This window comes from Algoriphagus aquimarinus (assembly GCF_900112005.1).
GTDB lineage: Bacteria > Bacteroidota > Bacteroidia > Cytophagales > Cyclobacteriaceae > Algoriphagus > Algoriphagus aquimarinus.
On record NZ_FOKK01000003.1, the window covers coordinates 115,344 to 346,029 of the forward strand.

Annotated in this window: 186 protein-coding genes and 1 pseudogene (1 of these 187 running past the window's edge); 86 read left to right on the plus strand and 101 right to left on the minus strand. The window is 40.4% G+C overall.

From position 1 onward, the window contains the following. Together BM291_RS04760 and BM291_RS04765 are read left to right on the plus strand one after the other, a co-directional pair. Nucleotides 1-403: the end of a hypothetical protein gene (locus BM291_RS04760; RefSeq protein ID WP_245786770.1), read on the plus strand. The gene continues 527 nt to the left of window position 1, outside the view; 403 of the gene's 930 nt are visible here — the last part of the coding sequence; its start codon lies off the left edge, out of view; the stop codon is at nucleotides 401-403. Between the two features lies 1 nt (nucleotide 404). Then, complete coding sequence (locus BM291_RS04765; protein ID WP_092895035.1) at nucleotides 405-1,355, plus strand: glycosyltransferase family A protein; 951 nt, start codon at nucleotides 405-407, stop codon at nucleotides 1,353-1,355. Here the strand turns inward: BM291_RS04765 and BM291_RS04770 are convergent, their stop codons facing one another. From BM291_RS04770 to BM291_RS04790, 5 genes are read right to left on the minus strand one after another with little or no spacing between them, the layout of a single operon-like run. Further along, a complete protein-coding gene (locus BM291_RS04770) occupies nucleotides 1,356-2,627 on the minus strand; it encodes a M16 family metallopeptidase (RefSeq protein ID WP_092895036.1) in 1,272 nt (423 codons plus the stop codon). Nucleotides 2,628-2,629: 2 nt separating this feature from the next. Next, nucleotides 2,630-3,832: a type IX secretion system outer membrane channel protein PorV gene (gene porV, locus BM291_RS04775; protein WP_245786780.1), complete on the minus strand. Its 1,203-nt coding sequence runs from the start codon at nucleotides 3,830-3,832 to the stop codon at nucleotides 2,630-2,632. Between the two features lie 5 nt (nucleotides 3,833-3,837). Continuing rightward, a complete protein-coding gene (gene porU / locus BM291_RS04780) occupies nucleotides 3,838-7,092 on the minus strand; it encodes a type IX secretion system sortase PorU (protein WP_092895038.1) in 3,255 nt (1,084 codons plus the stop codon). Then, nucleotides 7,089-7,781 carry a CDP-diacylglycerol--serine O-phosphatidyltransferase gene (pssA, locus tag BM291_RS04785; protein ID WP_092895039.1) on the minus strand — a complete coding sequence of 231 codons (693 nt, stop codon included), beginning with the start codon at nucleotides 7,779-7,781 and terminating at the stop codon, nucleotides 7,089-7,091. Before pssA ends, porU begins: the two co-directional genes overlap by 4 nt. Beyond that, complete coding sequence (locus BM291_RS04790; protein ID WP_092895040.1) at nucleotides 7,778-8,431, minus strand: MBL fold metallo-hydrolase; 654 nt, start codon at nucleotides 8,429-8,431, stop codon at nucleotides 7,778-7,780. The genes pssA and BM291_RS04790 overlap by 4 nt, the downstream gene beginning before the upstream one ends. Nucleotides 8,432-8,487: 56 nt before the next feature. On the opposite strand from BM291_RS04790, the gene BM291_RS04795 reads away from it, so the two are divergent. The 3 genes from BM291_RS04795 to BM291_RS04805 are packed head-to-tail and all read left to right on the plus strand — an operon-like array spanning nucleotide 8,488 to nucleotide 13,742. Next, nucleotides 8,488-9,534, plus strand: a complete 1,047-nt coding sequence (locus tag BM291_RS04795; protein ID WP_092895041.1) for an NAD(P)/FAD-dependent oxidoreductase — start codon at nucleotides 8,488-8,490, stop codon at nucleotides 9,532-9,534. Between the two features lie 21 nt (nucleotides 9,535-9,555). Continuing rightward, nucleotides 9,556-12,846 carry a biopolymer transporter Tol gene (locus BM291_RS04800; protein ID WP_092895042.1) on the plus strand — a complete coding sequence of 1,097 codons (3,291 nt, stop codon included), beginning with the start codon at nucleotides 9,556-9,558 and terminating at the stop codon, nucleotides 12,844-12,846. A gap of 14 nt (nucleotides 12,847-12,860) precedes the next feature. Beyond that, nucleotides 12,861-13,742, plus strand: coding sequence for a YicC/YloC family endoribonuclease (locus BM291_RS04805; protein WP_092895043.1), 882 nt, complete (start codon nucleotides 12,861-12,863; stop codon nucleotides 13,740-13,742). Between the two features lie 40 nt (nucleotides 13,743-13,782). On the opposite strand, the gene BM291_RS04810 is transcribed toward BM291_RS04805, so the two are convergent. From BM291_RS04810 to BM291_RS04885, 16 genes are all read right to left on the minus strand, one after another. After that, complete coding sequence (locus BM291_RS04810) at nucleotides 13,783-14,454, minus strand: energy transducer TonB (protein WP_092895044.1); 672 nt, start codon at nucleotides 14,452-14,454, stop codon at nucleotides 13,783-13,785. 158 nt (nucleotides 14,455-14,612) lie between these two features. After that, complete coding sequence (locus tag BM291_RS04815) at nucleotides 14,613-15,290, minus strand: energy transducer TonB (protein WP_092895045.1); 678 nt, start codon at nucleotides 15,288-15,290, stop codon at nucleotides 14,613-14,615. Between the two features lie 69 nt (nucleotides 15,291-15,359). Continuing rightward, entirely contained in the window at nucleotides 15,360-15,728 is a 369-nt protein-coding gene (locus tag BM291_RS04820; protein WP_139229039.1) for a VanZ family protein, read from the minus strand. Between the two features lie 9 nt (nucleotides 15,729-15,737). After that, nucleotides 15,738-16,115, minus strand: coding sequence for a glycine cleavage system protein GcvH (gene gcvH / locus BM291_RS04825; RefSeq protein ID WP_092895047.1), 378 nt, complete (start codon nucleotides 16,113-16,115; stop codon nucleotides 15,738-15,740). A 56-nt stretch (nucleotides 16,116-16,171) separates the two neighbouring features. Then, nucleotides 16,172-23,107 carry a T9SS outer membrane translocon Sov/SprA gene (gene sov / locus BM291_RS04830; protein WP_245786771.1) on the minus strand — a complete coding sequence of 2,312 codons (6,936 nt, stop codon included), beginning with the start codon at nucleotides 23,105-23,107 and terminating at the stop codon, nucleotides 16,172-16,174. A 207-nt stretch (nucleotides 23,108-23,314) separates the two neighbouring features. Then, entirely contained in the window at nucleotides 23,315-23,911 is a 597-nt protein-coding gene (ruvA, locus tag BM291_RS04835; RefSeq protein ID WP_092895048.1) for a Holliday junction branch migration protein RuvA, read from the minus strand. Then, entirely contained in the window at nucleotides 23,908-26,178 is a 2,271-nt protein-coding gene (locus BM291_RS04840; protein WP_092895049.1) for an NADP-dependent malic enzyme, read from the minus strand. Before BM291_RS04840 ends, ruvA begins: the two co-directional genes overlap by 4 nt. Before the next feature lie 23 nt (nucleotides 26,179-26,201). Continuing rightward, a complete protein-coding gene (locus BM291_RS04845) occupies nucleotides 26,202-27,299 on the minus strand; it encodes a DUF4837 family protein (RefSeq protein WP_092895050.1) in 1,098 nt (365 codons plus the stop codon). Between the two features lie 121 nt (nucleotides 27,300-27,420). After that, nucleotides 27,421-28,809 carry a LysM peptidoglycan-binding domain-containing protein gene (locus BM291_RS04850; RefSeq protein ID WP_092895051.1) on the minus strand — a complete coding sequence of 463 codons (1,389 nt, stop codon included), beginning with the start codon at nucleotides 28,807-28,809 and terminating at the stop codon, nucleotides 27,421-27,423. A 14-nt stretch (nucleotides 28,810-28,823) separates the two neighbouring features. After that, complete coding sequence (gatA, locus tag BM291_RS04855) at nucleotides 28,824-30,251, minus strand: Asp-tRNA(Asn)/Glu-tRNA(Gln) amidotransferase subunit GatA (RefSeq protein ID WP_092895052.1); 1,428 nt, start codon at nucleotides 30,249-30,251, stop codon at nucleotides 28,824-28,826. Between the two features lie 18 nt (nucleotides 30,252-30,269). Continuing rightward, on the minus strand, nucleotides 30,270-30,470 hold the full coding sequence (tatA, locus tag BM291_RS04860) for a twin-arginine translocase TatA/TatE family subunit (protein WP_057938704.1): 201 nt from the start codon (nucleotides 30,468-30,470) through the stop codon (nucleotides 30,270-30,272). Nucleotides 30,471-30,584: 114 nt separating this feature from the next. After that, on the minus strand, nucleotides 30,585-31,832 hold the full coding sequence (locus BM291_RS04865) for a murein hydrolase activator EnvC family protein (RefSeq protein ID WP_092895053.1): 1,248 nt from the start codon (nucleotides 31,830-31,832) through the stop codon (nucleotides 30,585-30,587). A gap of 5 nt (nucleotides 31,833-31,837) precedes the next feature. After that, nucleotides 31,838-32,578, minus strand: coding sequence for a lipoprotein insertase outer membrane protein LolB1 (locus BM291_RS04870; RefSeq protein WP_092895054.1), 741 nt, complete (start codon nucleotides 32,576-32,578; stop codon nucleotides 31,838-31,840). Then, entirely contained in the window at nucleotides 32,571-34,298 is a 1,728-nt protein-coding gene (locus tag BM291_RS04875; protein ID WP_092895296.1) for a tetratricopeptide repeat protein, read from the minus strand. The genes BM291_RS04870 and BM291_RS04875 overlap by 8 nt, the downstream gene beginning before the upstream one ends. A gap of 161 nt (nucleotides 34,299-34,459) precedes the next feature. Next, nucleotides 34,460-35,965, minus strand: coding sequence for a polysaccharide biosynthesis C-terminal domain-containing protein (locus tag BM291_RS04880; RefSeq protein WP_092895055.1), 1,506 nt, complete (start codon nucleotides 35,963-35,965; stop codon nucleotides 34,460-34,462). Nucleotides 35,966-35,980: 15 nt separating this feature from the next. Continuing rightward, nucleotides 35,981-36,766 (minus strand): enoyl-CoA hydratase/isomerase family protein, encoded by a 786-nt coding sequence (locus BM291_RS04885; protein WP_092895056.1) that lies wholly within the window; start codon nucleotides 36,764-36,766, stop codon nucleotides 35,981-35,983. 211 nt (nucleotides 36,767-36,977) lie between these two features. Here BM291_RS04885 and BM291_RS04890 point away from each other — a divergent pair, with 211 nt between their 5' ends. From BM291_RS04890 to BM291_RS04905, 4 genes are all read left to right on the plus strand, one after another. Further along, complete coding sequence (locus BM291_RS04890; RefSeq protein WP_092895057.1) at nucleotides 36,978-38,429, plus strand: NADP-dependent isocitrate dehydrogenase; 1,452 nt, start codon at nucleotides 36,978-36,980, stop codon at nucleotides 38,427-38,429. A gap of 425 nt (nucleotides 38,430-38,854) precedes the next feature. Beyond that, the gene (locus BM291_RS04895; RefSeq protein ID WP_092895058.1) at nucleotides 38,855-40,144 is read left to right on the plus strand and encodes a glycosyltransferase family 4 protein; all 1,290 of its coding nucleotides are present in this window, start codon (nucleotides 38,855-38,857) and stop codon (nucleotides 40,142-40,144) included. After that, nucleotides 40,125-41,210: a DegT/DnrJ/EryC1/StrS family aminotransferase gene (locus BM291_RS04900; protein ID WP_092895059.1), complete on the plus strand. Its 1,086-nt coding sequence runs from the start codon at nucleotides 40,125-40,127 to the stop codon at nucleotides 41,208-41,210. The genes BM291_RS04895 and BM291_RS04900 overlap by 20 nt, the downstream gene beginning before the upstream one ends. Nucleotides 41,211-41,218: 8 nt before the next feature. Next, nucleotides 41,219-42,358 carry a DUF819 family protein gene (locus BM291_RS04905; RefSeq protein WP_092895060.1) on the plus strand — a complete coding sequence of 380 codons (1,140 nt, stop codon included), beginning with the start codon at nucleotides 41,219-41,221 and terminating at the stop codon, nucleotides 42,356-42,358. A gap of 183 nt (nucleotides 42,359-42,541) precedes the next feature. On the opposite strand, the gene BM291_RS04910 is transcribed toward BM291_RS04905, so the two are convergent. The 3 genes from BM291_RS04910 to BM291_RS04920 all read right to left on the minus strand — a co-directional run bounded on the left by BM291_RS04910 (nucleotide 42,542) and on the right by BM291_RS04920 (nucleotide 45,233). Next, entirely contained in the window at nucleotides 42,542-42,838 is a 297-nt protein-coding gene (locus BM291_RS04910; RefSeq protein WP_092895061.1) for a cupin domain-containing protein, read from the minus strand. Nucleotides 42,839-42,949: 111 nt separating this feature from the next. Next, nucleotides 42,950-44,224 (minus strand): chloride channel protein, encoded by a 1,275-nt coding sequence (locus BM291_RS04915; protein WP_092895062.1) that lies wholly within the window; start codon nucleotides 44,222-44,224, stop codon nucleotides 42,950-42,952. Between the two features lie 142 nt (nucleotides 44,225-44,366). Further along, nucleotides 44,367-45,233 carry a cation diffusion facilitator family transporter gene (locus tag BM291_RS04920; RefSeq protein ID WP_092895063.1) on the minus strand — a complete coding sequence of 289 codons (867 nt, stop codon included), beginning with the start codon at nucleotides 45,231-45,233 and terminating at the stop codon, nucleotides 44,367-44,369. 183 nt (nucleotides 45,234-45,416) lie between these two features. On the opposite strand from BM291_RS04920, the gene BM291_RS04925 reads away from it, so the two are divergent. Further along, nucleotides 45,417-46,835, plus strand: coding sequence for a cellulase family glycosylhydrolase (locus tag BM291_RS04925; RefSeq protein ID WP_092895064.1), 1,419 nt, complete (start codon nucleotides 45,417-45,419; stop codon nucleotides 46,833-46,835). Between the two features lie 106 nt (nucleotides 46,836-46,941). Here the strand turns inward: BM291_RS04925 and BM291_RS04930 are convergent, their stop codons facing one another. The 5 genes from BM291_RS04930 to BM291_RS04950 all read right to left on the minus strand — a co-directional run bounded on the left by BM291_RS04930 (nucleotide 46,942) and on the right by BM291_RS04950 (nucleotide 52,761). Next, on the minus strand, nucleotides 46,942-48,177 hold the full coding sequence (locus BM291_RS04930) for a multidrug effflux MFS transporter (protein ID WP_394333444.1): 1,236 nt from the start codon (nucleotides 48,175-48,177) through the stop codon (nucleotides 46,942-46,944). A 214-nt stretch (nucleotides 48,178-48,391) separates the two neighbouring features. Continuing rightward, complete coding sequence (locus tag BM291_RS04935; RefSeq protein ID WP_092895066.1) at nucleotides 48,392-48,976, minus strand: TMEM175 family protein; 585 nt, start codon at nucleotides 48,974-48,976, stop codon at nucleotides 48,392-48,394. Nucleotides 48,977-49,184: 208 nt separating this feature from the next. Next, the gene (locus tag BM291_RS04940) at nucleotides 49,185-50,942 is read right to left on the minus strand and encodes an arylsulfatase (protein WP_092895067.1); all 1,758 of its coding nucleotides are present in this window, start codon (nucleotides 50,940-50,942) and stop codon (nucleotides 49,185-49,187) included. A 218-nt stretch (nucleotides 50,943-51,160) separates the two neighbouring features. Next, nucleotides 51,161-52,294, minus strand: coding sequence for a DEAD/DEAH box helicase (locus tag BM291_RS04945; protein WP_092895068.1), 1,134 nt, complete (start codon nucleotides 52,292-52,294; stop codon nucleotides 51,161-51,163). A 38-nt stretch (nucleotides 52,295-52,332) separates the two neighbouring features. Then, entirely contained in the window at nucleotides 52,333-52,761 is a 429-nt protein-coding gene (locus BM291_RS04950) for a cupin domain-containing protein (RefSeq protein WP_092895069.1), read from the minus strand. A gap of 212 nt (nucleotides 52,762-52,973) precedes the next feature. On the opposite strand from BM291_RS04950, the gene BM291_RS04955 reads away from it, so the two are divergent. The 3 genes from BM291_RS04955 to BM291_RS04965 all read left to right on the plus strand — a co-directional run bounded on the left by BM291_RS04955 (nucleotide 52,974) and on the right by BM291_RS04965 (nucleotide 57,634). Next, nucleotides 52,974-55,526 carry a DUF7133 domain-containing protein gene (locus tag BM291_RS04955; RefSeq protein ID WP_092895070.1) on the plus strand — a complete coding sequence of 851 codons (2,553 nt, stop codon included), beginning with the start codon at nucleotides 52,974-52,976 and terminating at the stop codon, nucleotides 55,524-55,526. A 3-nt stretch (nucleotides 55,527-55,529) separates the two neighbouring features. Then, the gene (locus BM291_RS04960; RefSeq protein ID WP_217647291.1) at nucleotides 55,530-56,630 is read left to right on the plus strand and encodes a sugar phosphate isomerase/epimerase family protein; all 1,101 of its coding nucleotides are present in this window, start codon (nucleotides 55,530-55,532) and stop codon (nucleotides 56,628-56,630) included. A gap of 221 nt (nucleotides 56,631-56,851) precedes the next feature. Continuing rightward, nucleotides 56,852-57,634, plus strand: coding sequence for an SDR family NAD(P)-dependent oxidoreductase (locus BM291_RS04965; protein ID WP_092895071.1), 783 nt, complete (start codon nucleotides 56,852-56,854; stop codon nucleotides 57,632-57,634). A 231-nt stretch (nucleotides 57,635-57,865) separates the two neighbouring features. Here the strand turns inward: BM291_RS04965 and BM291_RS04970 are convergent, their stop codons facing one another. The 4 genes from BM291_RS04970 to BM291_RS04985 form a co-directional block, all read right to left on the minus strand. Continuing rightward, nucleotides 57,866-58,399 (minus strand): dihydrofolate reductase family protein, encoded by a 534-nt coding sequence (locus BM291_RS04970; RefSeq protein WP_092895072.1) that lies wholly within the window; start codon nucleotides 58,397-58,399, stop codon nucleotides 57,866-57,868. A 101-nt stretch (nucleotides 58,400-58,500) separates the two neighbouring features. Next, the gene (locus BM291_RS04975) at nucleotides 58,501-58,992 is read right to left on the minus strand and encodes a hypothetical protein (RefSeq protein ID WP_092895073.1); all 492 of its coding nucleotides are present in this window, start codon (nucleotides 58,990-58,992) and stop codon (nucleotides 58,501-58,503) included. A 217-nt stretch (nucleotides 58,993-59,209) separates the two neighbouring features. Continuing rightward, nucleotides 59,210-60,889 carry a DUF2207 domain-containing protein gene (locus BM291_RS04980; RefSeq protein WP_092895300.1) on the minus strand — a complete coding sequence of 560 codons (1,680 nt, stop codon included), beginning with the start codon at nucleotides 60,887-60,889 and terminating at the stop codon, nucleotides 59,210-59,212. Nucleotides 60,890-60,944: 55 nt separating this feature from the next. Next, nucleotides 60,945-61,505, minus strand: coding sequence for a LemA family protein (locus tag BM291_RS04985; RefSeq protein WP_092895074.1), 561 nt, complete (start codon nucleotides 61,503-61,505; stop codon nucleotides 60,945-60,947). Nucleotides 61,506-61,820: 315 nt separating this feature from the next. Here BM291_RS04985 and katG point away from each other — a divergent pair, with 315 nt between their 5' ends. Then, complete coding sequence (katG, locus tag BM291_RS04990; RefSeq protein ID WP_092895075.1) at nucleotides 61,821-64,070, plus strand: catalase/peroxidase HPI; 2,250 nt, start codon at nucleotides 61,821-61,823, stop codon at nucleotides 64,068-64,070. An 82-nt stretch (nucleotides 64,071-64,152) separates the two neighbouring features. Here katG and BM291_RS04995 read toward each other — a convergent pair whose 3' ends face one another. From BM291_RS04995 to BM291_RS05015, 5 genes and pseudogenes are all read right to left on the minus strand, one after another. Further along, nucleotides 64,153-64,776 carry a 2OG-Fe(II) oxygenase gene (locus BM291_RS04995; protein WP_092895076.1) on the minus strand — a complete coding sequence of 208 codons (624 nt, stop codon included), beginning with the start codon at nucleotides 64,774-64,776 and terminating at the stop codon, nucleotides 64,153-64,155. 190 nt (nucleotides 64,777-64,966) lie between these two features. Beyond that, nucleotides 64,967-65,770 (minus strand): annotated as a pseudogene (locus BM291_RS05000) (polysaccharide deacetylase family protein). A 28-nt stretch (nucleotides 65,771-65,798) separates the two neighbouring features. Then, on the minus strand, nucleotides 65,799-66,038 hold the full coding sequence (locus tag BM291_RS05005) for a hypothetical protein (protein ID WP_092895077.1): 240 nt from the start codon (nucleotides 66,036-66,038) through the stop codon (nucleotides 65,799-65,801). Continuing rightward, nucleotides 66,035-66,439: an ACT domain-containing protein gene (locus BM291_RS05010; protein ID WP_092895078.1), complete on the minus strand. Its 405-nt coding sequence runs from the start codon at nucleotides 66,437-66,439 to the stop codon at nucleotides 66,035-66,037. The genes BM291_RS05005 and BM291_RS05010 overlap by 4 nt, the downstream gene beginning before the upstream one ends. Nucleotides 66,440-66,509: 70 nt before the next feature. Then, a complete protein-coding gene (locus BM291_RS05015) occupies nucleotides 66,510-67,841 on the minus strand; it encodes a GntP family permease (protein WP_092895079.1) in 1,332 nt (443 codons plus the stop codon). 202 nt (nucleotides 67,842-68,043) lie between these two features. Between BM291_RS05015 and BM291_RS05020 the strand changes: the two genes are divergently transcribed. Then, entirely contained in the window at nucleotides 68,044-70,122 is a 2,079-nt protein-coding gene (locus BM291_RS05020) for a beta-N-acetylhexosaminidase (protein WP_092895080.1), read from the plus strand. A 327-nt stretch (nucleotides 70,123-70,449) separates the two neighbouring features. Here the strand turns inward: BM291_RS05020 and BM291_RS05025 are convergent, their stop codons facing one another. From BM291_RS05025 to BM291_RS05045, 4 genes are all read right to left on the minus strand, one after another. Then, nucleotides 70,450-70,926 carry an acyl-CoA thioesterase gene (locus BM291_RS05025; RefSeq protein WP_092895081.1) on the minus strand — a complete coding sequence of 159 codons (477 nt, stop codon included), beginning with the start codon at nucleotides 70,924-70,926 and terminating at the stop codon, nucleotides 70,450-70,452. Nucleotides 70,927-71,059: 133 nt separating this feature from the next. Further along, on the minus strand, nucleotides 71,060-73,339 hold the full coding sequence (locus tag BM291_RS05030; protein WP_092895082.1) for a hypothetical protein: 2,280 nt from the start codon (nucleotides 73,337-73,339) through the stop codon (nucleotides 71,060-71,062). 527 nt (nucleotides 73,340-73,866) lie between these two features. Next, complete coding sequence (locus BM291_RS05040) at nucleotides 73,867-74,277, minus strand: type II toxin-antitoxin system VapC family toxin (RefSeq protein WP_092895084.1); 411 nt, start codon at nucleotides 74,275-74,277, stop codon at nucleotides 73,867-73,869. Beyond that, nucleotides 74,278-74,529: a DUF6364 family protein gene (locus BM291_RS05045; RefSeq protein WP_092895085.1), complete on the minus strand. Its 252-nt coding sequence runs from the start codon at nucleotides 74,527-74,529 to the stop codon at nucleotides 74,278-74,280. Between the two features lie 323 nt (nucleotides 74,530-74,852). On the opposite strand from BM291_RS05045, the gene BM291_RS05050 reads away from it, so the two are divergent. Continuing rightward, complete coding sequence (locus BM291_RS05050) at nucleotides 74,853-75,299, plus strand: transposase (RefSeq protein ID WP_092895086.1); 447 nt, start codon at nucleotides 74,853-74,855, stop codon at nucleotides 75,297-75,299. A 455-nt stretch (nucleotides 75,300-75,754) separates the two neighbouring features. Here BM291_RS05050 and BM291_RS05055 read toward each other — a convergent pair whose 3' ends face one another. The 4 genes from BM291_RS05055 to BM291_RS05070 all read right to left on the minus strand — a co-directional run bounded on the left by BM291_RS05055 (nucleotide 75,755) and on the right by BM291_RS05070 (nucleotide 83,555). Then, nucleotides 75,755-76,588 (minus strand): hypothetical protein, encoded by an 834-nt coding sequence (locus BM291_RS05055; protein ID WP_092895087.1) that lies wholly within the window; start codon nucleotides 76,586-76,588, stop codon nucleotides 75,755-75,757. A 3-nt stretch (nucleotides 76,589-76,591) separates the two neighbouring features. Further along, nucleotides 76,592-77,542 carry a Smr/MutS family protein gene (locus BM291_RS05060; protein ID WP_092895088.1) on the minus strand — a complete coding sequence of 317 codons (951 nt, stop codon included), beginning with the start codon at nucleotides 77,540-77,542 and terminating at the stop codon, nucleotides 76,592-76,594. Beyond that, on the minus strand, nucleotides 77,539-78,837 hold the full coding sequence (locus BM291_RS05065; protein WP_092895089.1) for a cryptochrome/photolyase family protein: 1,299 nt from the start codon (nucleotides 78,835-78,837) through the stop codon (nucleotides 77,539-77,541). Before BM291_RS05065 ends, BM291_RS05060 begins: the two co-directional genes overlap by 4 nt. A 188-nt stretch (nucleotides 78,838-79,025) precedes the next feature. Further along, nucleotides 79,026-83,555: a translocation/assembly module TamB domain-containing protein gene (locus BM291_RS05070; RefSeq protein WP_175499643.1), complete on the minus strand. Its 4,530-nt coding sequence runs from the start codon at nucleotides 83,553-83,555 to the stop codon at nucleotides 79,026-79,028. A 77-nt stretch (nucleotides 83,556-83,632) separates the two neighbouring features. Here BM291_RS05070 and tsaD point away from each other — a divergent pair, with 77 nt between their 5' ends. The 7 genes from tsaD (at nucleotide 83,633) to BM291_RS05105 (ending at nucleotide 88,306) form a co-directional block, all read left to right on the plus strand. Beyond that, a complete protein-coding gene (gene tsaD / locus BM291_RS05075) occupies nucleotides 83,633-84,646 on the plus strand; it encodes a tRNA (adenosine(37)-N6)-threonylcarbamoyltransferase complex transferase subunit TsaD (RefSeq protein WP_092895090.1) in 1,014 nt (337 codons plus the stop codon). A gap of 2 nt (nucleotides 84,647-84,648) precedes the next feature. Continuing rightward, nucleotides 84,649-85,116 carry an SsrA-binding protein SmpB gene (gene smpB, locus BM291_RS05080; RefSeq protein ID WP_092895091.1) on the plus strand — a complete coding sequence of 156 codons (468 nt, stop codon included), beginning with the start codon at nucleotides 84,649-84,651 and terminating at the stop codon, nucleotides 85,114-85,116. After that, entirely contained in the window at nucleotides 85,079-85,876 is a 798-nt protein-coding gene (locus BM291_RS05085) for a hypothetical protein (RefSeq protein WP_139229040.1), read from the plus strand. The genes smpB and BM291_RS05085 overlap by 38 nt, the downstream gene beginning before the upstream one ends. 3 nt (nucleotides 85,877-85,879) lie before the next feature. After that, nucleotides 85,880-86,389 (plus strand): HNH endonuclease, encoded by a 510-nt coding sequence (locus BM291_RS05090; RefSeq protein WP_092895093.1) that lies wholly within the window; start codon nucleotides 85,880-85,882, stop codon nucleotides 86,387-86,389. A gap of 75 nt (nucleotides 86,390-86,464) precedes the next feature. After that, nucleotides 86,465-86,899, plus strand: coding sequence for a lipocalin family protein (locus BM291_RS05095; protein ID WP_092895094.1), 435 nt, complete (start codon nucleotides 86,465-86,467; stop codon nucleotides 86,897-86,899). A 417-nt stretch (nucleotides 86,900-87,316) separates the two neighbouring features. Further along, a complete protein-coding gene (locus tag BM291_RS05100; RefSeq protein WP_092895095.1) occupies nucleotides 87,317-87,481 on the plus strand; it encodes a DUF1328 domain-containing protein in 165 nt (54 codons plus the stop codon). A 105-nt stretch (nucleotides 87,482-87,586) separates the two neighbouring features. Beyond that, nucleotides 87,587-88,306 (plus strand): DUF502 domain-containing protein, encoded by a 720-nt coding sequence (locus tag BM291_RS05105; RefSeq protein WP_092895096.1) that lies wholly within the window; start codon nucleotides 87,587-87,589, stop codon nucleotides 88,304-88,306. A 55-nt stretch (nucleotides 88,307-88,361) separates the two neighbouring features. Here the strand turns inward: BM291_RS05105 and BM291_RS05110 are convergent, their stop codons facing one another. The 4 genes from BM291_RS05110 to BM291_RS05125 form a co-directional block, all read right to left on the minus strand. Continuing rightward, a complete protein-coding gene (locus BM291_RS05110) occupies nucleotides 88,362-88,691 on the minus strand; it encodes a DMT family transporter (protein ID WP_092895097.1) in 330 nt (109 codons plus the stop codon). Nucleotides 88,692-88,922: 231 nt separating this feature from the next. Continuing rightward, entirely contained in the window at nucleotides 88,923-89,660 is a 738-nt protein-coding gene (locus BM291_RS05115) for a DJ-1/PfpI family protein (RefSeq protein ID WP_092895098.1), read from the minus strand. A gap of 154 nt (nucleotides 89,661-89,814) precedes the next feature. After that, nucleotides 89,815-90,417 (minus strand): ribonuclease HII, encoded by a 603-nt coding sequence (locus BM291_RS05120; RefSeq protein ID WP_175499644.1) that lies wholly within the window; start codon nucleotides 90,415-90,417, stop codon nucleotides 89,815-89,817. Beyond that, nucleotides 90,389-93,061, minus strand: coding sequence for an MGH1-like glycoside hydrolase domain-containing protein (locus tag BM291_RS05125; protein WP_092895099.1), 2,673 nt, complete (start codon nucleotides 93,059-93,061; stop codon nucleotides 90,389-90,391). The genes BM291_RS05120 and BM291_RS05125 overlap by 29 nt, the downstream gene beginning before the upstream one ends. A gap of 311 nt (nucleotides 93,062-93,372) precedes the next feature. Between BM291_RS05125 and BM291_RS05130 the strand changes: the two genes are divergently transcribed. Then, the gene (locus BM291_RS05130; RefSeq protein WP_092895306.1) at nucleotides 93,373-93,741 is read left to right on the plus strand and encodes a BlaI/MecI/CopY family transcriptional regulator; all 369 of its coding nucleotides are present in this window, start codon (nucleotides 93,373-93,375) and stop codon (nucleotides 93,739-93,741) included. After that, on the plus strand, nucleotides 93,738-96,176 hold the full coding sequence (locus tag BM291_RS05135) for a M56 family metallopeptidase (RefSeq protein ID WP_092895100.1): 2,439 nt from the start codon (nucleotides 93,738-93,740) through the stop codon (nucleotides 96,174-96,176). Before BM291_RS05130 ends, BM291_RS05135 begins: the two co-directional genes overlap by 4 nt. 167 nt (nucleotides 96,177-96,343) lie before the next feature. Here BM291_RS05135 and BM291_RS05140 read toward each other — a convergent pair whose 3' ends face one another. Beyond that, a complete protein-coding gene (locus tag BM291_RS05140) occupies nucleotides 96,344-97,459 on the minus strand; it encodes a glycosyltransferase family protein (RefSeq protein ID WP_092895101.1) in 1,116 nt (371 codons plus the stop codon). Beyond that, nucleotides 97,456-98,331, minus strand: a complete 876-nt coding sequence (locus BM291_RS05145) for a UDP-2,3-diacylglucosamine diphosphatase (protein ID WP_092895102.1) — start codon at nucleotides 98,329-98,331, stop codon at nucleotides 97,456-97,458. The genes BM291_RS05140 and BM291_RS05145 overlap by 4 nt, the downstream gene beginning before the upstream one ends. A gap of 264 nt (nucleotides 98,332-98,595) precedes the next feature. On the opposite strand from BM291_RS05145, the gene BM291_RS05150 reads away from it, so the two are divergent. Next, nucleotides 98,596-101,073: a S9 family peptidase gene (locus tag BM291_RS05150; protein ID WP_092895103.1), complete on the plus strand. Its 2,478-nt coding sequence runs from the start codon at nucleotides 98,596-98,598 to the stop codon at nucleotides 101,071-101,073. A gap of 226 nt (nucleotides 101,074-101,299) precedes the next feature. Beyond that, nucleotides 101,300-101,950, plus strand: a complete 651-nt coding sequence (locus tag BM291_RS05155; protein WP_092895104.1) for a bifunctional 4-hydroxy-2-oxoglutarate aldolase/2-dehydro-3-deoxy-phosphogluconate aldolase — start codon at nucleotides 101,300-101,302, stop codon at nucleotides 101,948-101,950. 152 nt (nucleotides 101,951-102,102) lie between these two features. Here BM291_RS05155 and BM291_RS05160 read toward each other — a convergent pair whose 3' ends face one another. Next, nucleotides 102,103-102,963, minus strand: coding sequence for an ROK family protein (locus tag BM291_RS05160; RefSeq protein ID WP_092895105.1), 861 nt, complete (start codon nucleotides 102,961-102,963; stop codon nucleotides 102,103-102,105). A gap of 90 nt (nucleotides 102,964-103,053) precedes the next feature. Next, the gene (locus BM291_RS05165; RefSeq protein ID WP_092895106.1) at nucleotides 103,054-105,381 is read right to left on the minus strand and encodes a PIG-L family deacetylase; all 2,328 of its coding nucleotides are present in this window, start codon (nucleotides 105,379-105,381) and stop codon (nucleotides 103,054-103,056) included. 425 nt (nucleotides 105,382-105,806) lie between these two features. Here BM291_RS05165 and BM291_RS05170 point away from each other — a divergent pair, with 425 nt between their 5' ends. The 4 genes from BM291_RS05170 to BM291_RS05185 all read left to right on the plus strand — a co-directional run bounded on the left by BM291_RS05170 (nucleotide 105,807) and on the right by BM291_RS05185 (nucleotide 109,894). Beyond that, nucleotides 105,807-106,304: a gluconokinase gene (locus BM291_RS05170; protein ID WP_092895107.1), complete on the plus strand. Its 498-nt coding sequence runs from the start codon at nucleotides 105,807-105,809 to the stop codon at nucleotides 106,302-106,304. A gap of 128 nt (nucleotides 106,305-106,432) precedes the next feature. Continuing rightward, entirely contained in the window at nucleotides 106,433-107,800 is a 1,368-nt protein-coding gene (locus BM291_RS05175) for an amidohydrolase family protein (protein ID WP_092895108.1), read from the plus strand. A 125-nt stretch (nucleotides 107,801-107,925) separates the two neighbouring features. After that, a complete protein-coding gene (locus BM291_RS05180) occupies nucleotides 107,926-109,062 on the plus strand; it encodes an aldose epimerase family protein (protein ID WP_092895109.1) in 1,137 nt (378 codons plus the stop codon). A gap of 241 nt (nucleotides 109,063-109,303) precedes the next feature. After that, entirely contained in the window at nucleotides 109,304-109,894 is a 591-nt protein-coding gene (locus tag BM291_RS05185) for a DUF4142 domain-containing protein (protein ID WP_092895110.1), read from the plus strand. A 187-nt stretch (nucleotides 109,895-110,081) separates the two neighbouring features. Here BM291_RS05185 and BM291_RS05190 read toward each other — a convergent pair whose 3' ends face one another. From BM291_RS05190 to BM291_RS05210, 5 genes are all read right to left on the minus strand, one after another. After that, nucleotides 110,082-111,596 carry a glycoside hydrolase family 3 protein gene (locus tag BM291_RS05190; RefSeq protein ID WP_092895111.1) on the minus strand — a complete coding sequence of 505 codons (1,515 nt, stop codon included), beginning with the start codon at nucleotides 111,594-111,596 and terminating at the stop codon, nucleotides 110,082-110,084. A 168-nt stretch (nucleotides 111,597-111,764) separates the two neighbouring features. Further along, nucleotides 111,765-113,030, minus strand: a complete 1,266-nt coding sequence (locus BM291_RS05195; RefSeq protein WP_092895112.1) for an MFS transporter — start codon at nucleotides 113,028-113,030, stop codon at nucleotides 111,765-111,767. Then, the gene (locus tag BM291_RS05200; protein WP_092895113.1) at nucleotides 113,027-113,506 is read right to left on the minus strand and encodes a GNAT family N-acetyltransferase; all 480 of its coding nucleotides are present in this window, start codon (nucleotides 113,504-113,506) and stop codon (nucleotides 113,027-113,029) included. Before BM291_RS05200 ends, BM291_RS05195 begins: the two co-directional genes overlap by 4 nt. A 10-nt stretch (nucleotides 113,507-113,516) precedes the next feature. After that, nucleotides 113,517-115,148, minus strand: a complete 1,632-nt coding sequence (locus BM291_RS05205) for a glycoside hydrolase family 10-like protein (protein ID WP_245786772.1) — start codon at nucleotides 115,146-115,148, stop codon at nucleotides 113,517-113,519. Nucleotides 115,149-115,158: 10 nt separating this feature from the next. Beyond that, nucleotides 115,159-115,842 carry an N-acetylmuramoyl-L-alanine amidase gene (locus BM291_RS05210; RefSeq protein WP_092895114.1) on the minus strand — a complete coding sequence of 228 codons (684 nt, stop codon included), beginning with the start codon at nucleotides 115,840-115,842 and terminating at the stop codon, nucleotides 115,159-115,161. Between the two features lie 188 nt (nucleotides 115,843-116,030). Here BM291_RS05210 and BM291_RS05215 point away from each other — a divergent pair, with 188 nt between their 5' ends. Continuing rightward, nucleotides 116,031-116,780, plus strand: coding sequence for a DeoR/GlpR family DNA-binding transcription regulator (locus tag BM291_RS05215; RefSeq protein ID WP_092895115.1), 750 nt, complete (start codon nucleotides 116,031-116,033; stop codon nucleotides 116,778-116,780). Between the two features lie 419 nt (nucleotides 116,781-117,199). Here BM291_RS05215 and BM291_RS05220 read toward each other — a convergent pair whose 3' ends face one another. The 5 genes from BM291_RS05220 to BM291_RS05240 form a co-directional block, all read right to left on the minus strand. After that, nucleotides 117,200-117,559 carry a heavy-metal-associated domain-containing protein gene (locus BM291_RS05220; protein ID WP_092895116.1) on the minus strand — a complete coding sequence of 120 codons (360 nt, stop codon included), beginning with the start codon at nucleotides 117,557-117,559 and terminating at the stop codon, nucleotides 117,200-117,202. Nucleotides 117,560-117,722: 163 nt separating this feature from the next. Beyond that, entirely contained in the window at nucleotides 117,723-119,936 is a 2,214-nt protein-coding gene (locus BM291_RS05225; RefSeq protein WP_092895117.1) for a TonB-dependent receptor, read from the minus strand. Nucleotides 119,937-120,095: 159 nt separating this feature from the next. Further along, nucleotides 120,096-120,479 (minus strand): HYC_CC_PP family protein, encoded by a 384-nt coding sequence (locus tag BM291_RS05230; RefSeq protein ID WP_139229042.1) that lies wholly within the window; start codon nucleotides 120,477-120,479, stop codon nucleotides 120,096-120,098. Nucleotides 120,480-120,577: 98 nt separating this feature from the next. Next, nucleotides 120,578-121,570: a c-type cytochrome gene (locus BM291_RS05235; RefSeq protein ID WP_092895119.1), complete on the minus strand. Its 993-nt coding sequence runs from the start codon at nucleotides 121,568-121,570 to the stop codon at nucleotides 120,578-120,580. A 326-nt stretch (nucleotides 121,571-121,896) separates the two neighbouring features. After that, the gene (locus tag BM291_RS05240) at nucleotides 121,897-124,341 is read right to left on the minus strand and encodes a zinc-dependent metalloprotease (protein WP_092895120.1); all 2,445 of its coding nucleotides are present in this window, start codon (nucleotides 124,339-124,341) and stop codon (nucleotides 121,897-121,899) included. A 475-nt stretch (nucleotides 124,342-124,816) separates the two neighbouring features. Here BM291_RS05240 and BM291_RS05245 point away from each other — a divergent pair, with 475 nt between their 5' ends. The 5 genes from BM291_RS05245 (at nucleotide 124,817) to BM291_RS05265 (ending at nucleotide 129,109) form a co-directional block, all read left to right on the plus strand. Further along, on the plus strand, nucleotides 124,817-125,644 hold the full coding sequence (locus BM291_RS05245; RefSeq protein WP_092895121.1) for a metallophosphoesterase family protein: 828 nt from the start codon (nucleotides 124,817-124,819) through the stop codon (nucleotides 125,642-125,644). A 304-nt stretch (nucleotides 125,645-125,948) separates the two neighbouring features. Further along, on the plus strand, nucleotides 125,949-126,458 hold the full coding sequence (locus BM291_RS05250; RefSeq protein WP_217647292.1) for a hypothetical protein: 510 nt from the start codon (nucleotides 125,949-125,951) through the stop codon (nucleotides 126,456-126,458). Between the two features lie 133 nt (nucleotides 126,459-126,591). Continuing rightward, the gene (locus BM291_RS05255; protein WP_092895123.1) at nucleotides 126,592-127,479 is read left to right on the plus strand and encodes a zinc-dependent peptidase; all 888 of its coding nucleotides are present in this window, start codon (nucleotides 126,592-126,594) and stop codon (nucleotides 127,477-127,479) included. Nucleotides 127,480-127,614: 135 nt separating this feature from the next. Then, nucleotides 127,615-128,640 carry a PDDEXK nuclease domain-containing protein gene (locus BM291_RS05260; protein ID WP_092895124.1) on the plus strand — a complete coding sequence of 342 codons (1,026 nt, stop codon included), beginning with the start codon at nucleotides 127,615-127,617 and terminating at the stop codon, nucleotides 128,638-128,640. A 13-nt stretch (nucleotides 128,641-128,653) separates the two neighbouring features. Next, nucleotides 128,654-129,109 (plus strand): nuclear transport factor 2 family protein, encoded by a 456-nt coding sequence (locus BM291_RS05265; RefSeq protein WP_092895125.1) that lies wholly within the window; start codon nucleotides 128,654-128,656, stop codon nucleotides 129,107-129,109. Nucleotides 129,110-129,145: 36 nt separating this feature from the next. Here BM291_RS05265 and BM291_RS05270 read toward each other — a convergent pair whose 3' ends face one another. Next, the gene (locus tag BM291_RS05270; protein WP_245786773.1) at nucleotides 129,146-129,661 is read right to left on the minus strand and encodes a hypothetical protein; all 516 of its coding nucleotides are present in this window, start codon (nucleotides 129,659-129,661) and stop codon (nucleotides 129,146-129,148) included. A gap of 5 nt (nucleotides 129,662-129,666) precedes the next feature. Beyond that, nucleotides 129,667-130,932 (minus strand): sulfite oxidase, encoded by a 1,266-nt coding sequence (locus tag BM291_RS05275; RefSeq protein ID WP_092895126.1) that lies wholly within the window; start codon nucleotides 130,930-130,932, stop codon nucleotides 129,667-129,669. A gap of 264 nt (nucleotides 130,933-131,196) precedes the next feature. On the opposite strand from BM291_RS05275, the gene BM291_RS05280 reads away from it, so the two are divergent. Next, nucleotides 131,197-131,583: a DoxX family protein gene (locus BM291_RS05280; RefSeq protein WP_092895127.1), complete on the plus strand. Its 387-nt coding sequence runs from the start codon at nucleotides 131,197-131,199 to the stop codon at nucleotides 131,581-131,583. A 239-nt stretch (nucleotides 131,584-131,822) separates the two neighbouring features. Here BM291_RS05280 and BM291_RS22210 read toward each other — a convergent pair whose 3' ends face one another. Genes BM291_RS22210 through BM291_RS05295 form a run of 3 tightly spaced genes read right to left on the minus strand, consistent with a single transcriptional unit; the run spans nucleotide 131,823 to nucleotide 133,019 of the window. Next, nucleotides 131,823-132,032, minus strand: coding sequence for a GDCCVxC domain-containing (seleno)protein (locus BM291_RS22210; protein WP_092895128.1), 210 nt, complete (start codon nucleotides 132,030-132,032; stop codon nucleotides 131,823-131,825). Between the two features lies 1 nt (nucleotide 132,033). Continuing rightward, complete coding sequence (gene merTP / locus BM291_RS05290) at nucleotides 132,034-132,648, minus strand: mercuric transport protein MerTP (RefSeq protein ID WP_092895129.1); 615 nt, start codon at nucleotides 132,646-132,648, stop codon at nucleotides 132,034-132,036. Beyond that, a complete protein-coding gene (locus BM291_RS05295) occupies nucleotides 132,645-133,019 on the minus strand; it encodes an ArsR/SmtB family transcription factor (protein ID WP_092895130.1) in 375 nt (124 codons plus the stop codon). The genes merTP and BM291_RS05295 overlap by 4 nt, the downstream gene beginning before the upstream one ends. 379 nt (nucleotides 133,020-133,398) lie before the next feature. Here BM291_RS05295 and BM291_RS05300 point away from each other — a divergent pair, with 379 nt between their 5' ends. The 14 genes from BM291_RS05300 (at nucleotide 133,399) to BM291_RS05365 (ending at nucleotide 148,647) form a co-directional block, all read left to right on the plus strand. Further along, complete coding sequence (locus BM291_RS05300; RefSeq protein ID WP_092895131.1) at nucleotides 133,399-134,244, plus strand: methylated-DNA--[protein]-cysteine S-methyltransferase; 846 nt, start codon at nucleotides 133,399-133,401, stop codon at nucleotides 134,242-134,244. Between the two features lie 12 nt (nucleotides 134,245-134,256). Then, nucleotides 134,257-134,865 (plus strand): alpha-ketoglutarate-dependent dioxygenase AlkB family protein, encoded by a 609-nt coding sequence (locus BM291_RS05305; protein WP_092895132.1) that lies wholly within the window; start codon nucleotides 134,257-134,259, stop codon nucleotides 134,863-134,865. Between the two features lie 566 nt (nucleotides 134,866-135,431). Next, nucleotides 135,432-137,075: a TldD/PmbA family protein gene (locus BM291_RS05310; protein ID WP_092895133.1), complete on the plus strand. Its 1,644-nt coding sequence runs from the start codon at nucleotides 135,432-135,434 to the stop codon at nucleotides 137,073-137,075. Nucleotides 137,076-137,091: 16 nt separating this feature from the next. Continuing rightward, nucleotides 137,092-138,423: a TldD/PmbA family protein gene (locus BM291_RS05315; protein ID WP_092895134.1), complete on the plus strand. Its 1,332-nt coding sequence runs from the start codon at nucleotides 137,092-137,094 to the stop codon at nucleotides 138,421-138,423. A 115-nt stretch (nucleotides 138,424-138,538) separates the two neighbouring features. After that, entirely contained in the window at nucleotides 138,539-139,156 is a 618-nt protein-coding gene (locus BM291_RS05320; RefSeq protein ID WP_092895135.1) for a DUF4159 domain-containing protein, read from the plus strand. A gap of 2 nt (nucleotides 139,157-139,158) precedes the next feature. Next, nucleotides 139,159-140,157: an AAA family ATPase gene (locus BM291_RS05325; RefSeq protein WP_092895312.1), complete on the plus strand. Its 999-nt coding sequence runs from the start codon at nucleotides 139,159-139,161 to the stop codon at nucleotides 140,155-140,157. Next, nucleotides 140,144-141,013, plus strand: a complete 870-nt coding sequence (locus BM291_RS05330) for a DUF58 domain-containing protein (protein WP_092895136.1) — start codon at nucleotides 140,144-140,146, stop codon at nucleotides 141,011-141,013. The genes BM291_RS05325 and BM291_RS05330 overlap by 14 nt, the downstream gene beginning before the upstream one ends. Continuing rightward, nucleotides 141,013-142,185, plus strand: coding sequence for a BatA domain-containing protein (locus BM291_RS05335; RefSeq protein WP_092895137.1), 1,173 nt, complete (start codon nucleotides 141,013-141,015; stop codon nucleotides 142,183-142,185). Before BM291_RS05330 ends, BM291_RS05335 begins: the two co-directional genes overlap by 1 nt. Next, nucleotides 142,182-144,350 (plus strand): hypothetical protein, encoded by a 2,169-nt coding sequence (locus BM291_RS05340; protein ID WP_092895138.1) that lies wholly within the window; start codon nucleotides 142,182-142,184, stop codon nucleotides 144,348-144,350. Before BM291_RS05335 ends, BM291_RS05340 begins: the two co-directional genes overlap by 4 nt. Continuing rightward, complete coding sequence (locus BM291_RS05345; RefSeq protein ID WP_092895139.1) at nucleotides 144,347-145,969, plus strand: hypothetical protein; 1,623 nt, start codon at nucleotides 144,347-144,349, stop codon at nucleotides 145,967-145,969. The genes BM291_RS05340 and BM291_RS05345 overlap by 4 nt, the downstream gene beginning before the upstream one ends. A gap of 159 nt (nucleotides 145,970-146,128) precedes the next feature. Then, nucleotides 146,129-146,581: a YHS domain-containing (seleno)protein gene (locus BM291_RS05350; RefSeq protein ID WP_092895140.1), complete on the plus strand. Its 453-nt coding sequence runs from the start codon at nucleotides 146,129-146,131 to the stop codon at nucleotides 146,579-146,581. Between the two features lie 84 nt (nucleotides 146,582-146,665). After that, nucleotides 146,666-147,655 (plus strand): ATP-grasp domain-containing protein, encoded by a 990-nt coding sequence (locus BM291_RS05355; protein WP_217647293.1) that lies wholly within the window; start codon nucleotides 146,666-146,668, stop codon nucleotides 147,653-147,655. 82 nt (nucleotides 147,656-147,737) lie between these two features. Then, complete coding sequence (locus BM291_RS05360) at nucleotides 147,738-148,160, plus strand: DoxX family protein (protein WP_092895142.1); 423 nt, start codon at nucleotides 147,738-147,740, stop codon at nucleotides 148,158-148,160. Next, on the plus strand, nucleotides 148,150-148,647 hold the full coding sequence (locus tag BM291_RS05365) for a hypothetical protein (RefSeq protein ID WP_092895143.1): 498 nt from the start codon (nucleotides 148,150-148,152) through the stop codon (nucleotides 148,645-148,647). The genes BM291_RS05360 and BM291_RS05365 overlap by 11 nt, the downstream gene beginning before the upstream one ends. Before the next feature lie 36 nt (nucleotides 148,648-148,683). Here BM291_RS05365 and BM291_RS05370 read toward each other — a convergent pair whose 3' ends face one another. The 7 genes from BM291_RS05370 to BM291_RS05400 all read right to left on the minus strand — a co-directional run bounded on the left by BM291_RS05370 (nucleotide 148,684) and on the right by BM291_RS05400 (nucleotide 156,004). Then, entirely contained in the window at nucleotides 148,684-150,954 is a 2,271-nt protein-coding gene (locus tag BM291_RS05370) for a xanthine dehydrogenase family protein molybdopterin-binding subunit (RefSeq protein ID WP_092895144.1), read from the minus strand. An 11-nt stretch (nucleotides 150,955-150,965) separates the two neighbouring features. Beyond that, complete coding sequence (locus BM291_RS05375) at nucleotides 150,966-151,424, minus strand: (2Fe-2S)-binding protein (protein ID WP_092895145.1); 459 nt, start codon at nucleotides 151,422-151,424, stop codon at nucleotides 150,966-150,968. A gap of 115 nt (nucleotides 151,425-151,539) precedes the next feature. Continuing rightward, entirely contained in the window at nucleotides 151,540-153,780 is a 2,241-nt protein-coding gene (locus BM291_RS05380) for a xanthine dehydrogenase family protein molybdopterin-binding subunit (protein ID WP_092895146.1), read from the minus strand. 163 nt (nucleotides 153,781-153,943) lie between these two features. Next, entirely contained in the window at nucleotides 153,944-154,318 is a 375-nt protein-coding gene (locus BM291_RS05385; protein ID WP_245786774.1) for a helix-turn-helix domain-containing protein, read from the minus strand. A gap of 91 nt (nucleotides 154,319-154,409) precedes the next feature. Then, nucleotides 154,410-155,012 (minus strand): flavodoxin family protein, encoded by a 603-nt coding sequence (locus tag BM291_RS05390; protein ID WP_092895148.1) that lies wholly within the window; start codon nucleotides 155,010-155,012, stop codon nucleotides 154,410-154,412. A gap of 77 nt (nucleotides 155,013-155,089) precedes the next feature. Further along, nucleotides 155,090-155,536, minus strand: coding sequence for a nuclear transport factor 2 family protein (locus BM291_RS05395; protein WP_092895149.1), 447 nt, complete (start codon nucleotides 155,534-155,536; stop codon nucleotides 155,090-155,092). Nucleotides 155,537-155,554: 18 nt separating this feature from the next. Then, nucleotides 155,555-156,004 (minus strand): nuclear transport factor 2 family protein, encoded by a 450-nt coding sequence (locus BM291_RS05400; protein ID WP_092895150.1) that lies wholly within the window; start codon nucleotides 156,002-156,004, stop codon nucleotides 155,555-155,557. Between the two features lie 443 nt (nucleotides 156,005-156,447). Between BM291_RS05400 and BM291_RS05405 the strand changes: the two genes are divergently transcribed. From BM291_RS05405 to BM291_RS05415, 3 genes are all read left to right on the plus strand, one after another. After that, entirely contained in the window at nucleotides 156,448-157,446 is a 999-nt protein-coding gene (locus BM291_RS05405; RefSeq protein ID WP_092895151.1) for a sensor histidine kinase, read from the plus strand. Next, nucleotides 157,443-158,150: a LytR/AlgR family response regulator transcription factor gene (locus BM291_RS05410; protein ID WP_092895152.1), complete on the plus strand. Its 708-nt coding sequence runs from the start codon at nucleotides 157,443-157,445 to the stop codon at nucleotides 158,148-158,150. Before BM291_RS05405 ends, BM291_RS05410 begins: the two co-directional genes overlap by 4 nt. A 321-nt stretch (nucleotides 158,151-158,471) precedes the next feature. After that, nucleotides 158,472-160,628, plus strand: a complete 2,157-nt coding sequence (locus BM291_RS05415) for a TonB-dependent receptor (protein ID WP_092895153.1) — start codon at nucleotides 158,472-158,474, stop codon at nucleotides 160,626-160,628. A 138-nt stretch (nucleotides 160,629-160,766) separates the two neighbouring features. On the opposite strand, the gene BM291_RS05420 is transcribed toward BM291_RS05415, so the two are convergent. From BM291_RS05420 to BM291_RS05435, 3 genes are all read right to left on the minus strand, one after another. After that, nucleotides 160,767-161,288, minus strand: a complete 522-nt coding sequence (locus BM291_RS05420) for a hypothetical protein (protein WP_092895154.1) — start codon at nucleotides 161,286-161,288, stop codon at nucleotides 160,767-160,769. A gap of 251 nt (nucleotides 161,289-161,539) precedes the next feature. Next, on the minus strand, nucleotides 161,540-162,892 hold the full coding sequence (locus BM291_RS05430; RefSeq protein WP_092895156.1) for a sensor histidine kinase: 1,353 nt from the start codon (nucleotides 162,890-162,892) through the stop codon (nucleotides 161,540-161,542). After that, the gene (locus BM291_RS05435) at nucleotides 162,882-164,270 is read right to left on the minus strand and encodes a sigma-54-dependent transcriptional regulator (protein WP_092895157.1); all 1,389 of its coding nucleotides are present in this window, start codon (nucleotides 164,268-164,270) and stop codon (nucleotides 162,882-162,884) included. The genes BM291_RS05430 and BM291_RS05435 overlap by 11 nt, the downstream gene beginning before the upstream one ends. A gap of 329 nt (nucleotides 164,271-164,599) precedes the next feature. Here BM291_RS05435 and BM291_RS05440 point away from each other — a divergent pair, with 329 nt between their 5' ends. From BM291_RS05440 to BM291_RS05455, 4 genes are all read left to right on the plus strand, one after another. Beyond that, a complete protein-coding gene (locus BM291_RS05440) occupies nucleotides 164,600-165,847 on the plus strand; it encodes an efflux RND transporter periplasmic adaptor subunit (protein ID WP_092895158.1) in 1,248 nt (415 codons plus the stop codon). A gap of 150 nt (nucleotides 165,848-165,997) precedes the next feature. Next, on the plus strand, nucleotides 165,998-166,351 hold the full coding sequence (locus BM291_RS05445) for a four helix bundle protein (RefSeq protein WP_092895159.1): 354 nt from the start codon (nucleotides 165,998-166,000) through the stop codon (nucleotides 166,349-166,351). A 278-nt stretch (nucleotides 166,352-166,629) separates the two neighbouring features. Then, on the plus strand, nucleotides 166,630-167,325 hold the full coding sequence (locus BM291_RS05450) for an ABC transporter ATP-binding protein (protein ID WP_092895160.1): 696 nt from the start codon (nucleotides 166,630-166,632) through the stop codon (nucleotides 167,323-167,325). Nucleotides 167,326-167,706: 381 nt separating this feature from the next. Further along, nucleotides 167,707-170,028, plus strand: coding sequence for an ABC transporter permease (locus BM291_RS05455; RefSeq protein WP_245786775.1), 2,322 nt, complete (start codon nucleotides 167,707-167,709; stop codon nucleotides 170,026-170,028). 209 nt (nucleotides 170,029-170,237) lie between these two features. Here the strand turns inward: BM291_RS05455 and BM291_RS05460 are convergent, their stop codons facing one another. The 6 genes from BM291_RS05460 to parS all read right to left on the minus strand — a co-directional run bounded on the left by BM291_RS05460 (nucleotide 170,238) and on the right by parS (nucleotide 176,126). Then, entirely contained in the window at nucleotides 170,238-171,773 is a 1,536-nt protein-coding gene (locus BM291_RS05460) for an FG-GAP repeat domain-containing protein (RefSeq protein ID WP_092895162.1), read from the minus strand. A gap of 168 nt (nucleotides 171,774-171,941) precedes the next feature. Beyond that, on the minus strand, nucleotides 171,942-172,865 hold the full coding sequence (locus tag BM291_RS05465) for a cation diffusion facilitator family transporter (RefSeq protein WP_092895163.1): 924 nt from the start codon (nucleotides 172,863-172,865) through the stop codon (nucleotides 171,942-171,944). Nucleotides 172,866-173,011: 146 nt separating this feature from the next. After that, on the minus strand, nucleotides 173,012-173,815 hold the full coding sequence (locus BM291_RS05470; protein WP_092895164.1) for a DUF1206 domain-containing protein: 804 nt from the start codon (nucleotides 173,813-173,815) through the stop codon (nucleotides 173,012-173,014). A gap of 186 nt (nucleotides 173,816-174,001) precedes the next feature. Then, nucleotides 174,002-175,069, minus strand: coding sequence for a YncE family protein (locus tag BM291_RS05475; protein ID WP_092895165.1), 1,068 nt, complete (start codon nucleotides 175,067-175,069; stop codon nucleotides 174,002-174,004). A 155-nt stretch (nucleotides 175,070-175,224) separates the two neighbouring features. Further along, entirely contained in the window at nucleotides 175,225-175,677 is a 453-nt protein-coding gene (locus tag BM291_RS05480; protein WP_092895166.1) for an RES family NAD+ phosphorylase, read from the minus strand. 2 nt (nucleotides 175,678-175,679) lie between these two features. Then, nucleotides 175,680-176,126: a type II RES/Xre toxin-antitoxin system antitoxin gene (gene parS, locus BM291_RS05485; protein WP_092895167.1), complete on the minus strand. Its 447-nt coding sequence runs from the start codon at nucleotides 176,124-176,126 to the stop codon at nucleotides 175,680-175,682. 326 nt (nucleotides 176,127-176,452) lie between these two features. Here parS and BM291_RS05490 point away from each other — a divergent pair, with 326 nt between their 5' ends. The 4 genes from BM291_RS05490 to BM291_RS05505 all read left to right on the plus strand — a co-directional run bounded on the left by BM291_RS05490 (nucleotide 176,453) and on the right by BM291_RS05505 (nucleotide 179,892). Further along, nucleotides 176,453-177,328 (plus strand): carbon-nitrogen hydrolase, encoded by an 876-nt coding sequence (locus BM291_RS05490; RefSeq protein ID WP_092895168.1) that lies wholly within the window; start codon nucleotides 176,453-176,455, stop codon nucleotides 177,326-177,328. Between the two features lie 5 nt (nucleotides 177,329-177,333). Beyond that, the gene (locus BM291_RS05495) at nucleotides 177,334-178,407 is read left to right on the plus strand and encodes an agmatine deiminase family protein (RefSeq protein WP_092895314.1); all 1,074 of its coding nucleotides are present in this window, start codon (nucleotides 177,334-177,336) and stop codon (nucleotides 178,405-178,407) included. 146 nt (nucleotides 178,408-178,553) lie between these two features. Next, entirely contained in the window at nucleotides 178,554-178,853 is a 300-nt protein-coding gene (locus BM291_RS05500; protein ID WP_092895316.1) for a GIY-YIG nuclease family protein, read from the plus strand. A gap of 193 nt (nucleotides 178,854-179,046) precedes the next feature. After that, nucleotides 179,047-179,892, plus strand: a complete 846-nt coding sequence (locus BM291_RS05505; protein WP_092895169.1) for an alpha/beta hydrolase — start codon at nucleotides 179,047-179,049, stop codon at nucleotides 179,890-179,892. A gap of 11 nt (nucleotides 179,893-179,903) precedes the next feature. Here BM291_RS05505 and BM291_RS05510 read toward each other — a convergent pair whose 3' ends face one another. The 5 genes from BM291_RS05510 to BM291_RS05530 form a co-directional block, all read right to left on the minus strand. Continuing rightward, entirely contained in the window at nucleotides 179,904-180,323 is a 420-nt protein-coding gene (locus BM291_RS05510) for a type II toxin-antitoxin system VapC family toxin (protein WP_092895170.1), read from the minus strand. Next, complete coding sequence (locus BM291_RS05515; RefSeq protein WP_092895171.1) at nucleotides 180,307-180,573, minus strand: DUF6364 family protein; 267 nt, start codon at nucleotides 180,571-180,573, stop codon at nucleotides 180,307-180,309. Before BM291_RS05515 ends, BM291_RS05510 begins: the two co-directional genes overlap by 17 nt. 126 nt (nucleotides 180,574-180,699) lie before the next feature. Next, nucleotides 180,700-183,219 (minus strand): replication restart helicase PriA, encoded by a 2,520-nt coding sequence (gene priA, locus BM291_RS05520; protein WP_175499645.1) that lies wholly within the window; start codon nucleotides 183,217-183,219, stop codon nucleotides 180,700-180,702. A gap of 3 nt (nucleotides 183,220-183,222) precedes the next feature. Next, the gene (locus BM291_RS05525) at nucleotides 183,223-185,259 is read right to left on the minus strand and encodes a thioredoxin domain-containing protein (protein ID WP_092895172.1); all 2,037 of its coding nucleotides are present in this window, start codon (nucleotides 185,257-185,259) and stop codon (nucleotides 183,223-183,225) included. A 177-nt stretch (nucleotides 185,260-185,436) separates the two neighbouring features. After that, on the minus strand, nucleotides 185,437-186,411 hold the full coding sequence (locus BM291_RS05530) for a GSCFA domain-containing protein (RefSeq protein ID WP_092895173.1): 975 nt from the start codon (nucleotides 186,409-186,411) through the stop codon (nucleotides 185,437-185,439). A gap of 259 nt (nucleotides 186,412-186,670) precedes the next feature. On the opposite strand from BM291_RS05530, the gene BM291_RS05535 reads away from it, so the two are divergent. After that, entirely contained in the window at nucleotides 186,671-187,180 is a 510-nt protein-coding gene (locus tag BM291_RS05535; RefSeq protein ID WP_092895174.1) for an RNA polymerase sigma factor, read from the plus strand. Beyond that, nucleotides 187,167-187,760: a hypothetical protein gene (locus BM291_RS05540; protein WP_092895175.1), complete on the plus strand. Its 594-nt coding sequence runs from the start codon at nucleotides 187,167-187,169 to the stop codon at nucleotides 187,758-187,760. Before BM291_RS05535 ends, BM291_RS05540 begins: the two co-directional genes overlap by 14 nt. A 42-nt stretch (nucleotides 187,761-187,802) precedes the next feature. Here BM291_RS05540 and BM291_RS05545 read toward each other — a convergent pair whose 3' ends face one another. The 7 genes from BM291_RS05545 to BM291_RS05575 all read right to left on the minus strand — a co-directional run bounded on the left by BM291_RS05545 (nucleotide 187,803) and on the right by BM291_RS05575 (nucleotide 198,084). Continuing rightward, nucleotides 187,803-188,552 (minus strand): DUF1835 domain-containing protein, encoded by a 750-nt coding sequence (locus BM291_RS05545; protein WP_092895176.1) that lies wholly within the window; start codon nucleotides 188,550-188,552, stop codon nucleotides 187,803-187,805. A 1-nt stretch (nucleotide 188,553) separates the two neighbouring features. Then, nucleotides 188,554-188,970 (minus strand): DUF1801 domain-containing protein, encoded by a 417-nt coding sequence (locus BM291_RS05550; RefSeq protein WP_092895177.1) that lies wholly within the window; start codon nucleotides 188,968-188,970, stop codon nucleotides 188,554-188,556. Nucleotides 188,971-188,982: 12 nt separating this feature from the next. Further along, nucleotides 188,983-189,372, minus strand: a complete 390-nt coding sequence (gene gloA2, locus BM291_RS05555) for an SMU1112c/YaeR family gloxylase I-like metalloprotein (RefSeq protein WP_092895178.1) — start codon at nucleotides 189,370-189,372, stop codon at nucleotides 188,983-188,985. Between the two features lie 18 nt (nucleotides 189,373-189,390). Next, nucleotides 189,391-190,698, minus strand: a complete 1,308-nt coding sequence (locus BM291_RS05560; RefSeq protein WP_092895179.1) for a D-alanyl-D-alanine carboxypeptidase — start codon at nucleotides 190,696-190,698, stop codon at nucleotides 189,391-189,393. Nucleotides 190,699-190,767: 69 nt separating this feature from the next. After that, entirely contained in the window at nucleotides 190,768-192,165 is a 1,398-nt protein-coding gene (locus BM291_RS05565; RefSeq protein ID WP_092895180.1) for a SusD/RagB family nutrient-binding outer membrane lipoprotein, read from the minus strand. 11 nt (nucleotides 192,166-192,176) lie between these two features. Beyond that, on the minus strand, nucleotides 192,177-195,368 hold the full coding sequence (locus tag BM291_RS05570; protein WP_092895181.1) for a SusC/RagA family TonB-linked outer membrane protein: 3,192 nt from the start codon (nucleotides 195,366-195,368) through the stop codon (nucleotides 192,177-192,179). Between the two features lie 475 nt (nucleotides 195,369-195,843). Next, nucleotides 195,844-198,084, minus strand: a complete 2,241-nt coding sequence (locus tag BM291_RS05575; protein WP_092895182.1) for a sodium-translocating pyrophosphatase — start codon at nucleotides 198,082-198,084, stop codon at nucleotides 195,844-195,846. A gap of 396 nt (nucleotides 198,085-198,480) precedes the next feature. On the opposite strand from BM291_RS05575, the gene BM291_RS05580 reads away from it, so the two are divergent. The 3 genes from BM291_RS05580 to BM291_RS05590 all read left to right on the plus strand — a co-directional run bounded on the left by BM291_RS05580 (nucleotide 198,481) and on the right by BM291_RS05590 (nucleotide 201,505). Further along, entirely contained in the window at nucleotides 198,481-199,092 is a 612-nt protein-coding gene (locus BM291_RS05580) for an HD domain-containing protein (RefSeq protein ID WP_139229043.1), read from the plus strand. Between the two features lie 250 nt (nucleotides 199,093-199,342). Further along, nucleotides 199,343-200,041 (plus strand): response regulator transcription factor, encoded by a 699-nt coding sequence (locus BM291_RS05585; RefSeq protein ID WP_092895184.1) that lies wholly within the window; start codon nucleotides 199,343-199,345, stop codon nucleotides 200,039-200,041. Nucleotides 200,042-200,050: 9 nt separating this feature from the next. Then, nucleotides 200,051-201,505 (plus strand): sensor histidine kinase, encoded by a 1,455-nt coding sequence (locus BM291_RS05590; RefSeq protein WP_092895185.1) that lies wholly within the window; start codon nucleotides 200,051-200,053, stop codon nucleotides 201,503-201,505. Between the two features lie 317 nt (nucleotides 201,506-201,822). Here the strand turns inward: BM291_RS05590 and BM291_RS05595 are convergent, their stop codons facing one another. Genes BM291_RS05595 through BM291_RS05610 form a run of 4 tightly spaced genes read right to left on the minus strand, consistent with a single transcriptional unit; the run spans nucleotide 201,823 to nucleotide 204,285 of the window. Continuing rightward, on the minus strand, nucleotides 201,823-202,302 hold the full coding sequence (locus BM291_RS05595; protein ID WP_092895186.1) for a hypothetical protein: 480 nt from the start codon (nucleotides 202,300-202,302) through the stop codon (nucleotides 201,823-201,825). 4 nt (nucleotides 202,303-202,306) lie between these two features. After that, nucleotides 202,307-202,942, minus strand: coding sequence for a Crp/Fnr family transcriptional regulator (locus tag BM291_RS05600; protein ID WP_092895187.1), 636 nt, complete (start codon nucleotides 202,940-202,942; stop codon nucleotides 202,307-202,309). Beyond that, entirely contained in the window at nucleotides 202,939-203,829 is an 891-nt protein-coding gene (locus BM291_RS05605; RefSeq protein WP_092895188.1) for a hypothetical protein, read from the minus strand. Before BM291_RS05605 ends, BM291_RS05600 begins: the two co-directional genes overlap by 4 nt. Nucleotides 203,830-203,835: 6 nt before the next feature. Beyond that, complete coding sequence (locus BM291_RS05610; protein ID WP_092895189.1) at nucleotides 203,836-204,285, minus strand: DM13 domain-containing protein; 450 nt, start codon at nucleotides 204,283-204,285, stop codon at nucleotides 203,836-203,838. 113 nt (nucleotides 204,286-204,398) lie between these two features. On the opposite strand from BM291_RS05610, the gene BM291_RS05615 reads away from it, so the two are divergent. From BM291_RS05615 to BM291_RS05705, 18 genes are all read left to right on the plus strand, one after another. Beyond that, nucleotides 204,399-204,692, plus strand: a complete 294-nt coding sequence (locus tag BM291_RS05615) for a hypothetical protein (RefSeq protein ID WP_092895190.1) — start codon at nucleotides 204,399-204,401, stop codon at nucleotides 204,690-204,692. Between the two features lie 120 nt (nucleotides 204,693-204,812). Continuing rightward, entirely contained in the window at nucleotides 204,813-205,037 is a 225-nt protein-coding gene (locus BM291_RS05620; RefSeq protein ID WP_092895191.1) for a hypothetical protein, read from the plus strand. 377 nt (nucleotides 205,038-205,414) lie between these two features. Continuing rightward, nucleotides 205,415-206,185, plus strand: a complete 771-nt coding sequence (locus tag BM291_RS05625; RefSeq protein ID WP_092895192.1) for a cupin domain-containing protein — start codon at nucleotides 205,415-205,417, stop codon at nucleotides 206,183-206,185. 189 nt (nucleotides 206,186-206,374) lie between these two features. Next, a complete protein-coding gene (locus BM291_RS05630) occupies nucleotides 206,375-209,608 on the plus strand; it encodes a PAS domain-containing sensor histidine kinase (protein ID WP_092895193.1) in 3,234 nt (1,077 codons plus the stop codon). 232 nt (nucleotides 209,609-209,840) lie between these two features. Further along, complete coding sequence (locus BM291_RS05635; protein ID WP_175499646.1) at nucleotides 209,841-210,266, plus strand: response regulator; 426 nt, start codon at nucleotides 209,841-209,843, stop codon at nucleotides 210,264-210,266. Nucleotides 210,267-210,703: 437 nt separating this feature from the next. Next, complete coding sequence (sbnA, locus tag BM291_RS05640) at nucleotides 210,704-211,678, plus strand: 2,3-diaminopropionate biosynthesis protein SbnA (protein ID WP_092895195.1); 975 nt, start codon at nucleotides 210,704-210,706, stop codon at nucleotides 211,676-211,678. Between the two features lie 39 nt (nucleotides 211,679-211,717). Then, nucleotides 211,718-213,535 carry an FAD/NAD(P)-binding protein gene (locus BM291_RS05645; protein ID WP_092895196.1) on the plus strand — a complete coding sequence of 606 codons (1,818 nt, stop codon included), beginning with the start codon at nucleotides 211,718-211,720 and terminating at the stop codon, nucleotides 213,533-213,535. A gap of 9 nt (nucleotides 213,536-213,544) precedes the next feature. Further along, on the plus strand, nucleotides 213,545-214,972 hold the full coding sequence (locus BM291_RS05650) for a type III PLP-dependent enzyme domain-containing protein (protein WP_092895197.1): 1,428 nt from the start codon (nucleotides 213,545-213,547) through the stop codon (nucleotides 214,970-214,972). Between the two features lie 133 nt (nucleotides 214,973-215,105). After that, the gene (locus tag BM291_RS05655; RefSeq protein ID WP_092895198.1) at nucleotides 215,106-215,615 is read left to right on the plus strand and encodes a DUF421 domain-containing protein; all 510 of its coding nucleotides are present in this window, start codon (nucleotides 215,106-215,108) and stop codon (nucleotides 215,613-215,615) included. Between the two features lie 446 nt (nucleotides 215,616-216,061). After that, a complete protein-coding gene (gene ku, locus BM291_RS05660; RefSeq protein ID WP_092895199.1) occupies nucleotides 216,062-216,832 on the plus strand; it encodes a non-homologous end joining protein Ku in 771 nt (256 codons plus the stop codon). Next, the gene (gene ligD / locus BM291_RS05665) at nucleotides 216,832-219,258 is read left to right on the plus strand and encodes a DNA ligase D (protein WP_092895200.1); all 2,427 of its coding nucleotides are present in this window, start codon (nucleotides 216,832-216,834) and stop codon (nucleotides 219,256-219,258) included. Before ku ends, ligD begins: the two co-directional genes overlap by 1 nt. Nucleotides 219,259-219,702: 444 nt before the next feature. Then, the gene (locus BM291_RS05670) at nucleotides 219,703-221,844 is read left to right on the plus strand and encodes a catalase (protein WP_092895201.1); all 2,142 of its coding nucleotides are present in this window, start codon (nucleotides 219,703-219,705) and stop codon (nucleotides 221,842-221,844) included. A 54-nt stretch (nucleotides 221,845-221,898) separates the two neighbouring features. Next, complete coding sequence (locus tag BM291_RS05675) at nucleotides 221,899-222,399, plus strand: hypothetical protein (protein WP_092895202.1); 501 nt, start codon at nucleotides 221,899-221,901, stop codon at nucleotides 222,397-222,399. After that, nucleotides 222,396-223,682 carry a M23 family metallopeptidase gene (locus BM291_RS05680; RefSeq protein WP_092895203.1) on the plus strand — a complete coding sequence of 429 codons (1,287 nt, stop codon included), beginning with the start codon at nucleotides 222,396-222,398 and terminating at the stop codon, nucleotides 223,680-223,682. The genes BM291_RS05675 and BM291_RS05680 overlap by 4 nt, the downstream gene beginning before the upstream one ends. A gap of 163 nt (nucleotides 223,683-223,845) precedes the next feature. After that, complete coding sequence (locus BM291_RS05690) at nucleotides 223,846-224,130, plus strand: hypothetical protein (protein WP_139229044.1); 285 nt, start codon at nucleotides 223,846-223,848, stop codon at nucleotides 224,128-224,130. Nucleotides 224,131-224,238: 108 nt separating this feature from the next. Beyond that, complete coding sequence (locus BM291_RS05695; protein WP_092895206.1) at nucleotides 224,239-225,441, plus strand: glycoside hydrolase family 117 protein; 1,203 nt, start codon at nucleotides 224,239-224,241, stop codon at nucleotides 225,439-225,441. A gap of 579 nt (nucleotides 225,442-226,020) precedes the next feature. Next, nucleotides 226,021-229,539, plus strand: coding sequence for a sulfatase-like hydrolase/transferase (locus BM291_RS05700; RefSeq protein ID WP_092895207.1), 3,519 nt, complete (start codon nucleotides 226,021-226,023; stop codon nucleotides 229,537-229,539). A gap of 237 nt (nucleotides 229,540-229,776) precedes the next feature. Then, nucleotides 229,777-230,622 (plus strand): hypothetical protein, encoded by an 846-nt coding sequence (locus tag BM291_RS05705; protein ID WP_092895208.1) that lies wholly within the window; start codon nucleotides 229,777-229,779, stop codon nucleotides 230,620-230,622. The last annotated feature ends 64 nt before the right edge of the window (nucleotides 230,623-230,686 follow it).

Consider the following 230,686-nt stretch of genomic DNA (forward strand, 5'->3'; position numbering starts at 1 on the left):
CTTTGGGTTTTTGAAGGAAATACGATTTTGGAATCTTGAAAAAGGCTATGAAGTCGCAATTGATGACAATAGAATGGTTCAGCAAGTTTCGGAGTATCCAGATAGGTATTTCTTAATTACACTTAGAAAAAATAGTGAAGCAATTGGATACTCAGTTGGTGTCAAACTCACAGGTGATTCTCTATATTATTTTCTTTCAGCGATTAATCCAAAAATCAGGGTGAAGAATGGAGGAGAGCTTATACTGAGTGCCCTTTTTCAGCTTGCTGTGGAGCAGAAAGTGAACTTTATAGACTTAGGGTCCTCAGATCTTGAAGAAGGTGTAAATCATAGTTTGATGTTCTTTAAATCACGATTCTCTAATGATGTTTGTAATAAGATCATTTGGGTAAAGAAAATCTAACATGAAGTTTACAAATCGAGTTACTATTATTTGTATTGCTTTCAATCATGAAAAATGGGTGGAAAAGGCGCTGATAAGTGTATTGTTGCAAGATTTCGAGGATAGAGAGTTAATCATTGTGGATAATGGAAGTAAGGATCGGACTCCAGATATAATCAAGGAATGGGTAAAAAATAATACAGATAAACTCCCTGTTACTGCGATTTATAAGAGCAAGTCCGAACCCTATTGTCAGTTGTTCAATGAGGTTTTAAGTCGGGTGGAAAGTGAGTTTGTGGTTGATCTGTCTGGAGATGACTTTTTGTATGAAAACCATTTGTCTCTTTCGATTGCCAAATTACAACAGACACCAACTGGCGCTTTTGTTTTTTCTGATGCTATGATTCTTGATGAAAATGGTGAGCAGAGCACTTTCTACAAGCGGGAGGATTATAAGGAGTTGGCAGAGGTAACTCAGGCCAATAGGATGTATGAAATACTAATTCGAAGAAGTTATATTTCAGCTCCAACTGTGGTTTTCAATACAGATCTTCTCAAACAAATAGGAGGGTATGATGCTTCACTTGCCTACGAAGACTTTGATGTTCAGCTAAGATTGTCTAGAGATTTCTCTATAGTTTTTTCCGAGCATATAGGCGTTTTGAAGAGGAAACACGGGGATTCTCTGTCAGCAAGCCAGTACCAGCGCTACCAATCGAAAATGCTTCCGAGTACACTTCGAGTTTGTGAAAAAATCAAGGAGATGAATAAAAGCTCAATTGAAAATGATGCACTTGCAGAACGCATTTTGTTTGAGTTGAAGCATACGCTATGGTCTGCAAATTTTGAGGTTGCTAAAGGGTTTGTAAAGCTTGCGGAGGAGATGAATATACAAGGCATTCAGTTTAATTTATTTAAACTGTGGCTTCGCGTTCGACTTGATATCTCTTGGCTTTATGTCAATCTAACCTGATCAGCCTACAACTACCTCAATGAATGGTGGTTTGTCAAAGTATTTTTGACCCACTGTAATGATGTCATCTGCGGTGAATGTTTTCAGATAAGCCAGTTTTTGGGCGTAATAATCGAAATCCATTCCTGAGTGATGCACTGCCTGAAATCTGTCAATTAAGTCGAATGAAGTGCTGAATTGCTTAAGCATCTGACCGATTAGGTAATTCCGCACTACTTCCAATTCATCCGCATCGATTTTCACTCGCGTCAACAACTCAATTTCGTGGTAGATTTCTTTGATTACATCTGGGTAAAAGGCCTTTTGAACATCAGCTGCAATTACCCAAAAATTAGAATCTCCAATTTCAGCTAATGATGAATAAATTCCATAGGTATGACCTTTGTCTTCGCGGATGTTTTTGATAAGGCGAGAGCCAAAATAGCCACCTAGAATTGTATTGAAAACAGTGAGTGCTATAAAGTCTGGATGTGTTTTTGGAATAGACCAGCTGCCAATTCTAATACTGCTTTGAACAGATTTCTCTTTAGGTTCTGTTACAGCCAAAAGTGTGTTTATTCCTGGTAATAGTATGGAATCAGAGACGGCTCGATTTGGCAATTTCCCGAAAAGAGAACAGAGTTTTTCAAGTTCTTTAGAATCGAAATCCCCGGTAACAAAAATTTCTATGTCTTGCCAAAGCATAGTTTCGTAATAAGAAATCAGCTGATCTCTGGTCACATTATCCACATGGCTTTCCTCGAGGTCTGCTCCATAAGGATGGTTCGCACCAAAAAGACACTTTCTGAAAACTGTACTAGCTCTTGATGCTGTTTTTTCTTTCTCAAGTAGTATACTGAGTTTACGCTGAGATTTTCTCTTTTCTAGCATATTCTCTGGAAAAGTAGCCTCTGTAAATAGAGAATTGAAAATATCTAATACAGTAGATAGGTGTTTTTTGGTAGACAAAAGTCCAAGGCCTTCATGAGAGTATGTGGAAATAGGATGAACCTCCGAAGCATAAAAATCAAAGAATTCTGCAAGTTCACCAGCATCCTTTTCGGCTGTACCTTCCTGTAGCATTTGAAGAGTGAAGGAAGAAACTAATGAATGATCGAGTGGGAGGGAGTTTCGCTGACCTTTACCAATCACATCAATTTTCACGGCGTTTAAACCAGGGGTAGGAACATAAAAGAACTTTGCTCCATTGGAAAGTTTGAATTCCGATGGAGGCAATAGTTCAAAATCCTCAGGAACCTTAAATTCCGGAGCTTTTGACCTGTCTAAAACCATTTTTAATTGGGGATATCGTACATTAAAGTAAACCTTAATGTCTCTGCGAGTGGGTGATTTTGCTTTTGAGGAACTAAGTAGGAGAAGTCAAATCCAAGTTTTTTCAGATCAAAACCTACACCCATGGTGAAGTATTTTCTTCCACCTTTATTTGGGTTTTCGTAAAAGTAGCCTGTACGTAGTGCAAACTTATCGTCGTAATTGTATTCTACTCCAAAAGAAATCATGACTTCCTGTAGTTCTTCTGAGAATCCACCTGGAGCATCAGCAAAAGAACCGAACATTCCTGAAATCAATGGACGATTAGGATCCTTCCCTTGTGAGATAACCAAATTACCATTCTCATCTGTTTCCAAAGTCCCATCTTCATTTGTAGAGTAGATAGGTGGAGTTGGGACAAGTAGTTTGTTAAGGTCTAACGCGAAGGTTAATGTGTTTAGGTCGTCAAGATCGATTGAATACGCTGCTCCCACTTTAAGATTAGTAGGGATGTAGTCAAGGTCGTCAGCAGAGTTGTAAGTAATCTTAGGGCCGATGTTAGTTATGCTAAGTCCCCAAGAGAAATTTGCATCTTTTGCTCCAGCAAACATTGGCTTTGAATAATAAAGGCCAACGTCTGTACCTACGCTGACTCCTGGCTTAGCTTCACTTCCACCGACGGAAGAGATGTTACCAGAAAGGTTTGAGTAGATAAAACGTGCTGAAATCCCCAAACCTAAATAGGAGGATAGCTTTCTAGAGTATGTGCCGCCAATTGCAATATCACGTGGGTTGAATTCTCCGAGTGAATTTCCTCGTCCATCCGTCAATTGAATGTCGCCCATATTGAAATAGCGCAAATCAAATCCAAAAGCGGAAACCTCGTCAACTCTGAAGTATCCGGTTAAATAGCTCAGTGACATGTCGTTCACTAACTTGCCAAGCCATGGAGAGTAAGAAAGTGAAAAACCCATTTCGTCTTCTACGAAAGCAAGTTTTCCTGCATTCCAATGTGCTGAATTTGCATCGGGAGAAGTAGCAACACCTGCATCACCCATACCTGAATGTCTGGAGTCTGGTGCGAAATTCAAAAATGGTACAGCAGTGGTGATTACTCTACGGGTAGGATCCTGACCGGAAATAATAGTGCTATTCTGGGCATACACGGATAAAGTAGCCAGGGTAAAAACTGCAACGAGTAAGTTTTTCCTATTTAGAATGGCCATTTTTTTCATTGAATCACGATTTGTCCGCTCACTGAAGCTACCGAATTATTACCTTCCGACTGTAGCGTTAATTTGTAAATATAAGTTCCTTTTGCTGGATATTTGGTTTGGTTTTGTAAAAAAAACCAAGACAAATCCCTTATATGAGCGTCAGCTTTGACTAAACGTTCACTTTCTGTAAATAGTATCTTGCCGTCTGTTTGATAAACCACCAATGTAAGAATCAAATTCTCTCCTGGTTGATTATGCTCAAGCTCAAAATGACTTTCAATATGAGCCGGATTTGGATAAGTCTTGTGATTTAAAATTCGAAGTCTATCACTTCCTTCCACTATAATTTCCTGCTTGAACACACTCTGGTTACCTAAGATATCCCAAGCTTTGATAGTTACCAAATTCTTGCCTTCTTTTAATCCTGTTAATTTGAAATTCACTTTTCCAGATGTAAACGTGTTGTCAACTGATATAAAAAACTCATTTAATACTACTATATCATTTTGATTTATTTGAACGGTCAAATTTTCCGATGGTAAAAAGCCTGAAATATTAATGCCACTTATATCTGAAAATAGAGCTTCCATCGCTATAGATGTAGATGAAAATGTAAATGGAGCTACATCTCTTTCTCCAAAAATTGCCTTGATCTCGGGGCCTTCCGTGTCTAGTGAGGGCTTACTGGCACTTCCACCTATTACTGAGGTCTTAAATCCAAATGCTTCCCAAGCTTGATCCTCACTTATTCCAAGAATGCGGATTTTGCCTTCTCCAAGCTCTAAATCTATGTTTTTTGGAATTTTCAACCTTCCTTTAATCAGTCCTGCCGCAATTGTCCCTGTTCCTTTAAAAAGTAGGATTTTCTCCTCTGCAAATTCCACTGGACTACTTTCGTTTCCCAGAGTTTTTGATTTCACAGGTTTGTCCCGCACCTCTATCCTATAGGAACCATTGTAATTACTTGCTACTCCACCTGTGCTTGGATTAATTACTTGAGCTTCGAATTCCACTTCCTGCAAAGCGGAAAGTGTATCTACAGAATTTTCATTTTCTGGATCTCTGAAGGAGGTAAAACTAATATTAAATTCAGGTCTGGCTAACTTCATGCTCGGATCGGCCAAGAGACTAAAGTTTCTGTTAAGTGCACCATTTTGACTTCTGTTTTTAGTGTTTCTGAAAATGCTTCCCAAATCTTGTGGGGTCCCTTCTTCCAGTCTGAAGACTTCTTCGATAAATGCTTCATTCAAAGAGAAGTTTACACTGCTGAAAACTGGTCTTCCGGTGCTTAAAAGCCCTATTGCGCCTTTATTGGGAGCTGTTAGTAGTTCTTCTGCTGCGGATCGTACAAATGGACTGTCGTGCCTTCCAAATTCGCAGGTAGCAGTCATCCAGAGCGCCAATTGATCTTGGTCAGCCCAATTAGCAATGTCAGAGACCATAAAAACTTCTTCGGCTGTCAGCGTAGTTTCATTTCCGTGACCTATATAGTTTAAGAGCAACGTGCCGCTTTCAAGTGTTTCTTCCAGTGCAGCTTTTCCTTGAGGTGAAGATTGTCTTTCTCCAATTTTCTCTTGTTCAAACCTATCCAAGTACAATTTCTCCTGCTTGAATTCCTTATGATTGTCACTGAGAAACTTGGCGTGAGTTTCCGAATCTCGTAAATGAATGTTGTTATCTCCATCGTCAGCAAGAAAAGTCACGGTTTGTTTCCAATCCCCAGCTTTCGGGTTGCTTTCGTAATTAATTATTTTGTCCACTACAATTTTGGCTTCCTGAGGATTGATCACTGGCAGTCTCCCCACTCCAATTTGATTTAATTCGTCACCGTCACGACTTTCTTCCCATTCGCCTTGCCCAAACTCAAGCAAAGAGAAGTAATCGTCGGAGCTGAAGGTCGTCAATGGATTTAGACTGTTTCTGCTGGTGTAAATAGGGACAAGGTTTGGTCTGCCTCCTAATATTCCTTTGTAATCAAATGTTCCTTTCCCTAAAATGAGGACATTTTTAAGCTTCCCTCCTTGATGATAATGCCATGCCAGGAAATTGCGAATGGCATTTAAGTCAGAGTTGCCGTAGCCAAAGGCATCGTAGATTTCATCGAGATATGCCACCTCGGAATAGATACCCATTCCTATTTTATGAAGGGCGAGTTTCTCTGAAGAATTACTAAGAAGTCGCGGCGTTATAATAAGTAAGGCCGGCCAGGGGGATTGTATTCTCAGAGAAAGATTAGCTTTTTCAATTTCAGCGATTTCTGGCGTTTTTGCTTCGTCGAACACAATGAATTTCTTTCCAGTTACGTTTGATCCCTTGCTTAAGTCCAGAGCTTGTGGTTGGTAGAAATCACTTATTTCCCAAGCCGATAAACCTGCCAATAGAGCTATAGAAATAGAAGAAGTCTGATCCATTGAAAAAATGCCTTCATGTAATGATTTGCTTGATTGAGGCACACCAATTCCTATGTATTCAAAATAACCACTTGCATTTGGATCTGATGCCTGAAAGGAAATTCTAAGTCTTTCTACTTTATTTCCTAGAGGAGAGAACTCTTCACTAACCCGAATCTCTTGACCTTTTATGCCATAAGTACTGGTGGGAATACCACCTATAAGGCTTTCGGAAATGGTCATATCATCTACGGCCAAATTGATCTTTGATTCTGAATTTGAAGCTCCCATTAGCTTTGCAGAAACTTTCCATTTGTCAGTTGATTCAGTTGAGAGAGGTAAGGGATAACCTCTTGTTACGCCAGGTGCTACAGCTCTTGAATACCAAGCTCTTCCGGAATTCAGCATGTTGTTTACATCTTCCTTTAGCCAATTCCATTGATATAATACAGCTGGGATGGAAGGACCCGAATGAGCGGAGATGGTTGATATTCTTTTTGCATTTTCCGATGTGCCAATTAGAAAACTGATTGAATCTGAAAATTGATTTGGGTGATATTCTATAGCATTCTCTGTGTAGTGATAGCTATTAGGAGATGATAAATAGAAATACAGATTGCCATCTTTTTCTAATGCTGGAATTTCCTGCAAGTTTAAATTCTCACTTACCAGAAGTTGAGGTAGCATGCCTGGGTATCCGTAAACCGCAATTTCACTCAATGAATTTGCACCTAGTTTTTGAGCTTGGCTAGCACTGATTTTATAGATGCCTTCTTTGGTGATTTTAAATTTGAAAAATGAATTTTGGCCAGAAGCAGATCCAATCAACAAAAAGCTGACAAATAGATAAACAAGGAGCTTCTGACAGGGGGATGTCATTCTGTACTCATACCATTTTCTATCACGGACAAACCAAGGTATGCTAAGATGAGTACTGGGATTCCTGCTAATCCAAATAACAAAATCAGTGCAAGACCAATTAGTAGAAGTGCATACCTAAATTTATTGTCCGCAAAAGAGTAGGACTTGAATTTCAAAGCGATTAATGGAAGTTCAACGAGTAATAATATTGCAAACACCCATGCTATCACAACCAAAAAAAATGGAGACGTGACCCAAGTGCCCACCCAAGTCCATTTTATGGCGAAGTACGGCAACGTGCTTATAAACAAGGCGTTTGCAGGAGTGGGTAAGCCAATAAACTTATCACTTTGTCTTGTGTCAAGGTTGAACTTGGCTAAACGAACTGCAGACAATAGAGGTACAATCAAAGTAAGATACGGAAGCCATTCAATCTCAGTAGTAACTTTGGCCATTTGGAAAAGGATCAGCCCAGGAAGTACTCCAAAAGAAACCAAGTCAGCCAATGAGTCTAGCTGTTTACCAAGCTCACCTTGCACATTGAGTAGTCTAGCTGCAAACCCATCAAAGAAGTCAAATACAGCTGCCAAAATGATGAAATATGCACCGGAAACTATGTTTCCATTGATTACCCAAATAATTCCAATTACTCCTGAAAGTAGATTTAGGAGTGTGATTGCATTTGGGATATGTGATTTGATTTTCAAGGTCTTGCGTTTTTACCCACGAATGGGTTATGTGTTTTCTCGAAAGCTATTGTTGTTTCAGGTCCATGCCCTGGGTAAATAACTGTTTCCTCAGGAAGTGTGAAAAGTTGCGATTTGATTTTGCTCAAAAGGAGTTCATGATCTCCACCTGGTAAGTCAGTGCGGCCAATACTCCCTCTGAAAAGCGTGTCGCCAGCGATGCATTGATGGGTAGCTTCGTGGTGAAAAACCACATGACCCGGCGCATGTCCTGGTACAAAGATGATTTTCAAGACTTCATCGCCCACTTTGATTTCGTCACCTTCTTTTAGAAATCCGTCCGCTTCACTTGACTCATAGCCTACAAAGCCGTAGTTGGGAGCATATACTTCCACCGCTTTCAATACAGCTTCTTCTTCTTTATGAATTAAGAGTTCCACTCCAAAAGTTTTTTTAGCCCAGGCATTTCCCAAGACATGGTCAATATGACAGTGTGTGTTGAGTAATTGAGTCACTCGTATATTTTTCTCCGTCACGAAATCTAACAACTCTTTTCGCTCAGCGAGATCAAAGCAGCCCGGATCTATCAATGTTCCATTGCCATTTTCGTCATATAACAAGTAGGTGTTTTCCTGAAAAGGGTTGAATGTAAAAGACTTAATATAAAGCATGGGAAATGTATCGGTGTAAAGGAACAAAATAAGGAATTAAACCTTTATTTTGGGCTATGGAAATTGATTTTTTGCTGATTGGACAAGGACTCGCTGGTACAGCGTTGGCTTATAGACTGAAGCAAGCTGGAAAGAAAATTAGAATAATTGATCAGCCTGAAGCTAATAACTCGAGTAGAATTGCTGCTGGGCTTTTTAATCCAGTGACTGGGAGGAAGATGGTGAAAACTTGGAAGGCTGATTCACTTTTTCCAGAAATCAAGCCGTTTTATCAAGAACTCGAACAGGCAACTGGAAGCAAATTTCTCACTGAAAAAGCAATTTATAGGCCTTTTCTATCAATAGAAGAGCTCAATGAATGGATGGGGCATAGCGCTGATCCAGGTTTTGAAACCTATCTGGATAAGATCTATCAAGAGAGTCAATCTGAGTTTCTCAAGGATCCTTATGGTGGAGTTATGCTTCGCAACTCTGGTTGGTTGAATATCAACAATCTACTTGATGCGATGACTTCGTATTTTAAAGAGGAATTGATTTTGGAAAAATTCGACGAGAGTTTATTTTCACGTGCGGATGATTTTTGGATTTATAGAGGGCTTAAAGCAAAAGCAGTAATTTATTGCAACGGCTTGGGAGCTATGAATTCTAGGTTCTTCAATTTCCTTCCATTTGCTCCTGTTAAGGGTGAGATTTTGGAAGTTCAGCAAGCATTTACTCCGGATTATGTGGTCAACCGAGGAGTTTTCAGAGTTCATTTGGGAAATGGAATCCATCGAGTAGGATCAACCTATACGAAACACGATTTGGACGTAGGGGCGACAGATGCCGCGAAAACTGAGATTTTGGAGAAGTTGACAGATTTGGTGAGACTACCAGTGGAGGGAATTATTAGCCATAAGACAGGGATTAGACCTGCTACTAGAGATAGAAAACCATTTTTGGGAAAACATCCTACCGAGGTAGGCGTTTACATATTCAATGGTTTTGGAGCCAAAGGCGTATCACTAATTCCTTATTTTAGTAAACAAATGGTTGAACATCTACTTAATAGTAAGGCTATTGATTCTGAAGTGGACATAGCTAGGTATTTTAATTATATTTAAAAACATCTTTCAGCAAACCGAATGCGATATCACCTATTCCGAATTTTAGTTTTTGCTGGGTTATGGTTGAATTCATTTTTTGCCCTCGCTCAGTTTGATCAAGAGCGTTTTGGGAAAAACAGACTTCAGCACCAGCAGTTTGAATGGTATTTTTATTCCTCAAATAATTTTGAGGTGTATTACTATGACCGTGGAGGCGCAAATGCCAAAATGGCCATTGATTATCTGGAAAGCGAGTTCGATCGACTCACGCAGATGATTGGGTATGTAGCTTACACTAAGCCAAAAATTTACATTTATAACTCCCCGGAGGAGCTTTTGCAAAGTAATATCAATCTCAACAAAGAAGAATATAACGAGCAGGGGCAAACCAATTTCAACCGGCTTTTAGCTGAGATTTCTTATAAAGGAGAAGTTGATTTGTTTAAGGCCGACTTGATTTACGGTACTACAAAGGTGATTATTGAAGAAATGCTGTACGGTTCTTCTGTATCCGATGCGTTTCAGTCCAATCTGACAAATAGTTTTCCGGAGTGGTATGTGGAGGGTATAGCATTATATCTGGCAAAAGGTTGGAGTAGGGAAATGGATGATTTTGTTCGTCACTATTTCAAGGAAGATGAAAATCCAAAAATTCTTAAGTTAAAAGAAAGAGAAGCCGCTTTAGTCGGACAGTCCGTTTGGAATTACATAGCTGAAAGATATGGAAGAAGGTATGTTTCTAGTATTCTAAACCTGTCTAGAATAAACAGAAATGAGGAAAACAGTATTGCAAATACCGTTGGGTTGAATTACAAGACCTTCACTGAAGATTGGAAAAAGTATTACTTGGATGTAAATAAGCAAGTTTCCTCCAATTTCAAGAATCCTAACGAGAGTGCTATAGTGGCCAAAACGTCTCCGAAATTTATTGGAGCTATAAATGATATAAAGTTTAGTCCTGATGGCTTGAATTTGGCCTACGTAATCAATAATGAAGGAAAATATAAAGTTCAAGTAAGAGAGGTAAGTACTGGCCGCGAACAAACCATATATTCTGGGGGAACATCCTTGCAGGATCAAGAGGCTAACTTCTACTCCCCAATTATTGCTTGGAGAGATTCAGCGAATATTGCTATCGCTTCATTTAAAAGAGGTTTTACTACGCTGAGATTGAGATCACTTGATGGCTCAAATCAGGATAAGATTTTCCTAAGGAACATCACACAAATATTAAGTCTTGATTTCAATAGCACTGGAAAAAACATGGTCCTTTCCGCTATTTCAAATGGGAAGTCAGATATATATACATTGAATGCAAGAGGTGCCGGCAAAAGGTTGACAAATGATTCATTTGACGAATTGACTCCAGTCTTTTTGAATGACTCCACTATTATTTACTCTTCCAATGCTACTAGTTTGCCAGATTCCCTGTTAGGTAAAAATCTTGAATTGGCATCTTTACCTAATTATTACAACCTCTACATGGTGCAGGTGACTGATACAATCATCACCAAACAACTGACCAACTCCAATAGCAAAAACGTTAGTCCGCGAAAAGTAAACAGCAATTCGATTGTTTACATGAGTGATCTTAGTGGTATAAATAACTTGATGAGGATGAGTATAGGAAATCAGGTGTCGAACCAGATTTCTGCTTATAATAAGAGTATAGAGGCATTTGACGTAAACAGCAGGATGAATAAAATGGCCTATTCTATCAGGGATGGTAGGGAGAGCTATCTGGTGCTAGAAGGATTCTCTAATTCAGACCAATTTACTCCAAGCACACCAAGAATTCAGCTGGAGCAAGCCAAAAGCCTGAATGAGAGGTTGGCCGCCAGAAGATTATTAGAAGAAAGGGAGACGAAAGCCAATCTTCCTCAGGTGTCTCAGAACCAGAGGCCGAATTCTCAAGAACCGGTAAAACTTGATACGGTAGCAAAAAACACAACCTCTTCTATTGATTTAAAGCGACTTAGTTTTGAGTCTAAAAATGGGCTCAACACTGATAATTACACATTTGACACTTTGCCAAGTAATCTTAGTTCTTCAGTAGCTTCAGCTTCAGCGTCTAAAACGAATTTGCTGGAGACATTCAGAAAGCAGAGTTTGAAAAAGAGAGTTACAGGGCCTAGACAAATGGAGCCTCAGTTTTTCATAAACAGCATCAATACAAGGTTCGTGGTAGATCCATTGAGAGGCTTTGGAATAGGACTTACAGGGAAAATGACGGATCTACTGGACAATCATGTATTCCAAGGCGGCGTATTGACTACGTTGGATTTCCGATCCGGGGGAGATCTTTTCTTTGAATATGAATATTTGAAAAGTAGAGTTGACTTCAAGGCAAGATATGATCGTAAGACTGTTCGGGTCTCTGAAGGTGATATCACCTTTCAGAAATATGTCTTGACCAAAGTTGAAGCAGGTGTTTCCTACCCGCTAAATGCAAACGCAAGGGTTTCTTTGTCTCCTTTTGTTGCAAAAACCCAGTACTTCAATCTTAATTCTGACTCCTTGATAAATGGCCAAAATCCTGATCAAAATCGTCTGAATATTAATTATGTTGGAGGAAGGGCAGAGTTTGTCTACGACCGGACTCAGCCTGTAGGCTTATATTCTCAGACTGGTTTCAAAGGAAAAATTGGATATACTCAATATCAGTCACTAGGTAATAAGGAGCGTTCTTTCGGTAATTTTTATCTTGACCTGAGAGAATACAGAAAGATCCACAAGAATATAGTTCTTGCCGCAAGATTGTATGCTGGTTCTTTTATGGGCAACAATCCTCAGACTTATATGGTAGGTGGAATGGATAATTGGCTCTTCAATGCATTCTATAGTCCACCATCCAACAGACCTGAATCTTCTCCGATAAGGAATCCATCAGGGGTAGAAAATTCCAACATTCTCTTTGCTGACTTTGTAGATTTGAGAGGATATGATTACGATGAAATCCGAGGTAGAAATGTGGTGACATTCACCACTGAGCTTAGAATTCCTGTGTTCTCTTATTTGACACGTGGAAATATCACTTCAAATTTCATCCGTAATTTCCAATTGGTGGGCTTTTACGACATAGGGTCAGCCTGGAATGATTCTGCTCCATGGGAGCGAGTAAATGATCAAAATACAGAAGTAATCAATACGCAAGGTTCTCCATTTACTATTGTTCTGAATAATTTCAACAATCCTTGGTTACAAAGTTATGGGGCTGGATTACGTACGGTCTTACTTAATTATTATGTCAAATTCGATGTGGCAAGACCAATTCGAAATTATGAAGCAGAAGACTTAAAGTTCTATGTAACTTTGGGCTTCAATTTCTAACTACAAATTTTATTATGATCAAATCAATGACCGGCTTCGGAAACGCCGGATTTGAGGATGAGCGGATGGTGATCCAAGTGGAAGTGAGAACGCTCAATTCTAAATTTTTGGACCTTTCTATTCGTAGCCCTAGACAGTTTAATGATAAAGAGCTAGAAATCAGAAACCTTGTTCAATCCATATTGGATAGAGGTAAAGTGAGTATCTCTATTGATTTTCAGTCAAAAGGCTCTGCGGAGATGCCTGTAAGCATTAACGAAGATCTTTTTAATCTCTTTTACTTAAAGTATAAAGGGCTTGCTGATAGCGTTAAAGACGATTCTCAAGACTTATTCAAACTTGCCTTACAATCTCCGAGTGTAATCACTCAGGTGACCGGAGAGCAAAGAGATGATCAGGCAGATTGGGAGGAAATCAAAAAAGTATTGGTAATAGCCTTGAACAAATGTGATTCATTTAGACAGGATGAAGGCAATTCCTTGGAGGAGAAGTTGCAAGGAAATATTAATAAAATAGCCAGTGGCTTGAAGAGAATTGAAGAGGAAGAGGGAAACCGAAAAGATAGAATTAAGCAAAAGATTCGTAATCATTTCAATGAATGGCTGGACGAGAACTCTTTTGATGCTAATCGATTCGAGCAGGAATTGATTTACTACTTTGAGAAGTTAGATATTACTGAAGAGATAGTAAGACTTGATACTCATTTAAAATACTTTTCAAAAAGTGTGAATGAAGAAAACAGCCAAGGAAAAAAACTTGGTTTTATCAGTCAGGAGATAGGAAGAGAAATCAATACTATTGGTTCTAAAGCTAATGATGCAGAAATGCAAAAGCACGTAATCCTGATGAAGGATGAGCTGGAAAAAGTGAAAGAACAATCGTTAAATGTATTATAGAAAAGGGGCTTAAGCCCCTTTTTTTATGAGTGCTCTATGATTAGTTTAGTCTGAAACGAATTGGCATAGTCATTCTAGACCTTACCGCTCTTCCACTGATTCTGCCTGGTGTCCAGTTTGGAGAGTTTGCGATGACTTCCATCGCTTCTTCATCACATCCCCCACCTATCGTCCTCAATAGCTCGAGGTCTTGTATAGAGCCATCAGTATTGACGACGAAGCGAACGATTACAACGCCTTCAGTCCCCATTCTCCTGGCTTGTGAAGGATAATCCAGGTTCTTTTTAAGATAAGCGTACCACGCGTCCATACCCCCTTTAAACATAGCTTGTACTTCGACAAAGTCATTGATCACATCTGCTGTTTCGATCACAGGTGGAGCAGTCATTTCTACTACAGGGATTACTGAGGTTTCAGTAGTATTGATGTCGATAGTCTTTAAATCAATGTCGTCAATTACGATATCATCGGGCTTTATTACAACCTCGATTGGAGCAGGAGGCGGGGGAGTAGGGGGAGATTGGTCAGTGACAGGGATATCGAGGATGTCCCAATCATCTTCCATTCCTGCGAAATCTTGTATCACAACTTTCTCATTGGCTTTCCATTCGAAAGCTACTAATACTGCACCGAGACTGACTGCCAGTCCCAAGTTAAACAATGTACCTGACCATCTTTTAAGATCAGACTTTGGATTTTTTTTGAGTTCCATGAGTGTAAAATTAGAGGTTAGAAAAAAACTACTCTAATAATTTACACTACCTAACTCATTGATACTAATCGTCTAACACTATTTAACTAAGCTAAAAGTTGTTAAATAGAAGGCAAAAAAAAGACCCGATATATCGGGTCTTTATTATTACTTGGTGATTAGCTCAATTTGAATCTAATCGGAAGTCTCATTCGAGTACGTACTGGACGACCTCGTTGTTTACCTGGTGTCCATTTAGGAGCGGCACTTACTACTTTTACCGCTTCTTCATCACAACCTCCACCGATACCTCTCAAAACTTCAACGTCTTGAATAGAACCATCTGTGTTTACAACGAATACTACAATTACAGTACCTTCAGTACCCATTCTTCTCGCTTGAGTAGGGTATTTAAGATTGTTTGAAAGGTATTTATTCCATCCTGACATTCCCCCTGGAGGTTCAGGCTGAGTTTCTACCACATCAAAGATCGCATCTGCTTTTTCCTCAACTGGAGCTTCAGCAATTACAATTTCTTTAATTACTGTTTTTTCCTTCACATCCACATCGAAGTTAACTTCGATTTTCTCCTCAATTTCAACCTCATCAGGAATCTCCTGGATGATAGGCTGCTCAATTGGCGGTGGTGGTGGTGGTGGTGGCTGCTCCGTGATTGGAATATCTAGCAATTCTTCGAAGTTATCAGTTACTTGACCAAGGTCTTTCAAAGAACCATCGTCAAATGACTTCCATTCGAAGGCAGCAAGAGTGGCACCTACAGCAACGGCCAAACCAAGGTTCAGGAACATTCCTGATTTTCTGGTTAGATCAGCGCTGGGAGTCTTTTTTGCTTCCATGGTAAGTTTGGTTTATAAAGGTTAAATTTTGCTCTTATTCTGAATAACAATTGTAATAATTAATAGGCATTAATCCAAGCCAATCTTGCTGGTCGGAATCTTAAAATATGCTAATAAACCTGCTATTCCGCCTATTTCATTGACAATCATGTCCATATACTCGAAAGATCGGTAAGGAATAAATAGCTGAGCGTATTCTAGAGCTATTCCAGCGGCTATACCGAAAATCAGGAAATTGATAAGAACTCGCCCATTGACGCCATTTACAGATACTCTTTTTACACCAACTCCACACCAAAGAAAACTTAAAGTGCCGAAGCATATAAAGTGAATCAGTTTGTCTTGAAAGTTGAAGGAAGCATCGGGGAAGTTATTCCCAGGAGTCAACATGGCAATGGCAATAAATAAAAGCCAAGCTATTGCAAGTCCTAATCTCAAAATAGATTCTTATTCTCCTACTAGCTCAGCGTACTCAGCTGCAGACAGTAGATCAGAAGGTAAATCACCAGTGATTTTTACCTTGATCATCCAGCCTTGCTCGTATGGAGATTCATTTACTAATTCTGGGGAATCTTCCAACTCAGGATTTACTTCCAAAATTTCTCCTGAAACAGGCATAAACAAATCAGAAACTGTTTTCACTGCTTCTACAGAGCCAAAAACCTCGTTGGTGTTTAAGGTATCACCTGTTGTTTCAACTTCTACATAAACGATATCTCCTAGTTCGCCAGCTGCGAATTCAGTGATTCCAATAGTTGCAACATCACCATCAATTTTAACCCATTCGTGGTCTTTGGTGTACTTTAGTTCTTGTGGGAAATCCATGTTTGTAAATATTTATAAGGGAGTCAAAATTAATAGGAATCAAGTAAGGATAAAATCTATTGGCCTAAATTAAATCGAAGTTGACCACCAAAAGCTGTGGAAGTTCGCTTATAGGCGGTTGTTACCCTAGGATCATTGATCGTTCTGTCAAAATATAGGGTAAGATTTAGATTTTGATTAATTAAGTAAGAGATGGTGGGTCTAATTGAAATATTCAAATTACCACTGGTAACAGTGCTTCCCTCTTCGATCTTTCTCTGAATTTGAGTGGTGCTAACTACCTTGGAGTCTAGTTTGAACTGCAAGTCATTTTTCAAAACGGACTGCCTTCCTTGGAACTTAAAAGGAATTTTCACTCCTGCTTTTGTATAACCTAAAGTCAATCCAAAGTCGTTGCTTTTTTGCTCTGTCACCTGCGAGTTAGAGAAATTTAAGCCCAGATTCCGTTCTTTATTGTATTGCACTGCAATATTGAATCTATCCTTTGTTAACATATCAATGCCAATCAGTGGGCCAAACCGTTCTGTAAGAACTACTTGATTCAATACATAAATAGGTATGTATTGACCTTCACTGTTCACCTGTGTTGGTCTAGGGATATTTTGTAACGTGTTGTACAATTCCAAGCCTTGTTGGTATTGCAGTGAATTGGAGAAGTTGCTCGCATCATAGGTAGAAGTATACATATGTGTGATATTGATACTGCTAAAGATATCGCTCAGCCCTTTCAGCCTAGAAAGTCCCCGATAATCCAATCGCCAGTTTGGCAACGGTGTTTTAGGGAATGGATTCATGTTGAAAGTAGAAGCATCCTTTCCTCTGTATGCCGCCAAAAATGCAGGTATTAATACGTCTTGCCCATTTATCGAATATTCTCCTCCGGCATCTAAACCGTCTAACCTGTTTTTGATGATAGTTCGGTTATTTTCAAACTCAGTAAAGAGCGGGGATTCATTGTCAAAACCATCCTTGCTAAAAGCAGTTCCAAACATTATCGTGGTGATGCTGTATGCCCCAAGTCTGTTTGGGCTTATAGATTCATAGACTCCAGGATTATCCATAGAATTCCTGAATATCTCTTGATAGTCGCCAATTTCCCGTTTAGTAGCATTCAAGGTTATCTTAAAATCTTGGAAAGGCTCAATCAAACTACCAAACCTCATATTCACTACACTACTCTGTCTGAAAGTCTGAGTGAGTTCACTACTTGGAGCCATGATGCCTGCGAGTGCGAAATCATTCCTAATACCGGCGTTTTGGCTGCCTAATAAGAAGGCTAAGCCAGGATTATCAAAAGCTCGATCCATTCCTAGGAGCCCCGTATTAGGCATGTAGCCCGGGAGGAAAGTGCCTTCAATTTTACCATAATTGAAGGTTACTTCTTTCACCATCATGAGCATTCTCAAAACCTTATTGGTGAAAGGTGTGCCAATAGTATCTTCCGCTTGCGTTCCCGTCCTACCTGGGATGGTTGGTCGCTTGGGAGCATTTAAAGCAGCTAATTTTTTGTTTTTATTATAGAGCTTTATAAGGTCTAGTTTACCGTTGAGTGATTGATCTCTAGTGTTTTGAATGGAATTACCTAGCGTATCTTTTTGTCCTATTGCACCAGTCAACCAAGTATAGGTCGTTATATATTTATAATCTGCTTTTATCCAGTCCGTAAGCGGGGATTTGTCAAGAGGTAAGGTATAATTAATAGATATGTTATGGTTATAATTAGTCTTTCGTCCGAATCTCCAAGCATTATATTTCACTGAATCTGATTTTTGTTCGGTGTCTAAATCGCCTTGAGGTTCATCCACTATAGCCATAATACTTCCAGTATAATCCACACGTAGATTTTTTGTTAAATCCCAATTCACAGAATAAAAGCGGTTCATAAAGAAGCTTTTTTGGAAAAGCGGATCTACTCCGGATGTGCCCAATTGATCATTTCTGTATTGGGATCTCAAATGTTTACGATCAACATCCAACCTAGCTAAAACTAGCGTAGGGGATAAGTTTAAATTGAAATCCTTGATCAATTGTAAATGCTTAGAATCTAAGAAACCGGCATTTTTAAAAGGTTCTATGGTAAGCGGTTTGGGCTGAAAACTATAAGTGATATTTCCACGATAGGTCTTGTATGTGTAATCTTGAATTTGCGCATTCGTCTGGCTCATTATTCCCAGAGCATACGAAAATGAGAGATTACTTATATCATAGAAATTACTTTTTGCGTCCGGATTAGTCTTGATTTTCCGGACATTGTTGAAACTGATGTTTTTGCGATTTACTTGATCCAAAGCAATTTCCCGATAAGCATCTTTTTCACCCTGAGTATCAAATTTCTGAAGGGCTACTTCGAAAGGAACATCTGGGTTCAGTGGGTCGTATTCTGGTTTAGTCGTGCTATTTTCTATGGAGAAATACATCGGGATGCTCACGCCCAAAGCTTCTGGCAATAGCTTATGGATATCTACGTTGGTAGAAATGTCATATTGTGTGGTTGCAGATCTTGACCGTTGAGAAAGTCTGGTCTCCAAACCTCCAAAGCCAATGGAATTGTGTCTGATGGAAGCAGATACCACCGCGACATCTGCTATTTTCACATTCATCAGGGCATTTGCAGCCCAACCATTAGACTTGGTGAACCCAGTAACTCTGAGCTCATTTGCCCAAATACAGATGCTTCTACTGCCGCCACCGCTTGTACCAGGGTTCCTTACGCCTATCATAGAGGATTGGGACTGACTTAGCTCTGGGCGACCTACTACGGTTACTTTATAGCGACCAATTTGTTGAGAAAAAGGAATGTTCAGCGGAACATGTTGATTATCACGTTCTACTTTTACTCCTACTATATCTTGGATCGCAATGTCTATTTCATTTTCCTCAGGCCAAATCTGATTAGGATCTCTCGTGCCTTTTGGAGTGATCATTAACGGAACTTCTATTTCATAATAGTTGTCAGTATTGTCTGTTCCTAGTCGCAAGAACGCGGAAATTTCTCCATCCATGGCGTCTTCGCTATCAGCATGTAAGAACATTTTTATTCTTTCAAATTGCACCAAATCCAAGGTGACATTTTTGAATACAGCTCTGGCATCTTTTGCTGCAAGGTCTTCCACACAAACTCGGAGTGATTGCTCATTTAGTCTTCTCTCCACAGTAGAGGTATTGTCCCTATCTCTGAAAATGCCAGGCGGCAAAACATATGGACTTTCGGTAGAACTTCCTTGACTATTCTCTTCTATGCTTACTACGTCTACAGTTACGTTGGAATTATCAGGTTCAGGAATTTCGAAAAGGCCTCTCTCGAATAGAGATTCCTGAAAGACTCTCCATTGGCTACCTACCATTCGGAAGTTAGCCATCCTTAGTACTACCGGTTGCTCAAAATCAGTCAAATAAGTTCTGATCCATCGGATAGATTTAAAGCCTGTAATATCTCCTTCTACACGATCTGGCTGGCGAACAGGAATACGGAATAAGTACCAATCCACATTTTCTCCGGCCTCGTTATGAGTGGTTTTGTCTACTATATAATTTTGGCCTACGACCATATTACCTGGTTTCAAATCCATCTCATAGGAATAGTAATTCTCCAGCTCGTTGATGGTATTGTCTGTGTTCAAATCCTCATTATCAGGCGTATTTGATCCTGATGGAGTATAAGGAAGGTTTTGATTGGCAGTTACAGGCGTATTGCCTTCCATGCCATTATACTTCTTGTAACGCTCTAAAATCTTAGCATCGTTTTGATCGAAATTTTCGTCCAGATAATACTTGAATAAATCGCTTGAAACATCTTGGAGAATCTCGTTCCTGGCAGTGGTGTTTACATTCAGTCGATCCAAGAATCTTGAACGGAAAAAGTTTGCCTCATCCTCATTTTTCAATCCATCAAGACCTACATCCTGATTTTTTCTGGAAGTTTCAGAATTGTCAAAAGCAGGTAAAAGGAATTGCTCTCTCGTAATTCTTCCCCACTCATTTTGGCCTGTTTCTGCAGGATCGCCATCCGCAGGTAATCCATTTTCGAATGAATGTCGACCGTCTTTCATCACATCTTCGGAGATATCTCCAAGATTGATAAAAAGCTTTCCTCCTGTAGTATTGTTTTGATTGAAAATACCATCTAATACACGGCCATTTTCGCCTCCAATAAATGGATCTAATAGCCAAAACTCTATGTATTCTATGTTAGTCCTATCAAAATCAACTTCGGTGGTAATCGCTCTAGTGACTCCACCGTAGTTCTTCTTTGGAGTAGGGAGTAATCCATCTGTAGTCAGATTGGTATTGTAATTATACATCCCTCGTTCGCTAGGGAAATATGCCAGCTCAAAAAGTGGTTCGGGAGTAACGATCACATCTCGATCTTGCTGAGGGAAAATCTCCTGTGGTACCACCCGTCTTACGTAGTGATTTCTACGATCTTCCCGTGAAATATTGGATGGAACACCCGGGCCATTTTCTCTATAGAAGATGTTGTCAATATTGTACCAAGCAACTCTTGCTCTTCGATACGTTGCTCCAAGATTATCTTCCGTTTGACTACTCAGGTCAAATCTGTCGTCAATAGTTTGTGGTGTGGAAGCCAGTTTCCAGTTTTGATTAGCGGCTCCTCCAAGATTATAAGGAGTGATAGCTGCTTCAAAATCGTCAATATATGAAGCTTGTTCGCCATTTACTTGGTTAGATGTGCCAGGAATAAGATGTGCAAATTCCCCACTAATATTAACAAGCGAGGTTTCCTTGGTACTGGTAAATGGGAGAGCATCTGCCATTTTAGTTAACCAGCGTGATTCGTCACTGAAATTTCCGTCTAATCCCCAAAGGCTATTTCTTAAGGTTTCACTACCAGTGGCAATTCTTGTGACATTTGGTCTTTCATTTAAGTAAAGGAAAGTACCTCCTATATTGAATTTGTCGCTGAAAAGATAGTCTAGCCTTGTGCCTAGCAAACTTCTTGTCTGGAAGGATACCAAATCCGCTTTTTCGAAACTTATATTGATTTGCTTACCTGATTGTAGGATTGCATCATTGATTATTACGAGCCTGCCTACATTATAATCTATTGTAAAGTCTATGCCTTCTGTCAGTGGAATGTTACCAGCTTGAACGATTACAGAACCCGGAGAAATATTTAGGCCGGGCAATTGGATCTCACTAGCTGAGCCAGCTGTCAGTCGACCTTTTATGAAGTATTTATTAAGTCTGGTAACGAGCTCCGCATCTGCTTGAGTCGTTCGGTAAAGTGTGTCGTAAACGTATTTTTCTTTCAGCACGACCTCGCCTGGTTGGAAATACTTCTCCAGCGTGGATCCAAAGGGTTCCAATACAGGAAAAACAAGAAGTCCGCGATCGGAGAGGATGGTGAGTCCTTCGACAAAGTCAAAATTTCCGTCAGGCGCAGGGTCATTTTGAGGATTTAAGTTATCTAGCCCTGTGAGCCTTATCAGAGGCTTATCCTTGACTTCCACACCTTCTAGGAGTGAAGGGTTATCTAGTCCAGTTCTATCGTCTCTGTATATAACCTGAAGCTGAAAGCCGTCTCTGGTAATCTGATTAGCATTCAGGCTATAGACGTTTTTCATCATCAAATCCCACGTTGGAGTTCGGGTGTTGATTCGGGCAGGACGAAGAAGCTTCATGAAAATCATCTCATCTTCTTGTCTGTTTTGGTAGTCCTCGGTTAACTCTCCAACTTTATAAACTTGTCCGTTATAGGTGTATTCATAAGATACCGCAAGAACTTCATCATTTTGAAGTCTTCTGAAAAGGGATAAATAGCCCAGTTGAGGATTGAAAAAGTACTCAGTCGGCAGTAATTTTCTCGCACCATTGATTTGCTCAAAATCAACCCCTTTTTTGATCCCCAAGCTTGATTCCATCGCTCGAGATCCTGTGTCAAATGGACGGAAAGAAGGGTTGTTAGTAATGTTTGAAAAAAGGTTGTTTGCTGAATTTCCAGCTGGAGCAGAAGGAGTTCCTTGGCCAATGTTTGGGTTAGTGGGGTTATAGATCACTCTTCCTTCACCCAAATCCATGAACGCGGCGAAATTTCTAAGTGTTTCGGTATTGGCAGCCCTGTTCATGATGTAGACCTCAATTCTAGTCACATTCACGCCTGATAGCACTTGAGGAAGACCTCTCAGCCATTTTTCATAATTGTCCCGGAAGAAATGACCAATAAAGAAATGTCTGTTATCATCATATTTTGAAGCTTGTATGTCAAATGACCTTCCTTGACCGTTGGCATCGATAGTCAGATTATCTCTTCTACCTCGTTGAGTTGACGCAACGGCGGTGACACCTAGCTTCCCAAATTTAAGTTGGGTCTTTACTCCAAAAAGGTTCTGTGCTCCTTGAATCAACCTGTTCTGCACAGGCATGCTCACGTTACCGATTTCTACAGATTGAATAATATCCTCTTCGAATCCATTGAATTCCAGCTTCATTTGATTTTGAAAGTCAAAGGAGTTGTTTGAATCGAAGTTGGCGCCAATTTTCACTTTTTCACCTAGAGACCCATTCACCGCCATTTGAATTTGCTGGTCAAAATTGAAACCGCCGTTTTGCTGCTGTCTGATTGGTAGGGTAGGGTTGTCTACTCGTCGGAAAATAGCCCCGAAGTCCAAGTTGACATAACCAGACGGTACAATATTTATTTCACTACCCCCAAAAAGTCTATCAAATGAAGGACTAACGGTCAAGGGAGGGATCAGTCCTCGGCCTTCCACCGCACTTTCTCCATCACCACCACGTGCTCTACTTCTCCAGTAATTTTGCCTGACTTTATATTCTTGAATCTGCGAAAATTGTTCGAAGTCGTATTCTTGCTCGTTACCCACTCGTACTGTGTCTATCTGATCGACCACATTATAGCGTAGGGTAGAATCTATCTTTACTTCTATATTTTGAGTAATAGGGGAAGTTGGGAAAAAGGGATTCTGAGATCGTAGGAATGGGTTGCGTGTGGGATATAGTGGATTCGTCCTCATATTTTGCCAAAGCAAATATGAGGGAGATAGCCTCCTTAGATTCAAAGAATCAATCCGAGACTGAACACTGTCAGGATTGGTTTGTTGAGCCTCAGAAGTGGAATAGGCCAGTAGTAGACCAAAAAGGATGAATAATTTAGGCCAACTACCGAGGAACCTCCTCCCGCAAAAAGTCAGTACACTCCAAAAGTTCAATACAAAGTAAAATTATGATGTCTTTAAAGATGCTTTAATTAAATCTTCTAACGAAATTTCTCCAGTGGTTTTTTTGAGGACCGTTGCGATATTTTTCTCAGCGGCTGCTTTTGGAAAACCTAGCGTTATAAGTGCTTGTAACGCTTCTTCACGTATTTTATTGCTGGATTTTAGGAATCCAAGTGAAGCGGTAGCAGCATCTGACCCGGCTTTTCCGACCTTATCTTTCAATTCTAAAATTATTCTTTGGGCGGTTTTAGCACCTATCCCTTTGACATGCTGAATAGTAGCGACATCGCCTGATAAAATAGCCTGTTCTATTTCTACTGAACTTAGCGATGAAAGAATCATTAAGCCCGTACTAGGCCCAACTCCGTTGATTGATAGCAATAATAAAAAAAGACGTTTTTCATCTTCTTGTTTGAATCCAAAAAGTGTGTGAGCATCTTCCTTGATATGAAGAAAAGTGAGGAGCTTGATCTGCTCCTCATCTTTGATTTCTGTGTAGGTTTGAAGTGAAATCTTCACGTGATACCCAATTCCACCTACATCTATGATGACATAGGTAGGGTCTTTGAATACAAGTTTTCCACTTAAATAATCGATCATAAGGTATTGGTGGATTGAGCGTCTACTACTGCAACAGCCACCATATTTACAATTTCTCTGATTGAGCTACCTAGTTGTAAAATGTGAACAGGTTTGTTCATTCCTAGTAGAATAGGCCCAATTGCTTCAGAGTTTCCAAGTTCAGCCAGAAGTTTATAGGCAATGTTGCCTGAACTTAAGTCTGGGAAGATTAATGTATTTGCTCTCTTATTAATGAGCCTAGAGAACGGGTACATCTCCCGTTGAATATCTTCGTTGATCGCAACGTTTGCTTGCATTTCTCCTTCGATAACCAAATCTGGATATTTTTTCTGAGCGATAGCAGTTGCTCTAGCCATTTTATCAGGAATATCTCCTTTGGCAGACCCAAAGTTGGAATAAGAAAGGACTGCAATTCTCGGTTCCATATTGAAGAATCTTACGGCATCTGCAGTCAATCCAATGATTTCTACCAGTTCCTCAGCGGAAGGATTTAAGTTTACTGTAGCATCCGCAAAGAAATATGGGCCTTTTGGAGTGTTCATGATGTACATACCTGCCACTCTATTTACACCTGGCTTCACACCTATAGTCTGAAGTGATGGTAAGATAGTTTTAGGGTAATCACGTGTAAGACCGGAAATAAAGGCATCTGCAGCTCCGGATTCTACCATTAAAGCTCCGAAGTAATTTCTTTGTGTCACCAGCCTTGCAGCATCGCCTACTGTCATGCCTTTCCTTTGGCGCTTCTGGAAGAGCATATCTGCGAATTTATTCAGCAACTCTTTCTCCTCCATTGGATCAATAATAGTGACGTTGCTTAAATCAAGAGAATTATCTTCGATCAAAGACAAAATTTTCTCTCGGTTACCCAATAGTATTGGCTCACCGATTTTCTCGTCTCTAATAATCTGAGCTGCTTTAAGGATTTTTCTGTTATCTGCTTCCGCGAATACTACTCGCTTAGGGTCTTTTTTGGCTCTCGCTATCACCACAGACATAAGTCTCTGGTCTATTCCTATGCGTTCTTGCAACTCTAGCTCGTAGGAATCCCAATCTTTTATTGGATACTTAGCCACACCAGAGTCCATTGCAGCTTTAGCTACAGCAGGAGCGATGGTAGTGATCAGTCTAGGATCAAGTGGTTTTGGGATAAGATACAATCTTCCAAAACCGAGTTTATCTTCACCGTAAGCTTTATTTACAATATCTGGTACAGGCTCTTTCGCAAGTTTAGCTATAGCGTGAGTAGCCGCCAGTTTCATCTCTTCGTTGATTGCAGTAGCTCTGACGTCTAGGGCTCCACGGAAAATGTATGGGAATCCAAGAACGTTGTTCACTTGATTAGGATGATCAGATCGTCCTGTAGCCATGATCAGATCCTCGCGTGTAGCGACGGCAAGATCATAGGAGATTTCTGGGTCAGGATTTGCCAAGGCAAAAACTATTGGATTTGGCGCCATTAGTCTGAGCTGATCCTGACTTACTATATTTCCCGCCGAAAGACCTAAAAATACATCCGCATCCTTCATAGCATCTGTGAGCGTGTAAAGATCTCTGTCGGTACAGAATTCTCTTCTAATCTCATCAAGATCAGTTCTGTCTGCTCGCAGAATACCTACTATGTCACATAGGACAATATTTTCTCTCTTTATGCCTAGAGATATATAGAAGCGTGTGCAGGAAATTGCTGCAGCACCAGCTCCATTTACCACCAATTTGATTTTGGAAATATCTTTTTCTACAATCTCCAGAGCATTTAGCAATGCTGCTCCAGAGATGATAGCTGTGCCATGCTGATCATCATGCATGACAGGAATTTTCATTTCCTTCTTCAGTTCAGTTTCAATTTCAAAGCATTCAGGTGCTTTGATATCTTCTAGATTTATTCCACCAAAAGTAGGTTCTAGCGATTTTATAATTTGAATGAGCTTTTTCGGATCTCTTTCATTGATCTCAATATCGAAGACATCAATCCCAGCAAATTTTTTGAAAAGGACTCCCTTTCCTTCCATTACTGGTTTGGAAGCTTCTGGCCCGATATCGCCTAATCCAAGCACTGCTGTTCCGTTAGTAATTACCCCCACCAGATTTCCTTTGGCAGTGTATTTATAAACATTTTCCACGTCTGCTTCGATTTCCTTGCATGGTTCGGCTACTCCAGGAGAGTAGGCAAGAGCAAGATCCATCTGACTGGAAAGTGGTTTTGTTGGGTTTACTTCTATTTTGCCAGGAGAACCTTGCGTATGATAATTAAGTGCGTCTTCCTTTCGGATTTTGATTGCCATAAAAAGCTAGTATAATTTGGGTTTTAAGCCCCCTGGTCTTCACTCCAACTCACATTTGTGTTGAGAAGAATCGTCTCTATTTCACGAAGGGCGTCTCTGTGTATTTCATTAGGATAAAATACGAATCCTTCAATGTAATAAAGTTTTCCTTTTTTCTGATCAACCATAATGTAACTCAAGTAGGATCCACCCATGCTGATGTTGTTGGTTTTCCAGGAACCTCTCATTTCTGTGGTAAAATTATCATTAATCACCATGTTTCTGAAAGCTGGAGGGATTTGTTTTTCAGATATCACATAAGACGTAGGGTCTTCAGGATCTCCAAAAATGTGCTGCCTCGTAATAGAGTCTCTGAGTGCTAGGATGTTTGCAGGGAATGTTTGCTCTTCTGAGGTGTAATCTGTTTCGTAGAAAAATAAGCTAATATCAGCTCTATTTGCACTTGGAGTAATTTGTCTCACCCAAAGAAAATCATCTTCAGACTTTGCCACCTGATAAGAAGCAGGCACATTGATTTCGATTCCAAGATTCTTTTTAGCTTCAAAAGCAGCTGCGGAATTTTTTCTGGCAAGCAGAATTTTTTCCAATCTGCCTCTTTCCCTTACCTCAAAAAGGTTCTGTAAACGGCCTCCGTTTTTCTTAAGGTTTGCGATAAGTTGGTCTTCAGTATTTCCGAATAAGTATAAAACTTCTTGTCCAATCGCATATTCATCTTCAATCCTTAAAGAATACATATTGCTATCATTCATAGCTTTCTCCTTTGATTCCTTAGAGAATTGAGCGTTAATCGTTTGACTAGCAGATCCTTTGTCGTCAAAAGTGGTGACGTAAATCAAGTTAGTTGACATTTTGAGTATGCGCGTCATTGCTCTTGGATCCACAGTATTAACTTTGAATTTAGCTTCTGATCGAAGCATTCCAGGAATGTCGGATTCAAAAATCTCTTTTAGCTCGTCTCCAACTGGGCCTGCCCACTTTACAGAGTCAATTACTAAAATTATTTCACCTATGTTGCCTCTTGCTTTTGGCTTGGCACTATCTGCTGTAGATCCATCTGAATTGCAAGATGTTAGGACTATGCCCAATACTAGGGTTATAAGCAAGGATGAAAAGGTTTTCATTTTGGTTGTTTGGTTTTGGATTATGTCAAATTAATGACATAACAACACATATCCTTATTTCGGATTGAATAATGCCATTAGTTAAAAAAAATTAACAAACTAAGCTGGATTATGGCCTCAATTATCCAATTATTAGTTTTTGACCAGGCTTAATATTATTGGAATTAAGATTATTCAATCTCTTAATTTGCTCCACGGTCAGACCTTCATGTTTTTTAGAGATGATCCATAACGAGTCCCCTGGTTGCACAGTGTATGTAGTCTGGCCTGAAGAGTTTGTTTGAGTGGAAGCTATGGTATTTGACATTCCAGAATTGATATGGAGTGTCTGACCTACACGGATCAAATTAGAAGATAGATTATTCCAAGATTTAATTTGGGTAACTGTCACACCATGACGCTGAGCGATCGATCCTAAAACATCACCTGATCGTACTTTGTAACTAGTCCCGTTTTGTCTAATGTCCTGAGCAAGGGCTTCAACGGATTGTAGGTGTAAGTTAGAAGCTAGCAATATCGTAGGGGCATTGTTAAGAGAATCGTTCAACCAAGCTAGGTTTTCTTTGATATAGGGAACCTTGGATTTTGGGATACGGAGAGCCATACTCCGGTTGCTTTCCGGAAGATTTTTATTCTTAATAGCAGGATTCAGAGTTTTCAAATCCGACACACATAGATTGGTGAGTTCAGCTAGCTTATCTAAACTTAACGCCCTGTCAAAACGGATTTTCTCATATTCCACCACATATGTAGGGTCTTCTGGATGAAAATTATGTTCCTCAAGATGGTTTAAAATGTACAACATAGCTTGTACCTGAGGGACATAGCTTCGAGTTTCTCTAGGTAAATAATTGTAGATACCCCAGAATGTTTTTTTACCACCGGATTTTCTGATTGCTTTTCTCACATTGCCAGGCCCACAATTGTAAGCTGCCATAGCGACTTCCCAATCATCGAACATTCGATAGAGTGATTTCAGGTATTTTGCAGCAGCCTCAGTAGAAAGCTCTGGATCCATTCTATCGTCTATGTCATTGTTGGTATTCATGCCATACATTCTGCCTGTAGCCGGCATAAACTGCCAAAGTCCCATAGCACCCACTCGAGAACGTATTTGAGGATCTAGACCAGATTCGATGATGGAAAGATATTTGATTTCCAAAGGCATATCATGCTTTGTCATCATCTCATCAAACATCGGGAAAAATAGCTCTTTTCGAGCCAAGACCATCTTAGTATAGTCTCTGTTTCTTACTGTAAAGTACTGGATAAATGAAAAAACTTTATCATTCAACTCAAAGGCCATCTCGTGATCCATCGCTTTTACACGACGGTCAATTTGCTCATAAGTGAAATCTGGAATGTACTCGTAGTGATAATTTGGCAAGACCTCCTCGTCAAGAAGAGGAGCTGCAGCTACCATCTCATCATCCTGAGAATAGGCCTTGGACAGTGGGATCAAACATGTGATAAGCGCAAGTGTGATGGTTCTGTACAAAGGTCTTTTCATTGGAGTAATGGGTTTTATGATGTCAATTCGGTTAAATAATTACTAAAAGCATAAAGCTCTGCTTCTTTGAAGGAGTTGCAAATCACTTGCAATCCAATTGGCATTCCCTGCTCATCTCTTCCATTTGGTAGAGAAATAGCTGGTACTCCTGAGACTGATGCTTGCACGGTGAAGAGATCTTCTAAGTACATAGCTACTGGATCACCACTATGTTCACCAAACTTAAACGCTGTAGATGGCGTAGTTGGCATAATAATATAGTCAAAATCATTTAAAAGATTCTCTGTAAAATCTTTTATTAATCTTCTGACCTTCTGGGCTTTGGTGAAATATGCGTCGTAGTAACTCGCGCTAAGCACGAAAGTACCAAGCATGATTCTTCGCTTTACTTCCTCACCGAAACCTTCGCTTCTAGTCAGCTTATACATGCTCTCTAGATTATGTGCGTTTGGAGTTCTGTATCCGTATTTTACTCCATCAAATCGAGACAAGTTTGAACTTGCTTCGGCTGTAGTAAGAATATAGTAAGTAGGCAATATGTAGTCCAGTAGAGGGAATTCTACTTCTTCAACTTCATGACCTTCAGATTTCAATTTCTCTAAAACAGCCAATGTGTTGGCTTTGATTTCTGGCTGAAGGGCAGGGGATTCAATAGTTTCTTTGAGGTAGGCAATTTTAGCCTTTTTCTCAAAATGCAAAAGCTCACTATAAGGAAGAACAGACTTTCTCGATGAGGTACTATCGTATTCATCGTGTCCAGCCATGATTTCCATCACTACAGCATTATCCTTTACCGTGCGGGAAAATACTCCTATACAATCAAAAGAGGAAGCATAGGCGATCAATCCCCAGCGCGATACACGTGAGTAAGTTGGCTTCATGCCAATAACACCAGTGAACGCAGCAGGTTGCCTAACAGATCCTCCTGTATCAGTTCCCAAAGAAACTGTACATAGATTTGCTTGAACAGCTACAGCGGATCCTCCAGAAGATCCTCCAGGGACTCTAGATTCATCTGCAGCATTCAAAACTTTGCCATGAGCAGAATTCTCATTTGAACTTCCCATTCCAAATTCATCACAGTTGAGTCTACCGATGATAATAGCATCTTCATCCAGCAATCGTTGGATAGCTGTAGTAGTGAATTGAGATTCGAAGCCTTTAAGAATTTTGGAAGAAGCATTAGCCTCATGGCCAGTATAACAAAGAACATCTTTGATACCGATGACCATACCGGCAAGTTTCCCTGCATTTCCTTTAGCTAATTTTTGATCTATAAGATCAGCTTGCTCTAAGGCAGAATGCTCGTAAACTTCGACGAAGGCGTTGAGATGCGCCTTCGTCTGAATGTTTGATAAGTAATATTGGACTATCGTACGACAATCCGTTTCCTTCTTTTCGAGCGATTTTTTAATGTCGTCGAATGAGATAAATTTTTCCAATTGTCTTGGATTAAGAGATTACTTTTTCTTGCCGTCTTTCAGTCCCTCTTCTAGGTCGTTCTGAATGTCCTTTGTAGCATCTTTAAATTCTCTGATACCACGTCCAAGGCCACGAGCCAATTCAGGTATTCTTTTAGCACCAAACAATAGAAGGACGACCAATACGATCAATACGATCGAGCCACCGCCCATGTTTTGAATGAAACCTAATGTAGTCATGATGGTGTGTGTTTAAGGGTAAATGAGTTTACAAAGATATAATTGTGATCCGCTTACACAAAGTTGTGGGAGGAAAGCATCCTATCTTTTTTTATGAATATACGCAATTAAGTACTACTTGGATGTAAGCCAGCTAGAAGGATTCATAACTGTCAGTCCTTTCCAAGTCTGAAAATGAACTTCTGCTTCGCCGTTTGCGCCTGTAGCAACCTGACCAATTACGTCTTTTGCGCTTATAGTTTGGCCCGATTTTACAGTAATGGTTTTCAGCTTGCTATACATGGTATAATATTCACCATGTTTGATTATCACCGTTCCACCAAAGCCAGGCATAGTCGTGATTTTGGTTACAGTTCCATCGAATACCGCTCTTACGTTGGAATTAGGCTGTGTACGGATATCTACACCATCGCTTTCCATAGTAATACCTTTTAAGGTTGGATGAGGGTAGGTTCCATATCCCTGCGTCACAAAGCCTGTTTCTACTGGCCAAGGAAGCCTTCCCTTATTTCCTGCAAAGGAATTAGATAGTGCTGCTACTTCTGGTGTCATCGGCATACTACTTCCAGAAGACTTCGTAGCTGTACTATTATCTTTTTTAGCAGCAGCTTCCGCACGTCTAATCTCATCCTCGATCACCTGCTTGATCATTTTATTCAATTGATCTTGCTGCTTTTTAGTAGCGGCGATTTGCTTCTGGATGTCTCTTTCCTTACTGGAAAGTGTATTGACAATACCTTGTTGCTCACGCTTCATCTTATCGAGCTGCGCGCGTTCTTGTTGTTCTTCTACCAAAACTTTTTCTTTATCAGCTTTTTTCTGATCTAAAAGAATTCGCTCTTCGGCTAGTTGATGACTTAATTTTTCGATCTGTGCAGCCTGTTGCTTACGACTGTCCGTGTATTGTTTTAAATACATCAGTCGAGAATAAAGCTGGTTAAAATTCGCTGAACTGAATACAAAAGAAACGATAGAAAGTCCTCTGTTTAGCTTTGATGCGTTATAAATCATCCGGCCATATTCGGCTTTCAGTTCCTTCAGCTGACTTTCCAAGCTTGTTATTTTTGTCTCCGTTTCTTTGATCTCCTGATTGATCAGTTTTACCTCTCTATCCAGTGTATTGACCAGTTTGTTTTGAGTCTGGAATTGTCTGGTGACAGCATTCAATTCACCAATGGTGTTTTTCTTTGTTGCTGTTGTTTGCTTTAAGATTTTGTCAAATTCTAGTAATCGTGCCTGGACGTCAGCTTTCTCTTTCTCAAGCTGCTCACGTGTCTTTTTTGTTTGCGCAGCAAGATCAGGTGCCGAAAAAAATAGTAATCCAATTAACAGACTAAATGGAATTAGGTATTTGCGGAGCATGCAATTCAAAATTTGAAGGGAAAGCTTAGTGGAGCAGAATGAGGATCTACTGAAGTCCATTCCACATGAATAATAGTGTTCTGGCCACCCTCTGGAAGTTGATAAGCTAACTTATAAAGGACTTCAAACGGAAATGGCTTGGTGTCAACCTCCTGAAATGTAGCATAACTTGCAAGCAAGGAGCCTCGGTCATCTAAGGAATTGCTTACCATCTCAGAGACTTTTCTATAATTGACATCAACTTTAGAGAAATACCTCACTTTATCTCGAACCTGTGTCAGTTCAAAGGATTTCCCAACTCTAACCAACCGGTCTTTGTAATCTACCTGATGAGGAGGATTGGCGAAAAGTACATTTTGAAATATTTCAAGAGATAATTTTAGTCCGTAAATAGACTCAAATTCTTCGAAGGTTAGATTTACTTCTTCATTTCCAATTCTGTCTTTGATTTGGATTTTTTCCTTAGTGATTAGACCTCGCACTGCTTCCATTCCCATGCCTGGAGAAATCATGAACCAAAGAACCGAATCCTTTTTTGACCGTAGATTCATACTTCCTCGAGTGATTTTACCAGACTCTTCCTCGATTACCACTTTCGCTTTGGCGCTCATGTATTCGTAATCAGTATAGACGGGAGAAAAATCTTCCATTTTCCCATCTGCCTGATAGACTATCGTCTTTTTGGAGCAGGAGAAAAGTAGGCCTAAGCCTATGACAAACACAATTCCTGCAAAAAGTTTATTCATGGTATTTTCCTTCTTTTATTTTTTGTGAAAGTTTATCCGACGCTTCAGAACTTCCTTCTGCTTTTTTCCAATAACTAAGGGCCTCATTTTTTTTACCAAGATGAAATAAAATGTCTCCGTAATGTTCTAGCATCACTCCACTTGGCGTCTCTTCATACTTCATGGCTAAATCCATGAACTTCTTGGCACCTTCGTAATCTTCCATCTGAAAAAGAACCCATGCATGTGTATCAAGGAAAGTGCCATTGTCTGGAAATCTCTTAACAACTTTATCAGACATTGCTTTTGCCTTTTCTAGATTCTTCTTTTCTAAGGAAAGAAAATAAGAATAATTGTTTAGTACTTGTTCGTCATTAGGATTGATCTCCAGTGCTTTATCGAAATTCCGAAAAGCTTCTTCCTTCTCTCCCAAATTATAAAGTGAACTTCCAAGAGATCCGAAAGCCACCTGATCTAATTGAGAATTTTTGTTAGAATTTAGCTCGATTGCTTTTTTGAGAGAAACAACCGCTTCTTCATCCTTCTTTTGAGCAGACTTTACTACGCCATCATAAAACCAGAATTCTGGATTTTGAGGATATTCATCGACGCCAAGAATGGTGAATTTTTCAAGCTCAACGAAATCTGCATCTTCTCCAAAAGAACCCAGAATCACTTGCTCAAGCATACTAGCGTTTTTCGGATTTATCAAAAGCGATTTTTTAAAGTAATCTATACCTTCTTTCGTTTTTTGATCTTGAATCCTTCGCTGTCCAAGTGCAGCATAGATATCGGCGTTTTCGGGACTTGAAGTAGCCATTAGTACCTCTAAACTATCCAGTAATACATCTCGTTCTTGGGTTTTTATGTCATTCAATTGACTGATAAAAGCCTTCGATTTGACTTCAGGATCAAGGTCAGAGCTTGCAAAAGCCAGATAAAGATGATGATTAGACTCTTTGATCTCACCTTTGTCTTTTAATAGGCTATGGGCAGCCATCTGCAATTCAGGCTGATTTGGGTATTTATCGATTTCATTAAAAACCAATTCCAATGCTTGATCTACGCGGTTATTATTGTATAGAATCTCTACTACATTCATGACGTAAGTTGGATTGCCCGGTCTGGATTCTACCAACTTTTCGCCTTCAGCGATAGCTTGATTGAGGTTGTTATTATTCAAATAAATTCTCTGCTTTTGAATGGTGATAGGCTCCATGACACCATAGTATTCTTCTGCACGATCCAATACTATCAATGCTTTGTCTAGCTCATTGGCATTAAGGTAAATAGAAGCCAAGTCAAGATTATATTGCTGGTTGTTTTCGCCATCAGCAGTCAGATTTTCCAGTATTTCAGCAGCTTTGAGTGGTTGCTTGAGGTTGGTGTAAATCTCTGCAAGCATCAAAGAGTAATACTTATTATCACCATCCAACTCTGTCGCTTTGGTAGCGAAGGGCATTGCTTTTTCGGCTTGATTTGCTTTCACCAATACCTCAGCAATTTTGTAGTGGATAGCGGGCTCTTCTGGTGAGAATTCTAGCGCTTTCTGGAAATAGAAAAAAGCTTTTTCTAAATCATCAAGTACAAGGTTTTTTTCACCTTCGATGAAATATCGGGTGCCTTGTTTTTCGTTTAATTGAGCGGTACGCTCTTTCTTCGAAAGTCTGTCTTGAGCAAAACCTGAGGAGAAGCCTAAAACGACTACTAGAAATATAAGGAGTGTTCTTTTGAAATTCACGGGAAATTTGGACTGCAGCTTGAGTTCACAAACATAATGCCTTTTATGCAATTAGGCTTTGTTTGTACGTATGATTGAAATACTTAGGTAGATTATTTGGGCTATTAGGTTGGTTAACGCTAGTTGACCCAAAAATGATCCCCGGTTTGTAAAAATTAAGGCTAAAGCTTTTTGGATTTGGGTAAGTAAGACTTGATATGCTCTTTTTCCAATAGGAAAATCATTACAAGATAAAGGAAGATGAGACTATTTTTTGCAAAGAAATTCAGAACAGCTTCGCCTAAGTCCAAGTAAAAACCCAAGTAGCTAATAACAAATGAAACCAGAAGGTAAAAGATGCCTTTTGCTGTTTGATAGGGTATAGGGTAATATTTTTGTCCATATAGATAGCAGAGCAGACACATCACGAAATAACATAATATGGTGCTAAGTGCTCCTCCCATATACCCCAAAATTGGCACAAAAATGAAAATTACAGCTATACTAATAATCGCTCCGACTAAAGTGATCCAGAAACTGTACTTGGTTTGATCGGTGATTTTGAACCAAATCGAAAGATTGAAATATATACCGAGAAGCAGGTATCCCATCAATAGGGTAGGGACAATGAAAAGCCCTTCGCCATACCCAGGTTTTCTTAGAAATAATGGCCCCATCCACTCTAGATTCACCGAAATGGCAATCATCAATAGGGTGCAAAATAGGATAAAGACGTGCATTACCTTAGCGTAAAGCAACGGTGAGTTTTTGTCTGCAGATTGTTTGAAAAAGAAGGGTTCCGCAGCATATTTAAATGCCTGAATCACCAAGTTCATCAATATGGCCAGTTTAAAATTGGCTCCGAATACACCTCCTGCTTCGCGGGCAGTTAGTTCAGCGTAGAAATTTGGAGGTAATACATATTCGAATAAGAATCTAGAAAGCAACTCGTTGGTCACTCCTGCCAATCCCATGAATAGTAGTGGAATGGAATATTTCCACATAGGTTTGATGACAGTTCCTTCCAATTGGAATTTGAAAAAACCTGCTTTCCACCAAACGAATGGAATAATCAAACCATTGGCAAGTAGATTAGAAAGTAGAATATATTCGACTCCCCAGTCAGATCTGTAGCCTAGGAATCCTTCTGAAATCGTTCCGTTCGAGATCAGGTAAGGAAATACGACGATCAAAAGGAGATTAAAGAAAATATTCAGGAAGATGTTGAAGATCTTCGTTCCGGCGAAGATCAAAGCTTTGTTTTCTAATCGGAGCTTAGCAAAAGGAATGGCTAGAATCGCGTCAAAGGAAAGTATTAGCGCAGTCCATCTGAATAAATAGGCTTGGCCAGGATATTCTAACCATTGTGCCAGCCAAGGTGCAAGCAAGAAAAGTCCAGAACCGAGCACCACTGTACTCGTAAGCAGCAGTGATTGTGTGTTATTGTAAACTTTTTTTGGATCTAGATTTTTGCCAGTTGTAAATCTGAAGAAAGTAGTCTCCATCCCGTAGGTGAACACAATATTCAGAAACCCGATTAACGCATAGATACTCGTGAACGACCCCATAGCCTCTTTGCTGAGGTATTCGGTGTACACGATAATCATTAAAAAATTAATTGATCGACCGAGGATACTACTCAGTCCGTAAACTGCTGTTTGTCCAGCTAATTTTTTGAGGTTGCTCATTCAAGTTAAAGGAACTTATTCTCCTTTGAAATGCGGCTGTCTTTTTTCTAGAAAAGCAGAAGTTCCTTCTTTGTAATCACCTGATTTTACACATCTGGCAAAGCTGTTTGCTTCTGTTTGAAAACCATTTTCGTCTGGTACATAGGCCGAATTGACGCAGTCTATGATCATACCAATAGCGAGTGGCGCTTTGCTTAGTATTTTAGCGATGATTTCTTCAGCTTTCTCGAGAGCCTCATCTTTTGTAGGAAGTATATGATTTACTAGGCCTAATGACTTTGCTTCTTCAGCTCCGATCATGTCGCCTGTCATCATGAGTTCATTCGCTTTTCCTCTTCCTATTAGAATAGTAAGTCGCTGAGTGCCTCCGTAGCCAGGGATGATGCCAAGATTAACTTCTGGCTGACCAAATTTCGCGTTAGCAGTTGCTATTCTCATATGACAAGCCATCGCTAATTCGCATCCACCACCGAGTGTATAACCATTAGTTACAGCTATTACTGGTTTATGGCAGTTTTCTATCATGCTGAATATTTCCTGACCATTCTCAGAAAACTTCCTGGCATTTACCTCATTCAAGGTAGCGATCTCACTGATATCGGCACCAGCAATAAAAGCCTTCTCACCTGAACCTGTGATGATCACAGCTTTGATTTCCTTTGTGTCCGAAACCTCTTCAAAAATCGCCCTTAATTCATCTAAAGTCTCAAAATTCAATGCATTCATTTTGTCCTCTCTGTTGACGGTCAAATGGAGCACACCATTTTTCACATCAGTTAGGATATTTTTGAAATCAGCCATAGTTCATCGTTGAGTATAAAACAAATATACAAGCAGGGTATTCAATCCCAAACTGCGTACTTATAAAATCATAAACCTAAGGTAAAGGATTATTACCCCTTTTGTAATTTAAGTGGAGATAAAGCGGATTTTGTCCTAGGTCAAAAACCTGCTTCCACATTTTTATTTACTTTTGTTCAAAATCGAATTTTAACTAATCCGCTATATTAATATGTCTTCCAAAAGAAAAATTACGGTTGCCTATGGTGACGGGATCGGTCCCGAAATCATGAAGGCTACTTTGGCGATCCTCGAAGCAGCTGGAGCTCAGCTCGAATACGATGTAATCGAAATCGGAGAGCAAGTTTATCTTAAAGGAATCAGCTCTGGTATGGAGCCGAATGCTTTTGAATCACTTAGAGAAACGAAAATCTTCTTGAAGGCACCTATTACTACTCCTCAAGGCGGTGGTTTTAAATCGCTCAACGTGACCACACGAACTTCTTTTGGTTTGTATGCAAATGTGAGACCTTGTAAATCATTTTCTCCTTTCATCCACACGCATTTTCCTGAGACTGACTTGGTGATTATCCGAGAAAATGAAGAGGATTTATATGCTGGAATTGAGCACAGACAAACTCAGGAAGTTTGCCAGTCTTTGAAATTGATCTCTAAGCCAGGTTCTGAGAAAATTATCCGATATGCATTTGAGTATGCTAAGAAATACGGTCGCAAGAAAGTGACTTGTATGACTAAGGATAACATCATGAAGATTGCTGATGGATTGTTTCACAGAACATTTGATGAGATTTCTAAGGAATACCCAGAGATCAAAGTTGATCACAAAATCATCGATATCGGAACTGCACTGATTGCAGATAGACCGGAGACTTTTGATGTAATCGTAACGCTGAATCTTTACGGAGATATCATTTCTGACGTTGCTGCTCAGGTGACAGGTTCTGTAGGACTTGGAGGTTCTGCCAATGTAGGTGAAGAAGTAGCCATGTTTGAAGCAATTCACGGTTCAGCTCCGGATATCACAGGAATGGGCATCGCCAATCCATCCGGATTGCTGAATGGTGCGATCATGATGTTGGTTCACATCGGTCAGCCTGAGATCGCAGAGAAAATCTCCAATGCTTGGATGAAAACGTTGGAAGATGGTATCCATACTGGTGATATCTACCAAGAAGGTCTTTCTACCAAGAAAGCCGGTACTGAGGAATTTGCAAATGCAGTAATCGAACGATTGGGTCAAGTGCCATCTACGATGGTTCCAGCATCATTTGACAAGGATACTACTCCTATGAATGTGTTTGTTTCGCCTGTGGTTAAAGCTAAAAAAGAGTTAATCGGCGTGGATGTGTTTGTTGATTGGGATGAGCCAGGAAGAAACCCTCAGGTGCTAGGCGAGAAACTTCGTCAGGCAAATGCTGATGGACTTCAGTTGACTTTGATCACTAACCGTGGAATCAAAGTATTCCCTGACGGTATGCGTGAGTCTTTCTGTACAGATCATTGGAGATGTAGGTTCCAGAATGCTGAGCAGTCTACCATCTCACATGCTCAGATTCGTGAATTGCTGAAGCAAGTTGAAGAATTAGGATTTGACTTCATCAAAACTGAAAATCTTTACTCATTCGATGGCGTAAGAGGATATTCTCTTGCACAGGGAGAGTAAGAGAATTTAAAATTTTGAATTTAAAATTTCGAGAGGGAGTGGGGTGACCTGCTCCCTTTTTGCTTTTTGAAGAGTAGTGGGTTTTGGTTCAAGTCTTCAGACCTGTCCGATGCCAGGCGGGCTTGGATCCACAAAAATGAAGTCTTCAGACTTCCATAGTTTTTATTTTTGTCCCTTTTGTGGTTGAACTTTTTGACCATAAAATTGGAAAGAGCTTAAGGTTTTGAAATTAGAATATATCTGTTTTGATGCACTGAGGACATGGCTATATCTTCCTATGTGGCTATGTGGTTTAAATAAATTCAAAATTCAATGATCAAGTTTACGACTCTGACTGAATACTGAGACTGCGACTTAATGTTTTTCCTCAAATTTGATTTTATGGCCAGCTACTTGGTACTTTGTACTTAGGACATGGTACACATATGAAAAAACGAGTTTTAATTATCACCTACTATTGGCCGCCGAGTGGAGGTTCCGGCGTGCAGCGTTGGCTAAAATTCGCCAAATACCTACCTGAAGCTGGGTGGGAGCCAGTTATTTTTACACCAGAGAATCCTGATTTTGACCTGAAAGATGAAAGTCTTGAAAAGGAAATCTCGAATGAGTTAGAGGTAATGAAATTCCCGATTTGGGAACCTTATCAGTTGTTGGATAGAATTCGAGGGAAAAAAGAATCGCATCCAGGAAGAGTGCTAGAACAAAAAGAGCAAAGTTTTATAGAAAAAGCCGCGATCTGGCTTAGAGCAAATCTGATGGTTCCTGATCCACGAGTTTTCTGGGTGAAGCCTTCCGTTAAATTCTTAACTGAATTGATTGAAAAAGGACAGTTTCAGGCAATCATTACTACCGGTCCGCCACATTCCATGCATTTGATCGGAAGGGATCTGAAAAGGAAAACAGGTGTTTTTTGGTTGGCTGATTTTCGCGATCCTTGGTCGCAATGGGAGTTCTTGGATAAGCTACCTATGCAGAATCGAGTACGGGATAAGCATAAGAAACTGGAGCAGGAAGTTCTTAATGAAGCAGACGTAGTAACTACGATTTCTCCGACATTCCAAGATGATTTGGAACAATTAGCACGTCGCAAAATCAATCTGATTACCAACGGGTTTGATGAGACTGATATTCCTCAGGGTTTTTCTGTTGGCGAGAAAAAAGGGGACAGTTTGCACCTTGTTTACACTGGGATTATAGATTCGATCAGGAATCCCATGCCTTTGCTGAAAGCTATGCGAGAGGAGTTTTCTAAGGAAAAAGGAGAGGTTAAATTCACTTTTGTAGGCAGAGTGAGTGATCAGGTTCGTGAAGAGATAGCTGCGGATTCCTGGCTTTTAGCCCACGTGCATTTTGCTGGTTATGTGTCTCATCAGGAAGTTTTTGGGTTTTATGAGAAAGCCGATGCGTTGGCATTGATCCTTACCAACACCAAAAATGCGAAGGGAAATATTCCTGGGAAGCTATTTGAGTACATGGCGACGACTTTGCCTATTCTGGCTTTAGGAGATCCAGAAGGGGATTCTGCCAAGATTTTGAAAGAGGCTGAGGCAGGTCAGGTTTTCTCTCATTCGGATCATGTGGCCATTCAGGTTAGCTTGAGAAAGTTGTTTGAGCGAAGTGGTAAGGCCGAATCTGCGAGAGGAATTGAACAATATTCCCGAAGAAATCTAAGTATTCAACTAGCCAAATTATTGGATGCAGATTCCGTTTCTTGATTTGAAAAGAATGGATGAGGAGCTGAAAGATGCTTTGAAATCCAAGTTTACCGAAATGCTCGACCAAGGGAATTTTTCTGGAGGACCTGAAGTGAATCTTTTTGAGTCTCAAATTTCTAATTTCCTGAAATCTCCATTTTCAATTGCTTGTGCAAATGGAACTGATGCGCTTGAGCTTGCCTTGCGAGCGCTTGAAATTGGAGTGGGTGATGAAGTAATCGTTCCAGCGATGACCTGGGTTTCTACCGCCGAAGTAGTGGTGATGGTAGGGGCGAAGCCAGTTTTTTGGGATACGGATGAAGACGGGCTTTTGGCAGAAAATTGGGAAAAAGCGATCACGTCAAATACCAAAGCGGTGATTCCAGTGCATCTCTTTGGAAAGATGGTGGATATGGTATCATTGATGGAAACGGCTAGAAAGCATAACCTTTTTGTGATTGAAGACGGCGCGCAATCTTTTGGCTCATTTCAAAACGGCCAAGCCGCAGGGACTTTTGGGAATATAGGATGTCTGAGTTTTTACCCTACAAAAAATCTCGGTGCGCTTGGAGAGGCAGGAATGTGCATGACAACTTCCGCGAGGCTTAATGAGCGAATGAGACTACTACTTAATCATGGTCAGCAAGTTCGTGATGAACATGAGTTAGTAGGTAGAAACAGCCGGATTGATTCTGTCCAAGCAGGTTTTCTAAATGTCTTTTTTGAAAAATTCGAGTTGTTCCAAACGCAAAGAAAGAACTTTGCAAGCATGTATTTGGAAGGTCTTTCAGGAATCGATGGTCTACAACTTCCGATATCAATTTTGGAAGAAAATCACAATGCCCATCTTTTTGTGATTCAGACGAGTCGTAGAGATGAGTTAAAACTATTTCTGAGGGAAAAAGGAATCGGAACAGCGCTTCATTATCCGAATATTTTACCGGATATGAAGCCTTTTCAAAGTGCGGGAAATTTTTCTAATGCCAGAAAGTTAAGTAACCAAGGGCTTTCTATTCCACTTAATCCATGGATGAAAGAGCAGGAAATAGAATATGTAGTTAAGGCTATTCAGGACTTTTTCACTTAATTTCCCCAATGACTTGGACTCAAGACCCACTATATGTAAGTGGTATGCTATGTGCATTTGTACTGCTTGCACTTTGGCTGGCAAAATTCAAAGGATGGAAAACTATCGGTACACCTATTTTGGTGATACTGATCACGGCAATAGCGGCTAACTCTGGAATTATCCCTACAGCTACCAATGGCAATCCTGTTTACACTGGCGTATTCGTGTATTTGGCTCCAATGGGGATTTTTATAGCATTGCTGGAAGTAGATCTAAAAAGTCTCAAAAAAGCAGGTGGCCCAATTCTGCTCATGTTTTGCCTGGGAGGATTGGGGACAATTGTCGGGGTGCTAGTCGCTTGGGTTCTAGTAAAGCCAGCGGCGGAAATTGGACCTATGGCTAATGCTGTGGCGGGAATGTATACGGGTACTTATATAGGAGGAAGCATTAATTTCAATGCGGTCGCATTGAGTTATCATGTAAATGAAAATGCAGATTTATTTGCCGCTACGACAGTGGTAGATAACTTGATCGGAACTCCATGGATCATAGCTACATTAATTCTTCCGAAGTATTTGCAGACTTTTTTTCCTAGAAAAAAACTGCTTCCAATAACAAATGAAAATCAAAAAATTAAGCCACAAGAATCAATCAGTATCGCAGGTTTGGCAAGCATTCTGGGTTTAGCATTTTTAGCCATGGCAATTTCCAAATTTATTGCTCAGGCGATTCCTCAGATACCTGAGATTATAACACTCACTACTTTGGCTCTGATTTTGGCACAGATATCCTATGTGAAAAAATTATCAGGCACACATACCATTGGATTTTTCCTTATTCTACTTTTTCTAGCAACGATAGGTACACTTTGCGATCTAAGTACACTTTCTGGATTAGGTGATTTGGCAGGAACTCTGATTCTTTTTGTTTCTATAATAGTTTTATTTCACGGCCTGGTGATTTTTGGACTAGGGGCTCTTCTCAAAATTGATTGGGATGTCATCGCAGTAGCTTCACAGGCAAATGTGGGAGGAAATACTACAGCTTTGGCTTCAGCGGAAAGTTTAAATCGGCCTGACTTGCTTATTCCAGGGGTGCTAGTGGGGAGTTTGGGGAATGCCTTGGGCACTTATGCGGGTTTTTTTATAGCTGGGATGTTAGGGTGATGTGTTAATTATCAGGTTTTAGGCAGTAAAACAACTTCCGTCTTTCTAGTGTAAAGCAGCGGGTAACCCTTTGTAGAACAAGGGCTACAAATTATTTAAATAGCTGTTCAATTTTAGACATGAAACTTTACTGCGTATTCACGATTGATCTATCTGTCATTTGATTAACAGATACTCTTGTTTTTACTTCTCCTGAACAATCGTGAAAATATTCTTTTCTTTTACACCCTTTACCTCATGTTCTATCATCACAGGGATGTCATACGTGTCAAATTCTTTGAGGTGCAAAGTCTCTCCATTGATAAAAAATTCAAGTTCACCTTTGAGAACCGTCAGTAAGGAAGGGACATTTGCGGTGTGCTTTTTTAGGATTTGATTATGGAGCAGTCCAATGGCGAAATAGTTTATTTTATCAGTTCGCTGTATGGGACACACAGATGGACGCTCATTGCCGAATGCTAAATTTTCGAGGATATTCATTGCCAGAATGGGTTTTAATGCAAAATAGAAATTACTTATAAAGTAGGTATTCTTTCGCGGAAAGCCTTCAAACCAAGCGTGACAAGTGTGGAGAAACCTATTGTTGAGCTATTATTCTTTCACTTTTTCCAATTGCGAACTAATGAAAGGAATCCTTGGGGCAAGGAAATAACCAGTCAAACTAGCAAAAAGGATAGGTATAAAATAGGTGAAACCCGTGAGTGTAGCCAGTAAAATTGTTGTGCTCATAGGCGTCCTTGTAACACATGCATTGATCCCAGCCATGCAGCTTACGATGGTTAGCGTGAGGTTAGTTTCTGGGAAAATTGTATGGATTATCAATCCCAGCGTCGCTCCGACAAAAAATAAAGGGATGATAAAACCGCCTCTCCATCCAGATGTAACGGTAATAGAAATTGCGAGAATTTTGAAAATTAAAATGGCTATTAAGGCTTGCAGAGCGAAGTCTCCGGCTAGTAGTTCATTGATTTCCTCATGACCAAAATATCTTGTAATAGGAAAATAGTATGAAATCAAGCCTAAAAGAATTCCTCCTATCAGTGTTTTGACGTAGATAGGAAGTGGTTTTTTGTTGAAGAGATTTTTGAAGAATTTGATACAGAAAATAAACGCCCAACCTATAGCAGTAGCAGCCATAGCAAATAATACAGCATACCCAAAATCAAATACACCGGCGTATTCATAAGATGCGACTTTCCATGTGGCTCCCAGTCCAAGTTGTATAATAATAGCAAAGACCAAATAGCTAAAGCAACTCGCAACTAGAGCTGGAATGATGGCCTTGTAATATTCTACTGCATGCTTATGATGTAAGATTTCCAATGAAAAAAGACTGCCTCCCAGGGGGGCGCCAAACAAAGCAGTGAAACCTGAAGCCATTCCAGCAATGCTCATCGAACGTAAATCTTCGCCTTTAAGACGAAATACTTTTCCTAGCCAAGTCCCTGTAGAGCCGGTTACTTGCACTAATGGAGCTTCCGGGCCGAGACTTCCGCCCGAAGCTACGCACAGAAGAGAAGAAATAATCATGGAAGGATTGTTCTTCGGATCAAGCTTTCCTTTATTGAAGCGAATGTTGTTGACTATCAGATGTATTTCGCCTGGATCTCCTATAAAATGAATCACCAGTCCAGCTAGAAGTCCGCAAACAGCCATAACTGGGATGACTTCCCAGCCTTCAAAAATCGAAATTTTATGAGTTAGGAATTCCAGCACAATCCAATAAACACCTGCTATCGCCCCGCCAATCAAGCCCAGCAAAGCCCAAAGTAGAAACGTCCGGCTAAACAGGAATGGGTTGAATCGGATGGGTTGGTCAAGAATGTCAAGTGCTTTGACCAGATTTCTTCTTCTCTTTAATTTCAACTGCTGACTTGAGTAAGGTGAAAGGAGATGTTTTTCGCGAATACGAAGTAAGCTAGGCTAGTTTTAAATAACAAATTCAACTGCCATGTATGCTATCGAAGTGGAGTTATATCATTCTTCTTGTCATCTGATTGATCTCCATCTAGTAAGGTTCAATATGGATCAGGACATTCCCGAGTTCTGGGATTACGTCACAGAGTTTGTCTTTGAGCTGATGTGAAATGTCGTGACTTTCAGTGACTGTAAGCTGGCCTTCTACCAGCGCATGTAAATCGACATGATATTCCATTCCGGCCTTACGAATAAAGCATTTTTCTGTGCCTTTTACACCGGGAACTGTCAAGGAAACCTGTCGGATTTGCTCGGTCAGTTCTTCGTAATTGTTTTCATCCATCACTTCCCCTAGCGCTGGACGGAATATTTTATAGCAATTGAAAAGTATAAAAACTACTGCGAAAAGAGCAGCATAATCATCCGCTACTTCAAATCCTTCTCCACCAAAAATTGCAATTGTGATACCTATAAAAGCTGCGACAGAAGTAATAGCATCACTTCGATGATGCCATGCTTCGGCTTTCAGGGCACTACTTTTCAACTTTTTGCTTCGTGACATTACTACTTGAAAAGAGATTTCTTTCCAGATGATAATTACTGCCAGTACAATAAGCGTAAACGGCTTGGGTAATTCATGTGGAGTAATGATGTGCTCATAGGCTTGCCATGCAATAGTGCCTGCCGAAATAACCAAAAACACCACGACCAAAAAAGTCACCAAAGGCTCAGCTTTTCCATGGCCATAAGGATGGTTTTCATCCGCCGGTCGTGAAGAATATTTCAATCCAAAGAGAACCAGCACTGAAGCAAAAACATCAACCACAGACTCTATTCCGTCTGCGATTAGCGCATAGGAATTGCCAAATATGCCTGCTAGAAATTTAATTGCTGCCAAAACAACATTTCCCAGCATGCTGAAAATGACTGTTCTGATCGCAAGATTTGAATTGCTCATGGGTTGAACTAAAGAGAGAATGGCAAAAGTAGGGATTATTCTATTTTGGATGGAAATGGCTGATAACAACGAATTCTTTCTCGTTTCCTCATATCAGATAACAAATGAATCCCTTTTACCTAACATATACACCCCTTCTGGTAGGAACGGATTGAATACTTTTAGAACTGCAAAACTAACCCTATGAATATCCCTTTTAGATTTCTAGGCTTATTTCTTTTAGCTGCATTAGCTATTTTCTCTTGTGGGGAAACTGAAGATCCAAAGCCTATCATTTTTGCAGTTTCGACCAATGCTGTTCAGTTTGAAGCTGGAAGCCAAATTATTTCCATTACGAGCAATTCTATTTGGACTATCGAGGCTGCATCATCCTGGCTAGAAGTCACCCCTACGTCAGGCACAGGAAATAGTCAAATTACCTTAAAAGCTTCATCGACTACTTTGTCGGAGGTAAGAGAAGCAAGTGTGAAATTAAGTTCTGAGGCCAAAGTTGAGCTGATTTCTGTAAAGCAGGATGCAAAAGCTCCATCACTTCCTTCGTATTATATTCCTTCCCACGCGACAGGTATGAGAGATATTTCTAATCTGGAATTGGCTAAGGAAATGGGGATTGGGTGGAATCTGGGGAATTCACTGGAGGCAATAGGTGGAGAAACAGCTTGGGGAAATCCAAAAACTACCAAAGAGCTTATCGGGGTCATCAAATCAGCTGGGTTTAACTCCGTACGAATTCCTGTGGCCTGGAGCAAATTCACCCATGCTGAAACATTCGAAATTGATCCTGCATGGATGGCTAGGGTACAAGAGGTCGTGGACTATGTGGTAGACGATGATATGTACGTAGTCATGAATATTCACTGGGACGAGGGTTGGATGCAGCCGACTTTTGCGAAGCAAAACTATGTCAATGATAGACTGGAGAAAATGTGGATTCAGATCGCCCTTAATTTCAGGGATTACGATGATCATTTACTGTTTGCAGGAACAAACGAAGTGATGGTAGATGGAGATTACAGCACTCCCAAGCCAGAATACTATCAGGCTCAGAATTCCTTTAATCAGACTTTTGTAGATGCTGTGAGATCAACTGGTGGCAGGAATACCTATAGAAATCTTGTAGTTCAGACCTTCAATACCAATATTGATCATGGCGTGAATTTCTTTATAATGCCAACGGATGATACGGAAAGACGCTTGATGGTGGAAGTACATTATTATGATCCGTATGAATTTTCCCTTAAAGAGGATGAAGTCATCACCCAGTGGGGTGAGCATGCGACAGATCCTTCCAAGACGGCTTCGTGGGGTGGGGAATCTTATGCAGACGGGCAATTCCAACAGGTTAAAACCAAATTTGTAGATAATGGTATTCCAGTTCTGCTAGGAGAATATGCTGCTACAGATAAAAAGGCTGAAGACAATGATACTTACCGAAAATACTACTTGAAACACCTAAGCAAAAGTGCCAAGGAACATGGCTTAGTGCCATTTTACTGGGATAATGGATTTGGTGGGGATTATGGTTCTGCTCTCTTTAATCGAAGCTCTGGTGTTCAATTATATCCAGATTTGATTGAGGCGATTATCAGTGCGGGGCAATAAAAGCTTTCCTAAATAGGAAACCGAAACCCTATTTGAATTTCTAGTTTTTAAAGGGTTTAAAAAAGCCGGAATTCATCAAGAACTCCGGCTTTTGGCTTAATAGGTATTAAGAGGCAAATGCCTCGGATTTTTGTTTTCTACTAATAGTACCAGGTATATGCTGATCAGTCTTCAATATTATAAAGCCTCCAAATGCACATATTGCCATTCCTGCAGCCATAGGAAAAGCTGAACTCGCATGAAATAAACTTACGATTGCAGTGACTATACTGCCAATTGCCATTCGCATACTTCCTAACATCGCAGAGGCTGATCCGGCATTCTTAGAGAATGGTGCCATGGCGAGGGCTGTGGTATTTGGGCCATTCAAACCATGGGCTGTTAGGAAAATGAACATCGTTCCTATCAGAGAATACAAATTGAATATATTAAAATATACCCCCAATATCAAGCAAAGAGCTGTTATACTTTGATAGTGAAGGGAGAAATTGATGATCTGCTGACTCGTGTATTTACGAAGCAAAATGTGATTCAACTGAGTGGATCCGATCATCGCAAATGCCAGAATTGCGAAAAGCCAACCGAATTGATGCTCTGTCAAACCATAAATGTTCATGAAAACATCTGCAGAACTGGCTATGTATGCGAATGGTGCAGCACCGGCAATTCCACCGGCAAGCATGTAAACCAAAAATTGGCGGTTCTGAAGAACCTTAATGTAGCTTTTCCATACCTTTTTTGGCTTTAGGGAAACCTCCTTATCTGGAAGAGCCCCTGCTGGAAGTACGATGACGGTAGCTATCCAAATAATGGCTGTCAAAGCAGCAAGAATAATAAATACCCAATGCCAATCATAAGCTGCTGTCACAAATCCACCTAAAGTAGGAGCGATCATAGGAGAAACTGCTATCACCAAAACAAGCAAAGACATGGCTTGCGCAATTTTCTCTACAGGGAAAATGTCACGAACTATAGCTTGTGCAGATACCATTCCAGCACAACCGCCAATAGCTTGAAGGAAGCGCATGAAAATCAGATTCTCTACCGACTGGGACATAGCACAGCCTATTGATGCTAAGATATATATAGCTAGTCCTGCATAGAGAGGCTTTTTACGACCATATTTATCTAAAAGCGGCCCGTAAAATAGTTGACCGATGGCAATACCAACGAGATAGGCAGTAAGCGAAAGCTGAATGTTAGAAATTGGAGTATTGAGTGCCACTGCCATCTCCGGAAAACCCGGAAGGTACATGTCAATAGAAAAAGGGCTAATAGTACATAAAGCCCCTAATACTAGGATAATTTTGAAGTATTCCTTTTTACTGTATTTCTTTTCCACTCTAAAAATATTTTGCTCTGACTATCTGGGGTAAACAGGCTTGAATGTTAATGAGTTCGTAAATATCAGCTTAATTTTTTGTGAAATAATTAGCCTTACCTAGAATGTATTGAGGAATCTTTAATTGCCTAGTTTTCTTCGCAAAAAGCAAAATGGGTAGAGTGAAAGGTTTTGATTGCAGATAAGATTACCAAAGAATAGATTTTGTAAAAAGTCAGGTTTTTTCAGATTCCATTACTTTCTCAATTCTTAAATCTGGGATTAACCATATCAGTGCAACTAAAACATAGATTCCTCCTGCTATCATAGGATGAATCCAAGTTGCCACAATTGCAATCAAGTAAAGTAGGGGTGAGATCCACCCTTTTTTATCTTTTCCTACCGCTTTGGCGAGCATAGAATTGGGCTCCTGGCAATTCAAAAGAATTGTTTGCAGGATTTTGTATGCGATGGCTGACAATAGGAGCACCACACCATAAAGAGCCATTGGTGCTGCGCCAAAGTTATTTTCTCCCATCCATCCAGTAGCGAAAGGAATCATCGATAGCCAAAATAAAAGGTGCAGGTTTGCCCAGAGTACCTTGCCGCTTATTTTGGAAGCTGCATGCATCATGTGATGATGATTGTTCCAATAAATCCCGATGTAAATAAAACTCAAGACATAACTAAAAAATACCGGAATCAACGTGTGTAAATCAGCCCATTGATCTCCATGGGGAACTTTGATCTCCAATACCATGATGGTGATCACAATCGCCAAAACGCCATCGCTGAAAGCTTCTAACCTGTTTTTGTTCATGGCATCCTTGAGTTTTATAAATGAGTATAGTGGATTGTTTATATGTATATCTGCTTATTTACCAATAAAGAGACTAAAGCATTATAGGATTTGGTTATCATTATCATATAAGCTACTTCAGTCACCCGTCATCGGTTTTGCCGCTCGATAAGCAAAGTAATTTTAAGGACTGACATCATCCGATAGCTATCTGAAGGGGCTAAGCACATTACTTTTTCTCCAATTCTATCCAAAATGGAAAATAACGCTGCCCTTTCACCTCATAGAATGGAAGTAATTGTCCTTCGGTTGCTTGAAGTGGCACCCCTTTCATTTCCAAAATATCTATCTCATCAGTGGATTTGTCATAAGCGATATTGGCGTAGTTGGAAGTCTCGATAGTCATCTTGCCCTGTGGAGGCACAGGTTTCACGAATTTCACTCGTATGTCGTAAACTCCCGGCTCGACGCTGACATTCCAGTATCCGAAAATATCCTCCTGGGCCCAAATTCCTCTCTCTCCTGCAGCATCATTTCTATTTAGAAATATTGGGTTTTCTGCGGCATTGCCAATCTGAATGATTGGTGGATTTTTTTGGTTTTCCTCATTGATAAGTTCGATATAAATGGCGTCCATTTCGGACTTCAGCTCTTTTGCCTTAGTGCTGTTGGTGGCTACTAAATTGTTTTGCTCATAAGGATCTTCATTCAGATTGAACAAATCGAATTTCGTGATCTCTGAGTTGTAATCTGTGTTTCCTATCAATTTCCAACCTGACTTTTGGATGGAGATATTTTGATAAAGCTCAGGATACTTCCTAGTCCAATACGCGAAATAACTACGATCAGTAGCGGCAGAATTTTTCCCTTCAATCAATGGTACCATGCTGTGGCCGTCTATTTTCCTGTCTTTTGGCACCTCAAAACCACATAGATCGGCTAGGGTAGGAAGTACATCCAGATGTGCAGTCAAAGCGGAGATTTCTCTATTTCCTTTGAACCCTGCAGGATATCGAATGAAAAATGGAGCTCTTATTCCACCCTGATAAGCGCTGCCTTTTCGACCATTTAGTCCTGCTACATAGCGCTGCTGCTGTGGACCATTGTCAGTCATGAAGATAACAATGGTGTTTTCTTCGATTCCAAGGTCTTCTAATTTTTGGAAAAGTTTTTTCAGATTATCATCGATGTTTTCTACCATCGCGTAGACTTTTCTCGCAGCATCTTTGTCAGCTTCAGTCATCGGGTAGAACGGCTTTCCATCTTTCCCAAAACCTGCAGTAGGATCAATATTCTTGTATTTTTGATAATATTCGTCAGGAACCTGAAGTGGCGTATGGGGGGCGTTGAAGGATAAATAGGTGAAAAATGTTTTGTCTTTATTCTTCTCTATGAAGTTGATCGCCTCAGTTGCGAAAATATCGGAGCAGTATCCCTCATAGCTTTCCTGCTCATTGTTATGCCAAAGAACCGGGTCAAAATAGCTGCGGTCTCCTTGATAATAGGTAGTGAAATCACCCACTTGGCCCATTCCACCAGAAAGGTGAATGAGTGATTCATCGAATCCCTGATCACTTGGACGCATAGGATAGTTGTCCCCCAAATGCCATTTGCCAAAAATCCCAGTTACGTAATCTTTCGATTTCAACAGCTCCGCAATCGTGATTTCTGAATCAGCCATCATCGCGCCACCATTGTAGGTATCACGAACTCCTGTTCTCAGGGAATATCTTCCTGTCATCAGGCTAGCTCGTGTAGGAGCACAAACTGGAGACACATAGAAATTGGTAAATCGTATACTTTCCGATGCAAAAGTATCCAATGTTGGGGTGTTGATATGAGGATTTCCTGTGGACCTCAGATCGCCGTAGCCTTGATCATCGGTGATGATAAGGATTACATTGGGAGATTTAGTTTTTTGCTGCGCAAAGCTAAAACTGAAGGAGATGAAAAATACAAAGGTAAAAAGGGAACGTTGAATGTGCATCAGACTAAAGTTAGGTGGTAACAATAGTCTAAAAATATATTCTTTTGAGAGAATAGCTATCCTGTGACTGAATGAGTGTATTTATTTACCGCAGATTAACGCAGAAAAGACACGCAGAGAGACTCGGATTTTTTGATTTTCTACTCAAAGTGAAAACGATATAAGATCTGCGGAAATCTGCGATAGTTTTCCGCGAAAATCTGCGGGAAACATAATCCTTAAAATTCAATCTCATCAATACTTCTCAGCTGCACATGCTTTTTCATCTTCTTTTGGATGATTTTGAAGTGATGCAATTCTTCCTCTGATACTAGAGAAATAGCTTCTCCAGTTGCTCCAGCACGGCCAGTTCTACCGATTCTATGCACATAATCTTTTGGCGAACGAGGCAATTCGTAATTGATTACTAAGGGTAAAAATTTGATATCAATTCCTCTCGCAGCCAAATCAGTTGCTACAAGAATTCTCGTTTTACCAGATTTAAATGTATGCAAAGCTTCCGTTCTAGCACCTTGGCTTTTGTCCCCGTGAAATGCCAGTGCATCAATGCCATTTTTTCCCAACTTGGTGACGATGTTATCTGCTGCACGGATAGATGAAGCAAAAACCAAAATCTGTGACCAATCACCAGAATTAATCAAATAACGAAGAAAGGGCCCTTTTTGCTCCATCGGAACACGGTACGCATACTGTTCGATAAGATCCGGAGAAACAGTATCCGGTTCAGCAGAGATACGAACTGGTTCATGGAGCATCTCGTTGATCAAGCCTTCTACAGATTCTTCACTTGTAGCTGAGAAAAGTATGTTTTGACGTTTTTTTGGCAGTCTTTCTAAGATCAGATCCACTTCCTCTTTAAATCCCATATTCAAAACCTTGTCTGCTTCATCCAAAACGAGGATTTCTACCTGATTTAGATTGAGAGCATTCTTGGAGAGCAAATCCAATAATCGGCCCGGAGTGGCTACCAAAATATCCGTCCCATAGATTTTCATCATCTGTGGATTGATGGAAACCCCACCAAAAACAGCCAATGCTTTTACCGGTCTATTCAGAAAACGTGCGAAATTCTCAGTTACTTCAGCGACTTGACTTGCCAGTTCCCGAGTAGGTACCAGTACCAAAATCGGAATCATTCGCCCTTTATTAGCTTCTTTTTCCTGAAGCCTTTGGAGTATAGGTAAAATATAAGAAGCAGTCTTACCAGATCCAGTAGGTGCGATTCCTAGCACATCTTTCTTCTGCAAAATCGCGGGGATGGCCGCTATCTGAATAGGATAGGGGCTATCGTAATTCGCTTTTTTGATGGCGTCGAGTATTTGCTTGGAAAGTCCTAAATCTGAAAAGTTCATGTGCGCGTATTTTCGGCAAAGTTAAGGCTTGGAAATTACTATTGTACTTTTTCAGTAATCTTCATTCCCTGCGTTCCACCGTAGAAGACAATGATTTCAGCATCTACATCGCCCGTATTCCTACCCAAATGCTTTTTATTCACCACTTCTACGATGGGATCACCAGCTTTAAGCGTGAGCTCATTTCCATCTTCATCGATCACATAAAGCTCTCCTGTGAGCAGTACACCGGCATTGATCACAGGGTGAAAATGCAGTGGGAGTTCAGAATGGGCAGGAATAGTGATTTTTAGAATTGAAATATTGGGCTTTGAAAGAGGATAGTGTGGCAAAGAATCTCCATTCCATGAAAGTTCGGATTCGATAAGTGTGACGGAACTTGGAGCAGCGACTTCAAGCACTTCCTTTTTAACTACATAGAATGAAAAAAGAAGTAGGATAGCGGCGAGCAAACTGTTTTTAAGCATAGGAAAATGTTTTAAAGATTTTTTTAATATAGTAAAAATGATAGCGAGAGGAGGAAGGTTTTCTATAGATCTATCTAGACATTCATAAAATCTAGCTTGTGTATCAGCCGAATATGTTTCAAATTGTACAGTCCCTTTTTTAAGTATTTCAAATCTGAAATGGTCTGCTTACCTAGGGAGCTTTGCTCAAACCCAAAATTCCGTTTTATAGTATGTCGATTACCCGTAGTATTCCTTACTTTTTCATAGTAATGATTCTGGCTTCTTGTGCCAAAACAGTCAAGGAAGACCCCTCAGCCCCTTCACCAGCAAGATCAGCACAGGAAGAATTAGAGACTTTTCAATTAGAATCAGGACTCAAAATCCAATTGGTTGCCGCCGAACCTATGGTGGAGGATCCAGTCTTTATCACTTTCGATGAGGATGCACGACTTTGGGTGATAGAGATGCGCGGATTTATGACGGACACGTTGGGGTCTGAAGAGGATAAACCCATAGGCAGAATCTCCGTGTTGGAGGACTTAGACGGTGATGGCGTGATGGACAAAAGCACCATCTATATGGACAGCTTGATTATGCCTCGTGCCCTTGGATTTTTTGCGGATGGAGTTTTGGTAGCAGAAAACAAAGCACTTTGGGTTACCCAAGATCTGGATGGAGACCTCAAGGCGGATACTAAGGTTCTTCTTGATTCTACTTATGCTTCTTCGGGAAATCCTGAGCATTCGGATAATGGTTTGCTGAGGAATGTGGATAACTGGTACTACAATGCCAAGTCAAAAATCAGATATAAATATCAAGATGGAGAATGGATCAGAGAATTGACCGAATTCCGTGGACAGTGGGGAATCAGTCAGGATGATCAGGGTAGGTTATTTTACAATTACAATTGGTCACAGCTTCACGCAGATCTAGTTCCGCCAAATTACCTTTCAAGAAATCCCAATCATAGCCCATCCACAGGAATAGATTATGGAGTGGCGCAGGATCGCAGAGTTTATCCGATTCGTCCTACGCCGGCAGTCAATAGGGGCTATATACCGGGAGTTCTAGATGAGAATCAGAAACTCATGGAATTCACCGCAGCATGTTCTCCATTGGTATTCAGAAGTACACTTTTTCCTTCGGAGTATTATGGAAATGCCTTCGTGGCAGAACCTGCTGGCAATTTGATAAAGAGAAATGTCCTGTCAGAGAATGGAAATATCGTCATTGGCAACGATCCTAATCCGGGCAAAGAATTTTTGGCATCTACTGATGAGCGTTTTAGGCCATCCGATTTTGCAACCGGACCAGACGGCGCATTATATGTAGCAGATATGTATCGTGGCTTGATTCAGCACGGCGAATATTTGACACCTTATCTCACCGAGCAAACAGCTGGTCGGGGTCTTTTGATGCCAGTCCATTTAGGTAGGATATGGAGGATTGTTCCTGAGGGAGCAGCTACCAGAGTGATGCCTAAACTTTCTCAAGCAAGTAATCAGGAACTAATCGGATTTCTTTCTGATAAAGATGGCTGGTACAGAGATATGGCTCAGCGACTGTTGGTGGAGAGAAATGATAAAAGTGTGAAGGAAGGATTGATGAAAGTCGTTTCTGATTCTAATTCTAGCGAGATGGGCCGATTTCATGCACTTTGGACCTTGGAAGGTCTGGGCATACTTTCCGAAGATTTTCTTTTTTCAGTTTTCGAGCAATCTTCTGGCTTGATACAAAGTACTGCGCTTAGACTGTTAGAGCCATTTGCGCAAGCATCTTCTGCTACAGGATCCAAACTAGCAAGAGCTATGCAGGATGCGGCTACGGAAGCAACACATACAGAAGCTCTTCAACTTGCCTTGAGTAGCTATGTGCTTACTGCGAGTGATGATGAAAAGGTGCTTACTGCCATTTTCAATAAATATGGAGAAGATCCACTGATTCGGGATGCAATGATGAGCAGTTTGGCTGGAAGAGAATATGATTTCTTGCAAAAGTTATGGGGCTCTTCGGATTGGGAAAATCAGGATCAGATCAAAGAGATTTTTCTTGAAACACTTGCTACCTCAGTTTTGAAAAATGGGAAAGCATCTGAAGTCAATGGTCTTTTGACCTTGGCAGATACTAAAGAACTTGGTTGGAAAGAGAATATATTGATTTCCGCAATGTCTATCCAGGCAGCAAACCTAAAAGGTAAAGAACCAATAGCACTTAAATCAGAACCTGCGCTTTTCAAACGAACTGACCTCCCGATAGATGAAAATCGTCTGGATATGCTAATGCGAATATTTTCCTGGCCTGGGTTTGTGCCTTCAGAAAAGGCAATTTCCGAAAGTCAATTGGATGAAAAGGGAATGCAGCAGTTTGCTCAAGGCAGACAGAAATTTTTGGTCACTTGTGCAGGATGTCATGGTTCGGATGGAGCAGGAGCTACTAGAATGGGGCCACCTTTGGCGGATTCTGAATGGGTATTGGGAGACGAGCGAAGACTTGCGATGATTTTACTGCATGGTTTGGAAGGTCCGATTGATGTGGCTGGAAAAACCTACGATGCACCTGATATTCTTCCTGTTATGCCAGCTCATTCTACCATGGATGATGGGAGTATTGCAGCGATTTTGACTTACATTAGAAATGAGTGGGGCAATCAAGCTCCAGCAATTACTGGACGTACAATTAGCAAAACTCGCTTAACAACTCAGGGAAGAGTGTATCCTTGGAAAGCTGCTGAGTTGAATGAGTATATAGAAGCTTTGCCTCCTGATGAAGCCCCAAAACCCTGACCTATGAAAGACCTGAATGCCAAAATCGCAAGCTTTGATGCACACAGAAGAAATTTCATTAAAACAGCTAGCCTGGGCGCAATGGCGATGAGCTTTCCAATGCCTAGTATTCCGGATTTTCTAGAGGATGTTCCGATGGGAATAGTCGTGCATTCCTATGCTGCTAGATGGCATTCTGATACCCCTAGCTCAAGATATCCCGGTTTTGAAAATGCACTCAGTTTGATGCAGCATTGCAAGGCTATAGGAGCAGGAGGGGTTCAGACAGTCGTGAATGGATGGGCTACCGATTTTGCAAAACAAGTGCGCGATGTACGCGAAAAAACTGGTTTGTATCTGGAAGGAAGTATTGCGCTTCCCAAGTCAAAAGATGAGTTGGCGAAATTTGAAATAGAAGTTTTAGCTGCGAAGGAAGCTGGTGCAAGCCTACTTAGAACTGCCTGTTTAAGCGGACGTAGATACGTGAATTTTAAGACAAAAGAGGAATTTCAGGAGTTTAGAAAAAACGCGTTACAATCCATAGAACTGGCCGAGCCTGTCGTAAGAAAACATAAGATTAAGTTGGCGGTAGAAAATCATAAGGATTGGACGGCTAAAGAGCTGGAAGCAATTATTGTTAACCTAGGAAGCGAATGGGTGGGAGTGACCTTGGATTTCGGTAATAATCTATCTTTCATGGAGAACCCAAATGAAGTTATCGAAACTTTGGCTCCTTATGCCTTTTCTACGCATGTGAAAGATATGGGTGTGAAAAGCTATACCGATGGATTTTTGCTTTCTGAGGTGCCCTTGGGCGAGGGAGTCGTTGATCTGAAATCAGCTGTTGCCTTATGTAAAAAGCATAATCCAGACATCAACTTTAGCTTAGAGATGATCACTCGTGATCCGCTGGAAATCCCAACTTTGACCGAAAGCTATTACAGAACCTTCGACCACTTGTCTGGATTGGATGTAGCTAGGATGGATCGCTTGATCCAACAAAATGAATTCAAGGGCGAATTGCCGCATGTAACAGGAATGTCTAAAGAAGAGCAATTAGCTTATGAAGAGCAGAACGTTGTTTCCTGCTTGAGTTACAGCAGAAATTCTTTAGGATTGGATTAAGTGTTTTCTAAAAAAATGTGTAAAATCAATGTGATTATCAGTAATGATGCACCTAGTCTTATTTTCTTTGGTTTGCTGGCCCGAAGACCGAAGACCGGTGACCGAAGTAGCCTCAATCCTAGCTTTAACCACTTCCTTTAATGCTATACTGGCAGAAAAGTGGATATACATATAAATCAATAATTAATATCTAACCATTAACCTATTAACCCATAACTATCATGTCTGAAAAATTACCAGGAATCAAACTTTTTGACCTAAGCGGAAAAGCAGCCATCGTCACCGGTGGTTCAAAAGGACTTGGCTTAGCCATGGCGGAGGGACTTGCTTCAGCTGGAGCAAATGTGATGTTAGTAAGTAGAACACTGAAAGAAGGTGAGGAATCAGCTAAGAGAATCGCTGAATTATATGGAGTGAAAGCAATTGCTTTTGAAGCGGATGTAGTGAATAAGGATCAGACAGAAGCTATGGCAAAAGCGGCTTTTGATGCCTTTGGAAGTATAGATATCCTGATCAACAGTGCAGGAATCAATATTCGCGGTGCGATCGATGAATTGCAACTGGAGGAATTTAGCAAAGTAATGGATATCAATGTGACAGGTACTTGGCTTTGCTGTAAGGCTGTGACTCCATATATGAAAGAAGCTGGCAAAGGAAGTATTATAAATCTTGCGAGCACCTTGGGTTTGGTTGGGCTATCCAATAGAACTCCGTATGCATCTAGCAAAGGTGCGGTCGTTCAGATGACCCGTGCACTTGGGTTGGAATTTGCACCATTCAATATAACAGTGAATGCGATCTGTCCTGGACCATTTTTGACGGAAATGAACTCGCCGATTGCCGATACAGAAGAGGGGAAAAAGTTTATTGTGGGTGCTACTGCACTTGGCAGATGGGGGAGATTGGAAGAAATCCAGGGAGCTGCGATCTACTTGGCTTCGGATGCCGGAACCTACATGGTGGGCTCGATGCTGACTGTGGATGGTGGCTGGACAGCGAGGTAAGTGGGGAAATGATCCCGCAAAGGCGCGACGGCGCAAAGTTTATAGACGTATAAGAAATTTCAAACGACCTCATTAAGCATAAGGATTAGTTAAAAAGTGTCGATCAAAAAGAAGACGAGTTGCAACTAAACAGACTAATAAAGATCAACCAATGAGAAAAAAGCTGTAGTAAGGCAGTAGTTTAATTAGATAAATAGAACCTCAAATATTACTTATTCTTCCGATGTAATTTTACCTAGATCTGACGAAATGGTTTTGTACGACTTTGTCTAAAAACCGGGTTGATCTGATGCATTCAAATACCAATCGTTTCGGTAATTCTGCAAACATTGGAATGCCTGATCCCAATAACACAGGGATTGTAGTAATGATCATTTCGTCAATTAAATCTTCTTTTAGAAAGCTCTGAATGGTTTTGCCTCCATCGATATAAAGATCGTGAAAGCCTTTATCATGAATTTCCGAAAGTACTTCTGCGATACTTCCTTTGACTAGGAAGGCCTTGTCTTTGAGTTTTTCGGGGATCTCTGTCAAGGAATTGCTCCACACAAACACTGGTTTGGTGTAGAACCATTCACCTTCAAAACCCGCGACAACCTCAAAGGTATTTCTTCCCATCAGCAGGGCGTCGATTCGGGAAGTGAACTCGTTGAATCCAGTGTCGATATGATCTATTTCAGGAAAAGTAGATAGCCAGTCTAATTCATCATTTTTTCCAGCGATGAAACCGTCCAAGCTGGTGGCTATAAATACACTGTTTTTCATAGGATTTCAGATTTAATAAATTGCCAAGTGAATCGGTGAAGTTAGCGCAAGGTCTCCTGACTTGTTCTTTTCAATTTATCCAAGCTAAAAAGTATAGATGTTTAATTCTTCGACAAATACTTCTTTGGAATTGGGTTTTCTGGAGATTCCTGCATCCAGTAGATATTAATGATCCACCATCTATTGCCATCATTGAGTAGCTGGATACTGTTTATTCCTCGCATAAATGGCTTGTCCATAGACTCATTGTTATAGGAATTATAGGTACTGAAAACCTGTGTGATATTACCGAAGGTATCAACACTTCGGTGGCTTTCTTTCTCAAAGAATCCGATGTCTACCAACATTTTTCCAGCTCTAGCTATGTAATCTTCTGGGGTTATGAAGGTGGCTCCGATTGCACCAGCTTGATTTTTCCCTGTAGGAATCAACTTAGCATCTGGATGGAAAAGGTATTTAAATAGCTCCCAATTTCTCTCTTCACCTTTTTTGCCAGAAATCACTCCATAAAGTGTTTCGATGGTGCTGTCAAGTGTTTGAACTTTACTCAGGTATTGGTCTCTTGAATCTTGCGCCTTTACAGTCAACGACAAAGAATGAGAGGATAAAAATGATTGATCTTTTCATGTATTACTTTAGTTAAATAAAAATATGTAAACCTGCTTTTCTACCAAGTATTAGACAAAAGCATTAGAGGCTTTGGTTAACACTTAAATTGAGGTCGCTTCGGTCACCTGTCTTCGGTCTTCTGTCCAGGGGAGCATAGAAATTTTGGCTACTGGCACCATTGCAGATGGTCATAAATTTTAATTACCAGCTTCCGCCGCCACCTCCGCCAAAACCTCCTCCGGATGATCCACCACCGGAACCGCCTGAACTTGCAGGTGAGCTTACCATAGTGGATTGAGTGGATTTGATGGAGTTGTTGAAGGATTTGGAAAAATGATTCATAGACATCATCCTTCCTGTGGAAGAATAATACCAAGTGGGTGGTTGCAGATTTAGAGAATCAAATTTCTTTGCCCATTTGTCAAACATTCCAAATGCCAACGCATAGCTCATGGTAGATTCAAAATAGGAAGGGTCTTCCTTGAGCAACATTTTGAGTTTATTTTCTTCAGCCACTTTGATAAACTGCTTAAAGCCTTTCAATTCGGATAGTATCATCGTGCCTTCTTTGTTCTTTTTGATCAAAAACTGGCTCATGACCATTAAGAAAAGTAGAGAAACTCCAACCGAAATTGCAGCTAGTATCCCCCAAAAGAAGAGGAAACTAGGGACTAGGATGAATAGTAATACGACTAGTCCTATAATGGTGTAATTCTTTATTCTGCGTGATTTGTTCACGTAGTAAATCTGGGCTGCATCTTTTAAGCCACTCGTCGCAGTACTCATTGTGGTATAGAACTTCTCTTTGAGACTACTGACAAGCACTTCACTTTTGGACGCAAATAACCCATTGAAAAGTTGGCGCTGATATATCGGCGCTTCATCTTCTAGCTCTTTCAATTTTTTAAGCCTAGTATCATCTTTTGCAAACCATCCTTTTTCATCAATTTCTTCTATAGTCAAATAACCGCGTGCGGCCCAAAATGGAATAAGAGAAATCAAATCTGCCGTATCGCCGGAATCATCGATTAAGTAGCCTACCATGGCTGGATCCATTCCTTTTGGCGGGTAGTAGCTCGTTGTAGTGGTGGCATGATCGTCCTTACCATGCTTCTTCCAGATGGCATGAAATGCGATATAAACTAAGGTCAGGATGATTACCCATCCATAATTTGTCCAAAATGGCCAGATGGGTTTGATTTCTTTGATACTTCCCAGAGGCAATTTTAACAGTACTGTAACTGCTTCTCCGTCAAAAGAAATCACATCTGGTTTGGTGGAACCCGAGAAGACTCCATTAGAATAAGAAGTGTCAAAATCAGATGAGGATAAAGCGGTGCCAATAGCGCCGGAATAGAGAAAATAATCCCCTTCATCTAGTGTGACTCCTTCAGGTAAATGAACCTTGAACTCAATAGTATTGAAAGGGGCGTACCAATCACTTGGCTTGATGTTCCAATAGAACTGGATTGCTTCTTTTTCATGGAGAAAGGCATTCTCGACCCTATACTTGATCTCGTACTGTTGAGGACCTTCGAGATAAATGTCTGCATCACCAATTTTGATTTGAAGGTTGTCGGACATTTTCTGTGCAAATGCAGCAGGAGCATCGAACTTGTAACCAGGAACATCGATGTTACTTAGTTTAATCTTGCGAGTCTCTTGTGTGCCTTCTTCTGTAAGTAAGTCATATGAAGTTCGAATGTCCCGATAAATTCCATGCTTCGGATCCTTAAAAAAGATATCGTACTTCTCGATTACGTCAAAGTAACCGTCTTCGTGGATAGTAATATCCACTGAATAGGAAGTGACGGTGAAATCCTGTGCATAGGTATCAAGCTGTGTAAAAAATAGTAGGAATAGAAATGCGAATTTTTTCATATTAGTGCTCATGTACCTGCAGAGCGCAATTAAAGTTTGAGGTTTTATCCTACAATTAAGAAAAACTCACTTTCACATTTTCACGGCTTTCCGGTTCAGCTTCGAAATAGTCAAAATGCTGATAATTGAACATGCCAGCGACAATTACTGCAGGGAAGCTTTCTCCATAGGTGTTGTTTTCACGAACGGTTCCGTTGTAATAGCGTCTTGAGCGCTCTAGATTTTCTTCGATCTCGTTGAGTTTATCCTGTAGTTGGAGAAAGTTGGTGTTCGCTTTCAAGTCGGGATAAGCTTCACTCAAAGCAAAGATGCTTCGTAGGGTTTTTTGAAGCTGGTTTTCGGCCTGAATTTGTTGATTGATGTCATCAGACGGAACTGCCATCGCTGCATTTCTAGCTTGTATCACTGCCTCAAGCGTTTCTTTTTCATGACTTGCATAGCCTTTTACTGTTTCGACCAAATTAGGAATTAGATCATAGCGTCTTTTAAGTGCTACATCGATATTACTCCAGCCGTCTTTTACGGTGTTTTTGTTTTTTACAAATTGATTGAAAATGCCAATTAGAATAATGCTCAGAAACAAAATGATTCCGGCAATAATGAGAAGTGCTACCATAATGGGTTGAATTTAAAATGGGTTTAAGATAGAGATGTTAAAAAGTATAGTCCTCCATGATTTAACGATTTCAAAATACCAACTTTTATTGAAAACTCAAGAAAATAAGCAAATTGAAGTTTGGTGATCAGAGGCTACAAATTACGAAGTCTCCAAGATTTTAGGTATTTTGAAAGTCTGTCATTTTCCGCAAAAATGACATCCACAATCGTATGTGTAAAAGACTCATAGTTTTTATCAATTGAATTTTTGATTACATGTACAATGCTTATTGTAAATTAGCTTTCATAAAATATAAACACAAACCCTAATCATATGGATAACAAAGAAAACGGTCATGACTATACAGATCCTGTATGGGATGTAAATGACAGTGAAGCAAAATGCCCTTTTACTAGTGGAGCAATTCACCAAACTGCAGGCGGTGGAACTAAGAATCGCGACTGGTGGCCAAATATGTTGAATTTGAATATTCTGCGTCAGAATTCTTCAAAGTCTAATCCTATGGATCCCGATTTTAACTACGCAGAAGAGTTTAAGAAATTGGATTTAGCGGCTGTGAAAAAAGATCTTGCTGATTTAATGACAGATTCTCAGGATTGGTGGCCGGCAGATTTTGGACATTATGGACCATTTTTTATCAGGATGGCGTGGCACAGTGCAGGTACTTACCGTATCGCTGATGGCCGAGGTGGTGGAGGATCAGGTTCTCAGCGATTTGCACCGCTAAATAGCTGGCCTGATAATGCCAATCTAGATAAGGCTCGTTATTTACTTTGGCCTATCAAGCAAAAGTATGGCAATAAGCTTTCCTGGGCGGATTTATTGATTCTTGCTGGAAATGTCTCTTTGGAAACAATGGGATTAGAAACATTCGGCTTTGCTGGTGGTCGAGAAGATGTTTGGGAGCCAGAAGAGGATATCTACTGGGGATCTGAGGGAGAATGGCTTGGTGATCAGGATAGATATGCAGGAAGTGCAGAAAGAGAATTAGAAAATCCTCTTGGAGCTTCTCACATGGGATTGATTTATGTGAATCCAGAAGGACCAAAAGGGCAACCTGATCCGATCGGAGCGGCACACGATATCCGTGAGACTTTCGGCCGTATGGCAATGAATGACGAGGAGACTGTGGCGCTGATCGCAGGTGGTCATACCTTTGGTAAGACTCACGGTGCAGCAGATCCAGGGGAGTTTGTAGGTCATGAGCCAGAAGGGGCAGGTATTGAAGAGATGGGCTTAGGTTGGAAAAATTCCTTCGGAAAAGGTCACTCAGAAGATACGATTACGTCAGGTCTTGAGGTGACTTGGACTCAGACTCCTACAAAATGGGATAATACTTTCTTTGAAAATTTATTCGGCTTTGACTGGGAGTTGACTAAGAGCCCAGCAGGTGCACATCAGTGGACACCGAAAGCTGGGGGGGGAGCTGGAACTGTTCCTGATGCACATGATGCGTCAAAAAGACATGCGCCCGCTATGTTAACTACCGATTTGGCTTTGAAGGAGGATCCAGCATATGAGAAGATTTCCAGACGATTCTTCGAGAATCCTAATGAGTTTGCTGATGCTTTCTCAAGAGCTTGGTTCAAATTGACTCACCGAGATATGGGTCCAATTCAGCGTTATCTGGGTCCAGAAGTTCCTACAGAGGAATTGATCTGGCAAGATCCTATTCCAGCGGTCAATCATGAATTAGTAAATGATTCAGACGTATCTGCTCTAAAAGCAAAAGTTTTAAATTCGGGACTTTCTGTTTCTGAATTAGTTTCTACTGCTTGGGCTTCTGCCTCTACTTTCCGTGGATCCGATATGCGTGGGGGTGCCAATGGCGCTCGTGTACGTCTTTCTCCACAGAAATATTGGGCAGTAAACAATCCTTCTCAACTTGGAAAAGTAATTGGGAAATTGGAAGAGATTCAGAAGGAATTCAATGCTTCTGGAAAGCAAATTTCTTTGGCTGATCTAATTGTATTGGCAGGATGTGCAGGGGTAGAAAAAGCTGCTAAAAATGCTGGAAAAGACATTACTGTGCCTTTCACTCCAGGACGTGCTGATGCCTCTCAAGCTCAAACAGATGTAGCATCTTTTGCAGCTATGGAGCCAGCAGCGGACGGTTTCCGTAATTATTTTAGACCTACCCATAAAGCTTCTGCTGAGGAAATGTTGGTAGATCGCGCTCAATTGCTCAAATTAACTCCTCCAGAAATGACAGTTCTTGTTGGAGGGTTGAGAGTTTTGGAAACGAATTATGACAACTCCAAGCATGGCGTTTTCACCACCACACCTGGAGCTTTGACCAATGACTTCTTTGTCAATGTCCTAGATATGGGTACTACTTGGAAAGCTGCAGATAAAGGACAGCATGCTTTCTTAGGTTCAGATCGCAAGACAGGCCAAGTGAAATGGACAGGAACTCGAGCTGATTTGATCTTTGGATCAAATTCTGAGCTGAGAGCCTTATCTGAATTTTATGCAAGTTCAGATTCCAAGGAGAAATTCTTGAAGGACTTTGTTGCAGCTTGGGATAAGGTAATGATGCTTGATCGCTATGATTTGGCTTAATTAAAATTTCTTAGATAAGCAAAAAGGTGATCTGGAAACAGGTCACCTTTTTTTCTGAAATAGTCAAATTATAATAGGTAAGCTAATCCTTGAGCCATCCAGCTATGCTTCTCCGGTCTCTGGTAAAGGAGGGATGAACTTCATGTTCCATTTCATCACTTTGAAAGAATACCATTCTTCCGCCAATAGGGGAGATATCTTGCTGATCACTTCCTTCAGGATACAGAGAAAGCATGCCGCCATCTTCAGTTTGCCAGTCTTGGTTTAAGAAAAGTACAATGGAATATTTCCTGCCTTTTTCATTTTTGAATTGATCCAAGTGCCTTTTATAAAAGCTCTTTTGCTCGTAATTGGCATAGTGGCTTTCAAAACTCTTGATAGAGGTAAAACATGTTTTATTTAAGTGTGAAATAAAGTTGCCTACTTTTTTATTGTAGATCATTTCAAATTGGTTGATACTTTTCTCATCAATCCATTTGATTTTATCACCTCTTACTAGCGCATTTTGTTTATAATCTTGCTTGTTGCCTGTTCCCGAAACTTGCAGGTTACCAGACTGGTTTTCACGCTGAAGGTTGTCCCGAAGACCTGTAACAGTATTAAAATCTATGAAGTTATTACTACAACCATACTTATTGTCGATTAGGCCTTGAATCATTTCTTCGAATTGATTTTTCTCGTCCTTATCCTCCTGATCCTTATCCATTTTGGTAGTTAGAACCTAGCTGTATTAATTTACAGTTCGGGTTTTACACAAGAAGATCATTCTTTACATCATTTTTTCATTTTCTTTTTTTACGAGCAAGAAAATAAAAAAGGCAAAATGAGATTTACGGTTCGAGGGGATGAATTGTGCAGGAATAATAGCGAGGATTTATAATCCTACTAGTCTGAAATCAGTTACTGTTTTTCTTAACAAAATCTGGAGTGATGGTCCTTTTGGCGGCTTCTACATCGATGTAGCTTTCCAGATCTTTCATGGAAATAACAGTGAAGTGATTCGTGTCAAGATATTGTAAGTATTCTTTAAAAAGTTCGGGAGGTGTATTCACCCAGGGGTGCTCTAGATCAGGAACACCGTGAATAGTTAAGATGACAATCTTTCCATCTTTGGCTTGATCAAAGGCCTTCATGATCTCAGCTTTATTAGTTTCATCCGTCGCCCAACTAGGGATCAGGAAGGGATGATCACTCAAAGGATCATCACTCAAAGGATCATAAGCTCTACTGCCACCTGCCCGTGCGAAGACGTATTCTTTTTCCTGTAAATTTTTTAAAGACTGAGCGTTTAATCCGTAGCCAGGATAAGCAAAGTTGGTAGGTTTCGGGATTCCGAGTGAGTCACATTTAGCCTCAATGTAAGTGAGCTGACTATTGAATTCTCCCTGGGTTAGTTTACTCACATTTGCATGGGTATGCGTATGATTTGCAACTTCAAAACCCATCTTGTCCAATGCCTTGATCTGTCGCCAATTCATTTATAATGTACTGTCAGCATAATTTGGTTGAAACTCACAAACGAAGAAAGTCCCTCCAAACCCAAATTCCTTGAGCATAGGTGCCACAATAGAATAATGACTTGCCGGCGCATCATCGAAGGTCAAGACGACCAGTTTATCGGGGATTGGTTTTTTGAGGATTTGGGCCTGACTGTTGGTAACAGATGAAAATATAAAAAGTAAGACAATGAGATTTTTCATGAGGGGTAAATTATTTAAAGCAAACAGTTTACTCCGTAACCATATTTTTTCTTCTATTTCGATAAGTCAAAACTGAACCTATTATAATCAATATGATGGAAGGATAGAAAGTTAACATGGCAAGAATTCCTGGGCCAACTGCATTTCCAGCATCTATGACTCCTAGTTCATTGAGCCCCAGCAAAATTAATAAAGGGCTGATCCCTATGATTAAAGTAATGAGCCCAATTCTTAGGGTCTTGTGTAACTTACTCCATTTCGTTTTCATAGTATTTGTTTGTTAGCCAATCGAGTTAGTACCTCAAGTGCCTTCGCAGAATCTTTACTATCCACAAATATGTGGTCATGATAATATCCAGCTACGACATTACAGCTAATGTCATTTTTCGCCAATTCAGTTGAAAAAAGTGCAGTTAACCCTACGGCCTCAAGTGAGGAGTGAATCATCAGGGTAATCCAAGAAGAAACGTATTGATAGGATAGATTCAGCGCGTCTGCTTTTCGCCGTTCCATGATAATCGTTGTCCCTTCACTTTCTTTGAATTCGCAAATAGTATCCTTTCGGTCAATTTCATTTATGTTGTCTACTGTGGCAAAGATGTATTCCCCTTCATTCAGTTTTGGGGTCATTCCTTTTACTAGTTGCGCTAATCTTGTTTCTCCAGTCATTTATATCAGTATATATTCTGAATGAATTTATCTTTCGTTGTGGGATTTAATCTCTACTCTTTCCTAATTATTACCCCACCACTAACGTAATCAAATAAATCACACTTATAGCAGTCACTGACATAATCAGAGTACCTAGACTGTGAGTTTGATTTCCTTGCTTAATGGATAAGCCAGAAAGTTGAGTTACCGCCCAGAAGAAGCTGTCATTGGCATGAGAGATGGCCATTGCGCCAGCACCTGTAGCCAAAACGGCAAAAACACGCATGGTTTCCGAGTCAAGCCCCAATGAACCGAGTAACGGAGCGATAATCGATGCCGTAGTAATCATCGCTACAGTCGAAGAACCTTGAGCCGTTTTCAATGCAAAAGCGATTAGGAAAGGAAGAAAAATACCCCAGCTGGCACCACTCATGCTCGTGCTAACCAAATCGCCTATTCCGGAATTCTGAAGCATTTTCCCAAAAACACCACCTGCACCAGTAATCAGAATCACCGGCGCTGCGATCAAAATGGCTTCGCCAATCCATCCAGAGGAAGAAAGGAGTTTAGCATCGAATTTTTTTGGCAAGGTAAAAGCCATAAAAGAACCTAAAAGTAAAGCAATGACTGGACTTCCTGCGAATTGGATAAAGGTGTAAAAAGTACCCTCTCCAAATGGTTTAGTAGGGTAATTTGCAATCGATGCGGCTATGATCAGAATCAATGGAACGATAATCGGGAGGAAAGAAGCAAAAGCAGAAGGCCTTTCTTTTTTGTCGATTTCCTCAGTTTTGACAGCCATTTTGGGCATCAGAGGAATTTTGTATACTACTTTTTTGACAAAAATATAGCTGGGAATCAACGTGATCAAACTCACAATAAGTCCATAGAAAATGATCATGCCAAGGTCAGCTTCATAGATTCCTGCTGTAGCGATTGGTCCTGGAGTAGGAGGGACAAGCGAATGAGAAGCCGTTGCTCCTAGCGCCAATGCAATCGTAGTGGCTGCATAGGGTACTTTTCCTTTCAGCGAAAGGGACTTGCTGATCGGGTTCATCATGATGAATGTACTATCACCAAATACCGGTATAGAGAGTATATAACCTGAAATCATCATGGCAAACGTCACAGATTTCTCCCCGATCCAGGATAAGATCTTCTCTGCGATGACGATGGCTCCTCCTGTTTTTTCCAAAAAAGTACCCATCATCACACCGAGCAAAATAAGTAAGCCAATACTTCCTAATACCCCTCCAAAACCATCTGAAATAGATTTTAAGATCAATTCTCCCGGCATTCCGGCTAGTAATCCATAGAGAATGGCACCACAGAAAAGAGCTAGAAATGGATGTATGTCGAATTTGACGATGGCAATAAGAATCAATGCCAAGGCAAAAAGGATGATCAGAAGTGTAAGCATTTTGGGTTAGGTTGGGTTTTTAAAAAAGAGTTCTAAACAGGTAGCGTTTAGATCCTTCAACCTAAAAATTAGGGAAAAAAAGGGAATATTAAAGCTTGAAGCTATAATAGGTTTTGAATTGTTTGTTGAGTGGCTGCACTAGGGTTGAATATTTGGTATTTTAGCCATTTCAAAATTCTTTATACTAAATAACCTCTTTTGCATGCGATTATTTTCAACGTTCAATTTGCTGATCACCTTACTAATACTTGCTTCCTGCAACTCAGGACCCAAGAAGGAAGGTGACTTCAAGATTTTGCCAAGCCCTACCTCAGTAGAAATATCAGGGATTTCTGGTTTGTTAGCCTCCAATATTGAGGATCTAGTGGATCAGGCAAAAGCGGATTTTATATCGGGTAAAGCCCTTGAAGGTTCTAAGAATAAGTCTTTGACTTTTAGTCTAGATGCAAATTCTGACCTGAAGGCAGAAGCATATACACTTGATATTTCTGCAGATCAGATAGCCATCAAGGCTAGTACAAAGGAAGGTCTTTGGTATGGAGTGATTACGCTTGGGCAGCTCGTGCAGGATGCGCTGGATCAAGATGCTGCATTGCCTTTGATCTCTGTGAGAGATGAGCCAGCACTGAAGTACCGTTCTGTGCAACTCGATGTGAAGCATCATTTGGAAAAGCAGGACTATTACTACGAGCTGATGGATCGCTTGGCGGACATGAAAATCAACGGTATAATCTTGGAAATTGAAGATAAGTTAGCTTTCGAAAAGCAACCAAAAGTGGGTTCTTCGGACGCTTGGTCTATTGCAGAATGGAAAAAACTGAGTGATTATGCCATGGCTAGAAACATCAGAATTTCTCCTTTGGTGCAAGGACTAGGACACGCTTCATTTATTTTGAAACATGAGGAATACAAAGATCTTCGTGATGATCCAGAAAGCGATTGGGCATTTAATCCTCTGGATGAGCGCACCTACGAAGTTCAATTTGATTTGTACTCGGATGCATTAGCCGCTTTTCCTCATGCACAATACCTGCATGTAGGAGGGGATGAAGTTCATACAACTGGAAGAGGAAGCGGAAAATCAGCGTTGGAATTGCAGTTGACCTGGTTGAATAGAGTGAGTGCATATGCAGAAGAGCATGGAGTGACACCTATTTTCTGGGATGATATGCCACTGCAAAATGCAGGAGTATATGGATCAATTTTCAACAGAAAATTGACAGAAGCGCAGGTAGATAGCATCTGGACGGTGAACGAGCCTAACCTGAATAAATATGTGGATTTGTTCCCGAAAAATTGCGTGTACATGCGATGGAACTACAGCATGCCTGAGACGCCTGGGAATAATCGCGCGATGAAATGGTTTACTGATCATGGTTTCCAAGTGATGGGAGCTACAGCTGGTCAAACACGCTGGAATCTTATGCCACTAGAAGAGAGTAATACGGCTAACATTCGGGATTTCGCTTTGATTTCCATTGAAAACAAAGCAGACGGGTTACTACTGACACTCTGGGATGATGATTCTCCGCATTTCGAATTGTATGGAAGAGGCATAGCGATTTTTGCAGAATACACCTGGTCAGGCCAAAAGAGGACGTCTGAAGAACTACATACTGCTTATAGACAGCGAACTTTTGGGTCGGAATTGGCCTCAGCTGACTTTTCATTTATCAATGATTTGGAAGGTCCAGTAGCCTTTTGGAAAAATGCTTTACTGGATAAAAAGGATCGAAATCAACTGAGAAGAATGGACAATCCAATTCAGGAAGCAGTTTTGACTTTGCCAGAGGCAAATTCTCCTGGAGAATGGACGGAAAGAAATAAAGAGAAACTGGCTAAAGCCAAGGAAAATCAGGTGAAGGTTGATTCCGTTTTGTATAAAATTGAAGCTTCTAAAAAGGTAGCTGTTAGAAACAGCTATACGCTTGAAGTCTATGAGCAAGTGGCTAAAGTGACTCAGTTTTCAAATAAATCCCTGTTACTACTTGCAGAGTGGGATCTGTCCAAAACGGCTGAGGAAAGAGAAGCTGCCAAAGAAAAGCTTCTGAATTTAGAAGGCGAGTGGAAGTCTCAGTTGGTGGAATTGGAGAAAGTATATGGTAAAACCCGAGAGCTGAACAAGCCAGATGACTATATTTTGGATCAGGATCATCATGCTCATTTAGCCAATCAGGCACTTAAGTTTTCGGACTGGCAATTCTATGTGGAGGATCTATTTCTTCAAAAAATCAAGGAAGGAAATAGCCTGAATATGAGTGGAGATGTGAAGAATAAATAAGGTAGCATGTGACCTTTGAGGTTTTTAGAACCTCGAAGGTCTTATATAATGCACTTTTTCTAACCACCAAGACCACGAAGTTTGTCAATGAAGGAAGTCCTGTTTCTCCAGAAGCAGGACTTCTTTTTGATAGCTGAACATACCTTTCATTAAGTTCTAAACTAGGAGGAAACTTAATTTACCACATGTTCCGATTGAAGGAAGTAAGCTTAAATCCATTCCTTTCTATAGACGAATTGTCCGTTATGACATAATGAAGCCTGCTATTTACTACTCACAGAACTTTCAGCTAACACCATTTACGATTCACTAATTCTCACTGGAAGACTATTCATTAAAAAAAGGCTTCATCTCGTTGTGAATATCCTCTCTGAGGGATTTTAGTCGGGTAGCATACTCTTCCAGTTTTTTCTCCTGATCCGTTTGTGGAACCCAAGGCTTCACTTTTTTAGGAGATCCATTTTCATCGACCGATACGAAAATGATGATGCAGTGAGTCTTTTTCTCAAATTCCTTATGTGAAAAATCTCTGGAATACACTTCCACCATGATGTGTATACTAGAACTTCCTGTATAAATCACAGAGCAATCTACCTTGATTACCTCACCAATATTGATGGGTTTGTAGAACCGAATACCACCCACATAGACAGTCACGCAGTAGCTTTCCGACCATGTTCTGGCGCAAGTGTAAGCAGCCTGATCTATCCATTTCATCACGACTCCTCCGTGTACTTTGCCACCGAAATTGATGTCCGATGGTTCGCTGATAAACTGAAAGGAGGTTTTGTGTGAGGTATCCATAGGTTTGAGTGGTTTTATAGCTTTGCTAAGCTAAGAGATATTTAGTGTTTTCGGTGGATTCAGGCTGGTCTATTAATCTTGCGGGGAATTTTGTAAGCAAAAGGTTTCTGGCGGTTGTGCAACTCATATTTGTCTACTTCCTACCACTTGCAGTCAAAGCAAATGTCTTATTTGTTAGCCCATCGATTAACTCGTTGAGTACCCAGGTATTCTTCTTTTCGCCTTCATTCAACTTCCAGTTTTTCTTTGGGTCAGCTAACATTTTTTTCACACTTAGAGGAAAGGCATCAGCGGCACGTGCATCCTCCCAAATTCTTATTGTTTTGAAAATGGCATCTTTCTCAGGGCAGTTTTCCACATCTTTTTGGTTCAGGACTAGACTGTATGTGGTTCCAAGTCCAACAGATATAGCTTGTATGTGCTCATACTGCTCTACTGTTGAGTTTGCGTTTATTGGAAAATTGCCTCCCATCCCTATAGGGAAAAAATTGGCGTAGGTAACATCCCGAAGATCTTTCCCCTGGCTTGTAGTGCTGCCCCATTCCCTCGTTTCCACATCATATAGGTTTTTCCCTCCGCCTACATTCCAGATGCTTTGGTAATGCCATGATCCTTCTGATAAGGTGGCACCAGTAAAACGAATAGTAGGAATGCCTAGGACTTCAGCCCTTTCAAACATTTTGCGGAAAAATCGCTTAGCAGAGTAATAGCCGTGTCCATTGTTAAATAGAAATTCTTGTCCATCAAAATCATAGTAGCCTAAGCCGTTTATAAAACAGACATCAGCATAGTATTCAGCAATTTTATCCTGGAGCTGCATATTGGGAATCAACCCATCATAGCCATAATTCAGCGTAACCTGGAGCTTATAAATAGTGTCATTGGATTGATGTTCGGTTGCTGTAGTTTCCCAATATCCACGTTTTACATTCAAAAGTCGGTAGGGCTTTTCTTGAGAGACTCCAAGATAATAGATCAGCTCTTTGCCGATTTTTATCATGTTGAGGTTCTCGGCATGTCCTTCCCAACTGGCGATTTCCTCAAGATGGGTTGGGTCATCCACGATAAGAATGGTGTCAGTTTGACTAATGTTGTTCACCAATAAACGTTTCTGCTGATAACACAAACTGTCATTTGGTAGGGGGCTAGCATCTTTTGTTCCGGGAGCTAGTGCATTGGTTATCGGCGTTCTTCCTATGCTGATTCCATGTTTTGCTGCCATCTCCGAAAACTCCTTATGGGATTTGTTTCCAGACGTTAACTGAATGGGCTTTTTCTCAAATTGTTTTCCGTCTAGGTAGCCTTCATTTCCACGATCGGGCTTTATAAACCCTTGGTCGTACAAACTGATTGCCTTAAAACCCATTCTTGATGTATAAGAAATGATACTATCATTCAAGCTTCCATTTGTCATCGCATCAGGCACAAAAGCGCTCGGATCTTTCACCCATTTGCCATCAATTGTTGGATAAGGCAAGCCCTCTTTCAAAACAATGTCCTGAATCACATCCAGTAAGGCGGAACTGTCTGGGCTACCCCATAAAGCAATAGAAGAACCTATAAAATCCACACCTGCCAAGGGTTGAATTTCCAGATGGTTTGGTGTATTGGCTGGCATATTGGGAATAAGTGAATAATAAACTTCTCTCTCAAATGTCCTGTCTCTGGAGTGGTAATTAATAGAGATCTGGCCTTTTTCGTCGACTAAGGCAGAGTTACCATACATGATTCTGTAGTAGGGCTCTTTATGTGCGTAAAAGGCTACATCACTAATTCCATCTCCGCCAAGGGTGAAAATTTGCCCCTCATGCAAGGAGTCAGGAAGTGGGTAGATTTCCGGGTCAGGCGAATGAATTATGTACTGAAAAGGTGCTGCATCAGCTATAGTTTCAGAAGTGCCTCCAATCGTATTGTCATCCAGTGCAAGCATACCAATAGCATAATTGACTACCGCACTTGTGTCTCGTGCAACTCCTATGATTTCTCCAAATAGGTTTGTGATATTCGTATGGTATGGTCCCCATTGGATACCATCGATTTCATTTCGTGGACTAAGAGACTCTAGGGTGAATTTCAGGTATTTCTCTTGCGTCGATAAGAGGACTTGAGCAACTGAACCGTTGGAATAGCTTAGTGTAATGGAGCGATCTGCTTGATTGAACTTCGCATCAACAGGTTGATAATACATTTTCTTTTTGCCATCGTAGAGCTGAAGTAATGGTGATGGTTTTTCGAGAGGACTGAATTCCCGATATGGATTTTTTGAGATATTGACCATGCTGGTGATATAGCCCTTGGGGTTGATTTCAATTTTAAAATAGTCAGTAGAAAAACTGCCCTTATCGTCGTTTGAGCAATTGAAAAGTAAAATTGTGAAAAGTAGCATTAGTATATTTCTTGCTACTTTTTTCATGAATAAGGGGGTGAAAATCATGGTATTGAGAAGGGTGTTTTGTAATGTTTTATAATACCTCTACAGGTGCTCAATCAGACTTAAAAATTACTTTAAACTATAATAGGCGCTTAGTACAAGGGTTTTTGACTTCGTAAAGTAACCAAAATGAAAATAAAAAAAAGAGTCTACCAATCAGATGTTTTCATTGAAAACGATAGCTGAGTTGATGTCGATCCTGCCGTTGGCACTCTGGGTTAGCTTGTTGATTTTGAATCCCCGAATTTCGCTGCGCTGTATTCGGGGTTAGGACTGGGAATGCCGTTGGCATTCGAGGGTGATATTATGAGAGAAAAATTGGACTTGCTGGGACTTGATGTTCGCTTGCGGAGTGGTAAATATCTTGCCAACGGCAAGACCAATACTTGCCCAGAATGCAATTCTGGGTTGATTAGGGGTTATATTTATTTGAGTGCCAAAGGCACGATCGGTAGTTCGAATTCTAATTTTTCTCTGCTTTGAAACTTTTAAATAAAGTACGATTCAATCTACTTTTTCAGATACATTTCTGGAGTTAATACTGCCAGTTCACTTTTCTTATAATCTTTCATATTTCTTGTCAAGATGATTGGAATATCACCTTGATTTAGCGCAGCGCAGTATTGTAAAGCATCTTCAAAATCTTTGAATTCTGAGTTTAAAGCAGCCATAACAACCTTCTTGTCCATAGCTGTTATCTCTATAATTCTTAAAAGTTGTTTTAGCTTTTCTATGATTACCTCATGCTTGGCGGTTTTGCTCAGAAGGTAATAGACATTGCTGATGATGACAGGTGTGGTGTAACCTAATAGTTGCTTTGACTCACAGCGAAGAAAAACCTCTGTTGCAAATTGAGCGAAGGGTTCTCGGTCAAAGAAAAAATCAAGAATAACATCCGAGTCTATCAGTACCTTGTCCATTTACAAATGCTTTTCTTCGAGGACTTTTTTTAGCTCTTCCTTGTAATCCAAGTCTTCGGGCATTTTAAAAGAGCCCTTCAACGATTTGACGATAGGGGTAAGCTTAGGTTTATTATCTACGCTATTCTCCTGAGTCAGGCTTTTTAGGTAATTTTCAATGATATCAGAAAGGCTACGGTTTTTATCTTTTGCGTAATCCTTAGCTTTTTGAATCACATCCTGTTCTATGGTTAAGGTGAGTTTAGTATTCATAAGCTGTTTTTTACAAATTTAACAAGAAAATATTACACGTGTGTACTATTGTATTCTTACACGTGTTATAATATTCATGGTTTTAGATCTCCAAATTTCGCTTCGCTGTATTAGGGGTTGGGAATGCCGTTGGCATTCAATGGTGATATTATGAGAGAAAAATTGAACTTGCTGGGATTTGATGTTTGCTTGTAGAGTGGTAAATATCTTGCCAACGGCAAGACCAATACTTGCCCAGAATGCAATTCTGGGTTGATTAGGTGTTATATTTATTAAAGTGCCAAAGGCACGATCGGTATTTCAAATTCTAATTTTTCTCTGCTATGCCACAGTCCCTATCCAAAGTGTATTTACACATAGTTTTTTCTACTAAGTATAGAAAACCACTTATTACCCCAGGTGCCCAGCCAATTCTTCATGCTTACATCGTCACATTGGGGGCAAATCTAGGCTCATTTACAGAAGATATTTATGCTAATCCAGATCACTTACATTGGCTTTGTACATTGTCACGGACTGTCACAATTGCTGATTTGATTCAAAAAATTAAAATATCAAGTTCTAATAAAATGTCTGAGATTGGCTTAAAAGGATTTCATTGGCAAAAAGGTTATGGTGCCTTTTCGGTCAGTCAGTCCAAAGTTGGTATTGTTAAAAACTATATCCAAAACCAGGAAGAACATCATCGGAAGCAATCATTCCAAGAAGAATATATCCAGTTTTTGGAGGAGTATAAGTTGGATTATGATCCGAAATATGTTTGGGATTGACCACTGCCAGTTTATTACTGATCGTGCCGTTGGCACTCTGGGTTAGCTTGTTGATTTTGAATCCCCGAATTTCGCTTCGCTGTATTCGGGGTTAGGACTGGGAATGCCGTTGGCATTCGAGGGATTCGATATCTGATATTCTATGGTAGGTTAATAACCATGTTTTGGCCACTTTATTACTGATCGTTCCGTTGGCACTCTGGGTTAGCTTGTTGATTTTGAATCCCCGAATTTCGCTGCGCTGTATTCGGGGTTAGGACTGGGAATGCCGTTGGCATTCGAGGGTGATATTATGAGAGAAAAATTGAACTTGCTGGGAGTTGATGTTCGCTTGTAGAGTGGTAAATATCTTGCCAACGGCAAGACCAATACTTGCCCAGAATGCAATTCTGGGTCTAAAAGAAGCGTGTTTTTTTAGAGTGTCAAAGGCACGATCTGTAAGAATCAATCATCACTCACCCCAAAATCTTATCAAACAACTGATGTGCTTGTTTCTCGGCTTGGGAAGAAAGAATCTTCTTTTCTGCTTTGAGCTCTTTTACCCAGTCTAGGTACTTCTTAGATACTTCCTGTTTGGTGCCTAGGAAATGTGTCAAAGACTGTAGCGACAGGTGATTGGAGTACCAAGGTTTGAGGTTGTTCTTCAGGATTCCGATTTCCTCATGTATTCCAGTGATGAAAATAGAGTTGAAACCCATCTGGATCAAGGTGTTTTCCAACATGATGATGGTTCGCAAACCTTCAAAAGTATCCTTCAAGGCTTTGCTGTCCATAGCGCCTTTATGGTCTTGATTGAAAAACTCCAGTTCTTCCTGAATGATCTGATTCACCGCGGTATGGATAGCCAGAGGTTTAATACCTCGGCTGGCGGTCATGGCTTTTTGATGAAACTCATCCCAGCTTTTCAGTGTGCTGCCTACTATCAGATCAAAGGCATCGGTGTAAAGTTTTTTCTTATACTTATCCAGATGTATTCGATATCCCCCGTATTTGAAACCTAATTCTTCTTCGCGATCATTCAGGCTTTTTTCTGCGAGTTTGAAATGATGTATTTTCCGCAGGCTTCTCTTCATCTCTTTGAAATCCGAGAAGATATTAAAATTCAAGCCTTCGATTTCAAAGTGAACCTTTGCCATCAAATCTGCATAGAGTTCCAGGAACTCCATTTTCCCTAGAAGTTCTATTGCTTTCTTGGACTTGATCTGCTTTCCCAAAGCCAAAAACAGTGCTTTAGCCTCTTGGTGCTGCGATTCAAAAAGCTGAAAGACAGGGGATACTTTTGCCTGCATAGATTAGGAGATTCTGACCAAGGTAGCACCGTAGCCCCATTGATCTTTTTGCGTATCCTGAAAGTACTTAATATTTTGGAGTTGACTGAGGCGCTTGTGAATTTCTTTGCGAAGCACGCCATTTCCTATGCCATGGATAAATGTGATTTCATCCATTCCTGAAGCCATCGCCTGATCCAGATTTCTGTCAAAAGACTCCAGTTGCACACGAAGCATCTCGGAATTGCTCATTCCTTTGGGATCTGTCGCTAGCTTTTCAATATGCAAATCAATAGATCTGGCAGGTTTAGGAGTTTTTGGAGTTTCAGATTTTGGCCTGATTTCATCCAGTTCCTGATTGAGCGCACGTATATCGAGTTCCTTGGTAGTTTGCTCTAGGGGAAAAATGTAAGCAGTTTTATCCAAGCGAGGTGCTTTGCTTAGATGCTTAAAAAACTGAGTTGCTTTCATTTTCAGCTGACGCTCAAAAGCAGGAATTGCTTTCTCCAAAGTGTTGTGAATCGGGATAAAGCGAAGTAAAAATGCTGGCCACTCATCCATTTCCTTCAGCAATCTATCATCAAATTTCTTCGCCTCACCAGGATTCAGTGTTGCTGCAAGCAGTGTGCGCTGATTAGTACCGAACACTTCCGATGCATGTGCCAAATAAGCCTGACGGCTGTCGTTGATCAGATATAGGCTGAGACTTTGATCGTTGATAGGAACGAAAGCAAGGTAAAGTCCCTGATCTTTTGGGCCTGAAATGGGAAGAGGCGTGTCGATTTCTTTCTCTTCCACTGGCTTATCTCCAAAATGTTGCTTTTCAGCTGCATTGATTAAAACCAATTCTGATTTCAAAGCAGGAATGATGAATCCGTCCTCGATTTCTATCTGCATTCTTCCACTAGAGGAAATTTTGCGGATTATTCCTTCTTCGTTTCCGTGAAGTAGTCTTACTCGGTCTCCGATATTCATTGATTCAGGGCTGATTTGTAGGTGTCGATTGCACGTTGCCTTGCAAATTTATGATCTACTATCGGTTTTGGGTACTTATCTGAGTTTATTTCAGGAATCCATTTTTTGATGTACTTCCAATTCTTGTCAAACTTCTCTTGCTGGGAGGTAGGATTGAATACCCGAAAGTAAGGTTGAGCGTCTGTGCCAGTGCCTGCTGCCCATTGCCAGCCACCATTATTTGAGGCTAATTCGTAGTCGAGTAATTTCTCCGCGAAGTAGGTTTCACCCCATCGCCAATCGATCAAGAGATGCTTGGTGAGAAAGGAAGCCACCACCATACGCACGCGATTGTGCATGTAGCCAGTAGTATTGAGCTCTCTCATGCCGGCATCTACGATAGGATATCCAGTTTTTCCTTCACACCAAGCAGCAAACTCTTCTTCATTATTTCTCCAGGGAATTCGATCGTAAGCTGGCTTGAAAGCCTGATCTACCACCTGAGGATTGTATGCCAAGATCATCATGTAGAATTCCCTCCAGATCAATTCATTGAGAAAAGTAGCATTGAGTTTGGAGGCTTTTAGCGCAAGCTTTCTTATAGAAATAGTGCCAAAGCGTAAATGAATTCCTAGTCTTGAAGTTCCATTCTTGGCCGGGAAATCTCTGGTTTGACTGTAGTGTGAGATGATTTCCTCATCTGCAGTTTTAGAAGGAATGGATATTTCACTTTTTTCAAAACCGATTTCCTCCAAGGAGGGAACCTCCAAAGCCGAAGTCTGCATTAGATTTTTCCAATGCATGGGTTTGAACTCTTCCGGTATGGAAGCATTAAACTTACTTAGCCAAACCTTGCTGAAAGGAGTGAAGACCTTGTAGAATTCTCCAGCTCCATTTAAGATCTCTCCTGGCTCGAAGATCATCTGGTCTTTATATCGATGCAATCGAATATCCTGCTGATTTAGCAGTTTAGCGACCTTTTCATCGCGACTGGTCGCATACGGCTCATAATCTCGATTGGTGTAAACTGCGTCAATAGAATACTCTCTAAGTAGCTCATTGAAAATGTCATCCGGATCTCCATATTTGACTAAAATCGAAGCTCCTTTTTTTTCTAATTCCTGATGAATGTGTCTGATTTGATAATGGATAAACTCCACTCTGGCATCGGCTTTATTATCTAGCTCATCGAGTATATTTTTGTCGAAAATGAAAAGGGGTAGGACATTTTCATTTTCTTTCAAAGCTTGGTATAAGCCGTGATTATCTTCTATTCGGAGATCTCTTCGAAACCAAAAAATGCTGACTTTCTTCATTTTGATTTTATAGAAGTAATCGAGAAAGGAGTGGGATTGTTTAAAATATTTTTGAGCGATGTGATGGTTTCTTGCGGATTTGAGGTAATGATTTCCCGTAGATTATTGCCGATTTTATGTACCAATTTCAATAAAAGAATCAGCGCTGATCAGCGATATTTGTCATCGCCTATCTGCGGGATTAATCCTTAAAATTTCCCTTCTTCCAGCATTCTGATCTTTCTTTCCCGATCTAGCGAGTCTAGCCGTTCTTCGATGTTATCCAGTTTGATCGGTTTCCATTCTTCTTTGTTTTCAAACTGATAGCGCAAGAAATCATCCTGATCATTGATCATCAGTTTCTCTTTTTTCTTTCTTGTTATTTTCTTGAAAAGCTCTGAAAATGAATTGAAGGATACATTTTGAGAAACAGAAACTCCGTAAGTTGATACGTTTTTGGAGAGAGAGAGAGAGGTGAACGTATTGAAGTTGTTTCGGTTGAAAACCCGCATTCTATAGACTCCATCTTCGGTAAGCATGTATTCCGCCTGCCAATCTCCAATGATGGAATTAGCATCGGCATTGCCACGATTATCAGTGAATCCACCATCTCTAGATACACGCAAACGACCATCCAAGAATGTATAAGCAACACTTAGCTGGAAGGTTTCCAGGGCATTTTGATCCAACGTGGCAACGTCGAGATCTACCTCTAGATTTTTGTCCACCTGACCCAAGAAGCTATTGAGCTGGGATGATAGTAATTGTCCCAAACTTGAGGAGATATTGGAAACACCTGAGAACTGTCCTTCTGGAGAAAATGAGCGGGTCATGATGACAGAGAAAACCTGTCGGTTCATCTCTTGCTCATCATTTGCGATCTTGTTTTGAAAAGAAGAAATAGTTGTCTGCGTTTCCCCGCTGCTTGGGAATTCGGTGAAATCAAAGCCAAAAGAAATGTCTGGAGACAGCAGTTCCCCATCTAAGTTCAACAATACTTTCACTGGATATCGTCGGCTGGAAGTTGAACTTTCAGTTTGAGAGGTTACCGTGGAGGCAAGTAGAGGTTGTAGTGATACTGTCTCTGTGTATTCTGCTGAGATATCCATGATGCCGGCGTATGGATCTCCATACCAGGTGATACGTCCGCCAGGCTTGATGTTGAATTGCTTTTTCACCACGTTATAGAGTGAGAAGTTGTACTTGCCTTCCGTGATCTCGTAGGTACCATTCAGCGTGAAATTGCCCTGAGTATCTATGTTCATGGTCAATACACCTCGACCACGACCTGAGATTCCTTCTTCAGTTCTTGGGTCAATAATGATCTCTGCATAAGCATCAGGAGTGATATCTAGCACGAAATTCATCCGCACATTCTCCAATTCCAGTCTATTCACTTCCTCTGCGATTTGTTTGATTCTTACCGTATCCTGGATGTTGATCATATGTATGAAATCCTCCTGAGCTTGAGTACTGCTATTATTCAATGGGATGAAAATCTGCGTATTTGGCTGACTAGTAGCGCGGGCATTGATATCTAGGTTTTTGGTTGTTCCGATTACCGAAGCCGTTCCTGTGACGAAGGCAGTGCCATAGAAAGTTTCATTATCATTATCGGTGGTATTCATCACCTGCAGATTATTGAGGTTGGCTCTTATGTCCAATCTAATGTCGTTAAAACCTCGATGAAACACTCCACCGCTAAGTGTAGCATTATGACCATATAGGTCTTTGAGTTCTAATTGTTGGAAACTGACTTGTGTAGGTTTGAAGAGTATATTTCCGTTTAGAAGATAGGTGGTCTTGAGATAGTTTACTGTAAATCTGCCATTGTTTAATTTACCTGTTCCATCAATTTGAGGTTCTGCCATGGTGCCTTTCAAATCCATTTTACCTGATACAGTACCGCCCATGCTAGAGAGGTAATTGGATAAAAATGGTTCTAGTATCACCAAACTTGCATCGTTTAGTGATGCTTTCATGTCCAACTCTTGATTTTCCACCAGCATAAAGCCATTAAGGTCAATCGTCTTTTTCCCTTGGTTTACATTGGACATGGAGATATTTAGCCTTTCCAAATCCAGGTTAGCTTTTGCACTCATATCGCCAATCGGAAACTTGTTGATAGCAAATTGATCAAGTGTGAATTCTCCTTCAATCAGTGCCTTGTCAAATAGGTTTTCGAAGGAAATAGATCCGTTTGCAGTGCCATCAAAATCCTGCGGAGACAGCGTATTGAGCAAGTCAATATTTACATTGTTGATTTTAAGATTTAAGCGATCTTCTTGTTGGCGACTGACTTTTCCTTGAAGAGAAATGTATTGGCTCTCATTGTAGATTTTTAAGCTATCCACTACTATTTCGGCAGGGGTAATGGTGATTAGATTCAGAGAATCAAATTTCCATTCCCGATCAAGAACTTTTAGAGATGAGGGATCAAAAGCGAGTTGAGTGTTTTGCGCTGTAAAACGAGCTGAAGCATTGATTCTAGCCGCACTTTGGGTAGAGTCCTGATCCAGCGTCAGGTTGATATCCATTTCATCCTTATCCCAGATAGCCTCAAATCCGAAATTGGTAAACTGTATGGATTTTCCTATTTCCTGTGTTTTGGAGTACACGTAGAATGAGGCTAGAATATCCGGGCTATTGATAAGCTTGGAAGTGTTAAAGTCAATATTGATGTTCTGGGCTGAGTTATTTTTATATTTAAGTGTGTCAATGCTGGTGAAGAAGTTGAAGATGGTATTTTCTTGGGTTTGATAGAAAGCACCTTCCAAAACCATGTTTTTTGAAAGACTTAGATCTGGTTCAAAAAGTTGAACAATAGGATTGATATTAATTAAACGCAGGTTAAGATCGAGGTTGTAGATTTCAGAGAAATCCCTTTCGAGATCAGCAATCGGTTGCTCTTCATTTAAGATAATGGCTATGTATTGCTGGACCAAAATATCTAGATCCCGGCCCATTTGCTCCAGGTTAAATTGCCCCGAGGCAGCTGCAACTAAGTAGTCAGAATTAAGTGACATGGTTCGTGTGCCTCCAGCAAAAAGAGATTGGAAATTGAAATCACCAATATGTAAGTACCGGTCTAGGTAGCCGACTTCAATATTTCTGAACCTTGCAATGCCTTGAATATCATCAAGCTTAATTCCTTTGGTATCAATGATTAGATTTCCACTGATGAACGTAGCTTTTTCTGTGAAATTCAATCGATCTAGAAAAGCTGTATCGATCTGTAGATTCATCTGCACTGAGTCAGTTGATTCTCGGAGATTTACCAGACCATTTGCGGCAATCTTCAGATTTGGATCTGTGACTTTGATGTTTCCTTTGAAGAGATCCCGTCCATAGGTTGCATCCGTTTTAATGTTGGTGTAGTCGTAGTTATTGAAACCAAATCTTGTGACATCTGCATCCACGTCGAGTAGGAGGTTGTCTATTGAATTACCTTTGGTGTTTACATGGCCTTTAAGACTGACTTTCTGAAAGGACTCTCTGTCTCCCACAATAACTCCCAAATCGAGATTTTTTGTTGTGATATTAGAAACAGTGGTAGGCAAACCTTCTACTAAATCAAAATTCACTCGGCCTACAATGTCTCCAATGGAGGTTTTAAATTCTCCATTGGTATCGAAGCGATGTAAATAGCCCGCGAAATCTGCAGTTAGGCGGACGGTGTTGAATTTGTTGATTTGTGCAGATACATTGCTAGGCAGATAAGGAGCAAGGTCTCTGGAAAAGATGGTTGAGTTTTTAAGCGAAAGATTGATGTAGGTATCATCGATATTCGGCAAGCCATCCAATCTGAAAGCTCCAAAAATCGCTGTCTTTTCACCTATTCTGATCAGTAGTTCTTCTGAGCGGATATCTGATACAGGACCGGATACTTTTCCTGAAAGGTAAATTTCATCATCAATGTCTGGCAAAGAAGAAGCGAATAGTTTCAAGTCTCCCAGGTGCAATTTGGTTTCATCCATATTGGTGATGATGACAACCTCTTCTACGAAATTAGAAAACGCTGCAGGTGTGGCATATTCAAATCGAAGGAAATTTTTGATGTGACTGTTATCAGATTTCAAGCTGAGCTTATCAAATTCCAAGAATTCAGGCCCGTACTTCATGTCCGTTTTGAGCTCTTTGATCTCAAAGCCTGAAGTCAGTTCTGTTCCAGTCAACATTTTAATGTCAGCTCCAATCTCAGGCCCTTCCAGATAAAAGTTTTCTGCATTTAGTGTTATATCTGAAAATCGTAGCTTGTTGTAATCCAGTCCTTTGGTGATTGCATCAGTGATTACATTGACGAGAAATATTTCAGATTTTCTGAGTTCAACAGTGTTAATTTTGAACTGAGTTGGCCCACTTGAAGTAGCGCTAGTACTGAACATATCAGCTAACTCTTCTATCCAGATATTGATATTCATTGCAGAATCCCCTTCATGCGTAAGCATGTGCAGCTTAGCATTTTCCATCCGGACGGCATTGATGGTGGTGATGCCAGGAGGAATCAGCGATAACAGTTCAAAGTCAGCATTAATCTTTTTGGCGCCGATCATCAAGCTATCCCGATGATCTCGGATCACTACATTCTCTAAGACTAGCGCATCCCACCAGGTAATTCGAATTTTTCCTATTTCTGTATGAAAAGTTGAATTTTTATTGAGAATACCTGTTACAGTGTCGATTGCTTTATTCTGAACCCAAGTGATCTGTAGTGTAAGAGCTACTATTATAAGTAGCATGACAAGCGAAAAGACGATCCATAGTAGGATCCGAAACGCTTTGTGCAAAAAATCCGTAACTTTCGCGTTCTTTTCCAATGGTTACCAACGATATCTTTATTCTAGCAATTGAATCCTCGTGTGACGAGACCTCTGCCTCTGTAATAGCTGACGGCAAAGTACTTAATAATATTGTCGCCACACAATCTGTACACGAAAAATATGGGGGTGTAGTTCCGGAGCTCGCATCGCGCGCGCATCAGGAAAACCTTATCCCTGTTGTTCAGGAGGCTATTTTGACCTCGGGGATTTCTAAGTCTCAACTTTCAGCAATCGCTTTCACACGTGGACCAGGTCTAATGGGATCCTTGCTTGTAGGAGTGAGTTTTGCCAAGGCATTTGCCTATTCCTTAAATATTCCACTGATAGAAGTGAATCATATGAATGCGCACATTTTGGCACATTTTATTGAGGATCCAAAGCCAAATTTTCCTTTCATTTGCTTGACAGTGAGCGGTGGACACACGCAGTTAGTTTTGGTCAAAGATCCTTTGACTATGGAGGTGATCGGTGAGACACAAGATGATGCGGTGGGAGAGGCATTTGACAAAACAGCAAAATTGCTAGGCTTACCTTATCCTGGTGGTCCGCTTATTGATAAATATGCCAAGCTTGGTAATCCTAAAGCTTTTCAATTTCCAATCACCAGAATGCCGGAGTTGAATTATTCCTTTAGCGGGATCAAGACGGCAGTACTTTATTTTCTTCGTGATCAGTTGAAGGAAAACCCGAAATTTATTGAAGAGAATTTAGCTGATCTTTGCGCCAGTGTACAATATTCGCTTGTGGAAATGTTGCTGATCAAATTGAAGTTGGCGGTGAAGGAGTATGGGGTGAAAGAGGTCGCCATTGCTGGAGGCGTATCTGCCAACTCAGGATTGAGAGATACGTTGACTAAGCTGGCTAAGGAAAGAGGCTGGAACCTGTACATTCCAAAATTCGAATACTGTACAGACAACGCCGCCATGATTGCCATGGCAGCGCATTTTAAATACCTAAAAGGAGAATTCTCATCTATGGATGTGACTCCTCTCGCAAAAATGAAAATCTAAGCATGGCTAAGGATAATAAGTTTGACAAAGTCATCAACATAAAGAATAGAAAGGCAAGTTTTCAGTTTGAATTCGTGGATACCTATGTGGCAGGTATGGTGCTGAAAGGCACTGAGATCAAGTCTATCCGCGAAGCAAAAGTGTCGTTGACTGAAGCGTTCTGCATTTTTCTGGACGGAGAGCTTTACGTTCGGCAGATGCACATATCACCATACTCCATGGCAGCTAGCTACAATCACGTAGCGATACGTGATAGAAAGCTGCTTCTGAATAAGAAAGAACTTGATAAACTCGAAACTAAGTCACAGGAAAAAGGGCTGACTATCATTCCTGTTCGTATATTTATCAATGACCGAGGGATGGCGAAAATGGAAATTGCGCTTGGACGAGGTAAGAAAACTCAAGATAAAAGACAGGACCTGAAAGAAAAAGATGCAAAAAGAGAAATCCAGCGAATGGCCTTTGATTGACGCTTTTGGGATCTGCAGGCAAACAATTTTACCCCTTTATCGCAGACCCACTTTTGATTCCGCACTGGTTACGCAGTTACTTTTTGGCGAATGCTATCAGACGATAGCAATGACCTCGGATCAGCAATGGTTCAAAATACTTCATGAAGACACGGGAAACCAGGGCTGGATTACTACGCAGTCACTCAAGGAAATCCCGAAGAACGACTATTACAAATTTCTCAATAATGATTTTCAAGTTGTCACCAGTCCGATCGCAGCTATAGAATATCTTGGCTCCAACCTTTATTTGCTTCCGGGCAGTAGGCTCCATTTCTCCGACTTGGAGCTTTTTAATTGGCAGGATCACTTAGGGTTTACAGGCTCGATACGTAGTCATTCGGTAAAAGCCAAAAGAGAGGAGTTGATAGATATTGCACTTAAGTATGTCAATTCACCCTATCAGGCAGGAGGAAGGAGTATTTTTGGACTCGATGAGCATCAGGCATTTGAGTTGATTTTTAATATTGCTGGCTATTCGTGGAAGTCTGGAAAAATTCCTGGTGGAAAAATTGATCCCGAACTCGTTTTGCCAGGTGATTTATTTATTTTCAGGGAGTTAGAGAAAAAGCAAGTCAAATATGCCTTGTATCTTGGAGCGGAAGAAGTATTTTGGATGGACAATCGAATAAAAGTTTCTGACTTGAGTGAATGGGAAGCCTTCTTACGGAATAGTAAGGATAAACTCATTGAGTTAGAAACTCGATCAATAATTAGTTAACACATGGAAAAACGGGTATTGGTATTGAATTTAGATCATTCTCCCGTGGCGGTAGTCTCTCCACAAAAAGCCATCGTGTTGCTAATGTTGGAAAAGGCAAATTGCTTATCCGTCTATGAACTTCTGCAGATCCGTACAGTAAGTCGTAGTTTCGAATATCCTGCTGTGATTTGTTTGAATAATTACAAAAACATCCCTTTCCGAGGAGTACTTCTTAATCGTGTTAATCTATTTCGAAGAGATCGTGGTGAATGCCAGTATTGCGGGAGCAGAAGACAACTCACCATTGATCATGTGATCCCACGATCCAAAGGAGGGAAGTCCAACTGGACGAACTTGACAACAGCCTGTCATAGATGCAATGTGTTGAAGGGCGACAAAAGTCCTGAGCAAGCTGGTCTAACTATACAAACGCAGCCGTTTAAACCTACATTAGCTCATTTTTTATCTGAATATGCAGAAAGACAAGCAGAGGAATGGTTGCCTTTTTTGAATTCTAGATTAGTGCAGTAAGAAGTCAGCGCTAACTTTTGATTTCAAATTTCAAAGGCTTTCCTTTTGTGGCAAAATAATTGCCTTTCTTTGAATATGTATCTTTCGATTATCCCCACTCTTTTATTGGCGTTTGTGCTTCAAACCAGCCAAATCAAATTCGAGCAACTTATTGGTACTTGGCAATTGGTTCACTTTGAGGCTATGGATGACCTTAGAAATTCACCTCAATACAAGAATTCTAATGCAGCTATGCGAGGAGGTATCGAGTATAAAATTAAAAATAGACTTGAAAATACCGTCTATGAATTTATCCCCGGAGATACATTGAAATATACAGACTACGTGAAACAAGAAGTAGTGCAGAAGGAAGCCAAAGTAGAAATCAGCAGCGATAATATGTTGATAATTCATACAGGAGCAGAGACCAGAAAAGCCAAAATTGTAGAATTTGATAACGCCCGAATGGTGTTGGAACCAGTCAGTAATAATCCTGGATCCGGTAAACTGGTTTTCGAAAGAATTAAATAATATTTTTTATCCGCAATTTGCACAGAGTTTTCGCCGAAATCACAAGTGTATTTGTTAGCTCTTCTTTAATTTCATCCTAGTCACAGTTCGTGTATTTAGAATGGCTAGTATATGCTCCAATTTTTAACTTCGAGCGTTAGTTAGTGTCGCAGAAACAGCTAGATAATTTTCTTTTCTAAAATTATTAGATATTATACCTACGTTTTTAACACGTTCATTAAATGAGCTGGAATGGAGAATAGTTATCTCTAATTCCTCCTTTTACTGAGCAATCGATTTGCTGATTTTGGGGCTTGTATTCCCCAAGCTAATTCCTTAAAACCACGATGTTAGAGTCAAAAATAGCCTTGCGAGGCGATTTAGGCTATTGGTATGGTTTTGAACTTAATTTGATCGAACCATTAACCAATAAAAATTATGTTACGCTGGATTTTAATTTTCTTAGTAATCGCATTGATTGCAGCCGTTTTAGGATTTGGAGGAATAGCAGCTGGTGCAGCTTCTATCGCTCAAATCATCTTTTACATCTTCTTGGTTTTGCTTGTCATTTCCTTGATTATGCATTTGGTGAGAAAAACCTAACTACCTGGTTTGACAATCAAAAAACCACTAACCACTAACCAACCAACGGTCGCACGATTCCTGAAAAAATGGATTCGTGCGACTTTAGGAATCTCAACTTGAACCATGAACTCTGAGCCCAACTCCCCTTTAATTATTGAAAAAAAAACTACAAGAGGGTTTATTTTAGATAGCCTGCTACAAGGGTTTTTAATCCTTCTTCCGCTCACTATTATTCTTATCCTTCTATCTATTGTTTTCAATTTTATTTTTGGGATTGTTTCACCATTGAGTGCGGCTTTGGATCCAGGTTCTGACGATCCACACTGGCTTGTCAATGTGTTTTCACTCGCAATTTTCTGCGCTTTTATTTTTATCATTGGTGTCCTAGTTCGAAACAAAGTAGGTAAGGTCTATTTCAAAAGTTTTGAAAAAAAATACCTAACAAAAATCCCCCTATATAATCTTATTCACCAAACTGTGTATCAGTTTGTCGGACTGAAAAAACTGCCTTTCTCAGAAGTAGTACTCTTAGATCCTTTCAGATCAGGTACTATGATGACCGGGTTTGTCACAGATCAGATTCATGATGATCTCTATACCATTTTTGTTCCTACAGCTCCAAATCCTACCAATGGTAATATTTATCATGTACCGAAGGAGCTTATTACTTTTCTAGATACTACAACCCAAGATGCAATGCGTACAATCATGGGCATGGGAACAGGAACAGGCAATATGTTAGCTGGAATGGACTTGAAGGAAATACTAACCAAGGGAAGCAAGCAGCAAATCAAAAAAAGTCAAATCATCGATGATAGCTTGGATGCTGTGCTACCTTCTTAGAGAAACGAAGTACTTATTCTTGATCATTGAATTTTACCAATGATCATTTGCTCCTCTAATGGGAAGAAACGAATTTCAATCCGATGAGGGATCCAATTAGCGTTGCGAGGAAGAAAATTCTCCAGAATTCTGCTGATTCTTTGAATACAAAAATACCCACCAATACCGTTCCGACAGCCCCAATTCCTGTCCATACTGCATAAGCAGTGCCTATTGGTAGCGTTTGGGTTGCTTTGATCAGCAATAACATGCTTATGGTTAGGCATACTACAAATCCACCGTACCAGCCATATACCGCCATTCCCGTGGCTTCTTTTGCTTTTCCTAGGCATGACGCAAATCCTACCTCAAATAGACCGCCGATTATAAGTAGTATCCAGTTCATAGTGTGTTTTATTAATGGGCGAATATCACAAAGCTTTCTTAAAGATCACAGCTTGAGGTTAAAGTTTAGTTATCAGTTGGAACGAATTAATATTTGATCAGCAACTGGCAGGATATCAAGGGAAAGGTGTGACTTTAAAAGTTAGCAATCCTGAAAAGCTAGCTGACGCAATGAACCTAGAATTTTGTAGATAAAAAGAGTAGTCATAGACTACACTGGGCTAGTAATCACTTACTTTTTCCAGTTTTGAAGTCTATCGAGGTAAAGGTAAGACTCTACAAATTTTCTATGCTCCACACTAGTCATCTTCTCTACCAATTCTAAAGCTGATATGTAGCTGGCCAGATTTCCGTTAGAAGAAAGGAATTTACCATCTTCTACGTAGCTAACGGTGTTTTCGTCTTGAACGAGGAGATTGGGATAGTCTTTTTGAAGCTGTTCACCTCCGCCTATCCAAGTCACGATTTTTTTACCGTCTGCAATACCCGAAGCTCCAATCAATTGCGCACCAGCACAATTACTTACCGTGTAAGTAGTTTCCTTATTTCTTTCTCGAATGAAGGTTACTATTTTGTCGTTGTGCACTTGTGAGTACATATCGTAGGCACTTGGTACAAAAAGCACATCTAGCTTGGGTGCGTTATCAAAAGTAAAATCAGGTACTATTTTCAAACCTTCTTCAGAGACAATTGGAGCGCTGGTTTCGGCTATTGTGATTACATTGAAAAGTTGTTTGCCATTCTCAGTTGGCTTCGTAAACACATCTGAGGAGGCAGTCACTTCTGTGATAAGTACTCCATTGTATATCAATAAGCCTATCGTCGGCAAATCATTTTTAAAGGGCTTCAAATGCGTAGTTAGCGTATCAATGTGAGTTTCTGTCGTACCTCCGGTATTGTTGGAATTATTGGCATTGCAACCGAAAAGGAATGCAACTACTACAAGGATAATGAATGAAGTGTTTTTCATAGCTGATAGAGTTTCTCCGACATGATGTGATTATGGAAGAGTAAGGAGGGAGTTTGTTGATCAAGATAAAGGCTGAATTACCCTTAAGATGACTCAACACTAGAAATCAAGTGTTTTTCAAAATGTTCGTAAGGCACATAGCAAAGGTTAGCAGTTAAAGTTCTAACATTATTTGCTCCTTTAGCAATCGAAAGCTTGTTCTATGCCAAATGCAGGCTCCATGAGTTTCTATTCCGCTACGGTGCGCTTTGGTAGGATAGCCAGCATTTCTTTCCCATGCGTAGTGCGGGAACTCTTCGGCCAGGGTTTCCATGAATTTATCTCTATGCACTTTAGCGAGGATGGATGCCGCAGCGATGTTGGCATATTTGCCATCACCTTTAATTATACAGGTAAATGGAATAGTTAAAGCGGATTTAAAACGATTGCCATCGATCAACAAATGCTCGGGAAGAAGGCCAAGACCTTGAACGGCCCGAGTCATAGCTAGAAAAGAAGCGTTGAGTATGTTGATTTTGTCAATTTCAGCTACACTTGCTTCGGCGATTTGCCAGGCCAGTGATTTATCTTTTATCTCTTCGATAAGATCTTCCCGTTGCTTTTTGCCTAGTTTTTTGGAATCATTGATCCAAGGATTAGAATAGTCGGCGGGCAAAATCACCGCCGCCGCTACTACTGGGCCTGCCAGACATCCCCGACCGACCTCATCACATCCTGCCTCTATTCGATTAGCTTCTAAAAAGGGTTTTAGAATCATGATCTTTATCTTCTCTGATTTTGTAATACTTGTGAATCATCTCTGCTACTAATCCCGTCCAGCCTGTCTGATGAGATGCTCCTAATCCTAGGCCGGTGTCTCCATGGAAATATTCATAAAACAGAATGTGATCCTTGAAATGTGGATCAGTCTGGAATTTAGAGTTTTTACCAAATACCGGGCGCTCTCCATTTTTATCCTTCATGAAAATGCGCATGCAGCGCATAGAGAGCTCTTTTGCGATAATGTCCATGGTCATGTATTTGCCAGAACCCGTCGGGTATTCTATGGAGAAATCCCCACCATAATAGAAGTCAAATTTCTTAAGTGACTCTATAAGAAGGAAGTTGATTGGGAACCAAATCGGCCCTCTCCAGTTGGAGTTGCCTCCGAACATGACGGTGTCCGACTCACCTGGAGTATATTTCACAGTAAGAGTTTCTCCCCCGATTTTCATGGAGTATGGATTCTCCTCATGGTATTTGGAAAGGGATCTGATGCCATAGTCACTTAGGAATTCATCAGAATCCAACATTTTCTGTAAGACGCTTTTCATTCTATGCCCTCTCAATAGGGAGAACAACCTGCGCTTATCATAGCCAGGTTGAATCCAACTAGAGACTAATGATGCTAATTTTGGTTTTTCTCTAAGGAAAAAATCCAGACGTTTTTTGAACTCAGGGAGATTTGCAAAAAGATCCTCTCGAATCGGCTCCACGGCGAAAAGTGGAATCAGACCAACGATAGACCGGACTTTCATTTTTCTTGGCTCCTTTCCAGGGATATGGAATACGTCATAGAAGAAATTATCCTCATCATCCCACAGTGAAATGTGCTCGTTGGAGATATTACTCATAGCCCCGGCGATGTAGAGAAAATGTTCTAAGAATTTGGTAGCAGTGAATTGATAAACCTTGTTGAACTCACAGAGATCTAGAGAGATTCTCAGCAGGTTCAGAGAAAACATAGCCATCCAAGAGGTAGCATCTGCTTGCTCTAGTTTTCCATGGTATTTCTGGGCATGACTTCTGTCAAATACTGAAATGTTATCCAGGCCAAGGAAGCCGCCTTCAAAGATGTTTTTGCCATCGCTATCTTTTTGATTGACCCACCAGGTGAAGTTGAGCATCAGTTTGTGCAGGCATCTTTCTAGGAACTCGTGATCACCAACACCATTATTCGCTTTTTTATCTATTTGGTATACTCGCTGAACTGCGTAGGCATGCACTGGTGGATTTACATCTGAGAAATTCCATTCGTACGCAGGGATCTGTCCGTTAGGATGCATATACCACTCATTTAGCATGATGATCAGTTGGTTTTTGGCAAATTCCGGATCTAATCTAGCAATTGGAATGGTGTGAAAAGCGAGGTCCCATGCTGCATACCAAGGGTATTCCCACTTGTCAGGCATGGAGATAATGTCATAATTCTGCAAATGTCTCCAATTGCTATTTCTGCCTTTTTTTCTTTCTACTGGAGGGACAAACCTGCCAGGATCACCTTCCAGCCATCGTTCTACATCGTAATAGTAAAACTGCTTAGACCACATCATTCCGGCATAAGCCTGACGCTGGATGTTTGCTAGATCAGGATCTGTTACTCTTTCTTGGAGGTTATCGTAGAATTCATCCGCTTCTTTTTTACGCTGCTCTAGGCAGGTATCGCATATTTCAAGTGGATTCTCTTCTGTCTGGTGCTGCAGTCTTAGTTTAACCTGCCTGCTTTCACCAGCTGGAATGGTGATCTCATAGATGGCTGCTGCTTTAGTCCCTTTATTAGCTGGGTTGAGGTGTTTTGTATCGCCTTGTACGACGAAGTCATTAATAGCATCCTTGAGAAATTTCTTCTCATTACCGATGTTATAGATTCGTTCGCGATTGGTTTCGTTATCGCAGAATCTTAAGTCAGGATTGCCATCAAAGGTGATGGAATAATTACCAGACTTTGGATTAAAAGCTTTGATGCTGTTGTCTCCAGCTTTGGAAAGCTTGGGCATAAAAGGCTCGTGCCCAGTATACCAAGTTTTACGAAACCAAAGAGTAGGCATTACCCATATTTTTGATTCCTCAGGTCCTCTGTTATGAATTGTCGCTACCGCAATAATGTCCTCGACGTCTTGTTTGGCATATTCGATGAAGATGTCAAAATACTTGTCCTCGTCGAATAGCCCTGTATCTATCAATTCATACTCACCATCAGTTTTCCCTCTTTTGATATTTTCTTCTAAAAGTTCCTGGTAGGGAAATTCGGCTTGAGGATACTTATAAAGCATCTTCATGTAGCTATGAGTAGGCGTAGAGTCTAGGTAATAATAAATTTCTTTTACGTCCTCTCCATGATTTCCCTGATTTCCAGTCAAGCCGTATAAGCGTTCTTTTATGTATGGATCTTTTCCATTCCAAAATGCCCATGCCAGACAGAACTTCTGTTTGTGATCTGAAATTCCACCTATTCCTTCTTCACCCCATCGGTAAGACTTACTTCTGGCATCGTCATGGGTGACATTTTCCCAAGCCGATCCATCCGGGCTATAGTCCTCACGCACAGTTCCCCATTGTCTTTCGGTGAGGTATGGCCCCCATTTCTTCCAATGCTTCGTGAAGTTCCTATCTTCTTGTAATCTTATATTTTCAGCTGACATGTAATTTCTAAAAGGAGGATTGTCCTTAATTATCAATTTCTATTAATTATAGCCTTATAACTGGACTTTCATTTAATAGATTGGTGATTATTTTATGATTTGATAATAAATCAAGCAATTGCTCAATTTATGAACAATAGGGGAGTTTGGGTCTATTCTCAGTCAGGTTTGTTTACTGACCGCGTAAAACTACGAATTGTAAGTAGGATGCGGAAAATGTATTAACACAAATTATTTCATGTATTTTTCATCTACACTTGTAGATTTCAATAATTGCTCTACATTTGTAGATGTAATTTAATTCTAATATGATGAAACTATCTAGAGCTGAGGAAGAACTGATGAATCATTTGTGGAGGCTGAAGCGAGCTTTTATGAAGGATCTGATAGAATCATATCCTGATCCAAAACCAGCTTCTACGACTATCTCTACGCTTTTGAAGCGCATGCAGGATAAAGATTTTGTGGGGTATGAAGCCAGTGGGAAGCTGAGGGAGTATTATCCGATGGTGACCAAAGAAAATTACTTTTCCAAGCATCTGAAGGGCTTGATCAAGAACTTCTTTAATGATTCGCCAGCACAGTTTGCGTCTTTTTTTACTAAAAAGACAGAACTCTCCGAAGAGGAGTTACTACATCTGAAAAGTATAATTGATGACCAGTTAAATCAGAAGAAATGATCACCTATCTACTCAAATCCATAGCCTGCTTGCTAATTCTGCTTCTTGTGCATCGACTGCTCTTGCAGAGAGAAGCTATGCATAGATTCAACCGATTCTTCCTGCTGTTTTCGGTGGTTGCGTCCTTTCTGATTCCACTTTACACGATTGAAGTTCCTGTGGAAATAGCAACCGCTGCAGTCGAAGTAAATTCTGAGCCTGTTTACTTTGAAGCTGACCCATCCGAGGTGATTTCTGAGCCTGTTTACTTTGAAGCGGCAAGTCAGGATTCTAATCTGGAGAAGGTTTTTACGGCGGTTCCTGAATCTCAATTTAATTGGGAATACCTTCTTTTTGGGTTTTATGGCTTGATTTCCCTTGTTTTCTTGTATCGATTTGTGAGGAATATCAAAATCCTGGTGAATCAGATTCAGCGAAATGTTAAAGTTAATTATCGTGGCCAAACGCTGGTTTTACTCCAGGTAGATTCCCTTCCTTTTTCCTTTCTCAAATACATTTTCGTGGCGGAAGCAGATCTGGAAAATGGGAAATTTACCGATGCTGTTTTTGCACATGAGTGCACACATATAGAAGAGAAACATAGTTGGGACAATCTATTTATTGAGGCATTGCTTGTGCCGCTTTGGTTTCATCCGGGATTGCATTGGGCAAAGGCAAGTATCAAGCTCAATCATGAATTTATTGCAGATGCAGTGGCTTTGCGCAGCACTCCTTTGGAAAAATACGAGAGTCAATTACTAGCGATGATGCTTTCTAACCAAAAGTATGGATTGGTCAGTAGTTTGAATTTTTCATTAACCAAAAAACGATTTGAAATGATGAAGAAAAAATCAATGAGTGCAAATGGCTGGATCAAACTTTTGGTCTTGGTGCCAGTAGTAGGAGCGTTGGTGTACTTTTTCAGTGAGAGAGTAGCAGCTAAAGCCGATGATACTTTACAGGATAGTGAAGTGTATGTAAACACTGCAAGTCAAAAATATCTCGAGCCTATGGATTTTGATTTGACTTTCACGCTGAACCCAGACGGAGTAATTCAATATGAAAATGAGATTTATGACTTGGACGCTGTTAAGGAGTTGATTAGCGAGACTAAAAAATCCCTAAATGCAGTAAAGATTAATTTGATCACTGAATCAGAACTTTCTATGGGAGAGTTGAGTGATTTCCAGGCATTATTAAGAGATGTTGATATCCGGAGGATTCATTATGTTTCTTATGATCAAAATGTAAATGATAGTACAAATAAAAAGTTTGGTGAAGTAGATAAGTATACGATTGAAAGCCAAGATCAATTACCTAAGCTTACTGCCGAACAAATTGAAGAGAAAGAAAAGTATTACAGAAATGCATCAATTTTTGTGGAGAATGAAGCGGGAGAATTAATTGCTAAAACTTATAGTGAGCTATCTGAACCAGTAAAAGCTTCTTTGATGCCTCCTTTGAAGACACCAGCTAAAAAGCAACTAAGCAGAAGTGATTTTGAATCTTGGAAGAAATCTGAAGATTTTGCCCTTTGGTTGGACGGTAAGGTTATTCCTAATTCTCAATTACAGAATATGAGCCCTACAGATATCGTTTATTACACTAGCAGTTTTGTTCATCTAAATGCCCGTTCGGAGCGTTTCCCGCAGGAGCATCAAGTTAGTTTATATACCCTAGAAGCATATGAAACAACGTATGGTTCGAAATCTAATTTTGGGAAACCTCTCAATGAGGCTAACAAACTATATATCTATCCAAAAGACAAAAGAATAAATCATGGCAAACCTTGGGTAAAAAAAGAAAAGTATCCAGTGACCGAACAGAAAGAAGATACTTCAGAAAAATGGCCTCCAGCAGTGAAAACAGCCCAGGTACAGAATGATCTTCAAGAATACATAGATGCCTATGCAGCCTACGAAAAACTTCGAAAGCAAGCTCCGCATTTTGTAGAGAGAAGTAAAGCTGAGCAAGAGAAGTTAATTGAAATGTATACTGAACTCAGAAGTATGTACTTCCAGGTTGCATTCCATGACAAGCCAAAGGTCAGGCGCGCAGTGTTACCTTATGTTCCTTACTATAAATTGACATCCAAAGGCGAAGTTTATTACAAAAAGGCAATTGATTTCACTGCTGAAGAGCGTAGTATATTGGGACCACCACCTCCTCCACCAACTCCTGCAGAACTCTTAGAGTCCTACAAAAAGGTCTCTTACCAATATGAATTAATGCGTAATAAAGGCAGAAATGATGCTTCCTTATCCATGGAGGAGCGAAATAATTTGTTTCTTATGTACAATGAGCTTCAAATTATATTCCTGAATATGGGTGCTCCTGAGAGAAGACAAGTCAAAATGGTCAATTTCCCTTATTATCGAGTAGTAGAAAATGGCAAAACAGTGTTCAAAGCCATATCCGAACTCACTCCAGAGCAAAGAGCTTTGAATAACTGCTAGTTTGAAATAACAAATATGTATATCCGCTTTTTTACCAGTAAAGAGGCAAAAGCATTACCAGCTTTGACTAACACTAAAATTTAGGCCGCTTCGGTCATCGGTCTTCTGGCCCGGTGAGCAAAGAAATATTGGTTACTGGCATCATTCCATATAACCATGTTAATAAATTATGAAAATGACTGAGTCAGGATGAAATCTGGTTCAGTCATTTTTGTTTCTGGGAGAATTTGGCTGAATGTTTTTGGCCAAGTGCTTACCCAATCTTGGAAAGTATTCTCCGATATTTCTCGTGATTGAATGACATGCTCAAGTTTGGCAAAATCAAAGTTGTCTGAGGCTATTCCTGCTCCAGCATGAATCGTGTCCAGCGCATTGCACGCCTGCTCGTATTGACCTTTCACAGGGATGACCATCACTGGCTTGCCTAGATACATCGCTTCGCAAATTGATTCAAATCCAGCAGTGCTCACCAGTCCTTTGCAAGCCGCCATATCCCGAAGGAAATTTTTGTCATGGACTCTATGGAAACTCAGGTTTGACAAAGGTTGTTCGGTTTCTGCAGCATCTTTTTTATCCCAGTAAGCGCGTATTTTTAAGTTAGGATTTGCTTTAGCAAAACAGATTACTTCGTGTCCGTAGCCTGCATTGACCATGTAGGTGAGGAAAAAGTCGCCTTTGGTCGGGGTGAGTTTCTTCACATCTTCTCTCAGCAGTGGAGGGACTACAGTGATATTATCCGTAGACTCCAATTCATAAAAGGAAAGTGCGAGTTTTTCAGATGCTCCGATAGCTGTCATTCTAGTGTTGAACTTGAAAAAGAACTTGTTCAAACCTTTTGATGGAGCAAATTTGAAGTTGGGATGATAAATCAAATACTGATGACCTATCACCCAGTACAGAGCTTTTGGTCTAAAAATTCCATTGTATATCCCGCCCAATAAATCGTAAAAATTCAGAATGATATCGGGCTGTTCAGCTTCTACAACTTCATGAATTTGCTTGAGACTTCTCCAGAAAATGGCAGCTTTTACTATATTTTGACGAATTGTTTTTCCAATCAAAATCTGCTTTTCGTCTTTGTCACAAGCGAAATTGGGACTTTCTACCAAATGAATCGGAGCTGAGATTTCTCTCGTGAAAAACTCTGGAATAGCTCTGCGCTTGCTTTTACCTAGGATTACTCCTGTCAATTCATGCCCTTGATTTTGCAGCATGTGTGAGAAAGCGATGGCTTGGGTCATGTGCCCGCGACCTTCACCCTGGACTATAAAAATGAACTTCATAGGATGGAAGTAAATGCTGGTGGTTCTAGATCATCTTTTAGAGCTTCAAATGAAACCTCACGCATCGGTATTACCGGAGCTTCTGCTTTGCCTATGAAGAATTGATTTAGGCTGTCGTCTTTGGCTTCTTTAAAGTTGATTTCATTGTAATAGATCAACTGCCAGTTGCCTTCATGATCCTCTGCCAAAGCGCTCATCGTTTCTACCCAATCGCCTGAATTCATGTATTCTATTCCGTCGATTATTCGGTTTTCAGGCTTGTGAATATGCCCACAGATGATTCCATCGCAGCCTTTTGCCCTAGCCATTTTGGAAAGCTCTTCCTCATACTGATCGATGTAGGAAACGGCTGATTTTACCTTGCCTTTCACATACTGCGAAAGCGAGAAATAGGGTAGCCCGCGTTTGATTCGGTAGTGATTGACCACGCTATTCAGCCAAAGCAAAAAAGTGTAACCAATATCGCCCAAATAGGCGATCCAGCGGAGATTGGTTGTGATGCTGTCAAATACGTCACCGTGCGTGATGAAGTACTTTTTACCATGACTTTCGTAGATCATATCTTTCTGGATGGATAGATTTCCCATTTGAAAAGGGAGAATCTGATCCAGAAAGTCGTCATGATTTCCACGCAAGTAATAGACCTTGGTGTTATGGTTCTCAATCATTTTCAGAATTCTGTTGAAGAAGCGGGTGTGCTTCCTTTTCCAGGAACCTGATTTTTTGAGTTGCCAGCCGTCAATGATATCCCCATTGAGAATGAGGTTTTCGCAGTTGTACTGCTTGAGGAATCGGGCGATTTCCTTGGCTTTCGAACCTTTAGTGCCCAGATGTACGTCTGAAACGACGATAGTTTTGAATTGGGTTTTCACTCTATTGGTTTTGGTTGAAAGGTATAACCTCCAATTGAACTCAGTGTCAGCACATTATTAAAAAATTAGTAACATTGATTGGGCTTTACGTGCTAATGTAATCCCAGTGTTAATTTGATGTGAAAAATCCCGTTCTATCAGTCTAAAGGAGAAAATCAGCCAGCATTTTCAATGAAATTGAAGTAATGGGCTAGTGATTTTATACTAGTGGTTATTCCAGAAGGTGAAGTTTATTCTAGATTCGTTTTCCCAAATAGAACAACTATGAAGCACACGTTACTCGCATTTGCATTTCTTTTGATTTTTCAGAATGGCTACTCGCAGGAGCAGGTTTATTCTGGTAATTATGAGCTTGCAGCACGATTCTCTCCTGAGAAAATGAAAAAACTGGTTTTCTCTACCCGAGTTGACCCACATTGGTTGAAGAAATCAGATCGCTTTTGGTATGAATTCGAAACTAGCAATGGCAAAAACTGGTATTTGGTAGATCCAGTTAGAAAAACCAAAAATCAACTTTTTGACAAGGATAAGCTGGCCATGGAAATCACCAAAATCACTAAAGATCCAGTCGATGGACAGCATTTGAAGCTGGATGATTTGAAGTTTCTCGAAGATGAAAACACGATCAAGTTCAAGGTAAAAGGAACTGAAGATGTGCTGAAAAAGGACTGGGCTGAGATCAAAGAAAAAGATAAGAGCAAGAAGGATTCTATGGAAAAGAAGACTTTTGTTTTTCACTATAACATAGGGAATCAGCAACTGACAGAAATCACGGATGCTGTGAAGGATCCTTCACGTATGTCTTGGGCGAATATTGCTCCTGATTCTTCCAAGGTGCTTTTTGCAAAGAAAAGTAATCTCTATTGGATGGATAAGGCAAACTTCCTGAAGGCAGTAAAGGATGAGAAAGACAGTACCATCGTTGAACATCAGTTGACTGAGGATGGAGAGGAAGATTTCGAATATGGCTTCAGTGGAAGGGGAGAAGACAACGAGGAGACTGAGAAAAATAAGGAGAAGCGCCAGAGAGTTGGTGCTTATTGGAGTATAGATTCCAAGCAGTTTGTGATGACTAGAACGGATCAGCGCAAGGTGAAAGACCTTTGGGTGATTCACAGCACCAAGAGTCCACGTCCAACGCTAGAGAGTTATAAGTATGCCATGCCAGGCGATAAGGAGCAGCCGATTTCCTATTTGTTGCACTATTCTTTTGACTCGGAAGAGCTTTCCAGTCTTCCTGTGGCTACATATAAAGATCAGTCACTGAATGTGTATAATACCAGCGCTACTGAAAGTTCAAGAGACGATGATTTCCGACCTGCGACATGGTTAGGCGACATGGATGAGTTTTACTTCTCAGTAGCATCCAGAGATTTGAAAAAGGTGGATATCTATAGATGGAACCTTACTACTAACGCAAAGGAATTGGTGATCGAGGAACGTAGCAATACCTATGTTGACTTTTTGAAACCTGAGATTTTGGACAATGAAATCGTCTGGTGGTCTGAGCGAGACGGCTGGGGACATTTCTATTTGTATGGAAAAGATGGCACGCTGAAGCGTCAATTGACTTCGGGCGCATTTCACTCAGATCGGGTAGCAAGGATAGACGAAAAAGGCCGAAAGTTGTATTTCGTAGCAAATGGTCGTGAGAAAGGTGAAGATCCTTATTACGAACACCTTTATAGCGTGAGCTTGGATGGTGGTGCGATTGCGCTATTGAACTCAGGTGATTTCAACCACTCCAGCGAGATCAATGATAACGCAAGCTTCTTTGTGAATAATTACTCCAGAGTGAATACTGCACCGGTTGCCGTATTAAAAGACAAAGCTGGCAACAAAGTGATGGATTTGGAGACGGTTGATTTATCACAGCTTTTTGCCACAGGCTATCAATTCCCTGAGCCTTTCACTTTCAAAGCCGATGATGGAATCACGGATCTATATGGTGTAATCTACAAGCCATTTGATTTTGACTCTACGCGCAAGTATCCAATCATCGAGTATGTGTATCCTGGCCCTCAGACGGAAGCTGTAGATAAAGCTTTCTCAGCAAGATTAGACCGAACTGACCGGTTGGCTCAGTTTGGTTTTGTGGTGATCACGCTCGGTAATAGAGGTGGACATCCAGGCCGCTCTAAGTGGTATCATAACTATGGTTATGGAGATTTGAGAGATTATGGTTTGGCGGATAAGAAAGCTGCGGTAGAGCAGTTGGCAGACAGATACGATTTCATTGATAGATCTAAGGTTGGTATTCACGGACATTCAGGTGGAGGATTTATGTCCACTGCAGCGATGTTGGTTTATCCAGACTTCTTCAAAGTGGCTGTTTCCTCTGCAGGAAATCATGACAATAGTGTGTACAATCGCTGGTGGTCTGAGAAGCACCACGGCGTAAAAGAGCAAATCAATGCCAAAGGAGATACCACTTTCATCTATCAAATCGATAAGAATCCTGACTTGGCTAAAAATCTAAAAGGACATTTGATGCTCTCTCATGGAGACGTAGACAATAATGTGCATCCTGCCAACACTATCCGCATGGCAAACACTTTGATGAAAGCTGGAAAGCGTTTTGAGTTAGTACTACTTCCTGGTCAGCGTCACGGTTTTGGAGATATGACTGAGTATTTCTTCTGGAAAATGGGTGATTATTTCGTGCAGCATCTGTTGGGAGACAATACTCCTCCTCCAGTGGATATGGTACAAATGCAGCGAGATAAGCCGCTGACGAAATAGTGAATTTGAAATTTGAATTTCCGAAATAAACAAAAGCCCGATTCAGAGAAAGGATCGGGCTTTTTAGGTTTTGACGCAGCCCTGGACTTTCTATAAAATCGAGAGGATTTGCTCTAATCTGGAGAATTTAGCTTTCCTACCTGCCTTGAATATATTACTTGAACTTCAGCTGGCAGTTTTTATCTTGTAGAATCAACCACCCATTTATCAAGCAACCCAAAACCACATGGAAACTTCAACTTCAATTTTTTGGAAACGCTATAAGGAAGCGCCAATTGTAGGGATTATACGCGGGCAGTCCCTAGAAGCAGTGCTGAAAATAGCTCATGCTTATGAAGATGCTGGACTTACTACTTTGGAGATCACCATGAACACTCCTGGAGCAGCGATAATGATTTCAACTTTACGAAGTGAATTTCCCTCACTGAATATCGGCGCTGGAACGGTGTGCAAGTTGGACGACCTCCGGGAGGCAATTGATGCCGGAGCGCAGTTTATCGTGACGCCTATCATAGATGAGACAGTCATCGAGCATGCCGTAGACGAAAACATCCCGATTTTCCCTGGTGCATTTTCTCCTTCGGAAATTTATAAAGCCTGGTCTTTGGGAGCTTCTGCTGTCAAGCTTTTCCCCGCGACTCAATTAGGCCCACAGTTTATCAAAGATGTGCTTGGACCTTTGGATCAAGTTAAATTGCTTCCTACAGGCGGAGTTTCTAAGGATAATATTAAATCATTCTTTCAAGCGGGAGCTTACGGAGTTGGTATGGGGAGTTCGCTGATTGACAAAAAGCTGGTCAGTGATGAAGATTTTGAGAGCTTGAAAAAGCACTTTGAAAGCATTAAAGCTGAGATTGCTGAATTTATAAAAGTCTGAGTTTTCATGAATTTTAGACCGTGGTAGTTTCAATCCAAACACTATATCCCGCTCCAATATTTCCGAAAAATCGGGCTATGTATATATTGGTTATAAACGAAAAAAAGTGGCTTTATGAAAGCCACCTTTTTTAACCACAAACCAATTTACATCTAACTATTAACTACTACATCTTCCAATTCCACCAGAGCCACAGCTCCGTGAATGGCGGTTTCATCCATTTCAGATGGTAAAATCTGTAGTCTTTCAATGACTGTAGGATAATTGAATGTAGATAATGACTTTAAAAGTGATTTCTTGAATAGGGGATAGGTCTTCCTGATCGATCCACCCAATATGATTGCTTCTGGTGCTAAGGCATATAGGATGTGCTTTATAAGTTCTCCTAGATGGTGACCATACTCTTCAAAGGCTTTGATAGCGACAGGATCTCCAGTCAATGCCAATTTGGCAAGGGCCTTTGGTTTGCTATGGTAGTATTTATCAAAAAACTTACCGCTGCAATAGTGCTCGAAATCATGATCGAGATAAGTCGCACTGCACCATTCTCCGGCGGCTGAATTAACGCCACTATAAAGATGACCGTTGATCACGATACCTCCGCCTATGCCAGTACCAAGTGTAAGTCCAACCAGATGATTGAACTTGCGACCTACGCCGAACTTATGCACGCCTGATGCAAAACAATTCGCATCATTATTTATGAAAACAGGCTTTGAAAAACGCTCTGTTAAAAACTTTTTTAATTCCACATGCTGAAACGCTGGGATATTTGAAAGCCCTAAAACTATGCCTTCGCGAACATCTACCAGACCCGGTATACCAACCCCAATTCCAACCAAGTCATAGGCTGTATAAGTTTCTATAAATTCAGCGATTGTCTCTAGAATGAACTGCTTACTTTCTCTTGCAGGAGTAGCAATGGATCGAATATCTTCAAGATGTCCATTTATTAGTACGCCACCTTTAATGCCGGTGCCTCCTATGTCTAATCCTAAAATGGCTTTTTCCATTCGCTACAAATAATAAGGTTGTTAGGTTTATTACAAAAGCTGTGACTGATCAGCTTATCTATCAGTCACAGCTCGGTTTGATCTTTACTCTTAAAGCATTCCTTCAATAGACTTTTCTAGCTCTCTCGCAGTAGCTAGGAATTCTTCCACATTCATGTCGCGGAAGAAAATCAGTCCATGGCTGGATCTTACTTTTGCACGCTCGTGCTGGTAAAAGTAGTTTTTACCAAGCAATAATTGAATTGCATCTAGTTGATCCACCCAGATTCTCTTGGCAACGGTACTGAATTTACCATTATGTGAATAGCTCGGGAACGAAGCATTTACTTGGCTCATGTAGCAATTGGCGAAAGAATCCTCCATCACAGACATGTCTCCAAGAGAAACAGGAACGATTACATTCGCTTCATGCGGTTCAAATTTAAACCAAACGTTTCTGTAACCAATGATTCTCAATTTACTGATATCCTTTTCTTCTCCCCACTTTTTCACAGCAGCGGCAGTTGCCTGAAGCACTTTGTAGTGAGTATCTGGTCCCGAACCTTCCGGATCGAGCGTTAAACTAATCTTTGTAGGATTTACTTTTCTGAACATTTCCACGATCGGTTCTACATCGCGATCTTTGTCTGGCTGCTCAGTGAAAATATCTCCAGTATAGAAGCCAAGTCTTAGGTGATGGACATTTTTCACTTGTACTCCGAAGTGAGCCCATACTAGTTCCTCTTCAAACTCACGAATCATGCCTTTAAGCTTCTGTACTTTGGATGAGTTTTTCTCTCCATCGTAGCTATTCTTCAGAATGCTGATGACATCATTGATCGTTTCTCTGAGTTGTGTTTTATTCTTGATGTCATACACGATCACCAATGCTCTCACTACTCGGTGACAAAGACCTCTCAATCGCTGATCTGCATTTTCAGATGCTACATTGGTCAGGTAGTGGTAAACGTCTTTATCTGTTTTAAGATTGTAGCCTACTTCAAAAAAGTCCTCAAAGTGAACCATTTGAATCTTACCATCATCCAAAAGTTTCTTGGTTGATTGTAGAGTGTCAATTACAAACGTATTCGTCACGGCAGTGAAACCAGAAGTCAACACTGAGAAGTGTGCTTCGTTTGTAGGCTCGTGAAGTTGATTTGTGATATGTGGCAAAATGCCCAATGATATGTCGTCGTGGTGCGGGCCAGTATGAAGTAGAACTTCGTCTCGCTCTTGCTCTAAACCTTTGGAAAGCTTATTCTCAATACTTGCCATAACCTGATTTACTGTCTCTTCAGACAAATCAGGAATTAATCTGGTGTATTTATCGGCCTTCAGGTCAGATAATTTGATTCTATGACCGTATTTACCTAGTTTTTTACACAGGTCAATCACAGATCTCTCCGTCTTTTCCCAAGTCCATTCGCCTTTTTCGTAATAAGCGTCTATAGAGTCAGTAAGTTTTACTCCAGCACCTTTGGTGACGTAGAATCTACCGTTCTTTAGTTTTTGAAGTACTGTTCCTGGGAAGACATTATTTAGTGGAGTTTCAAGAGAATCTCTTACGATTCCCGCTTTAGCTTCTCCTGCTGCGATGATAATGGCTACTGCATCTGGATTGTATACAATTGTATCTAATCCAATAGTGATTACTAGTCGGTTTGAAGAAATTTCTATTCCGCCAAGATCTCCGGCAGCTACCGCTTGAGTTTCAAAATTAGTTTCTGTTAATCTAGTAACAGAGAACAAATGTGAACCTCTAGTATTAAATGCGATGTGACCATCTGGGCCAATTCCTCCTAAGAAGAAACCTATTCCCCCTGCATCTCTGATTTTTTGCTCGTACTCACCACACCATTGATCTATGAGGTAGATAGATTGCTGCTGTAATTTTTCCAGCTCGTTCTTTGGATCGCGGAATCTTAAGGAAAGATCAACTTTCAAGTCTGGAAAAACCTTACTGAAATGAAGACCATCTGCCAAAGGAATATCATCAGAATTGATTAGGATCGCCTTTTCTTTAGATAGACCAAAACCATTGATGTAGAACTTATTTACATAATCGAAAAAGCTATTGTTCTGTTTGGAAGAAATCGGATAAAATTCATCGATTTGTACGAATGTCAAATCTTTTAAAATTGGCTTTTTGGTATCACCCAAGCCATATTTTTCTCTGACATCTTTTCCTTTTTTATTGTCCCAGTTTTCTAGCAGGAACTGAGTCCATTTGATGAAGAATTCAGGAGTTTTACCTGTTGGCAAACTGATTACACCTTCTGGATTTGCTGCTGCCCATTCCAAAAATCGGCAAGCCGTAAGCAAGCCAAGTTTAGGAAAATTGTCAACTTGAAGGTAAGGAATTAGAGTGCTGATTTTCTCAACACCAGATTCTTTAAGAAAACTTTTTTCGACTTCTGAAAGCGGATACTTACTTAGCATACTGTTCGGATAGGTTTATTTATAGGGACTGTTTAACGAAAAACTATTTTTAATTAGTTGTTAATCAATAAGTTGAGTTTGTTTTAGCTCTTCATGTATTTACTTACTTATTCAGATGAATAGTACAATATGAACATAATTTACTTTGACTCTTCACTTAAGCAAATCTAAAAAATGTTTTTTAATAAAACGAACTTTAACAAAATTTTTATAAAAGTTTTATGAATATTATTTTTCGGCCCTAGGATATGGTCTTGGATTTTGATTTCGACGGGTAGTTCGAAAGAGAAATTTCAATTTTTTAGTACTTTACAAAAAAATATAGCTCGTTTCGGTAGGGGAGTTTGGTTTGCTTCAATTCCTTCTTGTTCGTTTCTGTATGATTATTAAGAACTAAAAACATATTTTACATTTAACTTGCATACATGCTAATTGTAATAACAGGAGTCTCAGGAACAGGAAAAACCACTGTTGGATCCGACATAGCAGATACTTTGGGTTTACCATTTTACGACGCTGACAATTTCCATCCAGCAGAGAATATCGAAAAAATGAGCCTTGGATTTCCCTTAAATGATGAAGATAGATTGCCATGGCTTCAAACTTTGGCAGATCTTTTAACAAAATCTGAGCAAACTGACGGAGCGGTTCTAGCATGTTCAGCATTGAAAGAAAGCTATCGAGAGTTGTTAAAAGTGCAGGAGAATATCTTTTGGATACACCTAAAAGGAGATCGAGAATTGATCTGGAGGCGTATGCTTGCACGTAAGAACCATTACATGAAGGCATCCATGTTGGATTCGCAATTTGCAACTTGGGAAGAGCCCAACTACGGATTGAAACTTAATATCTGTAAAACACCTGAGGAGATGCTTGCTGAAGCCCTTAAATATTTGGGAGTCCCGATGAGGAGTGACAAATAATTAGTAGATAATTTTTATTGAGGTAGACGGATGGCACCTTCTTGTCATTCTCCGTATTTTTTTTCCAAAGGATTGCATTAAGGCTCTTTAAAGTCGAAATTGAATTCTTCTCGTCTTCAATAGCTTACATGAAAAAGATACTCTTCTCTTTTGTCTTTTTATTCTTACTTGTTTTCAGCCCTGGATTTTCACAGAGCTACCTTATTTCCAATGTGAATATTATTACCATGGAAAATGATAAGGTTCTTAAAGATCATTCAATACTGATCGTTGATGGCAAGATTCGAAAAATAGCCCCTATGAACGAGCCAATTGATTTGAAAGTCAATCAAGTATTAGATGGAAATGGATCATACGTATATCCAGGTCTGGCAGAGTTTCATTCCCATATTCCAGTAGCACAAAATAGTGACACACAACTTCAGGAGGAGGCTATGTGGATGTATTTGGCAAATGGAGTTTTGCGAGTGAGAGGAATGATAGGACATGCATCACATTTACCGTTGAAAGCTAAGATAGATGCCGGAGAATTGGATGGGCCACGTTTGTTTCTGTCTGGCCCCTCATTTAGTGGAGGTTCAGTGTCTTCTCCTGAGCAAGCTGCACAAATGGTCAGAGATGAATATGCTGCGGGGTTTGATCATCTAAAGTTACACCCCGGATTGGAGATGGACGAATTTTGGGCGATAGCTAAAACAGCCCAAGAACTCGGAATTCCTTTTGGAGGACATGTCTCTTTGAATGTTGGTTTGGAAGCTAGTTTAAAAGGAGGTTATAAATCCATTGAGCATATGGATGGGTATATTGAAGCTCTGATTCCAGATTATTCCAGAGTTTTGAATTCCAAAATCGCTGGACCGTTTACCATGCTTTTGGTCCACGAGGCAGATCTGAGTAGGCTTCCTGCCTTGGTGGATTTGACCTTGGAAACAAAAGCATGGATTGCACCTACATTGACGCTTTTTGATCGGTATTTTGGATCAAAACCAGCTGAAGAATATCGTAATGTTCCAGAAATGAAATACATGTCTGCTGAGCAAGTACAGAGTTGGATCAACGCAAAGACTCCTTATGAGCAATCTGGAGTATTGACTGAGGCACATGTGAAACCTTACCTGGAATTTCGAAATACGCTTTTTATGACTTTGCACCAAGCCGGAGTTCCTATGTTGATGACCTCAGATTCTCCACAAGTATTTAATGTTCCCGGGTTTTCCATTCATCACGAGATAGAATTGATGTCAAAGGCAGGAATGTCAAACTATGAGATATTGAAATCTGGTTCAGTCAATCCAGCCAGATATTTTGATCAGGAAGGGGAGTGGGGAGTGATAAAAGAAGGAGCTTCTGCGGATTTTGTATTGGTACAGAAAAACCCTTTGGAAGATCTGAATACTTTGAGAATGCCATTTATGGTAGTGATGAAAGGAAATGTTTATGATAGGAGCGAGCTGAAAAAACAATTGGATAGCATAGAGGCAAATCACAAACGATAAATTGTTAACAGAATCTAGGAGACAGAAGGGATGAGTGGACTTTAAATTATCTTGGGCTACCTTATTACTCTCCATCTAGCAGGCATTTTAATTCTTAAAAGATTATAATTTTTAAAACCACCCCCATGAATCTAAAACTGAAAATCGTACTATTAGCTATACTTATTTCAGGCACTGCCTGTCAATCTCAAACCAAATCAACAGTGATTCAAGAAGAAGTTAGCTTAACTATCAAAGGAGAAAAAGTAGACACTTGGGAAGGGCAAGATGTTCTTCATTATACCCTTGACAATGGTGCCATGCAGGTTGAAATGACCAATTATGGTGGAATCATTTCTAGGATAATTACTCCAGACAAAGAAGGAAAGCTTGAAAATGTTGTTTTGGCACTTGAAAATATTTCAGATTACTTCACCAAAAACGGGCCTTATCTAGGAGCTGCAGTGGGAAGGTATGCCAATAGAATTGGGACAGCCTCCTTTACTTTGGATGGAGAAACCTTTGCTATCACCAAAAACAACGGAGAAAACACCTTACATGGAGGTTCCAAAGGCTTTGGAGTGAAAGTATGGACTCCAGAGGTTTATAAGACTGACAATTCCGTGGGAGTGAAAATGACTTACTTCAGTAAGGATGGTGAAGAAGGTTTTCCGGGAAACTTGGAGACTACCCTTTGGATGGAATTGACAAGTAGCAATGAACTGAAACTTCGATTTGAATCCACCACAGATAAGAAAACTGTAGTAAGCCTTACCAATCACTCTTATTTTAACCTGAGCGGAATTACTGGTGATATTCGGGATCATGAGCTACAGATTTTTGCAGATGCTATTACCCCCGGTGGACCAGGGCAAATTCCTACTGGAGAAATTAAATTAATTGCGGGAACTCCTTTTGATTTTCAAACCCCAAAAAACCTAGGCGCTCAGTTGGATGCTTTGGGTGAAGGTTTTGATCATAATTACGTCACCAAAAGAGAGAATTCATCAGAACTTAAGAAAATAGCGATTGTAAAGCATCCTGAAAGTGGACGTGTGATGGAAGTTTATTCCACTGCTCCGGGTGTTCAGCTTTATACGGCTAACCATGTGAGGAATTTTGCTGGCGCCGATGGCAAGACCTATCAGCCGCATTACGCATTTTGCTTAGAGCCAGAAGCGTGGCCAGATAGTCCAAATAAGAAGAACTTTCCATCTGCAAGCTTATCTCCTGGAGAAAAATACGTACATGAGATAGTTTATAGTTTTGGGGTGGAGAAATAGGCTATTTATTTTACCATTTTCCATTAAAAAGTTAAATGGCTGACATGTGCAGATATTAAAGTTCTCATCTCTAATTAGCTTGATGGGATAAAATCTTGATCAGCTAAAAGTGGATTTCATTCAACAGACTGCGTAAGCATTACACAGGGAAATTTGACGGAATAGCTCTAATTGGCGTTAAACCTCATCGGAATGGTACTTGTAAGTATAGTCGGAGAACACTAAACCAACTAAAATTCTTATGAGAACAAGTAATGTAAACCAACCCGCAACAAACACTTACAGCAGAAAAGCAAAAATCACTGGAGCTGTACTACTTTCATCATTTTGTCTGGTAGGCATGACTTCTTGCGAAAATGAAGACGATGAGCCAATCGTAGATACAATAAGTCAGCAGGATAAAAATTTCGCTTTGTCCTCCTCAGCCTTCGTGAATGCTCAGATTAGCTTAGGTGAATTAGCCTTGGCTAATGGAGAAGATGATTCCATTTTGGAATACTCAAGGGCACTTGTAGATGATAATATGCTAAGTAAAGCTGAGCTAGAAGGTATCGTTGAAGGAAAGGATGTAGAACTTTCTGCTGGCATTAATGCAGATATGCAAGCTAAATACGACGAACTCGCAGCCCTATCTGGAGTAGCATTTGACAAAGCTTTTATCAGAATTCAAATCGAGGTCTTGGATGATTCTAAGTCTATGTTTGAAAATGAAATTGATAACGGCGAGAACTTTACAATTAAGGGATATGCTGATAAGACATTAAATCAAGTGAAAGACCATAAAGCTGAAGCCATCAAAGTAAAAGCTGAGGTGGATTTAGAAAATCTATAAGAAGTCAAAATGTAATTGTCGCTGATTAACCCAGCTGTAAATGCATGATGATTTCTTTAGAGCCGGTTTCTCGTAAGAGAGCCGGCTTTTTCTGTTTTTGAAACACCTAGTTCACAGAGTCCAAATAGCTATATGGATACGCAGAGAGCATCGCATTAGAGTTGATCTGCTTCTCCAGAAGCAGGACTTATTTTAGGAATAAATCTGCGGCCGCTTCCTGAGCTTCCTCAAAACTCTGATACCCACAAATCACCGCTTCAAAATCCTCTAGATTGCCTAGATGCTTTAAAGCAAGTGGATTTCCAAAATGAACTAGGATACAGGATTTAGCTTGTGCGAGTAGTTTGATTTCTGCTAAGGTCTCTTCATACATTCCAAATTGATTCAGTGGCTTGTGCGACGGAACGAAAACTGAAATGATCACTTTTTCGGCTTTATCGATTGAGGTGTTGCCTAAATCTAAATCGAATTTCTGATTCAGTTTTTTCGAAAAGATTGTGTCATTATTTCCAAAAAAGAACTGATGTGAAAGCTTCCCTTCATTTGCCAGTCTATTCAACTCCGCAGAATCTGTTTTCCCAGAAACAATCGATACATATTCTTTTGCAAGTCTAGATTGAAGTTCTGAATGACTATTCCAATCAAATTGAGGAACCTCCAATTTCTTAAAATCAAACACTCCCAGCTTATCTTTTAGTGCCCAAATTTTTTCGAAAACGATATCTATTTCTTCCTTTGTAGCATTTTTAGAAATGGCTGAAATCCCTTCTTTCACATGATCCGAAAAGCACAATATGTCATTTCCGGCATGAAAAGCTTCCCATTCGAGTAGGCCAGGTTCTGGAAATAAGTCCGCCACAGCCTTCATATTCAGTGCATCTGAGATGACGATTCCATCAAATCCCATCTCGGTCTTCAGCAAGTCTGTAGTAATATCACGTGAGATGCTTGCAGCGATTTCCTTTCCTCCAGACAGTGCTGGAGCAGCCAAATGCCCAACCATGATCATTTCTACACCGTGGTCAATGCCATATTGAAATGGTATAAGTTCTTCTTTTTTCAGTTCTTCCTTGGTTTTTTGGATCACAGGTAAACCCAAATGTGAGTCCGTCTGCGTGTCTCCATGACCAGGAAAGTGTTTCAAACAAGCGCCGATTCCGGCTCTCTTCATTCCTAAATACATTTCCAGCGACAGCCTGGCTACTTTATCCGGATTTGTCCCAAAAGACCTGTAACCAATTACTGGATTGTTTGGGTTAGTGTTTACATCTGCACAAGGGGCAAGGTTCAGATGGATTCCAGCCTTTTTCATATCCAAACCCATTCTATAACCTACTTCCTCGATAAGTTCTGGGGCTTTATCTGCGATCGCTCCTAGCGTAATAGCGAATGGATACTGAGGAGTTTTTTCAATCCTCATAGCCAAACCATATTCCCCGTCTATACTGATGAGCAAAGGTGTTTTTGAAATTGCCTGATATCGATTGATCAATCCAATCATTTTTTCCAATGTCCCACTTACATCTAACACTTCTGCCCGCTTTTCGAAGTTGGCAGCAGCAGAATGGCGACTATGGAAAAAGGTCAATCCACCTATTTCCTGCTCTTGAATTAGCTTTTCTATGGCTTGGTAATTTTCCTCTGTATCATGTATAAATGCAGCAGGAGAAAAGCATTGGGCTATTTTTTGGATTGAATTCATGGTTTACTAAGTTAGACTGGAGTAATCAAACTTCGACATTCAACATTCTGAGTTCACCATTTGAGATTTAAATAACGAATGATGAATGATGAATTTCGAATAATGAAGTAATGAGAGTTTGAAAGTGGAAATTGGATCGGAGTACCTGAGAGCCTCGTAAATCTGAAATCAATCCGTTTTCTTCCCAAACTCCCTCGGATACTTCACACTTGCAGCAATTGCCATCGCAGGAATCATGGCAATTCCCACCCAGATAAAGAATCCTGTGTAGCCGAGCCACTCTTGGATATAGCCCGAAAGCATTCCCGGAAGCATCATTCCCAGAGCCATAAAGCCGGTTGCCAATGCGTAATGGGAAGTTTTGAAAAGCCCTTCGGCTAAGTAGATCAGAAAGATCATGTAGGCAGCGAAGCCAAACCCATAGCCGAATTGCTCGATCACTACGACTGTACCTGCGAAGAAAATATTGTCGGGCTGAAAGTACGCCAAGGCGATGTAAAGTAAATTTGGAAGGTTAAGGGAAAGTGCCATTGGGATCATCCATTTGCCTAGTCCATGGCGGGAAATGGCGATTCCACCCAAAATACCGCCAAGAAGTAATGCGATTACTCCAATCGTTCCGTACATAAAACCAACTTCAGAGGTGCTTAAACCCAATCCGCCTGTCTGTCTTTCTTCCAGTAAAAATGGCGAGGCCATTTTTACCAATTGAGATTCGCCCAATCGATAGAGGAGTACAAAAGCCAATGAGATTCCGATGTTTTTCTTGGTGAAAAAGGTGCTAAATACCTTTCCAAAGCTCGCTTCACGGGATGTCTTTTCGCTTGATTCTTCCTCTACTTTTGGTGTAGAAAAGAAGTTAATGGCAGTCATAGTGAGCATCAAAAGGGCCACAATGATCATGGTATAGGACCAAGCCTTGTTGTTGTCTCCTAAAGTAGTTTCGAGATAACCTGCGACCATGACGATCAGACCTTGTCCGGTGATCATTCCGATTCTATAGAATGTTCCTCTCAAACCAACGAAGAACGATTGCTGTTCTGGCTTCAGAGCTATCAAATACATGCCGTCAGAAGCAATATCATTCGTAGCAGAAGCAAAAGCTCCCATCCAGAAAAAAGCTAAGGTCATAAAGAAAAAGTTGCTACCTGAAGTAGTCAATCCAACTCCAATAAAGACAAGCGATAAGACCAATTGCATGCTGAGAAACCACTTTCTCTTTGTGCCAAAAAGATCTACAATAGGGCTCCAGATCGGTTTGATCACCCAAGGTAGATAGAGCAAACTTGTGTATAAACCAATGTCAGAATTGGAAACTCCTAGCTTTTTGTACATGATCACCGACACGACGATGATGACTATATATGGAATTCCCTCCGACATATATAGCGATGGGATCCATACCCATGGGGTTCTTTGGGGTGATTTGCTCATGATTTTCGGATCAGATTTTCGTAGATACTAACTTCTGACCCATCTATATTTTTAGCATTTACAGCTTTTTCATAAAACTCTGCAGGACCGACTCCGCCGATGATTGCATAAGCATAACCCATTTCCCTCATGGACTCGAGAGATTTTATCAATAGAATTTTCCCAATTCCTTTTCCACGTTCGGACTCCATCGTGCCAGTTGGCCCAAAGAAATTTCTGGCTGTGCTTTCATAGCAGGCAAAGCCTAGAATATCGTTTCCTCTTTGCGCGAGCCAGCATGCTACAGGTTGCCTGCTGAAAGCTACTTCCACTTCAGACTGCCAATACTCACCGAAATGCTTCAATACCCAATTGCTGATTAAGTGTTTTTCAGGTGCAATTGCTCTTCGAAAGACAACTTTCTCCTTTTTCAATAGTCGTGCTTCTTCGAGAGAAGCATCCGGCAAACCGATCAATCGGACAAGCATGTCTTTCATATTTAGCTATTTAAGGGATTTGGTACACTTGAGTTTGGACGATTCTCCCATAATGGTCAATCCATCGAATGGCGAGGTATTTAGTATTCAGACTTTTTACTTCCAAAGTACGCGCACGCTGACCACCCACCCAAACTGGATGAATTTTGGCATTCGCAAGTTGATTTAATTCGTTTGCCCCTTGAATCAATGCGTAGCGAATAGCCGGGTCAAGTGGATTTGCCATGCGGATCGAAGTCAATGCTGAGTTAGCTTCTACGCTAAATACAACGGGAGTATCTATGATCGATGGGCTTTTCGGTTGAAATGCAGGAGGCAAAGTAGGCTCATTGTACAGTTCGCTTTTCAGTAACTGTGCAACATCCTGATTCTTGAGCTTCATGGATTTGGCCGAGAAAAAGGCATTACCCTGTATAGTAGGAAGCGTACGCGTGTAGGAGATTTGTGAATTGATTTCGCGGGGATTGTTCCAAGCTACATCTGAATCTTCACGGATTTTATAAGGTCCGTTGCCTATGTAGACATTGGTATTATAATGATTTTTTGCCCACCAGTCATTGAGAACTTTATGAGAAGCAAGCTTGTGATCCATACTCCAATAAAGTTGTGGTAGCATATAATCCACCCAGCCATTTTTCATCCAAAGTAGTACATCTGCATAGAGGTCATCATAATTTGTCTGTCCAGCTCGAGTAGGAGAGCCTTTTGGATCCATGTTTTGATTTCTCCATACTCCGAATGGCGAAATCCCAAACTGCACCCAAGGTTTACTTTGCTTGATTGTCTGGTTGAGCGCAAGAATCAACTGATTTACATTTTCTCTTCTCCAGTCATCTTGAGACTGGCCCGGCTTCTTGTATTTGTCGTAGGTAGATTTATCAGGGAAATCCTGTTTGGCAATTTTGTATGGATAAAAGTAGTCATCAAAGTGTATAGCGTCAATGTCATAATTGTCTACTATTTCCTTGATCACAGAAAGTAAATGTGCTTTAACTTCAGGTAAACCAGGGTTGAAATAATACTGGGTGCCATATTTCAGCATCCAATTTCGGTGAAGATTGTAGGCGTGATCAGGGCTAAGTCCCTCTGTGGTGAGGTTCATCGTAGCACGGTAAGGATTTAGCCAAGCATGAAATTCTAATCCACGCGCATGGGATTCCTTGATCATCCAAGAAAGTGGATTCTCGTCTGTTTTTGGTGCTTGGCCTTGCTTTCCGGTGAGATATTTAGACCATGGAGCGAGATTACTTGGGTAAAAAGCATCCCCTGCAGTTCTGATCTGCACGATTACAGCGTTGAAATTGAGGTTTTTGTAATAGTCCAACAGTTCCAGGAAATCCCTTTTTTGTTTTTCATAAGGATCTGTGGAGGAAATAGGCCAATCAATATTCGCTACTGTAGCGATCCAAACTCCACGAAATTCACGGGGCATTTCTGGCATTTGGAAGGTGAGTGGCTGCAAAGCTACCGGAGCCATCGGTAAGTTTTTTACAGGAAGATTTCCACCATTATTAGGATTGGGTGATGTGATCACCGGCCCAGATGGTCTGCCGGAAGTTGGAGTGTTTTTTTGAGATTTACAGGCGGAGAATAGTAGGCCGAAGACCAAAATAACAAAGAGATGCCTAGAAAAGGATTTCATAAATGGGTAATCAGAGCGTTGGTACAGGTTTCAAATTTAAGTCAGCCAAGTTTTTTCGGAGTTTCTTCATAAAGGCCTCTCCCGGATCAGTTTTGACGGTGCGATAGTCTGGATCAGCTTCTTTCCAAAGGTCAGTTGTCTGGAAGTTTTGATATTCATGATGACCAATTACGTAGTCAATTTCATATTTTCTTTCCAGGTATCTGATCAATTCTTCATTGGCTTTCAGTTGTTCTTTAGTCAACGGCATGTCATCACCACCTATGTTTTCCACTCCAATGGCCAGGTAATTTAAACCGATGGTATGTCTGGCAAAAGTAGTGTCTGGCAATAGTCTAAAAATCGTGCCGTCTCGGTCAATTAAAAACTGACTCGAAACATTAAGGTTACTTGCTCCTGTCAAATCAGCTCTTCCTGCTAGCGTAGTTGGATTGAAAACATCAAAAGTGACTTCTATCGTGTTGATTGCAGTCCAATGAACCACTACCATTCTGGGGTCAATGGTGGCAGTGTTTTGATCCAGACCATGTCGGTCTTTTAAGTAGCTGAGTGAAAGTGCTTCACGCTCCTGATTCCAGGTAATAGGTTTGTCGATTATTCTGAAAGTGGATTTGGAGCTGCAGGAAACTTGAAAGAATGAAAAAAGGCTGATTCCGAAAAACAAAAGTATAGTAGTTAAGGAATTGATTTTCATGGCTTTTCAGGTATGTTTGATCTTCAAATTCAATGAGTTGAAAGTTGCTTTTCACAGCTAAACTACCTAGAATATGGCAGGATAGGTAAGAATTTCCAGCAATTTTTTGCCAGAAATTTCAATTCAAGAATATTTTTGCAAGTTTTTGCTGTTTTCGTTAGTTTCCCGAGTTCATAGAATATTATCTCATGCTGAAGGAAGAAAGACAGAAGTATATATTGGATCAGGTGCACTTGCATCATAGAGTTTTGCTTAATGATTTATCCGATTCTCTAAATGTGTCAATAGATACTGTGAGACGCGATGTGAAGGAATTGGACAAAGAAAAAAAGCTCAAGAAAGTACATGGTGGGGCGACTTCTTTCGGCTTTATGACCTTCACAAAGGATGATGGGAATATCTATCTGAAGTCAAAGAAAATTTCTATTGGGGAGAAAACTGTTTCCTTGCTCACCGATGGGCAAGTAATACTCATGAGTGGAGGCACGACGAATATGGAAGTTGCCAAGCTGATTCCAAAGAAATTGGTTCTAACGGTGTTTACGCCAAGTCTTCATGTAGCGATGGCCTTACTTGAGCATGAGAATGTGGAGGTTATTTTCTTGGGTGGCAAGCTTTTGCACGATGCTAAATTCGCTATAGGAGGGACAGTGGTCAATGCACTTTCACAGCTTCGAGTGGATATGTGTATACTAGGAACAGGATATCTGGATGCGCAGTTTGGTCTTACAGAGTTCGATTGGGAAGTGATCCAAGTGAAGCAGGCCATGATCAGAGCGGCGAAAAAGACGGTAATTTTAACTGTGTCAGATAAATTGCATTCAGTCCAAAAATATAAGACCTGCGATATGACAGCAGTTCATACTTTAGTGACAGAACTTGATCCTTCAGATCCACTGTTGGATGCCTTCCGACCGTTTGACTTGGTGCTGGTGTGATCGTAATGATTTTGTAGCAGCGTGTGAAATACTGGTATACTTATAATAGATGGGTTAGTGTTTTTTCACCAAATAAACGTGCTAAAAGTAAGGGAGAAATAATACCATCCTTGTAGGGTTTCCCGAAATTTATTAACTGCTTATTCTATACTTATGTCATCCATTTGGGATTGGTTTTTATTTTAAAAAAAGAACCTCGAAGAGGGGATAATATTGTAGCCAGTAATGATCCAAAAACTCGATTGAAAACCCTGAAAGGGTGATATCATTCTGCACCATTTAACTATTGCTTACTGGCTTTTATGTATTCTGACTTCGTTCCAGTTTCTAGACATGCTAAAACTAGAACTATGACCCCTGCGAACTGAGTGAATTTAAAAACAAAAAAGCTTCCCATTTCTGAGAAGCTTTTCGGATAGTTAGTTGTCCTTTTTCTTAGGAAGTTCGTCATCATCATGTGCGCCATCCTTGCAGCATTCGTCAAGCTTTGCATAAGCTTTTGGATCGCGTTTTAGTGAATCTGCATGATAGCCAACCATGGTTACTCGCTTTCGGAGTTTGTCTGGATCAGTTTTAGAATCTAGGTATGCAATATTCAGAACTTTGGTTTCCAAGTCTAGATTAACAGATTTCACTCCTTTTTCGAAGGTGAGATCTTTTTCCAATGTTGCCTTACACATCTCGCAGATAGCTGATGTTTTAATTCCTATTGTTTTTACTTGGGCTTGCGCAGCAAAGGCAAAAGCCGCAATAAAGAAGGTTAAGATTAATTTTTTCATTATTTCGTTAGTTTATTTTATACGTATTTTAGCTTTTACCAGAAAGGAGATGAAAGCATTTTTAGATTTGGCAAACTCTCCATTGAGGCTACATCGGTCACCCGTCTTCGGTCTTCCGTCCACTAGATCAAGAGATAATAGCTACAGTCATAATTGCGAATGGTTATTTGATTTTATATCTGATCCCGGTGTAAATAACTCTTCCGGCGATCGGACCCCAGGTCATGGAAGCATCGAAATTCGAGCCAAAAGGATTTTCAGGATCAATGATAGGATTTGATTGTTTGAAGTTTAAAATATTTTCTCCGCCTAAGTAAATGCTTCCCCATCGAAATCCTCGACTCACCTGCGCATTTAGCATAAAGAAATCAGGCGACTCACTTGGCTGACGAAATTCCACTGGACTTTCGCTGGTATTAGGAATACGCATTGGACCATTCCAGTTCAATGTCATATCTGCTTTCCACTTATCGTACTTCGTAGCATAGGCCACATTCATAAAGAATCGATCTTGACTCTGAAGGGGAATCTGCTGAAGAACTCCATTCGTGGTCATCATCATCTCATAATGCTTGTAAGCTGCTTTAGCATCTAGGCGTTCGGTGATAGGATAGCTAGCTTCTATTTGAAAACTATTCGCATAAGATCCATTAGATAGATTGTTTACTACTAGTAATTCTGAACTTACATCCATATCGTATACCAATTGATTTGTGAAATCCGTAAAGAAATAATCTGCTACCACACTAAGAGGGCGGTCATCCAAAGTTAAACTTCCAGCAATACTGACTCCCGTATTCCAGGACACCTCAGGTTTCAGTTCTGCATTGAAAACTAGTTCTCTGGCAGAAATCCATACAGAGCTATTTTCCATCAAGGCATTTGGGGTTCGGTAGCCTTTTCCAATAGATCCTCTCACGGTCCAGCTTGGAATAAATTCCCATCTGGCATGAACTCTAGGCGTGAAATAGGTGCCAAATAGATTGTGAAAATCAGTTCTGGCTCCTGCAACTACTGTAATTCTTTCATTTGGAATGAAGTTATATTCGAAGAAAAGCCCTGGTACTTTTTCCGTTCTATACATGGCTGTATCTAGGCCAGTCGGAGTATTGGAATTAAAGGTTTCTTCAAAATCATCATAAAGAAAACTTGCCCCTGTTTTGTACTGGTGAAAGCTTGATCCCAAAACATTTTGATAAATAAAATTACCATAAGCAGTCTTTTCTATTCCTTGGTAAATTCTTCTTCCAGCTCCTCCATTAAAGTCCTGATAGGAGAGGGAATACTGAAATCCCCAGCTTTGTGTAGGTTTTTCGGGATAGATCATACCTAGCTTACCAAATACTTCTGCTTTTCGAGTATCCATTTCATAGCCATACATGCTACTTGTGGAAAGATCACTATTGAAACCAAACCCTTTTTGCCCGCCAGCATTGTCAGACATAAATAGATTTACACCTATTTGTGCCATCAGTCGATCTCCTTCATATTTATAACGATTGAGGAAATTTAGCTGTCTAGCTTTGGGTAGATCCATAAATCCATCATCATTCCCGTCGATTTCAGTGCTCATTTGACTGGCATGAAATAACACACCAGAACTCCATTTTTCACTGATTGGAACCTGATGATTTGCATTGATTTCCATTCTGCCAAAGGAATTAAGGTAGCCATTGAGGTACCAGGTGTCCATGCTTTCAGGTTTGAAAAGATCTACATTGATCTGGCCAGTCATAGACTCATAACCATTAATGACAGTTCCGGCCCCTTTTCCCACATCAATAGACTGAATCCAAGTGCCAGGAACAAATGTTATTCCTAGTCTGGAATTTAATCCTCGAATGTTCGGAATACCTTCTCTACTGATCAAAACATATCGACCATCCAGTCCCATCATCTGGATCATTTTGGTCCCAGTGACAGCATCTGCATAAGATACATCCACAGAGGCATTGGTTTCAAAACTCTCTGATAGATTACAGCAAGCGGCTTTTTGAAGCTCATTTTCGCTGATGAGTATGTTTAGAAAGGGAGCCTCGTCTACGACAGACTGAGATCTTCCCCTAATGGTAACTTCCTCCATTGCCTCACCACTTTCATGCAAGGTGATTAGCATAGCTTTGTCAAAAACAGGAGCCAATGTGTCTGGCTCATATCCAAGGTAGTTCACTACCAATCGATCAGTTTTTTGCACATTCTCTAACTCAAAGTATCCATCTAGATTGGTGATTACACCTTGATCCTTGCCTTGAAGTTTGATGCTAGCCCCAATAAGAGGCTCTTTAGAAGCTGATTGTACCTTGCCATTTATGCTGTTTTGAGCAAATACTAGTGCTGGCGCAAATAAACATGCTACTAATAAAATTGTTGATTTCATGTACTTAAGATTATCCCATTGCTCTCATGGAATTCGCATTATTCTTAGTCAAACCCTCTTTAAGCTTGAGGAAACTATGCGTCTGCGTATTTCATGAGAAATTGCTTGTGTGTAAATAGATTACAATTCGCCAAAAGCGAATAAAAAAACAAGCTGATTTTAAATCAAGAAAGATTGATGGAGAATAGTAAGATCGGGAATTGCACGATCTGGAGAAAGATACTCAGGTTTGGAAACCTGTATGTCTTCAAGTAGAATACCTGGAATTGTGAGCACGTAAGCCAACACAAATTCTGGTGAAAGTTGGATTTGAAATTGTGTTTTTCCGAAAAAATCATCTGAATCTGATGAGGTATATTCATCTGAACAGCAATCTGCCTCAGGGACTTGAACCAAGTCTATTCCGCAGCAATCAGATCTTTCAGGCATTATAGTCACCTCAGTACTTTTCAATTCCTCTCCACAATAATGTGCTGCCAAAGTCAAATTGACTTGACCCGTCAGAAAAAACAGGAGCATTAAAGATGAGAAGAGTGATTTCATACTATTAGCAAAAGTCGGTAATTCATATGATAAAGAAAAACCTACCTTCTTTACGTTAAGTATGAAGGTAGGTTTGATTATTATTTTCAATCCAAAATTTACTCTGAAGTGACTGGAGGAGAAAATTTCACGACTTGATTTGGGATTGGAGTAAGCGTTTTGATGTATGCATAAATTGCTTTTAAGTCCGATTCTTCCATTCCAGCATACATCACCCAAGGCATGATGGTGTTGAATTCTCCAGGCTGCACTTTAGGTAAATGGTAGCCAGAATCAAGGTATTGTTTGAATTTCCCTACAAACGTATCTTCGGACCAGCTTCCGATGCCAGTGGAGGCATCCGGCGTGAGGTTGGCAGATCTAACTACAGAACCATCTGGGAATGAAAACTCCCTGCCTCCAGAATAATCTTTCCCGGGAAGTCGTGTTCCTTGAGCATCGACAGGACTATGGCACTCTCCACATGAAGCAGCATTTACCAAGTATCCACCATAGGCTATTTGGTCAGTTTTTGCTGGTTTGGTTTGAGGGTCAGCATCCTTAGGGATAGTTTTTAAAATTAGGCTTACTGGGAAATCCGCCTTGGAATCAGGGATCTCACTTTCGATGGGATCTAAAGTTCTGATGTAAGCTATGATGTCATAGATGTCTTCTGGATCCATTTTGCCATAATAAGGGTAAGGCATGATTGGGAACATTGCTCTTCCATCATTGGTAACTCCGGTAGTAATAAGCCGAAATAACTCCCCATCCGAGTAATCTGAAATCCCAGTTGGAGTGATGTTTTTGGAGTAAAATACACCTGGAAATCCCATGGAGTGATCGAATAATTCTCCACCTTCTCCTATAGTACCAGGTTTGATTGGTCCAGATAATAGAGAGAAATCACGGGTAGAATGGCAATCCACACATACTACGACATGATTTGCAAGATAGGCCCCTCTTGCTACGCGGTCAGGTCCATGATCTATCGTGAGCTCAAGGGCGGGGCTGACTTTTGGGTAGGTGAAATTCACAAAAGCAATTCCACAGATTACAAACACTAGGAAAACTCCAATCGCGTATGCTAAAATTTTAAAAATCTTTTTCATATTAAAAATGTATTTGGTATATGAAAATTTACACATTATACCAATCACCTGATTATAAAAGACTTAAAAATATTTTTTCACAAAGGAATCCTTCAATAAATTCTTGAGATATTTTTAAAAGCAATGTGAATATTCTCAGATACAGGAGCTAAGAATTGAAATAATTGATGCCTCTAGAGGAAATGTGCTAATCTCATAATTAGGTAAAAATGAGATTGTAAGACTCAGAAAGGATATCGATGAATAGGCTCACGAAATTTTTAAAAAATGTATTGAGATTGAAAAAATGTCATTGCCCTTCCGTAGAAAGGCAATGACATGTGTGTTTATTCGGAGTCTAGTAATGAGTCTACCAGAGCATCAATATCACGAAGGTGATTTTGAACCATTCCTGAACTGTATCTAGAGCTTGCAGATCGAACAGTGCTTTGGATAGTTTTCAATTCTGCTCGAACAGCAGCACTGATATCAGAACGGCTTTTTTCATCCTGAGTCATTAGAGAAGCAAGACGCTCCACATGCGAACGCTGTAGATTTCTGCGAAATGCATCAATGTCTTTCGAACCAGAAAGTTCAGACCAAATACCTTTTCTCAAATCACTTAGCATTTGTGTCATCGAATACGCAGTTGATCCATTCAAAGCTTCGTTGTCAATCATGCGCTCCAATCGGTCCTTTCTCAGAACGTTGCTCAGAATTCTTGATTGCAAACTACCAATAGAAGATACTGCACCACTAGGCTCAATGTTGTTAAGAATTTCTTTTTGAAGTAGCCAATCAGGAGTGGTGAAAACATGCTCGTTCAAAAACTTCATTGAGTTTACCTGCTCAGCTTTGGAAGTAGGAGTATAGGTGACACCTTCTTGATCGGTCGTTTTATATTGCTCGTAAACGCCTCCGATGTTGGTGACCACATGATTCGCAAAGCGAGACCATACACCAATCAATTCTCCATACATTTCTTCAAGATCACCATAACCTTCGCCAGCTGTTGCTGTCCATTTTGCAAGATTTGGCGCTACGATTTTCAAATTGGCCAAGCCATAAGTACTTGCTTTTACAGCATCATCGCCTACAGATTCGGTTTGAGCACTTGGATCAAAGGAATTACCTCCTGAAAATAGGTATATAGGATCCCCAGCTTTTTCTCTAATCCAATTATTCAACGTTGGCTTTTCAGCTTCCGGAGACTTTGCATTTGGGATGTATCGATATCCCCAGTTTACTGCATAGCTGTCATACGGTCCGAGCATTCTCACCCAGCGAACTCCTTCATCGCCTGGCTGAGCGACGTAATTGTAGCGAGTGTAATCCATGATCGTAGTAGCAAGTCCCCATTTTTGGGTGAAAGAAGCTGAGCGTAATGAATCGGTTGGGTAGGCATAAGAAGCCTTCATGTTGTGTGGAAGTCCGATGGCATGACCGATTTCGTGAGAAATCACTCTTCGCATCATTTCACCGATTTCCTCATCTGGTGTGTTCAACGTTCTCGCAGAAGGGTTTGCAGCCCCTGTTTCTAGTAAGTAGCGGTTTCGGTACGAGCGTAGGTGGTTGTGGAACCACACAATATCACTTTCTATGATTTCTCCGGATCGTGGATCAGATACACTTGGCCCCATGGCGTTTCGAGCGGTAGTAGCTACATATCGAACGGTGGAATAACGTGAGTCTTCAGCACTCCAATCTGGGTCTTCCTCTTTAGTAGGAGCGTCTTTTGCAATGATTGCATTTTTGAAGCCAGCTGCTTCAAAAGCCACTTGCCAGTCTTCAATACCCTGACGGAAATACTTTCTCCACTTTTCTGGAGTTGCCGGGTCTAGGTAATAAACTATCGGCTTCACTGGTTCTACCAATTCTCCTCTTGCATAAGCCTCAGGATCTTTTGGCTCCAACCTCCATCGTCTGATGTATGTTTTTTCATCTGATTTCAGCGCTTCAGAGCCGTAATCAATCTGGCGTGTCGTGAACCAGCCTACACGCTGATCATGCAATCTTGCCTGCATTGGTTGCGATGGCAAGAGATACATAGACTGACTTAATTCCATAGAAATAGTCCCAGATCTTGAATTGGAAGGGGGAGTAGCGGCATTGTAAGTCATGTCGTGACGTACTTCAATGTTCTCTGGGTAGCTCGCCATTCTGGTGATAAAGCTTCTTTCTTTATCGAGATTTCTCACTTGATACTGCTTTCTCAGAGATGCAGAAAGTCCACTGAGTGCAGGGATATCAGAAAGAAATAAATCAGTTACCTCGATCAGTGCAGCTGTTGAATCTGAATTGAAAGCTTCGATTTTGAAGGATGCCAAAATCGGATGGTAGTTATTAGCTTCCACTGATAGGTAGATAGGAAGCGAATCTGCAGCTACATTATCAAATGAAATCGATCGAAGAAGAATGCTGTTCTGCATTCTAGTCCATTGAACCACTTGTTCATTAGACTTAGAACCTGCTGTAGTATATCCACCTCCAATACCATCGGCTATTTTGGAAATACGAGAGACCAGCAGCATGTCCTTGCCTAGAAGGTCAAAAGGAACTTCGTAATAATTCTTGTCTCCAATCTTATGAACTACAAATAGTCCTTCGTCAGAGATGGCTTCTTCAGTTACAATTTCGATGTACTTTTTGAAAGCACTTTTTTTAGCAGGTTTAGCAACCTGGCTTTGCGGAGCAGGAGCTGCCTCAGCATTTTTCTTATTCTTCTTTTGCGCAAAGCTTGCTAGGCTTAACATGATAAAGAAGGCTGTGAAAAGAGTAGTAGTTTTTCTCATTTATTCAATGAAGTTGGTATATAAGTACAAAGTAACTGAAGGGGTTAAAATATAAAAGCAGTCATTTTTGGTGACTCCTTTTTCATAGGATGAAGGGTTTGATAGTTGTTTTAGCTTGGTTGAAATTGTGCTCAATAGAAGGCAATCCTTCAATTTCCACAGCAGAGAGGTATGGTAATGAGTTATAGGATTAACCTCACTGATGCCAGTGTCCGTAATTTATTTGCTTTACTGGACAGAAGAAAGAAGACGGGGATCGAATAGTTCTAAAATCTAGGGTTAGTTTATATTGCTTTCATTGCCTTGCAGGTAGAAAAGCGGAAATAAACAATGAATTATTATTTTAAATCCTAAGTCAAATCTTCAGTTGTTGCTTATTCACACCATTGAATAGTAAGAATGTAAGTGAAAGTATAATACTGAAATAATGTACCAGAAAAATAAGAAACGTATTTTTCAAGAAAACTAGCCTAGTATGAATAGACGCCCCTTTCTCAAAAACTTATCACTTCTCGGAAGCGGCTTGGTGGCCTTGCCAATAGCAGGCTTTCCAGTTACACTATCCAAAACTTCGGAGGAGGAAGCATTTTTACCTGTGTTTAAATTTATCACCGCTTCAGACGGTCATTACGGACAAGCAGATACTGATTTTAAGACTTCTCACCAAAACTTAATTCAGGCGATCAAGCGCGAATCTGATGTGGACTTAGTCGTCTTCAATGGAGATTTGATTCACGATAATCCAGTCTTTATGCCTGAAGTGAAGAAAGTGTACGATCAATTGTTACCCTTGAATTACTATGTAGTGAAAGGTAATCACGACAAAATATCCGATGCCAGATGGCTTGAAATCTGGGGCCAAGCTTCCAATACATTTTTTACGGTCAAGGATGATTACGGAATGATTATTCTCAATTCATCCAATGAGGCTGGAGATTACCTATGCGTAGATCTGGATTTTTTACAAACAGCTTTGTCTAAAACCCAAAGTCTAAAGCAGGTATTCATCTTTATCCATATTTCGCAGAAAGATTGGACAAGACATGGTGTGGATTGTCAAGGAGTACTCGATCTCATTGCCAGCTATCCGAATGTAAAAGCGACTTTTCATGGCCATGATCATGATGTGGATGGTATCATTTGGAATCAAAAAAAGCCCTACTTCTGGGCAGGGCACTTCGGTGGGAGTTGGGGCAATCCATTTCCGAGTTATAGGATTTGTGAGGTAGATGAACAAGGAAAGACAAGGACTTCTTTGAAAAGGATTTCCGATGGCCTCATTCTAAATTCGCATCAAATTTAAAGCCTATGCTTTCTCGTAAAAGTGCTCTTTTTCTGGTCATTTATCTTTGATCAAGATTAATTAAGTATATGGCAAATGGACATCTTAAAAGTGAATTTGTACTCAAAATGAAAGCAGATTAGCTAGATTGAATTGCCCTGCGAGGAATGTAGAGTAAGCACTTCTCGATGTATGGACTTAATTTATAAATACAATTTTCCAGTAAAAAAATGTGTAAAGCATGTGGTGGCAGTATCTCTTAGTATTTTTTGGTGCACTTTTATTTGATATAGTGCCTTTTCCGTTTCCACCAGCATTTACGATAATGATGTTTTTACAAATCATTTTTCAGCTGAATGTATGGTGGGTAATAGTAATAGGAGTAGCCGGTTCAGTTTTGGGTAGATATATTCTGCTTTTATATACTCCATTTCTAGCAGGAAAGTATTTGAATACTTCAAAGAATAGTGACATTCAATTTCTAGGCGAGAAAATGAATGAGAATAAATGGAAAGGTCAACTTTTTGTGCTTGCGTATTCATTATTGCCACTACCTACCACGCCACTTTTTCTTGGTGCAGGAATTTCAAAGTTGAAGGCGAAATATATTATCCCGGCATTTCTCATCGGTAAGTTTACCAGTGATACGTTGGCATTATTTCTAGGAGAATATGCCGTAGAAAATGCCGAGGCTTTATTGGAGAATGCATTTTCCTTACAATCTATTGCAAGCCTTCTATTAGCCTTGGTTTTGCTTTTTTGTCTATTTTTCATTGACTGGCGAACTCTTATCCAAACCAAAAAACTCGTGTTTAACTTTAAAATTTTGAAGTAGCCAATCTTATTGGCTATGATTAAATAGTAAAATGACCGCGCTTTTCAACTGGAGGAATCTGCAAAACCGTAGTTTTGAAGAATTCTGATAAAAACTTATTTCACGTTTCTTTCACTCTAAAACACTTCAAATCTTGTTTGTTAAAATCTTAGTAGGATTATTTATTGCCTTAATACTATTCTTACTTTTCCGCCCTAAAAGCATAAAAAGTGGATTCAACGTCCCTGAGATCTTTCCAGAAAAATGGAGGCTATATCTATTTAAGGAAGTAAACTTCTATGCTTCACTTGATGAAGAGGATAAAGTGATCTTTGAAGCTGATGTGAAACGCTTTTTGAAACGAGTGAGAATCACTGGAATCAAAACTACCGTGGATGATGAAGATCGTCTCCTGGTTGCCAGTAGTGCAGTTATTCCGGTTTTTTCCTTTCCAGAATGGGAGTACAGCAGTTTACATGAAGTGCTTTTGTATCCAGATTTATTTACTGAGAAGTATGATTTCAGCGAGCAAGACCGAAATATCTCAGGCATGGTGGGAAGTGGAGGAGTAATGCATCATGTGGTGATCTTTTCCAAGCCTGCTTTACATCAGGGTTTTGATAATGCGAGTGACAAAATGAATGTGGGAATTCACGAGTTTGTGCATCTATTTGACAAGCAAGACGGTGAAATCGATGGCATTCCGCAGATGATTATGAAAAATCAAGCGGTACTACCATGGCTGCATTTGATCTCTGAGAACACCAAAGAAATGCTTGCCGGGAAAAGTGATATTAATATTTACGGAGCGACTAATAAGCAGGAATTTTTGGCGGTTGCGAGTGAATACTTTTTTGAACGACCAAAGCTTTTCCAAGAAAAACATCCGGAATTATACGAGGTACTTTCCTCGGTATTTCAAACTGATTTGGCCAATAGTCAGGTCGGCGATAATAAGTTGAAGCGAACCATCGGTAGAAATGCCCCTTGTCCTTGTCGCAGCGGAAAGAAGTTTAAGGACTGCTGTATGGGACATGATTGATTGCTTTGCTGAGTCAATTGTGCATACAATGTGTCCACAATTGAGACTTTGAAATCGAATTGTATTCAGTTTTTAGAATACTTAGAAAAATTGGATATTGTATTGATCAATCATCGTTTCTGAAACATCTATCCAATGGAAATTAGAAGAGACTTTTTTTTGAAAATTCAGAGCATTATTTCTACTGCACAAGCGAAAGCAATTCGTGCAGTAGATAATGAACGAGTGATCATGTATTGGCAAATTGGTAAAATCATTTTTGAGGAAGAACAAAACGGTAAAGAGAGGGCCGATTATGGTAGATTCTTAATCAAGTCAATTTCCGATAACTTTCAACCCCAGTTTGGTAGCGGGTTTTCTATTCGACAATTGCAGAGATACAGGCAGTTTTACCGCACCTTTCCAATTGCGTCCGCACTGCGGACGCAATTGAGTTGGACGCATTACAAAACCATAATAGGCTTCGATAATCAGGATAAAAGAGAGTTTTATTTAGCCGAATCAAATAAGAATAGTTGGACAGCAAGGCAGTTAGAAAGACAAGTGAATAGTCAGCTTTTTGAGCGCTTACTTTTAAGTAACGATGTCAAGGATGTGTTGGCAGTGGCAAGGGAGGAGAAATCACTTTCTGATGCGAAAGAAATCATAAAAGATCCTATGGTATTAGAATTCTTGGGACTTAAAAGGGAAGCGGCCTACTACGAAAAAGATTTTGAAGCGGCAATCATTACACATTTGAAAGATTTCCTTTTGGAAATTGGAAATGGATTTTCGTTTGTCGCTCGTCAGAAACGTATCCATTTGGATGGAGAAGAGTTCTTTATTGATCTTGTTTTTTACAATCGATTACTCCAGTGCTTTGTAATTGTTGAAATCAAAACTACCAAACTGAAACATGAGCACATTGGACAGTTACAGATGTATGTGAATTATTACGACCGCTTCGAAAAGCAAGGGTTTGAAAATCCAACCATCGGGATTTTGCTTTGTGCGGATAAAAATGATGCAGTGGTAAAAATCACATTACCTGAAAACAATAAAACTATCATAGGTAGTAAATACCAGCTTTATTTACCTACTGAACAGCAATTGATAGATGAAGTGAAGAAGGAGATTGACAAATTGGACAACAACGATATTGAATCACCTTCAACCAATTAACTTAAATAAAACCATGAAAAATGTATTTTTAATCCTCGCTCTTTCCATCTGTTTTGATTGTTTTTCACAGCAAACTGAAGAGACGGAAGTAGCTGCAGTAAGGACTGTGGTCAATCAGTTTTTCGAATCTTTGGAAAAGCAGGACACAGTACTGCTACAGCAAGTGGCTTTTATGGAAGGGCAGATCTGGACAGTAAACAATACCGTAAGCCCGGCAAAACAGCGCATGCGGTTTTTCAAAGACGATTTGAAATCTTTTCAATCCAAGAATTCCTACCTGGAAACAGGACTAAGCATGGATGTGAAAATCCATGAAGGAATGGCCATGGCTTGGGTTCCTTATGAATTTAGACTTAATGGGGACTTCTCTCACTGTGGAGTGGATGTCTTTACTTTATTCAAGAAAGATGGGATTTGGAAGATTATCAACCTGACTTATACTATTGATAAAGAAGGTTGCGGAAAATAATTTAGAATTCTTAATTCAGGATTTGAATTCAATTACTCAATCCTTCAGCTCATACCAGTCAATTCCAGTAAGCGGAATTCTACGTCCATGAGATTCTTCCGGGGCGTAATTCTCTGCCAAGTAATCCAGAATAATAGCTTCATTTCCGCCAAGATCCCAGAGACCCTGAGTCTCTTGCATCCATACAATCTTGGAATGCCAGCCTTCACGGGTAAATCGATTTTGAAGAATCAGTGCACTAGAGTGACAGGCGGTACAGTTGGCCTTGACAAGCTCCAGTCCATTCCCTGCAATCAGTCCCGTTTCCACATCTTTGCCATCTACTACCTCAGTACTAAAATCGGCTAATGGTTCAGGGCTAGCTGAGGACAGTTCAGCGCTGGTAGAATTCAGTCGAGTAGAGATTTCTGGTAGAAAAACCAACGAAAGCACAAGACCTGCCAGTAGAACTACGACTCCTACCAGTCCAGCTACAGACTTAATCAATCCATTGAAAAGTTGATAGTTTTCCTTGTCTGAAGTCTTGGGATTATTGTTTGGAAGATTATTCATGTGCATTAGCTTACTTTCACCGCGATTCTGTGACAGGCATTATTTAGATAGCCTTTAGGATTCCAGCCCGGCATCACCATTGGCTGGGAGATTCCTTGATCGTCAGTTGCTTTTGCCCAGATCTCATAATATCCTGCTTGAGGGAAATCCAGATCTATAGACCACTGTTGCCAAGCCAGACGATTTGCAGGTTTTTTCAAGGAACATGTTCGCCAGGTAGCCCCGAAATCTGTGGTCACTTGCATTTCTTTAATTTCCTGTTCACCAGCCCAAGCATGTCCTCGTACGGTTAACTTTTTTGATTTGTCAAACATCGCCCCGGATTTTGGGTGAGTGATGATCGATTTTACAGGCATGGACTCTATTATTTTCATATCCTCCTCTGGCACCTTATCTCCTGGAGCTATTGGATACTTTGGAACACGATAGGCGTCACCCATCATTTTCTCACCATCATGCACTTTGTTTCTTACCACTAGTTTATGAAGCCACTTGCCAGACACGGAAGCTGGCCAGCCGCCGCAAACCAAGCGAAGTGGGAATCCATGTTGAAGAGGAATATCTTTTCCATTAAGCGCCCAAGCCAGTAGTGTTTCGTCTTGCATTACTTTGGACATAGGAGCACCTCGGGAGATCACCACTTTGTTTGGGTCGCCGTTTAGATGTTTGTCTTTTCCATAATACCCCACATAGACAGCATCGGATTTGATGCCCACATCAGCCAGTACATCTTTCAATCTTACGCCGGTCCATTCTGAACAATACACGGCTCCTTCTTCCCATTGATTTCCAGATGCAGGAGGATAAAAGCCAGCTCGGCCATTCCCACCACATTCAAGAACTAGTTGATAAGTATAAGCTTTGAACTTCTTTTTGAGCTCATCGAGCGTGTATGTTTTTTCCTTGGTGACTGATTCACCACCAATAGTCAAAGTCCAGTTTGCTGCGTCAACATCTTCTGGCATCAGTCCGTTATTTCTGATGAAAATATTGGAAAATGGAGTTACAGCATCATCTAACAGATGTGGCATAGGCTCTACATTCCAAGGCTTTTCATTACGGATAATCATGTCTTTGCTTTTGCCTTTCATTGGGTCAAAATCCGCCGGCAAGCCTACAGGAATATAATCTCTAGGCATACTGGCAGCGTGAACTATATCTGCGCCCAAAACCGTCGCCATTGCTGCTAAGGCACTTTTTTGTAAAAATGCTCGTCTATCTTGAGTATTAGTAGTTTTATTTTTCGAGCTGTTCAAGTCGGATATTGACATGTCAGGAATAGGTTACAAAGTTATCTATAGATAAAGTAAAGGGTCTTAGTGCTCATGTCCTATCTCTTCTCACACTTTTCCATAGGTGGATATAAAAATAATCAAGAAAATCGGAAGGAATCGTGTTGAGTACTTTCAGTATTCAACATGAGTAGTTTGATATGCAATTCACTGGTTCGCAAAGCGCCTGTACTTTGTCATTATGCTACCCCGTAGAAAAGTAGGAGAGTATTGATATTTGAGAGGCATATAAAACTCAAAAACATGGATGTTACAAAAAGAAACACGATCATTTTCTGGTCAGCCACAACTCTTATTTTCCTTTTCGAGGGAGTAATGCCAGCACTGACTTCACAAACAGAACTTGCAAAAGAAGGTATTCAGCATTTAGGCTACCCCATGTATTTTGGAAATGCTCTCGTGGTTTTCAAAGTTTGTGGCTCGCTGATCCTAATGATCCCCAAATTCCCAAAACGTGTGAAGGAATGGGCTTATGCGGGTTTTACCTTTGATTTTATTTTTGCCTGCATTAGCCATTATGCTGTGGATGGTTTAGGGTTTCAGACGATATTTCCATTGATTATTTTGGTGATTTTAATGGTTTCTTATATTTATTACCACAAACTTAATTCACCTCTAAAAGCCTGGTAATTGGCTCTGCATTTATATCTTTATTCGCAGTCATAACCACGAAAGGCATTGATGCAGCAGCAATTTCTCCGATTTTTTAAGATTGATAAAGTTCAACTTATACTAATCGACGTCTACTTTCTTGCTTTGGGATGTACAATCGGAATGGCTAAGCAGAGTTCCGAGTCAACTAGCTATACCTTCTTGAAGGTGAAGTAGAGGTAAATGATTTAATTACCGACTGGTCTGTCTGTACTAGTTTAAGAACAGCAACTTTTATTCTCTTGCATGGGAGGGCACTTAACTGTGCCGTAACTACAATAAACGCAGCAGTCTCCCGATATTGGTTTAATTACACTTTTGCAGTTTTCACATTCGTAGAAGAATTGACAAGCATCTGTGGGCATTTCTTCTTCCTTTTTATGTCCACAGCTTGGGCAGGTAATAATTGATTTCGTTAGTACGTCCATTTCACTTAATATTTGTCTCAATAACTTTATAACCTGTCCCATCAATTGCTTTTTGTATGTCAGCAAGAGACGTTCTAGAATTGTCAAATTCTACAACTGCATTCTTATTGTCGTAAGACGCAGTCGCTACTATTATTCCAGGAAGCTTATTTACATCGTGTTGGACATGTTCGGCACAACTTGCACAGGTCATTCCGTCAATTTTAAATTCAACTTTTTGAATATTTGACTCCTTAACAATTACTACTTCTTTCTCCGGTTTGGGGTAAAAAATGTGGGAGTAATGAGGAAATGAAATCATAGTCGCAGCAAACAATGTCGCTATTCCTAAGAATGTTTTGGTTTGAATAAATTTCCTTTTCTCCTCGGTTGCGCATTCACAGTCAATTTCCTTTTCTGTATCTGTTTCTTTCGGGAAAAGTTTTTGATACCAAGCAAAACCAAGAGCTAAAATTGTCAGCCCAATCAGATAGGGTCTAAGAGGGTCTAGCCAAGAAAATGTTGAAGCAATTCCACTGGTTCCTGCGATTAGAGCTAATACTGGAGTGATACAGCATAATGAAGCTGTAATTGCAGTTAGCATACCTGCACCAATTATTTTGTTTTCACTTTTCATCCCGGTATTAAGGTTTTATTGTTGTCAAGGATCTCAAAAAATGGATTTAGTAACTTTTCATATTCAGGTGTCAGAGAGTAAAAGATCGTTTGGGCTTCTCTCTCAGTTTCTAAAAGATTTCGATCTTTCATTTTTCTTAAGTGCTGAGAAATAGCGGAAATATTCATTCCCAAAATGTCGCTTAAATCACAGACGCAAAGTCTTTTTTCCTCAAAGAGTAAATAAAGTATTTTAAGTCTGACACTATTTCCGGCCAATGAAAGTCCATTTGCTAGGTGGTCAAATGAGTCACTTAATCCAGTAACTGTGTCTTTACAACGATTTATTTGTTCAAAATCAGCCTGCTGCCTTATGCAAGAATTGTTTCCCATAGCACAAGGTTACATTTATTACTTATTTAAGCAAATACTTAAATACAAAATTGTGATAAGAACAGAGAGCATTAGGAGTAAGAGGAGATATCCAGTGCCGGATATTTATATCATCCTTTGATTCCTAAGCATATAGGCTTAGCAGCAAATACAAATTGAAAACACTGCTGAGTTCGATGCTTCCTTTATTTCACAATAGGGTTTTTAACCAAGAGTAGGGTTTAGTGTGGATGTGCAAAGTTCCAAGTCAGCTAGCTATTCAATTTTGAAGGTGGGGTATGTGAAGTAGGAGTAAAACCTGATTTTCACTTACTCCGCAAGATTCGGGTTTTGCTATTCTATGAATCAACCTACTTTTGGGTAACCTAGCAGTTAGATCATGAGCGAGAGCCAGTCCATCAATTACCAACGTATTGCCGAAGCGATTGCATATATCCAAGCCAATTTCAAAAGTCAACCTTCCCTAGAGGAAATTGCGGGACAGGTTCATCTGAGTCCTTTTCATTTTCAGCGGATGTTTAGCGATTGGGCAGGGGTGAGTCCCAAGAAGTTTATGCAATACCTCAGCGTGGAATATGCCAAGCAGCTGTTGCAAGGTAAGGAAGCGACTCTATTTGAAGCGGCGCAAGAAACCGGACTTTCTGGGACGGGAAGGCTTCACGATCTCTTTGTGAGAATTGAAGGGATGACACCAGGTGAATTCAAGAATGGGGGAGAAAACCTCCAGATCAATTACAGTTTTGCTGAAAGCCCGTTCGGAGAAATCATCGTGGCTTCTACTCCGAAAGGTATTTGTCACCTGGCTTTTTTCTCAAACCAAGAAGAAGGAGAAGTAACTATGAAAGCACGCTTTCCAAAAGCGAACTATCATCAGCTTGTGGATAAAATTCAACAGGAAGCCTTGTTTATTTTTCAGCACGATTGGAGCAAACTCAATCAGATCAAGTTGCACTTGCATGGCACCCCATTTCAATTGAAAGTTTGGGACGCGCTGCTAAAAATCCCAATGGGAAATCTGACTACTTATGGAACAATCGCAGGCGAAATAGAAAAACCAAAAGCTTCACGAGCTATTGGAACTGCTATCGGTAGTAATCCTGTTGCTTTTCTGATTCCTTGCCATCGTGTGATTCAGTCTAGCGGTAAACTCGGTGGCTACATGTGGGGGAATACAAGGAAGTCAGCGATAATAGGTTGGGAAGCTGCCCAGCAAACTAGAGAATGATAACACAGTAACATGGATTTATTCAATCAGGATTCAGTTGAAAGTTTTAACCTGCTGCCCAAAGACGGCACGGTGAATTACTATGGCAAGATTATGCCTACGGCTAAGGCTTTGACCTACCTAGACTATTTACTGAACGAGATTCAATGGAAGAATGACGTGGCGATTATTTTTGGAAAACGAATTGAAACCAAGCGTAAAGTGGCTTGGTATGCAGAAAATCGGTTTGAATACACTTATTCCAATACTACAAAAACAGCCTTGCCTTGGACTAAGGAATTGCTGGAGCTTAAGGATCTGGTAGAAAAGAAGACGGGGGAAACCTTCAATTCCTGCTTGCTGAATCTGTATCATAATGGATCAGAGGGAATGGCTTGGCATAGCGACGGAGAAACGGATCTGAAAAAGAATGGAGCAATCGCTTCGGTGAGTTTTGGAGCGGAACGGAAATTTGCTTTCAAACATAAAGCAACAAAAGAGACCATTTCACAGATTTTAGAAAATGGGAGTTTGCTGGTAATGAAAGGAACTACTCAGACGCATTGGATGCATCGACTTCCACCCACAAAGCTAGTTTCTAAACCCAGAATCAATTTGACTTTCCGAACGATAGTGAGGTGATTTTTTTGTCTTATGCTGGTTTAAGTTTTATGACCTGCCTTCCGCAAGCAAGTAAGGGCGAATAATCATTCGCCCTTACGAGATGTAGTAATCCATATTGTGGCCTAGTAGACGGTGTTTGATTTGATAGCTGCATTACTAAACTCTCTCAGGCCAGTTTTGATCAACTTTTTCAATTCTTCACCCTCATAGTTGATTATTGAAAGTTTTCAATAGGGAAATCGTACAAAACATTACTTTTTAAAATTGTCTTATTTTGTTGCATAGGGTACAAAATCCATGAATCTCTAATTGTCAAACGGTATTTTTCAAGTTGTACCCTGAAATTTTACCGAGTCTGTATTTTTATTTTTCTTAATCCAAGGATAGCAGTACTTTGATAGAACTATTAAACCCATTAATATCACTAGGAATATAAACCATAAACTTTAACCAGGAGATCAATTGAAATCGAGCCTGCCGGAGGCAGATAGGTATGAAGAAAAACTACACACCGTGGAATGACTAATGCATGCGAGATTTCTCCCGAAAGTTATCGGGATGACCAAAAAGACAATTACTAACACATGAAAAGAAGAGATTTTATCCACCTTTCCGGAATGGGGCTTGGAGCCCTTGCCACATCCGGACTAGTCATGATGGGAAATCCTGTCTCGGCTGAGCAATTGCTTGAGCCAGGAATGGATCCAGCGGCTAAAAAAGTACTTGCTGACATTGCATTGAATGCTGCCAGGGGCAAAGGCGCTACTTACACAGATGTTCGAATAGGAAGATACTTGCGCCAAAATGTAAGCACAAGAGAGAAAAACGTCCAAAACATCTCAAATTCAGAGACGTTTGGTGTCGGCATTCGAGTGATTGCTAATGGCACTTGGGGCTTTTCGGCAACCTCAGATGTATCCCCTGACGGGATCAAAAGCTGTGCAGAAACTGCAGTAGCCATCGCCAAAGCAAATTCCAAATTGCAAAAGGAACCTGTAGTCCTTGCTCCTGAAAAAGGACATGGAGAGGTGACTTGGAATACGCCAATCAAGAAGAATGCAATGGAAGTTCCTGTAAAGGATAAAATTGACCTTCTTCTGAAAGTGAACAATTCTGCTATGGATAATGGAGTTGCCTTCGTCAATTCCTCTCTCTTCATCATTAACGAGCAGAAGTATTTTGCGTCCACTGATGGTTCTTACATTGATCAGGATATCCATCGTATCTGGCCGACGTTTTCAGTGACAGCTGTGAACAAAGGGGCGGGTGGATTTAGAAGTAGACAGGCACTTAGTGCGCCAATGGGTATGGGTTATGAATACCTGGATGGTCTTGCTGAGGATAAAATCATGAATCCTGCTGGCTTCAATAGCTACAAGAATTCCTACGATATGGTAGAGGATGCGATAGGTGCAGCCAAGCATTCAAAAGAAAAAATCACTGCAAAATCAGTTATTCCTGGGAAGTATGACTTAGTTCTAGATCCAGATCACCTGGGACTTACAATTCATGAATCCGTAGGGCATCCGCTTGAACTGGATAGAGTGTTGGGTTATGAGGCGAATTATGCCGGTACTAGCTTCGCTACGTTGGACAAATGGAAATCAGGCGATTTCAAATATGGCTCTGATAAAGTAAATATCGTCGCTGATAAGACTCAGCCTTTTTCCCTGGGAAATACAGGATACGATGATGAGGGAGTAAAATGTAAAGAGTGGGATTTGATCAAAAACGGTGTTTTGGTAAACTATCAGGCAATTCGTGACCAAGTCAAAATCTTAGGTGAAAATGAATCTAACGGTTGTGCTTTTGCAGACAGTTGGAGTTCTGTGCAATTTCAGCGTATGCCTAATGTTTCTCTGAAACCAGGTACGGAGAAACTCAGTCCTGCTGAAATGGTTAAGAATGTTGAAAAAGGAGTTTACATTCTTGGAAGAGGTTCTTATTCTATTGATCAGCAGCGTTACAATTTCCAGTTTGGAGGTCAGTTGTTTTACGAAATCAAGAATGGGGAGATCGTGGGAATGCTCGAAGATGTAGCCTACCAGTCCAATACTCAAGAGTTTTGGAATTCTTGCTCGCAGATTTGCGACAAAGATGATTACAAGTTTTTCGGCTCGTTCAATGACGGCAAAGGCCAACCTTCACAATCATCAGCAGTTTCTCATGGCAGTTCCACTACCCGTTTTGACGGAGTGAACGTGATCAATACGGGAAGAAACATTTAACCTCAACGCGGAAATTATGGCCATATTAACTAAAGAAGAAGCAAAGAAAATTATAGATAAGGTGCTTTCCTATTCCAAAGCGGACGAGATGGAAGTGTCCATTTTTGGAGGAAAAACCGGTAATATCAGATATGCTAGAAATACAGTGAACACAAGTGGAGAGACGAATGAAATTCGTCTAAGTGTAAACTCTGTATTTGGCAAGAAAGTGGGATCTTCATCTACCAATGAGCTGGATGATGCCTCACTGAAAAAGGTAGTAGCACGTGCAGAGGAAATCGCTATGTTGGCTCCTGAGAATCCTGAGTACATGCCTATGCTCGGGCCTCAAGTTTATCCTGAGACGGCTACATTCAGTCCGGCGACAGATAAGATCACACCAGACTTCCGGGCGCAATTGGCCATGGACAGTATAGAAGTGACCAGTACAGGTGATCTTACCGCTGCGGGTTATTTGGAAGATTTCTCTGGCTTTGTGGCTTCTGGGAATAGCAAAGGCCAATTTGGCTACAATACCAGCACATCAGTTGATTTCTCCATTACAGTGAGAACGACGGATGGCACAGGATCTGGTTATGCGATTAGAGATTTCAATGATGTCAATCTCCTGAATTCAAAAGAGGTGACTAGCATTGCAATGCAGAAAGCGCAAGCATCTGCAAATGCCCAGGCAATAGAGCCGGGAAAATATACTGTTATCCTTGAGCCTACTGCGGCTGGAGATTTATTGAGCTTGCTGACAAGAGGTTTTGATGCACGGAGTGCAGACGAAGGAAGAAGCTATATGAGTAAAAAGGGTGGAGGAACTCGCCTGGGAGAAAAATTATTCGATGAGCGAGTTTCGATCATTTCAGATCCTTTCAACACAGAAATTCCTACATCACCATGGGATGGAGATGGGTTGCCTAAGCAAAAAACTACTTGGGTAGAAAATGGAGTAGTGAAAAACCTTTCTTATTCTCGCTATTGGGCAGAAAAGCAAGGAGTAACACCGCTTTCAGGTGCTGGAGGATTTGGTGGCGGCGGATTTATTTTCTCCGGTGGCGATGAATCTATTGCCGATATGATCAAAAGCACTGAAAGAGGCGTGCTGGTTACCAGATTCTGGTACATCAGAGCGGTAGATCCTCAGACCCTGCTATTCACGGGCTTGACCAGAGATGGTACTTTCTACATAGAAAATGGTCAGATCAAATTCCCGGTGAAGAACTTTAGATTCAATGAGAGCCCGATTATCATGTTGAACAACATAGAATCTATGGGTAAGCCTCAGCGAGTAGGAGGAAGCTTGATTCCGCCAATGAAGATCAGAGACTTTACCTTCACTAGCTTATCTGACGCTGTTTAAATCAGTTCACAGTGAGCAGTATTCAGTTTACAGTAATTATTTACTTTGACTGGGTACTGCTTATTGCTTAAAGAGGTGATCACTGATCACTGAATACTGAAAACTGACCACTGAAATGCAACCTTTCTTTTTCACTAGAATCAAATACAATTCCGGCAATTGGGATACTGATCAACGTATGCCTATCAACTTGCTCAATTCACTGGTGGAATACACAACCATTCCTGTAGATGAAAAGGAAAAAATAGTAGAGCTGAGTAGTAAGGAGATTTTCAAAAGTCCTTTTTGCTATATCAGTGGGCATAAGTTGGTAGAGTTTTCGTCCGAAGAGCGACAGAATTTCAAGACTTATGTAGAAAACGGAGGCTTCGTCTTTGCCGATGATTGCAATCATGACATAGATGGACTTTTCGCAAAATCCTTCGAAGCCGAAATGGCTAAAACCTTTGGAGAAGATGCGCTCCAAAAAATACCCAATAACCACCCAATTTATTCTTCCTTCTTTGAATTTGATGATGGCCCTCCGGCCACTTCATTTGAGCTTAATGGCTGGGGAGATGACCTGATTCATGATTACTTGAAAGCAATTGTTGTAAATGGTAGGATAGGAGTCCTTTATAGCAACAAAGATTATGGCTGCGAGTGGGATTATGACTTCAGAAATAAGCGATTCTTAAAGGTTGACAATACCAAGTTTGGTGTCAACATAGTGGTTTATGCATTAACACAATGATTTTGGAAAACACAGATTTAACAGCATATAAAGAGCTAGTGGGTAAAATTCCCTTGCTCAAAAAAGAAATAGCTAAAGTCATCGTCGGTCAGGAATCTGTGATCGAAGAAATCATCATCACACTACTAGCTGGTGGGCATTGCCTGCTGGAAGGTGTTCCTGGTTTGGCAAAAACGCTGATGGTCAATTCTCTTTCTCAAGGAATGGATATGAACTTTAAGCGAATTCAATTCACGCCTGATTTGATGCCTGGGGATATATTAGGGACAGAAATCCTAGAGGAAGACCATGCGACTGGTAAGAAGTTCTTCCAATTTAATCGAGGGCCGATCTTCGCGAATATGGTGTTGGCAGATGAGATCAACAGAACTCCCTCCAAAACCCAAGCTGCCTTGCTCGAAGCTATGCAAGAGAAGGTAGTGACTTATGGAGGGCAGCATCATCCTCTTCCAGATCCTTTTTTGATTATTGCTACGCAAAATCCAATTGAGCAATCAGGAACTTATCCACTTCCAGAAGCACAACTAGATCGCTTTCTTTTGTATATCAAATTGGGGTATCCATCTGAGCAGGAGGAGTTGGAAGTCCTGGAAAAAACTACAGGGACTTACAAAGGAAAACCAGATGTAGTCTTCACGGGTACGGATGTCAAAACACTTCAGAAGCTGACTAGAGAGGTACATATTGATTCCAGTTTGCTGATTTACATCAATAAGCTGATTCGAGCTACAAGGCCTGATAATTCAGGAATACAGTCAGTTATAGATTATGTAGAGTGGGGCGCAGGTACACGAGCCGGTCAGGCTTTGATTCTATGTGCCAAAGCGAGAGCCTTGGTAAAAGGTCGCTTTGCTGTCACACCTGATGATATCAAGACGCTAGCTTATCCAGTTTTAAGGCATAGGCTTTCCTTACATTTCAGAGCAGAAGCTGAGAACATACAGCCAGATGCTGTCATCACCAAAATCCTTGAAGCATTACCAATCCATGCAAGCAAGTAATCTGGAGATCATCAAACTCAATAACCTGAAGTTGGCTGCTAAAATCATCAGCGAGCAACTCAAGCATGGGGTGCACCTAGGCAAACGCGTGGGAGTTGGTTCTGAGTTTGAGCAGTACAGGTATTACGAGCCAGGGGATGATCCCAAGAGGATTGATTGGAAGTACTTTTCCCGATCCGGTAAGTATATGATCAAAGAATCGCAGACTGAGAGCCATTTGCATGTGCGTGTGATGCTTGATCTCTCTGGGTCGATGAATTACGTGGAGGATGGGATCAAACGTCTTGATTACGCTAAAAACCTCATTGCTTCACTTTCCTACTTAGCCCATCAGCAAGGAGACTCCTTGACCTATTTTACGTTTCAGGATGGAAAGATAGAGCAGAAGGTGTCCGCATCACCTAAGTCATTTCAACGCATTTTATATTATTTGGAAACTGAAACTGCTGCTGGAACCTGGCCTGTCTTGAAAAAGGAGTTTCCTGTATTGAAAAGCAAGCAGCGGGAGTTGATAATTCTGGTGTCTGATTTTTTGCAAAAAGATAACGAATGGCTGGACATAGTGGAGCAAATGAGGCATCCCAAAAAAGAGATTGTGTTGTTTCAGATTCTGGGAAAGCAGGAGGAAAAGTTTGACTTGAAGGGTAATTTTCATTTTCATGATTTGGAGTCAGATCGCTCAATTATTTTGGATGGAAAGGCGATAGATAAAACCTATAACGATTCTATAAAGAATTATTTGTCAGGTTTTAAGCAATCGTTGATTCTACCTCAAGTTCATCTGTTTCAAGCAAGATTGACGGATTCAATCGCCGGCCTAATCAGCAAGTTTCTTGCAGAAAGATCCCTTTCGTGATGCAGTTTCTTCAACCTATATTGCTCTGGGGATTGCTTGGAATCAGCATCCCTATCCTTATACATCTCTGGCGAGGAAAGAAAGGGCAAGTCATCCATTGGGCAGCGATGCACTGGCTCGCCACACAGGATAGTTCTGTGGCTAAAGGCTTCCGATTGGAGAATATCTTCGTGCTATTACTTAGAATTCTACTGCTAGATTTGCTGGTGTTACTGTTGAGTCAGGTCTTTATTCCATCGGTAAGCAAGGTTTCCGAGGAGAGAATTATTCATCTGGTACAGCCAAGTAATCTGATCACCGAGGAGTATAAGTTTGAGCTTCAGCAGGCATTGGAAAAGGGTGAGGAAGTATATTGGGCTGATGAGCATCTCACAGCAATTGAGGGCTTGGATGAGTTGAATGCAGAAGGAATGTTTCTTAAGCTTCAATCCTCCTTGGATAAAATTGCGGATGAAACTACCCAGCTCAATTTGTATTTGATCAACTCTCAAAACAGCTTAGGGTCGAAGAATTATCTAAGTAAAATCAAACCAACCTTCTTTTTAGGAATAGCTGATCTGGCAAATCCAGCTCCTCAGAACATTTCCATTGAAGGAGGAAAAAAGCTAGAGGTTAATCAAAATGGGGTTTTGGACTCCATCGCAAACGATCAAAATGGCCCTGTTTCGATTACTATAGGAAAGAGCGATTTCGCTTACTATATGGGTGAAATTTCCTCCTCAGAGCGTCTTTTCATCAAGGCATCTCTAGAAGCTATTCAAGATGTTTACGGATTTGACTTTTTAGAAAAGGAACGCATGGAAGATGCAAACCTGGTTTTTGATCATGAGCTGCCAATAGAAAAAGGCGGTAATAAACTTTACTTCATCTCGGATGCTTTCTCTTTCTCTGAGCAATCGAATCTGATCACTTTTTCAGATCAACTGGACTTCGATCATTCTGAATTGGTACAAACAGGAAAGTTGCCTGAAGTTATTTTGGAGAGATTTCTAGCTTATTATGGGGTAGAGCAGCAAGATGTGAAGTTGAGTCAAACTCAGCTTGAGCATAGATTTTTGGTAGATAGTCCGAAAAGCCAAAGCAAGAGAGCTAATCTGAACGTGATCCTTTTAGGTCTATTTCTGCTCTGTTTTGCAGCTGAACGTTACTTTGCAAATCAACAAGGGATATGAGCACAATCGAAAGCTATATCGCCAAAATTGAGTTGCAATTGCGTGTGCAAATTGGCTTAAAAGCATTATTGATAAGTTTATCACTGGTGGTATTTGGCTTGATTTTCACATCTGCTCCCGCAGCTATCCTAGTCCTTGCTATCCTAGCTTTCTTCGTAGCTGGATACTATTTGGGATTATTTGTAACTCAGCGAAAGCAAGCTATTCAGGTACTTCATGATAGATTTCCAGACTTGGAATTCAGTTTGGAACTCTTGGATAAGCCCAGCAAAAATGTAGCTGAGCAACTTCAATGGGAGCGAGTGAATGCTAACTTTCGCGGTGGGGAAGTCCAGCTTTGGCACAAAAATACCTGGCCATTTTTGGTAGCGTTGCTTTTCATCTCCGGAGTTTATGGACTTTCACATTTGAAGCTTTCCGAAGAAAACTCACCCCAGGTTCAGGCTAAGTTGGAAGATAAAGTTGATGCTACTTTAATAGCAAATCTACCTGTGGAATTGAAATCCTTAGAAATTTCCATCATTCCTCCAGCATACACAGGCTTGCCAAAAATTTCTCAATCAGAACTTTCGATCAGGACTATTATAAGATCTGATATAGAGTGGATTGTAAGTATAAAAAATAGTGAAGGAGCAACTTTGGAATTGATTAATTCGAATGGCAAAAGCCTACCTTTTTCCAAATCTGGAGAGAAATTTATTCTTAAGGATAAGGTCATAGGATCTGGCATTTATGCGCTTCGTGCAAGTAGAAATGAGAAGGTGGTTTATGAATCTGATTATTTCCCATTGGAAGCAATTGATGATTTTGCTCCGGTGATTCAGCCCAGCGAAAAAGAGCTTTATAAATACCACTTCACGAAGGATCCTCAGGTCATGCAGGTGAAAGCCAAGGTATCTGATGATTTCAAAGTAAAGGAGCTTTACCTGGTGGCTACGTTGGCAAGAGGTTCTGGTGAAAATGTGAAATTTAGAGAGAATCGAATAGCGATACCAAACAAGGATTTTAAATCTGCGGATCTCAGTGTCAAGTTAGACTTGAAGTCATTCGATTTCAGGCCTGGTGATGAGTTGTATTACTATTGGGCCGCTATGGATAATCGTACTCCCGAACCTAATTTTTCCCGTTCGGACACTTATTTTCTCAATTACGTGGATACTTCAGGGATTCAAGAGGAGGACATAATAGGGATGGCGATTCATGTTATGCCTGAGTATTTCCGTAGCCAACGGCAGATTATTATTGATACTGAAAATCTCCTTGCTACTCAGAAGAGTAAGACTGAGAAAGAATTCAATTCTGCTTCTAATCTAATAGGTAGCGATCAGAAGCTTCTTCGGATGCGTTATGGTCAATATCTCGGTGAGGAGAATTCAGAAGCTAATAACGGTTCTGAACCGGTGGATTTCCTGGCCGGTCACGATCATGATCATGCCCATGAAGCCGGTGTGGTCAATTTAGTAATAGAACCTAAAACGAGTAAATCGGATAGCAGCTCTCAGAAGGTGGTTGAGAATGACCTTGAGGATGGAATGGGAGGACTTATGAGCGCATTTTTAAATAAAAGCCAGTCCTCAACACAAGCTAAAATTGATGAGAATTCCTCGATGAATCTCTTGAAACTTGCCTTAGAGCAGATGTGGGAATCTGAGTTGCATCTACGGCTTTTTGAACCGAAAAAGGCTTTACCCTTTCAGGAAAAGGCGTTGGAATATCTGAAGACTGTACAGCAAAAGTCAAGAGTTTATGTAAAGCGTTCAGGATTTGATCCACCACCGATCAAGGAAGGAGAAAAGCGCTTGACAGGTGATCTGGATAAATTGAAAAATCAAATCGAAATCGAGCAAATAGCATTGACTAGGAGCTTGGCGCCACTAGCTGCACAGGTGTTGGGATTGCTTCCAAAGCCTCAGCTTTCTGCCGTCGATAAAGCTGCCGTGCAGAAACTTGGCGAACTCTGGACTTCACGCATGAACTATTCCGGCATTCAGGATTGGTCAGTTTTGCTAAGACTTCAAGAGTTGAATACAGGCAAAATTACTGAGGAGGGAAGGAAGGAATTGTTTCAGAAACTATATCCTCTGACAGCCCAAAGTGAAGGTGTGAACGCGTCTTCACTCAAACAAAAAGAATTAGAAAAAGCCTTTTGGAGCAAGTTGCAATGATTCACTTCGAACCTTTGATTTCCGGAACTTGGTCATGGCTATTCGCTGCAGCGATTATCCTTATTTTAGGTGTTCAGCTATTTTGGATACTTAATGCTGATCTGAAAACTTCCAGAAAAGTGATTAAAATCGCTTTGAATGCGTTGTTTTCACTTTTACTGCTTGGTTATCTTTTGCAACCAATATGGACTTCGAGTAAGCCAGAAGAAGCAGTTTTGATCCATTCCACGGCTAGTACGAAGGAGAAAGTACGCTTTTGGAAAGATAGCTTGAGTGTCAAGAAATCTGTTGATATCAGAAAATTCCAAGGTGAGGGAAATCCTGTTTATTTGCTTGGATCTGACTTTTCAGAGGCTGAGTTATTGAAAATAGGAGATAGGGATATTCAATGGGTTTCAGACATTGAAGACGGGGCACTTTCTTTTCTGGATTGGAAAGGAATACTGCGAGAAGGAGAAATGCAGACGGTGAATGGCAGGATAGAGTCAAGCGAATCCTTGAAAATCTCCATTTCTCAGCAAGGTGAAATACTAGCTGAAACCATCTCAGAATTAAATGAAGGTGCTTTTTCCCTTAAGTTTTCAGCGAAAGTTCTGGGAAGAAATGAGTTGGACCTGATGGTGAATGATAGCCTATATGGAAGCATCAAGTTCTTTGTTCGTCCAGCCAAACCCATTCAATACAGTTTGCAATTTGCTTTTCCTGATGCCGAAATTAGGGTTTTGACTCAATACTTGATCAACTCAGGCGAAAAGGTACAGGAGCGAATAGATGTATCGAAAAACTCAACTATTAGCTCTGGAAGCTCTGAATCCGATTCCCTTCAGTTTCTGATCATCGATCCAGCACAGCTCACTAAGAAGTCAACCCAAGATGCAATTGAGAATGGAGCGTCCATTTTGGTGATTAATTTGGATGATATTGGAAGGGATGTTCCTGCGATCAATAAAGCCTTTGAAACCAACTTCAAAGCAAAGCGAATTACAACAGAGGAGAGTCGGGAAGTTGAGGCTGATTTGGAAGCTTTACCTTACGAATTGGAGTCGGTGATTGCTCAGAAACTGCTTTTTGAGAATGCTTTTGCAGTTCAGCAAATAGGAAATGCTAAGGTGGGTGTGAGTCTATTGGGTAAGACTTTTCCAATCAAACTGGCTGGTGATAGTTTGCACTACCAAGCGATTTGGCAGAAGATGTTAGGTGCAATGATTCCGCAGGAATCAGGGGTAATAGATCTTAATCAGCCAGTTTTTACTGATATGAGAACTGACATTAAGTCGAACCAAGAGGTTTTCATCAAGGATTTTGTAAACATTGAATCAGATTCAGTCTTCCTGCAGCAATCGCTTGTCAACCCTTTTTCTAAAACTGCTGAGTTTGTAAGTATGGATTCTGGGTGGGTTTCAATTGCTGATAGCATAGAATTCTATAGCTATACTCCAGATGAGTGGGAAACTGTGCGAGCTTCAAAGTGGAGAGCTGATTTCTTGAAAGCGCATTCTAAAAGGGATACAACTTCAGAAATTTTTACGTCTCAGGAGAAGGTCTCGGATTGGCTTTGGTTTACACTTTTTGTGTTGACTTTAACACTACTTTGGCTGGAACCTAAGCTTTTGAAGTAAAGCTGTATTCAGTTTTTTTGAGAAACGGTTACCTATTGAAAAGTTTTTTTCTCCAATTTGTCCTGTGTACGACACGAAAATCCAGCCTGATTGAACTGTTTTGAGTTTAAATGGGAGTTGTTGGCTTGAGAGTCAGCTTTATCCTAAACTTAAATAAGCATGAATAAATACTTAAAAAGAGTGAGCCTCAGTATTGTGCTGCTTCTGTTGATTTTCACTTCCTATGCGCAGAAAGCTGAGGTGTTTTCTCAGAAGGACAAAGCGATAAAGGGCTATGATCCAGTGGCGTATTTCACTGATTCCAAACCTGTGATGGGTAAGGATGATATTAAGTTCAGCTATGCAGGGGCGAATTGGTATTTCTCTTCTCAGAAAAGTCTAGAGCTATTCAAGTCCAACCCGACGAAATACATGCCTCAATATGGTGGTTATTGCGCTTTCGGATTGGCTGAAGGCTACAAAGCACCCATTTCCCCAGAAGCTTGGACTATAGTGGATGATAAATTGTACCTGAATTACAACAAGAAAGTGCAGGCAGACTGGAATACTGATCAGGCTGAGATGATCAAAAAAGCAGATAAAAACTGGCCGACCGTCAAGAAAGAAAAATAAAGTATGGAGGTAGAAGTCAAACAAAGTCTTGAGTCTTTTGAAGCCTCTAGTTCAGATTGGGAAAGGATGCCTGACCCCACGAGGATGCATAATTCCTTTGAGTTTGCACACGCTTGGTGGTTTCACGTCCCAATGTTTGTGTTGGGGGTTTCTTGGGCTATTCGACTTCGGAAAGCCAATTTCTTTGCAGCTGTAAATCCTTCCTTGGGTAATGGAGGATTGTATAACTATTCCAAATTTGAAGCCCAAAATCACTTTCCAAAAATCAATCTTCCTAACACGTGTTTGATTCATTCCGAGGAGAATTTTGATGTAATTCTGAGTAAGATAAATGCCGAAAATCTGAACTATCCTTTCATTATAAAGCCTGATGTTGGAGAGCGAGGAAAGGGAGTGAAGCTTATTCAAAATCAAGGCGAGCTTGAGATTTATTTGACTGAGCAACCCATTGAGGCATGTTTGATTCAGGAGTTTATCGAGAAGGCTCAGGAATACGGCGTGTTTTTCCTTAAAAACCCTATGACTGGAAAGTTTTCAATTCCTTCTCTAACTAGAAAAATCTCCCTTCAGGTGATTGGTGATGGTATTTCCAGCATTTCCGAATTGATACAAAACCATCCCCGAGCAAGCCGCTATCAGAATCTAATTCAAGCAGGAGATTCAAACCATATCCCCTTACACAACGAAGTGGTAAAGCTGAGTCCGATGGGAAATCACTGCAAAGGAGCAGTTTTTCTGGATTACAGCGCTTATATCAGTTCTGAAATGATTGCCTCTTTTGAGCAGATTTTTGAAGCTGTAGAAGGGATCAACTATGGCAGATTGGATGTGAAAGTAGATGAGCTGAGCGACCTCTGTGATCCAGAAAATATCATTATTCTTGAAGTGAATGGTGCAAATGCTGAACCTATTCATATGTACTCTCCAGAGAAAAACTACCAAGATGGATTGAAAACGATCAACTCCTATTTCCAAAATATGGGTATGATGGCGAAGCATAACTTGGTCGGCAGAAGACGTCAATTTCGGGAGACAGATACGTGGAGAAGCCTAATGCAGTATTTGAAAAAGTGAATCCTCATTGTCTAAAAGTATTCTTGCGGACAATTTGAGATTAGTAGAACCGCGATATTTACATATCAAACCAACTGCTATTATGAAACCCACTACATCTCAATCGAATAAGAAATTGACAATCCTGATATGGGTTTTGCGGTTGATAGCATCTGGGATTTTGGTGCAGACGCTATATTTCAAATTTGGAGCGCATCCAGATTCCGTCGCTTTATTTACCGAACTAGGAGTGGAGCCCTATGGAAGAATTGGACTTGGCATTGCTGAGTTGATTACTGCGATCTTGATTTTGGTTCCGAGAACAACTGCTTTTGGCGCGATACTGGGATTGTTCTTAATGATAGGAGCAATTTCTACACATTTATTTATTATTGGAATTGAGTTTAGAGGAGATGGGGGAGCACTTTTCTCGCTTGCGGTCACCTGTTTCTTGGCTTGCTTGATTCTTTGTGTTATTTTAAAAAATCATATTCTAACCTTTTTAAAAAGTACCTATGCTAGTTAGTTTGAATTCGGAAGTTTTAGGAGAATTATCAGATTTTTTGAGTCAATTGAAATCAGAAGATTTTGCCGATTGCTCTCCTGTTTTGAGGACTTCCAGTATAGGTCAGCACGTTCGCCATATACTGGAATTGTATGACTGTATGTTGTCTCAATATGAGTCAGGAATAGTTTGCTATGATGATAGAAAGCGTGACAAGAGACTGGAAACAGATGTGGCATTTGCTTTAGCTAAAGTAAAAGAGATCCAATCCAATCTCAAATTAGAAGACAAGGAGATTATTCTAAAAATGGCAGTTGAAACTGATTTTGAAACGATCCAGAGCAGTTATAATCGCGAACTATGCTACAATCTAGAGCACTGCATTCATCATCAGGCGCTGATCAAAATTGCCTGTAATCAACTCGATTACATTTCACTTCCATCTAGCTTTGGCGTAGCCAAATCAACAATTGACTATGTCAAAAGCTTAGAATCAAGCGCTAATTAACATAGTCAAGTCGATAAATTGGGTTTTAAACGAAAGCTACATTCTAAGATTTTTCATATCAATAAGCTGCGGCTGGAAAGGCTGATCATATAGTCTCTTGCCAGTTGCTTTGTACAGCGAATTGCCCAATGCTGCAAAAACAGGAGGGAAGAGTGGTTCGCCTAGCCCCGTTGGTGATTCGTTATTTTGGACAAAGTGTACTTCAATTTTCTTTGGAGCTTCCTTATGACGGATCATGCGGTAGGTATCAAAGTTGGATTTGGTAGGCACTCCATTTTCAAAGGCCATTTCCCCATAGAATGCATTTCCGATCCCATCCACTATAGCTCCTTCACCCATATTGGCCGCAGCGTCTGGATTGACGACAATCCCGCAATCCACAGCAGCAAATACATTTTCTACAACAGGTTGGTTGTCTTTAATGGTGATTTCGACTACTTCAGCTACATAGGAATTGTGACAGAAATAAGCAGAAACACCCCGATGAATATCTGCTTTCGCACTATCCCAATTTGATTTCTCTCTAACCAATTCCAACACTCCTGCATAGCGTTTAGGATCGTAATCATTGTCCTTACCTACAGGATTTGTTTCAGCACGTTTGAGCAATTCCAGGCGGAAATCAATTGGATCTTTTCCCATTTCCTCAGCCAGTTCATCCAGAAAACTTTGTTCTGCTCCAGCGATAAAGTTGGATCTAGGTGCTCTAAATGCTCCGATAGTAATGTTGGATTCAATCTGCCAGCTTTCTGCCAAATAATTGTCGATAGCTCCGGCAGGAAATCTGTTGGCATGAAGTGGAGATTCAGGAATTCCTCCAGCTTTCACATGCAATGCCAACAGGTTGTTATCGTCATCCAAAGCTGCGCGGTAAGTGGCAGAATAGGTAGGTCTGTAAACACCGGCACTCATATCATCCTCTCGGGTATAGACCATTTTCACTGGTGCCTGCATTTTTTGAGAAATCAAAGCTGCTTCCGTCATATGATGACTGTAGGCTCTTCTTCCAAATCCACCACCCATTCTGGCAAGATTTATCTGAATATTTTCTTTAGGTAGGCCCAGGCTACTTGATAAAGTATTCATAATTGACTCGGGCGCCTGTGTAGGGCCATATATCACCGCTCTGTCTATATTCACATCGGCAAAGCAATTCATTGGTTCCATCGTGTTGTGTGCCAAAAAAGGTGCTGTGTAAGTTCTCTCTAGCACCCTAGAAGCAGATTTAAAAGCGCTTTCCGGATCCCCATCTTTTCGCTGCACATTTCCTGGTTTTGTGATATACTCAGCCATTTTTTCTTTATGCGAGGCAGAGTTTTCCAAGCCTCCGGGAACTTTGATATCCATGTTTTGTCCGCCTCTGCCTGCCATAGGAAACGTTGAGTCTGGGGCTTTTTCCCATTCTACTTTAAGATTTTTCTTGGCCTGTAGCACTTCCCAAGTGGAATAGCCGACTATGGCAATGATCTCCGGGAATGTCGTGGTGTCAAAGAAATTACGGCCATAATCATCTTTGAAAATCTTTACTTCAAATGCATCCTGAATTCCAGGCATAGAAGTCACCGAACTTTTGTCAAAAGATTTGATTTTCATTCCAAAAGCCGGCGGATGAACGATAGCAGCATACTTCATGCCTTCCACCTTGTGGTCCATTGCAAACATAGGCTTGCCAGTGACGATCTTAGTTCCATCCACATTCTTTTTGGAATTGCCTATGATTTTGAAGTCAGAAATATCCTTCAATTTGACTGTTTCAGGATCTGGAGCTTCCAAGGTTCCTGCCAAAGAAGCCAGCTCACCATACCCAGCTTTTTTGCCGGATCCTTTATGTTCTACTATTCCAGCATTGGTGGTGATTTCTCCTACTGGCACATTCCAGGTTTGTGAAGCAGCATTAACTAGTAATTGTCTGGCTGTAGCTCCGGCGGTTCGAAGTGGCTTCCAACCCGAACGAATTCCTTGACTTCCGCCTGTGAACTGTCGGTCAAATCGCTCAGGATAAAAATCTGCCTGCTCGACAAATACGTTTTTCCAATCCACGTCCAATTCTTCGGCCAGTATCATAGGAAGGGAAGTCTTTACATTCGATCCAAATTCTGGGTTTGGATTGAAAAGCGTAACTGCCCCATTTTCACCGATTTTGATGTAACTGTTGATTTCAAACCATTCCTTAGGCATGGTAAGAACCTGCTCGGGAGTGGGCCTACATCCTGCCAGCCAACTAAAGCTCAGCATCATTCCGCCTCCTGCGAGCGTGGAGACTTTTAGAAATGACCTTCTATTAAACTTTTTATCTATTAATGTCATGATCTCGGGATTTAAGCTGATTTAGCGGCAGTTTTTATAGCTGCTTTGATTCTAGTATAGGTTCCACAGCGGCATATATTACCGTTCATCGCATTATCAATGTCCTCATCACTAGGACTGGGATTACTTTTTAAAAGTGCAGTGGCTGACATAATCTGACCTGCTTGGCAATAGCCGCATTGAGGAACATCATGCTCCAGCCAGGCTTTCTGTACAGGATGATCACCTTTTTCGGAGATACCTTCTATGGTAGTTATTTCAGCATTTTCTGCTGCCGAAACTGGCAATTGGCAAGATCTCACTGCATTACCATCCAGGTGAATGGTACAGGCTCCGCATTGTGCGATGCCACAGCCAAATTTGGTACCGACCAGATCCAGATGATCTCTCAAAACCCAAAGCATAGGAGTGCTAGGATCTACGTCTACGTTGAGAGATTTACCATTGATAGTTAAGTTGTACTGTGCCATAAGTGTTGTATTTATCTCTAAATTAATTAATTACAAGGAGTGTTGCTTACGAAATTCAAACGAAACACATATTCTGCCGCTGATAGGTGTAATGTAAAAGGGTTCTAAATTTTTACTAGCTATTTAACTGATTGATAAAAGGTTGATCATAGAACCTTTTTCCGTTTGCTTTATATAAGGCATTTGCCAAAGCTGCAAAGACAGGTGGGTAGGCAGGTTCACCAAGACCAGAAGGATCCTCTCCATTTTCCACAAAGTAGGTTTCTATGGCAGCTGGTGCTTCCTTCATTCTAATCATCCTATAGGAGTCAAAATTGGATTTGCTCGCCACACCGTCCGCAAATGTCAGTTCCCCAAACATGGCGGTTCCGATTCCGTCAATAACCGCACCTTCACAGAGGTTTTTGGCTGCATCAGGATTCACGACCAATCCGCAATCTATCGCATTAATCACCTTGTCGATTTTAACCTGGCCATCCACGATTTTCAAATCCAGAACTTGGGCCGCATAGCTGTTGTGACAGAAGTAAGCAGAAAATCCCCTAGAAATTCCTTCCGTATCTTGACCCCAATTAGATTTTTCTTTGGCAAGTTTAATTACTTCCGCAAACCGGCCTGGGTCGTAATCATTCCTTTCTCCCACTGGATTTGCTTTGGCTTTCGCCAGTAATTCCAGACGGAAATCAATAGGATCTTTTCCAGCTGCCTCTGCTACTTCATCCAAAAAGGATTGCTCCACGCAAGCCATAAAATTAGATCTCGGTGCACGGAATGACCCCGTAGTAATATTGGAAGGCACTTCCCAGCCTTCTGCCAGATAATTAGCTACTGCTCCTGCAGGAAAACGATCTGCATAAAGAGGGTTCTCAGGAAGTCCACCCGCGTTGACATGAAAAGCAGTCAATTCATTGTTTTCATCCAAAGCTGCTTTATAGGTCGCCTGATATCTCGAGCGGTAAATACCTCCGGTCATCTCGTCTTCCCGGGTATAAATCAGCTTGATTGGTGCATTCATTTTTTGGGAAATTACAGCTGCTTCTATCAACCAATGCGCATAAGATCTTCGCCCATAACCACCTCCCAGTCGGGTCATTTTGATATCGATGTTTTCTAAAGAAATTCCCAATCGGGAAGAAAGTGCCTGCTCGGTCAACTCCGGTTTCTGCAAGGGTCCGGCACATTCCACTTTTTCCCCTTGTACATGGGCAAAAAAGTTCATTGGCTCCATACAGTTGTGGGCTAAAAATGGCCCTGTATAACTTCTTTCTATAATTTTTGTTGCTTTTGCAAAAGCAGCTTCCGGGTTACCATCTTTTCGTTGCGTTTGAGGATTTTTTGCGGCTTCTATCATAGCCTGCTCCTGTGAGGCTGAACTTTCCAATCCTTTGGGAACTACTCTGATTCCCTCTCTGCCAAACATATCCCGCTTTTCCTCATAGCCTTCCTGAATTTCCCATTCTGCCTGAATTGCTTTTTTTGCCTGTAACACCTGCCAGGTACTTTCACCAACTATAGCTACTAAATCAGTGAATTGAGCAGTGTCGAAAAATGTCCTTTTGTAATCATCTTGCAAGGATTTGATCTGAAAAACCTCCCTGATGCCAGGCATGTTTTTGGCTTTTGAGCCATCAAGAGATTTCAGTTTTTTACCGATTGCCGGTGGATGGACGAGCATGGCGATAAGCATTCCCTCGCGTTTAGTATCTATTCCAAAAAGTGGTTTGCCAGTCACTATATTTTTGGCTTCTACGTTCTTTTTGGAAGTTCCGATAATGCCGAAATCCTTACTATCTTTCAGTTGCACCTCTTCCGGAACCGGCATCGTGGCAGCCAAGGAGGCAAACTCTCCAAAATGTGCTGATTTTCCAGATTGCTTATGAGTAATTGTTCCCGCTTTTATCGTGATCTCCGATGCGGGTACATTCCAACTTTGGGCTGCAGCTGCGACCAGCATAGCACGGGCAGTAGCTCCGGCAGTTCTAAGATTAGTATATCCTGAGCGTATCGCCTGACTTCCACCAATGAATTGTCTGGTGAAATACTTGGTATCCAAATCCGCCTGCTCCACGATGACATTTTCCCAAGCCACATCCAGTTCCTCGGCAACAATCATAGGCATGGAAGTCTTCACATTTTGCCCGCCTTCTGGATTCGGTGACATAATGGTGACCAATCCATTTTCCCCGATTTTGATGAATCCATTGAACTGAAACCACTCCTTTGGCATCGTTAGAGTTTCTGCCTGCTTGGGATTGCATGCTGCCAACCAATTGAGACTAAGCAACATGCCGCCTCCGGAAAGTGCAGAGACTTTTAGAAATGATCGACGGTTGATTTTGGTGCTTGCAGTTTTCATGAATTGAGGTCAACGAGTTTGATAACAACCACTTAGGCCTTTAAAATTTACTTTAATTGAGGTTTACAACAAAGGTTTTTTGAATAGAATAGGTCGTTTAGACCTTATTCTAAAGCCAGAAAAGCCAGACCCACATGGACCTGGACTTTCTCTTGTAACCCAATCAATCTATATTTTCAATCGTCGATCTTCGAAATTGTGAGGGATTCATGTCCATTTCCTTTTTAAAGAAGTTGTTGAAATGTGTCACTTCTGTAAAACCCAAGGCATAGGCTATTTCTGATACATTCCAGTCGCTTTGCTTTAGAAGACGCTTGGATTCTGCCAAAATTCTTTCCCTGATAATCACCGATGTTGCCTTATGGAAAATCGATTTGACACTCCTGTTAAGATGATTAACATGGATATTGAGCTTTTGGGCAAAGTCCGAAGCTGATCTTAGTTTAATTGTATTTCGCAGGTCTGTTACAGGAAATTGACTTTCTAACAGTTCCATAAAATCTGCACTGATCCTGCTTGCGGCAGTATTTCCTGACATATCAGTTTTTATTCTTATTGGTGATTTACTTGCTGTCCGAATCATCCTGTTTTTAGTTCTGGTTAATTTTTTCTGGCATCAATTTGAGGTTTTAAAAACCCAAGCTGCTCAGCCAGTCATTGACTTCCTTTTTTACTTCAACTTCTTTGGTACCCTCCATGACGAACAGGATACCATCCCGCTCTATGCCTCCTTTTGTGGAATAGCCTTTCAGAATTTTACTATCCGGGCAAAGCTCTTTTACTTTATCAAAGCTGCTACCTATCCCATAACCAGCGTTGGTATTGAAAGGGATGACAAACTTTCCACTCAGATCATTTTCACTTAGGAAGGTTTTCATAGGTGGTGGCAGTTGCATTCCCCAGGTAGGAAAACCTACAAAGACCACTTCATACTGGGTAAGATCAATTTTTGTCATTAAGGGAGGCAGAGTCCCAGTTTCATTTTCCTGAGCTACCTGTGCGACTATTGCTGCATAATCTTCCGGATAGGGAGTTTCTAATTCCAGACTAACCAACTTTCCACCGACCTTTCCGTGAATTATTTCCGCCACAGCTTTGGTGTTTTTGGTGCGTGTGAGGTAAACAATAAGGATTTTTTCCGATGCTACCTCACTCAGCTGCACTTCAGGCTGGGTTTGACTGCTGCAGCTCAGCGAACTCATGAGGAAGATGAACAGGAAGAAATACTTCATGGTTAGTTTGAATTGTTGTGGCTAGTGCGACACTAACTGGGCTGTCGTGCCAAAGAGAGTGTCGCACTCACTTTAACTTACCGATCCCCATGCCCCATTAGTTTGGTAAAGGAAAGCGAGCCAAGTTTCCATCCCTCAGCCCTTTTGATGTACACTTCTGTGACTTCAAATGGATTGGTGACTTCATTGCCACCGACTTCGGCGATCAGTGTGATTCTATTAAGTAGAATAGCGGTATTGTCTATGATTTCTACAGAAACCTCGTGGACATCGGTTTTTTTATACCAGATACCACCGCTCCGAATGATGTCAACTTCCCGGTCTTTGCCCCAGGCACCGCCCATGTGCACGAAAACCGATTTGTCATCAAATAGATCCGCAAGTTTATCAGCATCCTTATCTGCCATCCATTGCCACTTGGTCTTGGAGAGCTCAATGATTTCCTGTTTGGTAGCCTCCTCCTGCGCGTAGGTGAACTGGATTGCAAAAAGAAGAATTAATACTCCTAGGATTGTCTTTTTCATGGTTGCTTGGTTTTGGGATTAATGTTCTATCTCATGCGTATCACGCACACTACTGAAGGTCAGCGCGAGCATTTTCCATTCTTCGCCCTGCTTTTGATATACCTCTGTCACGGTAAATTCATTTTCCACATCATTTCCTCTCACGTGAGCAGTCAAGGTGATTCTATTCCAAACCAACGCAGTGTTTCCAGAGATCTCAATCGCCGTATCGTGTACATCCGCCTTCTTGTACCAAATGCTTCCGGATTCGATGATTTCCAGTTCCCGGTCTTTTTTCCAGCTTCCACTCATGTGAACAAACTTTGCTTTATCATCGAATAGCTTTTCCAGTTTGGCTACATCCTTATCGGCCATCCATTGCCATTTGTCCATGGAAAGCTTTTCGATTTCCTGCTCTGTGGAAGATTGGGCAAAAGTGAAGGAAACGCTGAATAATAGGAGGGTAAAAATGAAGAAGTGTTTTTTCATGGTTATTTTGCTTTTGAAGTGCTAGTTTTCAATGGCTTGTAAATTGGATTAACCCAATTCATCACTACTAATAGACGAAAAAAAATCCTAGGGTTTGGGGGAAATCAATAGACAGCAAGGTTCTCTCACCCAGTCAACAGATTTGATCTACGAATGAAAAATCAGTTAGCATGTCTATCCCTAAAGATGCCAGTAGCAGAATACTCTTGGCTTTACAGGACAGATGACCGAAGCCCGGTGACCGATGTGCTTAATTGTGGAGTTTAACTTATTCTTAGTCGCTTATAAATCTTTGCTCGATAGAAAATGGAAGTACAAATTTCCATATAGGTAGTATAGGAACCTTTTACCACTTGTTGCAGAAATACTGTCTTCTGTAGAGCGCAACAGTCAGTTGGATGATCGCTGAGATTTGGTGTTATTTAAAATTCTAAATTTCGAAAATGAAGAATACTGTCATATCGCGTCCGGCATTCTATGCGCTGCATGTACTTTTCTGGTTTTGCTATGGAGCTATATTATTTGCCTCGCTGAGCAGCTGGATTGATTCTCCGTTGGAAATCTGGAAAATCGTCATTTCGGATGTGTTGACTTCCTCCGCCATCACGTATCTGAATTACTATTTGCTCCTGCCCAGGTTGTATGCTAAAGGCAAGCATCTTTCCTACGTTATCGCTTCACTTGCTTTGGTGATTGTCATTGTGCTTCTGAGAGTCAATATGCTCGGCATGTCACATCAATCTATAGCTTATACTTATTTTATCAGATCGGTTCCGGCCATTGGTTTCTATTTGGTCACGACGGTGGTCTGGTTCTTTGCCAATCTGATCAAAGCTCAGCGAAATGAAATTGAACTTCGTAACAGTCAATTGGCCTCCGAACTGAAGTTTCTGAAGCTACAGCTCAGCCCACATTTCCTCTTTAATACCTTGAATAACATTTATTCGATGGCATATTTCAAAGAGAATAATACAGCTCCGGCGATCATGAAACTCTCCGAGATGATGCGGCATATGCTCTATGAAGATCAGGGAAAGTTTGTATCACTTTCCAGGGAAATCACCTTTATGGAGAATTTTATTGAGCTGTGGAGGTTGAAATTGGATGAGAAGCCCAAGATATTTTTTACTTATGAAGGTGTGAAAGATCGGCACAGGATTGCCCATCTGATATTTCTGGTTTTTCTGGAAAATGCCTTTAAACATGGAAATACAATTGATGGTACGATTGATATCAAACTGACTATTGATGCAGATGATAGGTTACATTTCTATAGTAGAAATGATGTGATCGATGCGCGAAAGACAGCAGAGGAAGAAAGTGGAGTGGGGCTTTCTAATGTGAAAAAGAGATTGAATCTGATCTATCCTGGAAAGCATGAGTTGACCTTGGATCAGCATGCGACGTACTTTGAAGTGAAGTTAACCATTGAATTAGGATGAGCTACCATGTTTTAATTGTAGATGACGAGCCGCCAGCAAGGAAGTTGCTCTCCGATTATGTATCCAAAATGGCGAATTTGGTACTCGCTGGGGTGTGCAAAAACGGGGAGGAAGCCTTGGGGTTTTTGAAAGAAAATCAGGTTGATATCCTATTGCTCGATATTCGCATGCCGCTGATGACTGGTATGGATTTGCTGAATGAATTGGAGGAAAAGCCACTCACTATTTTTGTGACTGCCTATGAGGAATATGCAGTCAAAGGCTATGAACTGGATGTGATTGATTACTTGATGAAGCCGGTTTCCTTTGAGCGGTTTACAAAGGCAATCGAAAAGGCTACAGAATACCTTTCGGCGCAGGTGACTACAGAAGAAACCTCAGAGAAACCTGATTACTTTTTTATCAAGACCGATACCCGCATCGTGAAGTTTCTTTTTTCAGAAATCCAGGCGATTGAAGCCCAAAGAGAATATGTGAAATTTATAACACCAAGCCGAAAAGTAATGTCTTTGGTTTCCCTGACCGGAATTGCCAATGCCTTGCCGGGAGAATTCGTCCGTATCCACCGATCTTTTATCATCAATATGCGGCATATCGATGAAGTGCAGGCTAATGAGGTTTTGATAGGAAAGGAGCTTTATCCTATCAGCCGGAATTATCGGGAGGATTTTTTCAGGAAATTGGATGGGATGAAGTTGTTGTAAGTCTTATCTTTTGGAGAAATGCATGCTGGCTTCTGTAATCCGGCTAAATGAGCAAAGAAAATACACTAACCGGCCGCATTAAGGAATTTCTTTTGTTAAGTCTCAATTCCCGGCTCTTTTCGCCAATTTTTCTGGATAGCGTGCACACTGAATTTTAACTTGGGAAGCAGCAGTTTCTATTTTACTCAAATCTTCTGAAGTAAGTTGGATACTGGCTCCGCCAAAATCCACTTGTGTATTATTAGCGGATATAGTTATTATTTAGGATGTAATAAATGCTTCGAGCCGTAAATTTGAGGCTTCAACTTTATCTATACTTTTATGTCAATCTTCAATACCCAGACTCTGACGAAGCTATTTCTTTTCGCTGGACTAAGCTTTGCCACTCAGATTTCTTTCGCTCAAACCAATGATACCATTCCCGAAACTCAACTCGGAGAAGTAATGGTAACGGCTCAAAAAGAGACTGCGGCCCTTCAAAAAGTACCTTTTTCCGTCTCCAACATTGATGACCGCAAGGTCGAGGAAATGAACCTCTGGCAAACCAAAGACCTTCGCGGTTACATTCCAAATCTATACTCTTCGAATCCAGGAGACAATAGAAACGTGATTTCAATTCGTGGTATTACCACTACTTCCTATGAGCCAGCAGTGGCTACTTATGTAGATGGGGTGAATCAATTTGGCTTGGATACGTATTTCTTTCTCCTAAATGATGTGGAGAGAATCGAAGTGCTCAGAGGTCCACAAGGGACACTTTATGGTAGAAATGCTATGGGAGGAGTGATGAATGTGATCACCAAACCAAAGTCTGATGATCTTTCCGGGTTTATCCGTACTGATATTGGGAACTTTGGCTTTTCCAGAATAGCGGCTGGACTGAAGACTATGGTGCTGCCGCAAAAGCTATACGTGGGTTTCTCTGTTTTGTCGGATAAATTGGATGGCTATTATACCAACCTGTATAACGATAGCGATTTTGATAAGCAGACGAATACCTTATTTGCGGGGAATGTGAATTATCTTTTCGCGAAAAACTGGGAGGCGATTTTGAACTTTAAATCTAATTCTGGAAGAAATAGAGGGCCTTTCTCTTTGGCTCCAGATCCAGATTCTGCCATTGAGAATCCTTTTGAAGTCAATCAAAATGCCACTACGGAAATGGTGGACAATAGTCAAAACATCTCTTTGGTATTTAAAAACACCGGTCCAAAATTCAACTTTTCCTCACAGACAGCTTACCAAAATAACTACCGCTATTACAAAACTCCTATAGATGGAGATTTCTCCCCGATAGATGGAGTTTCTATCGTGAATGACTATGGGAAAAATTGGAACACTGTTTCCGTTTGGACTCAAGAGTTCAGACTTGCTTCTGCTGAAAAAGGTCAAAAGCTGAATTGGCAAGTTGGATTTTTTGGATTTACCTCCGATGCTCCGACTAAGCAAGGAGTGTATTTTGGAGACGATGCAGCACTGATTGGATCACCGATTTCCAACTTCACCACCATCAATACAAACATTGCTTCAGGGTACGGTTTAGCTTTCTTTGGTCAAGCTACTTACAGCTTAACTGACAAATTGAAGCTGACTGCTGGATTGAGATCTGATTATGAGAAAAAGGAGTTGACTGTTTCGCAAGAGTTAGACTTCGGACAAGGTGACCCATTAGTGACACAACCAGATACTTTAGCAAATGCGAGTTACAATGCAATTTCTCCAAAAGTTGCTTTGGCTTATCAACTGGCAAGTACGAATGAAATTTACGGTAGCTATAGTCGTGGTTTTAGACCTGGAGGCTTGACTCAGATTGGTTCTGATCCAAGTAACCCACCATTATTTTCATACGATCCTGAGTTCTCAAACAATTTTGAAATCGGAAGTAAAAATTACTTCTTCAATAGAAGAGTTCGGGCAAATGTTTCAATTTTCTATTCCACCATATCAGATGTGCAAATCCCTGCTTTGATTTTGCCAGATGCGTTTATTGTGACCAACAATGCGGGTGACTTAACTAGTACTGGCATAGAGTGGGAGATCAATACTATCCCAACCAATAATTTGAGCATTGACTGGAGCTTTGGATATACCCATGCTACCTATGATAATTTGATGCTTCCTGGAGAGTCAGGACAAGTGGATTATGCTGGTAACAGACAGATATTTACTCCTGAATTCACTTCGATGGTCGCTGCGCAATGGACTCCACAGTTCTTCAACTCAAATTCCCTTGATTGGATGCTAAGAGGAGAATGGTTGTATTTCGGAGAGCAGTTTTTCAATTTAGAAAATACCATCAGCCAAGATGCGTATCAGATTGCCAATGCAAAGTTCGGGGTAGTTTCAGATACTATGGAACTTACAGTTTGGGCAAAAAATATCTTCGACACGACCTATATAGACTATGCATACAACTTTGGTCCTTCTCACTTAGGAAATCCAGCGACTTTCGGACTGACGGCGATGTATAAGTTTTAAGTAGTTCGGGATTAAAGCTGACCTGCTTTTCCAGGTGCAGTCCTAGTTTAGAAAAACCCATAAAACAAAGCCTCTGAAATCAATAGATCTCAGAGGCTTTATTATGGCGGATATTCAACTTTTGTGGGGTGAAAACAGCTATTCTATTTTCAGGAAATCTTTAAAATACTTCACTAAATTCTTGTATTCCTCCGTGTCAATTTTGCCTATCTCAATTACTTTTTCTACAACCTCATAGATTTCGTTGAATGGGTAGGTTGCGCTCAAATGCTCATTTTTATCCATCCATTTCTTTAGCATTTCGATTTCATATTTGTTGATATCTCCATCTGCCATGATGCCGTAGCATATTCCTTGGAGAAAATGCAAGTCGGCTTTTGTTTTATCCTTTTCTTCGAAATTCAAGGCATGTTTTTCTAGAATTCCTTTGAGTTCGATGATCTCCTCTGAGCCTATTGTGCCCGTTTTAACTTTGTTAGAGATTTCCTCAAAAAATGAATGGAAAGGTTCCTCAGAGCAAAGTCCTTCGTGTGTTGTGCACCAGGATTTCAATGCCTCATATTCACTGATGGTAATTCGGCCATCCATGGCGATACCATTTACCAAGCCATTTAAATTGTGAAAAGCTACTTGGGTTTGGGTCAAAAAATTATTCTTCATATCCTATACAGTTTTGTATAAGATACAAAGTCTTGATAAACAATGAAATGAAGGTGGCGTAGTATTTTTTGTATGTGGAAGGAAAAAACGGTTCCTTATAGCTTTTGGTGATGCCTTGAATAGGTGCAAGGGAGTCGTAAGGTCCTCGACTCCGCTCGGACTGACAAGCTTTCAGATTCATTGGAAGAATCTTTCATTCGTAGCGAAGTCTAATTGTCAGCCTGAGCGAAGTCGAAGGCTCTCCCCAAAAGTTACCTGAAATTCATCGTGAAAACCGTGCGTTCATTTGGGATGGAAGTCACTTGAAGGCTACCATTATGTAGGTTCATAATCTGTCTAGAGATTGCGAGTCCTATGCCACTTCCAGTCTTTTTGGTAGAATAAAAAGGAACAAAGATCCGCTCTAAAGCTTCAGGGATAATCCCAGGTCCACAATCTTCCACTTGTATCATCAAACCTAGATCGCCCTGTCCAATCGATGAAAGCCATATCGTGCGGTCTGCCTGATTTTGCAAAGATTCAGAGGCATTTTTCACTAAATTAATCAAGATCATAGTGATCTGATCCGGATCACAATGGATGTCCAAGTCGTTTGGATGAATCTTAGTTTCTATTTTGACCTCAGCGGATTTTAGATCCTCTTTCATCAAATTCAGTACATTTTCGAAGAGCTGCTTGACTGGTATTTTTACTTTTTTGGGAGCAGGTATATTCGTGTAATCACGATATGCATTCACGAAGTTCACCAGACCTTTACTTCTATTGGCAATTGTGTCCAAACCTTCCTGCATATCCATAAAGCCATCTCTTTTGATCAAAAAACCTTCTTGCTGTACGTAGCTATCCTCATCCAAAATGGTTCGAAGTGATTCCACCAAACTTGAAATCGGTGTAATGGAATTCATGATTTCATGACGAAGCACTTTAGTCAAGTTTTGCCAAGCTTCAAGTTCGTTTGACTGAAGTTCAGCATTGATGTTTTGAAGGGAGAGTAGTGTCCAGCTTTGACCGCCCATCTTGAGAGAAGTGGACTGAATGATCAGATGGAGCGAAGGATTTACCTTTTTGGAAATTCGCTGTCCCGGTTTCATTTCCATCACGTCTTCCAGAAGCTTTGGAGATAGCTTTCCCAAATCAGTAATGTCCCGAAACTGTGGAATCTGAAGCAAATGCTTCGCAGCATTATTGATAACACCGATTTTCCCTTGGTCATTGAATGAGATAATTCCCGTGTTGATATGCTGAATGATGACCTGGAGAAAAAGCATTTGTTCTTCCTTTTCGGCACGGGTTTGCTTGAAAACATCCATCACCTCATTGAATGAGGTATTCACCTCCCTGAATGAGCTTCCCATTTTGCTGTCCGAAGTGAAGGAACTTGAGAAATCAGCGTAGCGAATGGAGTCAAGAAAACGGGCAAGTTTGTGGTTGATCGAGTTTACATAATAAATCATTTCTCCAATCTGGATCAGTGCAATTATGCCTAGAATAGCGGGCGCCAACCAAAGGTCCTGGCTGTAATACAACCAAATTCCTAGATAAAGGCTAATAATAATTCCAAAAATTCTTAGCCCAACGCCAAGAGAAAAGCTCTTATAAACCATACTTCTCAAGTCTGCGATAAAGTGATGATCGAGTCAGCCCAAGTTCTTCAGCGGCTCTAGTGATATGCCCATTGTGTTTTTGTAATGCTTTGCGAATTAATATTCGCTCCACATCTTCGATATTCAAATGCTCCAAACTAACCGACTCATCTTGACGCTCTGGTTGTGCCATTTTTTGCAAAAAGAGATCTTCAGGTTGTAGCACATTGTGATTAGACATGATCACGGCTCGCTCGATACTATGTTGGAGTTCACGGATATTACCAGGCCAGTGGTATTTGGTCATTCGCTTCACTAGCGGTTCGGAAGCTTTACGAATGTCTTTGTTGTATTTTTTGGAATAAAAGGCAATGAAGTGATCCGCCAAAAGCGGGATATCTTCAATACGCTCCCGCAGAGGTGGAAGCTGAATTTCTATGGTGTTGATACGATAAAGCAAATCCTGGCGGAAGCCATTTTCATATACCATAGTATGAATAGGCATATTGGTCGCTGAAATCAACCTGATATTTACATCTACCGGCCGATTAGCACCGACCCGTGTTACTTGGCGATTTTGGAGTACTGCCAAAAGCTTTGATTGAAGTGGCATCGGAAGGTTTCCTATTTCATCCAAGAAAAGTGTCCCTTTGTGCGCCTGCTCAAACCTACCTGCACGATCTTCTTTTGCATCGGTAAATGATCCTTTTTTATGGCCAAAAAGCTCTGATTCAAAAAGCGTCTGTGTGATAGAGCCTAGATCCACTCCAACGAAAGCTTCTCTGTTCCTTCGTGAATGTCTGTGAATAGCACGAGCAATCAATTCTTTTCCAGTACCATTTTCGCCTAAAATCAAAACATTTGCATCAGTGACAGCGACACGCTCTATGGTTTCGAAAACCTTCTGCATGGACTCGCTTTGACCAATAATGTCCTTGAACTTATCGTCCATGTCTTGATGCATGGTTTGCTTCTGATCCCTAAGCAGATTCACTTCCATTTTCTTTTTGCGAAGCTGTAAGGCAGAATTTAGCGTAGCGAGTAAGCGTTCGTTTTCCCAAGGTTTCAGCACAAAATCGGTAGCACCTTCTTTAATCGCTTTCACGGCGAGATTGACATCTCCATAGGCGGTGATCAAAACCACCACGGCTGAAGGGTCAAGTTCCAGAATTCGATCCAGCCAGTAAAAGCCTTCCTGTCCAGAACTCACATCCTTAGTGAAGTTCATGTCAAGCAAAATCACATCGTAAGACTCGTTGTGTGTGAGGATAGGAAGCAGGTCAGGATTGGTCTCTGTATCCACTTGAGAAAAATGTCGCTTCAGGAAAATTTTTGCTGCTTTTAATAGGTCTTCATTATCATCTACTATAAGAATCTTGCCAGTACGTTGCTCGCTCATGATTAAAAGAATTAGGTCTAGATCGGAAAAATATCCGTCGTGCTGTGCCCACTTGTTCCAAAAGCATACCGAAAAGTAGGAGTGAGGTATTTTGGCTCAAAACGTTTGATTTCGGACAAGTTGAGCATGTTTTTGATTCGGTGGACGAGTTTATAAGTTAGGAAAAATATATTCGACTTTGAATGATTTTGTTCGCTTGCGGACGAAAATGTTCGCGAGTCTAGCTTGTGATTTTTCATAAATCAACGAAAGAAGCTTGTAAAGGCGATTTTTTGCATGGCATACCATTTGGCATACTGGGGATAGCCCGGAAATGGCATTTACACACAATGGATAGAAAATTAGCTAAGAAAACCTGGACCCCTAAAAGAATTGCCTGGATAGTAGGTGGAGTCGTTTTAGTCGCCGGAATTATTTATCAAATCGGATATGCAGATCATAGATCCACGATGAATGTGGAGAAGGATCGCTTAAGTATCGCAACAGTTTCAAAAGGGGAGTTTACCGATTATATATTGGTGTCAGGGCAGATCGAACCTGCACAGACATTCTTCCTCGATGCCATAGAAGGTGGGATGGTCGCTCAGATCGTTCGGGAATCTGGAGCGGTAGTAGAGGTGGGAGATACGATTTTGATCATGGCCAATTCCAATTTGCAGTTGGATGTAATGCAGCGAGAAACCATGCTTTACGAGCAAATCAACAACCTTCGCCAAACTCGACTATTTCTGGATCAAAATGATTTGAGTCAGCAGGGACAGCTGGCAGAGATAGATTATCAGATCAGTTTGCTTCAACCTCAGTATAAAAGGTTCAAGGAGCTTCACGAGAAGAAACTGGTTTCAGATCGGGAATTCGAAGAAGTGGCCGAGCAATATGAGTACAACCTGAAAAGAAAGGAATTGACCTATAAGTCTTATAAAAGTGATTCAATCGCCAGATCATATCAATTGGCGCAGCTTCGCCAGTCAGAAAGCAGAATGAATGCTTCGTTAAATGGTGTTGGGCAGATTTTGAATAATCTGGTCATTAAAGCGCCAATAGCGGGACAGTTGGCGATGGAGCAAATCGAAGTTGGTCAGGCGATCAACTCAGGAGAGCGATATGGTCAGATCGATGTGCAGGATGAATTCAAGGTTCGAGTGCCGATAGATGAATTGTATTTGCCGAGAATTGGACGTGGTTTGAAAGGAAAGTTTACGCTAAGTGGCGTGGACCATGAACTGGAAATCATGAAGATCTATCCAACCATCACTAATGGTCGATTTGAAGTGGATATGAAATTCACGGGTGAAAGCCCACAGGGAATCAGAAGAGGACAGAGTGTGAGAATCAGATTGCAGCTGAGTGATAGCGAGCAAAGTCTGCTACTGCCAACGGGCGGATTCTTCAAGGATACGGGTGGAAACTGGGTGTTTGTGATCAATTCTTCAGGAAATGCTGAAAAGAGAAATATCAGACTTGGCAATAAAAACCCTGAATTTTACGAAGTGCTGGAAGGGCTCGTCGAAGGCGAAAAAGTAATCATCTCCGGCTATGAGAATTTCGGGAAGAATGAGATTTTGGATTTGAAGTAGGGAAAAGACGGAAGACCGCAGACCGGAGACGGAAGACCGCAGACCGGAGACGGAAGACCGGAGACGGAAGACTGGAGACGGAAGAAAGGAGACGGAAGAGGCTGGGTAATAAAAAAGAGCGTTTGTAGTCAAAATTTAAACTGGTTGGATATGAGTTTCAAGTTTGAAAAATTGATCATTTGGCAGAAGGCTATGGATTTGGGTGAGGAAATTCATGACCTATCAAAGAAGTTTCCAAAAGAGGAAATTTACAATTTGACAAGTCAAATCCGAAGAGCTACCGATTCCATTGCTCTTAACATTGCCGAAGGTTCGATTGGTCAGTCTAACCCAGAGCAAGCTAGGTTTATAGGTTATGCCTTAAGGTCTTTAGCTGAGCTAGTTACTTGTTTGTACAAGGCAAAAAGAAGAAAGTACATTGAAGATTTAGAGTTTGAAAAACTCTATTCAGAATGTTTCAATCTGATGAATATGATTATAGGTTTTAAAAAGGCCATTAAATAAGCTGGAAGTCAGGAGACGGCAGACCGAAGTATCCTTGATGCTAGTGTTTTCCAAATCCTCTACCGTCTTCAAATTCAAAATAAATAAAATAAGGTTGGAGGACCAAACGACTTCGGTCTCCGGTCTCCCGTCTTCAAACTCAAAATAAATAAAATAAGGGTGGAGGCCCCAACGACTTCGGTCTTCGGTCTTCCGTCTTCTAACTCAAAATAAATAAAATAAGGGTGGAGGACCCAACGACTTCGGTCTTCGGTCTTCCGTCTTCTAACTCAAAAAACATGAACGTAATCAAAACCGTCGATCTCCGAAAGCTTTACTCCACTGAGGAGGTAGAAACTACAGCTTTGGACAGTATTCAAATCGAAATCAAAAAAGGTGAATTCGTCGCTATCATGGGACCTTCAGGTTGTGGAAAATCCACATTGCTGAATATTCTTGGTCTGCTGGATAACCCAGATTCTGGCGAGTATCATTTCTTAGAAAATGAAGTCGCCAAATTCTCTGAAAGACAGCGTTCTTCCCTCAGAAAAGGAAACATCGGTTTCGTATTTCAGAGCTTTAATCTGATCGACGAACTAACTGTATTTGAAAATGTGGAGCTACCATTGCTTTACCTCAAAATCCCGACTGATGAGCGCAAGACAAGAGTAGAAGAGGTGCTTACTCGCATGAATATCATGCACAGAAGAAATCACTTCCCGCAGCAGCTTTCCGGTGGTCAGCAGCAGCGAGTGGCAATTGCAAGAGCGATTGTAGCTAAGCCTTCTGTGATCCTTGCAGATGAACCTACAGGTAACTTGGATTCTACTAATGGAGAAGAAGTAATGCGCCTTTTGGAAGAACTCAATAACGAAGGAACCACCATCGTAATGGTAACTCACTCTCCCCATGATGCAAACTACGCACACCGAATCATCAATCTATTCGATGGTAAAGTGGTGACTGAGAATATCAGGGAGCAGTTTCACGTGTAATAAGACCGAAGACAGGAGACAGGAGACCGAAGTGAGCAACGTCACTGCGAGAAACGAAGCATTCTATTAAAGAGATAGTGTCGTTCCTCCCAATGACGAGCATCGCATGACAAAACCAACAACTAACACCTAATAACTTCGCTCCAAGCTGTGTCTTCACGGCCTGGAATATCTAAGGCTCTTGAAGACACCAGCCAAGACTAAGGATAAAGCGTTTTTAATTTCTTTATATCCTCGCTCCTGACAACTGTAGGGGAGACTCATTAACGGAAGTAATAAAATCCAGGTCGGAGGTTCAAATGGATCTCGTAAATCATAAATCGTAAATCAAAAATCCATAATATGCTTCGCCACCAACTCACCCTCGCTTTTCGCAGTTTTATGAAGTTCAAAAAGATCTTCGCTATCAATCTCTTTGGGTTGGCGATAGGACTCACGACTGTGGTTTTGATCATGATGTGGGTGAAGGATGAGCTGAGCATCAGTCGCAATCATGAGAACATTGATCGCATCTATGCAGTGATGACCAATCATGATAACAGCGGTGGGATTGTGACGATCGGAATTACTCCGGGAGATATGGCGGAAGCTATGAAGGCTGAGCTTTCTCAAGTGGAGTTATCCGCAGGCACATCTTCGTTTATCGAGGGAATTGCTTTTGAGAATGGGGATACCAAGATGACTGGAGCTGGTCTTTATGTAGATCAGGCCTATTTTGATATTTTCTCAGTTGATTTTGTGGAGGGAAATCCAAACCAGATCATGACGGGAATCAATAGCTTGGCGATATCAGAGACTATGGCTACCAAACTTTTCGGCTCACCCAAGGAGGCATTGGGGAAATCTGTGAAGTGGCAAGTTTTTGACTATCACAATGACGTGGAAGTGACTGGAGTTTACAAAGATTTCGGTTCCTTGGAAGTGGACAAGCCTGACTATTTCCTTTCCTTTTCTTACTTCAAACAGATGCTTGGTGAAGGTGTTCATTGGGGTAATTTCAATGCTTCTACCTATGTGCTACTTCGTCCCGATACGGATGTAGCTGCTTTTAATGAGCAAATCGCTGGTTTCATCAAAGCAAAAGATGAAGGAAGTAATGTGTCTGCTTTTGTGCAGCCTTATGGCGATACCTATCTCTATGGCACCTATGAAGATGGAAAAATAGCAGGTGGAAGGATCAGTTATGTGAAGCTTTTTTCAGCTATCGCAATCTTCATCTTGATTATCGCGTGCATCAATTTCATGAATCTGACTACGGCTAGATCGATTAGTCGATTGAAGGAAATAGGGGTGAAAAAGTCTATGGGAGCAAGCCGCGGTGGCCTTTTTGGACAATTTATGGTCGAATCCTTACTGTTGACATTTATGGCTTTGGTTCTGGCCATTCTTGCAACATTTATCCTGCAACCATTTTTCAATCAGGTGACTTCCAAAACACTCAGCATGTCTTTCCAGCCTGAGTTGATCCTGCTTTTATTGGGTATTTGGCTATTAACCAGCTTTTTGGCTGGGATATATCCTGCCGTTTACCTTTCTAGGTTTAAACCAGTGGAGGTGATGAAATCTAATATCAAGGGAAGCTTTGGGGAATTACTGGCGCGAAAAGGCTTGGTTGTTTTTCAGTTTGCAATTTCTCTCCTGTTGATCATAGGAATCTCCGTGATCGGTAAGCAAATGACTTTTATTCAAAATCAGAACCTTGGCTATAATCAAAGCCAGCTTCTACAGATAAATGCCTCTGGTGTCAATCCCAATCAGCTAGACTCGTTTCTGGCTGAACTCAAAAAATCACCTGGAGTCGAGAATGCTTCGAGTTTGAGCCATCCTTTGGTTGGCTTGAATAGCGCAACTATTGGTCTTACGTGGGAAGGGAAAAACCCTGAAGAGCAGGTGAAATTTGAAAATGTTTCAGTCAACATGGGATTGATCGAAACCATGGGATTTGAATTGGTGGGCGGTAGAGCGTTTTCGCCAGAGTTTGGAGAGGAAGAGTCGAAGATAATTTTGAATGAAGCCGCAGTTCGGACCATAGGTTTTGATGATCCAGTTGGACAGATTGTTAATCTCTGGGGAGAGGACAAAGAGGTAGTAGGAGTGATCAAGGATTTTAATTTCGAGTCATTGAAAGAGACAGTTAAACCTGCTTTCCTGAAGTACGATCCGGGTTTTGCACAAAGACTTATGGTGAGAATTGAGCCTCAAAATCAGCAGGAAACTATAGCTAGAATTGATGCGCTGTTTGTAAAGCAAACCGCTCAGCCTATGGATTATTCATTCATGGATGAGGATTATCAGTCACTTTATGCTTCCGAACAGCGCGTGTCCAAACTAGCAAAGTATTTCGGCGTAATGGCAATTTTCTTGAGTTGTCTGGGATTATTTGGTTTGGCGGCATTTACTGCAGAAAAGCGAAAGAAAGAGATAGGCGTTCGCAAAGTAATGGGAGCTTCCACTTTTAGCATTCTGACTTTGGTATCTAAGGATTTCGTGCAGCTCATCTTGGTATCTATCGTCATCGCCGTTCCACTGGCATGGTATTTCGCCAATAACTGGCTGAAAACCTACGCCTATCAGACAAGTTTAAGTTGGTGGATCTTTGCAGGATCTGGCTTTTTATTAGTTCTAATAGCTGTGATCACGGTAGGAGTTCAGGCTTTCAAAGCTGCTTCAGCTAATCCTGTGAATTCGCTGAAAAGTGAATAGTGAAGTAGCTAGTATTAAGATCCAAAATGTAAGATTCAAGTCAGAAAGTTTAACTGTCCGAGGTAGGTTTCATTCAGAAAGCTGAAGATAATCCTTCAACTCGGTCAGTGCCTGCTTTGCTGTTAGGCAATTCCTCGCGGATCAAAACACAAGTGGCCTGTGAGGACACAGGCAATGGTGGCAGCAATACATACCACGGCGATACATATTTACTTCTTTTGATACTTTCCGTTTTCTAAAATCAACACATTAGGCAGTTCGTTTATGCCTTGGATTACCAATTTAGTGTACTCCAGCGTGGTGTGGAGGTAAGATCCCAAGACGATGTCCATGTCTCCGTCTGCATCTAGATCTCCCACATCCATTGTCATCCATTTTCCTAAGGCAGCTTCAGGAATGTACTTGGGCTTAAAAGTCATATTTCCTGTGTTTTCAAAAAGTATAAATTGCTGCTCTGGATATTCGAGTTCATCATAAAAAGCAATCGTAGCCAAGTCTAAATCTCCGTCTTCATCAAAGTCCAAAGCCATTACTTTGACTGCTCCATACTGAGGATAAAACCATGCTTCTTCAAAATTCCCATTGCCCTTGTTTTCATAGATACGATAACCATGGTAAGGTTTAGGGACAGAGGAATAGTCCCAATTATCTCCGTTGCTGACCAATAGATCCAATTCTCCATCGTCATTCAGATCCTGTAGCTCAAAATAGCTGGAACCCATCACAGGTGAAAATCTCAGTAAAATCTTCTCAGCAGCGAATTCACCATTTCCCTGATTATAAAAAACGGAGATACGCTCATTTCCCTGGCAGAAGAGAGCTACGATATCCAGTTTTCCATCGTGATTTAAGTCAGCAACTTCTAGTTTTCTAGCACCAACTCCACCGAGTTGAATCGGTTTTGAGCTAAGATTTCCATCTGGATAGATAGTGATGTTTCCTCCATGATGGCCATAGTTGCAAAGCAAGAAATCGGGTTTTCCATCCTTTTCTATGTCTTCCCAGATTGCAAAAACAGGTCTGGGCAACTGATCCAGAACTTGAGTCCAAGAGTCGTAATTCAAGTCCATTTCATAAAGCACACCTTGTGAAAGATCACTCGGGGCTATGGATCCAATGGAAATGAAATTGTAAACGTTAACAGCTTTTTTAATGAAATTTATCGCCGGGGTTGCAGCTTGAGGAAGGGTGTAAAGCTCATCACTTTGCACTTTTACATAAATTTGATTGCTAGTGGCATCTGCGATAAAAAGCTCAGATCTTTCTTCATTGATCGCTACTAGACTTGTCTTTGGACTTTGAATACCTTCTATGAAAAGCTTCTTTGCTATAAAGTTATGTAAGGGTTGTGGAGATTCTTTTGCTTGTTGGAAAGCTAACTCTTTTGGAGCTTCAGCTCCGTAAAAATCCATAATCGCTTGAAAGTCCTCTGTAGTAATCATAGAGGTGGAAGGATACACCCCAAACTTTTTACTGATGGCAATTTCTGCTGCGGATTTATTCTCGTAAACTCCCAAACTATCCTGAGCCGCTTTAAAACCCATCATCGCTGCCATTAGTGGAAGAACTTGCTGCTTCCAGATAGCTTTGGGTAAAAGGGAAGGAGAAGGGTAAGCATGACAGGCGCCACAGTAACTTTCGGCCAACACTCTGCCTTTTAGTAATGCCTCATCCTGAGCTTTAGCAGCTAAGCAAAGCAGGAAACCCATAGAAAGCAGGAAGATGGATTTACGAAGAAGAGACATTTACTGCCTGTATTGAAGTTTTTATGAAGAATAGGAATCCGCTTGCTTAATAGCTGAATTAGAATACCAATATAAATTCGATTTTCTGGTTTTTACTATACTTGGTTTACCGAGTTCAAAAGCAAAGAGTATATAGTTGATGATAAGATTCTATATAATACTACTTTTCTATTCTGTGTTTTTTTGCTCTGTTAAGCTACTCGTCTCAATAAAGATTCTTTGTACAATAGGATGGAAGTGTCGAATCTCTTTTTCAAGTCTAGATACCGCTTTCTCAATATCCAGTGAAGATTGATTTTTCTTAAATCGAATGTCAATAGCTAAAAAAACATTATGCGGACCAAAATACATAGTTAAGGGTTTTTTAGCCTTTTCTACCGCCTCATCTGCATGCACAATTTTTAGAATACTGGATGATATTTCTTGATTCGCACCTTCTCCTATAAGTAAGCCCTTACTTTCTATTGCCAATATCAAGGCTATTACCGCAAGTAAAAGACCGATAAGAACAGACGCATAGGCATCATATCGTGCGTCTTCAAAATAATGTCCTAGAAATAAGCCTAGACCAGCTATTACTAAACCTACGAGCGCACCTGAATCTTCCAATATTACAGCAAAGCTCCCGGGATCCTTGCTTAATTTGATAGCTTTCCAATAACTGTTTTTTTTTTGTTTTTTGAAATTTTTTAATGCAAAATATAGTGCTGATCCTTCAAATAAAAAGGCAAGTCCCAATACGACGTAACTCCAGAAGGGATCCGTTAATGGAACAGGGTTAGATATATGAGAAATCCCTTTGTATAAAGACATTCCACCACCGATTGAAAAAATAAGTATGGCAACAATCAATGACCAGAAATAGAGTTCTTTACCATGACCAAATGGATGATTGTCATCAGCCGGTTTTTTGCTTTTATGGATTCCATATAAAAGTAATCCCCCGTTACCCGTATCTACTAGAGAGTGAATTCCTTCAGAAATCATCGCCGAACTTCCGCTAAAACTTGCTGCTATAAATTTAGCTACGGCTATCGCAAGGTTTGCAACAATCGCTGCATATATGGGTAATTTACTTCCCGATGTATCCATTTTTTGAAATAATTAAATTAATCGAAATATGTTCTACTGAATACTTAGTAAGACACTTTAATTGTCATGTCTATTCGATTCTATTTGTCAATATATTATGTAGTTAAAATGAAATCATTCGTGTTGATATCACTTGAAAGAGTTGCCTAACCCAAGTCAGCAATATCAGAATGGCGCGCAACCATGAAACAAAAGATTCCATAACCCAGCATTCCTAGTGCGACTGCCCCCATAAGAAAGTTGCCATAAGGTAAACTTAATAAATATTGCAAAGCACCTTCTGTACCCTCTAGGGCATTGGCATCGTGAGCCAAGCTAACTCTAATTATAAAAAAAGAAATGATTCCAAAAACTACTCCTCTTGCTAAATAACCATACCTACCGCTATGTTTAACCAAGTTGTATTCATTTTTATTTTTGGGATTTTCATCAATCTGCTTCATGTATTTGCCGCTAAATCCTAAATAGCACTGCCATATTGCATTTAAAGCCATCCCTACGGCAATAATCCATATAGCCCAAACTCCCCATTCTTTTTCAAGCAATTGGCTCAGTGCTGCTTTTTTAGAATCATCGCCTGACGAACCTGCAATACTAAAAAGTGGTTTCGCAAATGAAAAGGCAATGATTGCATAAAATATTCCTGAATAGGCATATTGGAGTCTAGGACCAATCCTTTTTTCATCTTCGTCGCCACTGGGATCGACTGCGGCTTCATAAAAGCGCCATAAGCTATAAGCCAATAAGCCTAAAGCTAAAATTGCTGTGAGTATTACTCCGCCAGGTAATTCTTGAAGAAATAAAACAATACCTGATTTTCCTTTAATGTCTCCACCCAATCCGAAGGCAACCATTGCAGCTAGAATACCCATTAGCGCGTATACTAATCCTTTACTGTAAAAGCCGAATTGCTTTACTTTTTTTATTTTGTCTTTTTTGGAGTTGTCCATATACTGATATCCCGAAATGGGGAATTTTTATGTTGAATTAGTACTAGGGATACTATTAACCATAAGTAGTGCCATGGTGTTTTGACCTAGTGTATCCTAACATGCTACAGCCGACGTGGCCAGCGGATGGAAACTTCAGCTATTATTATTATTATTTAAATCAGCTTTCCTCAACAACAGTGAAGTTTATTTTGAACTGAACCAAGCCATACCATCCGGGTTTTGAAGGCCGGTTATTTCTTTGATCACCGTCATGGTGTTAGTGTCGATCACTACGAGTTTGTTGCCGGCGCTTACTGTATAGTATGCCCGTGGGCGTACTGGATCGATGAGGATGCCTTCTCCACCGGCACCTACGTCAATACGTTTCACCTCTTTACGTGTTGCCACATCCCAGACACGCAGTTCGTTGCCCTGTAGCTCATTCATCAATACGTATTTTCCGTCCTTTGTAAACTTAATGCGGTTGTTCAAACCGCCTTCAAACGAAATAGTGCTGACCAGTTTCATCTCAAGCATGTTGATGATCGATATCTCTTTCGCATGCATGTGAAGGGCCCAAAACTCGTTGCCGTCGGGTGAAAGCGCCATGCCTTCCATGCGGGTGTCTCCAGGGAAATTAGTGAAAGAAAAATTTTTCTGCCCTTTTTCATTTGTTATCCGATCGACAATAGAAATCACACTGCCATTGCTGCTTGCAGTAAAGATTCGCTGTTCATCGGGAGTGACGATGAGCATGTGTGATCCACCGGGGAGTCCAATAACCTCGTCAAACTTCTTGGTTGCCGGATCATAACGTGTGATCAGGCGGTTGGTCTCATGGCCAAGGTAAAGATGTGTTCCTGCGAAAGTAATCGCATGACGGTCTCCAAATGCGCCGATGTCAATGGGCTCAATCCGCTTTTGCGCAATCGCATCCACTACGGTGATTCCAGGCAGATTCGAACCTATGTACACATACCGCCCGTCGGTTGCGATTTCATGAAGATTTCCTCCTGCCGGAATACGAGCTACCACTTCAAGTGTTTCGGGATCGATTATCACAAGACGTCCTGCAGCCTTCTCGCCTAGCAGTAACGCCTGTTTGGGTGTGGGTCCAAAACTCACTACCGGCGAATCTGGGTCGACGGCACGGTTTTCCCCCTGCCCAGCACTTTTGCCAGAACCTCCTGATGGTAGGGTTTGAGCAAGCAGTGGTTTTACTTCAAGAAAGAATAGGGTGATCAGTAGTAGTAAAAAACTTGATTTTTTCATAACAGGAATTTGGAGAGTAGTAGTTATGAAAACCACCTCCAGGAATTGTCCTGTGCTGTCTTGAATGTGCCCTTCTCATCAGTTCTTCTTCCGAGCCAATTTTATATTTTCAGGTTTTTTATACTCTCTTATTATCAATATATTATTCCTGTTTATTACTTTATCAACCTCTGATCAAACCGAAACTCTACCTGTTCAATGACTTTCACTCTATGATATTCTGGGTGTCTGCAGTTGAGAATGTAATTTCTTGAACTGTGAATTACACTGCTTGGCACTTTAAGAGCTATTGATCTATTGGAGCTTATCCATTCTTCCGCTATTTCTGCAAGAATCGATGGTGCAGGGTAGTTTGTCCAGTTATCTGGCAAATCTTTTATCTCAATTCCATAAATTGAATCATCAGGAATCTCTAGGGTCAAGATATCTAAAGCTGGAACTATGGCTGGTGGAGTATGTATAACTATTTCGAGCAGCGCTATTGCTTTGCTTTCCCCAGTGTAGAGAACAGGCGAGCCTTTTTTATTCCACCGACCACCAAACATCGCTGCACCTGATCCAGAAATATCACTAGCATGTTTTTTACCGGCAATTCGATAGACCTTCATGATTAACTGTAAACACCATGCTCGATTCTTCCTAGAACGTCCCTCACTTTGGATATTCCACCAGGAATTTCAATTAATTCCTGAGGTTCAATATCTCCCAAGGAGGTGTTTGGAAGGTGTAGCCATTTAAAGAAATTTTCTTTGCTTTCAAAAACTTCGATTCCATACAAGAACAAATCCGCAGCCTCAAGTAATTGAACTGAGCTATTCCTTTTTAGGTCCTGCTTTGACCTTAATAATCGATACAGCGTTGGTTCTGATAAGTTTAATAGGGTAGCGGTGAAATTTTTGGAGAGATTAAAATAATCACTGAAGTGAATAACTGCATCAGAATTTATGCCTTTGGTCGCAAGTGTAATGAAGTCAAAAGGACTGTCCACTCTCTCCGTTAGATTTTCTCTACCCAAAACCTCATTTAATTTCTGGTATCTATCAATTGTCTTTCCCATGTTGTGTCATATGATAAAATAATTTATCATATGAACGAATATGCAACATTTATGTTGAAAAATAAAAACCATTGGAGGGTCTTTATTTCTTTGGTCTTAGAAAATTAGACGTTGTTGAGGTTTGATATTCAATTGATTATATCTGTTGGTTGAAATAGGGTATCTGTGCTAACCGAGTTCTTTTTCAAACTGAATCATTTTCACTCTCTTTTAGTTATCTCAACTGTGCTCCATCCAGGTCACCAATTCGTGAATTTCATAAACTCAGTTTGGGATTGGGACGGCACAAAAGTATCTTTACACCTCATTCATCAAAATGATCTATTGTGGCAAATAAAACTGTAAAAGTTGGCTTAGTCCAGTTGGGTTGCTCTTCTGATGTAGCCGAAAATATGACGAAAACCATCGCTGGTGTTCGTGACGCTGCTGCCAAGGGCGCACAGGTTGTAGTTTTGCAGGAGCTTTTCCGCTCTCTGTACTTCTGCGACGTGGAAGATTACGAAAATTTTAAATTGGCCGAGGCTATTCCTGGCCCATCCACTGATACACTTGGCGAGCTCGCCAAAGAACTTGGTGTGGTGATCGTGGCTTCTCTTTTTGAGAAAAGAGCCGAAGGTCTATACCATAATACCACTGCTGTTTTGGATGCGGATGGAGCCTATTTGGGCAAATACAGAAAAATGCATATCCCAGATGACCCTGGGTATTACGAGAAATTCTACTTCACACCAGGTGATTTGGGATACAAAGTATTCCCTACCAGATTCGGTAAGATCGGCGTGTTGATCTGCTGGGATCAGTGGTATCCGGAAGCTGCACGAATCACGGCATTGAAAGGAGCGGATTTCTTGGTGTATCCTACAGCTATCGGTTGGCACAAGGATCAGGACGGACTTACTAACGAAGAACAATACGGCGCTTGGCAGACGATTCAGCGTTCCCATGCTGTTGCAAATGGTATTCCTGTAGTTTCTGTAAATAGAATTGGTATCGAAGGTGATATGAAATTCTGGGGCGGTTCTTTTGTCTCCAATCCTTTTGGAAGAGTGTTATTCAAAGCTTCTCATGACGAGGAACAAGTACATGTAGAAGAACTTGATTTTGCTGGATCTGACCGATACAGAACGCACTGGCCTTTCTTGAGAGACCGAAGAATTGATTCTTATCAGCCGATCACCAAGCGATACTTGGACGAAGAATAATGAGTATGACAGACATCTTTGCTTTAGCCAATTCGGGTGAGAAGACACCAGCCGAATTAGGCTATTATTTCCCTGCGGAATTTGCCCCACATACAGCTACTTGGTTGAGTTGGCCTCATAAAGAGGAATCTTGGCCTGGGAAACTTGACAGCGTTTACGCTCCGTATTCTGAGTTTATCAAATATGTGGCACTAGGCGAAATCGTCAATATCAATGTCGCTGATGAGGCGATGAAGGCTTTTGCTTTGGTACATCTAGAAAAAGCAGGAGTGAAATTGGCGAATATCCGTTTTCACTTTTTCCCAACAAATGACGCTTGGTGTAGAGACCATGGGCCTGCTTTTCTGATCAATCCAGATGCGGATGTGAAGAAGGTCTTGGTGAAATGGGATTACAATGCCTGGGGAAATAAATATCCTCCTCATGATCTGGATAATCAGATTCCGATCAAAATCGCTGCTGAATTGGGTATTCCTTGCTTCAAACCTGGGATCGTCATGGAAGGTGGTTCGGTGGAATTTAATGGAAAAGGAACGCTTTTGACTTCAGAAGCTTGTTTGCTTAATGAAAATAGAAATCCACATCTCAACCAAGATCAGATCGAACGTTTCCTTCAGGATTTTTACGGAGTGAATCAGATCCTTTGGGTAGGAGATGGTATCATTGGGGATGACACCGACGGACATATCGATGACATCACTCGCTTTGTCAATGAGGATACCGTGGTGACTGTCGTGGAAGAAAATAAATCAGACGAGAACCATGCCTTACTTCAGGAGAATCTGGAGAGACTGCACAAGATGCGCTTGGCAAATGGAAAGCAATTGAATGTGGTAGAACTTCCCATGCCGGATCCGGTGATTTGGGATGATCAGAGACTTCCTGCTTCTTATGCCAATTTCTACATTGCTAATCATGCCGTTGTAGTTCCGACTTTCAGGGATAAAAAAGATCAACAAGCGCTGGATATTATTTCGGACTGTTTTCCAGACAGAAAAGTCGTGGGAGTGGATTCCAAAGATATCATCTGGGGTTTGGGCAGTTTTCACTGCTTGAGTCAGCAGGAACCGGAGGTGTAGCGTCATTGCGAGCGAAGCGCGGCAATCCAGTTGATTCTATAAGATTGCTTCGTCGTACCTCCTCGCAATGACGTCCCGTTTCAGGAGATTGCTTCGTCGTTCCTCCTCGCAAGGAATAAAATCTAGTTTTTTAACCTTATATGTTTATGGAAAAAGGTAATGCCATTTATATCATGACAAATGCTAGGAAAACTGTTTTATATACTGGCGTAACCAATAATCTCTCCCGAAGAGTCTATGAACATAAAAGTGGTCTAAATTCAACTTCTTTTACTTTCAAATACAACTTGAAGAAACTTGTTTATTTTGAGTCTTTTCACACAATTGATGAGGCTATTTTAAGGGAAAAGCAAATCAAAGGTGGAAGTAGAAAAAAGAAGGTAGACTTGATTAATTCTATAAATCCAGAATGGAAGGATTTGTGGGAGGAGATAGAGAAATGGTGAAGCCTACGTCATTGCTAGGAACGAAGCAATCTCGTTTTAGAATATATCAGTTTTTCGTCATTGGTAGCGACGCAGGAACGAAGCAATCTTGGTAACACAACGAGATTGCTTCGTCGTTTCTCCTCGCAATGACGTTAGCTTTAGAGCAATCCGAATTCATGATTTTCTACGTTTCTAAAGAAAACCACCAACTATGCTTCGAATATTCCTAGCCCTTATTTTTACTTTTTTGATAAGCTCCTGTGCTTTTCAAACCCTAAACAGAACCAAAGACATCAACTACATTTCTGCCACTACTCAGGAGGATTTGCCCAATAAGAATCTGGATGTATACGCTCCTAAGAAAGCTGATAACTTACCTGTGTTGGTTTTTTTCTACGGAGGAAGTTGGAAGTCGGGTAACAAGGAGATGTATCACTTTCTTGGAAATAGATTGGCTAGGAGAGATGTGATCGTTGTGGTTGCTGATTATCCATTGTCCCCTGATTATGAGATTCCAGCAATGCAAGCTTCTGCTTTGGCAGCTGTGAATTGGACCAAGGACAATATTGAAAGTTATGGTGGCAATCCTGATCAGATTTTTGTTTCGGGGCATTCTGCTGGAGGACATCTGGCCTCATTGATTGCTGTGAAAGAGGATGAATTGAAATCTTCAGAGAATGGAAAGAAGTTGGCCGGTTCTATTCTCATAGACGCTGCAGGATTGGATATGTATGGGTATCTGCAGGAAACGAGTGAGGGAGAAGGCAAAAAGTATTTAAATGCTTTTACGGATGATCCTGCGGTTTGGAAGGAATTTTCTTCGATGTATTTTTTGAATGATAATTTGTCGCCAATGCTGATTTTGGAAGGCGAGCGCACATATCCTAGCATTCAAGATAGTAGAGAACGATTCATGAAGCGTATTGAAGAAAAAGGAATCGAAAATGTGACTGTTAAAATTTATCCTAAGAAAAAACATATTCCAATGATCACTCAGTTTCTATGGACTGGAGGTAGAGTATATAAGGATGTGCTGGGGTTTATTGAAGAGAATTGAATTTTTAAATCTTACTTCACCAAACGATCAATCAATTCCTCAGGAGTAATTACAGGAAGGTAAGGTTTTGAGAGTTTGAGGAAATCACGGTCTGATGTGACGATAGCATCCATGTGGTGATCATGTGCAATTTGATATAAAATAGCATCTTCAATATCAGCAAAATTCATTGCCAAAGCATTCTGAACATGACTTTTTTTGCCCTCTAAAAATTCAAAATTAGGAATCATGTTAATTAATATTTCAGCTGTTTTTTCATAATCTAAAAGCTTCAGCAAAATGTAAGCACATGTTTGCACAACTCCTGTTGTAATGAAACCTTGAATCTTCCCCGTTGATAGGTGATTTAGTAATACCGAAAATTTCTCTGGATCAGAAGTCCTTTTAATAGTAATATCAAGAAGTACGTTAACATCAAAAAAGATCTTCATAGCCCATTTTTTTTGCTTTGGCTTTATAATAATCTTCTTTGTAATCGTAATTGTCAGGAATATCAAATTTCGGCAAAGATTTCATGTATTCCACCAAGCTCATTCCATTTTTCAATTTTGGCCTTGGTTTGATTAGTGCTTCGAAATGCTCTTCTACTAGACTTGAAATACTCGTATCATTCTGATCCGCATAAGTTTTGATCTTATCCAGCAGATTTTCTTCTATGGTGATATTGAGCCTCTTCTTCATGATTCAATGCGTATGATTGTAAATATATACGCATGAATATATGATATGGTTCTTAACTTATTGATAGGCAAGAATCTAAAATTTGAATAATTTTTCAATTTTAGAATATTTTAATCTTCCAATACTTTAAGAAGGATCTACATCCACCACAAACCTCACGGAGCGAAACTCAGGTCTTGATTTGAGCTCTTCAGTGATTTTCCAGAGGTGTTCTTTGAAAATTACCGGAGTATTTCCTGAGCGATCTAATTTGATCAAACTCTCAAACTGATACTGATTCTTTATTCTGGCGATGATACCTTTTTCTGGGCCCAGCACGATTTTCTTGATAGGAATCTCCGCCATGCCGTGATGTAAATTTAGCGCAGCTTTTTCTGCGACTTTAAAGTCTGTGTGACGTGTCGTGATCTTTACCAGTTTTACAAAAGGCGGGTAATAAAACTTCTTTCTATCGTGAATTTCATGGTTGAAAAACTCAAAATAATCACCCTTGATCACCTGAGCATAAATCTGTGTTTCTGGGTCCCTGGTTTGCACGATGACCTGTCCCTGAACTTCCCTTCGTCCTGCTCGACCTGCGACTTGGGTGATTTGCTGAAAGGCTCTTTCTCCTGCACGGAAATCAGGGAAATTCAAAATACGATCTCCATCCCAAATCCCGACTACAGTTACTCTTCCAAAATCCAACCCCTTGGTAATCATCTGAGTTCCGACCAGAATATCCAGATTTCCAGATCCAAATTCATCCAGTAAGCGCTGATAGCCATGCTTGTTTCTGGTCGTGTCCAAATCCATTCTGCCAATTCTGGCTTCAGGAAAAAGTAAACTTAAAGACTCCTCAATCCGCTCAGTTCCCATGCCCATGGTAGTCAAATGAGTACTCCCACAAGCAGGGCAGGCGCTAGGTGTTTTCTCTTTGTACCCGCAATAGTGGCAGCGGAGTTCTTCGGAGAATTGATGGTAAGTCAAGCTCACGTCGCACTGCACGCATTGCCCTGTCCAGCCGCAATCCTCACATTGTATATATGGTGAATACCCTCGACGGTTTTGAAAAATCAAGACTTGCTCTTGCTTTGCCAGAGCCTCCTGGATTCGCTCGCGCAAAATGCGTGTGGTGTCTAGCTTGAGTAAGTTCTTTCGCTTATCTGCTGCCAAATCCGCCAAGTGGAATTGAGGCATGCTGGCATTGCCAAATCGATTAGTCAATTCTACGTAACCAAATTTGCCTTGTGTAGCATTGAAGTAGGACTCGAATGAAGGAGTCGCTGATCCCAAAAGCGTTCTTGCCTGATGAAAATAAGCAAGCATAATCGCAGAATCTCTTGCCTGAAATCTTGGTGCTGGGTCAAACTGCTTGTAGCTAGATTCGTGCTCCTCATCTACTATAATCAACCCTAAACTATCAAAAGGCAAGAAAATAGATGATCTCACGCCAACCACAAAGGAGAATCGGCCGCTTAATACGCCATTCCAAACTTCCACGCGCTCGTTGTCTGAATACTTGGAATGATACACGCCCATTTTGCTTCCAAACACTTTTTTCAGGCGCGTCACAATCTGGGTAGTGAGCGCGATTTCAGGTAAAAGAAGCAGAACCTGAGAACCACTTTCCAATACTTCCATGATCATCTGGATGTATATTTCCGTCTTACCGCTGCCGGTTACACCATGTAATAGGACGGATTGCTTGCTTTCAAATTGATGCTTGATTTCCTCGAAAGCAGATTGCTGGCTAGTAGAAAGAACGGCTGGTTCGGATTCTGCCTCTTCTTCAGCAAGCCTGTTTACGACTACTTTGAATGATTCGAAAATCCCGTTTTTGATCAGCGTCTTTAGTGAGCTTTCAGAATCTCCCTCTTCCAGCAAAGTTGCCTTGTCTAATCCTTTTTCGTTGGACTTTGGTTTTTGAAGAAAAGGAACATCTCTCAAGTATTTTAATAGAATGGATTCCTGCTTTGCTTTGCCTGCTAAAGCCTCGAAAACTTCCTGCAATGCACTTTTACTTTCAGCAATCGGAGGAGTCAAACGAACTCTGGTCTCTACTTTTGGGGTGTATTTTTCTTGAAGACGCTCAAAAATCAGGATCGCTTCTTTCTTGACAAGGCTCTTGAGAATTGGGTGAATACTTTTGATCGAAAGTACTTTTTCGCAGTCTTCATAGGATAACTCAGGCTTGGAGTCCAAAGCGTCTAAGATCATGATCTCACGATCATCCAATGGAAATTTGCTCGTTTCTCGATCGTAATTTGGATTGAGCTGAACTTTGCTTTCGCTGCTCAATCTTAATCCGGAAGGCAAAGCTGCATGCATGACTTCCCCAATGTGACAGAAATAGTATTCTGCCATCCAAACCCAAAATCGAATTTGTAGTGGATTGACGCTAGGTGTATCATCCAAAACTTCCAGAATTGGCTTGGCCTGATACGCCTGCGGAGGTTTATTGTGTACTTTTCCTATGATTCCAGTTAGTACTTTTTTCTTCCCAAACGGCACAATCACACGAGCGCCAAGATTTATCTCGGGCTGCATGGTATGTGGAATGCTATAAGTAAACATCCTCGGGATCGGAACGGGCAGGATGATATCTGCGAAATTATTTCCGCTTTCGGGTGGGTACAAATCTTGATCTCCAAACAGGTTTTCCAAGGATCAGGCTAAATAGGGGAGTTGTGAAATGGCTTCATCATACGTGCCGACTGGTTTGCGGCAGGCATGATCAAAGCAAACATAAATTAAGGCATTTCCTTGCGGATCGGGTGTCTTATCCGAGAGAATTGCGGCATTTTCTGTCAAACTTTCTGAATACGCTAAAATCATATTAGGAGAATAGCTCTGCTGAAATTCCTTAGCCTTGTCCGATGCTCCGTTTCCGACAATTGCAATTTCTGCTGTTGGGACTAGCTTTTCCAAAAATAGATTTGCCCAGTTGCACAGAAATCCGGGTTCTCTAAGGATAAGTTCTTTCATGCCGCCGAGCATTTTTGATGCGATTTCAGAGTATTTCTCCTCGTAGGTGAAAAGTGAAAGTCGATGAAGATTCCTTGCCATAATAGAATTGGAAGCTGGAATCACATTATCAAAAAGCTCTTTTTTATTGGCAATCAGTTTTTCTGCTTTGGGATTATTGAAATAGAAAAAGCCATCACTTTCATCGTAAAACTCTGCCATACAGAAGTCAGTCAATGACCTCGCAAAATCCAACCAGCGAGCATCTCCATTTGCTTCAAAAGCCATCATAGACGCTCTGATCACCGCAGCATAGTCTTCCAAAAATCCCGGAGTGTGAGCACTTCCGTTTTTATACGCTCGGTGAAGCACACCATCTATTACTAATTTTTCTTGCAGAAATTCCAGATTTCCAATAGCTAAATCCAGCATGCTTTTCTGGCCAGTGGCATAGTAAGACTGAATCAATCCTACGCTCATCAGACCATTCCATCCACTCAAGATTTTATCATCTTTTCCAGGATAAATACGTCGGTTTCGCACTTCGAGAAGTTGAGATTTTACTTTTTCCAGCTTTGATTTGAAATCTGATAAATCCATTCCAAACTCTTCAGCGATTGCTTTTTCGTCTTCTGTTTGGAAAAGGATATTTACTCCTTCCTCCCAGTTTCCGCCGGGTTTGAGATTGTACAATTTGCTGAGCCAAGGGAGTTCCTCTGGAATTATATGTTGAAGTTCCTCGTATGTCCACACATAGAACTTGCCTTCCACTCCTTCAGAATCTGCATCCTGAGCTGCATGGAATCCTCCTTCGCCGTTAAGCATTTCAGCTTCCAGCCAAGCGACAGTTTCAATGACTTTTTCTTTGAAGAAATCATCTTTGCTCACTTGATATGCTTTTGCATACAATTCTAGCAGCTGCCCATTGTCGTAAAGCATCTTTTCGAAGTGTGGAGCAAACCATTCTCCATCTACGGAATAGCGAGCAAATCCACCTCTCAGCTGATCGTAAATCCCGCCCATTCCGATCTTTTTCAATGTGAAAAAGACCTTGTCTAACATCCCATTATTCTTACTTAGAACGGCGTAGTCAAGAATGAAATGCCAAATTGCTGGCATGGGGAATTTCGGGACGCGATTCATACCGCCCCATTCTGAATCGAATTGAGCGATTGTTTTGGTGGCAATCTCTGCAAGTTCATCCGGATCCAACTCCTGATTCCCAGCAGAAATCCCATATTTATCTGTTTCCTTTCTATTGAGGCTGTTGCCAAAACCTTCCGCACTTTCAGCCAGTTGATCTTCATTGTTCTCAAAGGCAGTGGCGATGTTTGATAAAAGACCTTTCCATTGCTGATTTGGGAAATAAGTGCCGCCATAGAATGGTTTCTGGTTTGGCATCAAAAATACATTCAGGGGCCAACCTCCTTGCAATCCCATTGCCTGAACCGCATCCATATAAATATTGTCGATGTCTGGACGCTCTTCCCTGTCAATTTTGATGCAGACAAAATGAGCATTCATGATCTCAGCGGTAGCCTCATCTTCGAAACTTTCCCGCTCCATCACATGGCACCAGTGGCAAGCCGAATATCCTATAGAAACTAGAATCGGTTTGTTCTCACTAGTCGCTTTGTCCAATGCTTCAGCTCCCCAAGGCATCCAATTGACAGGATTGTGGGCGTGCTGAAGGAGGTAGGGGGATTGGCTTTCTGAGAGTTTATTGCTGTGTTTTGGCATTTCTAGTTTTGAAAAGTTAAAGGTTAAAAGCTGAAAATTGTCACCCTGAGCGAAGTCGAAGGGTTGTAAAGTTTGGAGGTGGAAGGCGATGGTTTGAGTTAGAAAATGTTGAGGTTGTAAAATTATATTAACACTGAGTTTCTCCTCGTCAATCGTATTTCGCAATTCGTAAATAAATCAAAATTCAAGTTTTTTATGAACGTCTGATATTTCTTTTGAAAAATCAAATTCCTCATTTAATCGTTCCAGCTTTGTGAGAAGATTTTGTAGAAATTTCCTGTGTGCATCACTTTTTGGATTGAGTGGGCGATGGACAAGTTCTTGTTTCACTTTTTGAATTTGATTGACTTTTTCCTGCGTATCTGAAGTGAAATGCGACTTACTCCACTTATCCCAGATGTAATCCTCTGCTTCTTCAGAAGGGTGAATTAGGTCTTTTTTGTAAAAGCGATAATCACGCAATTCATCCATCATCACCTCATATGCTGGAAAATAAGAGACAAATGAAAACTGGTTTTCCAACTGCGAACAGAGTACCCGTAGCAAGCTTTTACTGAGCTGGTTTTCAGGAATCCCATCTTTAATATGGCGGACTGGACTTACTGTAAGGATGATTTTTAGATTGGGAAAAACTCTGGAGATATTTCCAAAAATGTGGCTAAAGTGTAATTCCATTTCCTCCAGAGGCACGATCTTTTTACGAAACTGCTTTTGGGGAAGTTTGTGGCAATTGGCTACTCTGCCAAAGTCTTCTGTCTCGTAAATCCAAGCTGTACCCATGGTCAGAATAAGATGTGTGCCGGTTTCCAGGTATTGTTTGACAACTGCAAGTTGATGAGCATATTTCTGTTTTAGCTCCTCCGGCGATTCAGCATGTAGATCAGAGTGGGCTCCCAAATAGAAAAACAGCCCGGCACGCTCCAGAATCCCATTTTCTTCCAGCTTGTCCTGAAACATCGCATGATCCAGCAGATCACCAAGAATCATAGGATGGAAGATTGTCCCGAATGGATTGACTAAGCAATCCATTTTAGCATCAATCATTTTTTGCCCAATCGTCTGAGCAAAGCAGGAACCCATACTTAGGATTTTGCTCTGATGAGAGATGGGGGATTGTGATTCAGGAATAGTGAAATCGGTAGACCATTGCATACCCGAAATTAAGAATTTGTGACGGATTTCGCGTTTTTGCCGCAAAGTGCACGGGGAGTTACTCAGAGAGCACCAAGGATTGTTTTAGCAGTTCAATAGTCGTTGTTCCGTTTCTCCAGAAGCTGGACTTTTTTGTACGTTTACGTTCGTGTGCTCCATGAACGGCTCTTCTGCTAGTATTTTATTACTTTCTAAAAATTTTTCAGCAATTCTGTGATTTTTCTCAAAGTTCATAGACTAATGGAGTAAATGAAATCAAATGAGTAAAGAGGAAGAGTTCGTCAATCTTATCCATAACAATCAGGGCCTGATCTATAAGATCGCGACGATTTATGCGAAGGAAAAAGCCGAACAGGAGGATTTGTATCAGGAGATCGTTTACCAGACGTGGAAGTCTTTTGATCACTTCAAAAAAGCTTCCAAACCGAGTACATGGCTCTATAGAGTAGGGATGAACACGGCTATTACCCATTTGAATAAGTCCAAAAAGCAATTGAATACTCTGCCTTTTGATCAGGTGACTATTCAGTTTTCTGAATCAATTGATTCAGAAAAAGAGGAGAAAATTCAATTGCTCTATGCACAGATCAGAAAACTGAACCTGCTTGATCGTGGTATTATCTTTCTCTTTTTGGAAGAAAAAACCTACGAAGAAATCGCTGAGATTTCCGGGATCTCATTGAGCAATGTAGGAACTCGAATGTCTAGAATCAGGCAAAAACTAAAATCAGAAATGAATCCTAAATCAACAACGGATGGAACTCGATGAAATGAAATCACTGTGGGCAGATCTCAGTCTGCAGGTGGAAAAGCAAGATAAAATTCAAAAAAAACTACTTATGGAAATCACCAAGCAGAAATTTAGAAATAAGCTTAACGCCGTCAGAATTCCTGAAATCCTTGGTTCATTTATATGTGTGGGCTATGCCATGTACTTGCTGTCTCAGTTTTCTAATTTGGAATTATGGTACAATCAGATTTTTGCGCTGATTAGTATATTTATTATGATTGCTCTTCCAGCGGCTAGTTTGACGGCCATAAAAGGAATGCGAAGTGTGCGAATAGACTTAGAGGCACCAGCGACGATTTTGGATAAGTTTAATAAAAGCAAGATTCGATTTTGGAAGGTACAGCGCTACGGGCTGATATTTGGTGCAATACTTTTGATCACGATTATTCCTCCACTTACTGAGCTGAATGGTTCGATTGAAAAGATCCAGAATCCTTTATTTTGGATCTTTTATATACCAGCTGGGGTAGTGTTTATGTTCTTACTCACCCGATTTGTTTACAAAAAATATAAAGGAACAATTGAAGCCTCTGAAAAAATGCTTAGTGAATTAGATTAATTGAAATGAAAGCAGGAGCTGTTTTGAGCAGCTCCTGATTACTTATTTTTTCACTTTCTCACTTTTCAATTCTTCCCAAAGTCGTTTGACTTGTAGGTCTCCATAGCCATATATGGCGTATTTGATATGAAATGCCCGGAAGATTTTTCCAAAATCATCGGTGTCTAATTGTGCAGCGATTTCTTTGAGTCCTTCTTTTGGCTTGCCAAGATAATCTCCGTGAGGAATGGAATCTTTCCATGCTTGGACAGCAGGATAAAGAAAAGGTAGCTCAGGACTGACTTGCTTAGAAAGCGTAAGTGCCTCGGCTACATCAGGTCTTTGATAAAGCTTCCACATATCGGACAAAATGTGTCTTTCGTTAGGAGTAAGGGGCAGGGCATCCCTATAGGCTTGCTCTAGTTGAAGTTCATTCATACCACCAAACCCTTCAATAATATCCGTAGTAGGACTAACAAGATAAAGTTGACCTTTATGATGTTTCAGGAGGTTTACCACAAACCATAAATTCACCTGACAAAACAGATCATTCTCAAACCAGAGATACACTTGAGTAGCAGATGTGGCAGTAAGGATTTTTTCAAGATCTGGAATTACATGGGTATTGTAATCGGCCTGTGAAGCTTCTGGATAAGTTTTAGATAAGTATTTAGCGCGAATGACAGCGAGTTCATCGATAGATTCAGCATTCACTGGACCATCTACAAGGCATTCACGAACAATAGCAATATTTCCTAAAATACTGGCTGGAAATGAATCTGCTAGCGAATCACCATTCAAAACATGTAGCATATTATTGTTTTTTAGATTGGATTAAATGTATGGATGTATGGATCATTTTTCTAAAAATTTCTTCATCAACATCGGACATTTTGTTGATGTAAATACAACCTTTCGATTTTTTATGTTTACCAAGTTTTGCTAGAAAAGGTTCCAAATCCTTCTTTTCTAGCATAACATAGATGGATATGGATTGTTTTCGAGGAGAAAAACCTACAGGGAACCATTCCATTTCTTTTCCCGACGGGTATTTGTAATTATACTTTCCAAAACCAATTATACTTGGTCCCCACATGACTGGTTCTTCACCAGTTACTTCTATGAAAAGTTGCAATAGTTTTAGTCCGTCTGCTTTTCGGCCTGGATGTTCTATGGTATTCAGGAAGTCTTCGACTGAATCAGTTGTAGCCTTGGTTTTGATTTCTGACATGTTTTCTATATCCTAAACTTCACAAAATTCAATTGGTAGCTCATCTGGATCGGCGATAAAAGTGAAGCGTTTTCCAGTGAATTCATCAATTCTAATAGGTTCAGCTTTTATTTGATTCTTTGTTAGCTCTTTGACACAGGCATCAAGATCAGTTACAGCAAAAGCTAAATGCCTGAGACCAACTGCTTCTGGTCTGGAAACACGATCTGGTGGAGATGGAAATGAGAACAACTCGATAACGTACTCATCCTTTAGACTCAAGTCAAGTTTGTACGAGTCTCGCTCTTTTCGATAGACTTCTCTTATTATTTCTAGACCAAGAATTTCAGTGTAGAATCTTTTTGAACGAGTATAATCAGAGCAGATAATTGCTATGTGATGGATGTGTTGTAGTCGAAGCATTTTCTTAATCTATGAAATTTAGTACTTATCATGAATGTAATAAAGCACTTTGGTCAACTCAGCTTTTAGCTCATTTCCTGAAATGGCATAATTGTTCATCAAGCAGGAGAAGTGGAGGATTTTTCCGCTTTTGGTAAGTAGATAACCGCTCAGTGCATTACTCATGGAGAGCGTTCCTGTCTTAGCATAGATGTATGGCGGCTGACCAGGATCTGAAGGATACCAATTTCGTATCGTGCCGGATTCACCCCCTGCAGGAAAATAGGCTTTGATCTTGTCCAAAGGAACTTCAGCTCTAATCTTACCCAGTAATGCAATAATGCTTCGTGGAGTAAACATATTCTTCGAGGAAAGTCCTGAGCCATCCACCCAAATAGGCTCGTCAGGCAAGTCTGAAAGCAAGTTTTCCTTAGCATAAGCGATGGCGTCTGCAGTGCTTAGTTTGTTGTCCAGCTGATCAGAAACTAGTAGCAATAGTTGTTCAGCGAGGAAATTGTCAGAGATCTTCATCATCTGTGAATAGATGCTATCAGCTGCTACCGTTAGAAGTTTCTTAGGCTGCTGATGGAAGTAAGATGGGTTTCGGATGACTGTCACATCTTTTCCTAGTTCTTCAGAAAGAAGCTTTGCTGCGAAATCAACAGAAGTAATAAATGGGACATCAGTTTCAAAGCGTTTGTCGGTAGCTTCAGATGTTACGAAGTAGCTAAACTTGTTTTCGAGATGTTCTCTTCGGAAACTTGAGCTTGAGCTGCCTCTGGGCTCAGTAAGTTGCATGGACGATTCAAAGCGTGGTGGGTAAACCGTAAAAGTGGAATCGCCCTCACTTTTTGCGAAGCGAACTATATCTCCATAAACGGGCAAAGCAGAGCGCTCCGCAGCGTAGTAGGAATTGTACCAATCCCATGACCAGCCTGAACCAAAAGCATCCACTTGATCAAAATTGTCTAGTAAATACAGTTTTCTGTTTTGATTCTTTAGGAAATCCAAGGCGACAGTATTTTTCAAATCTGGATGAAGCAAACTTGGATCTCCTGTGCCCCAGAAAATAAGAGAATCTCCCTTTTCTAAGTAATTCAGGCCATTGATCAAACTGTCTCCCAAAATGGTGTAGGAGGTGTAAAATGTAAAAAGTTTGGTGTTAGACGCCGGTATAAAGTACTTGTCTGAGTTGATGTCTACCAGCACTTTGTCCTTATCAGGATCAACTAGCATAAAACCCAAATGCCCTTTGTCGAAGACATCGGATTTAATTAGGGACTGGTTGATACGCTGCACAGTGCAGGAGGAGCATATCAGAAGGATAAAGAGTAGGGTGTTTTTCATTGTGTTCATATTTAAGCAAAAAAAATCTCCTGAGAAATTTCAGGAGATTTAATTTTAAGCAAAATCTATTTAGTTAACATCCCACCAAACGTTGCCATAAAGACTTTCGGATCCTCCGAATTGCCTTTGAACAGCTTCATTGTAGTTTGCTGTGTTGTTGAACTGCTCGGTTTCGATGTAAATCTGTCTTTTTGGTACTTCAGCGCCACCTGGTGCTACCATGTTGTTAGGGTAGCCAGTTCTTCGGTATTCTGCCCATCCTTCATATCCATGCATAAACAAGTGAACCCAGCGCTGAGTTGCGATTTGCTCAATAGCTTTAGCAGGATTGTAAGCAATCTCAGGTTGCATCATAAATTCATCTAGTTCGCTGGTATCAGCTCCCCATTGATTCATGGATGCTGAGATAGCCATGTTATACTTTTCCTCAGCTGTTGCATCACCGCCGGCTATCCAGCCTAGTTTGGCTGCTTCAGCTTGCGCAAATAAAACCTGAGCATAAGTCACCAGATAAACGGGAGCATCTTGAGCAGTAATTGCATCACCAAGTAGCGCGTACTTCTCAGTGTCAATATTAACAGTTTCACCAAACACTAGCCCAGTGTACTCACCATCAGTTCGGTTTGCATTGCCGTAAACCATCAATCGAGGATCACCTACAGGCTTCATCTTATCCATTAAAGTTGAGCTGATTGCCCACCATTCTCTACCTTGATTAAGTTGACTGAACCAGTAATTCTGGTTATTGGCATCTGCCAGATGTTTGAAAATAAGGTTGCCGCTATTTGAAGTCATTACTCCTGCTTGTACAGCAGCAGCAAATTTTTCCTTTCCTAGGTTAGGGTTTACTTCTGATAGACGCAAAGCCATCAACATTTTCAACGTGTTCGCAAGTTTTGACCATTTGGTCATGTCGCCATTGTAAATAATGTCATTCGAGACACTACCTGGTACTATTGCGCTACTTGCCTCATCCAATAAAGTGAAGAGGCTTGTGTAAATTGATTCCTGAGTATCATACTTCGGTGTGAAGTTATCTGCTCCTCTCAACGCATCTGACATAGGCACATCTCCCCATCTGTCAGTTGCATGCCATACGTAGTATGCTTTTAGGATTTTAGCTACTGCTAGCTGATTAGCCACAGGGCCTTCCGTTCCGCTTAGTTTATCAGCAGAGTTCAGAACTGTCTGCAAATTCATCAATGGACCCTGATATAACCAGTAGAAACTAGTGCTTGATTGTGGGTATAAAGACGCATTTACATATTGAGTCTCCGAAAGGTATTGAGACATAAATTCTCCCTGAGGAGAGGAGCTAAGTCCAGATAGAGACAGCATGGCATTCGCAATTAATTGCGTCCCTGATGCTTGACTCGGTACGTTTGGATTGATATTGATGTCCTCATCGAAATTATTACAACCTACCAATAGAAGCGCTGTAACGATTAGTATATTAAGTTTTTGCATGATTTCTGTAATTAGAATGTTACGTTAAGATTGAAACCAAACGAACGTACACTTGGCAATTGGCCTGATTCGTACCAGCCGATAGCTTGTGATCCAGTAGATAGCTCAGCAGGATTGATGCCTTTAGGAGCATTCTGGAATAGCATGCCCAAGTTTCTGCCAACTAGCGCCACTTTTACGTTTTCTACAGGAAGATTCGCAAACTGAGATTTGTTGAAGTTGTAGCTCAAGCTTACTTCTCTTAATCTGATATAAGAAGCATCATATAGCCAATCTTCGTAGATTCTACGGGCAACAACTCCGTAGTATGCTTTAGCATCTACATAGGCAGTTACATCTTCACCGGTCTCTGCTGAAATACCTTCTACTTTCACTCCACCACCATCAGCTAAAGGATCTCTTACATTCATGCCTTTGTCATTTATGGCTGCAGAAAGCGGGTCTAATCCAGTTCTTACTGCCAGCATTTTAGATCTGGAGAAGAATTGACCACCTGCTTGGAAGTCAATCATCGCTGCCAACTGAAAGTTTTTATAATTCAAAACGTTTTGGAAACCACCGTTGAAATCAGGTAAGACTGTTCCGAAGTCGTGCGTAGCATCTGTGTAAAGTGGCAAGTTGTTACTGCCTAAAAGAATTTTGCCAGTAGCTTCGTCTCTCTGGTACGCTTGACCTACTAGGCTACCGAAAGGTTTGCCCACGTAAGAGTTCAAGTAGCTAGAAGTAGATGAGTAGGTCGTGCTGCCGTACTGATACACGTCGATACCAGGATAAAGCTCAACTACTTCATTTCTATTTCTACTGATGTTGAATGACATATCCCAGTTGAAATTGTCTGACCTGAACGGAGTAGCTGTTAGTGCTATTTCCAAACCTCTGTTTACGATTTCACCTGCATTGATGGTCGCAGAACCATATCCACTAGTCCCTGAAATGTCAAGATTTAAGATCTGGTTTTCATTTCTCTGGTTATAGTAGGTAAAGGATAATCCTACTCTTCCTTCATAAAATTTGAAATCAACCCCAGCTTCATAAGAGTGTGCAAATGAAGGTTTGATGTTCGGGTTGTTCAGATTGTCAGGAACAGAAAGTGTATTTACAGTGGATGAACCAGTGTAAGTACTACCTACATTGAAGAAAGAAGTGGTGCTATATGGACTCAAATCAGAACCCGCTTGCGCGTAGCTCAATCTAAGTTTACCAAGCGTCATTACATCAGACTTGATCCATTCGCTAAATACCACAGAGGTAGAAAGTGAAGGGTACCAGTAAGAGTTGTTGTCAACTGGTAGTGTGCTGGAATTATCATTTCTAAGGGAGGCATCTAAGAAATAGGTGTTGTTATATCCCAAAGAAACCATTGCGTAAGCACTTTTGATCTGCTTGTTCTGCTGATAAGAAGAGGTTACTGGTCTGTCAATTGATGCATTAATGTTGTAGAAACCAGGGGAGGAGAGTCCACCTACCGTGGCCATAGACAGATAACTGTAGTCTCTGTCATAGATGTTTCCACCGACGTTTGCATCAAGAGAGAATTTGTTCCAAACCTTGTTGTACTGAGCTAAAAGCTCATAATTCATCTCTGTGTTTTGATATTTACCCACTGAATAACCAGGGTTTCCTGTACCGCCGAAAGATGCTCTTGAATTGATATTTTGAGTGTACATATCTGATCTGACAAATGCACTTACTTTCAATTCAGATGAAATTTGATAGGAAAGCCCTACATCTCCGAAGAATCGATCTCTATTATCATCGCTAAAGTTTTCATTAGCTAAGAAATAAGGGTTTGCCCAATAGAGCGGGTTGAAATTTGTGACTTCTCCTGTGGAAGTGCTTGGTCTTCTTAAATTCCAGTTCAGGAATGTACCATCATCATACTTGTAATCTTTAAGTCTTTTCATGTCCATTGATCTTTGGAACCATTGCCCTAAGTATCTTGAACCATCTTCTGAACCTTGACCTGGTCTGCGTCCTTGGTTAGCAGCATAATTCACATTGGTTGATAAACGTAGTTTTTTGGTTAGATCAACACCCAAGCTGACGCCAACGTTATTTCTCTTCAAGGAAGTATTAGGTTCTACACCTTGAATACGCGTGTCGTTCAAACTCACTCTGAAATTAGAGCTAGCTCCACCACCTGTAATTGTTACGCCGTTATTGACATTTGTTCCAGTTTCATAGTAGTCCTTGATGTTGTCAGGATATGCTACAAAAGGAGTTAACTGCCCGTAAGTAGGATCCTGAGGATAAAAACTCATCACCTGACGAACTAGCGTGCCGTCTGTTTTTGGGCCCCAGCTTTCATCTACTGACATGTCTACATACTTGTCACCATTTGGAAGAGTTCTCCAAGTTTGGCTAGATCCACCACCATATAGGTTTTGGTAAGGCATCAGGTTGCTTACATTATCTACGAAAACTGCAGAGTTCAATTCTACTTTTACGTCGGAACCTTTTTTACCTTTTTTGGTAGTAATCATAATCACACCATACTGACCTCTGATTCCATAAAGCGCAGAAGCCGCAGGGCCTTTCAATACGTTGATAGTCTCGATGTCCTCTGGGTTGATATCCTGACCTAGGTTACCGTAATCTTGCCCCGAAGAGCCGGAGAAGTTTGAGTTGGAAATAGGTGTACCATCGACAACCATTAAAGGTTCGCCGCCACCGGAAATAGAGTTGACTCCTCTGATTTTGATTTTCTGAGTACCACCCATACTTGCTCCAGAAGAGCCAGTAACTTGTACACCAGCAATCTTTCCAGAAAGAGAACCTAATACGTTTTGTTCTTTTGTGTAGGTAAGGTTTTCACCTTTTACCTCTTGAGTAGCATAACCGATAGATCTTTCATCTCGGGTAATGCCTAAGGCGGTTACCACTACTTCGCCAAGCTGAGAAACGTCTTCAGCTAGTTGGATGTTGATTTCAGTGGTGTTACCTGCAATTTTTCTTTGGGTTTCATATCCGATAAAGGAATATACCAGCACGGATTCTGATCCTGGTACCGAGATGGAGTAATTTCCATCTAAGTCAGACACAGTTCCTTTAGAGGAACCTTGTACGACTATACTTACTCCTGGAAGTGGCATGCCATCTTCCTGTGAGGTTACTTTTCCTTTTATAGTCTGCTGAGCGTAGAGTGGAATACTCGCCAGGAACCCTAAAAGAAAAAGCAATGTCATTGCGTAGTTTTTCTTCATGTGTTTAATTGTTTACTATGTATTTATTGGTTTGCTATTATTATTTTGATATCTGGCAAATTACTGCACTCTTTATACTTTGTTTGAAGTGATAAACGGCAATTGGTCAGTGCGGTGACTTCGGATTATCGGGATAAATCACAAAACTGCTTTGACTTATTAAAACTTTACCCATCTGCCACTAAACGGACCTTCATTTGTGAAAAAGAGCAATGATCTATCAGATTTTGGTTAATCTAAGTGTCAATGTTTCATAAATTAAGAATAATGGATTGGTTATTTCAATTTTTAGGCAGTGATTTTTAACGAAATAGCAATAATTTATTTCAATTCAAATAATATTTGTTCCTGCGTGTTTTTGCAGTATTATATTTTGAATACAAGCAATAATGAGCTAAGTGGCTGTAGATGAGATTAAAAAAAAAGACTGCCTTGTGTAAGGCAGTCTTTCAGTAAGATTAAAAATGTAAATCAGTTAATTCACTTTCTTAATTTCTGTGATGGTTTCAGTCACCACTTTTTTTCCGTCTTCGTATTTAATTTCTTTTTTGATCTCCACTTTTTCAGACGTAGCTCCTGTATGTGGACGCTGACTGATATGTGGTGCAATGATCAGAGCCACGATAGACATCAACTTGATAAGGATATTCATAGAAGGTCCGGAAGTGTCTTTAAATGGATCACCTACGGTATCACCAGTCACAGAAGCTTTGTGTGGCTCAGACTTTTTATAGTACATCTCACCATCGATCTCTACGCCTTTTTCAAAAGACTTCTTAGCATTGTCCCAAGCACCACCGGCATTGGACTGGAACATTCCCATGAGCACACCCGATACGGTTACACCTGCTAGTAATCCACCTAGCATTTCTGCAGATGATACTTGCTCAAATACGCCTTGGAAACCGAAACCTATCAAAAGAGGAGTGACCAATGCGATAGCTCCCGGAAGAAGCATTTCACGAAGTGAAGCCTTAGTTGAGATTTCCACGCACTTATCGTATTCAGGCTTGGCTTTGTATTCCATGATACCTGGAATTTCTCTGAACTGACGTCTTACTTCATTCACCATGTCCATGGCAGCTCTACCCACAGCCGCTATAGCTAGGGAAGAGAAAATATATGGAATCATACCGCCCACAAATAATGCGGCCAGTACAGGTGCTTTGAAAATATCAATTGCATCGATTCCAGCTACACCCACAAATGCTGCGAAGAGAGCTAAAGAAGTCAATGCTGCAGAAGCGATAGCGAATCCCTTACCAGACGCGGCAGTTGTATTACCCACTGCATCCAGAATATCAGTTCGATCTCTTACTTCTTCAGGAAGTTGGCTCATCTCAGCGATACCACCCGCATTATCTGCGATAGGGCCGAAAGCATCGATGGCAAGTTGCATGGCTGTAGTTGCCATCATTCCTGCTGCTGCTATTGCTACTCCGTAAAGTCCAGCGAAAGCATAAGAACCCATGATACCACCAGCCAAAACAAGGATAGGAAGCACAGTGGATTCCATTCCTACCGCTAGACCGGCAATAATGTTCGTTGCGTGACCGGTTGCTGACTGCTTGATGATTGATTGCACTGGACGTTTGCCCATTGCTGTATAATATTCCGTGATGATACTCATTAGCGTTCCTACGACCAGTCCAAGAATGATCGCATAGAACACATCCATATTGGTGAAATCATAACCGCGGATAGACAATGTCTCTGGAAGCATGTATTTCACTACGAAGAATGAAGCGATCCCAGTGAAAACAATCGAAGACCAGTTACCCATATTTAAGGCATGCTGTACATCGCCTTTATCATCTTTAATGGTCACAAAGAACATTCCCATTATAGAGAATACGATTCCCAAACCAGCCAATACCATTGGAAGTAGGATAGGAGCAATTCCTCCAAAATTATCTATAGAAACAATCTCACGCCCCAAAACCATGGTCGCTAAGATTGTGGCTACGTACGAACCGAATAAATCAGCACCCATACCAGCTACGTCACCTACGTTGTCACCCACATTATCAGCGATAGTCGCAGGGTTTCTCACATCATCTTCAGGTATTCCTGCTTCTACTTTTCCAACTAAATCTGCTCCTACATCTGCAGCTTTAGTGTAAATACCACCACCAACTCTTGCGAAAAGTGCGATAGATTCAGCTCCTAAAGAGAAACCAGCAAGTACCTCGAGCGCTTTTTCCATTTCTACACCATTCACTCCAGCACCTACACTTTGTACATATAAATGATAGAAAAGGATAAAGAGGGAGCCAAGTCCTAATACTGCAAGACCAGCAACTCCTAGTCCCATTACGGATCCACCTGTGAATGACACTTTAAGAGCATGCTTCAAACTAGTTCGAGCAGCTTGGGTAGTTCGTACGTTCGCTTTGGTAGCGATATTCATTCCTATGTATCCTGCAAAAGCTGAAAATACAGCTCCTATAAGAAAGGAAATGGCGATAACTGGACTGGATGTCTCTACTGACATACCCGACCATACCAAAAGAATTACGGCAATAACTGCAAAATAGGAAAGTACTTTCCATTCGGCTTTCAAGAACGCCATAGCCCCGTCGGCTATGTAGCCGGCAAGTTCCATCATGTTTTTGTCACCGGTTTCCTGCTTGGTTACCCAGGCGGATTTAATGGCCATCACGATCAGGCCCACCAGTCCCAACGCGGGGACTACATAAATCAAAGCTTGTTCCATAAAGTATGTCGTACTGTTAATTTTGAAATTGTTAATTGAGCAAATATATAACTTCTCATTTACCGACCAATTGCAGATTATTATGGTTTAAATCGCTGTTTTTGAAGAATTTATTGAAGATTGTGTAATGAAATCATAATTTGATGTCAGACTCTCGCTAGAATTTCTAGAATTGATTGAAATATGGCAAAATGAGAATTGTCTGAATTGTATAAATATTTAAAGTCCATGGCTAGAACTAGTGGTGCTATAATACGTGCGGTTGAACCTTGATTTCACTCAGATTTAAGTGTTGAATATTTTAAATAACTAAAATTCAATTGTTTAAAGCGGTGGAAGTCAATATAAATAGTAAATTAGTTTCTGTATAATTTTTAATAGCCATCCTATAAGCCTGTGGATTTACAACTCAAGAATTTTGAATGCAGTATTAGAAAAATGTTTGCAGAGCGATTAAACCCTAAGGTTTGCTACCATAATTTAGATCATACCTTATCTATAGTAGCCAAGGTCAATGAAATTGGACTGTATTACCAAATGAGTAAAATCCAATTAGAGGATTTGTTTCTAGCAGGATGGCTACACGATGTGGGTTATTGGGGTGGAGTTGCGCTGGACCATGAAGAAAGAGGGGCTGATTTTGCACAGGATTTTTTGCCCAAGTTTGGGATATCACAAAATAGGATAGAAGCAATTTGCCAAGCTATACTCGCTACGAAGGTGCCACAAAAGCCTAAGAGTCTTATGGACTCTATACTATGCGATGCTGATCTGTATCATTTGAGTTCAGACCAGTGTTATGATCAAACCTTGCTATTGAGAAAGGAAAATGAGCAATTGAATGAGAGATCTGTTGTGCTTTTGAATTGGCTTAGGAATAGTGAGGTTTTCATGAAAAGCCATCACTATCATACTGAATATGCCATTAAATATTACCAGTCGGGCAAGGATGAGAATCTAGCATTTTTACAATCCAAAATAGCAGATCTAGCCAAGGTAGAGATTTAGTCATATTGCTAATTGGATTGTGATTTTATGGTTTTCTATAGAAGTCAGCTTACTTAGAAGGATGATCTTTTCTGAAATAATTCCAGATTATAGGGAAAATCAACTTTGCCACAACCCTTGCATCAGTATCTTAACTTCTGTTTTTAATTTGATTTTTCGTGCTTTTTAGGGTAGTATGATTACTTGATTGCTCATCGTGATAGTTTCGTGATGATTAGATTATACCTTTCCAAATCACTTTATTTTTCAGATGAAAAAAGTACTTATAGTAGAAGACGATCCCAATATCAGCCAGTTGATACAGATTCATCTGAAGGATTTGGACTATGAAATCAAGGTAAGAAATAATGGTAGGGAGGGGTTTGAAGAAGCCAATACCAATGCTTATGATCTGATTATTCTGGACATAATGCTTCCCGAAATGGATGGGATTGCTATTTGCCAGCGTTTGCGCGCATTGGATAATTTCACTCCGATACTCATGATTACGGCCAAATCGGAAGAGATAGACAAAGTCATTGGTTTGGAATCTGGAGCTGATGATTACATCACAAAACCTTTTAAGATCCGTGAATTTATTGCCAGAGTGAAGGCGATAATGCGACGTCAAGATCAATTTGCAATGCTTGCTGCTAACGATGTCAAGCTGATCAAATTTGAATCTCTGGAAATTGATGAGAAAAAACGCAAAGTAATCCTTCAACAAAAACGAGTGGATCTGACGCCCAAAGAATTTGATCTTTTGGTGTTGATGGCAAAGAGTCCAGGAAGAAGTTATTCTAGATCCGAGCTTTTAGAGCTGATTTGGGGCTATGATTTCTCAGGGTACGAGCATACAGTCAATGCACATATCAACCGCCTTCGTGCGAAAATCGAAGCGGATCCTAACAACCCAATTTATATTCTAACCACTTGGGGTGTAGGATATAGATTCAATGATGAATTTTAAGCCGAAACCATGAAAAGTCTATTCCTGAGAATTTCACTCATCTTTATATTGGTCTTATTGATCGTTGGCTGTTCCTATGTATTTATTACGGCTATCACGGCTCAACGATATTTTCAGGAGACCACTCAGCGACTGAATGCCACGGTGGCCGAATACATGATAGAGGAGGTCAATCCCTTTGAAAATGGTGAAGTGAATGAGGCTGCCTTAGGCACCATTATGCACTCCATGATGGCTGTCAATCCCGGGATCGAGGTCTATTTACTAGACCCGACAGGCGAGATCTTGTCCTATGTGGTATTAGATCAGTTGGTCAAGCTGAAACGTGTGGATCTCGCTCCTGTAAAGACATTTATTGAAACCAAAGGCGACGGCTTTGTGATGGGGGATGATCCCCGAAATCCTGGCGAACAATCTGTTTTTTCTGCGACAGCAGTTTATGAAGAGGAGCAATTACTTGGGTATGTTTATATCATTTTGGCAAGTGAAAAATATGAAACCATTTCTTCTGGGGTACTAGGAAGCTATTGGATGCAGCTTACGTTCAATTCTATTTTGATTACGCTTGTAGTGGCGTTACTCATTGGATTGGTATTGATCGCCTGGTTGACTAGACACCTAAGAACTATTGTAAAGACTGTGGAGCGTTTCAAAGATGGAGACCTCACTGCTCGAGTGCCCGATTACAAGACTAATTCTGAGTTTTCCGTTTTGGGGGAGACATTCAATCACATGGCGGATAGGATTCTTGATAATATAGAGGAGCTCAAAAAAGTCGATAGTCTGCGAAGAGAATTGATTGCGAATGTCTCGCATGATCTACGGAATCCTCTGGCAATAATAAACGGCTATATAGAAACATTGCAAATGAAAGGTGAATCTATTTCAGCAGAAGAGAAAGAGAGCTACTTGAAGATTATAGGTAATAGCACAGATAAGCTGACCAAACTTGTAGCCGATCTATTTGATCTATCCAAATTGGAATCCGGACAGATGCATGTGAAGAAGGAAAATCTGAATGTTCAAGAATTACTTCATGATAGTAGTTTGAAATATGAATTGCTGGCCAGGTCAAAAAATATCGTCATAGAAACCAATATTTCTTCAACACTTCCTCTGGTAAAAGCTGATTTATACTTGCTCGATCGTGTGATCCAAAACCTACTTGATAATGCGGTGAAATACACGCCTCAAGACGGTGAAATAAGTATAGAAGCAAATTCAGTAGCTGGTGGAGTAGAAGTCAAAATCAAAAATAGTGGAGGAGGCATTCCACAGGCAGATTTAGAGTCAATCTTCGATCGATATTATATGATAGATAAGGAAAGGGAAGGAGTGGAAGGCTCAGGACTGGGTTTAGCGATTGTCAAGCGGATCTTAGAGGTTCACGGTTCAGAAATACATATAGAATCAGATTCGGATACGTACACTGAGTTTATCTTCCAATTGCCAGTGGAAGCTTGATGTTCTAATCCAATTAGATTTTTAATGCATATAATTTCCAAATGGTAAGTTGTTAACCGTAAAAGTTGTAATTGGTAATATGTGAAAAGGTAGAAGTGAAAAGTTGTATGAGTTGTGGTAAGTAAAGCTGTGAATTAGGTCCTGTTTTCAGTAAGTAGAAACTATTGAACTGATTTTCAAAATACTTGAAGTTATCTATATTACAGTGACTTATACTATTTTAAAATAAATCATCACTTTAGGTATAACCAAAGAAGGCCAGCAATTAATTGCTGGCCTTCTTTGGTTTAATTGAGTAGGGAATTCACTTTGCTAAATCACTTAAACTCTGCGAAGCCAAAGGGGATAGCAGCTGCTCCGCACCATAATATTCCGTGAGAAAATTTAGCATCGGGAAAACTTGATAAATTGAAAAAATGCTCGCCTGGTTCATTTACTACAGCAACCAGTTGATAGCTGGTCTTTTCTGAAAGATTCAATTCTTTAGAGTTGGAAAGATAAACAGTGACTGTTCCGGTGTGGAAGCTTGAGTTAAAGTCATTGCTGAGATTTACAAAATAGGCTCCTCCTTCATCCTTAACCAGATCCATCATTCCTTTTGTGTTTGAGCCGCTTTGAGATGTGAATGTTCCCGTTTTAAGGACTTCTACATTTCCCATGACTTTGACCATGTCAGTTTTGTCAGGGGATCCAGCGGTGTCATCTGGATTTTTGGGAAGAGCATCCTCCGAGTTGCTACAGGAACCAAGTGAAATAGCAAGAATTATGAGTAGTATATAGTTGATTGTAAGCTTCATGATATTAGGGTTTGAAATTTTCGAGATTACGAAATAGGATTCTATTTCTGCTGTAATTGATTGTCCCTTGTCGCTTCAAGGTAGAAAATGTTTTGGTTACCGTTTGTCTGCTGGAGTCAGAAAGCAACGCGAAATCCTCATGAGTAAGATTGATTTTGAGTAATGTTTCGTCGCCATATTTATGCCCGATTTTAAGAGCCAGTTCTTTTAGAACAGATTTAATCCGCTGCTCCGCGTCTAAGGAAATCAATCGCTCATGTCTTTGAGAAGCTTCCAGCGCCCGATCTATTAGTTTCTGTGTCAGATGCGACTTGATCTCTGGCAGGAGATTAGGAGCGCTATCTAGTTTTTGGATTAAGGTGCCATCTTCGAGCGCTATTGCATAGCTGAGGTTTTTTCTTGCAACTGAAGAATCAAAATCACCTTCACCAATTATTTCTCCCTCCGTTGCAATTTTCAGAATAGTTTGAAGACCATTTGGAAGCATTTTTTGAAGTTTTAAACTTCCTTTTTTTACCAAATAGAAACCTTCCGAAACCTGATCTTGCTTATAGATTGCTTGACCTTTTGAGTAGCTTCTGGATAGAGGGAAAGTTGCCTGAATTGTTTCTCTGTAGGATTGTGCTAAACTAGTATTCATGGTTTCTTAGGTTTATGTTCATAATAAACGCCTACGCCAAGTACGCCTGAGGAATAAATGTTTTTACGCTCAAACACCCAGTCAGTGTAATTTCTGTAATTCAAACTCACATGGATGTTCTTGTAAACAGGTACGCTCGCACCGAAACTGTAGCCTGTGTATTCGGAACCATCTCCTCTCACAAAGTCAGTCGCCACTTCTACTTCATCGACTGATTTCAGTGCATTAAGACGGGCATTTACCCAAACAAAATCCGCGATATGGTAGCCGATCTCGGCTCCAACGGCAAATTGATCTGAGAATGAGACTCCTTTGTATTCAGTTCGGAAATTATAGGCACTAAATAGGTTCCCATAAAATGGAATGTTAGGAAGTGCAAAGGAAGTTGCTAACGTAGTCCAAACATTAAACTCGCCGTCACCTGAGGGTAGGTTGATTTGTTCGAAATCATTGACTTTACTTTTTGCAAAGTGATTGGCTTTTCCAATTGGGATCTCTGGAGCCACAGCTATACTCAGTGGGAAATACTTTTTGAGCAATGCATGCTTAAACTCTAAACGCAAATCACCAATTCCACTCACTGTTTCGGTAGTTTCAAAACTATTCCAAGTTTGAAGTGGCCAATTGGCGATAATGGTGAATTTGTCCGTCACACCATACTCACCATAGAAGACAAGCGATTGCTGAGAAAACTGGTTTGTTTCTAATTGTTCCCCATCGAGTGTGAAATAGTTGTCAGATTTCAGAGACTGAAAATTCAATTGATAAAACCCTTCTGTTTTCTCTTTAGTCCAGCCACTTTGCGCAGTTACATCCAGCGCAAATAAGCACATAAACCCAAGGCCAACGGCCTTGAGTCTTGCTATTAATGTGTTTTGAAATTGCATTTTTTGTTATTGAAGTGGAGCATTTCCAAATGGTATCCCTACAGATCCGCACCATAGTAGCACATGCGTATATTTAGCCGTACTTATGCCAGATGGAATAGCGAAGAAATTCTCCCCAGCCATTCTAACTGGTCCTACCACCAATAAATTAGGATTTCCATTTCCAGGGTCAGCCATGAAGGTGTCTGAAGTGGATAAATAGACAGTGACCGTTCCTGTAGCAAGAGCCGTGTTGAAGTCTGAACTAAACTGTAGGAATTCCTTGCCTTGTGTGTCTGTTCCTATTCCAGCAACTCCCATAGATCCTGCGGAATTTTGATCCACAAAGTTTCCACTACGCAATACATTCAACGCACCAGTAGGACGAGTTGGGTCAATAGTAACAGGATCATTGTCATCTGAACAAGATACTAGGCCTAAAAAGGCGACATAAAAGAGAATAAATACTTTTTTCATGATTTTGAGGTTTTGATTGATTCAAAATTGCTCTTAGGGTATCACAAAAAAGTCACGAAAGAGTAAAGGTTTTATTTCTGAGCTTCTTTTCTTTGGGAGAAAAAATAATTGAAATGGCACTAGACGAAAGAGAAATTGCTGATTTTTTGAAATCAGAAGATAAAATCAAAAGCTACAATCCTGTACTTAAGGCTCTTTGGTATGACGGAAATGGTGATTGGGATAAGGCACATGACCAGGTGGATGGTATGGATGGAAAAGATGCTGCTAGAATTCATGCATATCTCCATAGAAAGGAAGGCGATCAATGGAATGCTGATTACTGGTATAGAAGAGCGGGAGCTACATGCCCAGAATTAAACTTAGAAGAGGAGTGGGAAATGTTGCTTACCCAATATTTACTTTAGTTATTCCATGTCTTATACTGCTATTTTTGATTTAAAATCTAATAAATACCCTGTATAGGGTATGTTTTCCTGAGAGTTTGGGTGGTACTTTTGAATAAGTAAAAACCTATAAGCATTTCTATGAAATTCTTCTATTTAGCGTCCAATCCAAACGAAAGTGGTTTACACGAGGTGCACGATCGTGATTGTGAACATATTCCAAATAGCTATGATCGGGATTACCTAGGTCCTTTCAATACCGGTAACGAAGCAATGAGAAAGGCGATGACACTAAAAAATCAGGTGGGACTTTGTCAGAATTGCTGCAAATTTGAAAACAAACCAATAATTTTTAGTGTAAAGTGACATCAAGTTCCTTTCGGTTTTTTATCCGAATTATTACTTGAATTAGAGGTAGGTCTTTGGTAATCAGCATTTACCTCTTTAGAAATTCAATTTATTATAAACAAAACAATTTCAAATAATCGGAATTGTTTAGAGTTTTAGCACATCCAAGAAACTTTCCTATAAGCCTCACAAAGACATATCTAGTGAGGCTTTTTCTTGTTTTGAATCAAACAGAAGTTGTAGCTGAATTTTGAATTGGCTTCCAAATCAATGTGCATATCACTTATGAAAAACTGAATTGTGGCTTGTTTTCTTGAGTACATGGCAATTAATTATTGTTATATTAATCGCTTTCAATTGTTTGTCTTACTAAGAACTCATCTAGAATTTTCATTATGAGATTAATATTCGCTACCATCTTTTGCCTTATGACACTTTCTTCGTTTGCACAATTACAACCTATAAAATCTGGTGTATTCCATTGGAATGATTTTGAAGTAAAATCTAATGGAGATAGACAAGGCAGAGCAATTCTGGAAGGAATTTCTACTCATTTTGATTACCTGGAAATGCATGCTACCACTCAAGCTGTAGGAGCAAAAGCAAGCACTGCTCATGCTAACGAGGATATTGAGGAACTCATAATTGTCAAAGAAGGGGTTATGAAGGTGACTATCGATGGAGAGAGCTCTATTCTAGGGGCTAATGGTGTGATTTCATTGATGCCACTTCAGATGCACTCCATGCAAAATGCAGGTGATAGTCCTCTCACTTATTATGTAATTAGATATAGGTCTAAAAAACAGATGAACGTAGAAAGAGGAATTGCCTCTGGAGGATCATTGATGATTAATGCAGATTCACTTGCTTACAGACCTACGAGTGTAGGAGGCGTTCGTTCCTATTTTGATAGATCCACGGCCATGTGTGAGCGACTGGAAATGCATGTGACTACATTGGATAGAAAAGTACCAAGTCACGAGCCTCATTCCCATGTAGAAACTGAAATTATCTTAATGATTTCAGGCGAAACGGCACAGCTCATCGATGGAAAAGAGTATACAGCCAAAGCCGGTGACTTTTATTTTATGGAGTCAGAATCTAATCATGGAATTAGAAATACCAGCGATCAGCCAACTACTTATTTTGCATTTAAATGGAAGTAAGCCATACTTTTATTCTCCCTAGAATCAAAAGGATAAACAATTATCCGCTGTTTGTCGTTGGGTTTTTGAGCAAAAATTCCATATAAATAGTGACTAATTCACTTCAAATAATTGAGAATATTTTCTCTGCTTAGATGAGGTAGGGTCAGTCTTTACAAGATATATTTGTTAAACACATAAGATCTTTTCGTGAATACATTTAAGAATAGCTGGGCCCATCTTCCTGGAAATAGTAAGGTTAAAGCGCTTTTTGAACAAACTAAATGGCCTGCCACTTCCCTAGGCGATTATACTAATTGGCCAGAAAATTTAGTAACTGTGCTTAGAATGGTGTTGGATAGTCCAATGCCTATGTGCATTTATTTGGGGGATAATTTAATTCAACTCTATAATGACAGTTATCTCCAAGCACTGGGAGATCCTTTGGCATACCAGTCATTTGCCAAAAGTGCTCAGGATACATATGGAGCAGAATGGGCAGCTGTCTCTACTATCTTTAAAAGTGTAATGAATGGAGTTGCTGTGCGTATTTCTGATTCCTCCTTAGTGAATAAAAATGGAGATTTAAACGAACAGTTTTACGATTGTACTTATAGCCCAATTAGAAGTGTAGAAGGAGAGATTTCCGGTGTGTGGAAAACCGCTCTTGAAATTACAGATAGGAAAGTCATTGAAGAAAATTTGCTGTCACAGCGAGAACTTGATAGAAAAGACATCGAAGAAAGTGAGCAGAGAATTCGTTCTATCGTAGAAAATGCTCCTTTTCCAATAGCAGTATATGAAGGAAGTGATCTGATTATTACACTAGCCAATCAGTCAATAATGGATGCTTGGGGGAAAGGGAATGAAGTGGTAGGAAAATCGTATAGAGCTATTTTACCTGAGCTTGAAAATCAAGAAATTTTCAATCAAGTGTACCGTGTTTTTGCTACTGGAATACCTTTTCATGCAAAAAACGAACGTGTTGATTTAGAAATTAAAGGTCAATTACAACCATTCTATTTTAATTATAGTTTTACGCCTTTATACAATACGGACGGGCAAGTATATGGCGTAATGAATACAGCTGCGGAAGTGACTGACATTCACTTGGCAAAGCTCAAGGTAGAGGAGAGCGAAAAAAGATTTAGAGATTCAGTTCAGCAAGCACCTTTGGGAATCACAATCCTGAGAGGCGATGATTATATCGTGGAAATGGCAAATGCTAATTACCTGCTTTTAGTGGATAAGAGCGAGGAAGGATTTATTGGAAAGCCACTTTTTGAATCGTTACCTGAAGTTAAAGATACCATTGAGCATATTTTTCTAGATATCAAAGCCACAGGAAATCCTTTTTATGGAAGTGAGTTTCCTGTTACTTTAAATAGATATGGGAAAAGTGAACTCACTTATTTCAATTTTGTATATCACCCCCTTAAGGAAGATAATGGTGAAATAAGTGGAATAATGGCGGTTGCCACCGAGGTTACGAATACCGTTAAAGCCAAGCATTTACTAGAAGAGAGTGAAAAGCATTTCCGAAATATGGTCATGCAGTCACCTATCCCAATGACTATATTGAGGGGTGAGAAATTCATCATAGAATCTGCAAATAAAGTAATGATAGATACGGTGTGGCGTCGGAAAGCAGAAGAAGTCATAGGAGTTTCTATTTTGGAGGCTTTCCCGGAACTTGAGCAGCAGAAATATCCCGAACTCTTAAAAATGGTTTATACCTCAGGTAAAACCCATAGTGAGAAAGAAGCGGTTGCTTTAGTGTCTGGAGACGATGGTGTTAAGAAATTCTATTTGGACTTTGAATATGCCCCCTTATTTGATACCGAAGAAGTCATTTCTGGTATCATGATCACAGTTAATGATGTGACAGATAAGGTAGAAGCTAGGCTGAAGGTAGAAGAAAATGAAGAGCGATTAAACATCGTGGTGACTGCAAGTGACCTAGGTGTGTGGGAATATGACTTGAAGAAGGATGATAGCATCATCTCTGATAGGTGTAAGGAGATTTTTGGCTTCTCAGGAGATGCGAATGTATCAAACGCTGAGTTGATTGCTCTTTTTCACCCAGATGATCTAGAGACTATAAAGCAAGCCTATGAAGAATCATATCAGTCTGGTAGCTTATTTTATGAAAGTAGAATCGTACTAGAAGAAAGCTCTCGACATTGGATTGAAGTAAAAGGAAAAGTGTTTTTTGATCAAGCCAATGAGCCGGAGAGAATGGTGGGTACTATCCGGGATATTACAGAGGAGAAGAATTTCCACAAGCTTTTATTGGAGCGGGAAGAGAAGTTTAGGCTTCTAGCTGATTCTATGCCTCAATTGGTTTGGACTTCAGACAGCAACGGAGTTCTTAATTATTTCAATAATGCGGTTTATGATTTTTCCGGTATGCTTCTTAATGAGTTGCAAGGGGAGGGGTGGCTGCAGATGGTACATCCTGATGACAGAAAGAAAAACATTGAAAAGTGGACTCACTCTATTTTAACTGGAGATAATTTTCACTTTGAACATAGGTTTAAGAAGGCTGATGGAACTTATCGCTGGCAATTAAGTCGCGCAAAACCTCAGAGAGATGATCAAGGAAACGTGAAAATGTGGGTTGGCTCAAGTACAGATATTCAAGAACATAAGGTATTCACCAAAGAACTGGAAAATCAAGTAAAGGATAGGACTAGGGAGTTAAACCAAAAGAATATAGACCTAGAAAAAATGAATAAGGAGCTTCAGTCTTTTGCTTATATATCAAGCCATGATTTGCAGGAGCCACTTCGGAAAATTCAGACATTCTCAAGCTTACTGGTGACCGATGAATATGATAATCTGACTGATAGCGGCAGAGACATGTTTGATCGAATGCAAAATGCTGCGAATAGGATGCAAACCCTAATTCAGGATTTATTGGCGTATTCCCGAACCAATAGTCAGGATAGGATCTTCGAGGATATTAAGTTCGATTCGATAGCCAATGAAGTAAAAGATAACCTGAAAGAAGAACTCCAACATCAGGGGGCTTTAGTTGATATAAATGCATCTTGTACCGTACGAATCATTCCTTTTCAATTCAAGCAATTACTTTCAAATCTAATCAGCAATTCGCTTAAGTTTTCAGATCCGGCAAGAAGCCCTGAGCTTACTATTACCTGTCAGATGATCACTGGACTGGAGTCAGGATTAAGTCAATTATCGGAAAACCAACGATACAGCCATATCTCGATTTCTGATAATGGAATAGGTTTCGATGAGAAGTATAGCGAAAAAATATTCGAGGTTTTTCAAAGGCTTCATAGTAAAGCGGAATATGCAGGTACAGGCATTGGTTTGGCCATCGTCAAAAAAATAGTGGATAACCATAATGGCTTTATTAGCGCAACAAGTGAATTGGGTAAAGGAGCCACTTTTGATATTTATATCCCAGCGTTCTAATTCAATTGATTGAAGGCTATAGAGAGTTTTGGGCTAAATAGTACCATTCAAAACATGCGGTACTGATCCTTAATTAAAATTTCTGTAGTATGTTACTCTGTTGATAATCAAAAAGAAAGTAATACTTTCTTTAATGAGTTATTAAGGCTTCATTTCTGTACTTAAATTTTAATTACATTTGTTTCACTGGATGGGGACGCTGCAGGACAGGTTATAGATGATGGACGGGAAAATGACAATATTTTATACGGATGACGATGAGGATGATTTAGAATTTTTTAAAAAAGTCATTCGTTTAATTGACGAATCCTATTCAGTGATAACACATCTCGACGGTACACAATTACTTGATGCCCTCGATAACCCACCTCCATGCCCTTCAGTACTTTTTTTGGATATCAATATGCCAGGATTCAATGGCATAGAGTTATTGGAAATAATTAGAAAATCCGAGAAACACGCTCAGCTTCCTATCATTATGTTATCCACGACTAATGACGTTTTGGTGATACGTAAGGCTCATGAGCTGGGAGCTAATTACTATGTTCCGAAGCCAAGTAGTTTCACGGAACTGAGAAAATCAATCGAACATACCCTTAAAATTAATTGGCAAGACTTCATGCCTGAGTTTAACAACTTCGTCTATATCGATAAATAAGGAGTAACCACCTTATCTTTTACTTCTATATTTTTCATCGAGACAAAAGCCAAAAGTCTCCTTTTGAACCATCATCATTTTTACAATCCCGTCTTTTCATCTCTGGAAATTAGCTCCGCTTTAACTTAAGCTCATTCTTGGATTCTATTCTACACATTGAGAATATTTTTCCCTAAGAAATTAATTTAATCCACAGCCCTCGTTACATAATCGACCTCCATTAACTCAGAGAGAGGTATTCCAATTACTTTTTGAAATGGCTAGTTATTTGGTTTCTACAGTGAAAATAGATCGTAAAAGCTATAGGTATTGTGACTGAATACAAAAATGATTGTATCAAAGCTCATGAACTATCAATCAAGGATTTCTATGGGCTTATTTCAACTCTGTCAGATTTTAATAACCCACTCTATACTAATGACTAAACCTAACTAAAGATGACAGGTCAACTTTTTTCAAGAATATTGGATACCGTTGGACACACGCCTCTGGTAAGATTTCATCGATTGTATCCTTCGTCCCAACTGCGGATTTATGGAAAGATGGAATCTTTCAATCCAGCAGGAAGTATAAAAGACCGTACAGCCTACCAATTGATCACCCATGCAATGGAAAGCGGAAAGCTCAAAAAGGGCGACACGGTAATAGAATCAAGCTCAGGAAATATGGCAATTGGTTTGGCTCAAACCTGCAAATATTTTGGATTGAAGCTGATAGTCGTGGTGGATCCTATGGTCAATAAGCAGAATGTAAAGATCATTCAAGCTTATGGGGCTGAAGTCAATTACGTAACGGAACCTGCCAATTCGGGTGGTTTTCTTCAGGCTAGATTGGATAGAGTTCAAGAGTTACTCGCTTCTAATCCTCAAAGTTTTTGGACTAATCAATATGGTAATCCTCAAAACCCAATAGCTCATAGACAGACAATGCATGAGATTATTAAAGACCTGGGACATGCGCCGGATTATCTATTTGCAGCGACCAGTACCTGTGGTACTCTAATGGGGTGTGCTGAATATATTCGGAAGAATAGATTGAATACCAAGGTGATAGCAGTTGATGCTGCTGGAAGTGTGATTTTTGATGCTCCTGCTGGTACACGAAAAATTCCCGGGCATGGAGCGGGTAGAAAATCTAAATTTTTGGATAGGAATGCTATATATGATGTAGTTCATGTGGATGATGAAGAATGCGTGAACGGCTGTCATCATCTTTTGAATAGTGAAGCTGTGCTATGTGGAGGATCCTCTGGAGCTGTCACAAGTGCGGTGAACAAATATATTCCTTCTATTCCAAAGGGGGCCTCACTGGCATTAATTCTATGTGATAGGGGAGATAGATATTTAGAGACCATTTACAATGAAGAATGGGTGATGTCAAATATTCTTCGCCAAGAGGTAGTGCAGGTATGATCTCAAATAGCCAGAAATTCAGGATTTTAATTTCCCATTATGTATAACAATCAAGATGTATATAAAATAGCTCTAGTAGGATTGGGCCCAAAAGGACTTTATGGATTAGAGCGCATTCTTGCAAACCTAAATCTGCTAGAAGATCCCATTTCAATTGAGATTCATTTATTCAACAAGACAGGTTCTTTCGGTGCCGGAGGTATTTATGATACAAACCAGCCCGATTTTTTATTGATGAACTATGTCAACGGCTATATTAATATGTGGCCAGAGGCAAAGCCAGATCCTATTGTTTCCGATCCATTGACTTTTGTAGAGTGGCTAGAACTCCATCAAGATGAGTTTCCACACGCTGGAGCCGGTACATTTGCTTCAAGAGCTACTGTAGGAAGATATTTAGCAGATGGTTTTGATCAATTAATTCAGGCTTGTCCCGATCATATTTCTATCTATAAACACATTGGGGAAGTTATCGATCTGCAAAAAGATTTAGACGATTACTCTATCATTTTCCGAAATGCTGATTTTACTGAGATTGAGATTTCCGGGATTAATAAGTTATTGATAGCTACGGGACATCCTTGCGTAAATGACGTAGACAAGGTTTCCAAGAATAATCATATCGATTTCATTTATCCAGTAGATTCTAAATTTTCCTCTATCCAATCACAGGATAGTATCGCGATTCGCGGAATGGGATTAACCTTTGTAGATGCAATTTTAGGCCTGACAGAAGGACGGAAAGGGAGTTTCGAAGTGCTAAATAACGGCGATCTGAGATATCTGGCTTCCGGATTAGAGCCGGCAGTGATTTTCCCATTTTCAAAATCAGGACTTCTCATGATTCCTAGGGGGAATACGCTGGAAATCCCTCCCTACGAACCAGTTTTCTTTACCAAACAGGCCTTGAACGACTTGGAAACCAGCGTCGGGAAATTTGATTTTGTTAAGCAATTATTTCCTTTGATCGAGCAGGAATACATGTTTGTGTACTATTCTCGCTTATTTTCTGAAGCAGGTTGGAATCTCAAGTTTGACAATGATTTCTCAATCATTCATAAGCAAATAGACAGATTTCATGTGGAGTTTCCCTTATATCAGCCCTTCGATTTGGAAAGCTTCTTGAGGAAACCATTTACCAGTACTGGGTTGAATTACAGTTCTTTAGAGTATTTGTGCATATCCATTGAGGAGGCTGAAAGAGGGGAGAACGTAAGTGCTCTAGCAGCTGCTGCAGGCTTGTGGAGGCATTTAAGTGAATTGTTTAATGAGGTGTACAAATTCGGTGGGTTGACGCCTGCATCTCAAAAGGTATTCATAGAGAATTATGCAGGTCATTTTAATAGGATTTCATATGGTCCACCTATTCAAAATATGAAAAAGGTGGAAGCTATAGCAAAAGCAGGATTCATTGATTTTACGTTTGCTCAGAATTCAGAACTCGTTGAAAACGAAAGGTTAGAACTGACAAATTCTACATTGAATATGAGCGCTACCGTAGATTATCTCGTTGATGCCAGAATCCCCAAGGTTCAACTTCAAAAATGCACCGGTGAATTTTACGGTAATCTATTGGCTAGAAATATGGTAATGCCTTATGTAAACCGCATGGATTCACAGCCTGATTATTTTCAAGGTTGTGTGGCGATCGATGAAAAGGGTAATCCTGTGGAGGCAAATGGTCTAAGTAATCGCTCCATAACTTTCACAGGAACTCCTACTGAAGGCCTTACCTACGACAACGATACACTTTCTAGAAAGAGGAATGATTTCGTAAGTGGTTGGGCCTGCCAAATCGCGAACGAAATAAAATCTATACCTAAACAAAAGTGTAGCTCAGTAATTACAGCCAGTTAAACAAAAGCAATGATGCAAATTCCCAGATTAAGTCCTATCACGAGTCCATGGATGAGATGCCTAATGCAGGATAAGCCAACGATAGATGAACTATTGGTAAACTATGGTTCACCTATAAATATTCACAATCCTGACTCTATGGAGGATAATTATAAGGCTTATCAGGATGTGTTTGAAGAGTTCAAGTTGGATTATCAGGTGTTTTTTGCTCGAAAAGCAAATAAGACAAAAGGCGTCGTTCGGAAAGCTGCAGCGATTGGAATGGGTATAGATACAGCCAGTTTGCAGGAATATGCCCAGTGTTTAGAACTAGGTCTTCATCCCGATAAAATAATTGTTACCGCAGCCATCAAAAATAAGGGGCTTATAAAGCTGGCAGTGAGTAATGGAAGTCTACTGATTTTAGACAATGAAGATGAATGTAAGCTAGTTCAAAAAGTAGCTTTGGAGCTTGGTAAAAGTGCAAATGTAGGTTTCCGGGTTAGTGGCTTTACAGTAGATGATAAAAAGCTCTATAGTAGATTTGGCTTGGATGCAGATGATTTTGAATTATTTATAAATGAAAATTTTCTCCAATCTGAGAGATACAATCAGCTGACTTATCGAGGGCTTCATTTTCATTTAAATGGATATTCTATCAAGGAGAGGGGAAATGCGCTTAATCAATGTCTGTCATTAGCTGAGCTCTTGAAGCAAAAAGGCCTAACCACTGAGTTTATTGATATTGGAGGAGGACTATTGATGAACTATTTAGAAAGTGAGTCGGAGTGGGACAATTTTCACTACCAACTCCGTAAAGCCATTAGTCGTAAAACGGCTCCAATCACCTACGGAAATAATGGGTTGGGTATTGAGATCTGGAATGGATTAATCCGTGGTGAACTGAAAACCTACCCCTTTTGGAATGCTAATTCAAAAGGGGATTTTCTAAGGGGAATATTATCTTATAAAAACCTTTCGGGTGAAAAAGTTGGAGATTTGGCTAGAGAAATGGGTGTGGAGATACGGATGGAGCCTGGTAGATCCATGCTTGATCAAGTTGGAATGACTGTAGCAAAAGTAGCTTTTCGCAAAAAGGATTCTTCGGGTGATTGGTTAGTTGGACTTGAAATGAACATGACCCAGATGCTCAGTGGAAGTGCTGATTTTCTTTTGGATCCTTATGTTGTCTATCATGATGATACGAAGAACGAGGATTCAGTTGGAGTGTATTTCACAGGAGCTTATTGTCTAGAGCGAGATGTGTTGCTGAAGAGAAAGATAAATCTCGACAAACTTCCTGAAGTAGGAGATGTAGTCTTCTTTGTGAATACAGCAGGATATATGATGCATTTTTTTGAATCTAGTGCTCACCTTTTTCCCTTAGCCGAAAATCTTATGTTGAAAGAATATCCAACAGAGAAGATAGACAGCTCATCATTTTTCAAAGATCAATAATGATGAAAATTCACATAATGATGAATATCACATAGTGTGAATAGAATCTGACATTTGATATAAATTTTTTATCCTCATTACTAGAATGGTATGGTGATGGATTATGACTAGCTGAACTTATAAATTGTTTTTAATGGATAATATTATTTTTGAAAGTTGGGAAAGCACCTTTAGGACTGTAGTACTTACGATTCTAGGTTATTTAGCAATGGTATTCTTATTGAGAATTTCTGGAAAAAGAACCCTCTCCAAAATGAATGCATTTGACTTCGTAGTAACTATTGCGCTGGGTTCATGTCTAGCATCGATTTCACTTAATAAGAATATTACCTTAACTGACGGAGTAGTAGCATTCTCTTTATTTATTTTGATGCAGTTCACATTTACCTACCTATCTGTGCATGTGAAGGGGTTTAGGTCCCTAATTACCAGTAATCCTGTTGTAGTTTTTTATCAAGGTTGTTTTCTCGAGAATGAATTAAAGAAGCAGCGCTTGACCAAAGAGGAAGTCTATAATGAATGTAGACTAAAAGGTTATTCCAATTTGGATGAGGTGCATTTAATAATCTTAGAAAGTACTGGAGATATATCTATACTTGAAACCAAAGGAAATGGAGAGATCAACACAACAGAATCAATGTAATAATTATCGATCTCTCTATATCATTATTTTAACATCCTTGATCATGAAATGTAGAAATGTCTACAATGAATTGGCATAAATTTCCTCAGTGTTTTATGCGTAATACTCTTTTGAACATTTTCACCCAATAAATTTTTCATGAGTGATTTTTGAATGGGAACATCCTATTGTTTTTGAAAATCTACTACTTCTAACCAATAATTCACGTCAGAGCTGGTTTATAAGGTCTCTTTATACTAACAATAAATTCCTCACGTGTTTGGGCGAAATTCTATTTCCAATATTGTCATCAAGACTTCTAACGTTTCAGCTGATTGAATTTCTTTTAGCATGAAAATGATAGGTATCATGTGTAAAAAAATACACGGGTGAATTTTGAGAAATATCAAAACAATTGGCGCTCACCTAGTATCTGATAACTCTGTTTATTCTTAACTCAAAAATATATGAAATCAATCTGGAATGGCACATTAGGTTTTGGTCTAGTAAATATCCCTATCAAAATGTATTCAGCTTCTGAGGATAGAAGGATTGATTTAGATATGCTTGATTCTAAAGATCATGAGCGGATTCGTTATCAGCGCGTCAACGAGAAGTCTGGTAAAGAAGTGGAATGGAAAGACATTGTGAAAGGCTATAAAATGGATGATAAGTACATCATTCTTGAAGACGAGGATTTCGACCAAGCCAATGCGAAAAAGAGTAAAATTGTGGAAATCGAAGCATTCGTGGATGAAGTGGATGTGGCTGATATGCTTTTCAAAAAACCTTATTTCCTCGAACCTCAGAAAGAAGGTGGCAAGGCCTATAATCTGCTTCGGGATGCGCTTAAGAAAACCAAAAAACTTGGCTTAGCTACATTCGTAATGCGTCAGAAGGAAAATCTCTGTCTTATCGGAATCTACAAAGATGCATTAGTGCTGCATGTAATCCGTTTTTCGGATGAAATAAGGAGTCCATCGGATCTTAAAATTTCAAGCTCCAAAGCCACCAAAAAGGAAGTGGAAATGGCTGAATCTCTAATTAAGCAGTACAGCGAAAAGTTTGATCTATCCAAGTATAAAGATCAGTACAATGAACAGCTGATGAAAGTGATCAAGGCAAAGTCTAAAGGAAAAAAAGCTGTAGTCAAGAAATTTGAACCGGAAAATACACCTTCCAAAGATTTGATGGCGCAGCTGAAAGCAAGTTTGGAAAAACGTAAAAAAGCTTCCTGATGGCTCTTGAGGAGTATAATAAGAAACGGGATTTTAAGAATACTAATGAACCTTTGGGAGAGTTGGCTCTACAGACTGGGGAACTTCGGTTTGTGGTGCAGCGTCATGATGCAAGCCATTTGCATTTTGATCTCAGGTTGGAAATGGATGGAGTTCTCAAAAGCTGGGCTGTGCCCAAAGGCCCGTCACTGAATCCTGGAGATAAAAGATTGGCTGTGCAAACAGAGGATCACCCCTTGAAATACTTGGACTTCCATGGCACAATTCCCAAGGGGAATTATGGTGCTGGGGAAATGACCATATGGGATTCAGGGACCTACGTTCCCATGTCGGATAAAAAAAATGCTGAGCTCAGCATGTTAAAAGATGGAGATCTGAAGCTGACTTTTTTTGGAACCAAGTTGAGAGGAAATTTTGCTTTGGTGAGGACGAAATTTGAAGGGAAACAGCCCAACTGGCTATTGATCAAAAAGAAGGATGAATTTGCAACAGATTTGGAATATGATGCCAATCTCCATCTTAACGAAAACGCGGTAGAAGACCAAAAATCTAAGCTCTCCAAAAATATTTCCCTTAAACATCAAGTATCGCCCATGTTGGCTACAAGCAGCAAGGATCTCAAGTTTAGCACTTCCAAGAATTGGCTATACGAGATCAAATGGGATGGGTATAGGATGATTTGCAATCACTCTTCGAGAAGTACTTCTCTCTATTCCCGAAATGGAGTAGATTACTCTGCAACTTTTCCTGACTTGATTACTAGCTTAAAACAGCTTCCCAAAGACGCCATACTTGATGGAGAGGTAGTAAGTTTGGACAAGGAGGGTATATCTAAATTCCAATGGCTTCAGCATTACGGAGAAGAGCCAAAGGGTGATCTGATGTATATAGTCTTTGACCTGCTTTACCTAGATGGCCATAGCATTATTCACCTCAAGCTGGAAGAACGTAAGGAATTATTGGAGGCTTTGGTCGAGGATATTTCTCATGTTCGTTATAGTGAACATTTAGTAGGGGGCGGGAAGGCTTTTTTCGAAGAAGCGAAGGCAAAAGGTTTGGAAGGAATCATCGGAAAAAAGGCTGATTCAATCTATTATCCTGGGGCTCGATCAGAAGATTGGGTCAAGTTCAAAACGCAGGAAAGTTTGGAAACAATTATCTGTGGCTTCACCCAATCGGAAAATCGACCTTTTGGATCCTTGATTTTAGGGTTGCATCGCAACAACGAATTGCAGTATATAGGTAACTGCGGTACAGGTTTTTCAATAGCTCTGCAAAAGAAGCTAGTTTCTCAGTTTAAGAAAATTAAGCAGCCTAAATCCCCGTTTTTGGAGAAAATTAATCTTAATGGAAGAGAACCAAAGTGGCTTAATCCTATCCTAGTGGCTGAAGTGATTTTCGCCGAATGGACAGAAAATAATAGACTTCGTCAACCGGTATTTAAAGGGTTAAGAAAGGATAAATTTCCACAAGAACTAACAATTGAGAGTAGCGGTGCATCAACGAAATCAAGGGCCAGTTTAAAAGATTCATTGAAAATTGACGGGATTGATGTTCATATAACAAACTTAGAAAAACCACTTTGGCCTAAAGAGGGAATCACCAAATATGATTTGATTGACTATTACCTAGCGGTTTCTAAATATATTTTACCTTTTCTAAAAGATCGTCCTCAAAATCTCCATCGTCATCCCAATGGAATAGATAAAGATGGATTTTATCAAAAAGACACACCTGAAGGCTATCCGGATTGGATAAATACTACTAATATTTATTCTGAGTCCTCAGAGAAAGATATCGATTACATGCTTTGTCAAAATGAGGCCACATTGATCTATATGGCGAACCTAGGTTGCATTGAGATTAACCCTTGGAATGCAAGAGTCAGTTCACTTGATAAGCCTGACTATATCGTGATTGATCTAGATCCTTCTGAAAAAAATGATTTTAAGCAAGTAGTAGAAGTTGCGCAGGCATTTCATCAATTGTTAGATACGATTCAAATTGAAGGCTATTGTAAAACCTCGGGTTCCAGTGGTCTTCATATTTACATACCTCTAGGCGCAAAATATACATTTGAGGAAGGAAGGGATTTTTGCAAGCTGTTGTGTACTATCATACAAGAGCAGCTACCGAAACTGACCACCATGGAAAGGTCTCTAAAAGCTAGGAAAGGCAGGATTTATCTAGACTACCTTCAGAACCGCTCTGGTCAAACGCTTGCATCAATTTACTGTGTTCGTCCGAAGCCTGGAGCTACGGTGTCCACGCCTTTATTGTGGAAGGAAGTGAATAATAAATTGGATAAAAATGAATTTACAATTTTCACTGTGAGGGATAGAGTGAAAAAATATCCAGACCTTTTTAAGGAAGTTCTTGGTAAGGGAATCAGTATAGAGAAAGCGCTAGAAAAGCTAGATGAGTAGCGAAAGTAGCTATCTCATTATAATGGCCTAAGCTCGATTAGGTGTGCAGCTCTTAGTTCTGGAGTATTTTTCTTTTTCACTATGATAGTATTATGAGAGAACTATAAAATCTTTATGAGAATAGATTTTCGTCCTCATTATGAGGAATAATTTATTCACTTTTGAAAAATTAGAAAATACTGTTTTCATAAATTTTGCTTTCTCTTTATAAAGATTAGGTGAAAGCAAAAGTTAAATTAATAGCCTCTTTTCTCTATGTTAAATGCCGATATACGCCTATTTCCTTAATTAGGCCATTTTTACTTTTGCTGTTCTGGTTTTGGGTTCCTTGTGAATACTGGTAATTCTCATTTCAGCTGAACGTACGTTTTTTGAAAAACCTGCATGATTTGCTTGGAATGTTTTTAGTGTGATTTGAACACACAACCACTAAATCATTTCATTATGACTGAAAAAGAAAAAGCTGAAGAAAAAGGTAAGAATCCAAAAATCGATGACCTCTACATGAACACAGAAGATGGAAGTGGAGAGGCGATGACGACTAATCAAGGTTTGAAGATCAATGACGATCAGAATTCTCTGACTGCGGGAGAGAGGGGGCCGACACTTTTGGAGGATTTTCATTTCCGTGAGAAAATGACGCACTTCGATCACGAGCGAATTCCTGAAAGAATCGTCCATGCACGAGGAGCGGGTGCACATGGTTACTTTGAATCATATGGAGATTTGTCTGAGTTTACTAAGGCTGGATTTTTAGGTAAAAAAGGTAAGAAAACTCCTGTTTTTACAAGATTTAGTACGGTAGCTGGCTTTAAAGGATCCACTGATTTGGCGCGAGATGTAAGAGGATTTGCTGTCAAATTCTACACCGAAGAGGGGATTTATGATCTGGTGGGTAATAATATGCCTGTGTTTTTTATTCAGGATGCGATGAAATTTCCCGACTTGATCCATGCTGTGAAGCCAGAGCAACATAATGAAATCCCACAAGCAGCATCCGCTCATGATACGTTTTGGGATTTTATCTCACTGATGCCGGAGAGTATGCATATGGTCATGTGGGCTATGAGTGACAGAGCTATTCCTCGAAGTTTAAGTATGATGGAAGGTTTTGGAGTCCATACCTACAGATTTGTAAATGCGCAAGGTGAATCGTTTTTCGTAAAATTCCACTGGAAGCCTGTCGCAGGAACTTACTCTGTCACCTGGGATGAAGCTCAAAAAATCTCAGGACAAGATCCTGATTTTCATAGAAGAGATCTGTGGAACGCTATAGAAAATGGCAATTTTCCAGAGTGGGAATTCGGTGTTCAGATCGTAGAAGAAAAAGACGAACATAAATTCGATTTTGATTTATTAGATCCAACCAAGCTGATTCCCGAAGAATTAGTGCCGGTTAAACTAATTGGTAAAATGGTGTTGGATAGAAATCCTGACAATTTCTTCGCAGAGACTGAGCAAGTTGCTTTTCATCCTGGGCATGTAGTTCCAGGTATTGATTTTACCAATGATCCTCTACTTCAAGGTAGGTTGTTTTCCTATACCGATACACAGCTGTCAAGGCTGGGTGGTCCTAATTTCCACGAAATTCCTATTAACAGATCTATCGCGCCAGTGCATAACAATCAGCGCGGGGGTATCTCTCGACAAACGATTAATAAAGGACAAAGCAGCTATCATCCGAATAGCATAGGTGGTGGATGTCCATTTCAAGCTAAGATGGCAGAAGGAGGATTCACTTCTCATCATGAAAGGATAGATGGGCATAAAATCAGAACGCGTAGTAGTAGCTTTTTGGATCATTTTAGTCAAGCAAAACTTTTCTTTGAAAGTCAGACTAAAGTGGAGCAGGAGCACATCGTGGAAGCACTACGTTTTGAACTTGGTAAAGTAATGACTGAGGATATTCGAATGAGAATGGTGGGAATGTTGAGTTATATCAATGATGATTTAGCCAAAGATGTCGCTGAAGGATTAGGTATCAAAGCTATTAACAAGCCAAAAGATCCTCTAAATCATAGCTTCCCAGCTGATGCAGATCCAAAGGACTATCAGCCAAAAGAAGTTAAGAAATCAATCGAAAAGTCTCCGAAATTGAGTTTGATGGCCTCGCCTGGCAAAGGCATAAAAGGCCGAAGTATTGCTGTTCTCGCTGATGACGGAGTAGATGCTAAATCACTAGAGAGTTATAAAAAAGCTTTGACGCAAGAAGGTGCTGATGTCAAAATTATAAGCACTCATTCTGGGTCAATCAACGATAGTAATGGTAATTCTATTAAAGTTGACCATAGTTTCTTGACGACGGCCTCTGTTTTATTTGACGCTGTTTTTGTGCCAGAAGGAGTGAAAAGTGTAGACACATTACATAAAAACCCGGACGCAATTAGGTTTGTAGATGAATCATATAAGCACTATAAATTTATTGCAATTAATGGCGACGCCGAACAAGTCTGGGATATGACCTATGCTTCAAGGAATCCTAAGCCAAAAGGGGTTTTGTTTAATCAAGATCCAAAGGCGTTTATAGATGCTGTTTCCCAACATAGAATCTGGGAAAGAGAAGATGCTAAAAGAATTCCTGTTTAAACCTTTAGGGGCAAAATCAGCAGTTTGATTTTGCCCTTTTTTCAATTCAAATGAATGGATAGTAGACATTTCTTAATAACAGTACTTTCTGGAGTTATCGGTACCATAGCCATGACGCTGTTTATGTATTTGTATTCCTACGTAAGCAGCAATTTTACTAAGGTGATTCATATTCTAGGAAATATGCTCATTGGAGAGCGTAACTATTATTCTCCCAATAAGAAAGCATTCATTGTAGGTACCATAGCCCATTTCGGAGTAGGAGTGCTATTTTCCTTTGGCTATTTCTTGCTATGGAATTGGGGTGTATTCAAAATTAACTTGCAAGACTCCATCCTGATTGGAGCAGTCAGCGGAGTAATTGCCATAGTTGTGTGGAAAGCTTATCTTTCAGTCCATTCCAATCCACCTCAACTCTCTCAATTCCATTATTTCCTAGCTTTATTTTTAGCTCATATCGTTTTCGGCCTTGTTAGCGTGAATCTGTTTCATCAGATTATTGAAAACCCTGAGTTATGGTACCAACTTCAGGAAGACGCTAAACTTACCCAATGAAATCATTAAAACTCATTATCGCCCTAGGTGTTAGTTTGGTCATTCTGATTGCCTCTTGCAATACTAAATCGTTGAGAATTTTTAAATCAAGTTCAGCAAGAACCCAGTATCTCAATACACTTAAGAATTCAGGTATTGGCACAACTAAAATTGGCGAGGAATGGAAAAACTCAGCTTCTATGGCTCTAGGAAATGCGTCCGAGCTAGAAATCCCCTTTGCCATCCAAGGCAGTTTCAGGTCCAAAAGCATAGAGGCGAAAGCGTGGAAAATTCAGTTAGAACAAGGCGCATCGATTACTATCCTAGTCAACTGGCAAGCAAATGACAGCAGTCAGTTATTTGTGGATTTATTAGAAGGAGTTGAAGGGAAGGAACTAGAATCCTATACGATACAAAATGATTCGTTGCAGTTTGAAGCTGATAAAACAGGATATTATATGCTTCGTATTCAGCCTGAACTACTTGGAGAAGGCAACTTTCAAGTCAGAATTAGTGGCACTGAAACTTATGCGGTTTTTCCAGTGCAGGGCAAAAATATTAAAGCAATTCAAAGCGTGTGGGGTGATGAGCGTGATGGAGGAAGCAGATCCCATGAGGGAGTGGATATTTTCGCAACACGCGGTACCCCGGTACTTAGCCCTGTTGCAGGCGTGGTCACAGCAGTACGAGATCGTGGGTTGGGAGGGAAGCAGGTTTGGTTGAGAGATCCTGAACGCGACTGGAATCTTTATTTTGCACATTTGGATAGTCAGCTAGTGAGTAATTTGCAGCGGGTAAATCCAGGCGATACGTTGGGATTGGTTGGGAATACCGGAAATGCCAAGACCACCGCTCCGCATTTACATTTTGGCATTTATCAAAATGGAGCGATTAATCCTTTTCCTGCCATCAAAAATAATTTTGAAAGAGCTCCAGAACTTGCAGATCAGCAATTGCCTCAGCTGATGCAAGTCAATACTTCTCAGGCAAATATGAGAAGCAAACCAACTGTAAAGTCTGAAGTGGTTTCTAACTTGAAATTGAATACGCCTGTTTTTATTAAAGCTGCGACTTCTGATTGGTTTCAGATTCAAACTGCTGATGGAAGTATTGGGTTCTTATCCAAAAAGCTGCTCTCAAGAGTTGATTCGATTACGTTAGATGCTAAATCAATTTATGCGTATACAACTCCTTTGGAAGTTGATAGCATTTGTGTTGACTTAGAACAGTTTCATCAAATCGGTTTGGTACAAGGACTTAAGATGATCAGAGATCAGGATGGTAACGTCCTTTATTTGCCTTGATCATTTTTTATGGCAGAGATTCTGTCCTGTTCGAACTAGAAGTTCAAAATCAGATCTGGCCTGGGTATTACCTAGTAGAAGAAATTTATGGGATAAAGTATTCTTCCAAAAAATCAGAAAAGGGTTCCTGTATAACTAGAAGCGCTATTGTTGAATTAAGGTTTTGGAAGGAAATTACGTGAGTACTGATCCATGGCCAGGAAAGGCATCAACTGATGATTACCAGTTGGGAGGTAATTGGTATAGTGACTCGATAGAAGCTGCACTGTTTATAAAAGATCAGCAAGGGGCCAAGACTATTTCCAAATACAAAAAAGAGTTTTTATTGGATTGGGCAGAAAGATGGAAGTGGCTGGGAAATAGTTTGACTATCCGTATCAATGCCGATAATCTTATTCTTTGGCGGGAACCGGAAATCTGTGAATCTTGCTATATCCTTCAATTTTAGACTATATTTTTTCTCTGAATAATTCAGCAGGTATGCAATCTTGAGTTTGTTAGATACTTCTAATTCCCTTATGTTCATATATCAATAAACCCAGAATCAATAAACAATATGAACTTTAATAGGAATCTTTTTCTAGTCGCTGGAATCATCTTTTTGCAATCTTGTGATTCGTCAACACATTCTGAATCAGCCAATTCTGATCAGGAAATTAAAGTGACGGCTGAGCAGTTGGACAAGCTAGGGATTACGAATGGAGAGCATTTGAGTGCTGCTTCAAAGCGTGCTTTGAATTGGCCAAATATTGGAAACGAATGGTTTTTGGAGTTTTCGGATTTGAAACCTTTGAAAGGCGACCTTGCCTATGAAGAAGGAGTGGTACGTCGCGATCCAAGTGCGATGATTTTCGAAAATGGCAAATACTACGTTTGGTATAGCAAGAGTGTAGGAGCTACCGATGGATTTGCAGGAGATATAGAGAAGGATAAAGTATTTCCCTGGGACAGGTGCGATATCTGGTATGCTACTTCAGAAGATGGGTGGACTTGGAAAGAAGAAGGTATGGCTGTGGGAAGAGGAGCGGCAGGAGCCTATGACGATCGATCTGTATTCACAGTGGAAATAATGAAGCATGAAGATAAATACTACCTGTCTTACCAGACTGTCAAGTCGCCTTATACAGTTCGAGTTAAAAATCAGATCGGCTTAGCTTGGGCTGATTCGCCGAATGGCCCTTGGACAAAAAGCGTGGAACCAATCCTTAGCCCGGCTGATAATGGCATCTGGAAAGGTGAGGAGCAAGATCGATTTGCCGTAGAGAAGAAAGGTGATTTTGACAGTCACAAAGTTCATGACCCATGCATTGTTCCCTACAATGGGAAATTCTACCTCTACTATAAGGGTGAGCAAATGGGCGAAGAAATCACTTTTGGAGGTCGTCAGATTAGGCATGGAGTTGCCGTCGCTGATAATCCATTGGGTCCCTATGTCAAATCCGAGTTTAATCCAATAAGTAATAGCGGCCACGAAATCTGCGTTTGGCCTTACAATGGAGGAATAGCGTCGTTGATCACTACAGATGGCCCGGAGAAAAATACAATTCAATGGTCTCCAGATGGGATCAATTTTGAAATCATGTCCTCCATCAAAGGGGCTCCACATGCAATTGGACTGAACAGATATGCAGATACTGAAAAGGAGCCAACGGAAATCCTTAGATGGGGACTTTCACATATCTACAACAATTCAGACTATCAAAGTATTATGAGATTTTCCTCCAGAAAGATAACTTCACATAAAGCCAAGGGAGAATAGTATTACAATAAATGGGATAGATTTTTTAAGGATCAGATTGATGTTTCAATTCATTTTTGATCGACTTCTTAGCGCTTTTGATGATGACTTATTGATTCAGTTGTAGCACAGGTCATTTTTGACCAATGTTTACTACCGTATAGGACAGGATAGAAGTGTATACATATGGATATATTTTAGCTGTCAAACATTAAAATAACCTCCTTATTACGATCACGAAACTTAGCCAAATGAGTAGGGATATCTGGCTGATGCTCCAAGTTTTAGATAGTAAATGGTTGTATAGAAGCAATTACTTCCCAAAACCAATGCTATATAGGGTCCCTTTTCCACTTACCATTTCCTTTCTATTTCGTGGGGCAGAAAGCAAAAAGATGTGGAAATGTGGACGAGCTCCTGTGGGTGATTTGAACGCCTTACAAATCTGATGATAATAGAAATGTTAGCAGCTTTGACTGGGAGTTGAAATGGTGTCGTAAAAATAGAATAAGAAGTAAATGAAGCGGCTAAAAGCACTTCTGTGAGCTTTTTTCTAGTTTTAAACAGGTAGATATAGAAATTTAAAAAGATTAATGACCTATGAGGCTTAACATTAGTGTAGTCGTATTTTGTTTGTTAGCGAGTGTGCGTTTTGCTTATTCGCAGACCACACAATCGCCCAATATTATTTTTATCCTGACAGATGATCAGCGTTGGGACGCACTTGGATATGCTGGAAATGACCTAATCACAACTCCTGAAATGGACGCTTTGGCAAAGTCAGGAGTTTATTTTAAGAATGCCTTTGCGACTACACCTATATGCGCTGGGAGTAGGGCTAGTTTTCTAACAGGTGTTCAGGAGCGAGCCCATCTATACAACTTCCAGACAGGACCCATCAATGAGGTGTATATGAACAATTCTTATCCCAAGATCCTAAAAGAGTCTGGTTACACCACGGCTTTTTTCGGGAAGTTCGGAGTGAATTACGAGGACAAGGATAAGCTTTTTGACGTGTACGAGGATTATGATCGTAACAATCAGTTTACGGATAAAAGGGGGTATTTCTATAAAAAAATAGGTGAGGATACCGTTCATTTGACGAGATACACGGGCCAGCAGGCGCTTGATTTTATTGAAAATGTAGATACATCTAAGCCTTTTTCCTTGTCGCTGAGTTTCAGTGCGCCACATGCTCACGATGGCGCAGAAGATCAATATTTCTGGCAAAATGAAACCAACTCCTTACTTCAAAACACTACAATTCCAGATGCAGAATTGTCTGAGGATAAATATTTTGAAGAGTTGCCAGGGCCGGTAAAGGCAGGGTTTAATCGCTTGAGATGGACCTGGAGATATGATACTCCTGAGAAATATCAGCATAGCGTCAAAGGTTACTACCGAATGATAAGTGGTATTGATCTCGAAATCGCCAAAATCAGGAAGCAGCTAAAAGCCAAGGGGCTGGATAAAAACACGGTCATCATCCTTATGGGAGACAACGGGTATTTTATGGGAGAAAGGCAATTGGCTGGCAAGTGGCTGATGTATGAGAATTCTATCCGGGTTCCGCTCATTATTTACGATCCCCGCAGTCCTCAGCATCAGGACATTGATGAAATGGCATTGAATATTGATGTTCCTGCCACAATTCTTGACTTGGCTAAGGTGGCTCAGCCTGAGACTTGGCAGGGCAAAAGTCTGATGCCATTGGTGGAGGGCCGATCCAATAGCTTAGATCGCGATACGATTTTAATCGAGCATTTGTGGGAGTTTGATAAAATCCCGCCAAGCGAAGGTGTGCGGACGAAGGATTGGAAATATTTCCGTTATGTCAACGATCACCTGGCTGAGGCACTGTATGATTTGAAAAATGACCCGAAGGAGACTAGGAATCTTGCTTCAGATAAAAAGTATGCTGGTCTTTTGCCTAAGTTCAGAAAGAAGCTAGATGAGCTCATAGCTGAAAAAAGTGATGAATACAGTGAGGCTCCATTTGGCTTAACCGTAGAGTCAATAAGGAACTCCTCTGAGGTAAAAATCATCGATGCGCAACCTGAGTTTGGGTGGAAAGTGCCTGATTTGGCAAAATTTCAATCAGCTTATCAGATTTTGATTTCTAGCTCTGAGGAGAAAGCTTCTCAGAATATCGGAGACATTTGGAATTCTGGAATAGTTCGAGGCAATGCATCTTATGATGTGACGCTAGGTCGAGCTCCTTTATCTCCTGGTGCGAAGTACTTCTGGAAAGTAAGGATTTGGGATGAAAACAATCGCGTCAGTCGCTATTCAGCTTCGCAATCATTTCAAATAGCAGAGCGAAATCTGGAAGCCTGGTTGACCACTCCGAATGTTTTTCAAGTAGAGCGGATTGCACCTCAAAAGGTAGAAAAGCAAGGCTCTACTAGTTATCTGGTAGATTTTGGGAAAGCAGCTTTTGCCAATCTTGAATTTGATTACAGTACCGATAGGAAAGGCACTATGATTGTGCGGCTGGCAGAGCAATTGACTGATGGTAAAATCAACCAAAAACCACAAGGGCATATTCGATACCAAGAAATAAAAGTAGCGGTAGATCCCAAGCAGAAGCATTATAAACTTCAGCTTAATCCAGATGAAAGGAACACCAAGTCTGGAGCTGTGATTCTGCCGGATTCTATCCCAGTTTTGATGCCTTTCCGCTATGCAGAGCTGGTTAATTTTAAAAGTGAAGTAAAGAAGCAGGATGTTACTCAGGTAGCATATTTTAATTATTTCGAAGATCAAACGAGCAATTTTTCCAGCTCAGATACTACGTTAAATCAAGTGTGGGACTTGTGTAAATACTCAATTAAGGCTACCACATTTGCAGGCCTATATGTCGATGGGGATCGAGAGCGAATTCCTTATGAAGCAGATGCGTATCTAAATCAACTTAGTCATTATACCACTGATCAAGAGTACGCCATTGCGAGAAGAACAATCGAATATTTCATGCAATATCCTACTTGGCCTACCGAGTGGCAACAGCATGTAGCTTTGATGTTTTACGCGGATTATTTGTACACAGGAAGTACAGAGCTGATTGAGAAATATTATGAAGAATTGAAGCATAAGACGTTAGTGGAATTGGTGAGAGAGGATGGCTTGATTAGTTCGGAATCTGAAAAGAATACTCCAGAATTCATGAAAAAGCTAGGGTTCAAAGACCCTTCAATCAAGCTAAAAGACATAGTGGATTGGCCACCAGCTCAAAAAGACACAGGATGGAAACTTGCTACAGCAGAAGGAGAGCGTGATGGATTTGTTTTTAGGCCGATTAATACGGTGGTAAACGCATTTTTCTACAGGAATATGGAAATCATGGCGGAGTTTGCCAAAGTAATGAATAAGCCAGAGGAACAGCTTCAATTTGAGCTATATGCGATCAAGGCTAAACAAGCTATAAATGCTAAGCTCTTTGACAAGTCAAAAGGAGTTTACCGAGATGGGGAGGGGACAGATCATGCATCGCTACACTCCAATATGATGGCTTTGGCTTTTGAACTTGTGCCAGAGCAATACCTGGATTCGGTGGTGGGATTTGTGAAATCCAGAGGGATGGCTTGCAGTGTTTATGGTTCCCAATACCTAATGGATGGCTTGTACAATGCTGGGGAAGAGGATTACGCGTTACAGTTGTTGACTGCAACTAATGATAGAAGTTGGTGGAATATGATAAAAATTGGCTCCACCATTACCTTGGAAGCTTGGGATATGAAGCATAAGCCCAATTCAGATTGGAACCACGCTTGGGGAGCTGTACCTGCTAATGTTATCCCGAGAGGACTTTGGGGTATTCAGCCAAAGACGCCAGGGTTTGGGATAGCTACCATCAAACCTCAGCTTTCTTCACTTACAGAGAGCCAAATCACCGTGCCAACTGTTCTTGGTGAAATCGTAGGGAAGTATACCCGAGTAAATCAAAATTATCAGAAATACTCGATTCAGTTGCCTGCCAATATGCTGGGAGAATTTGAACTCAACCCTTCTTCAGAAGTCGAAGTATTCCTAAATGGCACTAAGGTCAATAGGGCTTTTGGAGCAATTAGGCTTCAGCCGGGGCATAATGAGATTGAAATTAAGGTCAATACCTTCTAAGTTCAAGAATTGAAATTTTAATATATCTTTGGACAAACCTTTAAATTCCAATCTGATTATCTGCAATATCGCCAGTAACCAAAATTTCTTTGCTCACCGGGTCAGAAGACCGAAGGCGCCAGCCCGACTACTGGCGGGGGTGACTGAAGTAGCCTAAATTCTTGAGTTAACCAAATCTTAGTATGCTTTTGGCTCTTTAGGGGTAAAAAAGCGGATATACATAAATCCCAAAATATCATGAAAGTAAACCACTTAGTTTTAACTGTATTAGCATTCTTTTTTGCTTGTTTTCAATCGGTCAACTTGCATGCTGAGACTACAGAAGAAGTTGGCTTTGATATGAGGAGGGATTTGCTACTGGTTCAATTTGATAGCAAAACTGATGTGGATGATATTCACACCGCAGCGGCGCTGATAACGCTTATGTCCAATTCGAAATTTGAAAAAGTGAATTATCATGCAGTTGCTGGTACTTATGGGATTCAGGAAGGACTTTATGTTCCACCGAATGATTTGTTCCAACTAGCATTTGGGGATAAATGGTCAGATGCACATACAAATTCGGAATTGGCGGTGGAGCAGGTGATGAAAAAGGTAAAGAAGGCGCTGGAAAAAAAGGGTGACGTATGGATAGCTGAGGCAGGGCAGTCGGATTTTACAGAAAAGCTGGTGAAAAAAATTCAAGCAGAAATGCCCAAAATAGACGTTTCCCAGCGTATTCACGTGGTTCAGCATAGTGACTGGAATGAAAAAGTTACTTCTCCAGAAAGTTTACAATTTGTAAGATCAACAACTGATTATCACAAAATTCCAGATGGAAATGCGGTAGGAAATGGAAGTCCAGGCTTTCGCTCGCCAGAGTACAGTCAGTGGGATGATAAGATTTCCGATCCGAAATTGGCAGAAATCTGGAAGTTGGCTATGGCCATTGGACTAGAGTATAATGGTAAAGAGGGTAGATATAATAATGAGGCAGTGGCCAAAGGAGGCTTGGATTTCTCGGATTTGAGTGAGGTTTGCTGGATTTTGGGAATTCAGGATATTAAGGACGTAGCGCAATTCTTTGATGAATATGGTTACTGAGTGCATTTAGCAATCCCATTGACTTCCAGAGTTAATTTTTTTGGAAGGGATAATGGGTTTTAAT

Excerpts from the sequence above, each read along its gene's own strand:
- BM291_RS05515 (WP_092895171.1), bottom strand. The coding sequence starts at position 180,573 with ATGAAGAAGAGGCTCAATATCACCATAGAAGAAAATCTGCTGGATAAG.
- BM291_RS05575 (WP_092895182.1), bottom strand. The coding sequence starts at position 198,084 with ATGGAACAAGCTTTGATTTATGTAGTCCCCGCGTTGGGACTGGTGGGC.
- sbnA (WP_092895195.1), top strand. The coding sequence starts at position 210,704 with ATGACAGGTCAACTTTTTTCAAGAATATTGGATACCGTTGGACACACG.
- BM291_RS05460 (WP_092895162.1), bottom strand. The coding sequence starts at position 171,773 with ATGTCTCTTCTTCGTAAATCCATCTTCCTGCTTTCTATGGGTTTCCTG.
- BM291_RS05140 (WP_092895101.1), bottom strand. The coding sequence starts at position 97,459 with ATGAAGTTCATTTTTATAGTCCAGGGTGAAGGTCGCGGGCACATGACC.
- BM291_RS05070 (WP_175499643.1), bottom strand. The coding sequence starts at position 83,555 with ATGCTACTTATAATAGTAGCTCTTACACTACAGATCACTTGGGTTCAG.
- porU (WP_092895038.1), bottom strand. The coding sequence starts at position 7,092 with ATGACATCCCCCTGTCAGAAGCTCCTTGTTTATCTATTTGTCAGCTTT.
- BM291_RS05550 (WP_092895177.1), bottom strand. The coding sequence starts at position 188,970 with ATGTCAGAAATCAAAACCAAGGCTACAACTGATTCAGTCGAAGACTTC.
- BM291_RS05670 (WP_092895201.1), top strand. The coding sequence starts at position 219,703 with ATGACTGAAAAAGAAAAAGCTGAAGAAAAAGGTAAGAATCCAAAAATC.
- BM291_RS05590 (WP_092895185.1), top strand. The coding sequence starts at position 200,051 with ATGAAAAGTCTATTCCTGAGAATTTCACTCATCTTTATATTGGTCTTA.
- BM291_RS04905 (WP_092895060.1), top strand. The coding sequence starts at position 41,219 with ATGACTTGGACTCAAGACCCACTATATGTAAGTGGTATGCTATGTGCA.
- BM291_RS04890 (WP_092895057.1), top strand. The coding sequence starts at position 36,978 with ATGTCTTCCAAAAGAAAAATTACGGTTGCCTATGGTGACGGGATCGGT.
- BM291_RS04765 (WP_092895035.1), top strand. The coding sequence starts at position 405 with ATGAAGTTTACAAATCGAGTTACTATTATTTGTATTGCTTTCAATCAT.
- BM291_RS05475 (WP_092895165.1), bottom strand. The coding sequence starts at position 175,069 with ATGAAAAAATCAAGTTTTTTACTACTACTGATCACCCTATTCTTTCTT.
- BM291_RS04995 (WP_092895076.1), bottom strand. The coding sequence starts at position 64,776 with ATGGATAAGGATCAGGAGGATAAGGACGAGAAAAATCAATTCGAAGAA.
- BM291_RS05240 (WP_092895120.1), bottom strand. The coding sequence starts at position 124,341 with ATGAGAAAAACTACTACTCTTTTCACAGCCTTCTTTATCATGTTAAGC.
- BM291_RS05135 (WP_092895100.1), top strand. The coding sequence starts at position 93,738 with ATGATCACCTATCTACTCAAATCCATAGCCTGCTTGCTAATTCTGCTT.
- BM291_RS04900 (WP_092895059.1), top strand. The coding sequence starts at position 40,125 with ATGCAGATTCCGTTTCTTGATTTGAAAAGAATGGATGAGGAGCTGAAA.
- BM291_RS04910 (WP_092895061.1), bottom strand. The coding sequence starts at position 42,838 with ATGAATATCCTCGAAAATTTAGCATTCGGCAATGAGCGTCCATCTGTG.
- BM291_RS05005 (WP_092895077.1), bottom strand. The coding sequence starts at position 66,038 with ATGAAAACGAAATGGAGTAAGTTACACAAGACCCTAAGAATTGGGCTC.
- BM291_RS05150 (WP_092895103.1), top strand. The coding sequence starts at position 98,596 with ATGAAGCACACGTTACTCGCATTTGCATTTCTTTTGATTTTTCAGAAT.
- BM291_RS05060 (WP_092895088.1), bottom strand. The coding sequence starts at position 77,542 with ATGAATATCGGAGACCGAGTAAGACTACTTCACGGAAACGAAGAAGGA.
- BM291_RS05280 (WP_092895127.1), top strand. The coding sequence starts at position 131,197 with ATGGATGTTACAAAAAGAAACACGATCATTTTCTGGTCAGCCACAACT.
- BM291_RS04950 (WP_092895069.1), bottom strand. The coding sequence starts at position 52,761 with ATGCTTAAAAACAGTTTGCTCGCCGCTATCCTACTTCTTTTTTCATTC.
- BM291_RS05235 (WP_092895119.1), bottom strand. The coding sequence starts at position 121,570 with ATGAAAAAGATTTTTAAAATTTTAGCATACGCGATTGGAGTTTTCCTA.
- BM291_RS05130 (WP_092895306.1), top strand. The coding sequence starts at position 93,373 with ATGAAACTATCTAGAGCTGAGGAAGAACTGATGAATCATTTGTGGAGG.
- BM291_RS05365 (WP_092895143.1), top strand. The coding sequence starts at position 148,150 with ATGCTAGTTAGTTTGAATTCGGAAGTTTTAGGAGAATTATCAGATTTT.
- BM291_RS05430 (WP_092895156.1), bottom strand. The coding sequence starts at position 162,892 with ATGGTTTATAAGAGCTTTTCTCTTGGCGTTGGGCTAAGAATTTTTGGA.
- BM291_RS05095 (WP_092895094.1), top strand. The coding sequence starts at position 86,465 with ATGTATCTTTCGATTATCCCCACTCTTTTATTGGCGTTTGTGCTTCAA.
- BM291_RS04845 (WP_092895050.1), bottom strand. The coding sequence starts at position 27,299 with ATGAAAACCTTTTCATCCTTGCTTATAACCCTAGTATTGGGCATAGTC.
- BM291_RS05375 (WP_092895145.1), bottom strand. The coding sequence starts at position 151,424 with ATGGCACAGTACAACTTAACTATCAATGGTAAATCTCTCAACGTAGAC.
- BM291_RS05265 (WP_092895125.1), top strand. The coding sequence starts at position 128,654 with ATGAAAAATGTATTTTTAATCCTCGCTCTTTCCATCTGTTTTGATTGT.
- BM291_RS05050 (WP_092895086.1), top strand. The coding sequence starts at position 74,853 with ATGCCACAGTCCCTATCCAAAGTGTATTTACACATAGTTTTTTCTACT.
- BM291_RS04895 (WP_092895058.1), top strand. The coding sequence starts at position 38,855 with ATGAAAAAACGAGTTTTAATTATCACCTACTATTGGCCGCCGAGTGGA.
- BM291_RS05020 (WP_092895080.1), top strand. The coding sequence starts at position 68,044 with ATGCGATTATTTTCAACGTTCAATTTGCTGATCACCTTACTAATACTT.
- BM291_RS05465 (WP_092895163.1), bottom strand. The coding sequence starts at position 172,865 with ATGGATACATCGGGAAGTAAATTACCCATATATGCAGCGATTGTTGCA.
- BM291_RS05480 (WP_092895166.1), bottom strand. The coding sequence starts at position 175,677 with ATGAAGGTCTATCGAATTGCCGGTAAAAAACATGCTAGTGATATTTCT.
- BM291_RS05415 (WP_092895153.1), top strand. The coding sequence starts at position 158,472 with ATGTCAATCTTCAATACCCAGACTCTGACGAAGCTATTTCTTTTCGCT.
- BM291_RS05215 (WP_092895115.1), top strand. The coding sequence starts at position 116,031 with ATGCTGAAGGAAGAAAGACAGAAGTATATATTGGATCAGGTGCACTTG.
- BM291_RS04870 (WP_092895054.1), bottom strand. The coding sequence starts at position 32,578 with ATGAATAAACTTTTTGCAGGAATTGTGTTTGTCATAGGCTTAGGCCTA.
- BM291_RS05045 (WP_092895085.1), bottom strand. The coding sequence starts at position 74,529 with ATGAATACTAAACTCACCTTAACCATAGAACAGGATGTGATTCAAAAA.
- BM291_RS04770 (WP_092895036.1), bottom strand. The coding sequence starts at position 2,627 with ATGGTTTTAGACAGGTCAAAAGCTCCGGAATTTAAGGTTCCTGAGGAT.
- BM291_RS05505 (WP_092895169.1), top strand. The coding sequence starts at position 179,047 with ATGCTTCGAATATTCCTAGCCCTTATTTTTACTTTTTTGATAAGCTCC.
- BM291_RS05170 (WP_092895107.1), top strand. The coding sequence starts at position 105,807 with ATGCTAATTGTAATAACAGGAGTCTCAGGAACAGGAAAAACCACTGTT.
- BM291_RS04880 (WP_092895055.1), bottom strand. The coding sequence starts at position 35,965 with ATGAGCAACCTCAAAAAATTAGCTGGACAAACAGCAGTTTACGGACTG.
- BM291_RS05495 (WP_092895314.1), top strand. The coding sequence starts at position 177,334 with ATGACAGACATCTTTGCTTTAGCCAATTCGGGTGAGAAGACACCAGCC.
- BM291_RS05510 (WP_092895170.1), bottom strand. The coding sequence starts at position 180,323 with ATGAAGATCTTTTTTGATGTTAACGTACTTCTTGATATTACTATTAAA.
- BM291_RS05185 (WP_092895110.1), top strand. The coding sequence starts at position 109,304 with ATGAGAACAAGTAATGTAAACCAACCCGCAACAAACACTTACAGCAGA.
- BM291_RS05100 (WP_092895095.1), top strand. The coding sequence starts at position 87,317 with ATGTTACGCTGGATTTTAATTTTCTTAGTAATCGCATTGATTGCAGCC.
- BM291_RS05195 (WP_092895112.1), bottom strand. The coding sequence starts at position 113,030 with ATGAGCAAATCACCCCAAAGAACCCCATGGGTATGGATCCCATCGCTA.
- BM291_RS05205 (WP_245786772.1), bottom strand. The coding sequence starts at position 115,148 with ATGAAATCCTTTTCTAGGCATCTCTTTGTTATTTTGGTCTTCGGCCTA.
- BM291_RS05450 (WP_092895160.1), top strand. The coding sequence starts at position 166,630 with ATGAACGTAATCAAAACCGTCGATCTCCGAAAGCTTTACTCCACTGAG.
- BM291_RS05545 (WP_092895176.1), bottom strand. The coding sequence starts at position 188,552 with ATGCTACATGTTTTGAATGGTGATTCGCTAGCAGATTCATTTCCAGCC.
- BM291_RS05405 (WP_092895151.1), top strand. The coding sequence starts at position 156,448 with ATGAAGAATACTGTCATATCGCGTCCGGCATTCTATGCGCTGCATGTA.
- BM291_RS05380 (WP_092895146.1), bottom strand. The coding sequence starts at position 153,780 with ATGAAAACTGCAAGCACCAAAATCAACCGTCGATCATTTCTAAAAGTC.
- BM291_RS05225 (WP_092895117.1), bottom strand. The coding sequence starts at position 119,936 with ATGAAATCAACAATTTTATTAGTAGCATGTTTATTTGCGCCAGCACTA.
- BM291_RS05315 (WP_092895134.1), top strand. The coding sequence starts at position 137,092 with ATGGCCATATTAACTAAAGAAGAAGCAAAGAAAATTATAGATAAGGTG.
- BM291_RS05635 (WP_175499646.1), top strand. The coding sequence starts at position 209,841 with ATGACAATATTTTATACGGATGACGATGAGGATGATTTAGAATTTTTT.
- BM291_RS04850 (WP_092895051.1), bottom strand. The coding sequence starts at position 28,809 with ATGAAAAGACCTTTGTACAGAACCATCACACTTGCGCTTATCACATGT.
- BM291_RS05055 (WP_092895087.1), bottom strand. The coding sequence starts at position 76,588 with ATGCAGGCAAAAGTATCCCCTGTCTTTCAGCTTTTTGAATCGCAGCAC.
- BM291_RS04810 (WP_092895044.1), bottom strand. The coding sequence starts at position 14,454 with ATGGAACTCAAAAAAAATCCAAAGTCTGATCTTAAAAGATGGTCAGGT.
- BM291_RS05615 (WP_092895190.1), top strand. The coding sequence starts at position 204,399 with ATGGCACTAGACGAAAGAGAAATTGCTGATTTTTTGAAATCAGAAGAT.
- BM291_RS04925 (WP_092895064.1), top strand. The coding sequence starts at position 45,417 with ATGAATATCCCTTTTAGATTTCTAGGCTTATTTCTTTTAGCTGCATTA.
- BM291_RS05110 (WP_092895097.1), bottom strand. The coding sequence starts at position 88,691 with ATGAACTGGATACTACTTATAATCGGCGGTCTATTTGAGGTAGGATTT.
- BM291_RS05645 (WP_092895196.1), top strand. The coding sequence starts at position 211,718 with ATGTATAACAATCAAGATGTATATAAAATAGCTCTAGTAGGATTGGGC.
- BM291_RS05305 (WP_092895132.1), top strand. The coding sequence starts at position 134,257 with ATGGATTTATTCAATCAGGATTCAGTTGAAAGTTTTAACCTGCTGCCC.
- BM291_RS05350 (WP_092895140.1), top strand. The coding sequence starts at position 146,129 with ATGAATAAATACTTAAAAAGAGTGAGCCTCAGTATTGTGCTGCTTCTG.
- BM291_RS05420 (WP_092895154.1), bottom strand. The coding sequence starts at position 161,288 with ATGAAGAATAATTTTTTGACCCAAACCCAAGTAGCTTTTCACAATTTA.
- BM291_RS05620 (WP_092895191.1), top strand. The coding sequence starts at position 204,813 with ATGAAATTCTTCTATTTAGCGTCCAATCCAAACGAAAGTGGTTTACAC.
- BM291_RS05115 (WP_092895098.1), bottom strand. The coding sequence starts at position 89,660 with ATGAAAAACACTTCATTCATTATCCTTGTAGTAGTTGCATTCCTTTTC.
- BM291_RS04970 (WP_092895072.1), bottom strand. The coding sequence starts at position 58,399 with ATGAAAAACAGTGTATTTATAGCCACCAGCTTGGACGGTTTCATCGCT.
- BM291_RS05705 (WP_092895208.1), top strand. The coding sequence starts at position 229,777 with ATGAAAGTAAACCACTTAGTTTTAACTGTATTAGCATTCTTTTTTGCT.
- BM291_RS05155 (WP_092895104.1), top strand. The coding sequence starts at position 101,300 with ATGGAAACTTCAACTTCAATTTTTTGGAAACGCTATAAGGAAGCGCCA.
- BM291_RS05560 (WP_092895179.1), bottom strand. The coding sequence starts at position 190,698 with ATGAAAAACACCCTACTCTTTATCCTTCTGATATGCTCCTCCTGCACT.
- BM291_RS05200 (WP_092895113.1), bottom strand. The coding sequence starts at position 113,506 with ATGAAAGACATGCTTGTCCGATTGATCGGTTTGCCGGATGCTTCTCTC.
- BM291_RS05175 (WP_092895108.1), top strand. The coding sequence starts at position 106,433 with ATGAAAAAGATACTCTTCTCTTTTGTCTTTTTATTCTTACTTGTTTTC.
- BM291_RS05105 (WP_092895096.1), top strand. The coding sequence starts at position 87,587 with ATGAACTCTGAGCCCAACTCCCCTTTAATTATTGAAAAAAAAACTACA.
- BM291_RS04840 (WP_092895049.1), bottom strand. The coding sequence starts at position 26,178 with ATGGCAATCAAAATCCGAAAGGAAGACGCACTTAATTATCATACGCAA.
- tsaD (WP_092895090.1), top strand. The coding sequence starts at position 83,633 with ATGGTTACCAACGATATCTTTATTCTAGCAATTGAATCCTCGTGTGAC.
- ruvA (WP_092895048.1), bottom strand. The coding sequence starts at position 23,911 with ATGATCGATTATTTAAGTGGAAAACTTGTATTCAAAGACCCTACCTAT.
- BM291_RS05595 (WP_092895186.1), bottom strand. The coding sequence starts at position 202,302 with ATGAAGCTTACAATCAACTATATACTACTCATAATTCTTGCTATTTCA.
- BM291_RS05445 (WP_092895159.1), top strand. The coding sequence starts at position 165,998 with ATGAGTTTCAAGTTTGAAAAATTGATCATTTGGCAGAAGGCTATGGAT.
- BM291_RS05695 (WP_092895206.1), top strand. The coding sequence starts at position 224,239 with ATGAACTTTAATAGGAATCTTTTTCTAGTCGCTGGAATCATCTTTTTG.
- ku (WP_092895199.1), top strand. The coding sequence starts at position 216,062 with ATGAAATCAATCTGGAATGGCACATTAGGTTTTGGTCTAGTAAATATC.
- parS (WP_092895167.1), bottom strand. The coding sequence starts at position 176,126 with ATGGGAAAGACAATTGATAGATACCAGAAATTAAATGAGGTTTTGGGT.
- BM291_RS04960 (WP_217647291.1), top strand. The coding sequence starts at position 55,530 with ATGAAAGACCTGAATGCCAAAATCGCAAGCTTTGATGCACACAGAAGA.
- BM291_RS05570 (WP_092895181.1), bottom strand. The coding sequence starts at position 195,368 with ATGAAGAAAAACTACGCAATGACATTGCTTTTTCTTTTAGGGTTCCTG.
- BM291_RS05310 (WP_092895133.1), top strand. The coding sequence starts at position 135,432 with ATGAAAAGAAGAGATTTTATCCACCTTTCCGGAATGGGGCTTGGAGCC.
- BM291_RS05435 (WP_092895157.1), bottom strand. The coding sequence starts at position 164,270 with ATGAGCGAGCAACGTACTGGCAAGATTCTTATAGTAGATGATAATGAA.
- BM291_RS04965 (WP_092895071.1), top strand. The coding sequence starts at position 56,852 with ATGTCTGAAAAATTACCAGGAATCAAACTTTTTGACCTAAGCGGAAAA.
- BM291_RS05390 (WP_092895148.1), bottom strand. The coding sequence starts at position 155,012 with ATGAAGTATTTCTTCCTGTTCATCTTCCTCATGAGTTCGCTGAGCTGC.
- BM291_RS05610 (WP_092895189.1), bottom strand. The coding sequence starts at position 204,285 with ATGAAAAAAGTATTTATTCTCTTTTATGTCGCCTTTTTAGGCCTAGTA.
- BM291_RS05275 (WP_092895126.1), bottom strand. The coding sequence starts at position 130,932 with ATGTCAATATCCGACTTGAACAGCTCGAAAAATAAAACTACTAATACT.
- BM291_RS05585 (WP_092895184.1), top strand. The coding sequence starts at position 199,343 with ATGAAAAAAGTACTTATAGTAGAAGACGATCCCAATATCAGCCAGTTG.
- gcvH (WP_092895047.1), bottom strand. The coding sequence starts at position 16,115 with ATGGATTTCCCACAAGAACTAAAGTACACCAAAGACCACGAATGGGTT.
- BM291_RS05680 (WP_092895203.1), top strand. The coding sequence starts at position 222,396 with ATGAAATCATTAAAACTCATTATCGCCCTAGGTGTTAGTTTGGTCATT.
- BM291_RS05395 (WP_092895149.1), bottom strand. The coding sequence starts at position 155,536 with ATGAAAAAGACAATCCTAGGAGTATTAATTCTTCTTTTTGCAATCCAG.
- BM291_RS05565 (WP_092895180.1), bottom strand. The coding sequence starts at position 192,165 with ATGCAAAAACTTAATATACTAATCGTTACAGCGCTTCTATTGGTAGGT.
- BM291_RS04790 (WP_092895040.1), bottom strand. The coding sequence starts at position 8,431 with ATGCTTTATATTAAGTCTTTTACATTCAACCCTTTTCAGGAAAACACC.
- BM291_RS05210 (WP_092895114.1), bottom strand. The coding sequence starts at position 115,842 with ATGAAAATCAATTCCTTAACTACTATACTTTTGTTTTTCGGAATCAGC.
- BM291_RS05700 (WP_092895207.1), top strand. The coding sequence starts at position 226,021 with ATGAGGCTTAACATTAGTGTAGTCGTATTTTGTTTGTTAGCGAGTGTG.
- BM291_RS05675 (WP_092895202.1), top strand. The coding sequence starts at position 221,899 with ATGGATAGTAGACATTTCTTAATAACAGTACTTTCTGGAGTTATCGGT.
- BM291_RS05600 (WP_092895187.1), bottom strand. The coding sequence starts at position 202,942 with ATGAATACTAGTTTAGCACAATCCTACAGAGAAACAATTCAGGCAACT.
- BM291_RS05340 (WP_092895138.1), top strand. The coding sequence starts at position 142,182 with ATGAGCACAATCGAAAGCTATATCGCCAAAATTGAGTTGCAATTGCGT.
- BM291_RS04935 (WP_092895066.1), bottom strand. The coding sequence starts at position 48,976 with ATGAACAAAAACAGGTTAGAAGCTTTCAGCGATGGCGTTTTGGCGATT.
- BM291_RS05295 (WP_092895130.1), bottom strand. The coding sequence starts at position 133,019 with ATGGGAAACAATTCTTGCATAAGGCAGCAGGCTGATTTTGAACAAATA.
- BM291_RS05370 (WP_092895144.1), bottom strand. The coding sequence starts at position 150,954 with ATGACATTAATAGATAAAAAGTTTAATAGAAGGTCATTTCTAAAAGTC.
- BM291_RS05010 (WP_092895078.1), bottom strand. The coding sequence starts at position 66,439 with ATGACTGGAGAAACAAGATTAGCGCAACTAGTAAAAGGAATGACCCCA.
- BM291_RS05160 (WP_092895105.1), bottom strand. The coding sequence starts at position 102,963 with ATGGAAAAAGCCATTTTAGGATTAGACATAGGAGGCACCGGCATTAAA.
- porV (WP_245786780.1), bottom strand. The coding sequence starts at position 3,832 with ATGGCCATTCTAAATAGGAAAAACTTACTCGTTGCAGTTTTTACCCTG.
- BM291_RS05245 (WP_092895121.1), top strand. The coding sequence starts at position 124,817 with ATGAATAGACGCCCCTTTCTCAAAAACTTATCACTTCTCGGAAGCGGC.
- BM291_RS05220 (WP_092895116.1), bottom strand. The coding sequence starts at position 117,559 with ATGAAAAAATTAATCTTAACCTTCTTTATTGCGGCTTTTGCCTTTGCT.
- BM291_RS04920 (WP_092895063.1), bottom strand. The coding sequence starts at position 45,233 with ATGAGCAATTCAAATCTTGCGATCAGAACAGTCATTTTCAGCATGCTG.
- smpB (WP_092895091.1), top strand. The coding sequence starts at position 84,649 with ATGGCTAAGGATAATAAGTTTGACAAAGTCATCAACATAAAGAATAGA.
- BM291_RS05260 (WP_092895124.1), top strand. The coding sequence starts at position 127,615 with ATGGAAATTAGAAGAGACTTTTTTTTGAAAATTCAGAGCATTATTTCT.
- BM291_RS05625 (WP_092895192.1), top strand. The coding sequence starts at position 205,415 with ATGAGATTAATATTCGCTACCATCTTTTGCCTTATGACACTTTCTTCG.
- BM291_RS05655 (WP_092895198.1), top strand. The coding sequence starts at position 215,106 with ATGGATAATATTATTTTTGAAAGTTGGGAAAGCACCTTTAGGACTGTA.
- BM291_RS05030 (WP_092895082.1), bottom strand. The coding sequence starts at position 73,339 with ATGAAAAAAGTAGCAAGAAATATACTAATGCTACTTTTCACAATTTTA.
- BM291_RS05410 (WP_092895152.1), top strand. The coding sequence starts at position 157,443 with ATGAGCTACCATGTTTTAATTGTAGATGACGAGCCGCCAGCAAGGAAG.
- BM291_RS05500 (WP_092895316.1), top strand. The coding sequence starts at position 178,554 with ATGGAAAAAGGTAATGCCATTTATATCATGACAAATGCTAGGAAAACT.
- BM291_RS04815 (WP_092895045.1), bottom strand. The coding sequence starts at position 15,290 with ATGGAAGCAAAAAAGACTCCCAGCGCTGATCTAACCAGAAAATCAGGA.
- BM291_RS05230 (WP_139229042.1), bottom strand. The coding sequence starts at position 120,479 with ATGAAATCACTCTTCTCATCTTTAATGCTCCTGTTTTTTCTGACGGGT.
- BM291_RS04980 (WP_092895300.1), bottom strand. The coding sequence starts at position 60,889 with ATGAAAAAATTCGCATTTCTATTCCTACTATTTTTTACACAGCTTGAT.
- BM291_RS05385 (WP_245786774.1), bottom strand. The coding sequence starts at position 154,318 with ATGTCAGGAAATACTGCCGCAAGCAGGATCAGTGCAGATTTTATGGAA.
- BM291_RS04805 (WP_092895043.1), top strand. The coding sequence starts at position 12,861 with ATGATCAAATCAATGACCGGCTTCGGAAACGCCGGATTTGAGGATGAG.
- BM291_RS04865 (WP_092895053.1), bottom strand. The coding sequence starts at position 31,832 with ATGCTCCGCAAATACCTAATTCCATTTAGTCTGTTAATTGGATTACTA.
- BM291_RS04945 (WP_092895068.1), bottom strand. The coding sequence starts at position 52,294 with ATGAACTTTTCAGATTTAGGACTTTCCAAGCAAATACTCGACGCCATC.
- BM291_RS05190 (WP_092895111.1), bottom strand. The coding sequence starts at position 111,596 with ATGAATTCAATCCAAAAAATAGCCCAATGCTTTTCTCCTGCTGCATTT.
- BM291_RS05360 (WP_092895142.1), top strand. The coding sequence starts at position 147,738 with ATGAAACCCACTACATCTCAATCGAATAAGAAATTGACAATCCTGATA.
- BM291_RS05250 (WP_217647292.1), top strand. The coding sequence starts at position 125,949 with ATGATGTTTTTACAAATCATTTTTCAGCTGAATGTATGGTGGGTAATA.
- BM291_RS05180 (WP_092895109.1), top strand. The coding sequence starts at position 107,926 with ATGAATCTAAAACTGAAAATCGTACTATTAGCTATACTTATTTCAGGC.
- tatA (WP_057938704.1), bottom strand. The coding sequence starts at position 30,470 with ATGACTACATTAGGTTTCATTCAAAACATGGGCGGTGGCTCGATCGTA.
- BM291_RS05355 (WP_217647293.1), top strand. The coding sequence starts at position 146,666 with ATGCATAATTCCTTTGAGTTTGCACACGCTTGGTGGTTTCACGTCCCA.
- merTP (WP_092895129.1), bottom strand. The coding sequence starts at position 132,648 with ATGAAAAGTGAAAACAAAATAATTGGTGCAGGTATGCTAACTGCAATT.
- BM291_RS05525 (WP_092895172.1), bottom strand. The coding sequence starts at position 185,259 with ATGCCAAAACACAGCAATAAACTCTCAGAAAGCCAATCCCCCTACCTC.
- BM291_RS05470 (WP_092895164.1), bottom strand. The coding sequence starts at position 173,815 with ATGGACAACTCCAAAAAAGACAAAATAAAAAAAGTAAAGCAATTCGGC.
- BM291_RS05530 (WP_092895173.1), bottom strand. The coding sequence starts at position 186,411 with ATGCAATGGTCTACCGATTTCACTATTCCTGAATCACAATCCCCCATC.
- BM291_RS05650 (WP_092895197.1), top strand. The coding sequence starts at position 213,545 with ATGATGCAAATTCCCAGATTAAGTCCTATCACGAGTCCATGGATGAGA.
- BM291_RS05345 (WP_092895139.1), top strand. The coding sequence starts at position 144,347 with ATGATTCACTTCGAACCTTTGATTTCCGGAACTTGGTCATGGCTATTC.
- BM291_RS05270 (WP_245786773.1), bottom strand. The coding sequence starts at position 129,661 with ATGAATAATCTTCCAAACAATAATCCCAAGACTTCAGACAAGGAAAAC.
- BM291_RS05085 (WP_139229040.1), top strand. The coding sequence starts at position 85,079 with ATGCAAAAAGAGAAATCCAGCGAATGGCCTTTGATTGACGCTTTTGGG.
- BM291_RS05300 (WP_092895131.1), top strand. The coding sequence starts at position 133,399 with ATGAGCGAGAGCCAGTCCATCAATTACCAACGTATTGCCGAAGCGATT.
- BM291_RS04885 (WP_092895056.1), bottom strand. The coding sequence starts at position 36,766 with ATGGCTGATTTCAAAAATATCCTAACTGATGTGAAAAATGGTGTGCTC.
- sov (WP_245786771.1), bottom strand. The coding sequence starts at position 23,107 with ATGAGGACGAATCCACTATATCCCACACGCAACCCATTCCTACGATCT.
- BM291_RS05605 (WP_092895188.1), bottom strand. The coding sequence starts at position 203,829 with ATGCAATTTCAAAACACATTAATAGCAAGACTCAAGGCCGTTGGCCTT.
- BM291_RS05335 (WP_092895137.1), top strand. The coding sequence starts at position 141,013 with ATGCAGTTTCTTCAACCTATATTGCTCTGGGGATTGCTTGGAATCAGC.
- BM291_RS04955 (WP_092895070.1), top strand. The coding sequence starts at position 52,974 with ATGTCGATTACCCGTAGTATTCCTTACTTTTTCATAGTAATGATTCTG.
- katG (WP_092895075.1), top strand. The coding sequence starts at position 61,821 with ATGGATAACAAAGAAAACGGTCATGACTATACAGATCCTGTATGGGAT.
- BM291_RS04940 (WP_092895067.1), bottom strand. The coding sequence starts at position 50,942 with ATGCACATTCAACGTTCCCTTTTTACCTTTGTATTTTTCATCTCCTTC.
- BM291_RS04985 (WP_092895074.1), bottom strand. The coding sequence starts at position 61,505 with ATGGTAGCACTTCTCATTATTGCCGGAATCATTTTGTTTCTGAGCATT.
- BM291_RS05065 (WP_092895089.1), bottom strand. The coding sequence starts at position 78,837 with ATGAAGAAAGTCAGCATTTTTTGGTTTCGAAGAGATCTCCGAATAGAA.
- ligD (WP_092895200.1), top strand. The coding sequence starts at position 216,832 with ATGGCTCTTGAGGAGTATAATAAGAAACGGGATTTTAAGAATACTAAT.
- BM291_RS05540 (WP_092895175.1), top strand. The coding sequence starts at position 187,167 with ATGGAACTCGATGAAATGAAATCACTGTGGGCAGATCTCAGTCTGCAG.
- BM291_RS05125 (WP_092895099.1), bottom strand. The coding sequence starts at position 93,061 with ATGTCAGCTGAAAATATAAGATTACAAGAAGATAGGAACTTCACGAAG.
- BM291_RS05330 (WP_092895136.1), top strand. The coding sequence starts at position 140,144 with ATGCAAGCAAGTAATCTGGAGATCATCAAACTCAATAACCTGAAGTTG.
- BM291_RS05090 (WP_092895093.1), top strand. The coding sequence starts at position 85,880 with ATGGAAAAACGGGTATTGGTATTGAATTTAGATCATTCTCCCGTGGCG.
- BM291_RS04800 (WP_092895042.1), top strand. The coding sequence starts at position 9,556 with ATGCGATATCACCTATTCCGAATTTTAGTTTTTGCTGGGTTATGGTTG.
- BM291_RS05040 (WP_092895084.1), bottom strand. The coding sequence starts at position 74,277 with ATGGACAAGGTACTGATAGACTCGGATGTTATTCTTGATTTTTTCTTT.
- BM291_RS05440 (WP_092895158.1), top strand. The coding sequence starts at position 164,600 with ATGGATAGAAAATTAGCTAAGAAAACCTGGACCCCTAAAAGAATTGCC.
- BM291_RS05535 (WP_092895174.1), top strand. The coding sequence starts at position 186,671 with ATGAGTAAAGAGGAAGAGTTCGTCAATCTTATCCATAACAATCAGGGC.
- gloA2 (WP_092895178.1), bottom strand. The coding sequence starts at position 189,372 with ATGCTTCGACTACAACACATCCATCACATAGCAATTATCTGCTCTGAT.
- BM291_RS05025 (WP_092895081.1), bottom strand. The coding sequence starts at position 70,926 with ATGGATACCTCACACAAAACCTCCTTTCAGTTTATCAGCGAACCATCG.
- BM291_RS05165 (WP_092895106.1), bottom strand. The coding sequence starts at position 105,381 with ATGCTAAGTAAGTATCCGCTTTCAGAAGTCGAAAAAAGTTTTCTTAAA.
- BM291_RS05400 (WP_092895150.1), bottom strand. The coding sequence starts at position 156,004 with ATGAAAAAACACTTCTTCATTTTTACCCTCCTATTATTCAGCGTTTCC.
- BM291_RS05015 (WP_092895079.1), bottom strand. The coding sequence starts at position 67,841 with ATGCTTACACTTCTGATCATCCTTTTTGCCTTGGCATTGATTCTTATT.
- BM291_RS05120 (WP_175499644.1), bottom strand. The coding sequence starts at position 90,417 with ATGATTCTAAAACCCTTTTTAGAAGCTAATCGAATAGAGGCAGGATGT.
- BM291_RS05320 (WP_092895135.1), top strand. The coding sequence starts at position 138,539 with ATGCAACCTTTCTTTTTCACTAGAATCAAATACAATTCCGGCAATTGG.
- BM291_RS22210 (WP_092895128.1), bottom strand. The coding sequence starts at position 132,032 with ATGGACGTACTAACGAAATCAATTATTACCTGCCCAAGCTGTGGACAT.
- BM291_RS04795 (WP_092895041.1), top strand. The coding sequence starts at position 8,488 with ATGGAAATTGATTTTTTGCTGATTGGACAAGGACTCGCTGGTACAGCG.
- BM291_RS05455 (WP_245786775.1), top strand. The coding sequence starts at position 167,707 with ATGAAGTTCAAAAAGATCTTCGCTATCAATCTCTTTGGGTTGGCGATA.